Origin of the sequence: Alteromonas sp. W12 (assembly GCF_001924945.1) — a bacterium.
In the GTDB taxonomy this organism is placed as follows: domain Bacteria; phylum Pseudomonadota; class Gammaproteobacteria; order Enterobacterales; family Alteromonadaceae; genus Alteromonas; species Alteromonas macleodii.
The window spans coordinates 1,556,518-1,773,645 of the sequence record NZ_LQXH01000001.1 but is presented as its reverse complement, the minus strand read 5'-3'; the positions used below and the strand labels follow the sequence as shown (position 1 = coordinate 1,773,645).

Annotated in this window: 180 protein-coding genes; 43 read left to right on the top strand and 137 right to left on the bottom strand. The window is 43.3% G+C overall.

Annotated elements, in window-relative coordinates:
* Positions 1–1,213 precede the first annotated feature (1,213 nt).
* Complete coding sequence (locus AWH61_RS07470) at positions 1,214–2,518, bottom strand: DUF2254 domain-containing protein (protein WP_075176622.1); 1,305 nt, start codon at positions 2,516–2,518, stop codon at positions 1,214–1,216.
* Between the two features lie 160 nt (positions 2,519–2,678).
* Here AWH61_RS07470 and AWH61_RS07465 point away from each other — a divergent pair, with 160 nt between their 5' ends.
* Together AWH61_RS07465 and AWH61_RS07460 are read left to right on the top strand one after the other, a co-directional pair.
* Positions 2,679–3,368 (top strand): response regulator transcription factor, encoded by a 690-nt coding sequence (locus AWH61_RS07465; protein WP_075176621.1) that lies wholly within the window; start codon positions 2,679–2,681, stop codon positions 3,366–3,368.
* Entirely contained in the window at positions 3,365–4,738 is a 1,374-nt protein-coding gene (locus AWH61_RS07460; protein ID WP_014976614.1) for a sensor histidine kinase, read from the top strand. The genes AWH61_RS07465 and AWH61_RS07460 overlap by 4 nt, the downstream gene beginning before the upstream one ends.
* Positions 4,739–4,757: 19 nt before the next feature.
* Here AWH61_RS07460 and AWH61_RS07455 read toward each other — a convergent pair whose 3' ends face one another.
* The 12 genes from AWH61_RS07455 to AWH61_RS07395 all read right to left on the bottom strand — a co-directional run bounded on the left by AWH61_RS07455 (position 4,758) and on the right by AWH61_RS07395 (position 19,975).
* The gene (locus tag AWH61_RS07455) at positions 4,758–5,879 is read right to left on the bottom strand and encodes a heparan-alpha-glucosaminide N-acetyltransferase domain-containing protein (protein ID WP_075176620.1); all 1,122 of its coding nucleotides are present in this window, start codon (positions 5,877–5,879) and stop codon (positions 4,758–4,760) included.
* A gap of 44 nt (positions 5,880–5,923) precedes the next feature.
* Positions 5,924–7,465 carry a PepSY-associated TM helix domain-containing protein gene (locus tag AWH61_RS07450; RefSeq protein WP_075176619.1) on the bottom strand — a complete coding sequence of 514 codons (1,542 nt, stop codon included), beginning with the start codon at positions 7,463–7,465 and terminating at the stop codon, positions 5,924–5,926.
* Positions 7,466–7,711: 246 nt separating this feature from the next.
* Complete coding sequence (locus AWH61_RS07440) at positions 7,712–8,047, bottom strand: hypothetical protein (RefSeq protein WP_075176618.1); 336 nt, start codon at positions 8,045–8,047, stop codon at positions 7,712–7,714.
* A gap of 38 nt (positions 8,048–8,085) precedes the next feature.
* Complete coding sequence (locus AWH61_RS07435; RefSeq protein WP_075176617.1) at positions 8,086–8,931, bottom strand: sugar phosphate isomerase/epimerase family protein; 846 nt, start codon at positions 8,929–8,931, stop codon at positions 8,086–8,088.
* Positions 8,928–10,181 (bottom strand): DUF6005 family protein, encoded by a 1,254-nt coding sequence (locus AWH61_RS07430; RefSeq protein WP_249922614.1) that lies wholly within the window; start codon positions 10,179–10,181, stop codon positions 8,928–8,930. Before AWH61_RS07430 ends, AWH61_RS07435 begins: the two co-directional genes overlap by 4 nt.
* A gap of 74 nt (positions 10,182–10,255) precedes the next feature.
* Positions 10,256–11,560 (bottom strand): AMP-binding protein, encoded by a 1,305-nt coding sequence (locus AWH61_RS07425; protein ID WP_075176615.1) that lies wholly within the window; start codon positions 11,558–11,560, stop codon positions 10,256–10,258.
* Positions 11,553–13,367 (bottom strand): IucA/IucC family protein, encoded by a 1,815-nt coding sequence (locus tag AWH61_RS07420; protein ID WP_014949568.1) that lies wholly within the window; start codon positions 13,365–13,367, stop codon positions 11,553–11,555. Before AWH61_RS07420 ends, AWH61_RS07425 begins: the two co-directional genes overlap by 8 nt.
* Positions 13,357–15,249, bottom strand: coding sequence for an IucA/IucC family protein (locus tag AWH61_RS07415; protein WP_075176614.1), 1,893 nt, complete (start codon positions 15,247–15,249; stop codon positions 13,357–13,359). Before AWH61_RS07415 ends, AWH61_RS07420 begins: the two co-directional genes overlap by 11 nt.
* 80 nt (positions 15,250–15,329) lie before the next feature.
* Positions 15,330–16,706, bottom strand: coding sequence for an MATE family efflux transporter (locus tag AWH61_RS07410; protein WP_014949566.1), 1,377 nt, complete (start codon positions 16,704–16,706; stop codon positions 15,330–15,332).
* Between the two features lie 163 nt (positions 16,707–16,869).
* The gene (locus tag AWH61_RS07405; RefSeq protein WP_014949565.1) at positions 16,870–17,022 is read right to left on the bottom strand and encodes a DUF2256 domain-containing protein; all 153 of its coding nucleotides are present in this window, start codon (positions 17,020–17,022) and stop codon (positions 16,870–16,872) included.
* A complete protein-coding gene (locus AWH61_RS07400; RefSeq protein WP_075176613.1) occupies positions 17,009–18,547 on the bottom strand; it encodes a cryptochrome/photolyase family protein in 1,539 nt (512 codons plus the stop codon). Before AWH61_RS07400 ends, AWH61_RS07405 begins: the two co-directional genes overlap by 14 nt.
* A 3-nt stretch (positions 18,548–18,550) precedes the next feature.
* Complete coding sequence (locus AWH61_RS07395) at positions 18,551–19,975, bottom strand: cryptochrome/photolyase family protein (protein ID WP_075176612.1); 1,425 nt, start codon at positions 19,973–19,975, stop codon at positions 18,551–18,553.
* Between the two features lie 111 nt (positions 19,976–20,086).
* On the opposite strand from AWH61_RS07395, the gene AWH61_RS07390 reads away from it, so the two are divergent.
* Both AWH61_RS07390 and AWH61_RS07385 read left to right on the top strand, forming a co-directional pair.
* Complete coding sequence (locus AWH61_RS07390) at positions 20,087–21,394, top strand: DASH family cryptochrome (protein WP_075176611.1); 1,308 nt, start codon at positions 20,087–20,089, stop codon at positions 21,392–21,394.
* A gap of 12 nt (positions 21,395–21,406) precedes the next feature.
* On the top strand, positions 21,407–23,038 hold the full coding sequence (locus AWH61_RS07385) for a cryptochrome/deoxyribodipyrimidine photo-lyase family protein (RefSeq protein WP_075176610.1): 1,632 nt from the start codon (positions 21,407–21,409) through the stop codon (positions 23,036–23,038).
* A 5-nt stretch (positions 23,039–23,043) separates the two neighbouring features.
* Here the strand turns inward: AWH61_RS07385 and AWH61_RS07380 are convergent, their stop codons facing one another.
* On the bottom strand, positions 23,044–23,331 hold the full coding sequence (locus AWH61_RS07380) for a hypothetical protein (RefSeq protein ID WP_014976601.1): 288 nt from the start codon (positions 23,329–23,331) through the stop codon (positions 23,044–23,046).
* 208 nt (positions 23,332–23,539) lie between these two features.
* Between AWH61_RS07380 and fabA the strand changes: the two genes are divergently transcribed.
* Positions 23,540–24,058: a bifunctional 3-hydroxydecanoyl-ACP dehydratase/trans-2-decenoyl-ACP isomerase gene (gene fabA / locus AWH61_RS07375; RefSeq protein ID WP_014949559.1), complete on the top strand. Its 519-nt coding sequence runs from the start codon at positions 23,540–23,542 to the stop codon at positions 24,056–24,058.
* A gap of 101 nt (positions 24,059–24,159) precedes the next feature.
* Here fabA and rmf read toward each other — a convergent pair whose 3' ends face one another.
* The 28 genes from rmf to AWH61_RS07235 form a co-directional block, all read right to left on the bottom strand.
* Entirely contained in the window at positions 24,160–24,336 is a 177-nt protein-coding gene (rmf, locus tag AWH61_RS07370) for a ribosome modulation factor (protein ID WP_014949558.1), read from the bottom strand.
* 302 nt (positions 24,337–24,638) lie between these two features.
* Positions 24,639–26,396 carry a DUF3466 family protein gene (locus AWH61_RS07365; RefSeq protein WP_075176609.1) on the bottom strand — a complete coding sequence of 586 codons (1,758 nt, stop codon included), beginning with the start codon at positions 26,394–26,396 and terminating at the stop codon, positions 24,639–24,641.
* A 12-nt stretch (positions 26,397–26,408) separates the two neighbouring features.
* On the bottom strand, positions 26,409–28,349 hold the full coding sequence (uup, locus tag AWH61_RS07360) for an ATP-binding cassette ATPase Uup (RefSeq protein ID WP_075176608.1): 1,941 nt from the start codon (positions 28,347–28,349) through the stop codon (positions 26,409–26,411).
* Positions 28,346–28,579 (bottom strand): glutaredoxin family protein, encoded by a 234-nt coding sequence (locus tag AWH61_RS07355; RefSeq protein ID WP_014949555.1) that lies wholly within the window; start codon positions 28,577–28,579, stop codon positions 28,346–28,348. The genes uup and AWH61_RS07355 overlap by 4 nt, the downstream gene beginning before the upstream one ends.
* Positions 28,576–30,672: a bifunctional 23S rRNA (guanine(2069)-N(7))-methyltransferase RlmK/23S rRNA (guanine(2445)-N(2))-methyltransferase RlmL gene (gene rlmKL / locus AWH61_RS07350; protein WP_075176607.1), complete on the bottom strand. Its 2,097-nt coding sequence runs from the start codon at positions 30,670–30,672 to the stop codon at positions 28,576–28,578. Before rlmKL ends, AWH61_RS07355 begins: the two co-directional genes overlap by 4 nt.
* A gap of 67 nt (positions 30,673–30,739) precedes the next feature.
* Positions 30,740–31,747, bottom strand: a complete 1,008-nt coding sequence (gene pyrD / locus AWH61_RS07345) for a quinone-dependent dihydroorotate dehydrogenase (RefSeq protein WP_014949553.1) — start codon at positions 31,745–31,747, stop codon at positions 30,740–30,742.
* 166 nt (positions 31,748–31,913) lie between these two features.
* Complete coding sequence (locus tag AWH61_RS07340; RefSeq protein WP_075176606.1) at positions 31,914–36,752, bottom strand: NAD-glutamate dehydrogenase; 4,839 nt, start codon at positions 36,750–36,752, stop codon at positions 31,914–31,916.
* Positions 36,753–36,948: 196 nt separating this feature from the next.
* Entirely contained in the window at positions 36,949–39,267 is a 2,319-nt protein-coding gene (locus AWH61_RS07335; RefSeq protein ID WP_039227704.1) for an efflux RND transporter permease subunit, read from the bottom strand.
* Between the two features lie 15 nt (positions 39,268–39,282).
* Positions 39,283–40,329: a WD40/YVTN/BNR-like repeat-containing protein gene (locus AWH61_RS07330; RefSeq protein WP_061485904.1), complete on the bottom strand. Its 1,047-nt coding sequence runs from the start codon at positions 40,327–40,329 to the stop codon at positions 39,283–39,285.
* Between the two features lie 79 nt (positions 40,330–40,408).
* Positions 40,409–41,776 carry a DUF1329 domain-containing protein gene (locus AWH61_RS07325; protein WP_014949549.1) on the bottom strand — a complete coding sequence of 456 codons (1,368 nt, stop codon included), beginning with the start codon at positions 41,774–41,776 and terminating at the stop codon, positions 40,409–40,411.
* 11 nt (positions 41,777–41,787) lie between these two features.
* Complete coding sequence (locus tag AWH61_RS07320; protein ID WP_014949548.1) at positions 41,788–43,848, bottom strand: DUF1302 domain-containing protein; 2,061 nt, start codon at positions 43,846–43,848, stop codon at positions 41,788–41,790.
* A 333-nt stretch (positions 43,849–44,181) separates the two neighbouring features.
* Positions 44,182–44,424: a DUF2835 family protein gene (locus AWH61_RS20285; RefSeq protein ID WP_039227708.1), complete on the bottom strand. Its 243-nt coding sequence runs from the start codon at positions 44,422–44,424 to the stop codon at positions 44,182–44,184.
* A complete protein-coding gene (pepN, locus tag AWH61_RS07310) occupies positions 44,411–47,020 on the bottom strand; it encodes an aminopeptidase N (protein ID WP_075176605.1) in 2,610 nt (869 codons plus the stop codon). The genes AWH61_RS20285 and pepN overlap by 14 nt, the downstream gene beginning before the upstream one ends.
* A 47-nt stretch (positions 47,021–47,067) precedes the next feature.
* Positions 47,068–48,543 carry a Na+/H+ antiporter NhaC gene (gene nhaC / locus AWH61_RS07305; RefSeq protein ID WP_075176604.1) on the bottom strand — a complete coding sequence of 492 codons (1,476 nt, stop codon included), beginning with the start codon at positions 48,541–48,543 and terminating at the stop codon, positions 47,068–47,070.
* Between the two features lie 72 nt (positions 48,544–48,615).
* Positions 48,616–49,950 (bottom strand): sodium-dependent transporter, encoded by a 1,335-nt coding sequence (locus AWH61_RS07300; protein WP_014949544.1) that lies wholly within the window; start codon positions 49,948–49,950, stop codon positions 48,616–48,618.
* Positions 49,951–50,032: 82 nt separating this feature from the next.
* Positions 50,033–52,075, bottom strand: a complete 2,043-nt coding sequence (gene prc / locus AWH61_RS07295; RefSeq protein ID WP_075176603.1) for a carboxy terminal-processing peptidase — start codon at positions 52,073–52,075, stop codon at positions 50,033–50,035.
* A 3-nt stretch (positions 52,076–52,078) separates the two neighbouring features.
* Positions 52,079–52,747: an RNA chaperone ProQ gene (gene proQ / locus AWH61_RS07290; protein ID WP_075176602.1), complete on the bottom strand. Its 669-nt coding sequence runs from the start codon at positions 52,745–52,747 to the stop codon at positions 52,079–52,081.
* A gap of 16 nt (positions 52,748–52,763) precedes the next feature.
* On the bottom strand, positions 52,764–53,054 hold the full coding sequence (locus AWH61_RS07285; protein WP_014949541.1) for a hypothetical protein: 291 nt from the start codon (positions 53,052–53,054) through the stop codon (positions 52,764–52,766).
* A 2-nt stretch (positions 53,055–53,056) separates the two neighbouring features.
* Positions 53,057–53,512 (bottom strand): free L-methionine (R)-S-oxide reductase MsrC, encoded by a 456-nt coding sequence (gene msrC, locus AWH61_RS07280; protein ID WP_014949540.1) that lies wholly within the window; start codon positions 53,510–53,512, stop codon positions 53,057–53,059.
* A 12-nt stretch (positions 53,513–53,524) separates the two neighbouring features.
* Complete coding sequence (locus tag AWH61_RS07275; protein ID WP_075176601.1) at positions 53,525–54,256, bottom strand: SIMPL domain-containing protein; 732 nt, start codon at positions 54,254–54,256, stop codon at positions 53,525–53,527.
* A gap of 391 nt (positions 54,257–54,647) precedes the next feature.
* Positions 54,648–55,769 (bottom strand): pyridoxal-phosphate-dependent aminotransferase family protein, encoded by a 1,122-nt coding sequence (locus AWH61_RS07270; protein ID WP_249922613.1) that lies wholly within the window; start codon positions 55,767–55,769, stop codon positions 54,648–54,650.
* A 519-nt stretch (positions 55,770–56,288) separates the two neighbouring features.
* Positions 56,289–56,813 carry a gamma carbonic anhydrase family protein gene (locus AWH61_RS07265; protein ID WP_014979334.1) on the bottom strand — a complete coding sequence of 175 codons (525 nt, stop codon included), beginning with the start codon at positions 56,811–56,813 and terminating at the stop codon, positions 56,289–56,291.
* A gap of 10 nt (positions 56,814–56,823) precedes the next feature.
* Positions 56,824–57,684, bottom strand: coding sequence for an acyl-CoA thioesterase II (gene tesB / locus AWH61_RS07260; RefSeq protein WP_014949536.1), 861 nt, complete (start codon positions 57,682–57,684; stop codon positions 56,824–56,826).
* Positions 57,677–59,557: a protein kinase domain-containing protein gene (locus AWH61_RS07255; protein ID WP_039227720.1), complete on the bottom strand. Its 1,881-nt coding sequence runs from the start codon at positions 59,555–59,557 to the stop codon at positions 57,677–57,679. Before AWH61_RS07255 ends, tesB begins: the two co-directional genes overlap by 8 nt.
* 83 nt (positions 59,558–59,640) lie before the next feature.
* Positions 59,641–60,519, bottom strand: a complete 879-nt coding sequence (locus AWH61_RS07250) for a 23S rRNA (adenine(2030)-N(6))-methyltransferase RlmJ (protein WP_075176599.1) — start codon at positions 60,517–60,519, stop codon at positions 59,641–59,643.
* 147 nt (positions 60,520–60,666) lie between these two features.
* Positions 60,667–62,367, bottom strand: coding sequence for a dihydrolipoyllysine-residue acetyltransferase (locus AWH61_RS07245; protein ID WP_075176598.1), 1,701 nt, complete (start codon positions 62,365–62,367; stop codon positions 60,667–60,669).
* A 16-nt stretch (positions 62,368–62,383) separates the two neighbouring features.
* Complete coding sequence (locus AWH61_RS07240; protein WP_061095031.1) at positions 62,384–63,361, bottom strand: alpha-ketoacid dehydrogenase subunit beta; 978 nt, start codon at positions 63,359–63,361, stop codon at positions 62,384–62,386.
* Positions 63,361–64,548 (bottom strand): thiamine pyrophosphate-dependent dehydrogenase E1 component subunit alpha, encoded by a 1,188-nt coding sequence (locus AWH61_RS07235; protein ID WP_075176597.1) that lies wholly within the window; start codon positions 64,546–64,548, stop codon positions 63,361–63,363. Before AWH61_RS07235 ends, AWH61_RS07240 begins: the two co-directional genes overlap by 1 nt.
* A 500-nt stretch (positions 64,549–65,048) precedes the next feature.
* Between AWH61_RS07235 and AWH61_RS07230 the strand changes: the two genes are divergently transcribed.
* Positions 65,049–69,023 carry a S8 family serine peptidase gene (locus tag AWH61_RS07230; RefSeq protein WP_075176673.1) on the top strand — a complete coding sequence of 1,325 codons (3,975 nt, stop codon included), beginning with the start codon at positions 65,049–65,051 and terminating at the stop codon, positions 69,021–69,023.
* Positions 69,024–69,065: 42 nt separating this feature from the next.
* Here the strand turns inward: AWH61_RS07230 and rmuC are convergent, their stop codons facing one another.
* Positions 69,066–70,355: a DNA recombination protein RmuC gene (gene rmuC / locus AWH61_RS07225; protein ID WP_075176596.1), complete on the bottom strand. Its 1,290-nt coding sequence runs from the start codon at positions 70,353–70,355 to the stop codon at positions 69,066–69,068.
* Between the two features lie 233 nt (positions 70,356–70,588).
* Positions 70,589–72,118: a fumarate hydratase gene (locus tag AWH61_RS07220; RefSeq protein ID WP_014949528.1), complete on the bottom strand. Its 1,530-nt coding sequence runs from the start codon at positions 72,116–72,118 to the stop codon at positions 70,589–70,591.
* A gap of 268 nt (positions 72,119–72,386) precedes the next feature.
* On the opposite strand from AWH61_RS07220, the gene pabB reads away from it, so the two are divergent.
* From pabB to AWH61_RS07205, 3 genes are all read left to right on the top strand, one after another.
* Positions 72,387–73,826, top strand: coding sequence for an aminodeoxychorismate synthase component I (gene pabB / locus AWH61_RS07215; RefSeq protein WP_075176595.1), 1,440 nt, complete (start codon positions 72,387–72,389; stop codon positions 73,824–73,826).
* Positions 73,827–73,888: 62 nt separating this feature from the next.
* Complete coding sequence (locus AWH61_RS07210) at positions 73,889–74,461, top strand: CoA pyrophosphatase (protein ID WP_014949526.1); 573 nt, start codon at positions 73,889–73,891, stop codon at positions 74,459–74,461.
* A gap of 153 nt (positions 74,462–74,614) precedes the next feature.
* Positions 74,615–75,988 (top strand): L-serine ammonia-lyase, encoded by a 1,374-nt coding sequence (locus tag AWH61_RS07205; RefSeq protein WP_075176594.1) that lies wholly within the window; start codon positions 74,615–74,617, stop codon positions 75,986–75,988.
* Between the two features lie 87 nt (positions 75,989–76,075).
* Here AWH61_RS07205 and cysB read toward each other — a convergent pair whose 3' ends face one another.
* Positions 76,076–77,050 (bottom strand): HTH-type transcriptional regulator CysB, encoded by a 975-nt coding sequence (gene cysB, locus AWH61_RS07200; protein ID WP_014949524.1) that lies wholly within the window; start codon positions 77,048–77,050, stop codon positions 76,076–76,078.
* A 207-nt stretch (positions 77,051–77,257) separates the two neighbouring features.
* On the opposite strand from cysB, the gene AWH61_RS07195 reads away from it, so the two are divergent.
* Together AWH61_RS07195 and AWH61_RS07190 are read left to right on the top strand one after the other, a co-directional pair.
* Complete coding sequence (locus AWH61_RS07195) at positions 77,258–77,962, top strand: sensor histidine kinase (protein WP_014976578.1); 705 nt, start codon at positions 77,258–77,260, stop codon at positions 77,960–77,962.
* A gap of 95 nt (positions 77,963–78,057) precedes the next feature.
* Positions 78,058–78,816, top strand: a complete 759-nt coding sequence (locus tag AWH61_RS07190; RefSeq protein ID WP_014949522.1) for a hypothetical protein — start codon at positions 78,058–78,060, stop codon at positions 78,814–78,816.
* A gap of 37 nt (positions 78,817–78,853) precedes the next feature.
* On the opposite strand, the gene AWH61_RS07185 is transcribed toward AWH61_RS07190, so the two are convergent.
* Positions 78,854–79,738 (bottom strand): LysR family transcriptional regulator, encoded by an 885-nt coding sequence (locus AWH61_RS07185; protein WP_014949521.1) that lies wholly within the window; start codon positions 79,736–79,738, stop codon positions 78,854–78,856.
* Positions 79,739–79,860: 122 nt separating this feature from the next.
* Between AWH61_RS07185 and AWH61_RS07180 the strand changes: the two genes are divergently transcribed.
* The 7 genes from AWH61_RS07180 to AWH61_RS07150 all read left to right on the top strand — a co-directional run bounded on the left by AWH61_RS07180 (position 79,861) and on the right by AWH61_RS07150 (position 86,566).
* A complete protein-coding gene (locus tag AWH61_RS07180; protein WP_039232997.1) occupies positions 79,861–80,568 on the top strand; it encodes a CoA transferase subunit A in 708 nt (235 codons plus the stop codon).
* Positions 80,568–81,221, top strand: a complete 654-nt coding sequence (locus tag AWH61_RS07175) for a CoA transferase subunit B (RefSeq protein ID WP_014949519.1) — start codon at positions 80,568–80,570, stop codon at positions 81,219–81,221. The genes AWH61_RS07180 and AWH61_RS07175 overlap by 1 nt, the downstream gene beginning before the upstream one ends.
* A gap of 262 nt (positions 81,222–81,483) precedes the next feature.
* Positions 81,484–82,809: a DEAD/DEAH box helicase gene (locus tag AWH61_RS07170; protein WP_014976575.1), complete on the top strand. Its 1,326-nt coding sequence runs from the start codon at positions 81,484–81,486 to the stop codon at positions 82,807–82,809.
* A gap of 243 nt (positions 82,810–83,052) precedes the next feature.
* Positions 83,053–83,586: a hypothetical protein gene (locus AWH61_RS07165; protein ID WP_075176672.1), complete on the top strand. Its 534-nt coding sequence runs from the start codon at positions 83,053–83,055 to the stop codon at positions 83,584–83,586.
* Positions 83,587–83,865: 279 nt separating this feature from the next.
* A complete protein-coding gene (locus AWH61_RS07160) occupies positions 83,866–84,474 on the top strand; it encodes a hypothetical protein (RefSeq protein WP_075176593.1) in 609 nt (202 codons plus the stop codon).
* A gap of 150 nt (positions 84,475–84,624) precedes the next feature.
* Positions 84,625–85,179 carry a hypothetical protein gene (locus tag AWH61_RS07155; protein WP_075176592.1) on the top strand — a complete coding sequence of 185 codons (555 nt, stop codon included), beginning with the start codon at positions 84,625–84,627 and terminating at the stop codon, positions 85,177–85,179.
* A 346-nt stretch (positions 85,180–85,525) separates the two neighbouring features.
* Positions 85,526–86,566, top strand: coding sequence for a hypothetical protein (locus tag AWH61_RS07150; protein WP_075176591.1), 1,041 nt, complete (start codon positions 85,526–85,528; stop codon positions 86,564–86,566).
* A gap of 358 nt (positions 86,567–86,924) precedes the next feature.
* Here the strand turns inward: AWH61_RS07150 and AWH61_RS07145 are convergent, their stop codons facing one another.
* From AWH61_RS07145 to AWH61_RS07135, 3 genes are all read right to left on the bottom strand, one after another.
* Complete coding sequence (locus tag AWH61_RS07145; protein WP_039220280.1) at positions 86,925–87,173, bottom strand: EF-hand domain-containing protein; 249 nt, start codon at positions 87,171–87,173, stop codon at positions 86,925–86,927.
* Positions 87,174–87,225: 52 nt separating this feature from the next.
* Positions 87,226–88,221, bottom strand: coding sequence for an oxygen-dependent tRNA uridine(34) hydroxylase TrhO (gene trhO / locus AWH61_RS07140; RefSeq protein ID WP_014949513.1), 996 nt, complete (start codon positions 88,219–88,221; stop codon positions 87,226–87,228).
* Positions 88,222–88,370: 149 nt separating this feature from the next.
* Positions 88,371–88,925: a VC2046/SO_2500 family protein gene (locus AWH61_RS07135; protein ID WP_014949512.1), complete on the bottom strand. Its 555-nt coding sequence runs from the start codon at positions 88,923–88,925 to the stop codon at positions 88,371–88,373.
* Positions 88,926–89,046: 121 nt separating this feature from the next.
* Here AWH61_RS07135 and AWH61_RS07130 point away from each other — a divergent pair, with 121 nt between their 5' ends.
* The gene (locus tag AWH61_RS07130) at positions 89,047–90,687 is read left to right on the top strand and encodes a response regulator (RefSeq protein ID WP_075176590.1); all 1,641 of its coding nucleotides are present in this window, start codon (positions 89,047–89,049) and stop codon (positions 90,685–90,687) included.
* A gap of 19 nt (positions 90,688–90,706) precedes the next feature.
* Positions 90,707–91,252, top strand: a complete 546-nt coding sequence (locus AWH61_RS07125) for a hypothetical protein (protein ID WP_075176589.1) — start codon at positions 90,707–90,709, stop codon at positions 91,250–91,252.
* Positions 91,253–91,372: 120 nt separating this feature from the next.
* Here the strand turns inward: AWH61_RS07125 and AWH61_RS07120 are convergent, their stop codons facing one another.
* Positions 91,373–92,215 carry a DUF6279 family lipoprotein gene (locus tag AWH61_RS07120; RefSeq protein ID WP_075176588.1) on the bottom strand — a complete coding sequence of 281 codons (843 nt, stop codon included), beginning with the start codon at positions 92,213–92,215 and terminating at the stop codon, positions 91,373–91,375.
* Positions 92,216–92,392: 177 nt separating this feature from the next.
* Between AWH61_RS07120 and AWH61_RS07115 the strand changes: the two genes are divergently transcribed.
* Positions 92,393–93,397 carry an ATP-dependent 6-phosphofructokinase gene (locus AWH61_RS07115; RefSeq protein ID WP_014949508.1) on the top strand — a complete coding sequence of 335 codons (1,005 nt, stop codon included), beginning with the start codon at positions 92,393–92,395 and terminating at the stop codon, positions 93,395–93,397.
* Between the two features lie 111 nt (positions 93,398–93,508).
* Here AWH61_RS07115 and AWH61_RS07110 read toward each other — a convergent pair whose 3' ends face one another.
* The 4 genes from AWH61_RS07110 to AWH61_RS07095 form a co-directional block, all read right to left on the bottom strand.
* The gene (locus tag AWH61_RS07110; protein ID WP_014949507.1) at positions 93,509–94,336 is read right to left on the bottom strand and encodes a LytR/AlgR family response regulator transcription factor; all 828 of its coding nucleotides are present in this window, start codon (positions 94,334–94,336) and stop codon (positions 93,509–93,511) included.
* A gap of 1 nt (position 94,337) precedes the next feature.
* Positions 94,338–95,411 (bottom strand): sensor histidine kinase, encoded by a 1,074-nt coding sequence (locus AWH61_RS07105; RefSeq protein ID WP_014949506.1) that lies wholly within the window; start codon positions 95,409–95,411, stop codon positions 94,338–94,340.
* Between the two features lie 147 nt (positions 95,412–95,558).
* Positions 95,559–96,020: an Mpo1 family 2-hydroxy fatty acid dioxygenase gene (locus tag AWH61_RS07100; RefSeq protein ID WP_039232973.1), complete on the bottom strand. Its 462-nt coding sequence runs from the start codon at positions 96,018–96,020 to the stop codon at positions 95,559–95,561.
* 60 nt (positions 96,021–96,080) lie between these two features.
* Complete coding sequence (locus AWH61_RS07095; protein ID WP_014949504.1) at positions 96,081–96,764, bottom strand: PilZ domain-containing protein; 684 nt, start codon at positions 96,762–96,764, stop codon at positions 96,081–96,083.
* Positions 96,765–96,956: 192 nt separating this feature from the next.
* Here AWH61_RS07095 and AWH61_RS07090 point away from each other — a divergent pair, with 192 nt between their 5' ends.
* On the top strand, positions 96,957–98,783 hold the full coding sequence (locus AWH61_RS07090) for a M61 family metallopeptidase (RefSeq protein ID WP_075176587.1): 1,827 nt from the start codon (positions 96,957–96,959) through the stop codon (positions 98,781–98,783).
* A 96-nt stretch (positions 98,784–98,879) separates the two neighbouring features.
* Here AWH61_RS07090 and AWH61_RS07085 read toward each other — a convergent pair whose 3' ends face one another.
* The 3 genes from AWH61_RS07085 to yejK form a co-directional block, all read right to left on the bottom strand.
* A complete protein-coding gene (locus AWH61_RS07085; protein ID WP_075176586.1) occupies positions 98,880–99,788 on the bottom strand; it encodes a M23 family metallopeptidase in 909 nt (302 codons plus the stop codon).
* 38 nt (positions 99,789–99,826) lie between these two features.
* The gene (locus AWH61_RS07080; protein WP_014949501.1) at positions 99,827–100,702 is read right to left on the bottom strand and encodes a 6-carboxytetrahydropterin synthase; all 876 of its coding nucleotides are present in this window, start codon (positions 100,700–100,702) and stop codon (positions 99,827–99,829) included.
* Between the two features lie 66 nt (positions 100,703–100,768).
* Positions 100,769–101,875 carry a nucleoid-associated protein YejK gene (yejK, locus tag AWH61_RS07075; RefSeq protein WP_014979307.1) on the bottom strand — a complete coding sequence of 369 codons (1,107 nt, stop codon included), beginning with the start codon at positions 101,873–101,875 and terminating at the stop codon, positions 100,769–100,771.
* A gap of 159 nt (positions 101,876–102,034) precedes the next feature.
* On the opposite strand from yejK, the gene AWH61_RS07070 reads away from it, so the two are divergent.
* From AWH61_RS07070 to AWH61_RS07060, 3 genes are all read left to right on the top strand, one after another.
* A complete protein-coding gene (locus AWH61_RS07070; RefSeq protein ID WP_014949499.1) occupies positions 102,035–102,253 on the top strand; it encodes a YejL family protein in 219 nt (72 codons plus the stop codon).
* 8 nt (positions 102,254–102,261) lie between these two features.
* A complete protein-coding gene (locus AWH61_RS07065; protein ID WP_075176585.1) occupies positions 102,262–103,788 on the top strand; it encodes a DUF3413 domain-containing protein in 1,527 nt (508 codons plus the stop codon).
* Positions 103,789–103,917: 129 nt separating this feature from the next.
* Positions 103,918–104,832, top strand: coding sequence for a TlpA family protein disulfide reductase (locus AWH61_RS07060; RefSeq protein ID WP_075176584.1), 915 nt, complete (start codon positions 103,918–103,920; stop codon positions 104,830–104,832).
* A 26-nt stretch (positions 104,833–104,858) separates the two neighbouring features.
* Here AWH61_RS07060 and AWH61_RS07055 read toward each other — a convergent pair whose 3' ends face one another.
* The 3 genes from AWH61_RS07055 to AWH61_RS07045 form a co-directional block, all read right to left on the bottom strand.
* Positions 104,859–105,707 (bottom strand): putative RNA methyltransferase, encoded by an 849-nt coding sequence (locus AWH61_RS07055; RefSeq protein WP_075176583.1) that lies wholly within the window; start codon positions 105,705–105,707, stop codon positions 104,859–104,861.
* Between the two features lie 136 nt (positions 105,708–105,843).
* Positions 105,844–106,974, bottom strand: coding sequence for an enoyl-CoA hydratase/isomerase family protein (locus tag AWH61_RS07050; protein WP_075176582.1), 1,131 nt, complete (start codon positions 106,972–106,974; stop codon positions 105,844–105,846).
* A 59-nt stretch (positions 106,975–107,033) separates the two neighbouring features.
* Complete coding sequence (locus AWH61_RS07045; RefSeq protein ID WP_039227752.1) at positions 107,034–108,188, bottom strand: acyl-CoA dehydrogenase family protein; 1,155 nt, start codon at positions 108,186–108,188, stop codon at positions 107,034–107,036.
* A gap of 258 nt (positions 108,189–108,446) precedes the next feature.
* Here AWH61_RS07045 and AWH61_RS07040 point away from each other — a divergent pair, with 258 nt between their 5' ends.
* Entirely contained in the window at positions 108,447–110,030 is a 1,584-nt protein-coding gene (locus AWH61_RS07040; protein WP_075176671.1) for a response regulator, read from the top strand.
* Between the two features lie 145 nt (positions 110,031–110,175).
* Here AWH61_RS07040 and AWH61_RS07035 read toward each other — a convergent pair whose 3' ends face one another.
* The gene (locus AWH61_RS07035; protein ID WP_075176581.1) at positions 110,176–111,051 is read right to left on the bottom strand and encodes an NAD(P)-dependent oxidoreductase; all 876 of its coding nucleotides are present in this window, start codon (positions 111,049–111,051) and stop codon (positions 110,176–110,178) included.
* An 88-nt stretch (positions 111,052–111,139) separates the two neighbouring features.
* On the opposite strand from AWH61_RS07035, the gene AWH61_RS07030 reads away from it, so the two are divergent.
* Together AWH61_RS07030 and AWH61_RS07025 are read left to right on the top strand one after the other, a co-directional pair.
* The gene (locus AWH61_RS07030; protein ID WP_061094989.1) at positions 111,140–111,625 is read left to right on the top strand and encodes a glutathione peroxidase; all 486 of its coding nucleotides are present in this window, start codon (positions 111,140–111,142) and stop codon (positions 111,623–111,625) included.
* Positions 111,626–111,799: 174 nt separating this feature from the next.
* On the top strand, positions 111,800–112,840 hold the full coding sequence (locus AWH61_RS07025) for a 2-hydroxyacid dehydrogenase (protein WP_075176580.1): 1,041 nt from the start codon (positions 111,800–111,802) through the stop codon (positions 112,838–112,840).
* Positions 112,841–112,934: 94 nt separating this feature from the next.
* Here AWH61_RS07025 and AWH61_RS07020 read toward each other — a convergent pair whose 3' ends face one another.
* A complete protein-coding gene (locus AWH61_RS07020; RefSeq protein ID WP_075176579.1) occupies positions 112,935–113,681 on the bottom strand; it encodes a methyltransferase in 747 nt (248 codons plus the stop codon).
* A 15-nt stretch (positions 113,682–113,696) separates the two neighbouring features.
* Entirely contained in the window at positions 113,697–114,458 is a 762-nt protein-coding gene (locus tag AWH61_RS07015; protein ID WP_075176578.1) for a Nif3-like dinuclear metal center hexameric protein, read from the bottom strand.
* 230 nt (positions 114,459–114,688) lie between these two features.
* Here AWH61_RS07015 and AWH61_RS07010 point away from each other — a divergent pair, with 230 nt between their 5' ends.
* Positions 114,689–115,036 (top strand): hypothetical protein, encoded by a 348-nt coding sequence (locus tag AWH61_RS07010; protein WP_075176577.1) that lies wholly within the window; start codon positions 114,689–114,691, stop codon positions 115,034–115,036.
* A gap of 175 nt (positions 115,037–115,211) precedes the next feature.
* Here the strand turns inward: AWH61_RS07010 and AWH61_RS07005 are convergent, their stop codons facing one another.
* From AWH61_RS07005 to AWH61_RS06990, 4 genes are all read right to left on the bottom strand, one after another.
* A complete protein-coding gene (locus AWH61_RS07005; protein WP_014949468.1) occupies positions 115,212–115,835 on the bottom strand; it encodes a TetR/AcrR family transcriptional regulator in 624 nt (207 codons plus the stop codon).
* Positions 115,836–115,937: 102 nt separating this feature from the next.
* Positions 115,938–116,984 (bottom strand): protease SohB, encoded by a 1,047-nt coding sequence (sohB, locus tag AWH61_RS07000; RefSeq protein ID WP_039227763.1) that lies wholly within the window; start codon positions 116,982–116,984, stop codon positions 115,938–115,940.
* A gap of 119 nt (positions 116,985–117,103) precedes the next feature.
* Positions 117,104–119,626, bottom strand: coding sequence for an acylase (locus tag AWH61_RS06995; protein ID WP_075176576.1), 2,523 nt, complete (start codon positions 119,624–119,626; stop codon positions 117,104–117,106).
* Between the two features lie 240 nt (positions 119,627–119,866).
* Entirely contained in the window at positions 119,867–122,464 is a 2,598-nt protein-coding gene (locus AWH61_RS06990; RefSeq protein WP_014949465.1) for a VolA/Pla-1 family phospholipase, read from the bottom strand.
* A gap of 320 nt (positions 122,465–122,784) precedes the next feature.
* Here AWH61_RS06990 and AWH61_RS06985 point away from each other — a divergent pair, with 320 nt between their 5' ends.
* Entirely contained in the window at positions 122,785–123,528 is a 744-nt protein-coding gene (locus AWH61_RS06985) for a YciK family oxidoreductase (protein ID WP_014949464.1), read from the top strand.
* 95 nt (positions 123,529–123,623) lie between these two features.
* Here AWH61_RS06985 and glnS read toward each other — a convergent pair whose 3' ends face one another.
* Positions 123,624–125,291 carry a glutamine--tRNA ligase gene (gene glnS / locus AWH61_RS06980; RefSeq protein WP_039227768.1) on the bottom strand — a complete coding sequence of 556 codons (1,668 nt, stop codon included), beginning with the start codon at positions 125,289–125,291 and terminating at the stop codon, positions 123,624–123,626.
* A gap of 296 nt (positions 125,292–125,587) precedes the next feature.
* Here glnS and AWH61_RS06975 point away from each other — a divergent pair, with 296 nt between their 5' ends.
* The gene (locus AWH61_RS06975; protein WP_039227862.1) at positions 125,588–126,610 is read left to right on the top strand and encodes a LacI family DNA-binding transcriptional regulator; all 1,023 of its coding nucleotides are present in this window, start codon (positions 125,588–125,590) and stop codon (positions 126,608–126,610) included.
* A gap of 102 nt (positions 126,611–126,712) precedes the next feature.
* Here the strand turns inward: AWH61_RS06975 and AWH61_RS06970 are convergent, their stop codons facing one another.
* The 19 genes from AWH61_RS06970 to sdhC all read right to left on the bottom strand — a co-directional run bounded on the left by AWH61_RS06970 (position 126,713) and on the right by sdhC (position 159,877).
* The gene (locus AWH61_RS06970) at positions 126,713–128,410 is read right to left on the bottom strand and encodes an alpha-amylase family glycosyl hydrolase (protein ID WP_075176575.1); all 1,698 of its coding nucleotides are present in this window, start codon (positions 128,408–128,410) and stop codon (positions 126,713–126,715) included.
* A gap of 1 nt (position 128,411) precedes the next feature.
* The gene (locus AWH61_RS06965) at positions 128,412–129,893 is read right to left on the bottom strand and encodes an MFS transporter (protein ID WP_049588619.1); all 1,482 of its coding nucleotides are present in this window, start codon (positions 129,891–129,893) and stop codon (positions 128,412–128,414) included.
* A 38-nt stretch (positions 129,894–129,931) separates the two neighbouring features.
* On the bottom strand, positions 129,932–131,872 hold the full coding sequence (locus AWH61_RS06960; protein ID WP_075176574.1) for a glycoside hydrolase family 13 protein: 1,941 nt from the start codon (positions 131,870–131,872) through the stop codon (positions 129,932–129,934).
* Between the two features lie 156 nt (positions 131,873–132,028).
* The gene (locus AWH61_RS06955; protein WP_075176573.1) at positions 132,029–133,981 is read right to left on the bottom strand and encodes an alpha-amylase family protein; all 1,953 of its coding nucleotides are present in this window, start codon (positions 133,979–133,981) and stop codon (positions 132,029–132,031) included.
* Positions 133,982–134,103: 122 nt separating this feature from the next.
* The gene (locus AWH61_RS06950) at positions 134,104–135,000 is read right to left on the bottom strand and encodes a PEP-CTERM/exosortase system-associated acyltransferase (protein WP_075176572.1); all 897 of its coding nucleotides are present in this window, start codon (positions 134,998–135,000) and stop codon (positions 134,104–134,106) included.
* A gap of 96 nt (positions 135,001–135,096) precedes the next feature.
* Entirely contained in the window at positions 135,097–135,585 is a 489-nt protein-coding gene (locus AWH61_RS06945; protein ID WP_207198495.1) for an RNA methyltransferase, read from the bottom strand.
* 790 nt (positions 135,586–136,375) lie between these two features.
* Positions 136,376–137,236 carry a patatin-like phospholipase family protein gene (locus tag AWH61_RS06940; protein WP_014949455.1) on the bottom strand — a complete coding sequence of 287 codons (861 nt, stop codon included), beginning with the start codon at positions 137,234–137,236 and terminating at the stop codon, positions 136,376–136,378.
* Positions 137,237–137,402: 166 nt separating this feature from the next.
* A complete protein-coding gene (locus AWH61_RS06935) occupies positions 137,403–141,734 on the bottom strand; it encodes an alpha-1,6-glucosidase domain-containing protein (RefSeq protein WP_075176670.1) in 4,332 nt (1,443 codons plus the stop codon).
* A gap of 83 nt (positions 141,735–141,817) precedes the next feature.
* Positions 141,818–144,868: a TonB-dependent receptor gene (locus tag AWH61_RS06930; RefSeq protein ID WP_039227776.1), complete on the bottom strand. Its 3,051-nt coding sequence runs from the start codon at positions 144,866–144,868 to the stop codon at positions 141,818–141,820.
* Between the two features lie 290 nt (positions 144,869–145,158).
* Positions 145,159–146,679, bottom strand: a complete 1,521-nt coding sequence (locus tag AWH61_RS06925) for a tryptophan halogenase family protein (protein WP_075176571.1) — start codon at positions 146,677–146,679, stop codon at positions 145,159–145,161.
* Between the two features lie 130 nt (positions 146,680–146,809).
* Positions 146,810–149,626, bottom strand: coding sequence for a TonB-dependent receptor (locus AWH61_RS06920; protein ID WP_075176570.1), 2,817 nt, complete (start codon positions 149,624–149,626; stop codon positions 146,810–146,812).
* Between the two features lie 328 nt (positions 149,627–149,954).
* Positions 149,955–150,827, bottom strand: coding sequence for a succinate--CoA ligase subunit alpha (gene sucD / locus AWH61_RS06915; RefSeq protein WP_012518366.1), 873 nt, complete (start codon positions 150,825–150,827; stop codon positions 149,955–149,957).
* Positions 150,827–151,993 carry an ADP-forming succinate--CoA ligase subunit beta gene (sucC, locus tag AWH61_RS06910; protein WP_014949450.1) on the bottom strand — a complete coding sequence of 389 codons (1,167 nt, stop codon included), beginning with the start codon at positions 151,991–151,993 and terminating at the stop codon, positions 150,827–150,829. The genes sucD and sucC overlap by 1 nt, the downstream gene beginning before the upstream one ends.
* A 152-nt stretch (positions 151,994–152,145) precedes the next feature.
* A complete protein-coding gene (odhB, locus tag AWH61_RS06905; protein WP_075176569.1) occupies positions 152,146–153,657 on the bottom strand; it encodes a 2-oxoglutarate dehydrogenase complex dihydrolipoyllysine-residue succinyltransferase in 1,512 nt (503 codons plus the stop codon).
* A gap of 9 nt (positions 153,658–153,666) precedes the next feature.
* Complete coding sequence (gene sucA / locus AWH61_RS06900) at positions 153,667–156,486, bottom strand: 2-oxoglutarate dehydrogenase E1 component (protein WP_075176568.1); 2,820 nt, start codon at positions 156,484–156,486, stop codon at positions 153,667–153,669.
* Between the two features lie 176 nt (positions 156,487–156,662).
* Entirely contained in the window at positions 156,663–157,373 is a 711-nt protein-coding gene (locus AWH61_RS06895) for a succinate dehydrogenase iron-sulfur subunit (RefSeq protein WP_012518362.1), read from the bottom strand.
* 14 nt (positions 157,374–157,387) lie between these two features.
* Positions 157,388–159,160, bottom strand: coding sequence for a succinate dehydrogenase flavoprotein subunit (sdhA, locus tag AWH61_RS06890; RefSeq protein ID WP_014949447.1), 1,773 nt, complete (start codon positions 159,158–159,160; stop codon positions 157,388–157,390).
* Position 159,161: 1 nt separating this feature from the next.
* Positions 159,162–159,509 (bottom strand): succinate dehydrogenase, hydrophobic membrane anchor protein, encoded by a 348-nt coding sequence (gene sdhD / locus AWH61_RS06885; protein ID WP_075176567.1) that lies wholly within the window; start codon positions 159,507–159,509, stop codon positions 159,162–159,164.
* A complete protein-coding gene (gene sdhC / locus AWH61_RS06880; RefSeq protein WP_014949445.1) occupies positions 159,503–159,877 on the bottom strand; it encodes a succinate dehydrogenase, cytochrome b556 subunit in 375 nt (124 codons plus the stop codon). The genes sdhD and sdhC overlap by 7 nt, the downstream gene beginning before the upstream one ends.
* Before the next feature lie 704 nt (positions 159,878–160,581).
* On the opposite strand from sdhC, the gene AWH61_RS06875 reads away from it, so the two are divergent.
* Both AWH61_RS06875 and AWH61_RS06870 read left to right on the top strand, forming a co-directional pair.
* Positions 160,582–161,859: a citrate synthase gene (locus AWH61_RS06875; protein ID WP_014949444.1), complete on the top strand. Its 1,278-nt coding sequence runs from the start codon at positions 160,582–160,584 to the stop codon at positions 161,857–161,859.
* Between the two features lie 99 nt (positions 161,860–161,958).
* The gene (locus AWH61_RS06870; protein WP_014949443.1) at positions 161,959–162,381 is read left to right on the top strand and encodes a DUF3429 domain-containing protein; all 423 of its coding nucleotides are present in this window, start codon (positions 161,959–161,961) and stop codon (positions 162,379–162,381) included.
* Between the two features lie 263 nt (positions 162,382–162,644).
* On the opposite strand, the gene AWH61_RS06860 is transcribed toward AWH61_RS06870, so the two are convergent.
* The 4 genes from AWH61_RS06860 to AWH61_RS06845 form a co-directional block, all read right to left on the bottom strand.
* Positions 162,645–164,105: a phosphohexomutase domain-containing protein gene (locus AWH61_RS06860; RefSeq protein ID WP_075176566.1), complete on the bottom strand. Its 1,461-nt coding sequence runs from the start codon at positions 164,103–164,105 to the stop codon at positions 162,645–162,647.
* A gap of 194 nt (positions 164,106–164,299) precedes the next feature.
* Positions 164,300–164,803: a GNAT family N-acetyltransferase gene (locus tag AWH61_RS06855; RefSeq protein ID WP_075176565.1), complete on the bottom strand. Its 504-nt coding sequence runs from the start codon at positions 164,801–164,803 to the stop codon at positions 164,300–164,302.
* A 115-nt stretch (positions 164,804–164,918) separates the two neighbouring features.
* Positions 164,919–165,782, bottom strand: a complete 864-nt coding sequence (locus AWH61_RS06850) for a pirin family protein (protein WP_075176564.1) — start codon at positions 165,780–165,782, stop codon at positions 164,919–164,921.
* Between the two features lie 84 nt (positions 165,783–165,866).
* Positions 165,867–166,832: a glutathione S-transferase family protein gene (locus AWH61_RS06845; protein WP_014949438.1), complete on the bottom strand. Its 966-nt coding sequence runs from the start codon at positions 166,830–166,832 to the stop codon at positions 165,867–165,869.
* A gap of 220 nt (positions 166,833–167,052) precedes the next feature.
* On the opposite strand from AWH61_RS06845, the gene tcdA reads away from it, so the two are divergent.
* A complete protein-coding gene (gene tcdA, locus AWH61_RS06840; protein ID WP_014949437.1) occupies positions 167,053–167,829 on the top strand; it encodes a tRNA cyclic N6-threonylcarbamoyladenosine(37) synthase TcdA in 777 nt (258 codons plus the stop codon).
* 111 nt (positions 167,830–167,940) lie between these two features.
* On the top strand, positions 167,941–168,354 hold the full coding sequence (locus tag AWH61_RS06835) for a hypothetical protein (protein ID WP_014949436.1): 414 nt from the start codon (positions 167,941–167,943) through the stop codon (positions 168,352–168,354).
* A gap of 90 nt (positions 168,355–168,444) precedes the next feature.
* Here AWH61_RS06835 and AWH61_RS06830 read toward each other — a convergent pair whose 3' ends face one another.
* Positions 168,445–168,915, bottom strand: coding sequence for a DUF2919 family protein (locus AWH61_RS06830; protein ID WP_014976532.1), 471 nt, complete (start codon positions 168,913–168,915; stop codon positions 168,445–168,447).
* A 305-nt stretch (positions 168,916–169,220) separates the two neighbouring features.
* Between AWH61_RS06830 and rimO the strand changes: the two genes are divergently transcribed.
* Together rimO and AWH61_RS06820 are read left to right on the top strand one after the other, a co-directional pair.
* Entirely contained in the window at positions 169,221–170,675 is a 1,455-nt protein-coding gene (gene rimO / locus AWH61_RS06825; RefSeq protein ID WP_014949434.1) for a 30S ribosomal protein S12 methylthiotransferase RimO, read from the top strand.
* A gap of 161 nt (positions 170,676–170,836) precedes the next feature.
* The gene (locus AWH61_RS06820) at positions 170,837–171,649 is read left to right on the top strand and encodes a substrate-binding periplasmic protein (protein ID WP_014949433.1); all 813 of its coding nucleotides are present in this window, start codon (positions 170,837–170,839) and stop codon (positions 171,647–171,649) included.
* A 158-nt stretch (positions 171,650–171,807) separates the two neighbouring features.
* Here AWH61_RS06820 and AWH61_RS06815 read toward each other — a convergent pair whose 3' ends face one another.
* The 6 genes from AWH61_RS06815 to AWH61_RS06790 form a co-directional block, all read right to left on the bottom strand.
* On the bottom strand, positions 171,808–172,467 hold the full coding sequence (locus AWH61_RS06815) for an SDR family oxidoreductase (protein ID WP_014976529.1): 660 nt from the start codon (positions 172,465–172,467) through the stop codon (positions 171,808–171,810).
* A 131-nt stretch (positions 172,468–172,598) separates the two neighbouring features.
* Positions 172,599–173,348 (bottom strand): 3-deoxy-manno-octulosonate cytidylyltransferase, encoded by a 750-nt coding sequence (kdsB, locus tag AWH61_RS06810; protein ID WP_075176563.1) that lies wholly within the window; start codon positions 173,346–173,348, stop codon positions 172,599–172,601.
* A gap of 42 nt (positions 173,349–173,390) precedes the next feature.
* Positions 173,391–173,585 (bottom strand): Trm112 family protein, encoded by a 195-nt coding sequence (locus AWH61_RS06805; protein ID WP_014949430.1) that lies wholly within the window; start codon positions 173,583–173,585, stop codon positions 173,391–173,393.
* A 5-nt stretch (positions 173,586–173,590) separates the two neighbouring features.
* Positions 173,591–174,622, bottom strand: a complete 1,032-nt coding sequence (gene lpxK / locus AWH61_RS06800) for a tetraacyldisaccharide 4'-kinase (RefSeq protein ID WP_075176562.1) — start codon at positions 174,620–174,622, stop codon at positions 173,591–173,593.
* Positions 174,619–176,367 (bottom strand): lipid A export permease/ATP-binding protein MsbA, encoded by a 1,749-nt coding sequence (gene msbA / locus AWH61_RS06795; protein ID WP_075176561.1) that lies wholly within the window; start codon positions 176,365–176,367, stop codon positions 174,619–174,621. Before msbA ends, lpxK begins: the two co-directional genes overlap by 4 nt.
* A 207-nt stretch (positions 176,368–176,574) precedes the next feature.
* The gene (locus AWH61_RS06790) at positions 176,575–179,169 is read right to left on the bottom strand and encodes a DNA internalization-related competence protein ComEC/Rec2 (protein ID WP_075176560.1); all 2,595 of its coding nucleotides are present in this window, start codon (positions 179,167–179,169) and stop codon (positions 176,575–176,577) included.
* A 210-nt stretch (positions 179,170–179,379) separates the two neighbouring features.
* Between AWH61_RS06790 and AWH61_RS06785 the strand changes: the two genes are divergently transcribed.
* Complete coding sequence (locus AWH61_RS06785) at positions 179,380–179,907, top strand: DUF2062 domain-containing protein (protein WP_014949426.1); 528 nt, start codon at positions 179,380–179,382, stop codon at positions 179,905–179,907.
* A gap of 225 nt (positions 179,908–180,132) precedes the next feature.
* Here AWH61_RS06785 and ligA read toward each other — a convergent pair whose 3' ends face one another.
* From ligA to smc, 3 genes are all read right to left on the bottom strand, one after another.
* Positions 180,133–182,169, bottom strand: coding sequence for an NAD-dependent DNA ligase LigA (ligA, locus tag AWH61_RS06780; RefSeq protein ID WP_075176559.1), 2,037 nt, complete (start codon positions 182,167–182,169; stop codon positions 180,133–180,135).
* 291 nt (positions 182,170–182,460) lie between these two features.
* Positions 182,461–184,038 carry a cell division protein ZipA gene (gene zipA, locus AWH61_RS06775; RefSeq protein WP_075176558.1) on the bottom strand — a complete coding sequence of 526 codons (1,578 nt, stop codon included), beginning with the start codon at positions 184,036–184,038 and terminating at the stop codon, positions 182,461–182,463.
* 20 nt (positions 184,039–184,058) lie between these two features.
* Positions 184,059–187,586 (bottom strand): chromosome segregation protein SMC, encoded by a 3,528-nt coding sequence (gene smc / locus AWH61_RS06770; protein WP_075176557.1) that lies wholly within the window; start codon positions 187,584–187,586, stop codon positions 184,059–184,061.
* A gap of 262 nt (positions 187,587–187,848) precedes the next feature.
* On the opposite strand from smc, the gene cysZ reads away from it, so the two are divergent.
* A complete protein-coding gene (gene cysZ, locus AWH61_RS06765; RefSeq protein WP_014979262.1) occupies positions 187,849–188,586 on the top strand; it encodes a sulfate transporter CysZ in 738 nt (245 codons plus the stop codon).
* Between the two features lie 35 nt (positions 188,587–188,621).
* Here the strand turns inward: cysZ and AWH61_RS06760 are convergent, their stop codons facing one another.
* Positions 188,622–190,298, bottom strand: a complete 1,677-nt coding sequence (locus AWH61_RS06760; protein ID WP_075176556.1) for an SEL1-like repeat protein — start codon at positions 190,296–190,298, stop codon at positions 188,622–188,624.
* Positions 190,299–190,310: 12 nt separating this feature from the next.
* Complete coding sequence (nlpI, locus tag AWH61_RS06755) at positions 190,311–191,213, bottom strand: lipoprotein NlpI (RefSeq protein ID WP_014949420.1); 903 nt, start codon at positions 191,211–191,213, stop codon at positions 190,311–190,313.
* A gap of 135 nt (positions 191,214–191,348) precedes the next feature.
* Here nlpI and cdd point away from each other — a divergent pair, with 135 nt between their 5' ends.
* Positions 191,349–191,756: a cytidine deaminase gene (gene cdd, locus AWH61_RS06750; RefSeq protein ID WP_249922612.1), complete on the top strand. Its 408-nt coding sequence runs from the start codon at positions 191,349–191,351 to the stop codon at positions 191,754–191,756.
* Between the two features lie 93 nt (positions 191,757–191,849).
* Here the strand turns inward: cdd and AWH61_RS06745 are convergent, their stop codons facing one another.
* The 30 genes from AWH61_RS06745 to AWH61_RS06610 all read right to left on the bottom strand — a co-directional run bounded on the left by AWH61_RS06745 (position 191,850) and on the right by AWH61_RS06610 (position 211,150).
* Positions 191,850–192,518 carry a hypothetical protein gene (locus AWH61_RS06745; protein WP_075176555.1) on the bottom strand — a complete coding sequence of 223 codons (669 nt, stop codon included), beginning with the start codon at positions 192,516–192,518 and terminating at the stop codon, positions 191,850–191,852.
* A gap of 2 nt (positions 192,519–192,520) precedes the next feature.
* Positions 192,521–193,123, bottom strand: a complete 603-nt coding sequence (locus AWH61_RS06740; RefSeq protein WP_075176554.1) for an RNA polymerase sigma factor — start codon at positions 193,121–193,123, stop codon at positions 192,521–192,523.
* A 9-nt stretch (positions 193,124–193,132) separates the two neighbouring features.
* A complete protein-coding gene (locus AWH61_RS06735) occupies positions 193,133–193,825 on the bottom strand; it encodes an energy transducer TonB (RefSeq protein WP_014949416.1) in 693 nt (230 codons plus the stop codon).
* A 100-nt stretch (positions 193,826–193,925) separates the two neighbouring features.
* Positions 193,926–194,102 (bottom strand): hypothetical protein, encoded by a 177-nt coding sequence (locus AWH61_RS20115; protein WP_170870496.1) that lies wholly within the window; start codon positions 194,100–194,102, stop codon positions 193,926–193,928.
* A gap of 95 nt (positions 194,103–194,197) precedes the next feature.
* Positions 194,198–195,244, bottom strand: coding sequence for a succinylglutamate desuccinylase/aspartoacylase family protein (locus AWH61_RS06730; protein ID WP_249922611.1), 1,047 nt, complete (start codon positions 195,242–195,244; stop codon positions 194,198–194,200).
* Positions 195,245–195,371: 127 nt separating this feature from the next.
* A complete protein-coding gene (locus AWH61_RS06725) occupies positions 195,372–197,087 on the bottom strand; it encodes an OFA family MFS transporter (protein WP_075176552.1) in 1,716 nt (571 codons plus the stop codon).
* Positions 197,088–197,353: 266 nt separating this feature from the next.
* Positions 197,354–197,590, bottom strand: coding sequence for a hypothetical protein (locus AWH61_RS20215; RefSeq protein WP_502686370.1), 237 nt, complete (start codon positions 197,588–197,590; stop codon positions 197,354–197,356).
* Positions 197,591–197,599: 9 nt separating this feature from the next.
* Positions 197,600–197,707: a DUF4328 domain-containing protein gene (locus AWH61_RS20210; RefSeq protein ID WP_249922609.1), complete on the bottom strand. Its 108-nt coding sequence runs from the start codon at positions 197,705–197,707 to the stop codon at positions 197,600–197,602.
* 165 nt (positions 197,708–197,872) lie between these two features.
* The gene (locus AWH61_RS06715) at positions 197,873–198,919 is read right to left on the bottom strand and encodes a DUF2157 domain-containing protein (RefSeq protein ID WP_075176551.1); all 1,047 of its coding nucleotides are present in this window, start codon (positions 198,917–198,919) and stop codon (positions 197,873–197,875) included.
* Positions 198,920–198,997: 78 nt separating this feature from the next.
* The gene (locus AWH61_RS06710; protein WP_249922608.1) at positions 198,998–199,588 is read right to left on the bottom strand and encodes a hypothetical protein; all 591 of its coding nucleotides are present in this window, start codon (positions 199,586–199,588) and stop codon (positions 198,998–199,000) included.
* A gap of 1 nt (position 199,589) precedes the next feature.
* The gene (locus AWH61_RS06705) at positions 199,590–199,847 is read right to left on the bottom strand and encodes a hypothetical protein (RefSeq protein WP_075176550.1); all 258 of its coding nucleotides are present in this window, start codon (positions 199,845–199,847) and stop codon (positions 199,590–199,592) included.
* A gap of 21 nt (positions 199,848–199,868) precedes the next feature.
* Entirely contained in the window at positions 199,869–200,093 is a 225-nt protein-coding gene (locus AWH61_RS06700; RefSeq protein ID WP_075176549.1) for a hypothetical protein, read from the bottom strand.
* A 14-nt stretch (positions 200,094–200,107) separates the two neighbouring features.
* Entirely contained in the window at positions 200,108–200,512 is a 405-nt protein-coding gene (locus AWH61_RS06695) for an MAPEG family protein (protein ID WP_075176548.1), read from the bottom strand.
* Between the two features lie 24 nt (positions 200,513–200,536).
* Positions 200,537–201,478: a hypothetical protein gene (locus AWH61_RS06690; protein ID WP_075176547.1), complete on the bottom strand. Its 942-nt coding sequence runs from the start codon at positions 201,476–201,478 to the stop codon at positions 200,537–200,539.
* Positions 201,479–201,533: 55 nt separating this feature from the next.
* Positions 201,534–201,815 (bottom strand): hypothetical protein, encoded by a 282-nt coding sequence (locus tag AWH61_RS06685; RefSeq protein ID WP_039232803.1) that lies wholly within the window; start codon positions 201,813–201,815, stop codon positions 201,534–201,536.
* Between the two features lie 126 nt (positions 201,816–201,941).
* The gene (locus AWH61_RS20110) at positions 201,942–202,259 is read right to left on the bottom strand and encodes a DUF6419 family natural product biosynthesis protein (RefSeq protein WP_170870495.1); all 318 of its coding nucleotides are present in this window, start codon (positions 202,257–202,259) and stop codon (positions 201,942–201,944) included.
* A gap of 176 nt (positions 202,260–202,435) precedes the next feature.
* A complete protein-coding gene (locus AWH61_RS06675) occupies positions 202,436–203,467 on the bottom strand; it encodes a serine hydrolase domain-containing protein (protein WP_075176546.1) in 1,032 nt (343 codons plus the stop codon).
* A gap of 98 nt (positions 203,468–203,565) precedes the next feature.
* Positions 203,566–204,024, bottom strand: a complete 459-nt coding sequence (locus AWH61_RS06670; RefSeq protein ID WP_075176545.1) for a hypothetical protein — start codon at positions 204,022–204,024, stop codon at positions 203,566–203,568.
* 260 nt (positions 204,025–204,284) lie between these two features.
* Positions 204,285–204,752: a nuclear transport factor 2-like protein gene (locus AWH61_RS06665; RefSeq protein WP_075176544.1), complete on the bottom strand. Its 468-nt coding sequence runs from the start codon at positions 204,750–204,752 to the stop codon at positions 204,285–204,287.
* 42 nt (positions 204,753–204,794) lie between these two features.
* Positions 204,795–205,289, bottom strand: coding sequence for a P-loop NTPase family protein (locus AWH61_RS06660; protein ID WP_075176543.1), 495 nt, complete (start codon positions 205,287–205,289; stop codon positions 204,795–204,797).
* Between the two features lie 33 nt (positions 205,290–205,322).
* Positions 205,323–205,793, bottom strand: a complete 471-nt coding sequence (locus tag AWH61_RS06655) for an SPFH domain-containing protein (RefSeq protein WP_075176542.1) — start codon at positions 205,791–205,793, stop codon at positions 205,323–205,325.
* A 97-nt stretch (positions 205,794–205,890) separates the two neighbouring features.
* Positions 205,891–206,133 (bottom strand): hypothetical protein, encoded by a 243-nt coding sequence (locus AWH61_RS06650; RefSeq protein WP_075176541.1) that lies wholly within the window; start codon positions 206,131–206,133, stop codon positions 205,891–205,893.
* A 400-nt stretch (positions 206,134–206,533) separates the two neighbouring features.
* On the bottom strand, positions 206,534–207,121 hold the full coding sequence (locus AWH61_RS06645) for a hypothetical protein (RefSeq protein ID WP_075176540.1): 588 nt from the start codon (positions 207,119–207,121) through the stop codon (positions 206,534–206,536).
* Positions 207,122–207,197: 76 nt separating this feature from the next.
* Positions 207,198–207,746: a DUF6624 domain-containing protein gene (locus AWH61_RS06640; protein WP_075176539.1), complete on the bottom strand. Its 549-nt coding sequence runs from the start codon at positions 207,744–207,746 to the stop codon at positions 207,198–207,200.
* Positions 207,747–208,339: 593 nt separating this feature from the next.
* Entirely contained in the window at positions 208,340–208,642 is a 303-nt protein-coding gene (locus AWH61_RS06635) for a hypothetical protein (RefSeq protein WP_075176538.1), read from the bottom strand.
* 133 nt (positions 208,643–208,775) lie between these two features.
* A complete protein-coding gene (locus tag AWH61_RS06630) occupies positions 208,776–209,219 on the bottom strand; it encodes a hypothetical protein (RefSeq protein WP_075176537.1) in 444 nt (147 codons plus the stop codon).
* A 128-nt stretch (positions 209,220–209,347) separates the two neighbouring features.
* A complete protein-coding gene (locus tag AWH61_RS06625) occupies positions 209,348–209,578 on the bottom strand; it encodes a hypothetical protein (protein ID WP_075176536.1) in 231 nt (76 codons plus the stop codon).
* Between the two features lie 75 nt (positions 209,579–209,653).
* Positions 209,654–209,959, bottom strand: coding sequence for a hypothetical protein (locus tag AWH61_RS06620; RefSeq protein WP_075176535.1), 306 nt, complete (start codon positions 209,957–209,959; stop codon positions 209,654–209,656).
* Positions 209,960–210,071: 112 nt separating this feature from the next.
* Positions 210,072–210,698, bottom strand: a complete 627-nt coding sequence (locus tag AWH61_RS06615) for a DUF3885 domain-containing protein (protein WP_075176534.1) — start codon at positions 210,696–210,698, stop codon at positions 210,072–210,074.
* 128 nt (positions 210,699–210,826) lie between these two features.
* The gene (locus AWH61_RS06610) at positions 210,827–211,150 is read right to left on the bottom strand and encodes a hypothetical protein (protein WP_075176533.1); all 324 of its coding nucleotides are present in this window, start codon (positions 211,148–211,150) and stop codon (positions 210,827–210,829) included.
* A gap of 707 nt (positions 211,151–211,857) precedes the next feature.
* On the opposite strand from AWH61_RS06610, the gene AWH61_RS06600 reads away from it, so the two are divergent.
* The 3 genes from AWH61_RS06600 to AWH61_RS06590 all read left to right on the top strand — a co-directional run bounded on the left by AWH61_RS06600 (position 211,858) and on the right by AWH61_RS06590 (position 213,311).
* Positions 211,858–212,607, top strand: coding sequence for a transposase (locus tag AWH61_RS06600; RefSeq protein ID WP_075176531.1), 750 nt, complete (start codon positions 211,858–211,860; stop codon positions 212,605–212,607).
* Between the two features lie 141 nt (positions 212,608–212,748).
* Positions 212,749–212,994 carry a type II toxin-antitoxin system CcdA family antitoxin gene (locus tag AWH61_RS06595; protein WP_075176530.1) on the top strand — a complete coding sequence of 82 codons (246 nt, stop codon included), beginning with the start codon at positions 212,749–212,751 and terminating at the stop codon, positions 212,992–212,994.
* Positions 212,994–213,311 carry a CcdB family protein gene (locus AWH61_RS06590; RefSeq protein ID WP_075176529.1) on the top strand — a complete coding sequence of 106 codons (318 nt, stop codon included), beginning with the start codon at positions 212,994–212,996 and terminating at the stop codon, positions 213,309–213,311. The genes AWH61_RS06595 and AWH61_RS06590 overlap by 1 nt, the downstream gene beginning before the upstream one ends.
* A 307-nt stretch (positions 213,312–213,618) precedes the next feature.
* Here the strand turns inward: AWH61_RS06590 and AWH61_RS06585 are convergent, their stop codons facing one another.
* The 4 genes from AWH61_RS06585 to AWH61_RS06570 all read right to left on the bottom strand — a co-directional run bounded on the left by AWH61_RS06585 (position 213,619) and on the right by AWH61_RS06570 (position 216,696).
* Positions 213,619–214,479 carry a M15 family metallopeptidase gene (locus tag AWH61_RS06585; RefSeq protein WP_083605871.1) on the bottom strand — a complete coding sequence of 287 codons (861 nt, stop codon included), beginning with the start codon at positions 214,477–214,479 and terminating at the stop codon, positions 213,619–213,621.
* Between the two features lie 98 nt (positions 214,480–214,577).
* Complete coding sequence (locus AWH61_RS06580) at positions 214,578–215,411, bottom strand: hypothetical protein (protein ID WP_075176528.1); 834 nt, start codon at positions 215,409–215,411, stop codon at positions 214,578–214,580.
* Positions 215,412–215,464: 53 nt separating this feature from the next.
* Positions 215,465–215,827 carry an IS3 family transposase gene (locus tag AWH61_RS06575; RefSeq protein WP_083605868.1) on the bottom strand — a complete coding sequence of 121 codons (363 nt, stop codon included), beginning with the start codon at positions 215,825–215,827 and terminating at the stop codon, positions 215,465–215,467.
* Positions 215,828–216,105: 278 nt separating this feature from the next.
* Positions 216,106–216,696, bottom strand: coding sequence for a hypothetical protein (locus AWH61_RS06570; protein ID WP_075176526.1), 591 nt, complete (start codon positions 216,694–216,696; stop codon positions 216,106–216,108).
* Positions 216,697–217,128: the final 432 nt, after the last annotated feature.

Here is a 217,128-nt window from a genome sequence, read left to right as displayed (position 1 = left end):
CGATAATAAGACGTCGATAATAAGACGTCGATAATAAGACGTCGATAATAAGACGTCGATAATAAGACGTCGATAATAAGACGTCGATAATAAGACGTCGATAATAAGACGTCGATACGGTACGTAGCCGAATAAACGACGTCTACGCAGATATGAATTCAATAAACATCGCGTCGATAATTATTAATTCTACGTGCTATCCACGCCACCCAACTTTAAAACAACGAACGGTTCCCATGCACGATGTTTAATTTAATAAGAAGTATAGATAATTGATGGTATTTAAAATAAAGAGCAATCAATAAATGAGTTTTAAGGGCCGTAATTATTACATGTAACGCTAAATGTTAGAAAAACCTTAACCTTACAGCTAGTCGTCTTATCTTAGAAATAACTAGGATCCTTTATTTAATTCATCAGCGTTAAGCCTTTGGTTATTTGAGCTAGTAATTAATATTACAAGCTGTGCATTCATTATTTGAAGTAAAGAAGACTAAAGCCTGATAAATGTTTTTAGGAACATGATTAAGTCTATTATTTATCTGTGCTAGTTGTCATTAAACCTTACGAAAATACCTAAATATTACGAGAAGGATAGCGTAAAGCACCTTGCAAAGCTCCATCTAACTCACTCACTATCAATTTTGATATTCTATTTAACATAATATACATTATGCGCAAATAAGTATATGGACGATTAGGGCGATGATGTCGCTCTATTCGGATGCTTTGTTGGCTGTGATTACTTACAGACTTTTATGCGCGGCAGCTGTTTTAGTGCTTCGGCCTTACCGCAATTGCTTCACTCGTGTCAGTGGTTTTTATTGAAAGTTGCTATGAACTTTGGATTTAGTCATGGAATTTATTAATCGTGCGCTACGTGAAATCTGTAGCACTACACCTCGCAAAATGTATTTTTATTCACGTAGCGTCACGTTAGTTTTTTGATTAAATATGGGTATAACTAACAAACAGAAAGACGCAGTCTTTATATTTTTATACTAGGCTTTAATTTATTAAACGTGGATTTTTAGCTATTTAGAATGTTGCTGTGTTTATCTGAGTTGTAGTTAATCTGATTAACTACAAAAAGAAACTCGATCGATCATTTACGTAGATTACATGGTTTGTGGTATGCAGAGATTATATAGACTGGCTAGCTGTTTACTTTAAGCATTTTTAGCAGTGATTTTGGCAGTAATAACTTACACGTTTAGTTATCATTATAAACGCGCTCAATTCGCTTAATATCGTCTTCGTAATCCAATGCCAACTTTGCACGTTCGTAACTTTGCTTCGCTAACTTAGACGCCGCCTCAACAAAATCTCTTTCTATGCTTGTACCTCCATCTTTAAAGCACGCTTTAATTGTTTTCAGTGACTTTTGTATTCGGATAGCAACTTCAATATTAGCAGCACCATCACGGGCAATGCTGGTGTAAGCATCGTCAAATAGATCACTCACATTTAACGCAGGCAATGAAATGCGTTCATATTTAAACTCCTCATGCTGAGCGCTATCGTTTTGTGAGTTTTCGGTTTCAGTTTCGGATTTGGGCTTGTGCCACAACAACATAAGGCGTGTAATGCTGCTAATGGTATTTATTGCAGTACCATGGTCATTAACCGATGGCGATAATGCACGAGATGCAATTTCGGCTAGTACGATAAAGCCAAAGCGAGGATCAGCCTCAAAGGACCTGGCTTCACCTATAGTAAATGCGTCAACAATTTCATCTGATACTACCTTTTTATTCGAATATGCTATGGCACGCTCTGGTGAGACAAACTCACCGGGTAACATGGCAACATTGATAAAACCGTCGTTTTTATCAGCCCAGTGTTGCAGTTTGGCAATGTCTATAAGCTGAATATAGCCCACTTGTTTAGTATAAATGGCATGCGTCCCCTGTTCTTTTATTTGCTCTTGCGGTACTGCGCCTAAGCACGGCATATCTATTCTATTTTTAATTGCGCGTGTCGTGGCGTGCTCCACTTTTAATAACGTTGACCCCACGCGCCCTAATCGTGCAACGCTGTCTACCCACCGGATAAAAGTTAAAATAACTATCGAAAAAGCCAGACAGGTTAGACAAAATAAAATGAAAAGCCCGGCTTCATCGAAAAAAGCTTGAGTCATTGCAGTAAGCGCTACAGCACTATAAATAAATGCGCCTATGAAAACTGACAGTGCATTTTGTGATACATCATCGGATATTATAAGGCTTAGAGAACGCGGCGTTGACGACTGACTGGCCGAAGCATAAGCATTAACCATGGTACCTGCAGAAAACGTGGCGATCACCATCATGCTAGATGCCATAATTGAAAGCAGTGTTTCAACTGATTCGGGTTTTATTTCAGGAATATGCTCAGCCAATGAAGTCCCGTCTGCTACTTTAGCGACGAATACAGCAAAGATTGAGAGCAAACAAAAGCCAAGAGGTTTTACCCAAAGCTTTTCTTTTACACTGTATAAAAGGAAACGCAGTCTATCTACGGTAATCGGTGCTTCCACATTCTTCTCTTTTTATTAACTTTATTTCACTTAATACGGCAGTTAGGTGTTTTCTGATTTGTCCCAACTCAATTAGCAGGATCCGCCTTAGCATAAAACCTCATTGATAATGATAATCAATATCATTAAAATTGGTTAAAACAGTTTTAAGGTTATCAATATGGACGCTACAAAAATTCTTATCATTGAAGATGATATTACTCTTAATAAACAAATCGCTGCCTTGCTAAAAGACCGAGGCTTCGACGTACATCAATGCCACGACGGCAATCAAGGTCTGGTGACTGCACTTCGTGAAAGGTTCGACCTTATTCTTTTAGATGTATTGCTTCCTAACCTAAATGGTTTTTCGCTGTTAAGCCAACTTCGCAAACGGAAACAAACTCCTGTCATCATGGTTACTGCATGTGGTGCCGAACAAGAGCGTATAAAAGGCTATAGTAATGGTGCAGATGACTACATGCCAAAGCCGTTTAGTTTTGTGGAAATGATGCTTCGTATTGAAGCATTATTGCGTCGCTCTCTACATGTAAAATCAAATGAAATAACGAGAAACTCGATCGTCGTTGACGAAATAACACTTGACCGAAGAAACCTGAAGGCCAATTTTGCTGGCAAAGCACTAGATTTGACGTCGACTCAGTTTAAGCTTTTGTGGGTTCTGCTTGAAAATCAGAATGAGGTTTTAAGCAAACCATTACTTTATCAAACTGTTCTTGAAAGAAATTTCAGCCGGTACGACCGAAGCTTAGATATGCACATGTCCCGAGTGCGAAAGAAACTTATCGAAGCTGGAATGTCCCCTACTCGTCTAGCAACCCAGCACGGCAAAGGCTACTTATTCTCATGAAAAAAGTGTTATTGAGAAAGCTATTGGTCACTATAGCTTTAGGGACGGTTATTCTTATTTGGGTTATTGATTGGTTGTCAGCACATACAGAAACAACAATGAGTCACCTATCAGTAGAGCATCAGCGTGAACTCGTTGAATATGGCAAAGAGGCTGATTTAATTTACCGAAAAGAAGGTGAATTGGGTTTATCGAACTGGCTTCATGAATTTCAAGATAAAGAAAAAACATGGGCAGCAGTAGTAAAGTCAAACATTCAACCTATTGCGGGAAGCGTCATTCCTCAAAAGTACATTGATGAATTTAGAATAGGCCGCAGCGTGGAATGGAAAATTCACCTCTACTTTGAATATAACCCTATCATGGAGGTTCCTTTCTTAGATGAGAAATCACATCTATTAATCCAATTACCCCAGCGAATGAGACCGGGTGTTTATCTCACCTTTGTGGATATTTTGCTCAAGGTCGCACTGCCTTTTGTCGTTCTATGTGTAGTGAGTTTAGTGCTTTACAGGCACGTAATGGTGCCATTAAGAAAGTTAGAGCATGCCACGAAAGCTTTCAGTCAAGGGCAGTTTGATGTGCGCGTTAGTAAATCATTTAGCAATAGAAGCGATGAGCTCTTCAACTTATCCGTAACATTTGACGGCATGGCCACACGAATTGGAAAATTAATTTACAACCAGAGAGAACTTTTATCCGATCTGTCTCATGAATTAAGAACTCCGCTAACGCGCATGGATATGGCCATCGATACTATTGAAAATGGTATCAATGACAGTGATACGTTAACTCGGCTTCGATATGAATCCAACAATATGCGGGCATTAGTCGAAGACACGTTGACACTTGCTTGGCTTAACAATGAATCTCCTGTACTTAACACTGAGACTTTTGACCTTGCTGAATTGATTCAGGTTATTTGCGACGATGCAGCTTTCGAGTATTCCGAAACAAGACTAAATGTCGAATTACCTAACAACGCGGTAATTGATAAGAGTAGTCAACAAGCCCTCGGCCAAGCGATAGAGAACATTATCCGGAATGCGCTTAAATATACGCCAGAGCATAGCGGTGTTGTTGTAACGCTAAAGCAAAATGCAGATGTCTATATGCTTTCCGTCCTGGACTTTGGAAATGGTGTTCCAGAAAGCATGCTTAGCGATATTTTTAAGCCTTTTTTTAGAGTAGATAAGTCTCATGGCCTTCATGTTGTTGGACAAAAACGCGGCGGGTTTGGTTTAGGACTGGCACTAGCGCAGCGGCAAATAACCGCTGTTGGAGGAAAAATCAAAGCGTTTAACCACTTGATAGCTGACTCAGCAGGCGTTGGAGGTTTACAAATTGATATAACGCTACCGAAAAGGTAGCGTTATACAAACGTTATATTCAAGGCTTCAAAGGAACGGCAGAAACATGGGGCTTTGACGCTTTACTACTCTTAGCCTTATATTCATGCCAAGGTAATACTAGATAGTGACAGGCCAACAAAACAACTATCATGGCTACCAAAGTAAATGTCATTGTAAGCTGTTGCAGCCCAACGAGCATTAGCCCCCATCCAATTAATATCCATTGTAAAACATATAGTGCAGTGACGTTTTTACCCCAGAAAGCGAATAGCGTAACCACATAATTTTGCTTAAAGCGTTCAACGAGTATGTGAGTGGTGTAAATAAAAAGCATCACGATACCTGTCATTAAAAGAACAATACCAGGACCGCTTCTTAGGTTTGTTACAATGTGATATTCAGGGTTAGTGAGCGTGAGCCCTGTACCGAGGATTACACAAACTACGCCTAATTTAAGGCACCAAACAAAGTTTAACGTGCCTTTATTTTGTTGCTTTAAGAAGCGACCAAATGCCATACCAGCAATTGGGTATGCCGCCCAAGGAAAAATAGGAAACATAACTCCCGCTTCTTCGTTTCCTACAAAAAGCTTCAAAAATTCATTGAGTATAGGTAATGACGTGTACTTATCCCAGACGCTGTGTGATAAAAACGCAATGGCAATAGCCGTGCCGATCCAAATAGAGATTTTATTGGTTGCATGTTTCAATCCTGTACAAAGGAGTAGCGCTATACCTGCGAATTGAAAGACATCACCAATTAAAAATTCACTCAGCGGAGTGTGTGGAGCAACATCTTGGTACGTGACGAGCCCAATTTTAATCGAAAGCCACATGGGAATGGTTCCGCGAACAAAATTTAGTGCGTAACCTAATACAAACAGCGATATTGCTCGTTTGATATCCGCTTTCAGTGTCGATGATGGAGATAGGCCAACAAAAATCCCCATGATAAAGACGAACATTGATGCTGCTGGCCAACCCAATGCGAATTTTACCGTGGCTCCAAATGCACTAAACCGCACTTCAGGTAAGCCATAAAAGTCTAATACATGGATCATAACCATGAGTAAAACAGCAACACCTTTTGCTACGTCAAAAGTTTTCTGCCTGTTAATACTTGGCGTGCCAAAGTGACTAGGTACATAAAATAGTTTCATAGTTTTCACTTGTTTTTATTTTGTCTTTTAAATGTTTGATGTTGCTATTCTTTGCTCTTTACATCTTTCTCAGAAAACTTTATACCCAACCAAAATAACAGGCAGGCAAAAGCAAAAGAGACGAAGGAAATTGAAAAAGGCCCGGTGTAGCCATTATTTAGAAATTGGATTATTGCTTGGTTATGGCCAAGTGCCTCAATAAGGGATAAAAGTGCAAGAATGAGACCGCTTGCCAGTGCTGTTCGGCTTATCGCTAAATGTACATGCTTAGTGAAAAACGCACCTATGATCGATATGGCATAGACCGCAAAGAAAGCAGTTTCAACAATAAACGACCTGTTGTTTAAATCTGTACCAAGCACTCTCTCGAGTAAAAACGCAAACGCTGTCGCCGGCACGATGCCAGCACATCCACCTAATGTAAGTGCAAATATGCTGTGTTTAAAGCGACTAGAAATACTGCGATTATTTTGAAACTTAGTAAGCCACAACATATTGCCAACAACAATTAAGCCGCATACACCCAGCCCGAGTATGAAAAAAACAATTCTTATATCGACGCCTGCGAAGTGCCCAAAATGCAGTGCGTACAGAAAACGTGTCCCATCGGCGAAGGCATTTCTTTCAGCGGGATTCAAATCTGCTGAAAATTCATTTTCACGCACACGGTAGGTCATATCTATCCGTTGCGAAAAGTTCGATCTATGTTGCCCAATAATACGAATTAGCGCGTTTTCATCACCATAGTTTGTAAGCCTGAGGGAGGAAGCTTTTGCATTCTCTTTCTCTTCCCACGAAGTTATAAGGGTATTCAGGTCTGGCATTTCTCTTTCAATGCCAGTGTAAGATTCGGTTACTCTTGGAAACCCTGTATCGTTTAGTAGCGCAGTCCTGTCTCCATCGTAGATAAACAAGAGTGTTACAATCTGAGAAATCAAACCTAAATTAAACATTAGACCGGTAAGCGCGTACATGAATGTATAGGGTAAGCTCATGACCCCTACTACGTTATGCATGTCTGTAAGTTGATATCGAAGTGTAGTGTTGCCACCTCGATAGTAGAAAAAGTGCGTGATCAGCTTTTTGAACTGAACGACTAGCCCAGTGAAAATGACAACGGTAAAAAACAGGGTCACAATACCGACAATGTGGTCACCCAGTGGCAAATTCAGGTCAATATGGAGGCCATAGAGAAAATCAGCTAAGTGAAAACTGTCTATAGACGCTACCGTTTCTCCATTAACTGGATCAACATAAATTGAAGTCAGTGCATTTTTAGCCGACGGGGTTTCATTTACTGGAAGATGAAGCTCGTATAGAGGCATTGTTTCAGTTGGAAGGACTACAAACATTCTTTGTTGCGTATTCACATCATATTCTGAAAACACTGTGTCCAATATGTTGTTAAGTGGCAGCTGGTCCGAGACTGAACGATATTCTGTATGAGGTAGAACAGACCATGCTTTGATTTCCGGGTAAAACAAAGTAAGAGAGCCTGCCCAAAAAACGATGAATAGAGGAATGGAAATAAATAGCCCTATCCATCCGTGACCTTCCAAGGCTGAACGAATCACGCTGGCTTTCATGCAACTACTCCTAATTTAATTAGTACATTAAGCACAAGTGAAAAAGTCAAAACGGAAAGGCATTGAAGCGCTGGCTTTTTAGTCTTTTCGAAACAGAAAAAGTAACTCATTAACCCCGCCCAAATCAAAAATCCAAGTATGTAACCCACCAGCAATTTGACATCTACATCGAATGGTAAAAAGTGGTTAAGATTCAAAATGATGCTTGTGCTAAGTAGTAATCCAATTAGAAAGGACAGATAGGTTTTACGCCACATAAACCCCTCCTATGAGCGCTAAAACAACGTTAACGCCTGTTCCATATGCAAGTAGCCTTGAGGGACGATTTTCGTGTGCACCCGTAAACGTCACTAGCGCTAAATTAAAAATAATCATGGTAATCGTGGAAAAGATCATTGCCCAAGCGTTGTATTGCATTCCTAGAAGAAAGGCCGCCAGCACGATAGTGGCAACAAAAAGTGTGCTGCCTAAGCCCTTTGGCATTGATTGAGCGAACGTTCTTTGGTGATCCGACGAAAAATAAAGTGCTGTACATCCCAAGTAAATGGCTTGTAAAGCGAGAACATTTGAAATCGAAAACATATCGACAAGTCCTTTTGTATATATTTCTGCAGTTATACTTAAATGGCTTGAGCGGTAGTCGCGGCCTGGCTCATTTTCTGTAATTTATATCTGTCCTGACTGAGGATATTCTTGCAATTGTTCCCAAACCACTCGAGTGAAGAGTCAATATTTCGCAGAGTCGTTTTCGAGTACAGGTATTCAATAAACCTTCGATAATCTACCGCACCGTCGAAAATGGGAACCATGCCTTCTCGCGAGCCTGCTGCGGCATACACATTGTCTGGAGCAAACACACTTAAGTGTTTACTGCTACTTATGTTTTTAAAGTGAAAGTGATTTATATATGGAGCGAGTCGTTCACAAGAGGAAATAATGTCAGCGCCAGATTCCCATACATGCAACACATCGTAATTTAGTTGCAAATTGTCTTTGTTAACTTTTTCAAACAATTCGATGGTAGAACCCACCGAGTCAGCGTAAGTGTTAGGGTGTGTTTCGATAACTAAGTTAAGCCCATAGTCGCTAAGCCAATCACAAACAAGTTGTAACCGCTCGAAAAGCAAGGTTTTTCGGTCTTCAGGTATGGCTGCGCTGCCTTCGTTGCCAGCAAATGTGCGAATCTTGGTTGCCCCCCAGTGTTTAGCCAAACGACAAAGGCGATGAACCTTAAAATACAAAGCGTCGTTCCCTTCAAAAAGTGGCAAATAATCGCTTAGCATGGATGTTTTCAACGCGTAGCTTGAGAGCCACTCTTTCCCATACTCGGGTTGGTCTTCTAAATTCGTAGCATGTGCACCCCATAATTCGATCCCCTGAAAACCATTTGCCACAGACCATTTTGCAATTTCAGCGATTGAGATAAGTTGGTGCCTAAAAGTGATAGTGCATACTGAAAGATTCATACGGCGGCCTCCAAGTTTTCTACGTCCACGGTATTGTTAGCTTTTTTATCTTGAAGGTTGTGAAAAACTAGCCAGTCTTGGTACACAGTTTGAAGCTTACATTTAATTTTTCTTTCCGTGGTATCTTGCTCATTGAGTAATGTCAAAAGTTCATCAAACAACGGCAATGTGTCTTGATTCTCTTTAGCTAATTCAGAGAGCTTGATCGCTCGGTATTGTATTGCTTTGTATGTAGAAACCAGCTTTTCTATTTCATCACACCAGAGCTCGAATGTTACTTCTGGAAATCCAATATCTCTCCAGAAAAAAGCAAAGCCATGTTCATAGGCGTATTTCCTAATTGCAAGAACGGGGATTTGCTTAAGGGCATTACCCAGCAATGCTCTATCAGCAGGTTTTTTTTGATGAGCTACAATGACTTTCCGGATTGCATCCGTTAACACGTTGTGTTCAGGGAAAAATGTAGCATCGAAATAACTGGAAATAGCTTGCAGAGAAGAATGCGTTATATCATTACTATCAAATACGTAGCCCCCCGCAACATGTGGTGATGAAATAGCGTCGAGAACATCCTTACGTTTAACCTCTCCTTCCCACCTGAAGTCTGGGTCCAACATAAGCCACCGTTCCGTATCTTCCGTCTTCTTTAGCATTACATAGTGAGGGAAAGGATTCTGGTTAAACTTATTTTCTCGCTCAGGTAATAAGTACATATCTAGCATTACCATGATGTTCTGGGAAGGCGTTGCGTCATTGAGCAACCTTTCCAAATTGGCAATGTTCTGAGCTTTCGTCTGTTCATTGTTATACCAAGAGGTAACATCTACGCCATAAATTTCCTTATACCATTGAATAAAAAAGTCGTGGCTAATAGATTCGTCGTGATAGGCAAGCATGTGGTCTTCATTGACGACTACCTCCGCGTCCCACACACCAAAATAAAAAGGACGATGATCGACTTTGGGCGATGCTTTTATACATTCACACAAACAGCTTACAAAACAGTGGACTTTAATGTCTTCGAACGGCACTTCATCTACACTATCACTTACCTCAATGTTGTTGGTTTGCTGATAAGATAAAATGAAGTGAGCAAGGTTCTCTACAGTATTAACATCCTCCTGAGATATTGCACTTTCTGGTATTTCAATATCGTGATTCAACTCTAAATGGATAAGCAACTGCATAAGCAACACTGAATCAATATAGAGATCTTCGTTTAAACGAGCTCGTGGAGAAAATTTTTGCATGTGCTTGCATTCCATGTCATGTGCCAGCACGTGTTCAATTGTGTTTATTAAGGACTCTGAATTCATAACGTACTCTAGGCTGTAGCTGCTGTTGTTTCTGCTTCTAACTGGAAATTCTTTGCAATTTCGTTGCGATTTACTTTCCCATTGGGTAAGCGCTTGATCGCATCAACCTGTATGAAATCGAACGGCACCTGATATGTGGCTAGTTGCTTGTGGCACCAACTTCGCAACGCGGCCTTATCTTCATTCGAATAACGATGTGGCGCGCAAAATTGAAGATAAGCTCGATAGCCTGTACTTCTGTCCTGTACTTTAAATAGAACGGCATCGTCAATGTCAGGGTGACTAAGCACAACGTCTTCCACGTCTTTGGGGTACACATTAAGCCCCGATACAATAATGGTATCGTCTTGGCGCGCAACGAAGCACAGTTGGTGCACACCATCTTTGTCTTCAAAATAACCGAGATCATTGGTATAAATTTCGGCCGATTGTCCATCAAGCGGTTGTTTAATTTTGATAACTATTTCACTGGGAGCACTTTGGCTGCTGCCTGCTTTAACGCTAAGGTGAGGAAGGACTTCGCCTATTACATTTGTGCTTTCAAAGGTTTTACTTATTGCAACGCACCCGGCCTCAGAACATCCATACTGCTGATAAAAATGTTCCACTTTTGATTTGGCTCGCTCAAAGACAGGTCCTGACATGAGTGTGCCAGAGGTCATTACCGCGTAAAGTTTGCTTGTCTTGGGCCATAGCATACATACGGTATCTATCATTAACGGTGACGAATACAGCAATGGTTGCTCAAGTTTGAGCAATGCTTTTAGCAAATGTTTAGGATTTATACTGGTAAAGATTCTGGGATGCTTGCCTCTGGCAAGGCCAACGAATATACCGCATATGAGCCCGTAAGAATGAGTAACAGGGCAAGCAATCACCGGAGTCATTGAATTGGGTGCACTGAAATGTGCAACATAAGCAGACACCTCTTGATCGATACTACGCCAAGACCGTTTTATGCTCTTTGGTGCACCAGTGGTTCCAGAACTCATTTGAATTAATCCTGGAGTATTATCAGGCTTTTCGTTTTTAGGGAATATAATTACATTGTCTAGAGTTTGATAAATAAGGGCATAGCAACCGGCATTTTCCGCGTATTTCTTCGCTAGTTTTTCTGGCGTACTGGCATGAATTGGCATCACGGTAAGGCCCGCTTCCTTCGCGTAAAAACACAGTGAAAGCCAGTCGCTGACGCTTTCTATGCACACAGCCACACTACCCTTTTTTGAGCTCAGATAGGGTGCGTTTGAAAAGATTTTAAATTTCGAGCTGATGTCTTGGGCTGAGAGGACATTATCGTCAATACTAAGCATACGATTCTCCGCAGGTATCTTTGGCAAATTTTGCTAAAGGGTTTGTAATGGTATGGTGGAACTCTTCATGCGCATTGCTTGCGTAGAGTTTTTTCTTCAAAAGCGACTCAGTAATAACCTGTGTTTCAAATATATTGAGACGGTTAATTCGGCTATGTGGCGTCACACCACTATCGTTGTAGGAACGCAAGACACTACATACCTTTGACCAAAAAGTGTTCTCATCACAATAGTTCTGCTCAGAGAAAAGAAACGACAGCTCGGTCAAGTTATAGACGAACACGGTATCGACAAATAGCTCTCGCAAGGCTTCGACGTCTTCCATCCAGTAATAAAGATTGGCAGGTGCGTTAACATACTCTGGATTAATCTTATCGAATTCTGGTACGTTACTTTTGTTCGCAAGAAAGTCAGGCACGAACTCTAAACTTTCGTGAAAGTCCCGCAGAATGACTTTCACAGGTAATCCATCTTTCAGTACAACGGACGTATTCTGAGCATGTGCCTCAATGGCTATACCGTGATGAATCAATAAATGCCAGACGGGAAGAACAACCGTGTTAAAAAGCGCTTCTAGCCATTTTTCTACTCCATGTTTCTCAATCCAGTGCGCCACGAAAGGCTTTCCGTCAACTTCAGTACTTGCAAGTACGGCGAATGGTACAGTTTGATAATTCGGTTCGTTCAGCACACTGGCATCGCGAAAGATAACACTAAGGCTTGGGGATAAATCATCAGCCCAACTGACATTTTCTCCACTATCCGCTGATTGCTTCAGCGAAATGCCCGCGTATTCACTTTGTATAGTTAGCGCATCACGGCTTTGTAACCACTCATCTTCGGCTATTAGGTTAGCCAACCAATTTGAGATATGTGGCGCAGTACAAACTGAATGAGGTTCAATAGTACGCAAAGAGGACGTGTTGACGATATTGAGCGGCAGTTTGACGCTCGCTTTGTTAACGTTACTTGTATTGAGCAAGGTTCTTAATGAAATACTGGCTTGATAATCGTCTCCAGCTAAGCCTAGAGAATAAACGTCACCGTTTGATAACGGTTTTTCAAGAGAAGGCTTTAGCTTGTCATATTGCCACGGATGAACCGGTAAAAAACAGTAACGTAGGTTATCCCCGCCGTGTTTACGTAAGCTGTCAGACAGATTTTTATAGGTAGATTGGCCTAGCTCTCTTTTCCAAAAACTTTGCTCTACTTCACCGTTGAAATTTACGGACAAGTATTCACGCTTTACTGCAAGCCAATGAAGCTTAAACGTATTGCTGGCTTCAGGCCCATATTTTTCGTGGTCTTCAATGCTAAAGCCACTTCTTGATTTAAAGCATGGATGGTACGGGTGGCCCTCAATCAGAGCAGATTCTAAGCGAATATAGCTCAGTGCTCGTCTACTTGAGAGTTGTAGCAGGTTTTGTTGATTCCAGCGGCAAAGTAACAGTGTATGTTTTAACTCTTCGACTAGCTTATTTTGTCTTTCTCTGCTGCAAGGAAGCGTATGGATAACTTTTGCTGCGTCAGATAACGTAAGAGGGTCACCGTTTATCTTAATAGAATTGGCATCTAGACGAACCCGACTGAAAAGCGTTTGTTTGCCATTAGCTGTTACAAAATTGTCGCCCACTTGAAAAGTGAAAAGTCCATCCTCAAAGCAGAAATCAACTAAGCCTTCGAAGATAAGCGCTTCAAATAATTGTCGAACAACGCGTTTCTCGTTTTTACACGATACTTTTCCCCTTGTTCCTGTAAGCACGCTGAGATGCTCTTCGGTAGTGTCTAAAGTGCAACTAGCAAGCATCAGCAATCACCTCTTCTAATTTACTCGCTTGTTTACAAACGAGCGATGGCGTTTCACTTCGAACCGCAACGCTTTTAAACGGGTTGGTTACCCAGACATAAACAGCTAGCTCGTCTTCGGCTTCTAACTCATCCACGTCTTCAACGCGAGTCAGAAGATTGGCCTTGAAAGGCAGTTTTTCTCGCCCCAATACCGATGTGACGAATGCTGTGCCCAACGAACCTAAAGTGGGAAGAATGGAATTTAGCCTGGTGTACACTTTTTGAAGTAGCGTACCTTCTTGAACAAGTTGATCGGCACCTAGGCGATTGATGACAGCGAATAATTGATTAAAGAATAGGTAGTATGTGAAGCGATTAATTATCATTTGTTCACCGTAAAACAGGTCATCGCACTGAGCGAGTCGCGGTTCCATAGTCTCAAGAATTTGCTGTCTTTCTTTTGACAAATAAAACCCTTGGTTATCACGATAATAGTAAGCAGTTGGGTAACCTTCGCTTAAATCCAGAAGCGAATTTTGCTGGTGCGCCTCTAACGCTATACCACACTGGTCAAAAAGTCTGATTGCTGGCTCAATTGCACAGTCTAGGTAATTATCAAACCAAGTTAGCGCGACATCAGCACATTCCTCGCCTTCTTTCTGGGCTAACATATGGATTATTTTGGCAAGTCGCGAGTAAGTTCCTGGTGCAAGTGGCTCTTGGACCAAGGCGGCTATAGATTGCGTTCCGCCAAGCCCTGTGATTTCATTTTTTGAGTTAAATGGATTTTTTCTGAGTATCAACTCAAACCCACTTTCTTTTGAGTCGCCAGCGTTCAATGAAATATAAGCCGGGTCGTCGATGAACTTGAATTTAGGATAAAGCCTTGAAAAGCCGCATCGTTGAAGCAGTCGACAAAGTGTTACTCCGGCCTCTAACTCATGGTGCATGTTCTTTCGCAACGAATTCGTTACTTTTACTGGTATCGATAGCTTAACCATGTAATTAAGCTCGGCGTTATACAACGTTCTGACGGAAGACGTAGGTGTAAATAGAGGCCCTAATTCGCCCAATTGAATCAACTCACCTTTGTTGAGCAGATCTTGAATGTGAGGCTTAGCGCACAACCAATCCGCTTGAAGCGGATGCAGAGCCAGCAGCTTTAAACTGTCTTTTCGAAGTTTTTCGATAAGTGTTTTTGTAGAATCTTTGCCATCGCTTAAAACAATATCTTCTAGTATCTCAAAGGCTGAAATTGACTCAGCACTATTAGAAAGAGTGATATCCTGCTTGGCAGCAAAATAATGCAGTCTAAATTTGCTTTTTAGCTCTGGGGTAAAAAGTTCATGCTGCCATCGGTGCATGCCCTGTCTTGACTTTGGCGTAGGGTGTAACCAATGACCAAAAAGTATAGCTTGTTCAGAATCAATAAACTTATTACTTGCGAGATCGGGATCGCCAGCACGGTTTTCTAAGTAAAGCGCCATAATCTGATGGCTTTCGATTGTTCTGGCGTAAAGCTCTAAACTCTGCTCGTCGACTGCATCATTTAGCTCATCGCTCTCTTTGCTACCACTGTATATTTCGTCAATAAGCAACAAAATAGCGTTCATTAATGATACTTCTTCCCATTGAAAACTATTGGGGAGTTGCTTGAAAACTGCTGTGAATGCATGACGACCTACTGTAGAGCGGTAGGATGCTGATATTGAAAGTCGAGTATTAGTAGAGGTTAAATATAGCTCTACGGCATAGTTGTCGTTTGGTTGTAACTGTATTCCTGTCCGAATTACCCAGTCTTCTTTTGTGTGCCAAACACCGGAATCGATTTCTTTAATATAAGCATTAAAAAACGCTTGAAACGACGCGATATTAGCTTGTTTCTTAGCTACTGAAGTCATGTACAGACCCTTTTAAGATGAGCAAATTACCGGGCCAATCTAGTGAGAATGGTTCTCATTAGCAATAAATTTTACATTTGTTACATGTGGGTATTTTTTAGGAAGTAATGTTTATAAACCAAAACCACTGCGAGTAAAAAGGTCACCCATTCAGCCGCAGGCAGCGCAACAAGGAAGGAAATGTTGATGTCGTTACCTTCATTAGCCAGGGGCGATGGCGTGAAGTGAAATAGCAATACTAGGAAACTAACAGGGAATAAAATACTTCTACCTAACGCTATGACAGCGGAATGTAATGGTTTTTCAATTGCAGTCAAAAATACACTGAGCAGTACGTTACAGCCATTTACAAGAAACAGTGGCCAAACATATAAAATGATAGTGTGCGCGTATTTAGTAGCTTGCTGTTGGGAAGGCTCGATAAAAAGCGCCACAAAAACATGATTAAACCACAGTAAACAAACCGTCAATATTAGCCCTGCTATGAATGCTGTAGTTAGCGCTATAAGCAGGAAAGCATTGACACGTGACGTGTGGCTCGCTCCGCGGTTGTAGCTGACGAGCAGGTGAAGCGCATCTGCTATACCGAAACTAAGCATAATGCTTAAAAAGATAAAGTAGTTAACTACACTGTATGCCGCAACGCCAATGCTGCCAGAATTGATAACGAGCAGAGTGTTAATTACAAGAAAAAGAACACCCACAGAAATTTCATTAGTAAACTCAGATAATCCATTTTTCACGGCTCTGAATACACGACGCCATGGCTTATTAAACGTCGAAAAGGTTATTGCACGATTTTTGTCACCAAAATAAAGAAGTAGTACAGAGAGCTGCACAATTTGAGCAGCAGCCGTTGCGTAAGCTGCGCCTTTAATACCGTATTCCAAGTACGCCACTAATAATGCGTCGAGTAAAATGTTTGTCACTGCACCCAATGCTAATGCAATAGTTGCAAGCTTGGTGTAACCGTCTGCACGGACAAGATAGTAAAACACCATCGTAGAAAATTGAAAAATGAAGACCCATCGGATTACTGACAAATACTCTCTAGTCAACGGTACGACATCGGACGGAATGTGAAGAAGCCAGAATAGAAAAGGCTCTGCAACGAAGCTTACCACTGCCAACATAATATTAAGCGTTACAGCAACAACGATTATTTGTGTAAATAGCGCACTGGCAGATTTTGTGTCGCCCTTCCCCATAAAAGTACCAATCGATACGCTTCCTCCAATGGCTAGCATTAACGAGAGAGCGACCAGAAAGGTGATGTAGGGTAATAGTAATGAAACTGCGGCTAACCCAGATGCACCGACATATTGTCCTATAAAGATGCCATCGACTAGACTTGCAGTCGTTAAAGCAACAAGGCCTATGAGCGATAAGAAAGCTTGCTTAAAAAAAGTGCCGATCAATGGGTTGTGTAAGATTGCATCTTTTGTAGAAAGTGACATTACTACTTCTCTAAATCAATATAATGCAATCCTAAGTTTGTTATGTGGCGCAATCAATTAAGGTTACATTTGTCACACTTGTTAATATATTGTTGCTTTGTCGTCTTGGTAAGGGTTAATATTTTTCACGGTAAGAATTCATTACCTGCCCTTTCGCTTTGTGTCAGCAAGGCTCTTGATGTTTTGACTTTTTTGATGAAGCGCAACGTTTTGAGCAATAACGTACATTTTCCCAGTTCTTTTCCCATTTTTTGCGCCAAGTAAATGGTCTCTGACAAACCGGACAAATTTTGGTGGGTAAATCAGACTTCTTCATTTTTCGTTAGCTTAGTCAGGAATGTTGAGGCATCTTGCTTCATAGTTTCGATATTTTCTTCTTTCATTCGCCCGTAGGTTTTATAGATCATGGCCATGCGGTGATTGTTGCTCAATTTTTCCTTGTGTTTGTCAATAAAGTGCCAGTATAAGTAGTTAAACGGGCACGCTTTTGGTCCGGTCTTTTTAGAAACTTGGTATCCGCAATTTTTGCAGTAATTGCTCATCTTGTTGATGTAGCTTCCGCTTGCGACGTACGGCTTACTTGCTAGGTTACCTCCATCGCTGTACAAAATCATGCCCGCAACATTAGGAAGTTCAACCCATTCATATGCGTCGGCATACACTAACAGATACCATGCCTGCACTTCCTCAGGGCTAAGTTCAGTTAAAAGACTAAAATTACCAATAACCATCAATCTTTGTATGTGGTGGGCATAAGCGTTCTGCTGCGTTTCTTTAATACACTGGCGCATGCAGTTCATATTCGTCTGGGCGTCCCAAAAGAACGAGGGCAATGCGCGGCTGTTATTGAAGTAGTTTTCAGTTTTTAGATTTGGCATAAAGTGCCAATAGAACCCTCTGACATACTCCCGCCAGCCCAGAATCTGGCGAATGAACCCTTCAGCAGAATTCAGTGGAACTTGCCCTGCATGGTAAGCTTGCTCGGCTGCATGAATGGCTTCTTTTGGCGTCAATAAACCGCAGTTCAAATAAAACGCGATATGTGAATGGTAAAGCCAAGGCTTGCCTTCCACCATGGCGTCTTGATACTGACCAAAGTTAGGTAATCTTTCTTCTATAAAAGTATTCAATACGCTGAGTGCGTCTTTTCGAGTTACCGCAAAGTGGAAGTTATTGATATCGCCAAAATGATCGCTAAACTCGCTTTTTACGAGCTCGATAACTTTCGAAGTAATGTCATCAATCTCAAACGTAGAATGCTTCGGTACTCTCTGGGTTTCAGGCATTGCTTCGCGATTCTGGGCATCGTAATTCCACTTACCGCCAATGGGATTTTTTCCTTCCATGAGCACGTTGTGTTTGCGACGCATCTCACGGTAAAAAAACTCCATTCGAAGTTGTTTCTTGCCTTCAGCCCAGTCCGTAAATTCTTGTGGGGACGATAAAAAGCGATTGTCATCACATATACTAACGGGTATGCCAAGCACGTTTTCCCATTGCTCCATGCTTTTGAGTAAGCGGTACTCTCCGGGTATAGTCACCTTTACTTCGTCAAAATCATTTCCGTTAAGTTCATGCTTAACCTGAGCGAGCAAATCGCCCTGATTGTTTTTGTCGCTATAATGAACATAGTTAACGTTAAAATTGTCGTCTCGCAACGCTTTGGCAAAATGACGCATTGCGCTAAACAAAAATGCTATCTTCTTCTTATGGTGCTTAACGTAGGTGGCTTCTTCACGTACTTCCGCCATCAAAATTGTGTCTTTGCTTTTTACTGCGTTAGCAATCGCTGGCAACGTCTCGGTAAGCTGATCGCCTAAAACTAAAATGAGTGCTGCCATACCCTACTCTTTTAATGTTTGGAATGCGTCTAGCGCGCGTTGACGCGATGCTTTTAAATCAACAATAGGTTTTGGATATTCCTTACCAAGTTCTATACCTGCATCTTTCAATATCGCCGAAGGGGCTTCCCATGGCTTATGGATATACTTGTCTGACAGCTTTTTCAACTCAGGGCAATACTTACGCACATAGTTGCCCTTTTTATCAAACTTTTCGCCCTGTAGTATTGGGTTAAATATCCTGAAGTAAGGCGCAGCATCTGCGCCAGAACCCGCAACCCATTGCCAACTGGCGCTGTTACTCGCAAGGTCGGCATCCAACAATGTATCCCAAAACCATCGCTCGCCTTCATGCCAACTTAGTAATAGATTTTTCACTAAAAACGAGCCCACAATCATTCGAACTCGATTGTGCATGTAGCCCGTTTGCCACAGTTCGCGCATGCCAGCGTCTACGATAGGAATGCCTGTATTTCCCTTTTGCCACGCTTTAAGCGCTTTCGCATCTGTGCGCCAAGGAAACTTATCAAACTTTTCGTTGAAGTTCTTATTAGGCAAAGTAGGAAAATGGAACAGCAAATAATAGCTGAACTCGCGCCAACCTAACTCACTCAAGTAGGTTTCAATGCTTTTGTCTTCACTATTTCCAAACTTGTCCTTTATCGCGTACCAAACTTGATTTGGAGACACTTCACCAAAGTGTAAATGCGGCGACAAACGCGATGTCCCATTGGCTGACGGTATGTCTCTGCCGTCTTTGTATTTACGTGCTGAATTTTCAATAAAGTCGGCTAAATTATCAGCAGCGCCGTCTTCGCCTGGTGACCACTCTTTTTCAATGGTTGCATCCCAGTTGATGGAAGGGAGTAAATCTAGCGATGTTAATCCATCGCTGTCGTTGTCGACATCCGCATAAGTAATACGTGCGGGTGGTGCTTTGGGATAACGGGGCTCTTCAACCTGCAGGCAGCCCTTCTTGTAGTAGGGTGTAAATACGCGATACGGAGTACCGTCTTTCTTCAATACTTTCATTGGCTCCCATAGTAAGCTGCCGTTACAGCTATGGGCTTCATAATCATGCTCGATTATGGTTTTCTTGATCGTTTTATCGCGGTTTATTTGCCATGGCTCATAGCACCGATTCCAAAAGATACCTTTAGCGTTAAATGACTTCATTAACTTTGGAATAAGTGTCTGTGGGTCACCCTTGAATATTTGTAAATGTCCGTTCAAGCGTTTATTGAGCGACGAGAGTGAATGATGCAGCCACCATTTACTTGCACCCCCAGGCTCTCTGCCATTAGGTGCAGTGTCATCATATATGTAAATGGGTACTATTTTTCCCATATCACAGGCAGCGTTTAAGGCCGGATTGTCTTTTACACGAAGGTCTTGTCTGAACCACATTATACTAACGGGAACGGTCACTTTTTTTCCTCAGGCATTGCGCCAAATCTTAATATTATTCGTATTGCATGTACTACGATAAAACTCGGATTCAGGATCCGTAGAAATAGTAAAAAAGTACTCAAAATTAGTATGATAAATCACCACCAACAAACAAAACGTACGAACAACAATCAACGAGGTTTATATTGGTTTCGACATGACCTTAGACTTCACGATAATGCTGCTATTTCTGCGCTGTGTGAAGCAGTACAGCAGGTTACTTTTCTTTATATTCTTGATGATAAAGCGTTTACACCTACGACATATGGTTTTGCGCCTTTGGGGAAACATAGGCATACATTCCTGCTTCAAACACTTGTGGATTTAAAACGGCAATTAGCTAAGCTCGGACATGGTTTGCTCATTGTCAAAGGCGACCCTGCTGAGTGTTTAGTTCAATTGATGAAGTCCGGACAATATTCTCACCTTGGGCTAAGCGAGCACTGTGGTTTTGATGAGAGAGCACAATTAAATGCAGTAAGGCGCTTTTTCGATTCGGTAACAGTAATAGAAACTCCGACGTTTGGCTTATTTGATGCACAAACCCTTCCTTTCAACATCGAAGAGATGCCCGACGTTTTTAGTCCGTTTCGCAGAAAAGTGGAAAAGCACTGTAAGCCATTATCTGTTCATCCACCCATGGAAAGCTTACCAAGCCCTTTTACACCGCAATTAGATGAGTCTTTTTTATTCGCCATTGATACTGATTTACCAAGCCCGTCTCAATCATCGTTTGTTGGAGGTGAAACAGCAGCGCTGACGCATTTAAATACTTATCTCTTCGATTGGAAAGCTGCAGCAACTTATAAAGACACAAGGAACGCTTTAGATACTTGGCAAGACAGTACCAAGCTTTCGGCTTGGTTAGCGAACGGGTCGCTGTCTGCACGGGAAGTCATTCGGCAAGTTCAACAGTTTGAAGCAACCGTTGAAAAAAACGATTCCACTTATTGGATATACTTTGAATTACTTTGGCGCGAATTTTTTCATTGGTTACAGTGTAAATACGGGGCCAATTGGTTTCGTTTTAGCGGTATCCAGGGTAAAAAGCCGTCGACACAGCATTGTCCGGAAACCTTTGCGTTATGGTGCGAAGGAAAAACCGGTTATCCGATAGTCGATGCTTGCATGCGACAACTCGCTGAAACTGGCTATATGTCAAACCGAGGCAGGCAACTGGTTGCGAGCTGTTTGGTTCACGAACTAAGGCAGGACTGGCGATACGGTGCAGCGTGGTTTGAGCATCAATTAATCGATTACGATGTGGGGAGTAATTGGGGCAATTGGCTTTACTTAGCTGGTGTTGGAAGCGACCCTCGCGGCCACAGACAGTTCAACCTTCAAAAGCAGACTGAGATTTATGATTCGGACGGCCAATTTCGTAAAAAGTGGTTGTAGTTAGTTCGTCATATGGTTCCAGTACATTCTAAACAATCTGTGACTGTCATATGGTTTAAACGTGACCTTCGTCTTCGAGACCACGAGCCTCTCTACCGTGCAGTTGAAAAAAACGAAAACATTCTACCGCTTTTTTGTTGGGAACCTTCCCTTATGGCCGACCCGCATATGGACATGCGTCATTGGCAATTTATCCAGCAAAGTATCGACGACATTAACGCCCAATTGCCTTCAGTCGCCCGTTTACTGACCTTACACTGTGAAGTTATTGATGCGCTCGAGCTTATTGCCCAGCATTACGCTATTTCAGCGGTTAGGAGTTACCAAGAAACAGGATTGAGTGTTACGCATAACCGTGATATTTCAGTTGGTAACTATTTGAAGAAAAAGAAAATAAACCATATTGAGTCCCAGTATGGCGCAGTGATGCGTGGTTTGCCTCACCGTGAGCAATGGCAGCAAAACTGGGATAGTCACTTTACAACGAAAACCTATGATATTGATATAAACAGCGTTAATTGGGTCGACTGGGCCCAGCACAACAACATCAACACTGCTTGCAAAAATTTAGATGAGCTTGGTCTGTTTGATTGTCATATTACTAGTCAAACCGGCACTCATTGTAGCGAGAAATCGAATTATTATCGGCAGGATGTTTTAGACAAGTTAAAAAAATTAAACAAGATGCAGCCAGGCGGTGAAAGGCGTGCTTGGCAAGTATTAAAAGATTTTTTCGATGCTAGAGGACAATACTACCATCAGCATATTTCTAAGCCGGAATATGCAAGACGGGCATGTTCTCGTTTAAGTCCCTACTTGGCATGGGGCAATCTATCAATTAAGCAAGTTTACCAAAGCGTTCAACATCAAAAGCAGACGAAAAAGTTACTGCCGAATTCTGATAGAAAACAATGGAGCCGCGCCCTAGCCGCTTTAACGTCTCGGTTACATTGGCACTGCCATTTTATTCAAAAATTTGAGAGCGAACACAGTATTGAATGGCGACCAATGAATAGTGGATACGAAAACTTTCCGTTTATAGATGGCCCAGAAGCAGAGCGTCGCTTTTACCTTTGGACACTGGGATTGACCGGCTATCCGTTGGTAGATGCCTGCATGCGAGCACTTAAGTATACCGGGTACTTAAACTTTCGAATGCGTGCCATGGTAACCAGTTTTCTGTGTCATCACCTAAATGTACATTGGCTAAAGGCAGCGCATTATTTGGCAACACAGTTCTTAGATTTTGAGCCAGGTATTCATTACCCCCAAATACAGATGCAGGCTAGCGTAACCGGCATTCACACCGTGCGGTTATACAACCCTGCAACACAATCTTCAAAATTAGATCCTGAAGGTGTATTCATCAAGAAGTGGGTGCCGGAACTTGCTAAATTACCCAGTGAAGCTGTTCACGCCCCTCACCTATTGCCGCCCCTAGAAGCGCAAATGTTAGATTTTGACGTTGAACGCGACTACGTTGAACCGCTCGTTGATATAACAGAGAATAATCGCATCACTGCAAAGCGCTTATGGGACTATCGCGAGCGAGATGATGTGGTTAAAGAGGCGCATCGCATTGTTAAACGCCACACCATGCAAAATAGTCCGAGTCGTGCATGGCTGAAAACAAAAATTAAATAAACCGGCTAACGGTTATTTTTGCGAAGCCATTCGTTCAGTAGTTTAATTTGTCCACATTTGTACGCTGCGTACATAAGCCGCATGGCATTTGACATAGCTTCACTGTCAGTCCAGCCAGTTTTGTCGCGTATTTCATCATAACATGCCTTTGCTTCAGGGCTAACATAGCCTCTTACAAGTTTCTTACCTGCGTCTTTTTGCCTTTCTCTGAACCTTCGTTGTTTATCAGCGTTGGCTTTAGCTCTATCTGCGGCACTCTTTTTAATGCTTTTTTTCGTTGTTTGTTCTGTCATAGTTTTCACACAATGTTACGTTACTGTAGAGCTTGTATTTAGAAGTCGTACAAAAATCACACGTGTAGAACGATGTTTGTACAAGCCAAAGTTGCTAAACCTATATTAGCATGCGTTTTTCTTCAGAAAAATGACTGTTCAGAGTTGTTTGGCGTACAACTGTTCGCTAAATTAGCAGCGTCACTTTAATAACAGCAACGAGTTAGGAATGTCAGAGAAGAAAAATAGTTTTAACAAAGAAGATTTATTGGCGTGTAGCCGTGGTGAAATGTTTGGCCCAGGTAACAGTCAACTTCCCGCACCTAACATGTTAATGATGGACCGCGTAGTTTCAATTACAGAAGATGGCGGTGAGCATGGGAAAGGCGAAATTATCGCTGAATTAGATATTACCCCCGATTTATGGTTTTTTGATTGTCACTTCCCAGGTGATCCGGTAATGCCGGGATGCCTAGGCCTAGACGCGATGTGGCAGTTAGTTGGTTTCTTCTTAGGTTGGAGCGGCGGCCCTGGTAAAGGCCGAGCTTTAGGTGTAGGTGAAGTTAAATTTACCGGTCAAATCCTTCCAACCGCTAAGAAGGTAACGTATAAGATCACGATGAAGCGCGTGATAAAGCGTAAACTCTTCATGGGTATGGCAGATGGTTCAGTAGAAGTTGATGGCCGTGAGATTTACGTAGCGAAAGATTTGAAAGTTGGCTTGTTCCAAGATACCTCAAACTTCTAAACTGCCTTTATAGAGCTATAAGGTCAACTAACGTTGACCAACAAAAAAGCCCCTTTTCGGGGGCTTTCCTTTTTGCATAATCAGTTCATAAAAGAGAAGTGTTATTTAACACTTAAACCTAAGTGTCTGTCTTCTACTGCCTCGCGCCATCCACCTAACCACTGTGAACGTGCATCGTTTTGCTGAAATGGACAATTTTCCTTTGAACGACCGCTAATGCCAGCTTGATAGCCTTTCGAATGGGCGCGTGTCAGTTTATCTCTTTTTTGTCTTTTCATTGATTAGCCTCTTTTGTTTGTTGAAAGTACAACAAATCATTTTCTCGAGCGCTCTACATCATTTCGGTTGATAGTGCCGGAAAAGTGATTGCGTACAATACTGTGATAGTGCAATTCACTAAATGGTTCAAGAAAAATAAAAAATAAAAGGGCTTGACAAAATTTAAATAAATGAAGTTTCTATGAAATTTATGTTACATTTTTTATGCATAAATATGTCTTTTTTTACGTTTTTTAGGCATAAAAAAAGCCACGCATAGGTGGCTCTTTTAATGTTGATTACATATTGTCCAAATGGTCAGCTATTTCTTTAAACGTCTACGCATAAATACTGCAGCAAATAGACCAAACAATGCGAGTATACCTGTTGCAGCTCCTTTTCGCTCGTAAGGTTGTTCGTCTTCAGGGACTTCACATTCCTCGATAGAACCATTTGCTAATGGAGACAGCTTAACAGCAACGACTGTGTCAACTTCTTGTGTTTCACCGTCAGAGTTAATTACATCGACGCCAGTAACGTATTTATTTGTCGCCTTAATTCTCGCGTTCGCAATGATTTCATTGTCATCATTGATATCTACCGCTTCAATTAGCTCGTACGGGTTATCACAAGACACTAAATCATTTAAGTCAGTAAACTCTTCAGTGTCTATATTGTACATAAATGCTGCGCTTTCACGAAGAGTATCGCTTGTTGCATCTACGTCTGCTTTACCCACAACAATATTATTATTGTTGATAGCGTTTGCGGTTACACCGGCACTCACGAAGAAACCATCGGGGTAATGCTGCTCTTGGGTATCAAGGTTATACACAAATAAGCGAGAACGTGCGATATCGCTTTGTGAACGAAGCACTGCGCCCGTCACCCAATTTTCGTCATTAATTGCGATAGCTTGGCTAATGATATTTTCTTCGCGAGGAAGAAGCTCAATGGTTTCACCATCTCTGAACACTGTGGCAACACGTTCACTTTCGGTTCTACCTGAGGAATTTGGGCGTGTAATCGTAATGCGATCGCCCGTTAATCCTTCGCCTACTGCGATACCTTGATTGTTTATGTCATAGGCATAAGTGAAGTAGTGAAGTGCATCATCTTCATCAGGTTCAAACAATAGAGGGTAAGTGTCGGTGCTTATCACATCACCATTAACATCGATTTGCCATATTGTGGCATTCACTTCAGATAGGAGAACGAAACTAGGCAGGTAGGCAGAAGAGGAATTGATAAAATAGCTAGAGATGCGTGGAACAGCAAATTCACCGTTGTATATTGTATATAAACAGCGTCCTTCCGATCTGTCTCCACGGGTTTCATCATCTGCACATGTATCTACTGCATCACTTACATCGTCACGGAAACTAACCGTACTAAAGCCCGCTACTTGTAGATTCGCGTTAACTGCACGAGCTGACGAAAAGCCGCCCGCTGTCGTGTCAACTGCAGGTAGTACTTTAGTTTCGCCCGAAGCTTGGACAAAGGCTTGTTGTGCCGACTCCGGATACGTGTAGTTAATTGTGTCGCCATCTTCGTCTTCATATGGGTCGAGTACCACTAGCGCCGTTGAATCTCCAACGATGAAGTTGCCGTTCAGGCTATCTCGCCCTGTTGATTCAACAGACTGCGTGTAGTCATCGAACTTATCTGTTACCTGATCAAGACCTGGCACCAAAGCGATATCTTGCGTATCGGTGGCATAGGTTCTGTATGACGCCAGTTTCTGACCCGTTGTCGACGTCGAATTCGACAGAAGATAGTTTACGATCGTGGTGTAATCGACATCAGTAAAAACGCCCTGACGCGCATTGTCTTCGTTTTCTAGGCTTTCACCGAATTGATCGAAAAAAGTTGTATCTTCTTCAAGCTGTTCAGCGTCGATAGGTGGGTTGAATTCCAACTGTGCAACAGACAGCATTTTGCCTGAGTTATCGATCGAACGAGCAAAATTGTTTCTAGCGGTATCCTGTAAAGGAAGAGGCGTCACTGAATAGGTCGCGGCGAATGCCGAAACACTTCCTGTTGCCAACAGAACGGCGGCGGCAAGCTGAGTTCGTTTCATTTAAAATCCTATTTACTGCTGATTATCTTCCAGCATACTTTCTAGTTCATCCCAGCGCGCATATTTCTGGGAAAGTAATTCTTCTTTATCTGCCAATTCTGCTAATGCTTTGGCAGTAATGTCACTGTCTTGTTTGAAAAAGTCCGGGTCGTTCACTTTTTCTTGCATAGCCTCAAGTTCTTCCTCAAGATTTTCAAGTTCTTTAGGTAAGGACTCAAGTTCACGCTGGTCTTTGTATGATAGCTTTTTCGTCTTACGGGGAGAAGACTTAGCACTAGGACTGTCTGAAGCTGAATTAGTTTCATTCTTTACCTTGGCTTTTTCTTCCTTTTCGATTTGCTGACGTTTTTCCTGTTGCTCTTTATACCAGTTTTCTACGTCAGTGAAACCCCCAATAAATTCGCGAAGCATTCCATTACCCTCGAATACCACACTGCTGTTTGCTACGTTATCAACAAATTCCCTATCGTGACTAACTAAAAGCACGGTGCCGGTATATTCGTTTAGTAAGGTTTCGAGCATTTCCAAGGTTTCAACATCTAAGTCATTGGTAGGTTCATCCAGCACCAATACGTTGCTCGGTTTAAGCATCAGTTTTGCTAGCATCAAGCGGTTTTTTTCTCCACCTGATAGCGACTTAACTGGGGCATTAACGCGTTCAGGCGTAAATAAGTAATCTTGTAAATAGCTGATCACATGGCGCGGGTGGCCATTTACCATCAGGTCGCGTTTACCGTCGCCTACCGCGTCTATTACAGACTTTTCTAAATCTAGCCCGTGGCGGTGCTGGTCAAAGTAAGCAACTTCAAGGTTAGTGCCTCGTTTGCAGTTGCCGCTATCGGGCTGGAGTTCGCCGAGTAGAAGCTTGATAAGCGTACTTTTACCGCTACCATTTGGACCAATGAGAGCAAGCTTGTCTCCACGCAAAACATTCAGGTTTAACCCTTTAACAATAGGCTTGCCTTCAATGCTATAGCTTAAGTCTTTTACTTCAAACACCATCTTTCCAGAGCGCGCGCCCTGGTGTTGATTGACTACCGCATTGCCCTGAACCGCTCTTCTCGCTTTACGCTCCTCGCGTAGTTTTTTCAGCGCTCTTACTCGGCCTTCGTTGCGGGTACGGCGGGCTTTAATGCCCTGACGAATCCATACCTCTTCTTGCGCTAGTTTTTTATCAAACTCAGCGTTTTGTGAAGCTTCAACCTCTAAATCGTGCTGCTTCTTTTCTAAATAAGTTTCGTAGTTACCCGGATAGCTCGTAACCGAGCCGCGGTCTAGATCAATAATTCGCGTAGCCATGGCACGTATAAATGCACGGTCGTGGCTCACAAACACAATTGCGCCTTGGTAATTACTCAAGCTGGATTCAAGCCAGCGGATCATTTCAATATCAAGGTGGTTAGTTGGTTCGTCTAACAGGAGCAAATCCGGCTGTCGAACAAGCGCACGAGCTAGCGCTGCTTTTCTACGCCATCCCCCAGAAAGAGTAGATAGCGATATCTCAGGGTCTAGCTTTAGCATGGTTAGCGTCTGTTCAATTTGCTGTTCAAACTGCCACGCGTCTCTGGCTTCTAACTGTTCTTGTAGTCGCTGTAATTTATTTAAATTCGATTCGCTTGGATCTTCACCAACGATACGGGTTTGATGAAAGTAGGCTTTCAGTGTTTCACCTACGTCAGATAAGCCTTCGGCAACATAGTCAAAAAGCGTCACATCGGTAGTTTGGGGCGGGTCCTGCTCTAGGCGCGCAATGACCGTATTATTTTCAATTATACGCTGCCCATCGTCGGCAATAATATCGCCAGCGATAACTTTCATTAGCGTTGATTTACCACTACCGTTGCGACCTACTAAGCAGACGCGCTCTTTAGGCTGTACAACCAGTTCGACACCGTCTAACAGCGGCGGATTCCCATAAATAACAGTGATGTTTTTTAACTGCAAAATGCTCACTGAAGAAACTCCTCTAAATCGGCTGTATTAAAAGGCCAGCCGATTTCTTTTTCATTATCTGCCCGTTTCAAAACGGGGATCCTTGCACCGTACAAATGATAAAGCTCAGTGCTAGTGCGAATGTTAACCTTCTCTATATTAAGCGATGAAAACATAGACGTTTGTTGAAGCTCAACATCGGCTAAGTCGCACAGGCTACATTGGGGCCCGGTGTAAAAATAAATTTTCATGAGCCTAGCACCCAGCACTGATGGATGTTGCCTTTACGTGCAAAATCTTCTGGAATAGTGTCTTTGGTAATATTGTCTACTGACAAGCCCAGTTCACTCATGGCTGTCTCATCTAGCTTAAAGCCACGCTTGTTGTTAGAGAAGATGATGATCCCCTGCTCTTTTAAGCACGCTTTAGCATCGGTAAGCATTTTTACGTGGTCGCGCTGCACATCCCACGTATTTTGCATACGCTTTGAATTCGAAAATGACGGTGGGTCGATAAAAATTAAGTCGTATTTGCCTTTATGCGTGCCTAACCAAGTGGTGCAGTCAGCTTGAATAAAAGCATGAGGCGCAGTGAGTTTGTTCAGCGCTACGTTCTTCTTTGCCCACTCTAAATAAGTATTAGACATATCCACTGTCGTTACAGACTTTGCGCCACCTTTAGCGGCGAATACCGACACACTACCCGTATATGAAAACAAGTTAAGAACGTCTTTACCTTGGGACAACGCCTGCACTTTTTGGCGGGTATTACGGTGATCTAAGAAAAGGCCTGTGTCCAAGTAGTCAGTAAGGTTAACCAGGAAACGAGCGCCATTTTCAAACACTTCCATCATGTCGCCAGACTGATTAATTTTCTCGTACTGTTTTGTACCTTTTTGTTGGCTACGCACTTTAAGCGCTATCTGTTTTGGTGAAACACCTGTTACTGCTGGCAAATGAAGCAAGACTTCTTGCAGACGCTTGCGTGCTTTATCTTCAGAAACCGTTTTTGGCGGCGCGTATTCTTGAACGACCAGCCAGTCACCATATCTATCTACGGCAACGTTATAATCTGGCAGGTCAGCATCGTATATGCGGTAACAGTTAGTGTTAGCGTTCTTGATCCAGCCTTTCATGCGCTTGAGGTTTTTCTTCAAACGATTGGCAAACTCGTGGTTGCTAGCGTCCTCGCTAAACTGTACCGTGTTTTCTTCATCCAACACATAATTCGCTAAACGACATTCCAGCTTACCGTTATTCATGGCATAGTCTTTGGTGGCGCGAAGCTTTAAAACCCGAAGCAAATCACGATTGCTGCTAAGAAGCGACACATGCCATCCCTTCCAGGCTTCTTTAAAACGCTTACCCCAATCACTAAATAGCGGTATTAACGATGTTAGCTCGCCCAAACGTTCTCCGTAAGGAGGGTTTGAAACGACGTAGCCTGGTGTGGCAACGGGAGGAGAAGATTTTGTTGCGTCTTGCTGTGAGAACGAAATATCGTTAAATACGCCAGCAAAATCAGCGTTTGCTTTTGCAATTGCTACCATTTTACGGCTGAAATCACCCGCGTAAATACCACTGCAGCTAGGCTTTTGCGCGGAAATAGCATGTTCGACTAGCTCATCCCACACTTTCGCTTCATGGCCAAGCCATTTAGTGAAGCCCCAGTAAACTCGCTTAATACCTGGTGCAATGTTACGGGCAATGTAAGCCGCTTCTATGGCGATAGTGCCTGAACCGCACATAAGATCTACCAATGGCGCATCGGTATTCTCTGTCCATCCACTACGCATTAGCATTGCGCTTGCGATATGCTCTTTAAGCGGCGCGTCACCGGTTTCTTGTCGGTATGCGCGTTGGTGCAGACTTGCCCCCGCTAAATCTATGCCTAAAATTACATTATCGCGATGTAGTCTTGCATACACAGAAATATCAGGGCTCTTTCGTTCTACTGATGGGCGCGGTAAGCCTTGTTCTACAAATGAATCTACTATGGCGTCTTTAACACGAACCGCACCAAATTGAGTGTTTTTTATGGCAAAGTTTGTGCCGATAAACTGTACAGATAAGGTATGACGTGAATCCATCTGCATTTGCCAGTCAATACCCATAGCCGTGTTATACAGTGCATCTGCATCGCCTGCTTTGCCTGATGCCAACACCCAAACTACGCGGTTAGCTAAGCGTGACCATAAGCAAAGTTTATACGCATCCTCTTTTGAGCCTTCAAACTGAATAGTGCCAGGCCCTTGCTTAACTTGCGCATCAGGGCAAAGGCGTAGCACTTCTTGTTTTAATAGTTCGTCAAGACCGCGACTGGTCGTAACCAGAATAGTATTCATTCATGTACCTGTTTTTGATGTACGTGCCTAAGTAAAAGCACGTACACGAGAGATTGGTTTGGGTATATTATAACGCGTTTACGATGCGTTTAACGAGCGATGGGCCTTGATAAATAAAAGCCGAGTAGACCTGCACCAGTGATGCGCCAGCGTCCAAGCGTGCTTGTGCCGCTTCGGGTGAGTCAATACCACCAACGCCAATAATAGGAATAGCGCGGTCAAGTGCTTTGTTTAGCTTGCGTGTTACTTCTAAGCTCATATCTGTCATAACTGAGCCACTTAAACCGCCCATTTCCTCAGCGTGCTGTAATCCGGCAACGGCATCACGTGAAAGTGTCGTATTAGTAGCAATTACACCATCCATTTTGCTATTAATTAGCGAAGCAGCAATACTGTCAATTTCCACATCGCTCAAATCTGGCGCTATTTTAATGAACAGCGGCACATATTTACCGTGGGTTTGCGTTAGCGTTTCCTGTGCTGCTTTTAGGCCAACTAACAGCTTATCGAGCGCTTCACCGTATTGAAGGTTTCTTAGGCCAGGTGTGTTCGGTGACGAAATGTTAATAGTGACGTAGCTTGCGTAAGGATAGACTTTGTTTAAGCAAATCAGGTAATCGTCGAGCGCATTCGCTTCTTCGGTATCTTTATTTTTACCAATATTAATACCAATAGGCCCTTTAAACTGAGCCTTTTTCACTTGTTCGACAAGATGATCAACACCTTTATTATTAAATCCCATGCGATTAATAATGGCGTGCTTTTCCGGAATTCTGAATAAACGAGGTTTTGGGTTTCCTGGCTGCGGACGAGGCGTTACCGTGCCTATCTCAACAAAACCAAATCCCATGCTCGCAAATGCGTCAATACAATCGCCGTTCTTATCAAGCCCGGCGGCAAGTCCTACCGGATTATCGAAAGTCATGCCTGCAACGGTAACGGGCTTTTTTATCGTCGGTGTGCTGTACATCCATTTCAGCGGTGTATGTTGGGTCTTATTTAACCAGTTAATGGTGAAATCGTGACTTTTTTCAGGTTCACACTGAAGCAAGAATTTTTGCACTAGAGATTGCATGGTTATTTTTACCGCTCGCTAATTAAGGGCCTGTTGGTCATCAACGTATATTGCGCTTGTATAAGGTTTGCATTTACAAACGATGCTGCAAAAACGTACAGTAATGTTCAGTTGGCCAATAAAAAGCCCTGATAAACAGGGCTTAAATCATTAAGGTGCGTGTATTCTAATGGTTAGACTTCACGCTTAAAAGCATCAATTCACGTAAAGCGACAGAAAATTTCGCAAATTCGTGCGTTGTACTGGTCTTAAACTCAGACATCATGTGATACCAGCGCTTAAGTAGGACCTGATTGCTTTCAATCCACTCATCAAGAATTTGATCTGCACTACTTACGTCTGCGCGAGAAGCTAAAAGATTTGCTGCAATGGAACGCTGCTGCCAATCTAACTCTTCACGATACGAGGCGCGAGCTAACGCTTGCCAGTGGTTGCTTACCGCTTGGTTGTTTATCTGATCTAAGAACCAGTGAAGCTCTAAACGAGAACCTAGCTGATAGTAAAGCTTAGCGACTACATCGGTATCATGCTTATCTGCTTCAACGATTTGCGCAAGGTCAAAGCTAGAGAACATGTTAGAGAAGCTTGCAACCTGATAAGCGATGTCTTCTGGTACACCCTTATCAATGTATTTCTGCGTAGCGTTTTCAAGCTGAGTAAATTCGCTTTTAACCAAGTAGTTTTGCAGGTTCTTCGATAAAATATCGAAGGTACCACGGTAGCTCGCGATGGCTTCTTCAATGGATTGCGTCTTATTGCCGTGACGAATATACCAGCGCGAAGCGCGACGCATAATTCTACGTGCTTCATCTAACATTTTAAGCTGTAGCTGAGCTGGAATAACGTTATCCAGTTGTTCGATGCGCTCCCACAGCGTCTTCATGTTAAAGATACCGTGAACAATTGCGTATGCGTCAGCAATTTCGCTCACACTTGCGCCAGTTTCTTCCTGCATTCTAAACACGAAGTTAAGGCCCATGTCGTTAACCATGTTGTTGGTTAACTTAGTCGCAATAATTTCGCTTCTAAGCGGATGCTGTTGCATGTGTGTTGCGAATTTTTCGCGGAGCACTTTAGGGAAGGCTTCTACTAACAACTTACCGTGGTAAGGATTGTCAGTAATTTCCGGAATATTAAGCGCATCTTTAAGTACCATTTTGCCGTACGCAATCAATACACTTAACTCTGGGCGAGTTAAACCTTGATCCGTGGCTACGCGATCTGAAATCTCATCGTCACTTGGAATAAATTCCAATTCACGGTTTAGCTGACCTTCACGCTCAAGACCGTGGATAAAGCGAAGCTGTTCTTTAAGTTGCTTAACGCCAGCTAACTCAGTAATAGAGATAGACTGAGTTTGACGGTAGCAGTCTTTCAGTACAATTCGACTTACATCGTCGGTCATATCGTAGAGCAACTTATTACGCTGTTTAAGCGTAAGTTCACCGTCGTTAACTAGGCTGTTAAGCAAGATTTTGATGTTTACTTCGTTATCCGAGCAATCAACCCCACCTACGTTATCGATGAAGTCAGTGTTAACTCGGCCACCGTTAGACGCATACTCAATACGACCTAACTGCGTTAGACCTAAGTTACCGCCCTCGCCCACAATTTTAGCTTGTACGTCACGACCATTGACGCGTAAATCATCATTAGCACGGTCACCTACGTCTGAGTGTGATTCTTTCTTGCTCTTAATATACGTACCGATACCACCGTTCCACAATAGGTCAACTGGCATTTTCAATATATTGTGAATTAGCTCATTAGGCGTCATCGTTAGCTGACGCGTACCTAACCACTTTTTCATTTCAGGTGTAAGCTTGATAGATTTAGACGCGCGGCTAAATACGCCACCGCCTTTTGAAATCAGCTTACTATCATAGTCTTCCCAGCTTAGGCTTGGGTTTTCAAACAGGCGTTGACGCTCTTTATAACTTGCTGCTGCATCTGGGCTTGGATCGAAGAAAATATGTAAATGGTTAAACGCAGCGATTAGTCGCGTATGCTCTGATAGCAACATACCGTTACCGAATACGTCACCCGCCATGTCGCCCACACCAACAGCGGTAAAGTCAGTGGTCTGACAGTCGATACCAATTTCTCTGAAATGACGTTTAACCGACTCCCATCCGCCGCGTGCAGTAATACCCATTTTCTTATGGTCGTATCCAATACTACCGCCAGATGCAAATGCATCGCCCAGCCAAAACCCAAACTCTTCCGCAATACCGTTTGCGATATCAGAGAACGTGGCAGTGCCTTTATCTGCAGCAACAACCAAATAAGGGTCGTCATCATCAAGGCGAACAACATCCTTAGGAGGAACAATTTCACCATTTACAATGTTGTCAGTAATATCTAACAAGCTGGTGATGAAAGTGCGATAGCATGCTTGGCCTTCAGCCTGAATAGCTGCGCGACCTTCGCCTACAGGTAGGTTCTTACAAACGAAACCACCTTTTGCACCAACCGGCACGATCACCGTGTTTTTAACTTGTTGCGCTTTTACTAAGCCGAGTACTTCTGTTCTGAAGTCTTCTTGTCTATCAGACCAACGAAGACCGCCGCGGGCAACCTTGCCGCCACGCAGGTGCACACCTTCAACGCGAGGACTGTAAACAAAAATTTCAAACTTAGGCAGTGGTAATGGCATGTCAGGAATGAGTTCCGGCATCATCTTAAATGATACATATGATTTCTCATTGCCGGCATCGTCTGCCTGATAGAAGTTTGTGCGTAACGTTGCAGACATCATATCCAGATAACGACGAATAATTCGGTCATCATCCAAGTTGCTAACGTTATCTAACTGTTCCTTAATAGTCTCAAGAATACCTTCCTCTTTTTTCTCATTACGCTTTTTCTTAGGATTAAAACGCTGGTCGAAAAAGTCTACGAGTAAACGAGCAATGTCTGGATAGTTAGCTAGTGTGTTTGCGATGTAGTCACGGCTGAAAGAACTGCCGGTCTGGCGCATGTATTTAGCATAAGCACGGAGTACCGTAACTTTACGGCCAGTCATATTCGCGCCAAGGATAAGGCGGTTAAACGCGTCGTCTTCTAGTGTCTTGTACCACACTTTGGCAAAGGCATCTTGAAAGAGAACCTGGGCGTTTTCCATGTCAAAGTGCTGACCACTTTTATGTAACATGGTGAAGTCCATGACCCAGTTACGTTCACCTTCTGAACACGTAACTTTATAAGGGCTTTCATCGATTACGCGTAACCCGAAATTCTCAAGCATCGGTAACACGTCAGACAAATGGATAGGCTCGGCACGGTGGAAAAGCTTAAGCTTAACTACTTGGCTGTCAGCGTCTTCTTCTTGTGGACGATAGAACAACATATCCAGTGTGTGGCTGTCGTCTAACATCTCTAGTTTGCCAATATCTACAAGCGCTGCTGACGGTAGGTTATGCTCCATATAGCTGCGAGAGAAAGCATTGTTGTATTTGCGTTCCAACGCTTTACCCGAAGCCTCACCGTGTGCCGCTGAAATAGCTGACGCGAGTCTGTCATTCCAGGTTTTGGTCAACTCAATAATGTTTTGCTCTATTTCCTTCACATCGAATTCCGCGTTGTTGTCGTTGACTCTAGCAATGTAATGCGTACGGGCATATACAGACTCTGAGAAGAACGTAGTAAATTCCACTTCTTCAGTTGCGCCCAATGACGCTTTAAGTAGCGCTTGGGTTTCTTTGCGTAACTGGGTGTTATAGCGCTCTCTTGGCACAAACACCATGCACGAGAAAAAGCGGCCAAAAATGTCTTTTCGAATGAATAAACGTGAAATTCCACGCTCTTGCATTTGAAAAATACCCATCACAATTTGCGCTAGCTCTTCTGCTGGCGTTTGTAGCAACTCATCTCGTGGGTAGGTTTCTATAATATTTGCAAACGCTTTGTATGCGTGAGTCCCGGGCTCGAAACCAGATAGCTCACAAATACGTTTGATTTTTTCACGTAAAATCGGAAGCTGAGTTACGCTGTTGTTATAGAAAGAGGCAGAATACAAACCTAAAAAGCGGTGCTCACCAACAACTTGACCTTCTTTGTTAAATACCTTCACGCCTACATAGTCCATATATGCAGGACGGTGTACTCGCGCGCGTGAATTTGTTTTGGTCAGAATCAATGGGTTTTTGCTAAGCGCTTCCGCACGGGCCGACGCAGGCAAGCGAGACAACAAACGCTCACGGTCGTTTACTGAGTTTTTAAGCAAACCCAAACTGGTGTCGTTTTGAGGGATCCATCTATGGTCCCCTTCAATGGCTTTAACGTCATAATAACGGTAACCCATCATTGTGAAGTTGTGATCGCCTAACCATTCTAAGTAAGCTTTAGTTTGCTTTTTGGCTTCTGCAGATACAGGCCAGTTAAATTTACCATTGTTTTTAATTACGTCTTGCAAGGTATTTGTCATGCCTTGCCAGTCTTGAACTGCCAGAGAAACTTCATCAACGACAGAGTGCAGTTCTTGTGTTAGAGCATCAATGTCTTTTTTCGATGTTTGTCTATCGATTTCGATAAAGATGACCGTTTCTTTTTTCGCACCTTCAAGCGATTGACCTGGCTCAGCAAACGCTTCAACTTTGTTCGCTTTGTCGCGCTTAATGCCAATTGGGCTGTGAAGGAATAAATGTGCGGTGATGTTCAAACGATTTAGCAACATGCGCACCGAGTCAACCAAGAATGGCATATCCGACACAATAATCTCAACAATTGTGTGGCTAGAGTGCCAGCCGTGTTTGGCAATTTCCGGGTTAAATACGCGTATGTATGGCGACGTATGCTCAAACTTCGCCAAGCCATTCCATAAACTAAGTGTTGCACCATAAAGGTCGCTGTCGTTGCGATTTTCTAGGTCATCGCTTGAAATATTTTTATACAACAGACGTCCGAATTGCTGCACAAGAGACTTCTGCTTGGTATCTACTTTTTTGTCGATAAGTGCAAATACATTGTCTAGCAGTACTGAGTGTCGCTGTGAGGTGACTGTCATTTGTTAACCTTTTTTGAATGTCGTAATACCAATCCAGCTTGGTATAAGTGCCGAGTACCTAACTATTTTCTCTAATAAATGACGCTAATGAAAGCCCATTTTTAACCTTATATTAACAGCATAGATAAGTATGCAGAAAACACCCAAAAAAAAGGGCCTAAAGGCCCTTTTTAATGCTTAGCTATGCAAAAATATTTTATGCATCAGGGTCATTCTTGTTCCACCATAGGAATCTTGCTAGTGCAGGCAGTACAATTATTGCTCCAAGCATGTTCACGACGAACATAAATGTAAGCAAAATGCCCATATCCATTTGGAACTTAAGCGAAGAGAACACCCATGTGCTCACGCCTATTGCCAGCGTAATACCGGTAAATAGCACAGCACTTCCACGTTCTTTTAAGGCAGCGAAATATGCTTCTTGAACGGTAGCGCCTTTCTTCAGCATTAAGCTCTTGGTAGAGAGTATATAAATACCATAGTCCACACCTATACCCACGCCAAGTGCGATAACTGGTAATGTAGAAACGGTGAGGCCAATTTGAAGGTATGTCATTAAGGCTTGCGCCAGTACAGACACCACATACAGCGGAATAACAACAACTAACGTAGCACGCAGCGAGCGGAAGCTAACTAGACACAACGCAATAACGGCGCCAAATACATAAAGCATCATAGGGTCCTGCGCTGCACTAACTGCTTCATTAGTTGCGGCCATCACGCCAACAGGCCCAGAAGCAAGACTGAACTTCATATCATCGGTTTGATATTCATCGCGATACGCTTTTACCGCTTCAACGACACGAGAGATCGTTTCTGCTTTGTGGTCTTCCATAAACAGAATAATTGGCATGACCGAGCAGTCGCCGTTAAGTAAACCAGACGACGTTGGAACGCGAGAAATTGCCTGCACCAATGTTTGCTGGTTACGAGGGAGTACCTGCCACTTAACGTTGCCTTCGTTGTAACCTGCGTTAACAATTTTTGCTACAGATGCCAACGAAACCGCCGATTGAACGCCTTGAACATTTTCCATTTTCCACTGGAAATCGTCCATGGCCTTCATCACGCTGTGTGACGTACAAGCTTCTGGTGTGGTTTCAACTAAAATAGAAATGTAATCTACCGTTACTTCGTACTTATCGGTAATCAGGAAAGTGTCCTGATTGTAGCGTGACGTTTCATGAAGCGCAGGTGCACCCGCATGTAAGTCCCCAATCTTCATATTCTGAGCTTGGAAATGACCAAACACGAATAGGATAGCAGTAACGATAAGAATTATTGCCGCAGGCTTTTTACGTGAACAAGCTGCGATGACTTCCCAGAATTTCGAATTAGCGTTTTCTTTACCCGCGAATTTTTCGACATATTTCTGGTCAAGTTTTAAGAAGCTCATCAGCACAGGCAGCAGCAACAAGTTGGTAAGAATGATTACCGCTACACCCATACTTGCCGTAATCGCCAACTCGCGAATAATGCCGATATCGATTACCAATAACGTCATAAAGCCAACCGTATCAGATAACAATGCAATTCCGCCTGGAACCAGCAAATTTCTGAATGCCGCCATAGATGCCCGTTTAGCACCAATACCGGTTACGGCTTGTTTTTCTACCGCGTTAATCATTTGTACGCCGTGGCTCACACCAATGGCAAATACCAAAAATGGCACCAGTATTGACATAGGGTCCATACCAAAGCCAATTGAAGTAAGCAGTCCTAGCTGCCAGATAACGGCAATGATTGAGCATACTAATGGCAATAACGTAAGCATGATGCTGCGCGAGAAGAAATACACCATTACGGCAGTAATCGCGATAGCAATGGCGAAAAAAATCAACACGTCTTTTGCACCGTCGGCCACATCGCCAATCATTTTCGCAAAGCCAATTATATGAATAGATGTATTTTCGTTTTCATATTGACCGCGAAGCTGATCTTCAAGCTCTGCTGCTAATGCCAACGTATTGAGAGGCTCGCCAGTTTGCGGGTCAATATCGAGCAATTGCGCTGTTACCATTGCGCAGCTGTAATCACTGGATACTTGTCTTCCGACGATGTTTGCCTTTTCTACGTTAGCTGCCACCAACTCTAATGCTTCTGGGCTCGCAGAATTAAAGTCGGCAGGAATGACCGGTCCGCCTGCAAAGCCGCCTTCCACAATTTCAGTAAAGCGGGTTGAAGGAGAGAAAAGCGAAATAACTAACGAACGGTTCACCCCATTAATAAAGAAGAGTTGGTCGTGAACATTCTTTAATGTATCGAAGAAGTTTTGATTGTAGATGTTATCGTTTTTATCACACACAGAAACTAATATATTGTTAGCGCCACCAAAATCTTGGCGGTGCTCAATGTACGTTTTCATGTATTCGTGATTTAGCGGTATGTTCTTTTCAAAACCTGCGTCTAAGCGCATTTGTGAAGCTTGGTAACCAAGGAAAACTGTGGCTATAGCAAACAAGGCTACGACAATTTTACGGTTTCCGAATACTAATTTTTCAAGAAAATGGGTCATTGTTTTTATACTGCCCTATTTTAAATTCAACGTTTTAATGCCATTCGCAGTAACGGCAATATTCTTACCATTAAACTGTGTTGCATTAAGAAGCGCGGCTTTGTCTTTAATTTGTGAAACGACAATGCCTTCATCAGCTTCGCAATCTGAAAGGTTCGCATAGGGGTCTCGCATACTGGTGGGTAAAGGTCGCTGTGCGCTTACCATCATCCCGTTGTTACCCAAAGCATAAACCTTCGATTCAGAACCAATTAGAATTGAATTTAGTGTGCTGGTTGAGCAAGTTTGTACGTATTCCCACTCACCTTCGTTTCTGTTAACAAATATATTTCCGCGAAGGCCAACCGCTAGAACGGTATTTTCATCAAGCGGCTTAATATCGAAAAACGATCCTGTATAGTCGACGTAATACCGTTCCCACGATTCTCCCATATTGGTACTTTTGGCTAGCAGACCGGCTTCGCCTGCTAGGTAAAGCGTATCACCATCAAGGGTAATTCTGTTTAAGTGGGGTAAAATAGATTCAAGTTCTTGCTGATAGAAGTCTTCATCTTCTTTTCGAATATCTTCAAGGTATTCTTGATCCATTGGGTCAAGCAGACTGGCATGACGTTCTGCCGTCCATGTTTTTCCACCGTCTAAGGTTCGATAGAACAAGCCATAGGCACCTGTAGCAATCCCCTGCTTTTCATTGAAGAATAATACGTCTAGAAATGGGCGCTGAAGGTCTGGTTGGAAATTTTGTATCTCCCACGTCTCGCCTTTATCTGAAGAATGAAGAATGACAGCGTCGTGGCCCACTGCCCAAATATTATCACCTACAACAGTTGTCGCTGTAAGCGTTGATTGTGTTGGTACGGCTTTTTGATTAAATGCCTCACCATCCTCTGAAACTAACACGTGACCGCGTTCACCGACAATAACGACAAATGTATCAGCGTCTATGTCCAAAAGAACCGATTGCTCAACCAATGGTGCCATGAATGCTTCTTCGGCGATTGCAGTTGTAGAGTAATTAACTGCGAAAGTGGCGGCAATGCACGCTGCAATGGTTTTTTTCATAATTAACCATTCCCCCTATTTATAATTGTCTGCATACAAAAACGGCTGGCAATTGCCAACCGTTTGTTGTTTAAGGCGATTAGCGCATACCTTCTCGTCGTAACGCCTGAGGTGTGAATTCCACATCTCGTGGGCGTACGGTGAAGTCGTACATCTCTTCTTCGTTATCGAGGCCAATGGCCAGGTAACGACGTGAGTTCAAGTCATGGTACACATCCAGCGTAGACCACTGGGTAGGTACTTCATAATAGTTCACACCATACGCTACACCAACACGATAAAGTTCGCCACGATTATCATACATATCAGCAACTTGAATTTGCCAGCTATCTTCATCAATGAAGAATACACGCTTTTGATAAATATGACGGAAACCGTCTTTTAATGTGGCTTCCACTTCCCAAACGCGGTGTTTTTCCCAACGTGTTAGGTCTGGATTAACGTGATTTGGCTTTAATATGTCATCGTACTTCGCATTATCTGAATGAAGTGCATAGTTGTTGTATGCAACGAACATTTCTTTCTTACCCACTAACTTCCAGTTGTAACGGTTTGGTGAACCGTTAAACATATCAAAGTCATCGGTAGTACGAAGGCCATCAGCTGCGGTTCCAGGTGTATCATAAGCAATGTTTGGGGCTAGACGTACACGGCGCTGACCCGTGTTGTAGGTCCATGCTTTACGCGGCTCTTTTACTTGGTCAACTGTTTCATGTACAAGCAGTGCTGTACCCGCCAAACGAGCAGGCTTTGTTACTTTTTGTTTAAACATGAAAAGGACGTTTTCGTCAGTAAGCTTTTCTGGTGTAGCACCTTCTTCTGCGTACTTAATTAATAACTGCTCATCGAAACCGATTACGTTGTAATCACCGCCAGTTGTTACTGCTGCTTGACCACCATTACGCTGAACCGCTTCACCGCGATAGCGAAGTATATGGTTCCAAATTGCTTCAAGACCATTTTGTGGAATTGGGAACGGAATACCAAGAACAGCCCCTTTAATTCCGTTACCGCCGTCTAATAGCTCCGCGCTAGTTGCATTTACCTTAGTTGCATCGTAGATAGCCTGGGGATTAGACGCAGAACGACGCGTTGGGTAAACCGGCATACGGAAGGTTTCAGGGTAAGCTTCGAAAAGCTTTTTCTGACCTTCAGATAGAAAGTCCGCATATTCTTTGTAGTTTTGTGCCGTGATTTCAAATAGCACTTTATCTTCAGGGTACGGGTCTGGATGGTGATCACCCACTGTGTAGCCCGCTGGTGCTGAAGTAATACCGCCAGTCCACGCTGGGATACTGCCGTCTGCATTACCTGCTTTCATAGCGCCCAGTGGCGTCAATTCGTTACCTAGTTTATTGGCATCTGCGTCAGACACCTTTGCCATCGCGCTTGCACCTGACAGAGCAAGTGACAAAGCCGCAGCGATAATTCCTACTTTTCTAATCATAAATACCACTCTTAGATTGCATATTTGATGTTAAATGAAACGAAGTCTCTGTCTGATAGCGCATTAGTAGTACCAATACCGCCCCAGAAAGCGCTGTACGACGCTGTTGCTGACCACTTGCTTAGGTAGTCGAACGTCAATGAAATTGCAGCAGACTTAACATCTTCTGTGAAAAGGAATAGAGGGTCTGGTGTTGTACCCTCTACATCGTGAGAGAATGTTGCACGAGCACGTAAGTTAATTCCGGCCATGACGTCGTTGTAATCAGCGACAGCAAGTAAGCGGTAACCCCACGCATCGTCAGTAGCAAACGGGTTAGTCTCTGGTCCGTCTGATAGCGCTTGGTGTAAACCTTCACGACTATTGCCGTTGATAGGCTCTAGTGACGGCGTACGTGCTGTACCAGGCGCATTTAAGCGAATTACGTTCGGATCTGGCATATCTACAACGTTCACATAACCTACTTCGCCTAATAGTACGAAGTTGTCAGAGCCAAATTTAGGGCCAAACACGTGTGAGGCAGTAAACTGCATTTGCCATGTATCAGAGAATAGATAACCTTCCGCTGTTTCGCCTGGGCCTACTGCTCTTCCGATATTGTTTAGCTGTGAAATACCTTCTAAATCTGGACGTAGCCCAGCATTCGCTAGCTGCTCTGGCATACCCATGTAAAGCAATTCAACATCATCGATTTGAAGCGGCTCATCTACACGGTAAGCAAATTCACCCGCAAGAGCCGTAGTACCGATGTTAGTGTTAAAGCTCATACCATAAAGTTTGATATCTTCTGGGTAGAAGAACTCTGACTGTGTAAATGCACCCAGTTCAGTGATGTTGTCGCGAGTAACGGTATTAGAAGCTAGGAACGCGAGATCCGCGCCAATTCCTTCAGCAGTAAAATCGGATGTCTTACCTGAAATAAGCGGGCGTTGGCTGTGGTAATTGATGTGATAGAAACTAAACTCTGTTTCATTCAAATTCTCAGCAAACCACGTCAAGCGTAAACCGTATTGACCCTGATCGTCCGCGTCATTGTGCGCTTCGTCAGAAAAACCGCGGATAGCCACTTTGGTTGGATAAGCAAGGTAGGCTTGCGAAATGTCAGCTGGATTAGCGCCAGAGCGAAGTAAATCGCCATATCCGTTTAACGCAGTGAGAAGGTGATCTAAGTCGATGTCTGGGTTACCACTGAAACCAAGCTGGATATTTTGGCGTTGACCGCCCTCACCTGCAAAGTCGTTGCCCGCGAAGTAGCTGCCAGAAACTGGAAGCCAGCTGCGCTGCCATTCGTACTGGTAATAACCAGAAATACTCACTGTGTCAGTCAAACCTAAAGACGCGTACACCATCCCTACTGGAAGGAATACTTCTTTAAGTTCTGCACCTGGAGCACGAGCTCGTGTTACATCAACAGGGTTCGTTGTGTTAATACCGTGCTGGATGAATGTACTTTCACCCCAACTAATCACCTGACGGCCTACACGAAGCGTAAGTGGTTTGTCGCCAATCCACCAGTCGCCATAGAAGAATGCGTCGTAAAGACGTACATCGGTACACAGTAGGTCTTCTGCTTCAGGGTCTTGACACAAGTCGTATTGGTTACCCGTTATTGGGTTAGAGTATGGACGGTCGCCGTCCATTTGCTCAAAGTCGTAGAACCAGAAACCACGGGCGAAGAAACCATAGTCGCCAAAATTGATATCTAATTCATGAGTACCTGAAATTTGCGTTGCAAACGCGTCACCTGGATCGTGTGCAAGGTTACCAAGGTCACCATTGGTGGAATAACCGCCATCTGCTAAACCCCACACGTCGCCACTTGGGTATAAAGGGTTGAAAGCTGCGTGATAACCGCTCCAGTCGAATTGAGGATGGTTACTGTTACCTATAAGGTCGTAATCTCTTGCCTCTGTTCGAATACTTGTAGCTAATGTAAATGTTGAATCTAAAGAAATACTTACATCACCCACTTGCCAATTCGCAGCGTGTGCTGGTACTGCAGCAGCACCTAGCAGTGAGAGAACTCCCGCTGCTACCGGTGATATCTTAAAAGCGCTAGGCCCGTTTTTCATATTTTTATACTCCCAAGTCGATGTGACTTAATACGTGACATCATGACCAACCATAACGATTAACAAAATCATTACATCATTTTGCCATAACCGCAAGAACTAATCCTACCAGTTAACAAAATTTACAACATTAGTCGTATCAAATAGTTATTGCTTTATTGTGAGTATAAAAGGCATTTATAAACTTGCAGGAAAAATGTACAGAAATATTGCGAAACTGTTGCGTTAAGTATTTTGGAACGCTCAATGACAAAAGAAAACGCATAAGTGTTACGTATGGGAGTGGTGAAAACTCGTATACAAGAGAGTAATTCGTCGCGTACAAAAAAGGCTCTATGCGAGCCTTTCAAAGGATTTTATTTTTTTGTTGGCATCAATAATCATCCTAAAACGACCTTTAATACCATCAGACGTAACAAATTGCCTGAGCCGGTTGGTCGGTACTTGGACGCTTAGGCCTGATTCACTGACCATGACCACATCTGGCATAGTTGGAATATAAAGCACCTCACATTGTTTGTAAGGTGCATTTATTGAAAAGTAAAAAACTGAGTCAGTTTGGCTAATGCTTGTCATAAGCAAGGCTTTTACTTACTTTCTCAAACAAATCTTTACTTAAACCTTTGTGATTAAGCAAACGGCCAAGCTGTTGCTTCATATGAACCTGATGCTCGCTTGCAAAGCCCTGCCATTGCGTCAGTGGCGTTACAATACGGGCGGCAACCTGTGGGTTGACCGCATCAAGCTTAAGTAAGTAGTCGGTTACAAATTTATATCCACTGCCATCGAGTGCATGAAACCTTTCGCTGTTATAGAAAGCGAAGCTACCAATAACAGAACGAACACGGTTCGGGTTACTCATTGCGAACTGAGGGTGCTCACATAACATTGTGATAGTCGCAAAGATATCGTCTCGATTTTGTGTAGCGTGGAGTGCGAACCATTTGTCCAAAACAAGCGGGTCATGATTCCACGATTCCTCAAACTGAGCCATCAAACTGTCGAAAGTGGTGGCGCTACAGTGTTGTGCGCTTCTCAACGCTCCTAGCGTATCTGTCATATTATCAGCGGCTTCAAACTGAGAAACCACAATATGCTCGTGTTGGGGTAACCGCGCTAAGTGTGCAAGCACGACATTTTTGCAGCGACGTTGATTCACCGCTTCTTGCGTGTAGCAATACGCGCTTTTCTCGATATTTTCGAAGACTTGTTTTAGCTCTTTTTCGAGTGCGCGAGCAAACTGGTCGCAGAACGCTTTTCTCGCTTTCGAAAGAGCGGAAACGTTTATGTTACTTCGGCTTTGGCACAGTGTCTCAAACGAAGGTATGACTAAACATTCACTCAGCAATTCAAGGTTGTTCTGCTCTTGGGCAATCGCTTGCTTGATACCGTTCCAGATTTCATTACTGATACCAGACCCCGGCGATTCCTCTAATTGCTTCACACAGCGGTCATACAATGTTTGCATTGCATCCCAACGATTAAATGGATCCTTCGCATGCTTAAATATAGTAAGTAAAGACTCTGTCCCCAATGGGTCTTCTACTTTCGCTGGCGCTGAGAAGTTACCCAATACTACAGGTGTTAAATTAGTAGTTTGGGCTTCTACAGTAAAACGCATAGCATCATCTTTTAAAATGACCATGCCGTTTTGAATTAACGACTCGTTGTCTGTATAGCTTTTCCCCTCATCATCAATAATCTCGATATTTACAGGAATATATAGAGGAAGCTTTTCTTTCTGATCGGAGGTTGCAGGTGTGTGCTGTGACAATGTAAAGCTATGCTTAACAATGCCATCATCATCGACCTCAGTGCTGTGTGCGACAGAAATCACTGGCGTACCAGATTGACTATACCAGCGGGTAAACTGGGTTAAATCTAAATCAGTAGCAGACTGCATTGCTGAAATGAAGTCATCACAGGTGACAGCCTGACCGTCGTGTCTTCTAAAGTACTCGTCCATACCACGTCTAAAGCCATCTGGCCCCAATAATGTGTGAAACATGCGAATAACTTCAGCGCCTTTGTCATAAACCGTCACCGTGTAGAAGTTGTTCATTTCAATGACTTCTTCTGGACGAATTGGATGACTCATTGCACTCGCATCTTCTGCAAACTGGTGTTCTCGCATAACACGAACGTGCTTTATACGATTACTTAACGCCGAAGTCATATCAGCGCTGAACTGTTGGTCTCTAAATACAGTAAGCCCCTCTTTCAGGCTAAGCTGGAACCAATCGCGACAAGTAACACGGTTGCCGGTCCAATTGTGGAAGTACTCGTGCGCGATAACCGACTCAACATTGAAAAAGTCATCATCGGTGGCACTTTTTTGATCGGCTAAAACAAACTTACTGTTAAATACATTTAAGCCCTTGTTTTCCATCGCTCCCATATTGAAGAAATCGACGGCAACAATCATGTAGATATCTAAGTCGTACTCTAACCCGAACACATCTTCGTCCCACTTCATCGCCCGTTTGAGAGATTCTAATGCGAAAATGCCTTGAGACTTTTTGCCTTTATCAACATAAAGTTCTAGCGCAACCTCTTTACCGCTAGTGGTGGTGTAGCTATCGGTAAGTAAATCGAAGTCACCGGCAACTAGAGCAAAAAGGTAGCAAGGTTTTGGATGTGGATCGTGCCATTTAACAAAATGCGTATTTTCGTCAACCTCGCCCTTGTCCACTGGGTTGCCATTGGCCAAAAGCATCGGTACTGATTTGTCGGCAACTACCGTCACTGTATAGACCGACAAAACATCCGGGCGGTCCATGAAGTACGTAATGCGACGAAACCCTTCCGCTTCACACTGCGTACAATAGGCGCCACCTGATAAATACAAGCCTTCCAGCGCTTTGTTGTGCTCCGGGGCAATGGTATTGGTAATTTCTAAGACGAACTCATCAAGTTCAGTAACCACGCTTAAAGCGCTATCTGTTACCGTGTATTCATTATCAGATAGGTGCGTACCGTTAATAGAAATAGAATCTAGCGATAAATTATCGCCATCAAGTACTAATGGACTATCGTGCGCGCCATTGCGAGTGACGGACAACGTGCTGATAACTTTGGTTTGCGTTGGGTGTAGCGTTATATGTAGGTCAACTGTCGCTATTGAAAAAGCGGGCGGCTGGTAATCCGCCCGGCGTTTAGCTTGAACTGACATAGATCCTCCTGGAAGAAAGCCTACGTGGGTTTAATTGGAACTCTGTGTTAAACCGTATCTTTGCTGTTTACTTCAACATACGGTGGCGTAATACGTAAAATCTTAATACCTAAATACGCATAAATAACAGCAAGGATCGGGTTGATTACGTTGAAGAATGCATAGAATACGTAATCAAATGGATTGACTAATAAAACACTGTGCATGTAAGCACCACAGGTGTTCCAAGGAATAAGTGGAGACGTAAGTGTGCCGCCGTCTTCAAGGCTGCGAGAAAGATTCAATTGGTCTAAACCACGTTTTTTGAATTCTTCTTTGTACATACGGCCTGGCATCACGATTGAAATATACTGATCTGCAGTAACCAGGTTGGTACCAAAACAAGTAAGAATTGTACGGCTCACCATATCCCCTGCGGATTTTGCACCAATTAATATGGCAGAAACTGCACGCTTTAATAGGCCAACACGCTCTAATACGGCACCAAACGACATTGCACAGATGATCAACCAAATAGTATTTAACATAGAAGACATGCCACCACGAGAAAGCAAGCTGTTTAAGTTCTCGTCAGGTGTTGAGAAGCTTACGCCATCGAATAGCGCAGTCCAAACTACCTTCAACGCACCTACATTCACCGAGTCGTCACCATTTGCCATAGAAGTAACCACATCCCACTGGAATACAACTGCCCAGACTCCACCTAACAAAGCGCCGATAAAAACAGCTGGAAACGCAGGCATCTTTTTAATCGCTAAGGTGAGCAAAACGACAAGGGGAATTAACAAATGCCAACCTAAGTCAAAAGACTCGTTTAACAAAAGTTGCATCTGCTCAATGCGTTCTGCTTTGGCCTCACCCACTTCACTAAAGCCCAGTACCGTAAATAGAATAAGCGCAATAACAAAGCTCGGAATCGTCGTCCAAAGCATGTAACGGATGTGCTCAAATAAATCCGTGCCCGCAACGGCAGGCGCTAAGTTTGTTGTTTCAGATAAGGGCGAAATTTTATCGCCAAAGTACGAACCTGATACTACTGCGCCGGCGGTTATGGCTGCCGACATTTCCATGCCTGCAGAAACGCCCATTAGCGCAACACCCACAGTCGCCGCGGTAGTCCAAGAACTACCTATACTCATTGCAACAACCGCACAAATCAGACAAGCGGCAGCATAGAAAAACGAGGGGTTAAGCAACTCTAAACCGAAATAGATAAGCGTAGGCACGGTTCCGGCTAGCATCCATGTGCCAATAAGAGAACCTACCGCTAACAGAATTAAGCAGGCACCTAAAGACATTGAGATACCGTCTACAATGCCCTTTTCGATAGTTTTCCAGCTGTAGCCATTTTTCATTCCAATGATAGCAGCTAAGCCCATCGCTAGAAGAAGTGCAATTTGGTTTGGACCGTAAGAAGAGTTATCGGCAAACAAATAAACTGCGCTTCCCATCATTATGACTAACGCAAGAATAGGAAGCATTGCATCGAGAAGTGACGGCGTTTTTATTTCTTTATTCGTCATTGTCGTTTTTTAAAACCTTATTATTGTATTTGTAACGCGTTAAGCGTGCTGTCCGCTTTTTACCAGAATGCTTTAGAAGACTGAGCGGTAGAACATAAGCGCAATGATAACGGGACACACAAAGCGTACGTACCAAGGCCAAATCTTCCAGAAAATGCTGTGTTCAGCAAACTGATCACCTTGTTTAAGTTCATCGAGTATTGCATCTCTGCGCCACACCCAACCTGCGAAAATACACAAGGCGAGTCCTAGTAACGGTTGGCTATACTCGGTAGTTAATGCGATAACAAAGCCGAACAAGGTTTCAAAATTTAAGATGATGATGCAGCTTAATACAAAGATGACCGATGCCATTAATAACACGGCCTTTTTACGTTGAAGACCTTTACTTTCTACCATAAACGCAACGGGAACTTCCAACATTGAAATTGAAGACGTGACGGCAGCAATCGCCATTAGCGCGAAAAAGGTAAAAGCAACGAAAAGACCTACGCTACCAATGGTATCAAACAGTGCTGGTAGTACTTTGAAAATCAGCGTATCACCTTGGATTAACGCGCCTTCAGGTGTGAAGATTTCAACGCCGTTGTTTAATGCAACGTACATGGCCGGGATAATAAGCATACCCGCAATAACCGCAACACCGATATCGACAAGCGCTACCGACGCACCAATGCTTGGTAGATTTTCATTTTTACTTAAGTATGAACCATAAACCAGCATGGTACCCACACCTAAAGACATTGAGAAAAAGGCTTGTCCCATGGCGTTAATTAATAAGTCTGGGTCTAGAACGCGAGAGAAGTCAGGTACTAAATATGCTGACCAACCTTCTACGGCACCAGGCTGTAGGCTCACATAAACAATCAGTGCAAGAATGAGAATAACCAATGTAGGCATCAAACGCACCGACCACTTCTCAATGCCTGACTTTACACCACCGACAACGATAAATGCAGTTAAGCCCATGAATAAGAAGCAGAAAATAATGTTACGCGTAACTGATGAAGTGAGTAGCCAGTCGCTAGCACTCGTAAATCCCACCATGCTAACGGCTGCATCGGCGAAATAAACCAGCATCCATCCGCCTACAATAGCGTAGAATGCAAGGATAAGTGACACGGTAACACAGCCCCAAATGCCCGTTAGCCTTCCGACGAAATTGCCTGATATTTTACCTAAAGCGTCAACCATATTCGAACGTGAACTACGACCGATTATAAGTTCTGCCATAAGTACGGGATAAGCGAGTACAAAAGCCAGCAGTAAGTATACGAGAACAAATGCTGCGCCGCCGTTACTTGCTACCTTTGTAGGAAAGCCCCAAATATTACCTAGTCCTACTGCCGAGCCTGCCGCTGCTAGCACGAACCCTATTCGAGAGGAAAATTCGCCTCTGATAGCCATGTTATTTCCCTTTATTATTGTTTTAATAATTTATAGACACAAAAAAAGGGCTGGCCCTAGACCAGCCCTTTTTTCTAATCACTTAATTTCTTGTGATAGCGTAACGGCCTGTTTCGATCATATCGAAAGTAATATTGGCTGCCTCGTCCAAGAATGGATCTAATTCTTCCATATCTTCAGGTAGGTCGTCCAATGTTGTGACAGTTTCCATTCCCAATCGCTGTAAACGTTCGTTAGCACGAGCAAGCGACTTCTCTTCCGCCTCTTTCTTCTCGCCTTCACGTACAGATTTAACTAATGAGATGAAGTTCTTGTCTTTATTTTCCTTATATTCCTTTATGTCGTCTTGGATATAAGAAAACTCAGGGTTTTGTAAAATACGTTTGTTGTGCTTCGCTGTTAAAACATCAAGCGCAGCAGTACCGTCTGCAAACGTCGTATAGTTAGCGCGATTGATACTGTCCCATGGCAACGCATTTTCCGCTTGGCTTTCTCCCCATTCAGCTGGTTCAACTGCCGATGGATAAAGAATATCAGGAATAACGCCTTTATGCTGTGTGCTGCCGCCGTCAATGCGATAGAACTTGGCGATAGTAAACTGAACACTACCTAATGGGTTGTCGTAAAGGTCATAAATTTTACCTAAACCGCGATGCTGCTGCACTGTCCCTTTCCCGAAGGTTTGTTCACCTACGATGAGAGCACGGTTGTAGTCTTGCATCGCTGCCGCAAAAATCTCTGAAGCAGACGCGCTATACCTGTCAACTAATACGGTTAATGGGCCATCATAAGCCACTTCGCCATCTGTATCACGGTTAACGCTAACTTTGCTTTGACCGTATCGAATTTGAACCACCGGGCCTTTTTCGATAAATAGGCCAGTAAGTAACGTTGCTTCGGTTAGAGAACCACCGCCATTACCGCGCAAGTCTACGATAACGCCTTTAACGTTTTGCGCTTTCAAGCTTTCTATTTCTTTAGCAACATCCATACTAAGGTTGTTGTAAAAACTAGGAATGGTGATTACACCTAGAGGTTCACCCGCGTGAGGACCAGTCTCTGGCACATATACTTCCGATTTGGCTGCGCGATCTTCTAACTTAATTTTATCGCGAGTAAGGCTAACTACCGACGTGGTTTTCGCTTCCGTGGCTCCTTTTTCAACCTGTAGACGAACAGTACTTCCTTTCGGGCCTTTAATTAACTCAACCACTTCGTCCAATCGCCAACCAATCACATCAACAAACTCTTCGTCGTCTTGTGCTACGCCAACAATTTTATCTTCTGGTTTTATTGCGCCAGACTCATCTGCAGGTCCGCCAGGTACAACGCTTTTGATTACCGTGTAATCATCTTCGCTTTGTAATACTGCACCAATACCTTCAAACGACAAGTTCATGTCCATTTGAAAACGTTCAGCGTTACGCGGAGATAAGTAACTGGTGTGAGCTTCAATTGTACGTGCGAATGCATTCATTGCAGTTTGAAAAACGTCTTCGCTCTTTGCTTGCTTAGTGCGCTTAATCGCTCGCGTATAGCGTTTGGTAAGAAGTTCTTTCGCCTCTTCCCATGTTTTGTCTGCAAGTATTAGATTTAACGCGTCGTATTTAACGCGTTGACGCCAAATTTCATCCAGCTCAGCTTTATTAGCTGGCCACTCAGCATCTTCTCTGTCGTAAAAGAACTTATCGCCTTCTTTTTCAAAGTCGAACGGGCCTTTCTCTAACAGTGCAAGTGCAAATTCATAACGCTCAATGCGTCGTTTTGCGCTTACGTTATACATATCATAGGCAACAGAGAGGTTGCCTTTACTCAGCGCATCATCAAACAATGTGCGGTATTTCTCAAAACCCACAACATCAGACAGCAATAACACTTGTTTATTGTGATCTAATGAATCGATGAAGCGCTGGTAAACTCTAGCTGAGAGTGCATCATCCAACGAAATTTCCTTGTAGTGCGCCCTGGTAAAGAGTGCGCTTACTCGCTTAGCTGCAACACTGTGTTGAGATTCCTGTTGTAAAATGGGAAGCTCGTCTACCTCTGGTGTTGACGTAACTGCGCCTGCTCCTACCCCAACGGTAAGAAAAGCACTGGCGATGGAAATTCGAAGGATGTCTCTCATATTTTACGACCTCTTGGAGCGTGCCAAACGTAAAGCGTCTGCGTTTACTTTAACTACCATGCCTGAGTCTAATTGAACGTGAATGCCATCTTTAGCTACTTCGGTAATTACTGCAGGCATAGGTGCTTTACCTAATTTAACGGTAACTTGCGTACCTTGCTGTAAATCGCTATCTGTCAATTTCGCAGGTGGTGTATTGTTTGGTCTGTTATTTTTCGGTTTAGTTCCGCGCTTAGTATCAGCATGGTCCGAATTTGCAGATTTTTCACCTTTTGGACGATTAAATTGACGTTTATCTTTTCGCTTAGGCTGCTGAGCTAGCTTAGCTTTGCGCTTTTCAGCTGCTTTTGCTTTGCTTTCTTCTAACTGCTGCTGCGCATGATCAGCGTGTTCTTTTTCAATTGCATCGCCTTCAACGCCGTCTAAATCTACACGGCTTACACCTTCTTTGATGCTATGAAGATAGCGCCAGCTGTTGGTGTAATGTCGTAGTGTAGAACGAAGTAAGGTTTTGCTAACGCGTTCCTCTTCTTCTAAACGTGTGGCAAGATCTTGAAAAATACCGATCTTAAGTGGGCGGGCCTCGCCTTCAATGCTAAAACATTTCGGAAAGGTCTCTGCAAGGAAAGCTATCACTTCCTTACTGTTGGTAAACTTCTCTGGTGATTCCATTAACTTTCTAAATTATTCAGGAGATTTCATCGTTACTTGCATCATCCCAAGTTGCCAGCGTGTGGTCAACCCAATCAAGCAATTCGTCGTCATCTATTTCTAATAAATGCTTATCTTGTTGCCAAGATTCCCATGCGTAGTGCAAAATTTGCTCTAAACGCTGTGTTTCAATATCTTCTTCTGCATTGTCGTACACCGCATGTAAGATGAAATTTAAACGTTCAGATGCCTCATCTGGGTCATCATGAAAGTCTTCCATGTCCTCATACGTGGATAAAACAACGTGAATATCAACACTGGATTTCATAATTATTTCTGCGAATCCATAAGAATTTGAGCAATTTCAACGAGCCCTTTTTCGTCTTCTTCGGTAAAGCGTTCAAAAACAGGGCTGTCGATATCAAGTACGCCAACCAGCACATCGTTTAGCACTAATGGAACAACAATCTCAGAGTTTGACGCAGCATCACAGGCAATGTGTCCTTCGAACTGATGAACGTCTGCTATACGCTGAACAGTTCTGGTACTTGCACTCGTTCCGCAAACGCCTTTTCCAAGTGGAATGCGAATACATGCTGGTTGCCCCTGAAATGGACCGAGTACCAACTGCTCTTCTTTATAAAGGTAAAAACCTGCCCAATTCACCTCTTCGAGGCTATTGAAAAGCAGCGCACTTATATTTGCCATGTTAGCGATAAGATCGTGCTCGCCAGAAACCAAGCTCTTTGCTTGGTTTATTAACTGACCGTACTGTTGTTCTTTCAAACGAATTTCCTGCTATTGAACAATGTTAAAAGACACATTAACACGCGCTTCTATACGCTCTTGGCCAGGTAAAGACATAGACATGTCTTTGGCAAAAGCTTCTGCGCGCATTACTGGAATCGGCATATTGCCACCAGATTCTGAGATTGCAACAACTTCACCTACTTCAATCTCTAATTCTTTTGCTAATAACTGTGCACGTTGCTTTGCGTCTTTTACCGCAGAGATAAGTGCTTTTTGATAGGCATCGCCTTCACCAACTGAAATAAAGTTGAATTGTTGTATGCGATCAACACCTCGTTTAAGCACGCCATCTAAAACTTTGTCATAAGTTTCAAGGTCAGTAGACGTGACGGTGATATCTCGTGACAACGTGAAACCTTCTTGCTGACGGCCTTGAGGCGTATTGATATAGCGAGGTTGTAAGCGTACTTGCATACTCTGAATGTGCTTTTCATCTATACCTTGATTAAGCAAGAACTTAACAATAGAGCGGAGGTCCGAATCAAGCTGAGTGTTCAGTTTACCTACTGTATTACCTTCTTCTTCAACAACGAGTGTGACTGAATAAGCGTTTGGTGTCACTTCTACCGCTCCTACGCCTTGCACATTTATAACCGCTTCTTGTGCGGCCTGTGCAGAAACTATAGGTGCAGATAAGGCAATAAATGATGATGCTAACAATGCTTTTTTAACTACACTTTTAGCTGTCGAATAAGTATTAGTACGCGTGATCATTTTCATAGAGATTCCTTTTTTATGGTGCCTTTTAATTACGTTACCTAAAGGATAAATGTTTAAAACTGAATAGTTTATGAATATACGCAATAAACGAAATCTTAGCACTGAACTGAGACGAGAAGAGATATAACTTCGCCGAGATGTGCTTTTTATGAGGCAAGGCCCAAAAATGGATAAGTAATACCAGTCAACTTGATGTAGTGCCACTATACCTGCGGTAACACTGCGTGATTACGAAGATTTTAAATCTCACTGAGTGGGTAATGATCTATGCGGACTGATATCAAAGCGCAATGTTAAATGGGTTTTATATGCTAAATGGTTAAAAGCCAACCGTTCAGCAAAGCATCTCGCTGAACGTGTTGACCGAAAAGATTAAAAGGCGTTAGGCGTTTTACTTAAGCACAGTGCGCAACGCAGCAAGGCAGTGATCGATATTACGGGGCTTACATGCGTATCCCATAAGACCAATTCGCCATACTTTACCGGCATGATCGCCTAAACCGGCGCCGATTTCTAAATTAAAATCTTCAAGCAATTGCTTGCGAACGGCAGCATCGTCTACGCCGTCTGGAATTTTAACTACATTTAATTGAGGCAAACGATAAGCACTGTCTACCGTTAGTTCTAACCCAAGTTCACTTAGACCCTGCGCAAGTTTTTCATGACCCAATGCATGACGCTGCCACGCATTTTCCAAGCCTTCTTCTTTTAAAATCAGAAGTGCTTCGTACATAGCGTACATACTGTTGACAGGTGCGGTATGGTGGTAGGCACGCTTGGCGCCCTGCCCCCAATAACCAACAATCAAGTTCATGTCTAGAAACCAGCTTTGCACTTTCGTTTTTCGGTTTTGAATAACGTTAACTGCTCTTTCACTAAATGAAACAGGAGAGATACCCGGCACGCAACTCAAACACTTCTGTGAACCTGAATAAATAGCGTCAATCCTCCAACCGTCAACATCTAACTCGATACCTCCAAGAGAGGTAACTGCATCAACAATGCTAAGACAATCATACTTTTTAGCCAGCTCACAAAGCGCTTTGGCTTCATTGCGTACGCCCGTAGATGTTTCTGCGTGAACAAAGGCAAGGATCTTAATATCCGGATTGGCTTTAAGGGTGTCCTCTACCACATTAAGGTCAGTTTGCTCGCCCCATGTATTGTTGACGGTAATAGCCTCACCACCGCAACGCTCTACGTTTTCGACCATTCGATTGCCAAATACGCCGTTAATACACACGAGTACCTTATCGCCTGGTTCTACAAGATTAACAAAACATGCCTCCATTCCTGCTGAGCCCGGAGCAGAAATAGGCATAGTAAGTGCATTCTGAGTTTTAAACGCATACTGTAAAAGCTGCTTGGTTTGGTCCATTAACTCAATGAATAATGGATCGAGATGGCCCAGGGTGGGTCTCGCCATGGCGTTTAAAATTCTGGGGTTAACATCGGATGGTCCTGGACCCATCAAAGTCCGTTCAGGGGGAATAAAAGTAGAAAATGATTGCATAATCCATCCTCGTATTAATGTAAGAGCCTGTTTTTAGAGTCAGTATCACGCATATTTAGCATGAACGTTGACGTCATACTACAAGGATAATGGCATGGTACAACCGTCTGTTTTCAACATAACTTACATGAATGAAAGTATGTCTATATATTTAACAAGGGTATACATTAACAACGATTCATCACGTGGATAAAATGTGTGCAACATGTGGATATAAACTGTACATCTTTCTCTCAAAAAACATCACATCCGACCAGTTTTTAGTCCATTGATTACTAACGTATAAGTTCTACAATTTAATTGACGTTGAGAGTGTAAGATAAAATTCACACAAAAATTGTTTATAATTTAAACAAATGTATTCTATACTCATTGTCCGTTTAAAAGATTTTATTTAAACTCTCCTGTGTAAAAGTTAGCGCACGGCTCAGCAATGAGCCATTCCCCTAGGCCCGGAACGTTTGTTCTGGGCATTTTTTATGGGGATTCAAAATATCGCGAACAGCCTAGTCTTAAATTTCAGCTATCAACTGGCTGTAATGATGACTTATATGTTTTGGCGTTATCTACGTAATGTTCAGCGGACGCTTTTAGTTTGGGTTCGATCTTCTCATCAAATGTTCTAATGACTTTACCAGGCGCTCCAACTACTAAACTGTAATCTGGAATTTCCATGTTTTCCGTTATTAAAGCGTTAGCGCCAATGATGCAGTACTTTCCAATTTTTGCACCGTTTAATACGACGGCGTTAATTCCTATCAAGGAATAGTCACCAATCTCGCAGCCGTGAAGCATGACTTTATGTCCTACTGTTACCCCTTCACCTAGCACTAAAGGAATACCAGCATCGGTGTGTAATACGCTGCCATCTTGGATATTCGTATTTTCACCAACGGTTATCTTGTCCATATCGCCGCGTATAACCGCATTGAACCAAACGCTTGAACCCACTTTGAGTTCAACATTACCAATAACATGTGCGCCTGGCGCTATAAACGTACTTTCATCAACCAGCGGTGATGTAGAACCTAATTTGTAGCGCATTACCCTCTCCCTATTCGTCTACTTTTCTCATTAATCCTTCTTGCATGGTTGACGCAACAAGTTCACCATTTTGGTTAAATATTTGTCCGCGTACCAAACCTCTAGAGCCTCCGCTAAAAGGACTCTCCATTGCGTACAATAACCATTCGTTCATATTGATTGGGCGGTGGAACCACATAGCATGGTCTATTGTTGCGATTCGAAGTGATTTATCGGTTACCGCAACACCGTGTGGTTGAAGCGACGTACTGAGAAAATGATAATCTGATGCGTAAGCAAGCGCAGCTTGATGAACAGTCAGTGATGCATTCATTGTGTCTCTTGCTTTTAACCAGATATAACGCGTCGGTTCGCGTTTCGCTGACTGGTAAGAGTTAGCTGCATCTACCGTGCGGATATCTACAGGTTTATGATAGCTCAACGCTTCTTGCATAGGCCGTGCAATCTTATTGAAGTTAGCTTCATAGAATTCAATGTCAGACTGCACATCTTCCGGCGCAGGCACATCTGGCATTGTTGGGTTTTGATGCTCCATGCCATCTTGAGGAACCTGAAAAGACGCTGTCATGTAGAAGATATTTCTACCATCCTGAATGGCTTTAACCCGTCTAGCAGAGAAACTTCTGCCGTCTCGCACTACTTCAACATCGTAAACTACAGGCTTTTTAGCATCGCCTGGTAATAAAAAATAAGTGTGGAATGAGTGTGCGACTCTACCAGCCTCCACCGTTTCGTATGCAGCTGCTAACGCTTGCCCCAAAACTTGTCCACCAAACAAGGCGCGGAAGCCTAAATCCCAGCTTTGACCTCGATAGATGCCAGCTTCCACTGTTTCGAGTTCAAAAAGTGACGATAGTTTAATCTCAGACATGTTGTACTTTCTCTTCAATTACTGCTTTTGGGTTTCGTGGGTAGTACTTTTCAGGCAATTTTGCTTTATGCTCGAAAAAACGCGTATCTTTATAGGGTAACTTCATAAACCCTGAAATGCCTAGCCCTTTTATTTTGGGAATTTGCTGAACGAGTTGCGCTAATAATGCGTGGAAGCGCTCTTCTTGGCTGTGATCAAGCAACGTGTAATAGTTGTGAATTTTCAAATGCCGAGGTAATGCTTCAAATATAATACAACCAGTGTGATGTATTGTATTAAGTTGAACGATGGTATCGATAATCTCCTGAGGCAGCTTTAATAGTTCGTCCGGATCATCGCCATCTTCGAAATATGAGTGAGTACGGCTTTCATCCTTTTGTGCAGAAACCCGTGATAGTTCGTAGGGAATAAACATACCGCCTGCTGGTTTAAAGTCTTCATCTTCACTTTCGCGTTCAATGTGCAGCGTGTTTTTGGCGTTGAACATACAACATTTGAACACAGCGGGCTTGTGAATAGCCCTTGCTAAATTAATGACATTATTCACTGCTAAATCAAACGCTGCTTTCATTGATTCATCATATAAGTTCAAGCTTGAATCGACATATATACCTTCTGGCTCCCAGCGCACAGCCATACCGCCAACTACAGGGTAACGGCCTAGTCTACTTATTGCAGAAACAAATGCTTTTTCGGTATCTCCCATGCCTTGTAGATAGTTTTTGTAGTAACGGTCAAATTGCGCATCGTCTATATAACGAAGTTCCTCTACGTCTTTTTCATCTAACGAGTCAGACAGTCTTGCCTGTTGGCGTAGGTAAGATTTTCGAGAGCTGTAAACAACGGTTTCAATATCAGCACGGTTCTGAGTGTGGGCCAGCCATGTAGGGATTAACGGTGTATATTGCGTTGGCTTGTCTTGAGTGAAAACCATATTCTTCAAAACGTGGAGATGATTAAACAGGTAATCTCCGCCTTGTCTTCTCTTTGTAGGATCTTCACTGAGCATGTGCTCAAGGATATTAGCAAGCATTTTAGGAAGACCAAGGGATGAAGGTGTAATAACCTTGCTTCCGTAACGACACGATTGCCCTGATGCTAATGCATATAATGTACTGGCCAAGCCTTGTTCATCGAAGCGGGGGCTGGAGAGTGCGCCATTAAGCTGCTCCTCGCCAATAAAATAAACATCGCCAAGTCGAGCATTAGTTTGATGCAGTTCACCCGACATTAAATCCATGACATTGTTACCCACATATTGCCCAGTGATGTCAGTCTGTGCGAACACTGAAGAGCCCCAATCAATCAATCCAACCGATTCATTTTCGGCATCCCAAACCAGATTCGAGGGCTTTATGTCTCCGTGCACTATGGGTTTAATTTCTCCATTTTCACTGTATTGGCGAAAACTGGATAAAAGTTCGCCGACCTGCACTGCAATTTTGACGATAATACGGGGCGAAAGTGGACCTGTTTTCAAGCTGACTTTTTCTAGGTCTTCGCCAGGTGCGCGCCCCATAACTAAGATGGATTGTTTGCGTATTTGTTGATATTCAATGAACCGCGGCACAAACTCATGATTAACGTGAGAAAGCATAAAAGCTTCCTCTTCTAGTCTATCTTGCACATGCTGCGGCAACGTTATTCGCGAAAACTTAAATACCCGTGATTCACCGCTTGGCGCGTTCCCTGCAAACGCAAACCCAAAGGCTCCTTTCCCTAAAAGTTCGATGTCACTGTACCCCAACCCTTCTAACTGCGAGATACAAAGGTTTACCCAGTCTTTTAGCTTTTTAGCATCCGCATGAGATAGCAGATATATCGACTGCTCATCAGGTATATAGAAATGTTTTAGGCCTTTGAGTTGCGACATGTTTTTTACTTCACGCTTTTAGTGACTTTTTGAAACAGATTAATCAGCAGCGATACGCTTACCATTGTTAAACTGCACAGCAATCAATTATCTTCGTTTATCCAGGTAACATGCGCTGTAGCGTGATAACCTGCTTCATTTTCACCTAGCATACCAACAACGCTTTCTAACGCGCTTTTTAAATTAGTATCTAGCTGCCAAGGCGGGTTCAAAACGAATACGCCCGAACCATACATTCCGGCATCAGCGGTATTTTCTTCCACGCATATTTCTGCTTTAAAACAGGGTTTACCTAATGCTGCAAGCTTCTCGCACATAGCTTCACTTGCACCACTTTTGGCGCCAGCCCTCTCTGACAATAGTGGATACCACACTACGATTTGTGCCTGCTGCCAGCGTTTAAATACCTGTTCCACACCCTTAACAAGGTCGCTATATTCATTCACGCGCTCATAAGGGGGGTCGATTAAAACAGCACCGCGATTGGGTTTAGGTGGCGTGAGTGCACGAAGCCCTTCGTACCCGTCACGTTTATGGACGTGGCTATTAAGGGTACGTAAACGGGATACGTTTTTGTCTAGTTTATCGAATTCCGCAGGATGAAGTTCCATTAGGTGTAAATTATCACTATCCCTTTTCGCTTTTGCGCTTATTGCCGGCGAGCCCGGATATTGTTGTTGTGCTAAAAACGGTTCACACAACGATAAATAGTCGGCCAACAAATTTGGCAAGTCCTGAACGCCTTTATCATCTATAAGCAAACGAGATATACCCGTCTCATACTCTTTATTTTTTGATGACATGGCATCGGTTAGATCGTACGCGCCCGCGCCTGCGTGGGTGTCGAAAAGCGTAAAAGGTTTATCTTTTTTCTTTAATGCATTGATAACGCCAATCCAACAAAGATGTTTGATGACATCAGCGTGGTTGCCCGCATGAAAGGCATGTTGATAACTAAGCACAAAACCTCAGTAAAATTTTCGTTTGTTTATAGTGCTCTATAATAACGTTAACGCGCTTTGAGGTATACAAATCAAAAAAGGGCCAATAGTTTTGCTATTGGCCCTTTTAAAATATTGTTACTGCAAATCAAATTGCTTTGAATGATATCACTTAAGGTGCATCAACATTTTTTCTGGCTGAGTTAGGTAACTCATCCATAGATTATTGAATCGCACCATAGTCGCACCATCAATAATACGGTGGTCGCCAGACCAATTAACCGCCATGATATTTTGCGCGCTAACATTCCCTTCATCATCAAAACGCGGAAGTTTCTGCGTTTTACCGAGAGCAACAATAGCAGCTTCTGGCTTATTAATTACTGGCGTTGCGGTAATACCGCCTATTGCACCGATATTAGAGATACTAATCGTACCGCCTTTTAGGTGCTCGCCAGCCACGCGGCCCGCTCTGGCTTGTTCGATAATATCCTGCATTTGAACAGCAATATCCAACAGAGATAGGTCTTGAACACGCTTAATATTGGGTACAAGCAAACCAATTTTAGAGTCTACTGCAAAACCAATATTGTGATCTGCGAAGTAGCTTATCTCAGTGGCGTCTTCGTTAAGCTGACTGTTAATGACAGGGAACTCATTAAGTGCCAACGACATTGCTTTAACGAAAAACGGCATAAAGCTGAGTTTTACGTTCTTCGCTTCAAATTCAGGTTTAAGCAGCTTGCGTAGCGACATCAGGTTGTCCATTACCAACTCATCACTAACTGTGAAGTGCGGGATAGTATAGACCGAAGCCGACATTTGCTTCGCCATAGCTGCCTGAATACCGCGTACTTTTTCTGTTCTAACGCTGCCTTTAAGCACAGTGCTTGTGCTATTCAAATCACCTTTTTCTGCGTTAGATGAGCTTGGCGCAGAAGATGACGTATTTTGAGACGACGTGTCAACATTCGAATGTTGTAGATTCAACACGTCAGACTTAAGGATCCGTCCCTTTTTACCCGAGCCTTCCACAGTAGAAAGGTCGATATTCTTTTCTCTTGCAACACGTCTTACCGCGGGGCTAGCCAACACTTTACCTTCTATAGCGATAGGTGGCTCGTATTCGCCGTCGCTGAATTTTGAAGGAGCAATTTGCGATGATTGCTGACTTGAACCGTTTGTTTGCGTGTTCACTGAACTTTGAGATGCAACGCTTGAAGCGCTGTTGTTTGCTGACGGTGATTCGTCATTAGTACCGCTAGTAGTTGTGACTTCACCGGCAACTTCTAACGCAAACAATGCACTATGCACTTTCGCTATATCGCCTTGCGCGTAATAAAGACGATGCACTGTGCCCGCGTTTTTAGCAGGTATTTCTACCACCGCTTTATCGGTCATCACTTCTACAACGGCTTGATCTTCTTCAATTTCATCGCCTTCAGCCACGTTCCATTTCACAATTTCGCACTCGACAATACCTTCACCAATATCTGGCAAAATAAAGTCTTCGATGTGCTTGCCGTTTGAAGCGCCTGAAGAAGCACTATCATTCGCTGTCGCTGTTTCAGACGCATTGTCTTTTACTTCCGCTTGCGCGTCTTCATGTGTATCTGAGTTAGCGTCGCCATCATCTGGCGTCATAGAGAATAACGGTGCATGCACTTTAGCGATATCGCCTACCGCGTAATGCAGTTTATTAACCACACCCGCATGCATTGCAGGAATTTGCACGGTAGCCTTGTCGGTCATTACTTCCGCGACAGGTTGATCTTCTTCTATATGCTCACCTTCAGAAACTAACCATTCCAGAAGTTCACATTCAACTATACCTTCACCAATGTCCGGTAAGATAAATTCAATTGTCATTTGATCGTCCCCCGGCTTAGTAGTGAAGCGTACGTTTTATGGCTTCGTACGTCTTCGTTTCATCTGGCATATATTCTTTTTCGTGCGCCAAAGGATACGGCGTGTCTAAACCACACACTCTCGCAATAGGCGCTTCAAGATATAAGAAACAACGTTCCTGAATGCTCGCTGCGATTTCACTCGCAAAGCCACCTGTTAGCGGTGCTTCGTGGTTTATCAATAAACGACCTGTTTTCATTACAGATTGCATAACCGTTTCAACGTCCCACGGTAATATACTGCGCAAATCAATGATTTCACATGACACACCATCTTCAAGAGCCATTTCTGCGGCTTTTTGCAGAATTTCTATTTGCGCGCCCCACCCTAATAAGGTGATATCGCTACCTTCTTGAACAATATCTGCCTTACCTAATGGCAGTTCGTAATCTTCTTCAGGCACTTCCGATACAGAAGCACGGTAAAGACGTTTAGGCTCCATAAACAATACGGGGTTTTTATCGCGAATTGACGCAAGCAACAAACCTTTCGCCTGATATGGGTCACGAGGGATAACAATCTTTAACCCTGGGCAGTGAGCGAAGAATGCCTCTGGTGATTGACTGTGGTAGTGGCCGCCAGCGATACCGCCACCATAAGGTGTACGAATTGTTAGCGTACCAACATCGAACTGACCGCCTGAACGGTAGCGCCATTTAGCCGTCTCGTTCACAATTTGATCGAACGCAGGGAAAATGTAATCACCAAATTGAATTTCAGCAACAGGTACAGAGCCTTGTGAGGCCAAGCCGTTCGCGAAGCCTATAATGCCTTGTTCAGTAAGCGGCGTGTTAAAGCAACGCGCCTTACCAAATTTTTCTTGAAGGTGACTGGTTGCACGGAACACGCCACCAAAATGGCCCACGTCTTCACCAAAGACCATTACTTTTTCATCTTCGGTCATGGCTGTGATGAGTGCATTATTAATTGCTTGAAGTAGATTCATCTTAGCCATTATTTTACTCTCCCTGCTGTTTTAGGGTACATCTTCGGGTACTTCTTAATATGCGCTTTCAATTCACTGAGTTGTTCTTTTAAGTGCCAAGGTGCTGTGTCGTATACATCTTCGACAATGTCTTCAATGGCACATACGTCAGTCTTTTCACAACTCTTCATTGCTGCTAAAACGTCTTGTCTTGCTTTATCGACGCGTTTTTGGTTCTCAGCCTCGTCAAACCAGCCTTTGCTTTCTAGCCATTTCGCCATTCGAGCGATAGGGTCTTTTGCACGCCACTTATCTTCTTCTTCACGAGAGCGATAGCCTGTTGGGTCGTCTGACGTGGAGTGCGCCGCTAAGCGATAAGTCATGGCTTCAATAAGTACAGGACACTTTTCTTCAATGGCAATACGACGGGCTTCTTTAGTAGCTGCATAAATGGCTAACACATCGTTACCATCAACACGGATAGTTTTAATACCGTAACCTAATCCACGAGAAGCAATGCCGTCACCCGCGAATTGCTCTTCTGCTGGTGTTGAAATGGCGTAGCCATTGTTACGGCAAAAGAAGATAACTGGGCAGTTTAAAACAGCGGCCATATTTAACCCTGCGTGGAAGTCTCCTTCAGACGCTGCACCTTCACCGAAGTAACAGATAGTAACCACATCTTTACCCGACATTTTCTGGCCATAGGCGTAACCAGATGCTTGAGGGATCTGTGTGCCTAGTGGTGAAGATATAGTCATGAAGTTAAGTGGCTTGTCACCATAATGGATAGGCATTTGACGTCCTTTGTTAGGATCGTCTTTATTGCTAAACATTTGGTTCATGAATTGTTCTGTAGTGTACCCGCGATATGCTAAAGCGCCTTGCTCACGGTACTGAGACATGATCATGTCGTCGTCTGAGAGTGCTGCTGCACTTGCTACTGACGCCGCTTCTTCACCTGTGCTTGCCAAGTAAAAGCTAATACGACCTTGGCGCTGTGCACCCACCATACGTTCATCCAATACTCGAATGTAATGCATGGTATTAAATATTTTTAATGCTTCTTCTTTGCTGAGGTCAGGTTCAACTGCTTTTTCAATGAGTTCACCTTCGGAAGAAAGGATTTGCAGCATTGGGATATCAACAACCCCTTTAGTAATAATTTCGACCTTATTTGTTGTTTTTACTTCGGCCAAATGATTTCTGTCTTTCACGTTTGTTCCCCTTAAATATGAGGGTTAATAGCGACTTATAGTGATACCAATATGCTAGTTGAGAAAATGCAGGAGCGTCCTACTTATTCATTGGCATTTTTTCAAATGGGTGAAATAGACATACTCAATTAGTCTAAATGAAAAGGATATTCGTCCTAAAAACGTAAACCTTATGTAAAAAATATGAAAATCACGTAGGACAGATGTTTCTTATTCGCCTAAGTGGACAAAGTATTTAGATTTTTACAACTTAGGATGCCAAACCACGTCGGTGTATAACTTCAAGTAAAAAAGGGAGTTATCTATGCAACGTCTATTCACCGTTAAATGTAACAAAATGTGTAAGTTGTGTATTGCAGAAACACACGTTACAAAAAGAAAAAAAGTGTGCTAGTAATAGATAGTCACAACGATAAGTTGCGTTTTAAACGAGGCGAATGACCTTTGAAGCAAACAAGAAAATCGTTGGGCTCCAGGGAACTATTCACACGAGAATAATTATGAAAAAAACAATCCTAAGTACAGTTGTTGCTACCGCATTAGCGGGCTCAGCTTTTGGTGCTTTAGCTATATCAAATCAACTATCTGGTTACGGCGTAGAGCAACAAAATGCCATTGAGGCGTCGTTCGATAAGAAGAATATTCTTGCAAATGCCATTCAAGCAAATAGCAATAGTGTACGTGTTATCGTCCAGCTAACTGATGTACCGATGGCGCAATTCAGCGCTGTAAACCCAAGTGTAAGCAGTATGGCTGCGCACAAAGGTAAAAAGGTTAACTTTGAATCAAGCGCAGCAAAGGAATATAAATCATTCCTTGAATCGCAACAGCAATCCGTTATTCAATCTATCAAGTCTTTCGACAAGTCATTTAAAGCTGATATGTCATATACGGCTGCGTTCAATGGCTTTGCGGGTATCGTTTCAAAAAGTGCTCTTGATCAGCTTTCAAGCCTGTCAACGGTGAAAGCAGTATATCCTGACGTCATTCATCACGCACAAATGGACGCAAGTTTGGACCTCATTGGTGCCGTAGAAACTTGGGAACAGCTTGGTGGTAAAGAAAATGCAGGCGCAGGTGTAAAAGTTGCGATTATTGATAGCGGTATTCGCCCAGAAAACCCGCTATTCAGTGGTGAAAACTTCACAGCTCCAGATGCTGAAACGCTTCCTACTGATGACTACTGCTCAGAAGTTCCTGATTTCTGTAACAACAAACTTATCGTAGCTCGCGCAGCCGATATCGTAGAAGGCTTCTCAGTTGTTGAAGAAGAATATGAAAGCCCACTCGGTTTTAACGGTCACGGTACTCACGTTGCCGGTACTGCTGTTGGTAACTACGGTGTAATGGCTGAGCGCGATGGTGCAGAAGCTGAAATCTCAGGTGTTGCTCCAGCCGCTTACCTAATGGTTTATAAAGGCCTTTATGCCACACCTGCTAACCCAGCGTCTTCTAGCGGCGCCTCTTCAATGCTCTTATCAATGCTTGAAGCCGCGCTTACTGACGGCGCCGACATTGTAAATAACTCGTGGGGCGGCGGCGCTGGCGGCAACCCGAACGGCTCTATTTATGAAGATGTACTTGAAGCAATGCACGATGCTGGCGTGGTTACCGTCTTCGCAGCGGGTAATGACGGTCCAAATGAAGGTACGATTGGCTGCCCTGGCTGCTCAGAAGATGTAATCACCGTTGCAAACACAACAACGGGTCGTCTATTTGCAAATGAAGTGACAATTGAAGGTGACACCACTATCGGTTCAATTCCAGCACTTTATTCTGTAGGCAATCCAGCCATTGTATTTGATAGCCCAATTACCGCACCGGTTGTTTATGCAGGTGAAGTAGATGCGGCAAACGTTGAAGGTTGTGATGCATTTGCTGCAGGCGCGTTTGACGGTGCAATTGCGCTTATCAGCCGTGGTACATGTGGCTTTGTAACAAAAATCGAGAACGCAGAGGCTGCTGGTGCAACTGCTGTTCTTGTTCACAATGTCGATGGACGCGGCGAAGCGCCAATATTAATGGGCGGCCTGAGTGAAGCACAAACCATTCCTTCACTTATGCTTCCTGCGACATCAGGGCAAGAACTTGCGTCTTTAGCGGTAGCAACAGACGAAGCACTAAACGTAACCATTGGAAGTGACATTGTTCGCGTTGTTTCAGACAGCCTTGCTGACATCATGAATGAAAGCAGCTCTCGTGGACCGAATGGCGATCCTTCATTCCTTAAGCCCAACATTGCCGCTCCTGGTACGCGTATTTTCTCTGGTGAATCTCCAGATGCACCAGGACACGAAGACCAGAACTTCTCGTTCAAAAACGGTACATCGATGGCATCGCCTCACGTTGCTGGAGCAGCTGCACTTCTTAAACAAATGCATCCTGATTGGACTGCACAACAAATTAAGAGCGCGCTAGTAACCTCTTCAATTCGTGACGTATTAAAAGAAGATGCGACTACACAAGCAGACAACTTCGACATGGGTGCTGGCCGTTTAGACTTACCTCGCGCAACGACAGTTGAGCTAACTTATAGCGACCTAAGCCTTGTAGATGGTAATTGCTACTTGAACTGTGAAATGTCTATCACGGTAACTAACACCAGCGATGAAGACATAACTGTTGATGCAACAGCTATGTTCAATGATCCAGCAATTTCGGCAACAGTGACGCCGCAAATGGCAACGCTACCTGCAGGTGCATCTGCTGAAATCATGGTTGCAGTAGACGTTACAACGGCTTCAACTGGGTCATGGTCTTTCGGGGGCATTAACTGGGCAGACACAGACGATACAACAACGGATTACTTTATTCCCGTTGCAGTTTATCCAATCAGCACAGATAGACCTGAATTATTTAGCAGTGACGTTAGCACGCAAGTGGCTGAAGAAGGTCAACTGGTTAGAGTTTCTGCATCAGCGACAAACCAAAATGTTACTGGCATGATTGGTGTTACAGGAACAGTAGACCACAAGTTCCAGATTGATCCATCTACTATTGCTGCGGTTAAGAACGGAAACCAAGAGCCTGTATCCTACGATGCTGACAAAGGTCAAATCTACTGGGAAGGTGCGTTGAACACCTCGTCTTACTCATTAGACGCAGATACTACTATCGCTGCACTAACGGGTGGTTACCTTCCAATGGCCGCGCTGGGAGTACAACCTCTAACCTGTTCAGGTTCGTGTGATGATACCTCAATCACTATCTCAGACCTTCCTGAGATGACGTATCTAGGTAAGGCATACACCTCAATGCAGATTTCTTCAAACGGTTATATATCTTTGGGGACATCTTCAGGAAACGTAACAACGCCTACGCCTGCTGTTATGCCAAACAGTAATGAACCTAACAATGTACTAGCACCTTTCTGGACAGACCTTGATTTATTAGGTACTGACGCAGGAGATGAAGGTACAGGTAACTTATATGCTGCTAGCTTGAATGGTCCTAATGGCTCATTGCTAGTAATTGAATGGGAAAATGCACAGCTGTGGGGCATTCCTGATACAAGCTTTAACTTCCAAATTTGGTATGACTTTGCTTTTGATACCATCCACTTCGTATACGGAAATATGGATAGCCCTCAATACGCTACTGTTGCTGGGTTCGAGAATCCAACGGGTACAGCTGGCTTTACTCTTGGTGCGTTAACATCTGCGGGGGCACAAGGAACGTTACCTGTTTCAGGTGATGAATTCATTTTAGCATCATCTCCTGGTGATGAAATTGAGTTCAGCTATAACGGTACCGTTGTTCCTTCAAGCGAATACATGGATGACATGCTTTCAGTTAACGAAGATGCGTCGGTAACGGCTAACATCCTTGCTAATGAAATGGACAGCACAATCATCAACACATTTACCATGGAATCGCTTTCAGGTGACTTCCGTACGTTTACGCCAATCACTATTGATAAAGCGCCACTTGATCCATCGACTGTTGAAGTAACTACTGAGCCTGCAAACGGTACAGTTACAGTAAATGAAGATGGTACGGTGACCTACGCTCCAAATACTAACTTCTTCGGTGAAGATTCATTCACGTATACCGTGCGTGTTGAAGGTACCATTGATGAAAATGAAGAGCCGGTAGAAGGTGATATTGTTGGTGAAGGCACAGTAACTGTAGCGGTTGCGGGTGTGCAAGATGCTCCAGTTATTTCGATATCTGCTCCAACTAGCGTTGATGAAGGTGAGTCATACACCGTGACGGCTTCTGCAACTGACCCGGACGGTGACGACGTAACTATTACCGTAAATGGTATGGCTACATCATCAATCACTGACACCGCGCCAAGTCATGAACAGGCTCGTCAAGTAACGGTTGAAGTAACTGCAACTGACGGCATCGATACTACGACAGAAACCGTAACAATTCGTGTAAACGATACATCGGGTGGTGGTTCAATGGGCTGGATTGCATTGCTTCTTGCTCCAGCAGTTTACCTACGTAGACGCATGAAACGTTCATAACGTTTTTTGATAAGAGAAAAAAGGCCGCAATTGCGGCCTTTTTTAATCGTCTTGAGAAAGTTGCTGTAAGTGCTGAGACATTCGCTTACTGGGTTGTACGCCAAGTTCTCTAAACTTTTCTATTTGCCTTACCAAGTTCCCTCTTCCACTGGTTAACTTATTCATTGCTTGTTCGTAGTTTGCGTGAGCGGTATCCATCGACTTACCTACTTTTTCCATATCCGTCACAAACCCAACGAACTTGTCATAAAGCTTTGCTGCTTGTTCCGCAATAAGCTGTGCGTTTTGATTTTGGTACTCATACTGCCAAATGTTATTAATAGTACGCAGTGCAACCAGTAAATTAGTTGGGCTAACCAACATGATATTGTGATTAAGTGCCATTGTGACTAAATCTGGTTCTTCTTCGACAGCAATCAGAAATGCAGGCTCAATGGGAATGAAAAGTAACACATAATCCAGTGTCTTTATGCCTTTCAGCGTTTGGTAGTCCTTCGAGCCTAAGCCTTTGATGTGCCCTTTTATAGAAGCCACATGTTGACTTAAAAATTGCGCTTTCTCAGCTTCATCATCACAGTTGTAATACCTTTCATAGGCCGCCAAACTTACTTTTGAATCTATGATCACATCTTTATCATTTGGCAAATGCACCACGACATCTGGTTGAAATCGCTTGCCGTGCTCTGATGTTGCTGACATTTGTGTTTCAAATTCATGACCCTCGCGTAAACCAGATTCTTTGAGTATCCGCTCAAGCACTACTTCGCCCCAGTTTCCTTGCTTTTTATTGTCACCTTTTAGTGCATTGGTCAGCGCTGCAGCTTCTTCCGTAATTTTCTGGTTGAGAGCCTTTAAACTTAGAATCTCTGTTTTAAGTGAGGCTCGCTCCTGCCCCTCACGTATGTGTTGTTCTGAGATTTGACGTTTAAAACCATCTAACTCGTTTTTGAATGGCGCCAAAACAGCTTCTATATTGTGTTTTGTTTGTTGCGTGTAACGCTGTTGCTTTTCTTCAAATATCCGATTTGCTAGATTTTCGAATTGCGTATGCAGACGTTGTTCAGATGCATTCATAGACGCAAGCTTATCTTCATGCGCAGCATGAAGCGCCTGAATTCTTGCTTGGTGCGCTTCGTTTTGTGCTTGAAGCTTGGCAATAGCAATACGCTCGCTATTCAAATCATTTTGTAGCTGCTCATTGATTTGCGAAAGCTGCGCTATCTTGGCGGCATTCGCCTGGCCTCGAATAAATGAATAAAGTGAAAAAGCACACACACTTACGAAGGCTATAAGAAAGGAAATGGGCTCGCTAGAAATAAGGTTAATTAACATAGTGCACGTTCATACTGTTATTTTGTACAGCACTATAAACAAAATCAGATAAATATACCAACTGGTATAAATTTAAAATGAAATTGGGGCAAAACGTCTAGCACGTAAACCCTTGAAAAAATGAAACTACACAAATGAAAACAGGTGCTATTGCACCCGTTTTTTATATTGTGATGAAAAACCTAATTAGCTTTCTTAAGCAGAACGGCTCATCTTAAGTTTTGTCTTCCTCTCTATTTAGATAGCGAGGCATCAAGCTCTTCAATTTTTGCTTTCCAAATGGCCGGACCATTTTTGTGAGCATTGGCACCCGTGCTGTCTACTGCAACGGTTACTGGCATGTCTTCTACGTCGAACTCGTAAATTGCTTCCATACCTAAGTCCTCGAATGCTACGACACGAGATTTCTTAATGGCTTTAGATACAAGGTACGCTGCACCTCCAACTGCCATTAGATAAACCGCTTTGTGTTTAGCAATTGAATCAACGGTTGCTGGACCACGCTCTGCTTTTCCAATCATGCCAATAAGGCCTGTTTTCTCTAGCATCATGTCTGTGAACTTATCCATACGGGTAGCCGTTGTCGGGCCAGCCGGACCAACCACTTCGTCACCTACAGCGTCAACAGGACCAACGTAATAGATGAACCGGTTAGTTAGGTCAACGCCCTCCGGTAAACCTTCACCATTTTCCATCATGGTTTGAATGCGCTTGTGAGCAGCATCACGACCGGTAAGCATCTTACCCGACAGCAGTACCGTTTCGCCTACTTTCCACTCTTGGATATCTTCTTTTGTTACTTCATCAAGGTTAACGCGGCGAGTGTTTTCGCTCACTTCCCAAGTTACTTCTGGCCAATCTTCTAATTTAGGTGGCGTAAGCTCCGCTGGACCCGAACCATCTAGATAAAAATGTGCGTGACGAGTCGCCGCACAGTTAGGGATCATTGCTACAGGTTTTGACGCAGCGTGAGTAGGTAGCGACTTAATCTTAACGTCAACAACGGTCGTTAAACCACCTAGGCCTTGTGCACCGATACCCAGCTTATTTACGCGGTCAAAAATTTCTAAGCGAAGTTTTTCATCGGTAGTTTGCGGGCCGCGCTCTATAAGCTCTTGAATGTCTACTGGGTCCATAAGGCTTTCTTTTGCAAGTACCGCTGCTTTTTCAGCCGTACCGCCAATACCTATTCCCAGCATTCCTGGAGGGCACCAGCCAGCCCCCATCGTCGGCAAAGTTTTTACTACCCAGTCAGCAATATCATCGCTTGGGTTAAGCATTACCATTTTAGACTTGTTTTCAGAACCGCCGCCTTTAGCCGCGATCATCACTTCGATCTTTTCACCCGCTACCATGTCGATATGCACAACAGATGGCGTATTGTCTTTGGTGTTTTTGCGCGCACCGGCAGGGTCAGCAACGATAGAGGCGCGAAGTGGATTGTCTGGATTAAGGTATGCACGACGTGTACCTTCATCAACCATTTCTTGAACGGTCATGTCAGTTTTATCCCATGTCACACCCATACCAACTTTAACAAAACAGGTTACGATCCCCGTGTCTTGACACAAAGGGCGTTTACCCTCTGCAGACATGCGTGAGTTGATAAGAATTTGCGCCATCGCGTCTTTCGCGGCTTGGCTCTTTTCCTTTTTATAGGCTTCTTCTACGGCTTTAACGTAATCGAGCGGGTGATAATAAGAAATAAATTGCAGGGCATCTTCAATGCTGTCAATGAAGTCTTGTTGACGGATAACGGTCATGACATCCTCTTTTTATTTGGCTTTCGTGGTCTTAGCTAGCTAAAAAAGCGTATACTAGCGCATCTAAAGACAACGCACCATGTAAAACCATGTGCTTGTGGCTAATTCCAGTCATTTTTAAAAACTATGCTGAAGGGATATCTGAAAAAGCAGCCTAATGTGATCGGTTATTAGCCCTTATTTGTTAACGCCAGTTAAAAATAGAAGGAAGTTTGTGCTTAATTCAAGCACCAAACGCCCACGATAAAAAGAAGTACAGAAAACACCTATGTCACACGCAGATACTATTCACGTTCATGTTTCCCGTTTCACTGCAGAGGAATTAGCCGATAAATTAGCGCTAAATTGTGACGAGAACACAGCCGTTTTCAATGAACTTTTTAAGCGAGTCTCTACACGCCCATATTCTCTTTTACTCGATACTTCTGGTTCGTCGAAAAGTGAAGGACGCTTCAATATTATGGCATTTTCACCTTCCGCAGTTATCGAAGCAAAAGGTGATAATGTTCAACTCATCGAACTAAACACTTCAAAGCGTCAGCAATTGACATTAGCTCCCTTTGAAGCGGTGCAAGCACACTTACATGCGCGCGTTTCAAATGTGAACATACATGCCAGTGTAAATACAGCGCACCTCCCTTTTATTATCGGTGTGGCTGGTATGGCAGGCTATGACACTGGGCGCTTTTACGAAACGATGCCAAGCATCGCCAAAGATGACTACGAAACCCCTGATTTCGCGGTTGGCCTTTATCTTCGTTCACTTATTGAAGATACAAAAACAGGTTACATCTATTATTGCTCCGTTGACAGTCAACCACTGACTCAGGTTTTTTCTTCGTTCAACGACGAAACACCTGAGCCAAATTTCAAGTTAACGTCGCGGTTCGAATCAAATTTGTCTAAAACGGAATATGAAGCTTGTTTGGATAAAATACACGCCTATTTGCGTGCCGGTGATTGCTACCAAGTAAATATGGCGCAACGTTTTAGCGCAGCGTTTGAAGGGAATATGTGGCAAGCATATTGTGAGCTACGCAATCAAAATCAAGCGCCATTTTCAGCTTTCTATAACCTGCCCCAAGGCTGTATTGCTTCCATTTCACCAGAGCGCTTTCTACGCGTTAAAGATGGGGTTGTAGAAACAAAACCGATAAAGGGTACACGCCCGCGATTTGAAGACAAAGAAGAAGATGCCGCCAGTGCTCAGAGCTTGCTCTCAGCAGAAAAAGACCGTGCAGAAAATCTTATGATTGTAGATCTGCTGCGCAACGATATTTCAAAGCACTGCAAACCTCACACGGTGAACGTACCCGCACTCTTTGCTCTTGAAAGTTATCAGGCTGTGCACCATTTAGTAAGTACGGTAACTGGTGAATTGAATGAGTCTTCTTCGCCTTTATCACTTCTGGCATCAGCATTTCCTGGGGGGTCAATAACTGGAGCACCGAAAATCCGCGCGATGGAAGTTATCGATGAGCTAGAGCCTCACCGCCGGAATATCTACTGTGGCAGCGTGTTCTATATGGGTTTTCGTGAAGACATGGATTCAAGTATTTGTATTAGAACCGTATTGGCAGAGAACCGTCGATTACATTGCTGGGCCGGTGGTGGTATTGTGCTAGATTCTGTTTCTAACGAAGAATATCAAGAAACCCTAGATAAAGTGTCTAGAATACTGCCAGTACTTGAATCAATTAACCAATAGCACAGTATTTGTATGTAATGTGCTAGCACAAAGGTAAGCATATAGGTTGTAAGCAAATATCTATGACAAAGAACGAATTTCTATCACAGTTTCACCACTTAAGGCAGCCTCACACCGAGCCTGATTTTCCGTTGCGAAAAACAGGACGCCCTGCGGCTGTACTTATCCCCCTGATAGATTATGGGAATTCGCTTCAATTACTGCTTACCGAACGAGCGCACCACCTCAAGCATCACCCAGGTCAAATCAGCTTTCCAGGCGGAGCGGTCGACGAAGCTGACAATTCTTTTTTTGACGCGGCACTTAGAGAAGCTGAAGAAGAAGTTGGTTTACCCGCTACTCACGTAGACGTAGTAGGAATGTTGCCTAGATACCGAACAATCAGCGGATATGAAATTGCGCCAGTTGTTGGCTTTGTAAATCCTGACTTTACACCGATTATTGACAAAAATGAGGTAGAAAGCGCTTTTGAAGTACCGCTCGCACATGTTTTAGACAGAAGAAATCATTTAGTTCACACGACGCATCGCGATAAAAAGGCATTTCCAATTTACTTTATCCCATGGAAAAACCGCATGATATGGGGCGCAACGGCGGCAATGTTACGCAATCTATCTCATCATATTCATCCTTAGCCTTTGTATTTGCTTATCCGCTCTTGTGTGTACTATAAATTAAACTTTACAGCGTATTAGCAAAACTAATCCCTTTATTAGCTTTTCTGTATTGTGGTTTTTCCGTGGTGGATGCATGATCTTACTATTACTTTGTTTTAATTTTGAAAGTTTATGATCAGTGTATTTGATATGTTCAGCGTGGGCATTGGCCCATCGAGTTCGCACACCGTAGGACCAATGAAAGCAGGCGCCGAGTTTGTCACCGAACTCGCTCAGGAAGCTGCGCTTTTTGATTCAGTGGATAGCGTGAAAGTTGAACTGTTTGGGTCATTAGGCCAAACCGGTATCGGCCACGGAACAGGAAAAGCTGTTATCCTCGGTTTACTAGGAGAACTTCCAGACGTTGTCGATGTGGACAGCATCGAGGCTAAACTTGAAGAAATACGCAACACGGAAAAGCTTTGCCTTAATGGCCAGAAATTAGTGCGCTTTCCTAACAAAAACGCCATTGTTTTTCACCGCCGTAAAACGCTCCCCAAACACGCTAATGCCTTAACGTTTTATGCGTACGCGAAAGATGAGCTTGTAAAACAGCAAACTTATTACAGTATTGGCGGTGGCTTCATCATAAAAGACGAAGACTTCGATGCGACCAAAGCGCATGCAGCCAGTCTGCAAGCATCAGTACCCTTCCCTTTTAAAACGGCCGGTGACCTTCTTGCTCTGTGTAAAACTAACGGCTTAAGCATTAGTTCACTGATGCTACGTAACGAATCAACTTTCAGGCCCAAGCACGAAGTGAAGCAACAGCTACACAACATTTGGTTAGTGATGAAAGCCTGTATTCAGCGAGGTATCGAAAGCGAGGGTATTTTACCTGGCGGGCTAAAGGTAGTTCGCCGTGCGCCTGGACTATACCGTCGACTTCAAACTGAACACACAAACGACCCTATGCAGACTATGGATTGGGTTAACTTGTTTGCTTTAGCTGTAAACGAAGAAAATGCAGCTGGCGGCCGTGTTGTAACTGCACCTACAAATGGAGCAGCGGGCATCATTCCGGCGGTTCTACAGTACGTAGATAAATTTATCCGACCTGTTGATGAAGAAGTAGCAAGCCGTTTCCTGCTTACCGCAGGCGCTATTGGTATTCTCTATAAAGAAAATGCGTCAATCTCAGGTGCTGAAGTAGGTTGCCAAGGAGAAGTAGGCGTCGCTTGTTCAATGGCTGCAGGCGCGTTAGCTGAAATTATGGGGGGCACAGCTGCCTCGGTAGAGAACGCGGCGGAAATCGGTATGGAGCACAACCTCGGCCTTACTTGTGATCCTGTTGGTGGTCTGGTTCAGGTTCCGTGCATTGAGCGAAATGCCATGGGTGCAATCAAAGCCATTAATGCTTCTCGTCTTGCACTGCGCGGAACGGGTGAGCAAAAAGTATCGCTAGATAAGGTTATTAAAACCATGCGCGATACCGGTAATGATATGAAGACTAAATATAAAGAAACGGCGAGAGGTGGACTCGCGGTAAATATTATCGAATGTTAGCGCCTCGCTTTAACTAGACAATATGTGAAACGCAAAAAAGGGGCAATTAGCCCCTTTTTTAATGAACGTTTTCAACAAGCGCTGCGTTTACTTTACTGGAAGCGTCACGCCTTTAAACATTTTTTCCACTTCTTCGTTATTTTTCAGCATCATAGCTTTCTCAACCTTGTCCTTGGTCAGGTGAGGCGCAAAACGCTCAATGAAATCGTACATATAACTTCTTAAGAACGACCCTTTTCTGAAACCAATTTTCGTCGTGCTGTAATCGAACAAGTGACTTGCATCTATCTTCACAAGATCATCATCTAACTCTTCGCTTACCGCCATCGACGCAATAACACCAATACCGACACCTAAGCGGACATAGGTTTTAATAACGTCGGCATCTGTTGCGGTAAAGACTATTTTAGGTGTTAGCCCTGCTCTTTCAAACGCTTGGTCTAATTCAGAGCGCCCGGTGAAACCGAAAACATAAGTAACCAACGGATATTTGGCAATGTCTGAAATATCGATAGTGCCCTTTTTCGACAACGGATGGTCTTTGTTTACTATTACACTGCGATTCCAGTGATAACAAGGAAGCATGACTAAATCGTTGTACAAGTGGAGAGCCTCGGTAGCGATAGCAAAATCGGCTTCGCCTTTGGCAGCCAGGTCGCTAATTTGAGACGGCGTGCCCTGATGCATGTGTAATGACACTTTTGGATACTTGCTCATGAACCCCTGAATAACGTCAGGTAATGCATAACGGGCTTGCGTATGCGTGGTCGCAATATTAAGTTTACCTTGATCTGGAAGCGTGTGCTCCCTTGCTACCGCTTTAATACTCTCTACTTTGGCTAGTATTTCACGAGCTATATTGATTACATCGTTACCAGCGTCTGTTACGTGTGTTAAATGCTTACCGCTACGGCCAAAAATCTGAACACCTAGTTCATCTTCCAACATGCGAACTTGTTTGCTGATACCCGGCTGTGAGGTATATAAACTTTCTGCTGTTGCTGACACGTTCAAATTGTTATTGAGGACTTCTACGATATACCGTAGTTGCTGTAGCTTCATATTTTACACCGTTTAATGCGATAGACTGACACTGTACTCCCTCCGTTATAACCAAAACCACCTTTTTTTACTAGTTGCTATTACGAAATTGGCATTATAAAGTTGAAAATAATTGAATTTTTACATTTTCGAGTGGATTTATTCGCCTTTGTCCGATTTCTTCTACATTATGGGTAGGTGATTAAAAAGCACGGTGTTAGATAGATAATGAGTAGCAGTAAACAAGTTACATCCACAATTGATTTTTCATCGGTGTTGGCAGCTGCTGTGCACGATATGAAAAATTCACTTTTTCTCCTTATTCAATCTATTGAAACACTCAGCGACGCCCTTTCTCCTCACGACGAGAAAGCTAGAGAGCAGGTTGCGAGTGTTCATTATGAAGCATCTAGGCTCAACACCAATCTTGTTCAAGTACTCTCTTTGTACAGGGCTGAATTAGAAAGTTTACCCATTACCGTTGACGAAAGTTTCATCAAAGATTTGGTTGAAGATGTTGTTGGCTCTAATGCGTTATATGTATCTCAGAAAAATATTGATATAAGCATCGCTATCGAAGATGACCTTAGCTGGTACTTAGACAGTGAGTTAATTTATTTGTTATTAAACGATGTAATCATTAACGCAATGCGCTATGGAACATCCAAAATAATAGTAAGTGCCAAGGCAGACGAGAACGACTTCATGACCATTAAAATAGAGGATGATGGTCGTGGCTATCCCGAAGCGATGTTAACCAAAAGCCACGAAGAGCTCTGTGACTTTGAGTTAAGCCAAGGAAGAACGGGATTGGGGTTATTTTTTGCGAAGTTAATTGCAAACGCACATTCTCAAGGAGATAAAGTGGGCTCAATCGCCCTTTCCAACGGCGGGAGTCTCGGTGGAAGTGTATTTGAAGTAAAAATACCGTAAGATTGACCGATAACATTAAGTAATACAAAAAGTAACGCTCGTACGTAGTAATACGTTAACGTTATAAAAAATAAAAAACAGACGGAAACACACGCATGTACGTGATTATTATTATATTAATTGTTGTTTTGCTAATCGCAGCTATCTTTATCAATGCAATGCAACAACATCGTCAAAAGCAAGAGGCTGAGCGCAGAACTGAACTTGCCAAACAGCGTACTATTGTCGACGAAACTGAGAACGTTATTGCCGCCTGTGTAAACATGCCTGTTTCTTCGCGCATTATGGGCATACTTCACAATCGTATTCTAAATGCCTTGAAAGCAATGAACGATTTATCGAGTACATCTGAACTAAAACAGCGTATCTCAAGCAGTGAGCAAGCAACCGCCGCGGCTCTTTCGGACAATAGCGGTATCACTAACGATTTCGCGTTACCCGACAACGACAAAATGATCATTCAATACATTCAGGCCGTTAAGAAACTGCGCATTATTCTTCGTTCAGAACATAGTAAAGGGCAAATTGATTCTAAAGTATTCATGGATGAAGATAAGCAGCTTGAACGCTTGCAGGTAAAAGTAAATGTAGAAACATTGATTAAGCGCGGCCGCGCTGCACTTCAAACCAATATGCTTGGGTCAGCCAGACAGTATTTTGAAAAGGCGAAAAACGCACTAGAAAATCAAAATCCCCAAGACGAATACTCAATGTCTAAACTTGCTACACTTAACGAGTGGTTACACGAAATCCAAAGCAACCTTAAGAGCGTGAACGAAAAAGATCGCGCCAAGAAGCAAGAAGAAGAAAGAGACGAATTAGACGAGTTGTTCGCACCTAAGAAAAAGTGGTAGGTCGAACCTTTTCTTAGAAACTATAAAGCGCATTATTTCACTCATAATGCGCTACGGCCATGTCCCACATAGATTGAGCCGGCAGCGATAACCCTTTTCGCGCATTTCGAATTATTCCAATATTTTTCACCAGAGGCATGTCACTAATTTCTTTTGTTACTAGCCCCAATCCCTCCATTTGCGCTTTACAAATCGCCGGCATAATAGATATACCTAAACCATTTAGAATGAGCTTTCCTAGTGTAGATAGCTGCCCCGTTTCCGCGATTATATTTAGCTCACCATATTGTGCTAGCTTAGATTGAGTCCAATGACGTACCGCAGATCCCCTATTCATCATTACCAATGGAAGTTTTAGACAGTCCTGCCAATGCAACTTGTCCCCTAAATGGGCTGATTGTGCTTTGTTGGTCACAACAACAAACTCATCAGCAAAAAGGCTTTTAAACACTAAACCATCTTTGCGCTCTGGCTCAAACGAGAACCCAATCTCGCTGCGGCCTGTAGTAACTTCATGAATTACCTGTTCCATTACTACATCGACAATTCGTAAGTTTACGTTTGGAATTCGTTGATGAAATACTGACAAGATATTCGGTAAATGAGACTCGGCAAATGACGGCATAGCGCAAATGGTAAGCTGCCCTTTCGCCATAGCAAACAAATTTTGAATATCAGAAAAAGTATTGTCCCAGTCGTGCAGTAGCCTCAAAGCATTTGGAAACAACACCTCTCCTTCTGGTGTTAGGCTTACATTGCGTGTGTTGCGTTGGAATAGCTTACCGCCTAACTGCTCTTCCATTTTTTTAATTGCCGATGACAAAGCTGGCTGTGTTAAATGTAGATTTACCGCGGCTTCAGCAAAGGTTGATGACTTGGCCACTTCTACAAACGCTTTTATTTGACGGTATGAAACATCCATAAACTTTTCAACTGCTCTCAGCGATTAATAAATAGTTTTTATTAATCGCAAGATTAATTCGATTTTACAAATGAAGCAACAATGTCGATACTTATTTTTAACAAATGCATTGGAGATAGAGAATGGCGGGATTTAACAAAGTTGTATCCTCATACGAAGAAGCAATGGCTGGCCTTGAAAATGGTATGACAGTTATTGCGGGCGGTTTCGGGTTGTGCGGTATACCCGAAGGACTGATAGGCCAAATTAAGAAAATGGGCGTATCTGGACTTACTGTAGTTTCTAATAACTGCGGTGTAGATGGATTTGGCTTGGGTCTTTTACTAGAAGACAAACAAATAGCAAAAATGGTGTCTTCTTATGTAGGTGAAAATGCCCTGTTTGAAAAACAACTGCTCAACGGTGAGCTGGAAGTTGAGCTTACACCTCAAGGAACGCTGGCGGAAAAAATGCGCGCTGGTGGTGCTGGCATTCCTGCCTTCTACACTGCCACAGGTTATGGTACGCCTGTTGGTGAAGGAAAAGAAGTCAAAGAATTCAACGGTCGCCCTTATATTCTTGAACATGCTATTACTGGCGACTTTGCCATTGTAAAAGCATGGAAAGCAGATACTTACGGAAACTGTATTTATCGCCATACAGCACAAAACTTTAATCCTATGGCCGCTACTGCAGGTAAAGTCACTGTGGTAGAAGCAGAGGAAATTGTAGAGCCTGGTGAATTGAACCCCAGCGAGATCCACACTCCCGGGATTTATGTAAACCGTGTCATTCAAGGTTCATTTGAAAAACGTATTGAACGCCGTGTAGTTAGCAAGGAGTCAGTGTAATGCTTAGTAGAGAACAAATCGCAATGCGCGTCGCTCAAGAGTTTAAAGATGGCGATTACGTCAATTTAGGCATAGGTATCCCTACCCTTGCAGCTAACTATGTGCCAGATGACATCAGCGTGATGCTACAGTCAGAAAACGGCCTTTTGGGTATGGGACGTTACCCGACTGAAAGTGAAATTGACGCTGATATGATAAACGCTGGTAAAGAAACGGTAACGGCTATCACAGGCGCATCTATTTTTAGTAGCGCCGAGAGCTTTGCCATGATCCGCGGTGGTCACGTTGACTTTACTGTACTTGGCGCATTTGAGGTTGATGTATCGGGTAATATTGCCTCTTGGATGATACCGGGCAAACTCGTTAAAGGCATGGGCGGCGCTATGGACTTAGTTGCTGGCGCGAAGAACATAATTGTTACTATGACCCATACCGACAAACACGGTAACCCAAAACTACTTGGCGAATGCACTTTACCGTTAACCGGTGTTAACTGTATTACGCGCATTATTACCGACTTAGCAGTGCTGAGTGTTGAAGACGGCGCATTTGTGCTTCAAGAACGTGCACCGGGCGTCAGCGTTGACGAAATTAAAGAGAAAACGGGCGGAAAGCTTGTTGTTCCTGAAAATGTACCTGAAATGCAGTTTTAAACTCTGCGTTTGATTGTGCTTTTCATTTAATCGTTCTTCGCAATGTCGCGCTTATCATTCAGCATTTATGCTCTTGTGGTAAGCGCGCACCATTGAGTTAACTCACATTTTTGCTTTAACTTTATATTCTTCGTTGAGTAACGATTGTTACAAGTACCTGGCTTCAGTGTGCAAACTTATAAGCCTTTCCAATAAACCTTTAAATGCACCGTGCATTAAGGGATAATGCGCCCGAATGTCATTTTAAAAAGGCTATACCTTCTTGCTAGTTACTGATTTACCTGTTCACCACAAAATTATTTCAAAGCTCGAAACGAAAAACATTTCGACGCTAACCGAAATTCAAGAACGCACAATGCTGCCAGCTATTCAGGGCAAAGATATTATTGCGTCATCAAAAACGGGTTCAGGTAAAACCTTCGCCTTTTTAGTGCCAGCTATAAACAGGCTAATGTCGCAAAAAGCCCTTAGTCGTCAAGACCCACGCGCACTTATTCTTGCGCCAACTCGTGAGCTAGCCAAACAAGTTTTCATTGAAGCTAAATCAATGTGTACCGGGCTAAATCTTACTTGTTCACTTATTGTGGGTGGTGAAAATTATAACGACCAAGTTAAAGCGCTTCGCCGTAACCCTCACATTATCGTTGGTACCGCTGGTCGTGTAGCCGACCATCTATTAGATAAAAGTGTGTATTTAAACGGTTTAGAGTTGCTTATCTTTGATGAAGCCGACCGAATGTTAGACTTAGGCTTCTCTGCTCAGCTTAAAATGATTAACGACTATGCTGATCACAGAAAGCGTCAAACTATGTTGTTTTCTGCCACGCTCGATAATATTGAGCTAAAGCATATGACAACGCAGTTAACCAAAGGCGCTGTTCGTGTAGCTGTAGGAGACTCAACCGCAGAGCATGGCGATATCGAACAGAAGTGCTTCTTTGCAGACAATGTTGATAACAAAGATCAAATTTTACAGTTTGAGCTAGCCAATCGTACCTACAACCAAGCTATCGTATTTACCGCTACCCGTGAAGATACCGATAGAATTGCAGCACTGCTTAACGAACAAAACTTAGAAGCTATTGCGCTTCGTGGTGATATGCTACAAAGCCAACGCGCAGCAGTAATGAGTGCGTTTGCTCGTGGACAGCACAGTATTCTGGTCACTACCGACCTCGCCTCTCGTGGACTAGATCTATCAAAAGTTGGATTGGTGGTTAACTTTGACCTTCCTAAGAACGCGGATGAATACATTCACCGTATCGGCCGTACAGGCCGTGCTGGGCAAAAAGGCGAAGCATTCTCGCTAATTGGCCCTCGTGATTGGAACAGTTTCGAGGGGCTTAAGAATCACCTTCAATATGCGTTAGAGTGTTCACCGCATGACGAATTCTCGGCGTCTTTCAAAGGTTTTACGCCGAAGAAAAAAGTATCGAAACAATCAAATGCGAAAAGTGGTAAAAAGCGCGTAGCGAAACCAGCAAAACCTGGCACTAAAAAACGTGTCGATACCATGTCTGGAGAAGATATTGGTATGGTTCCTGTGAAACGAAAGCCAAGAAACACTCTGTCTGACGACGATGAATAAAACTCTATATCGTAGTTTGAACCATCACCGCCGCTAGTCACAATTCACTGTTGAATAGCGGTGTGTAACCTTTCACTTTGTTTTTAATCACATTTTCTTACAGCCCTTTGATGGAACACTTCGCCATCATATGCTCTACTACGCATATAGCAACAAGTCGATCGAGCTGACTACACGCTTCAACTGTTTGTAACAAAGCGTGTAAGCGGCACACACTCCCCCTTTAAAATGGATTTTAACCACATGAAATTTATAAAGTTCGTATCGTTAGCCTTGTTTATAGTAATAGTCGTTGTGGCACTCTCCTATGAAAAAATAATAGCACGCGTATTGTTGCCGCAGTACATAGAGTGGGCACATCAAACAGATATGAAAGGCTTAAAAATAGGTCAACCGTTGAACGAACAAGAATTGGCGCTAGCAGCGGAGATAGGCATAAAACAGCCTAAGAAAGTAAGAATTGTTTATGTAGATGAAGTGCCATATCCCTACGAAAACTTCGCGCTTAAAGTGTTTGGCGAAGCCGTTGGACTTGTTGGAGAAGGAATAATAAATAACGCACAAGTTTTCGGCTATTCGATTTATGCTCGTAAAGATTTCGAGCTTAATAGACCCAAGTTAGCCCACGAATTAGTGCATGTGTTACAGATTGAACGAGCAAGTTTAGATGAAGTTGTCACCCAACACTTTTTCGACATGGCTGAATACGGTTACGATAAAGCCCCACTAGAAGTAGAGGCGTCCGCAGCCAATATAGTATACAGCGCTGATTGGTAGTCTTTACTACATAGCATACTTTTTTAGCTTCGCCCAACGTGTAGGTTCATCTGTCGAGGCTTTGAGTTCTGCTATAGACAAGTTGTGGACGAATAGATTATTGACTAGCTACTTCTGCTTTGTGCCAGAAGCTGCCGTTCACGAGCAGGTATCACAATGGCACGTTTGTACGTGAAACAGACAATTTTCCTTTCCCATGGAAACGCAGAATATGGTTTTTTCATGGGAAATGGGTGTTACTATGAAGTCTCAGTAATAAGCTGTTAGGCATCTTTTAAAGTGAGCACATTTATTAAGGTATCAATTAAACCCAACGCTCTTCACCAAGTAAAAACAGAGCTTGGGCTTTATATAGTAAGAGCTAAAGAATTAATTGATAACTTCGAAGATATTCAAAATGACGGATTTAGCTTCCATGGTGGTCATAATTTTTATAGAAATGAAGGAGGCTTTGTTACGGGTGGCAACCTCAATATAAACCGTCATAGACTAAAAGGTCTATTTCTTGATTTTAGATTTTTTATAGCAAATGATGAGCCTACTAGTTTCCTTAAGTTTACTGGCATACTGGGAAAGTTATCAGAAGAACCATTGTTCAGACAATGCTTAAAATCTGAAAAGAAGATATGGAAAGATGAAGGAATTCTGAAGGGGTGGGTTAATGTGAATGCTTGTGACCTCATAGTTACATATTTTAATTCTAAAGCTTTTCATGGCCTGCTAGAAGGTGAAGAAAAATATAAAACACTTATAGAGCGGATGGATAGCGAAACCTTAAACTGGCTGCTCTGCTATTATATTGATGACAGAGTTAGGTGTGTTAGCCGCATATCTAGAATGATAGAAAGTTATGAACAAGGTTATTTTGAAGTGCCAGAAAATGCCTAACAAAACGCTGTTGACACTCCCTCCGGTCGCTGGGAGGCTAACACGTGGGCTAACTCACTTCGTTCGGATTTTAGACCACGTGCTAGCGCCCCCAAAGCTTAGCGTTATGTTTGGTCTAGCAACACTGCAACCAAGGAAGAAGAGGTCAAGTTGTCAAAGCAAAGTAAAGTAAAACACACGCAGGATGAATTTCTTCTTAACCAGTTTAACGAAATGTCAGAGAATCCCGAATACTGGCATAACAAAGCTGCGGAACTATTTACATCTGCCGGAGTAATTTGGAAGGCCATGAACAGTGGAAAGGACTTTTATGCAAAGTGCGATGCAACATACAAAATGTTAATGGGGATGTCTTTTGAAGCTTTATTAAAGGGTCTTTGCATTGAAAGTAGAAAAGTTACTACAGCTGATTTAATAAGTCATGACCTTGTAAAGATTTCAAAAATTATCGAATTACCTTTAGATAAAGCAGAAAATAAATTATTGATGTTGTTGTCTGATTACATCAAATGGGCTGGAAAGTATCCAATTCCGAAAAATTCGGGACAATTACAACAATACAGATCTATGGTCGATTCAACCGAATTTGATAAAGTTAATATCGGCGGCTTTAACGCAAGCATTTCAAATAATGCTTTAGATTATGAAGAATTGACTCCTATGTGGCGCAGGCTTTCAGATAAATTGCTAAAAACTCCTACTTAAACATAAGAAGTCAATTAAATGCGGGACTGCTAAAGCAGGGATCAGTTCCACCTCGCTACACCGTTTAGTTAAGCATTATGAGCCCCTTACTAAGGTGTCAAAGGTCCGCCCCTTGTCTTTTTGAAGCCCGCCAGTGCTTGCTGTAGGGCAGCTCTGTGCCAGAAGCAGCCGTTCGAATATTAGTAATTAAACGGCAGAAGAGTACGTGAAGCAGACAGTCGGAAATGCTTTCCTATGAAAATACAGATTATAGTTTTTCAGGGGAAACGCGGTTACTATGAAGGCTCAGTAATAAGCTGTTAGTTTAATCTGTAGTCTAGTTATGCATTCTTAAGGGATTTATTTCATGCAAGTCTCAAGCTACGCGATCGAAAAAATGGGATTCTCTAAATATCCTGATGACAACGAATTGCCAGTCAAGTTTGCCGTTCAGAGGGTTTATTCTTTGCAAGGCATCAACTTTGAAAAAGAAAGCGAACTATTAAAATCTGCCGTCTTTCAATTTGGAAAACAATGCAAAGTTGTCATTGCCGATTCAGTAAATAAAGCTGCAAATGAAATTTGTGGAGAAGACTATGCTGAAAATGAAGAAGAATGGGTGAAAGAAAAAAAGGGTCGCCCACCTTATTTATTAGTATGTTTCGAAGAGAATGAAGAACATATACTTAAAGGTGGTTATCGACAGGAGAAAGAAGATCACATTTTAACTTACGATGGGTTTAAAGACGGTAAAAAAGAAATAAAAAAATGGGAGTTGGAGGAGTTACCAAGCATAATAACATCGCTTACCGTGCATTTTTCAGAACCAGATTTACACATTAAATTAGTATCTTTAGACCGAAGTGTTTATGGAAAAACCAAAGATGATAAAACACTTTTCGATTTAAAAATGACTGGGAGTATGAGTGCGTTTGTATCTCGACCTAAGTCTACAGAGGAAATAAATTCATCCTTAAGAAAATCTACAAACTTGTATTCTTCATTAGACCAAAAAACAAGTCGCCATATATTTATGGCTCTAGAAGAACCAGATCGCTTAAAGCAGTTCCTATACTATTTCTTGTTCATCGAGCGATTTACACATAGCCAATTCAAAAAAATTGACTATGATAACTATGCTAAAAATATGTTTAATATTCCGGCAAGAATAAAAAATGTAGGTATGGAGTTCTTCAAAGAACGTCAACTAGACGCAAAGAATTTATCTCAGCGGTTTCAATGGTGCTCTCTACTTCTTTGGAATGAGATAGATGATAGTGATGTGACTTCATTTAAGGAACTAAAGAAAACTAGAGATTTGATTTCTCATGGTGAAAACGTTATTGAATCCACATTACCAGTAGAAGAAATAAGAAGACTTGCTCTGAAGTTGCTTGGTAGCATTTAAACCTAACAAGAAATTAAATAAGGACAAAAAACAGTTGGCTTGTGCTCATTCGTAGCGATTTTAGCAAACAATTTTTTGCCTGTTAATTAGGTGTTGAACGTCTGCAAATTGTCTGAAGCGGTCTCGCGAGTTAGAAATATCCAATGTCCGCTTTACGCTCGAAGCCGACAGTGAAGGCTATTCAAAGGAAGCTATATCTCACTCCCAACACGAAACGCCAAACTCAACACACAAAAAAACGAGTGCTTAAAAGCACTCGTTTTCAATTGGCTCTTTTACGTGGCCTAGCCCTCGTTTTCACGCTTGGCCTAGCGTGTCGAAAAGCCTCAGTCGACGATAAGTGTAACTAAGTTTAAACTTAGTATTCCCACCATCCTTCTTGCCACCACTCCAAAAACTCTTCAAAGTCGATGTAACCGTCGTCGTTACTATCGATAAGCTTAAAGCCTTCTTGTACGTGGCTAGCTTTCGTTTTTGGTGAAATAACGGTTAGAAGCTCGATGAACTCCGGCAAATCGATTTGGCCGTTGCCATCACGATCGAAAAAGCTGAAGTCCTTTCTAATTTCTTCAATTTTAGATTCTGAAAGTTGAGTGCTCACTCGCATTCCTTATTTCAACTGCAATAAGCACGAGTGTAACGCCCTTCTTTCTAGCTGTCTACGCCTGATTTTCTTTTGCTTTAAGTGCGCGTAAACGTTGAGCTTCTGCTTTTTCCTGACGCTTTTGTTCCATGGTCAAACGCGCTTCCGTTCCTACGTGTTCTTGTTGACGCTCTTTTGCCAGCTGAACCTGTTTTTCACGTTCTCTAAAGCGAGCAATTTGATCGTCGGTATGGGTACCAAAGCAGTGTGGGCAGCTTACACCCGGCTCATACTTATCACTCTGCTTGTCTTCTTCAGTAATTGGAAGTCTGCACGCGTAGCACTGCTCATAATGGCTTTTCTCTAAGTCATGGTTAACTGCAACGCGATTATCAAATACAAAGCAATCGCCTTCCCACAACGACTCTTCTTTCGGTACATCTTCAAGGTACTGTAGAATACCGCCTTCTAAGTGATAAACCTCGTCAAACCCCTGCTCTTTCAAGTAAGCCGTCGATTTTTCACAGCGAATACCACCGGTGCAGAACATAGCCACTTTTTTGTTTTTTGACGGGTCGAGCTCCTTCGCTACGTATTCAGGAAACTCACGAAACGTTTCGGTTTTTGGGTCGATAGCGTGTTTGAACGTACCAATTTCAATTTCATAACCGTTTCGCGTGTCAATAACCGTAACATCTGGGTCGCTAATAAGTGCGTTCCAGTCTTTAGGTTTTACGTAAGTACCAACGGTTTTGCGAGGGTCAATACCCTCAACGCCCATGGTCACAATTTCTTTTTTCAGTTTTACCTTGGTGCGATAGAACGGCTGTTCATCGTGAAGAGATTCTTTGCAAGAAATAGGATTAATACGCTCGTCGCTGTTTAAATAAGCAAGTAATGCGTCGATACCTTCGCGGGTACCAGAAACCGTACCGTTTATCCCTTCGTGGGCAAGAAGAAGTGTACCTTTAATGCCATTAGCTTCCATTGTTTCGAGAAGCGGTTGGCGGATTTCTTTGAAGTTTTCAAGCGCAACAAATTTATACATTGCGCATACAATATATTTAGACATATTTTAACCTTTGCTGATTGGAGCGTAAGACCAGTGCAAAAATGCGGCGCGCAATATAACAAAAAGGAATGATAAAAACTAGGGCGGATACGAATTAGCGCTCCTACGTCAACCCAAACTTAGCACGCAACAACGAATTGAAATGACTGCTATGCAATATTCTCAAAAGATGTGAAGTGTGACGAATTTTCTTGTTGTGAATGGTATTCTTTATCTTGTGATGAAAGGATATCGTATAGCAGCGTATTATCTTCCTTCACGGTGTTAGCGTATTCCTTTTTCAACCGCTTTTGTGTTGCCAAACTACAATTATCTACTACATCGTCGGGTAGACGTTTAGCATCATCAGTTTGTGAAAGTGGAGAGGGATTCATACTTAAATATAACCTTGCTGCCGCATAGTCTTGAGATACTAACTCAGACAAAACGCGCATTCTGCCCCATTCGCTTTCATTAGCAGCTAGCGATGGCCTTCTATAATAATTTAACGATGCAAGCTTGGATTCGATGCTGCTTTTATCATCAGATTCTGACGCAACCGCTTCAATTTCAAATGGCTCGGCAACACTATGTTGCTGCATAGCAAGATATAAAGAGAACAACGCTCCCTGCGCAGATGCTTTAGCAAGCACACCACTGCGCTCCCAGTATATACTGGGGTCAATAGGTATTTGCTCACGAGCTTCGACAGTTTCTTGCGACATTCTTATTTACAACTTCATATGTATACTTATGTTTTCGGCAAGATAATGTTTTTCTTAAGCTTATTATCTAAAATTAGATATACTCCTATAAAGTAATCGCGTGCTCATTCATGGATTTGAAATGCAATTTAGCAACAAACAAGTACTGATTGTTGAAGACCAACGCCCTTTCCTTCTTTTATTAAAGGGGCTGATGCATTCGATGGGCGCATCTGATGTAGTTACAAAGTCATCTGCTGAACAAGCGGTATCACTATGTAAAAAGCATAAGTTTGATATTGTAATTTGTGATCTACACTTGGGAGCTGACAACAAAAATGGCTATGAGCTCATTGAAGAGTTGCGTACTCGAAGGCTTATCAGTCCCACATCGGTGTTCATTCTGATAAGCGCAGATAGCGCTCGACCGGTAGTGTTGGGCAGTATTGAACGTAGACCCGATGATTTTTTAATTAAGCCCTTTTCTCAAGTTCAGCTGAAGTCTCGTATTGTTCGTGCGTGGCAAAAAAGACAGTTTCTCCAGCAAGCGTTTAGTCTCGTTGAACAGGGTGAAATAAACAGTGCGATCGACCATATCGAAGCGTTACTTGACGCCCCTTCCCACTATAAAGGTCACTGTGAACAGCTATTAGTCGAGCTATATTGGCGTATAAAGCAACCCGATAAAGCGCTAGATGTATTACGTGACTACATTGACGGAAAACCCGTGCTGTGGGCACAAATAGCTATTGGAAAAACTTACTTGCTTTTAAAGGAATATGAGAAAGCGATTTTAATTGCCAAGAGAACGCTAAAGCGAAACCGGTTCAATGCAGACGCTCACGATATTCTTGCGCAAGCACACCAAGCCACGACATCTGGCGACAAAGCACTAGATGCAATAAAAGAAGCAATAAAACTGTCGCCCTACTCCCTACCCAGGCATTTCAAAGCCTGTGAAATAGGTCGGCAAAATGACGATTTAGTGCTGGCAGCGAGTTCAAGCCAAGCGATCTGGGATTTATCGAAACGAACCGTTCACAAAACAAGTTTGCACTGGTGCGGTATTATCCGAAGCCTTTTAGATGTCGCAGAGTTTGCAGACGACAAGCGCCAGCGCAATAAGTATCAGCAAGAAGCATTACTAACTCTGCAAAGAGGAAAGTTTGATGAACATCTTCAAAAAATGGACAGAGATTTTGACGTAGATATATTTGGTACAATCGTCAACGCTAGAATTAGCGCAATAGACGGCAAACTGATTGATGCCAAACGCCACTTAACAACGTCACAAACACTTCTTGACGATAAGTACACGGATGTTCCTACCGCGTTTATTCCTGACAGTATTAACGTTATGTATAAACTGGGTGAGTTTGATGATGCGCTACAGTTGAATGCACTTTTAACTTCAAGACAGGATGAGCTCGACCAAAACAGTTTAAACATGCTTGATGCGCAAGCCCTCAATGCTCAGAAAAACTTAGCCAGTTATCAACAGTTCAACCGCGAAGGCATTCAACACTATCAGCAGCAAGATTACGAACGTGCTAAAGCTTCGTTTGCCCTTGCTCAAGGCTTTGCTCCTGTAAATACAGGGGTTGCGCTTAATCTATTGCAATGTCTTCTACAAATTGCAATCAAAGAAGATAAAGCCGAAATGAAACTCATTAATGAGTGTAAGCGGCTGTTTAAATTGATTGACGATATGTCACTTAAGGCGCCTTACAAAGAAAAATACACCAACCTTAGAGATGAACTCTCTAAATATATTGGCTTTTGAATTAGAAAACTGGTGAGCTATGAGATTGTTAGTTTTTTTACTGGTGGCAATTTTAATCGACGAGGTTAGCGCCAATGAACAGGCGCTAAGTCAGAACGAGTCTTTTGTACTAGCCGATGCTGGTATTCACAGAATGACATTTGAAGAGCTAAACAGTGGTGAAATATTTGTTATTCGCGGATTAAAAGTACCTAGCACACAGCAATTCGAGGGTAGTCAAGCTAACGAGAAACACCTCCCAAAACTCGTCAAAGTTAAAACTGGCAAATACTATCTAAAATCGATAACTCCAGCTTTTTCGAACATTGGGGTAAGACGTTTTAAAAAACCCGAATGCGATGGCTGCTTTTTCTCGCTTCAACCAAGCGCGGTTTCTTATCTGGGTAGGTGGAATATTGATTTAGAATACAAATCAAGGAATAAGGTAGAGTGGCATATACAGAGGCAGTATTCCTACGAGAACCTTAAAACATTAAAACAAAAAAACACTAAATTGACCGAACTTCCCCTTTTCGTTGTTAACGAAGAAGGTAAAGTTCTTAAAATCGACTGGAAAGAATTATAACTTAATACCTTATTTAGTACTGAGTTCTACCACCATAAGTCGGAGCTTTCTTCTTGTATTACGAGAAGACCAGTACTGTATCGACCGAGCTGAATGTGTACTGAGCCAGAGTATTACTAATTAATCCATAAAATTATCAACCGTTTCGATTAGCTCATCCACGTTTTCAATCAGTGTTTGACGCTGTTTCTCTGAAAGAGTTGAAAATATCTCGGCCAGTAGCGTTGCCGTCACAGTCATATTATGAGCACTACCTTGCTTGTACACATCGCTTTTATAATTATCCGGATTTTGCATGAGAGCCACCAATTCTTGCTCAAACCTTTCGTTTTGCTTGCGCGAAACGAATAACTTTCTTGCCGCATTTTGAATGTTTCTGCGATACGTTATCCAAGCGTCACCTGTAGAAATAAACTGTTGCGCGTAGGTGCTAACAATTTGTTTTTGCTCTTTACTTAGATCTCCAATACGCTCACTTATTGTTTCTTGTATTTTCTCAATTCTATCTTTAAGTCTCTCTGCTTCAGACTTTTCCAGCGCCTCTTGTCGCTCTTCCTCTTCTTCTTTATTGTCTTTTTCTAATGCCGCAAATAGGGTGACAACTTGTTCATCATCGAGTGTTTTAGCTATAGCCGCTAGTTCAGGACTGACCTCGTCTCGTACGCGCTCCCAATGCGATCTAGCTAGCTCAAGGTTGTTATAAACAATACTCGAATTAAGGGTGTCATTCTGAATCTGCTTTTTTATATCCTCTAATTGCGCTTTATAACGAGTAAGTTCAATCTTCTTGTGCCAGCTCAACCAATTTTGTAAATGCGCATCAAACTTCTCCTCTTGCTCATCTTTAAGCTCGATGTAATCGTCCATGTACCAATACACCCACCAATCCAGGTTGTTATAAGCCAGCTTAGAACTGCATGAAGTAAGAAAAATAATAAAGACAACAACCAACAATGAACGCATAGTATTTCCTTTTTTTACGTTAGTTACGTCGTGACAAGCAAAAACGCTTATTGCTGTGTACTGAAAAATTGAATTTTACTTTGATATTACGCAATAAATATCCGCAATAGAGAACTTTACGTTGCACAGCCTTTACTCTACTTTAATGGCATTGCCTGTAAAAAGAAGGACTTTAATGTGTCAAAACGTGTCGCAATTTTAACCTCTGGTGGCGACGCCCCAGGTATGAATGCATGTATACGTGCCGCAATTATTGCGTGTCAGAAAGCTAATTTTACCTTACTTGGCTACAAGCACGGCTACAACGGATTACTACAGCAAGAGTTTATTCCTCTATCTCTTGATTCAACGCACAATCTTATCCAGCAAGGCGGCACCATACTACACAGCGCAAGGTGTAAAGAATTTAAAAATCGTGAAGGGCTTATCAAAGCGGCTGATAACTTGAGACAGGCCGAGATCGACACACTTATTGTAATCGGTGGTGACGGATCTTTTCGCGGCGCAGCAAAGTTGAGCGAACTATGGGATGGCCAGATTCTTGGTATTCCTGGAACAATTGATAACGATATAGCGGGCACTGATGCCACTATAGGCTACTTTACCGCAATAGATACCGCCATGAGTTCTATCGATAAAGTTCGTGATACAGCTGATGCGTTCGAACGTATTTTCCTTGTAGAAGTAATGGGTCGCAATGCTGGCTTTTTAGCATTAAATGGTGCTCTTTCCGCGGCTGCTGACTATGTGGTTGTTCCTGAGTTTTTTGAATCCGCTGAGACTGAAATCAAAAAGATCGTAAACCAGATAAAAGCGCAGCGTGCTTTGAAAGGGCCCGTCAGTTTTATTGTTGTAGTAGCTGAAAACGTTTGGCCTAATGGCTTAACAGGATTAACCGAAGCTTTGCAGTATCACAATATCAACGACGTTAGGCCAGTAACCTTGGGACATGTCCAACGTGGCGGCTCGCCGGTAGCACAGGACCGACTGCTCGCCACTACTCTTGGCGAATTCGCCATAAGCTTAGTAGGAAGCGACGTCACCAACATAATGGTTGGTGAAGTTAATCAGCGCCCTATTACCGTACCTCTACCCAAAACTTGGGAAGAAACAAAACCCCTCAATCAAGCCCGGGTTGACGCTATGCGTACCCTAATGAACGAAAGATACAGCTGCGACTAAGTAAGATGGTTCAGACGCTGTTTAACTTGAAACTTTTATAGATTGTAAAAACAAAAAAGGCGGTGCTTTATAATAAAACACCGCCTTTTAGTACTTAATGCTCAAGCTTCTTTACATCTTCATTGCCGCTTTCACTTTATCACGATGACTGCGACTCACTTTAAGTTCTGTATCATTTTGAAGTATTAAATGATATTCGCCACTAATATGGCTCACTAACTTTTTAACAAAACGGATATTAGCAATAGCTGAACGGTGCACTCGAACAAAGAACTGTGGGTTGAGTTCCTGCTCAAGTTCTTTCATGGTTTTGCGCATTATATGCATGCCATCCAGTGCGTGAACGCACATATAATCACCTGCAGCATCAATCCATTGAATGTCTTGAACGTTTACGCGCGTTACTTCTGAGCCATCTTTAATAGCCAATACATCTGGGTATGGATTGGTTTCAACCGGCTCACCATTAGCTAACTTGCGTAAAATCTCTTCGCAATCATCGCCAGTAAGTTCAGCAACAAGGCTTACCAATTTTTGTGACTGCTCATCTTGATGCTGAGTTGAGTAATATTCACGTACTTTGTTTAACGCCGCACCTAAGCGCTCGTCGTCTGCTGGTTTTAACAGATAATCTAAAGCATGCACGTCAAACGCTTTTATTGCGTAGCTGTCATAAGCAGTTACGAAAACGATCATGGGAATGGGCTGTTTCAGTTCGCGCAACTTGTGAATAACCTGGAAGCCGTTTAAACCGGGCATTTGAATATCTAAAAACACCAAATCTGGACGATGTTGAGAAATGCTACTTACAGCCTCTAGGCCGTTCTGACACTCTGCAAGCACCTGCACATCATCATGACGCTCTAACCTGGCACGAAGGCCCTTGCGTGCTAAAGGTTCGTCGTCCACTACAATGGTTTTAATCACTTGCTTTGTCATGTTATACGTCCTTAACTTCATAGGGAATGCGTATTCTAACTCGCACGCCTGAAGGCTGATTGTGTTCTATAGAGAATGCAAAATTACGATGATAGAGGGATTGCAAACGCTCTTTTATATTGGCTAGGCCTACGCCGTTTTCTCGACTAAGTGTTCCGTCTTTGATATCTGCACCAGGGCCGTTATCGGCAACATCCATTAACAAATCATTGCCAAATGTACGTGCCGTAATCGCTATACGACCACCATTTTCCATCTTAGATATGGCGTGCTTTATTGAGTTTTCAATAATGGGCTGCAAGATCATGCTCGGCACAAGTGCACTTTCACACCCTTCATCGATGTCCCATAGTACTTCTAGACGATCGTCAAAACGTACCTTCTCTATCTCTAGATAGAGTCGTAATGCCTTTATTTCCTGACCTAGCGGTACTCGCTTTATCGGGTCGTTGTCTAATGAATAACGTAGAAAGTCACTCAAACGCGACACCATCGCTTCTGCTGTGTCGTTCTCTTTTAAAAGAATAAGGGTTGAGATAGCGTTAAGCGTATTGAAGAGAAAATGCGGGTTGAGTTGATAGCGCAACATCTTTATGTGAGCTTGGTGCGCCATGGTACTCGCCTTTAGCGCGTTCTGCTTCTCTTTTTGAAGCATTTGGAAGTTCTTGATGCCAAAGTACACACCACTCCAACACCCCACCATTATTAGCGAGTTAATAGTGTTGGTAAAATACATATACCATTCGTCTGGGCGATATCCGTGCTTGTAGATTTCCCAGTAGTTAATGTTTTTTACCACGGCCCATAGCAAAGCAATTAAGTAGCACGACACAATCACTATGATGATCATGTTGAGCGGAGATTGCTTTCTTGCCCATCGATAGATGTAGCGAAGCGGAATGGTTAGCAACCATCCTGCATAGGCATTAAGCATGATGATGAAAACCCAAATGGGTCGAACATCATGGAGAAAAGATCCGATGTAATAAATTATTGCGAACCCTGCCCAGCCTGCACTGTGCAATGTCCAAAATAAACGTTCATTACTTTCTATTACACGCTGAAAGCGACTCACAATATTACCAATTTAAAAACTTATAAGAAGATTATACGCAAGCCTTGCCACGACCCAAGCGCCTTGGTCGTGCCCCTTATGCTTCTTGTCGCAGGGCAAAATCTTGAAATTAGACATGTTTTGGCTATATCAATTCGCTGATTAAGCTCAGTAACTGATATTCATTCTTTTCAGCCAGTGCACCCACCACCAGGCTGGGCCAACCAGCAAGAAGCGCAAATCGTCAAAAAACGAAGGCTTTTTGCCCTCGATATGATGGCCAATAAACTGCAAAATCCACATAACGACAAACAGTACAAGAGAAAATAACCATACTGAGATACTGAAGTGGTCTAGGGTATTAACTGCACCGAAACACAGTATAGTTAAGAGGGTCATTGCAGCCCCAATCGGACCAGACAACATAAAATAATAATACAATACGGGAACCGCTATGATATGCGCCCACGTTATATCGAATTGCGCTATGATTTCAGGTACCGGCAAACTCCAAAGCAAACCTATCGTTACGAAATAGATGCTGGGTACGGCAATAGCATGGATGATAACGTTGGTCTTGTTTTGGTGGCTTTCACCGTACTGCATTAAAAGTCGCTCAATACTTCTCATGTAGATCCCCTTAGCCTGTTATTTTGATTATTATCTAAAGAGCACCCAACTATTGTTTTCCTATGTTAACAATGTGTGTCGGGACAACAGCGTTTTTATCAATTTTTCTTCACAGGTAAAGGCGAGCCCATAATAAACCACATCACTATCAAGCTTATGATTTTTAACTTTTGCAGTAAGCGCTACTTCTTTACCGTCCAACGAATAGTTTAGCTTAACCTCAGCTTCATCGAGCATTACCGGCCAATTTGGCTTGACCTGTAACGCTACTTTGCACCCTTTTTCACTTAAATCTATGATGATCCCCGTTACGTTTTCGTCACTGGGATAAACGTCAGCTTCTAACGTTACTGAAACGCCAAGTTGAGCACGCTTTACAGCGCGAAGCCCTATACTTTCAATACGTTTTGGAAAGGTTGTAATAAGTAAGCCTGATGGCTTTGAAAGCAATTTGAGTACTTTCACTTTAAACGCAATAACCTGGCCAGTATCGCCCTCAAGCACAGAACGCACCACGATATCGTTGCCAACAGTCAGAGCATCCCTAACGGTAATCCACTTCGCCGATGTTGGAATATGAAAAAGCAAACATTCATCAATAAGCATGCCTATGTAGTCAGTCTTCACACGCTTTGGCGCTGCAGGCATAGCAATTTGTAAATCTACTGTATCGCCGGGTACCAGCGTACGCAACGATTCCAAATTATCTTCGCTTAGTAAATTGCTTTGTATTTTTTCAGCCATTTGTATTTGTTATTGCTGGATTTAATGTCATTTAACTCAATGTACGCATCAAACAAAAACTTATCAATACTACGATTGAAAACCATGTCCAATAAACGTAAAAATTGCCCCTTAGTAGCAGGCAATCTATTGGGATTAACTCAATAGGTTGATATAGTTGACGGATAGTTTTGCTTATCTTTTCGGACGTTTATGACCTCTGCTCTTCGCTATACGTTAACTATTTCCAATTGGCGTGCCCATCAATTTACTGTCGCGCTGCAAATACCTGAGCATTCTGGCTCATCAATTGAGCTTAGCCTTCCAAGCTGGATCCCGGGAAGCTACATGGTGCGCGATTTTGCAAAAAGCATTATCGAGCTAACTGTAAACACTTCTGAAGGTCATAGTACTGAAAATGTTGGCGATAGAAGCGTTTATAGCCTTTCGGTAACTAAGCTCGATAAACAAACTTGGCGTGTAGACACAGATGGAAAACCATGTACGGTCGTTTACTCGGTTTATGCCAACGACTTATCTATTCGCTCTGCTTTTATGAACGACCAATATGCGTTTATAAATGGAACCAGTGCGTTTCTAAACGTTTCCGGCTTCGAGAATGTGCCGTGTGAGGTGGACATTGAGCTGAACGACAGCGATTCTGCAACCTCGAATTGGAAGGCTTATACGTCAATGCCTTCTCGTTGTGAAAGTACAAGCCCGTCTCGGTGGCACTTCGTTGAAAAAAATTACGATGAGCTCATTGATCATCCCATTTATGTGGGCATTGCAGACACTCACAGCTTTGAGGTTGACGGCATTACGTTTACGTTACTTTTCTCAGGTAACAACAATATTGATTATGAGCGCATAGCAAATGACTTAACGCCAATTTGCAAGCACCACCTAGATTTGTTTGGTGCTCCACAACCTATTAATAACTACCTGTTTATGACGCTACTTGCCGACAATGGGTTTGGCGGTTTAGAGCATAAGTATTCTACTGCCCTTCTTTACCCTCGCTTCGACCTTCCTCAAGTTGGTGAAAGTGAGAAAAAAACCGACAGCTACATCACATTCTTAAGTCTGTGCAGCCATGAGTTTTTCCACACATGGCATGTTAAGCGCATTAAACCTAGCGTAATGGTGAAACCAGACTTATCTCAAGAAACATACACGAATCAGCTGTGGATTTATGAAGGCTTTACCAGTTTCTATGATGACGTAACCCTTGCTAGAGCCGGCGTTATTGAACCACAGAAATACCTTGATATTGTTGCACAAAATATCAGTCGACTTTTACAAAACGCTGGGCGCTTTAAACAAAGTGCAGCTGAAAGTAGTTTCGACGCATGGACAAAGTTCTATAAGCAAGATGCGAGCGCTACTAACAATATCGTTAGTTACTACACCAAGGGAGGCATTATCGCCCTTGGGTTAGATTTACTCCTTCGTAAGCAGTCAAACGAACAAGCGAATTTAGATACCTTGATGCAGTTATTGTGGAAACACTATGGCGTGGATGAAAAAGGTACGCCTGATGACGTGATCCAAAATCTATGTACAACGCATTTTGGCATTGATGTTTCAGAATACTTAAATCGCGTGGTGTATGGCACAGACGATGTAGAATTGGCTTCGTTAATTTCTGAAATGGGCGTTAACTATGCGGTTCGTGCTCGCGTGTCAGGTGAAGATAAAGGCGGTGCCTCCTCGCTGCCTGCGATTAAAAATCAGCTTGGCGCCACGTTAAAGCCAGCTACCTTCGGACTTACGGTAATGCAGGTATTTGAGGGTCTTGCCGCAATGAAGGCAGGTGTTCTTTTAAACGATGTCATCATTGCGTTAAACGGCCACATTGTTAATGCCCAGAAGCTTCAGCGCCTATTAGATAATGCCCAAACGTTACAGGTAGAGTTAACGCTTATTCGAGACGGGCGGCTTCTAACCCTGCCTCTTGAGGTAACTGAGGCAAGAAAAGAAATGGCTTATTTTGAAATCACTGATGAAGAAAAGCTCAATCAGTGGCTGGGGAAATAACACCGCCCTGTAGCGTAAAAACTAAAAAGGCGCTTTGAGAGTTTACCTGAAAGCGCCTTTTTCTTTATGACTGTTAAAACTAAATCAAATTAATGGTTACTCTTCGGGAGCCCCCGAAATGATAGTCTGTGGGTCTAAACGAGTGTTGCCCAAATTAATACGCCAATCCAGATGCGGGCCTGTAGAGCGCCCTGTTGAACCTATCGTTCCAATCTGCTCGCCTTGCTTAACGGTTTCACCCACTTCTACCGTTATAGTGTCCATATGAAGAAACGTTGAAAACACGCGCATGCCGTGGTCGAGAATCAAGGTGTTACCCGAATAATAGAGATCATCAGCCATTGTTACCACACCATCAACAGGTGCATACACAGGCGTGCCCGTTTCATTGGCGATGTCCAAACCATAATGCGGCCATTTCGGCACGCCATTTAGAATGCGCTGACTACCGTAAACACCGGAAATAACGCCTTTCGCAGGCCACTCAAACCGGGTGAATAATGCATCTAAATCAGTATTACCGCTTCGCGCGTTAGCTACGTTGATATTGTCTTGCTTAATACGCGCCGTCACTTCTGCTGGCGGAGAAACCATTTTTTGCTCTAGCCCGTCAATTCGCTGAATGTTGTATTCGCGTTTTTCAAGGGTAATGTCTCGCTGCCACTTTTGGCCGTTGTCTAATTTTACAGCCAACGTTTGCTGCAGTGGCGCTTCCCGTTCAAAGCCAACAACAAATTTTCCGTCTTTGTTGGTTTGAACAGTTTCGCCATTAAGCGTTACTTTGGCCCCAGCGGGAGCTTGCCCGCGCAGTAAGGCACCTTGCGTAAACTTACCGTTCAACACTACGTTTACTTGCTCTTGACTAGATAACGCTTCTTTTTGGCCGTTTAACTCTACATCTGCATAAGCAAATGGCATAGAGGCAACTGTGCTAATTGCCACTACACAACTCATTACACGAGATAGTGCGCTATGCAATGCGTTTTTTGAAAGCGTGAATGCCATAGTTGTTTCCTTTCCCTATAACGAGCTGTGGTCAAATGTTAACCCTTTACTGTGGCGCCTTTACCTACGCCCTCATAAGCAATAACTTGGCAAACGCCATCAGGCGTGCGTTTCTTCTGCTCTTCAAGCAGATACTGCGCCAAACACTCGACTGTTGAGTCGGTTTCGATGACTTCACAATCTGACTTAGGAATTAATAGTTCAAAATAGCCTTGTGACGACTCGTAAGCAAAACAGTAGTAATCCGCTTCATTTGAAACTTGACCTTTAAGCTTTCTGTCGCTGTACGCTATTTCGTCTTCACGGGTGGCTATATAGATGTCGGCCCAACGGTCAGCCCAATACTGCTGACTTTCAACACACACTTTGCCGTCAAGTATAATATCGATTCGCGAACGGTGACCGTGCGCTATGCGCTGACAATTACCATCGTGCTTTTTAAGCCCGTGGGTATAGTGATAATACGGAGAATTAATGACTTCCTCACGTAAATGCAGCGTAATGTTTTCAACGTTTTCTGGAAGATGAGTCGCCAATACTTCTTTTAAGTAAACGCCAACAGATTCCATGTTTATCTCATCAGAATAAACAAATGCATAAGCTTCAGCGGGGCAATGTAGCATGATGCTACGCCCATCAATGCAGGTAAAGCGCGCTTCTACCTGTTCAGAATCGTCGTCGTGAATAACCTCTGAACCGCTGTATTCAGCAGGTACAAGCAACTTGTGATCAACATATTCGTCGATTAGTCGCTTTAAGTTCTTTTTCACGTGACCAAAGTCTTGAACCATGCTCTCTTCGTTGAGCTCACCGTCCAAAATCACATCGACAATCCAGCTTTCCCCTACCATACCGCGCTTTGGGCAAAGGTAAGAGAAGTCCATCACTGTCAAATCATTTACAAATAATTGCATAACACCCTTGAATCGAGTTTATATTCTACTAACTAGTATACGTTTTTTATCTTTGCTTCGCAGCGACTAGTCCATTGAAGATTGGCGATTAAGCTGATCTTTTAAATTAGGTGGAATTCCACGGATTGTTAGCGTATCCGTAGCTGGGTCGTAAAATACTCGATCGCCCATTAGTTTGCGTTCGAAGCTAAGCGATATACCACCACCCTGACCGGTAAATTTAGCAAGTTGTTTCAGCGCTGCTGGGTCTGGCTGAATTTCTTTTTCAAGCGGTACTTCCATAGACTGTGTAAACGCAGAAAAGTTACTGCTAGTTTCTTCATTTTGTGGAAGTCGGTTAGCCAGTTCATCTACCGATAAACTCTCGCCCGCATCAATCTTTTCTTTAAAGTATGATTTAACTTCTTCTCTATGCTGGTGCTGCTCTTGCGGGTCTAGTGACTCACTGGCTAGGTAGGCATCGACCGTAGAAATCAGTTGTTTATTTTGCTGTTTAACATCAACCAGCTCTTCGCAGCCTACAAACTGCATAAAGAAGTCTGATACCTTACGTCCCATTCTACCTTTAATAAAACTAACGTAACGCTGCTGCTCTGGCTGAATATCCCACTGAGTTAAATCGAACCGCACAGCGAGCTGCATTTTTGCTAAATCTAAGTGTTCACGCGCAGAAAGATCCAAAGAGTTTGTCACTTCAACGTGCGAGCGGGTATTTAACAATGCAATCATCAAATACTGTGTGGCTAAATACTCATACTGGCAGAAAATAAGAAAACCGGTCTCAACCGTACCCGTTTCTGCCAAAGTGCGAACTAAGCGATTGGTCGCTGATACCGAAAACGCATGGAATGCATCTTCAACGTTATCACCCGCCGCTTTTTGAATATCCATGTATTGCTTAAGGCCTTCCGCGAACTCTGCTACGTTCTCGGTGCTCTTTTGCGTAGTCGCTTCGCCTTCTTCGTTTTCCACTTTTGCTTCACGGGTAACTTCCGTCACGAAGTGGCCAACCCCTTTTCCAGGTTTAGCATTGAAACTGTGGTTTATTTGATGGGCAAGAAGCTCGATTTCCGGAGTAACAGCTAAGCAGTTGTCACGTGGAATTGCTTCAATTTTCTCTTCTTTGTTTACAATCAAACGATGTACAACAAAGTGATGAATCAGTGCACTCATAGAGTATCGGGTGTCCTGTTGCTTAAAAAGTGTCAGAAATATCCAAAGAATTGCGGGATTTTAGAATGAATGATTGTACTCACTCAAACAACGATTATAATCATTTTACGTGTAAAACCATTCTTTTTATCAAAGAAATCATAAAAAAGAGGCGTAGCAATGCCCCAACAGAGCCGCTATAGCAACGACGAATTCGAAACGCTAATGAATAACGTTATTCTAACCCTTGAAGAAGGCGGTGCAAACCGCGATCTTTCACTTATGGTGTTAGGAAATGTCATTACGCACATTTTAAATACTCAGGTAGCCCCTGAAAATCGCGAAGCCATGGCAACGCAGTTTGCCGACGTACTCAAGAAAAGCGTTAAAAATAGCTAAGGGATTGCATGATACTTGCCGAATCACCTCGTCGCCAGCGTGTTACTAAACTGGTAAATTGGGGGCATTGGTTTGCCTTGGCGAACATTATCATCGCCATAGTTATTGCCTCGATTTTTGTTTTCTCATCACCTATGCCTGGCACAGGTGTCGGCACCTTGTATCTTCTAGCCAACTGGTTCGGTCATATTGGTTTTATGACCTTTTTTGGCTTTGTTATTTTTATCCTCCCTCTTTGCTATTTGGTTAACAACCCCAGAGTCATAAAGGTCAGCGCGTCTATTATTGCAGCTGTGGGGCTAGCGCTCTTGGCTTTCGATGCGTTGCTATTTAATCGCACAGGCTTCCATATTAGCTTTCACGCCGCGGATTTACTGCGCAGTGAAGCTCAGTCAACAATGGCGATAGAAAGCTGGCAACAGTGGGCATTTTTATTTCTTCTGTTTATCGTTTGGCTTGGCTTCCAGCTGGTCTTAGCCAATGCAATCTGGAAACGTGTTGAACGCTTCACTCGCCATAAAGTGGGCATCCCTGTTACTACATTTTTTGTCAGCTGTTTTGTTACCAGTCACGCTATACACGTGTGGGCTGATGCCAAGTTGTATCAACCTATCATCAAGCAGGACAACATGTTTCCGCTTTCTTATCCTGCGACTGCTAAAACGACGATGTCGCGTTATGGCTTGCTTGACTTAGCGGCTTATGAAGAAAGAAAACAACTTCAGTTCAACCCTGATATTCACAATATTACTTACCCAGCCGAGCCGGTTTATTGTTCTATTGAAACAAGTAGAAACTTAACCGTGGTTGTCCAGACTGATAACGAACAGGCGGTGGACTTAAGTAACATTAAGCGCAGCACCTTAAACAAAGTAGCCAATTACTATTCGACCGCCAGCAGCATAGAAGGCTTAATGACTACTACGCTATTTGGTGTTCCCGAAATATACCAAGACGCTTTATCTCAAAAGCGTCCGGTGTTATTAGCACTTCCATTGGGGTCTGGCATGCCGGTCTCTATTCACAGCGATGAAGCGTTGCCGTTGCCTCAATTAGCGGGATATTTGCAACCGCTGAGCAACAACCATGATGGTTTGCATATTGCGTTTATGAAGAGTGCTGATATCGAAAGCTATGTAAAAAACACGTTAGCGCGCAAACACGATGTGATTGTTGCAACTGGCTTTGGTAGCGAAAGTGGCAAAGGCACGCTGTACAGTACCCTTAAACTGAATGCTAGCATAGCCAGCACGGAAGATTTAGCGCCTACCATTTTAGGTGCATTGGGATGTAACGCCCCTGCTACGTTTTATTCTACTGGCCAAAGCTTACTTTCTCCTTCAAGACCATGGCTAGTTAGCACCTCTGGTGAACGCATTGTTGTGTTCCATGACAATAAGCGTACTGACGTACTTAGTAATGGCAGCTATGAAATAAGCGACATGGCGACCGGCAAACGCAGCAAAGAAGCGCTAAATGTCGATTTATTAAGTCAGGCTATTAAACACCTATCACGATTCTCAACACAGAATTAAAAAAACAGCGGCAAACGATTAAACGTTTGCCGCGCTTTGCTTAGGTGTTGTATATAAACGGATTTATCTGGTTACGCGTAACACATAAAAGATCGTAACTCTCTAAATATTAATATGAAAAGGATTTTCATGAATAAACTGAACCACATAAAATTGCAGTTATTTTTTAGCTTATTTTGCCTACCATGCTTTGAAGCTTCTGCTGACATCGACCCAAATAACTGGATTGAGTGGTACAAAGTTAAAGCGCAACTACCTTACTCTTCATCACTTACACTCTATCCTCCTGTGCACCTGTACGTTGATGGCGATACGGTGAAAGGAACACTGGCATCTCCCTATTCTTTTGATAGCGCAGATAACAACCCAGCAAATAAGTTTTTAGTGGCGGTTACCGACGCCAAGGGAGCAACGCATTTTCTAATCCCCGAGATGACATCGGTAGGTTTTGAAAACGAGACGGGGATTAGTATTGCTAATCTGTATTCTGAGAATTTTGAAAACGGCCAGGTCATCGTTCAGTTGTATAGAGTTAACTCAATTGAGAATCGTACAAATCTTCTACAGTTACATAACAATAATGAAGAGCGAAACAAAGGTATCACTACCGCTTTGGCAAAGATGCATTTGGACGCTCCAATAATTGGAGAGATTTGGAGCTTCTCCGCTACCACATCTAACGACAAAACACTCAACGATGTCATTGAGACTTCGACTACGACTATCGTCCAACTATATAGCCCTTTCTGTGGCTTCTGTAAGCAGTCCATTCCGCTAGTCAATCGTTTAAACAATGATAAGGGTATAAAAGTAGTTGGATTATCAGGCACGGACAATATAGCCGAATTTAAGCAGCATTTGATTACTCATGAGGTTGAATACCCCTTTATTATCTTCGAAGGAGAATACAGTGAATCTGCACTATTGCAAGCTACCGGTCAGAACGGGTTCCCTACCTACATTGTGTTAAACGGCAAAAAACAAGTACAGACTATACTTGTAGGAAGTCCCGCTTTAAAGGAGTGGTTGTCTACCCATCGGTAGAATCGATGGGTAATCCATTATAGATATTACTGTGGTGTTTTTTGCCATAGCTGAATATGGAAGTCTGCGGTTACGCTTTTCAACGTTTCAACAATCTCATCGATTTTGCCGTTTGGCAGTTTCCAGTAAAACGGCGTCATTTTGATAAGTGCCAGCGCATGTTCTTCGCTTTCGAAATGGATAGGAAAGGAAAAGCATTCATTGTAAACCCGTGTAAGCCCATCTCGTTCTTGGTTGTCGATTTCATGCTGTCTTGGATTGTCGTACACCTGCTGTTTAAGCTCAAACAGGTGCTCAGGCGCTGGATCGACCGTCACTAAAAGGCCATTGTTTTTAAGAGCCCTCACATATTCTTCATTACTCCCAGGTGCGAAAACCTGAATCATCACATCTTGCGAGTTACCGCTTAGGGGTAAATCGAAACTGCTAGCAACAACGAACTGTGCTTGTTTGTACGCTTTAGCTGCCAGCTCTACTGCGATTTTGGCGATATCGCTACCTGCTCCTTCAACCTTTAAACCACTCGCTGAAAGTCCTTGTACCATCGCATCCAAGTAACTCCCCTCACCACAACCCGCGTCATAAACCTTTATGGCATTCTTTGATGCTTCTGCATTGGTTGCCGTTTCATTTAGTACCTTTTCCACCAGCGTCACTAATTTATCTTTCAACGGCTTATAGGCATTTAATTGATGGAATTCCCTTCTGGCTCTCACCATTGCTTTGTCGTCACCCGGAAGTTTCGATTTTTTAAATTGAACGGGCAAAAGGTTAACGTAACCAGATTTCGCTTTATCGAAGGTATGGTTATTTTCGCAGCGAATAGGCGTTGTATGTAATGAGATAGGGAGTTTACAAAGTGGGCAGTGCCACATGACAGGTTCTTTTTACTGAGAATTTGCCGTAAAGGATATCAAACCCGACACCTTTACGGCAATAAGTGTAACAACATCACACGCCGAGTTAACACTAACACTGGGCGCTTTCGTGCTTATTTGGAGAACTTTTACACTACAACTTTGCCAATGGATGTTGCTCTTCAGCCCATGGAGAAGTGAAGAAATGTGCTATTGCGCTTTGCGGCACTTCATCTACTGTTTTGTATTTCCACTGTGGTGACATGTCTTTATCAATCAAAAGCGCTCTTACCCCCTCTTGGAACTCACCACTTTCTCCACATCGACAGGACATATCAGCTTCCATTCTAAAACAGTCAGCCAACGTCATATTCGCACCTTTCTTACATTGCTCGAACACCAAATGCATAGTGATAGGAGAACCTTTGGCTAAAGTGCTTTGCGCTCTCTGTAACCACTTATTCTCACTCATGTCTGCGTTAAGAATGGCATGAACTACGTCGGTAACATTGTCAGCCGAACACAAGTCATTAATAAGTGCCATATTCGGCTCAACGTTGCCATTGGGAAGTTCTTCAGGCGTTTTCATTGTGTTGATAATGTGCGAAACACTAGAAGCCAAACTTTCGCTGTCGGTCTTTTCCCACGTGTATTCTACAAGGGTATCAAGCAAAGTGTCTTTTTCGGTACTCGCCAGCAAACTGTCTGCAAGCCCTACAAAGCAAGCATCGGAACCATTCATTTGGCCGCCTGTTAAACCTAGGAAGAGACCTGCTTTACCTGGTAAGCGAGGTAGAAAATAGCTTCCGCCTACGTCCGGGTACAAACCTATCGTAATTTCCGGCATAGCAAGGCGAGAGGTTTCGGTTACTATTCGATGGCTTGCACCGCATAGAAGCCCCATGCCACCGCCCATAACAATTCCACTGCCCCATACAACAATGGGCTTACTGTAATTGTGGATAGTATAATCTAGCGTGTATTCAGTTTCGAAAAATGTTTCTAAGAAAGCTGGAATTTGCCCATTAGCTTCCACCATCGATTTGTACATAGACACTATGTCACCACCGGCGCAAAATGCCTTCTCGCCAGCAGCATCGATCACAACAGCTACGATATCGTTGCGAGACTGCCATCGCTGAAGCGCGTCAAGCATGATGCCAGCCATTTCCAAATCCAATGCATTTAATGCCTTTGGCTTGTTAAGCGTTAAACGGCCTATTGTGTAGTCGTTGCTAGACGTCTTGATTTCATCAACAATGACTACCGATTCCACATCTGTCATTTTCACTCCTTCCCATAGTCCATTAAATCGTGCCCGAATTAGTTCGATAGCGAAGTGTACTACAGTACACTTCTCTCATCTGACAGCAAACGTCTACCAATGATAACGCGCATAATTTCATTGGTGCCTTCCAATATTTGATGTACGCGAACATCTCTGAAGTGACGCTCCAACGGATATTCTTTGATATAACCGTACCCGCCGTGTAGCTGGAGGGCATCGTTACATACATTGAAGCCAACATCTGTCGCGAACCTTTTCGCCATAGCGCAATAGGTGGTTTTGTCTGGGTCGTTATTATCCAGCTTACAAGCCGCCATACGTACCATTTGTCTCGCTGCAACAAGTTCAGTAGCCATATCAGCTAATTTAAACTGTAATGCCTGGAAACCTGCAATAGGTTTACCAAACTGCTCACGTTCATTCATGTAGTCACGCGCAACGTTTAGCGCCTGCTGTGCCGTTCCTACCGAGCAAGTTGCAATATTAATTCGGCCGCCATCAAGCCCTTGCATGGCCATTTTAAAGCCTTGTCCTTCCTCGCCAAGTAACCAACTAGCATCTAATTTCACGTTATCGAACGTGATCATACGAGTGGGCTGTGCATTCCACCCCATTTTTTCTTCGGCTTTACCGTACTCAATCCCGTCGGCATTAGCCGGAACCGCAAATGCAGATACGCCCTTAGGACCATCTTCCCCTGTACGCGCCATTACAACAAGAACATCCGTACTGCCAGCACCAGAGATAAACACCTTAGACCCGTTAAGGACATACCCACCGTCAGCTTTCGTCGCCTTTGTTTTAAGCGACGCTGCATCAGAACCAGCGCCAGGCTCGGTTAGGCAATATGATGCCAGCTTGTCACCGGTTACCAGTTGGTCACACCACATATCTTTAACTTCACTGGTGCCCCAAGTGGCAATCATCCACGTTGCCATGTTATGTATGGTTAACATAGCTGTAGTCGTGGTACATCCCATTGAAAGCTGCTCGAAGATTATGGAGGAATCGAGCCTAGATAAACCCAACCCACCTGCACTCTCAGGCGCATACAATCCACAGAAGCCTAATTCACCCGCTTTCTTTATTGCTTCTACTGGGAAGTGATGTTCTCTATCCCACATAGCGGCGTTAGGTGCTAGCTCTTGCTGAGCGAATTGACGGGCGGTGTCTTCAAAGGCTAACTGGTCATCGGTTAATTCAAAATTCATAAGGCATACCCTCAATTGATTTGCTTTTGGACTACAATAACCAATACTTACCCCTTACGTAAACGTAAAGGTAAATTATTATTTAAAAACATTGGGGGTTAACGTAAATATTTTGTGACGAGAAATGCTATTTCTCTATAGATTCCAGTACGAAGCAAAAAAAGTTATCCTTTTTAATAATGCACTTTTATCTCGCCGCTGATAAGCTAGGTTGATGTAAGTAAACCTTGTTTGGTCGCCGTGGAATTCAGAATAGCTATAGTAGAAGACAATGCTACTGCTCGGACTGCGCTTCGAGGACATTTGATGTCAATTGCTAACTTATCGGTAAGCAGCTTTGCATCTGGTGTAGAACTGAAAGCGGCACTTAAAAAGCAAAATTTTGAACTCCTGTTAATGGACTATCACCTAGGTCAAGGCAAAACAGGCGTGGAATGGATCCAGAGTTTAAGAGAGGCAGGCTTTATAAGACCTAGCACAGGCATTATTTTCTTAACGTCTGATCGCTCACCGCAAATTATTGGCCGTATAATGGATTTACAGCCTGACGTTTTGCTTATTAAGCCATACACCATTGCTTCACTAACCCGCCAAATTAATCATTACTTAAGTTATCGAGACTTTGTTAAAAACGTATTGCACGCGCTGGATAACAAACAACTTGACCGAGCAATTAGTGTCGTTAGAGCTAAGATCACCGAAGGCATTCCTCCTCGGCTTGTTGCTGAAATTAGAAAGCTTTATGCGCGTCTTCTTTTCGAGAATGGTGATTTGCAACGAGCGTTGAGTATTTATGACGACGTGTTAACCCGCTCTGACAAAGTTCTTTGGGCACAATGGGGAAAAGTAAAGTGCCAGTACGCTTCGGGTCAATGGCCACATTGTAAAAGCCATTTGAGCCAAATGGTTAACTCTAGCTTGGCTCGCGACAAGGCATTTGAATGGCTTGCATCCATATCATTTGAACAAGACTCCTACGATCAAGTAGAAAAATACTTAAATGAAATTAAGTTTAGTGAATTAAGCCTACCAGCTGCAAAGTTAAAAACCATTGCCTATCAAAAGCAGGACAAGGTTGTAGAAGCCATCGATCTCTTACAGAAGAAACGGGCTATGCATCGCAGTGCAAAAGACAGGTTCAATGACTTTACGTTTGAGCTCGCTGAGTTCTATTTGTTTCTTGCAGAAGAGTCGCCTGAAACCAATAGAAAAGAAAGCTTGTCTCAGGCTAGAAAATTAGTAGGCATTGCCGGAAGAAGTCAGGGCGACCCGCAGACTTTACAAAAAAGAGACTACCTTTTGGCTTTCTCGGCTGTGCTGGACGGCGACTTAGAAAAAGCAGCACATTTGCTTGAAAGCGACTACGTCGACAATTACCTTCGTACTGAGCCGTCTATCCTCGTTATTGCCGCAAAAGTACATCACGGTCTTGGAGACGAACGTAAAGCTGGTGAGTTACTCTTGATGGCTAAGCGCAAAAACGCGGAGTTACAAGCTATTTCAGAACAGGTTATGAATGACGAGCTGATTTTTTCGGGTGGAGAAAGGTTAGGTTTAAATCACGAACAGGCCATTTCTATAAACGAGGCCGGCACACAACTCTTTATCGAAGGCTTATTCAACAAGGCAATGAGGCATTTTTATGATGCTTTCCAACTCTCACCTGATACCGCAGCATTTGGCTTAAACCTTCTTCAGTGCATGATTGAGTCAGACACAGGTGTTTACCGAAAATTTAACGTCAGACAGCTACTCGACAAGATAATGTCACTCCCCTTGAATGACGTTAATAAGGCCCGTTTGGAACAGCTTACTCTATCTGCTCAAGAACAAGCGCTGTAATGTTTAATTAGCAAATTACTAAAGCAACATCCATAACCTGCGTTATGGATAACAACGCACCGCTTCCAGAACGCCACTGTATTTCGCTGTTTATTACATCTTATTGTAAACCAGCGGGCCTTTTATTCTTGTTAGTCTGTTAGCGTTATTTTAGTCGGGTAAGTAAACTCGATGTATCCCAACGGCCGCCACCAAGCTTTTGAACATCTGCATAATATTGATCAACAAGTGCCGTAAGCGCCAAAGTCGAACCGTTCTTACGCGCTTCATCCAATGCAATGCTTAAGTCTTTACGCATCCAATCAACAGCAAAACCAAAATCAAAGCTGTTATTTAGCATAGTGCTGGCTCTGTTTTCCATCTGCCACGACTGAGCTGCGCCTTTGCTAATAACATCGACAACCGCATTACAATCAAGCCCAGCACGCTGGCCAAAATGCAATGCTTCGGCCAAGCCTTGTACGATGCCGGCAATACAAATCTGATTCATCATTTTTGCTAGTTGACCGCTACCACTCTTACCAAGTAACTGACTGTGTCGTGCATAATGTGCCATTACCGGCTCAACGTTGCTGTATACGTCTTCATCGCCGCCCACCATAATGGTCAGCTGCCCATTCTCAGCCCCAGCCTGGCCACCAGAAACTGGTGCATCCAAGAAGCCAACTTGCTTATCTTGGCAGCTTTTATATAGTTCTCTGGCAATATCTGCTGATGCAGTCGTATGATCGACCAGCACACTGCCCGTCTTCATCACTGCTAACGCCTGTGTGCCCACATCTCTTACATCATTGTCGTTACCCACACACATAAATACGATGTCAGCGCCTTCACACGCCTGCGCAACGGTATTGCTAGCACTGACTTTAGCGTCGCCAGTGTTATAGGTTGAAAGCCAATCCTGCGCCTTTTGAGAGGTACGATTATAAACAGTGACCGAATAGCCAGCTTTGCTCAAGTGCCCTGCCATAGGATAGCCCATTACACCCAAGCCCAAAAAACTCACTTTCAAATTACTCATACAAAATATACTCTAGATACTTAACAAAGATGGTTGGATTACCTAAGAGTAACAGACTTAACAACAACAAAAATATAGGAAAATAATTTTGGCGCTCTATGAACACGCTATTACGTTGAACAACGGTGAACAAACTACCCTTGAACAATACAAGGGTAAGGTATTACTTATTGTTAATACGGCAAGCAAATGTGGCTTTACTCCTCAATATGAAGGACTAGAGTCGCTCTATAAAAAATACAACGATAAGGGCTTTGAAATTTTAGGATTTCCCTGTGATCAGTTCGGACATCAAGAGCCAGGTAGCGACGAAGATATTGCGCAATTTTGTAGCCTTAATTTTGGCGTTTCATTCCCATTATTTAAGAAAACAAATGTAAATGGTCCAGATGCCAATCCGCTCTTTGAGGAATTGAAAAACGAAGCCCCCGGTCTTCTTGGCACAAAACGTATAAAATGGAACTTCACTAAGTTCTTAGTTAATGCTCAAGGCAAGGTGCTAAAACGTTATGCACCTACTGTAAAACCAGAAGCCATTGAGAAAGACATCGCTAAGCTTTTATCAGCGAATTAGTACGCTTTGCAGTTTAGATAGCCGCCGGCATGGCGGCAGTGAACGAGCGTTTTGAAATATACCTAATGCGTAAGTGCTCAATACATCCCACTAGATTTATTGATCTACATCTATGTAGTTTGAATGTGAATGTGGTAATTTTTTGCCGTCTAAGTGACTTAACTGGGTACTAAAATGAATACCTCTGCACGTAAAAAAGCGCACGATAACCTCAGCGACCAACAACACAAAAACATCGCTTTTTTTAGTACTCGCTCTTATGAACACGCTCTGTTTTCTGAATTGCTGGAACCATTAAACGGTGCTAGTGACAAAACCATCAATGCCACATTTTTTGAACACCCACTGAACGCTTCAACCGCAGCGAGTTGCAGTGGATTCAGCGATGTTGTTGTGTTTGTAAATGACGACATTAATAGGAAAACCATTGAAGTTCTAAAACACTGTGGGGTTAAACATATTGCGCTTCGCTGCGCTGGCTTCAACAATGTCGATGTGGATGCAGCAGCAAAGGCAGGTATCACTGTAAGCCGCGTACCCGCTTATAGCCCTGAAACCGTAGCTGAACATACAATTGCGCTAATCCTTACGTTGAATCGAAAAACACATAAAGCATACAACCGAGTACGCGAAGGCAACTTCAATCTTGGAGGATTGATGGGCTTTACGCTTCACGGTAAAACCGTAGGGGTAATTGGCACAGGAAAGATTGGACAAGCGGTTATTCGCATACTATTGGGGTTTGGATGTCATGTGCTTTGCTTCGATCCGCATCCAAATAGTGATGTAACCGCAATGGGAGCCCATTATGTAACGCTAAATGAACTACTTGAAAAAAGCGTTATAGTTACCCTGCACTGCCCGCTCAACGAACAGAGTCATCATATAATCAATGCTAAGCGTATTGATAAAATGCTTCAAGGCGTCATGCTAATTAATACGTCAAGAGGCGGGCTCGTCGATGACAATGCCATCATTAAAGGGCTTAAGTCGAAAAAAATTGGATATTTAGGGCTAGATGTCTACGAAAGAGAATCCGAACTGTTTTTTAACGATCATTCACAAGACATAATTCAGGATGATATTTTTCAGCGCTTAACTACGTTTCCGAACGTTTTAATAACGGGCCACCAAGGGTTCTTCACGCTCGAAGCCTTAGAGGAAATCGCAAAAATCACGGTCAATAATATTATGACGGGTGAGAACGCGCTCTAAGGTGTCACTACAACTATCTACGTATTAGCGCGCTCTTAACCCTATGTAGTCCGCCACGTAAATATCCCAACAAACTCTTTTTTACTGGCTTTTTCTATTTCTCTTTTTCTAGAATCAGCTGAAAATATTTTCCTAACCAAAGGTAAGGCGCTTGCCTATGATACTGCCGCTCTAGCGCAAGTAAGTCATCAAATTTGCTGCTTTGATGGGTTATATCTCGCATGTAATCATGGAAACAACGAATGCCTGCTTTTTCGATAATTTTGAAACCCAATGATTCACAATGTTCAACCACGCGGGTTGCACTTAACGGCTGTTTTGGATTCAGTCTAACTTGCTTTTTAACTTTCATCCCTTTCGCGATGTAATCAAAGTTTCCGTAGATAGCATTGGCAAACAAATTCGCATCTTGGTTGAAAAAGCTTAGGCTTAAACGGGACCCTGGCTTCATGTTCTTATACATAAGATCGATAGCATCAAAGGGCGCATCCAGCCACTCTAAAACCGCATGGCAAATCACTAAATCAAAACTGTCTAAATCCTCAATCTGCTGCAAATATTGATGCCTAATTGTAATATTTGGTGCATCTGCAAGCAGTGTCTCAGCTTGTTGAAGTACATCCTTCGACGCGTCAGTTAACACAACAGAATGCCCTTTAGAAGCAATATGCGCTGTCATTACACCTGTCCCCCCGCCTATTTCAATAGCGCGAACAGGCGTGGTTAAATAAGGCTCGAGGACATCACATAATAAGGTGTGCCTGAGCTTTCCCTTAGTAGTGCCATATATATTGCTTGAGAATTTTTCTGCAATACCATCGAAGATACGATCGTTATTCATATACTACAGTCATCGCTAAGCAGGATTGTCAATATCAATAAACTCGACAGGCACGTCGAATTGCTGCCCAATGTGCTCTCCTAAGGATTTCACACCGTAGCGTTCAGTAGCATGATGACCAGCAGCAAAAAAAGTTATCCCCATTTCCCTTGCCGTGTGTACAGTTTGTTCAGACACTTCTCCGGTAATAAATGCATCGACGCCCAGTTCAACCGCTTGTTCGATGAACCCTTGTCCACCTCCCGTGCACCAAGCAAGCTTCGATATAGGTTTTGATACAGGCCCCTCAATCAGCACGTCTCTCCCTAGCAACTTCTGTAATTTAACCTGTAACGCTGACCCTTCAATTTCTTCTTCAAAATTTCCGTGCATAACAACGCCAACAGGCTTCACACCGCTCACTGCACTTATATTTTGAATGCCTAATAGCGATGCAAGTTGTCGGTTGTTGCCAAATTCAGGGTGTACATCCAGTGGAAGGTGATAAGCAAACAAATTGATATCATTTAACAGTAGCGCTTGAAGGCGGCGCTTTTTCATGCCCGCAATCACTTGTGACTCACCTTTCCAAAAATAACCATGGTGAACAATTAGCGCATCTGCCTTAGCTTCTATGGCGGCATCAACGAGTGCTTGTGACGCAGTTACACCGGTAACTATCTTCTCAATTTTACTTGCGCCCTCTACCTGTAATCCATTGGGGCAATAATCACTGATCTCGCTAACCCTTAACATTCCATCAAGATAATTTTGTAGTTCTAGGCGGGTAATAGACACAAGTCCTCCGGTTGAAAGTTAGACAAATTGTTCAAAAAACGTTATAAAAAGACGCGAACGTTTAGCATTATACCTGTAATTAGACAATTATGAGTGGTGAGTAGATCCAATTTTAGTTTTGCGACACTTGCTGGCTTGGTCGTTACGCTGGGCGAGTTTTTCTTAGCGTTATAGCAATTACATACGTCGCATAGCGTTCGTCATCTTAACAAAATAAAGAGCAAAAAAGCATGGCAAACTTAGACAAAGACGAAGTGATAGCAGCATTTACCGAAGCTTATAAAAAGGCGAACGGCAAAGCACCGTCTATTGAGAGCAAAAGTGGTTGGTACAGTGTAGATGGCGGTAAGAACGTCCGTTTAGCACAGCTTCAAGAAATGACAGCGTCGTTAGCTTCTGGCTCTTCTGACGCCACGAGTGAAAGCGAAGAGAAAAAAGCGCCAAAGAAAGAGGCAAAAGCCGCAGCGAAACCAGCGAAGAAAAAGGCACCTTCATCCAAAAAGTCAGGATTTTCGGTAAAGGATTTCTGGGCAGAAAAGCTCAATGCAGAGGCGCCTGGCGCAACCCTTCCTCGATAATTTTGCATAACCTGATTTAATATCTAGTTTAGCTACTGGTGTAAAAACGCAATAAATGTCGCATACCGTAAGTGTCGTTGAGGCACTTATGTTATGTGACCCCTTCACTATTTATTATGAAATAATAATAGCTTACCACTCTTTCTCAACTGAGTATTTAACGAGCGCGCTTGAATTATTTGCCTGCTAGCCCTTGGGCTACGAATGGAACTAGGTGCTGGATAACTTCTTTTATATCCACATGCTTGTGAAAGTCAGACTCAGCTATTTCTGTTAGCGCTTGGCTCGACGCCATTGAAAATACAAAACTTCCCATCGCAAAATGCAAACGCCAGAATAGTTCTTCCTCAGGTAGATCAGGAAGACAACGCCTTATAGCGTCGACAAGTGCACGGATACAATCACCGTAATCATTCATTAAGAACTTACGCAAATGCCCCTGAGTTTCGTTGTAGCCTCGTCCTAGCAACTTAACAAACGTAGAAGTACCTTGCTCTGAAATGGTGTTGAGGTTAAGCATAGGAGGGATCAACGAATACAAGAGTTGCTCAACGCCCTTCGCACCTTCCATAGGTGTCAAAGACGCCAAGCAAGACTCTACCTGCGGCATTAGGTGATCAAAGTATCTTTTAAACACGGCTTGAATTAAATTCTTCTTACTACCGAAGTGATAGTTCACCGACGCCAAATTCACTTCTGCTCTGGCAGTAATCTCGCGCATGGATGTTTGAGTAAACCCGCTTTGAGAAAATAAGTATTCTGCCGCATCTAATATATCGGTTTTAGTATGCCGTGCCATATTCTTTTTATTATCTTTTTATAGGTTATAAAATTTAACGTATGTCTGTGTTAACAATCGTTTTATCGGTCCTGAATTATCAACACAGACAAATTGTCGCTATTAAAACCAGTGACGCGCTTTGCTCATTGATTTCATAAACACGCGCTCAACAACATTTGCTGCAGACATCCCCAGTTTCTCTGCTACATTTTTCTTCACAGCATACTTAACACTAAATATTTCGCGTGCGGGATAATGAGAAAGAATATAGTCATCTGAGGTTGTGATGTCGTCAATTAAGCCAAGCGACTTAGCTTTAATACCTGGCCAATACTCGCCTGTGGCGACTTTATCAATGTCCATATCTGGACGCTGGCTTTGAACGAAGTCTTTGAACAATACATGAATCTCTTCAATTTCTTCTTTAAATTTCGCGCGGCCTTCATCGTTGTTCTCACCAAATACGGTTAGAGTACGCTTGAATTCACCAGCGGTGTGTTGTTCAAACTCAATATCATTTTTCTTCAATAGTTTATTGAAATTAGGCAACTGAGCTAAAACGCCTATGCTGCCAATGTAAGCAAATTGTGACGCCAGTAATTTGTCTGCAACACAAGCCATCATGTAACCACCGCTTGCCGCCACTTTATCTACCGCAATCGTTAGTTTAAGACCCTTTTCCTTGATACGCTGAAGTTGAGACGCTGCAAGTCCATAGCCGTGTACAACCCCCCCACCACTTTCAAGTCGAACCAAGACTTCGTCTTCTTTATTCGCTACACATAAGATAGCGGTAATTTCTTCTCGTAAGTGTTCCACTTCATTGGCGTCCATCGAACCTTTAAAGTCGATGACATAAAGACGGGACTTCTCAGACTCTTCGCCCTGTTCTGTGATTTTGGCTTTGTTTTTTGCTTTATTTTTAGCTTTCGCTTCTTTTTTCTGTTCCTTGGCTAATTTCTTTAACGCATTTTTATCTAACAGAACCTGTTTCGCGTAATTTGTAATGTCTTTCAACTGCTCAGAAATAGACACGATTTCAAGTTGCCCTTTCCCATGCTTTTGCTTACTCGCTAAGCCAACAATGGTAGATACAACCACAATAAAAGCGATAACTAGCGTTACTGCCTTGGCAACAAACAAACCGTACTCGTACAAAAACTCCAAACTTTACTCCTAGTAAAATAAACGGGTAAGCGTCGTTGTTTACCCACAACGTAAATAGCGGCCTTGCTTTGTGAAAAGCAACGCCGCTTTGCTAATTACGTTATAATACCAGTCTCATCTTATTCTGACGATAGGGTAACTTGCTCTATCTTGTTAGCCTCTATCTCCTCGTCAGTAAAGAAGATATCTCTTAGCGTAGGCTGCGTAGAATAAAGCTGAGTTTGGTCTAAGAAATGTTCACTGCCATACTTGCGAGATTGTGAGTAGGTCAGAATACCCCGTCCCTCTGGGCCTTCATCAGTGAAGTTAATAACCATAGCCCAACTGGTGCCATAGTTAATATGGTAGCCCTCAGCTTCTGCACTCATTATGGTGTTACTATTCACAGGCTCGTAGTTATGACGTGGAAGCAACGTACCGTTCCTGTTGCTTATAACGTCAAACACGTTAAAGCCACCTTCAATATTGTGTGCACCAGCCCATGGTAGTTTGATACCAGACGCCGTGCCATCTGGCAGGCTTCGCTCAACAAACTGAACGTCCCCTAGCGGCGCGTCAAATGGGACACCAGCTTGCTCAATCACTTGAGTTGCTCTTGCCAATTGTTCAAGAGTAACGTCATTTTGCATCAAGCCAGAAGGCGTAGTGACTGGTGATTCTAGTGAAAACGGCGTCTCCCACTGTGGCGCTTGGTTAAACTGGAATGCAAACTCTCTAAACACGTGTGCACCAGTACTTGTAAGGTTCATGGTGCCATCCCAATCCTCCAACGCAGCACAGGCTTGTGAAACATCAACGCTAATTCCGTCTACATCTACAGGTGTTGAACCTTGCGCGGCGCATAGCGAAAGCAATGAAGGCAAAATATTCTCTGCTAAATAACTTCTGTTATTAAACAGTAAGCCTTCCACTTCGTCTGGCGTAAAGGTTCCGTCACTTCCCGCTTCGTTTTCAATAAACTGTTGACCCATTCTTGAGCGTAGTGTTTGTTGATATTCCACGCTACCAAATAGCGGATTGCTTACAACAATTGGTGAGTTTAAATTCGTTAACCAATAGCTGTCGTTCGAGTTTTGAACTGAATCCGTGCCCTCGTACTTAGGTGCTTCTTCGTATGGAACGGGTCCTTCGAAATCAAACTGCGAAATGTTACCCGGTAATACGGTAAAGCCAGCAGCTGCTTTAGTTTGAATAAGTAACGGGTTTGTAGTTAGTTGCTCAATTGCGGTTTCGGTTAGATTCGGCACGGTTGAATCATCAATGTAGAAGACTTGACCATCATCAGAGGCAGCCATTGTATTATTGAAAATAACACCGTCGTAATCTTTAAACGCCTGCTTAAACTCGTCCATGGATGTCGCCATATTCATGGCAAGCCAATGGTCTACAATATCGAAGTTAGGCAGGTTTGCGTCTTTGATGGCAAAGGCATTACTACCATTCCAATCAAAGTTACCAGGCACTTCAATCATTGGACCGTAGTTGGTGTAATACGCGGTCTTATTAAGCTTAATGGTTTGCCCTCCACCCACTGCGACATCAATTTGAAGTGGCTTTTCATAGATGGTGCGTCTGTTGCCATCAACCATATGGGTAAGGCCAGATTCATCATTTTCGTCGAGGGTCAGCTGATACACAACAAAATGTTCAGCCGTCGAGAAGGTGTGTGTCCATGCAACGTTTTCGTTAAATCCAATATTTACCGCACCAGGCAATCCCATCAACGAGCCACCTGTTACATTCAAGTGTCCGGGTACTTGAGCATGGAAATTCCAAAAGCGTAGGTTTCCTGTGTGAGGAAAATGCGGATTGCCTAAAACCATACCTTTGCCATTGGTCGTTTTATCGCTGCCTAACCCCCAACCATTAGAGCCCATTTCTTGAGGATTTTTTTCAGGCAGACCTACCGTTGGTGAAATCTTAAAGGTAGAAGCAACGTCACTTGAGGACGCAGCTGGAGTAGGTAGATAACTCTCACCTTCAGGCGCTGCAATAAACATAGGTCCTAAGAAATTAGCGGCCCCAGGTAATAGCGCCACGCCTAATGAGTACGTTAATAGATCCACACTATCAATTTCAGTGACCCATGGTTGGCCAGCACAGCTTTGATCTTGTTCTTCTACAGGAGTTTCAGCTAAGTACCGGTTGTATCCAGCAGTGTAGCCTTGAAACATTGCACGTGAATTAGCAGACAACCGAGGTAAGTTCTCTTCTGCTAACTCTCTAATACCTAGAGTAAGAAAACCGAAATCGTTAATAAGGTGCTCTGAATCACCGCTACCAGGTACAGTATCTGGACCAAAATACTTAGCTCTCTCAGAGTTATACTTAACAATCTGGTCGGCCAGTACGCAAAGGTTATCGCGTGCAAACGCATAACCCACACCGTAAGCCATACTTTCTAGGTTATCGGCTTTCACATGCGGAACGCCATAGGTGGTCCAGGTAACATCCGCGGACAGTGTACCGTCAGGAGAAAATGCTGGAATTGGTGCTGGTGTTGGTTCGGGTGTCGTAGGCGTTGTGGGCGCTGGTTGTTCTACATTAGAAAAGTCGTTATCGTTATCGCCGCACGCACCGAGAAGTGCAGTGAGTGATAACGCAATAAGCGTCCGTTTAGCGTTAAAGGTGTTGTCAATCATCTCAAATGTTCCCTAATGATAAATGAAAAAGGTCAACCACTCTTACCGCACGCGTCTTCAAAGCGGTGTTAATTACAGCATAAGTAAAACTGATCCGACCTGAATTCACACTACATTAACAAATGAAAACATTCAAACAACATTATAATTTTTCTACAAAAAAGCCGGCAATAACGCCGGCTTTCTTTCTATAAAATGTAAGCAGTTGTAACGCTGCCCATTGGAGCAAACTACCCTTGGTTAGTTCGCTACAACACTTTCATCAGAAATTGGCAGTACAAGTGCGTCAGACGCAATATAACCCGCCACTTCTTTTTGCATTTCCGTTGTTACCGCTGCGCTCGCCGCAGGGCTTAAGCTAGAAGCATGAGCACCACTATTGAACTGTACAATTCCGCTAATTGGATCTGTACCAGGACCTTGCGTGGTTGTCACTTGCTCTAAGCCAATGGTCGCTGCCAGAGGAAGCTGACCTGACAATGGTAACGCTGTTGAAATTGGAATAACTTGATCCGGAAGGTTCGCGTCGCTGCCATCACCCACTACGGTCATCATATGAACTGGCGTATTGCTACCCAGTGTCTGAGCGTAGTTAGTAGGGTCACCAGCATCCATTACCGTTTGCGCAGCAAAAGCAAACTCTGCAAATACTGCATTTACTTGGGCAGCCTGCTCAGCAGTAAGATTTTCTTCGAAAATCGCTACCGCTGCGCGAAGTTGTTCTTCGCTCACATCAGTGGTTTCATACAGTTGATTTAGCAAGGCAACAAACTCTTCAGAAGCCTGAGACAGTAACAGACCTTTGATAAGAGGACCAAACGCGGCTGACTCAATTAGGAACTGAGCAACACCGCCCCCTGGAGACTCAAGAGAAGCTTGCTTGACAGCAAACATGCCATCAAGTGCTGCTAAATCTCCGCCCATCGACGTGTTTGCCACTGAAGCAAAATTACCACCAGTGATAGCGCCTAGAGACACACCCATAATCGATACACGTGACATATCAAACTTAACATTTTGCGCTGCTGTGGTATCGACAACTGCGTTTAGTCCTAAACGTAGACCAAGTAAATCTGACACGCTTTGGCGTAGATTGTCCCGAGCCGTAGGCAAGCTGGCAAGGTTCATATAGTGAGTTGCGCTTACCGTAGTCGCGTTCAGTTCATCTGTACCGTCGCCATTAAGGTCAAAACCGCGGCTACCGTGTAATGGTTGGTCGATTGCTACTGAAGCAATACCTGCTAGAGACAGAGTACCTGTGATGGCAAGCATATCTTCTTTTTGGCTGGTAATGCCGTGCGCTAGAATAACCACTGGCCAACCGGCTTCAGGCATGCTGATAGGAAAACCTAAAGCACCTGCAATTGCTGGGTCAGGAATAGTAACCTGAACGTCTAACGTTTCTGTACCCATGTTTCCGCCAGTAGGCTGTGGATATGGGTTGAATTTAGTAATGTTTCTTGCGCTATCTAACATTTCGCCGTTAATACGAACGTCAGCAAGGCCTAGTGAAGAACACATTGCTGCATTAGGACCTGGCTCTGCGTCTGCAAGTAATTCTTGAGGAGCACCAGCTAAAACAATTCCGCTGTCACAAGCTGCCTTCCAGAAATCATTTACTGGAGCAAGTGGGTTCTCTGCACTTGGAACACCCAAGAAATAAGGCAACGCAATATTACCTTCATAACGTTGAGCTGCACAGAAAGGACCGGCTTGCGCTAAAATGCCCGTAGAAACACCAACAGCAAATTCGTTCAGCGCACCCCATTGAGCAGAAAGTTGACCAGACGCCGTACCCGCAAGTCCTGCACAAGTTTCTAACAAGCTGAAATCAGTAGCGTCAATCGCTGCTTGAATGTTATCTGGTAGACCTTGTTTACCCTGCTCTACTGCGCCAGCTACAACAGTAGCGTTTACAAGACCAAGTGCTTCCATGGCATTAGGCGCTGCAGATACATCGCTTACCGTGATTGCAGGTAGTGCAGTTGGAGCGGACGGGTCACCGCCAGCAGCCAGTTGTGCAAAACGGCTAATCATGACCTTCTTGATGGTATCAAGCGAGTTGGCAATAGACTGTGTGGTGAAAGCTGACACGTAAGTAATGTCTTCACGATCGAAACCCGCACCAAGCACTGGATTAACTAACGAATTAACTAAGCCTTGTAATTGAAGCTGTGCTGCACTTGATAGAGGATTAGTGTCGATGTCTTGTCTTACTGAGTCCCACGTAGTTGAACCCTGAACCGATTTGCCAGAAGAGTCTTTCAAATCAGTGGTCATTACTAACATGTAGCCCTGAGCTGCTTTTAGCGGCTTAAGAGGGACAAAAGTGATTGTGTTGCTATCAGCAAGGCTGAGTACGTAATCAACACCAAAGGTAAGTTGATCGCCAAGCTTACAACCCGCAGAAGGTGTTGTAACCTGCGCACAGTCAGGATCACTTTGATCAAGACCTAACGTTGCTTCAAAAAGCAATACGCCAGAAGATAATGTACTTGCATCAAGCGATGCGCCAGCAGGTGTTTCTACATTAATTACAAACGGGTGTTGAGTTGACCAACCGTCTAACACGTTGAGTGCATTTTGCGGGTCAGCAAAGTCTGTAGGGTCATCGACCGGAATATTCAGTGTGTAATCAAAGAAACCATCATCGCCTGGAAGCATCAGAAGGTCGTTTGGAATGTTCAAGTTCCCATTAGCTGGGTCAAAAACGATTCGTGAAAATGGTGTTTGGACTTCTGTTTCGGCCTGAATGTCGGAAAGGGTTTCATCGGAGCCACCACAGCCTGCTAGACCCAGCGCAAGGGCCACACTGGAACTTAATACGAGTTTTCTCATCTCTACTCCCTACAAGCATTGTTGTTATTCTGTGTCTAAAACTTAACTCTATTAAAAGTAGCTTGGTCTACCCTGTCTTTACAGGCGTAGATGATAGTTTTAAACATGTTAGACCAGTTGTATCTTCCTCAATCTTATTGACTTTGTTGCAACTTTGCAAAGTTTTGTTAACTACTTTTGTTAACTTTTTTTACGTTTGAAGAAATTTTCATTCATTGTTTTACTTGTGAGTCAGGCTGAGTATGATCTGGGGTTTGATTCTTAATTGGGTCTACAGGCCCCAATCATTGCGATATAAATGAACCTTTTGAAGGAAAATGATGAACGATTACAACGCACCAGCGGATTTATTGCGCGATAAAGTTATTCTTATCACCGGGGCTGGCGATGGAATTGGTGCACAAGCCGCAAAAACGTATGCTGCACATGGCGCTATTTGTATTTTATTAGGCCGCACTGTGTCTAAACTTGAAGCTGTGTACGACGACATTGTCGCAGCAGGTGGTCAAGAACCCGCCATTGTTCCTTTAGATATCAAAGGCGCAACGCCCTCTCATTATCAGCAAATGACGCAAACCATTATTGACCAGTTTGGCCGATTAGATGGTGTTCTTCACAATGCGAGTATTTTAGGCCACCTAAGTGCATTTAAAGATATTGATGCGCAAGAATGGCAAGACGTGATGCAAATTAACCTAAATGGCATGGTCTTCATGACACAAGCGCTTATTCCCGCTTTAGAGAAGGCAGAAAGTGCATCGGTAATTTTCACCACCTCTAGCGTAGGCAGAAAAGGTCGCGCATTTTGGGGAACGTACGCCGTATCAAAATTCGCAACAGAAGGCGTTATGCAAACCCTTGCTGATGAATATCGAAATAAGTCACTGCGCTTTAACTGTATTAATCCAGGTGGTACCCGCACACAAATGCGCGCTCAAGCGTTTCCAGCAGAAAACCCTGATACACTAAAAACACCTGAAGATATTATGCCTACGTATCTTTATCTTATGGGCGAAGACAGTAAGGAAACAACCGGACAGTCACTTGATTGCCAACCAAAGTAATTAACGAAAGCAATGTTCCATTAAACAAAAAAACCGCTTAAGCAGCACTTAAGCGGTTTTTTATTTACAGCGCATAAATGGCTAAAGGCCAGTGCCTACTCGCCCATTTTGGCCCATGTATCTCTTAGACCTACAGTGCGGTTAAAGACCGGCTTGTCGTCTGTGCTGTCTTTATCTACACAGAAGTAGCCAGTGCGTTCAAACTGCCATGCTCCTACTTCAGGAACATTGTCTGCCAATCCGGCTTCTACCCAACCGTGTTTTACTTCCAACGAGTCAGGGTTAATCGCATCGGTAAAGTTCTCTTCCGCAGCTGGGTTAGGCACGTTAAACAAGCGGTCGTAAAGCCTAAACTCCGCTGCCTGTGCCGTAGCTGCGTCCACCCAATGAATAACACCTTTAACTTTGCGGCCATCAGCCGGATCTTTACCAAGCGTATCAGGGTCATACGTGCAGTAAACGGTAGTGACATTACCATTTTCATCTTTTTCCACGCGATTAGCTTTAACCACGTAGGCGTTGCGAAGACGAACTTCTTTATCAAGCACTAAGCGCTTAAACTTCTTGTTCGCCGACTCTCGGAAGTCTTCTGCTTCTATATACACTTCGCGACTGAAGCCGATGTTACGCGTACCCATACTTTCATCGTTAGGATGATTGGGCGCAACAAGCGTTTCTGTCTGGCCTTCCTCATAATTTTCGATAACGAGCTTTATTGGATCTAATACGGCCATTGCGCGAGGAGCATTTGCATTTAGGTCGTCGCGTATGCACGCTTCTAGCATGGACATTTCAACCATGTTGTCCATCTTAGTCACACCAATGCGTTTACAAAACTCAACGATTGAACCCGGTGTGTAGCCGCGACGGCGTAAACCTGCAATGGTAGGCATGCGTGGGTCGTCCCAGCCATGTACATGGTTTTCGTCGACTAACTGAATAAGACGACGCTTGCTTAATACCGTATATTCTAGATTAAGACGTGAGAACTCATACTGTCTTGGCGTGCAGTCGATAGAAATGTTTTCGATAACCCAATCATAAAGACGACGGTTATCCTGGAACTCTAGCGTACACAGGGAGTGCGTTATTCCCTCAATGGCGTCTGAGATACAATGTGTAAAATCGTACATTGGATACACGCACCACTTATCACCAGTTTGATGATGGTGAGCATGCTTAACGCGATAAATTACCGGGTCACGCATGCACATAAATGGCGATGCCATATCAATTTTCGCACGCAGACTACACTCACCTTCTTTATATTCGCCTGCCGTCATTTTGGCAAACTCACTGAGGTTAGTTTCAACGTCTGTATCGCGATAAGGGCTATTTTGACCAGGCTCTTTAAGGGTGCCACGCATTTCGCGCATAACGTCTTGCGCTGAAAAATCTACATAGGCTAAGCCTTTTTCAATAAGTTCAACGGCGTATGCGTGTAGTTGGTCAAAGTAATTCGATGAATAGCGCGCTTCTCCGTCCCACGTAAATCCAAGCCATTGCACATCTTCCTTAATTGAATTAACGAAGGTAATGTCTTCTTTTGCAGGGTTGGTATCGTCAAAGCGTAAATTGCACGTACCTGTGTAGTCTTGAGCAATACCAAAATTCAAGCAGATAGACTTGGCGTGGCCAATGTGTAAGAAGCCATTCGGCTCTGGTGGAAACCGTGTTTTAATTGCGTCATGTAGACCACTAGACAGGTCTTTATCAATAATCTGACGGATAAAATTGGTCGGACGGTGTTCAGTCTCGGCCATTCGCTTGTTCCCCTTATGCACGTAATATTTCAAAATCTCGCTGAGTATAACACTCTCGCAATTACTTCAACCATGTTTTATTCAAAGAAGCCTGACAAGTGATTGAATTAAGAGCGATCTGCAAATACCTTCTAAAACTAAATGCCGTTATGACTTCCAAAATATAAATAAGCACTGACGAAATCGTAACTTTGCGTGGCATTTGAGCGACTGCGTCTCAAAATGCGCGCGTCATTATAAAAATATGGTAATCTAAATTCGCGACAACAAGGTCGTAGCAGCAAATCATGGTGTTTATGAAAGAAAAAGCAACCTCTTTTGACATTGCCCACTTGGCAGGTGTTTCGCAGTCGACGGTTTCGCGAGCGTTAAATAATAGCCCGCTAGTTAATCAAGAAACTAGAGATCGCGTTCAGCGTATTGCCCGGGAACTCAATTACAAAGTGGATAAAAACGCAAGTAACTTGAGAAAGCAAAAGAGCAGCACAATTGCCCTACTCTTGTTTGAAGATCCTACGTCCGATGATTCGATGATTAATCCGTTCTTCCTAGCGATGCTCGGCAGTATTACTCGCGCGTGTGCGCAAGCAAACTATGATCTGCTTGTGTCCTTCCAAAATTTAGATGATGACTGGCACGCAGAATATGAAGACTCAAATAAGGCTGACGGCATTATTCTATTAGGATATGGCGACTATACTGATTACCAAAACAAAGTCGCGCAACTTGAATCGCAGGGCACCCACTTTGTTCGTTGGGGTGCGCCAGATGAAGCACACCCAGGGGTTAGTATCGGTTGTGATAACTATCAAGGTGGCCAAAGCATAACGTCACATTTAATTGGCTTGGGTAAAACTTCCTTTGCGTTTATTGGCGACAACGGCGATCACGCCCCTGAATTCAAAGCGCGTTTTAACGGTTATTTTGAAACACTTCATTCTCATGGGCTCGATCAGTCAAGTGTTCAACGCAATGCTATTTCGACTGAGGACGCGGGGTCAGAAGCGGTGAAATCATTGCTGCAAAGTGGCGAACTTCCCCAAGCAATTGTCTGCGCATCAGACCTTATTGCAATGGGCGTGCTTAGAGCGCTGCGCCAGGCAAAAGTGAATGTGCCTGATGATGTAGCCGTGGTTGGCTATGACAATATTGCGGTTTCAGCCTACACCACGCCTTCGCTCACCACTGTTCAGCAAAATACCAAACTGGCGGGAGAGTTATTGGTAAACACCTTATTAAAAGCCATTAACAACGAAGACGTTCAGGATTATTTAATGCCTGCGGATATTATTATTAGGCAGTCATGTGGCAGTGAGTAAGCGTGTGCAAATTACACGCTAGAAATTAAGCAATCACTGATTAACAAAAAGCCCCGGGCGTTAAACAACCACGGGGCTTTTTTATTGTGCGCTAAACACGTTTTATTGGCGGGCCAACTGATGCTTAATTTGAGCAAGTAATGCGCTGTTACTTACTTGACCTTCGCGCACCCATACCTGAACGCCATTGGGCTTAACCGTTGCGGTTAACGCATCACCGAGTTCTACCGTTTGCGTTTCTCCAGATAATTGTTCCGTCCAGTCGCCCGATTGCATAAAGTCACTAACCTCAAAAGATTGTGCGGCATTACCCTTATTAAGCAATACAAGTGCAGTCTGCTGTGTTTCTGCAGTATCAACAACGCGATAAAACGCCGCTTGATGACCGTCAAGTTCAACGTTGACTTGAACACCGCGCTGCAGTGCTACCGTGTTTTTACGCACATTGGCAATCTTTGTAAGCGCCTGTTGAATAGGATGTGTCTTGGCTTGGTCTAGGCGCTCTTGACCAACATAGTTACGATTGCCAGCATGTTCCGCCGTACCGCGCATGAAGCCAATTTCAGATCCCATGTATACAACCGGAATGCCTCTTACTGTAAACAACCAGTTATGCGCATTAATAAAGCCTTCATCAGTGGCATTAATGCGCGCCATATCGTGGTTATCGTAGAACGTAGTTAATTCATATGGATTGTTATATGGCCCGTGCGTAAGATGAAGCACCGTTTCTAAGTCAGCAAAATCACTCTCTAACGGCTTTTCAAATACACTCACCATGGCCTTTTGCATAGGAAAGTCTAATACACTGACGCCCCCATTTTTCGGTAACGTATGTTGGGCAATGTTGTTCGCCTCATAGTCAAATGCTTCGCCAAACATAAAAAAGTCAGGGTTTTGCTCGCGTATACGATCTGACGCTTCACGCCAAAACGCATGAGGCACATGCCTGATTGTATCTATTCTAAATGCATCAGCACCTTGAGAAATCCAATACAAATAGCTGTTGATGAGATAATCGCGTACGGCGGGGTTTTCGTCATCTAGATTAGAAAGCTTTACTAAATCTGGATAGTTGTGAAAAAAGCTATGAAGCGGGTTGTTTTCAGGGTCAAGCTCTTCAGGCGCCAAGTTTTGATGATCAGCAACCAGATTTCCATCGCTGTCATATATTTCCCCGTAGCCGGGTAAGTCCTTTTCCATGGTGAAGCTTGGTGTGCCATGATTTGCCACAATATCAAACACGGACTTAAGGCCATGCTGTCGCATTTTCGCCGTATAGTCACTAACGCTTAAATTGGCGCTAACCAGATGCTCGTCAGCTTTATAGAAATTAGTTGCCCAATAGCCGTGATAACCCGTTTTACCACCGTCTTTAAAGGCACCGCCATAAGTAATGGGTTCATCGCCATTAAACGCATAGTCCGGGTTATCGTGGACAGGCGTCATCCATACTGCTGTAAACCCCATTTCTTTAATATAATCGGCGTTGTTTAAGATACCCTGTAAATCACCGCCCATGTAACCCACATAGGCTTTCTTACCTTCAGGACCTTCTAAGGGCAGTTGCCACGTAGGGTGATCTCCTCCCTGCTCTTCATGATTGTTCGAAGGGTCGCCGTCTACAAAACGATCTGTTACAACAAAGTACACCGCTTCGCTAGCAAATGGCGTAGTGGTACCCACGATAGCGTGGCTGTTTTCTTGTATATCGTTAGATGAAGGAACAGATGTACTCGAGCAGGCTGAGCAAAATAAACCAGCTAACGTTAATGCGATTGTTGTACGATTAAATGACATATTAAGCTCCCTGCGCTTCTTCAATTTCTTGCTTATCGGCCTCGTTCACGAAGAAAACTGAAACCGCACCAATTAACATAGAAACTCCGGCAACAACGATAATGTACTTTGCGTCGTTGTCGAAAACAGAACTTAGAATCCAGCCAGCAGTTAAGCCCGATACAATTTGAGGGGCGGCTACGGTAAAGTTAAAGATACCCATATAAACACCCGTTTTATTTGCAGGTAACGCACCAGCTAACATAGCGTAAGGCATAGCAAGAATAGCAGCCCACGCAATACCTACGCCTACCATAGGGATTAACAGCTTCACTGCGCCCAAAGGTACTGTTACTTCAGTAATCAGTAAGTTTACGTTGATCATCGTCAGGTCTTGGAATAACAAGAAGCTTACGTAGCTCAGGCCACCTAGCGCTAAAGACGAAGCGTAAACCGTTTTGCGACCAAACTTGTCAGCAAGTTTTGCCAAGAAAATAGAAAAAATAGCAGCAAATACCGAATACGCAGCAAATAGAATCCCTACCCAATCACCAGCAGCTCCCTTGGCCATGATGATGGTTTCAGGCACCATCGGGGCTGCAGCAATATAAGCTGGGTCAAACCACTGCTTATCTACATTCCATATATGTTGCGTAATAGCAGGTGTGGTATATACCCACATAATGAAGAGCGCAAACCACGAGAAAAACTGCACGACAGCAAGTTGTTTCATTGTCTTTGGCATATCTTTTACTAACGTGAAAAACTCACTTAAGCGTTGTCCTAGCGGTGCTTTAGGCGCTTTTTCAGTTGCAGGCTGCTCTTCGGTAAGCCCTTTATAGCGGTTGTATTCATCTGGTGCGTATTCTTTGGTACGAACTACCGTCCAAATGACCGTACCAAGCAGTACTGTAGCGCCAATGTAGAAAGCCCAAACAACAGAAGGTGCAACCTCACCCATTTGTGCCGTATTTTCAAGGCCAATAACATTGGTAAGTACAAATGGCAGTATTGAGCCGATAACTGCGCCTATATTAATCAGTAACGACTGAATCGAATAGCCAACATTGCGTTGTGACGGCGGTACCATGTCTGACACCAATGAGCGAAACGGCTGAAAACATACGTTAAACGACGCGTCCATAAGTGCAACCATTAACGCGCCCATTACCATAGGTGCCAAGAAGGCAACAAATATCGGCGCATTCGGCAGTAAAATCATACCCAATACTGCGGCGATTGCACCAGCAAGAATGAACGGGCGGCGTCGACCTAATCGATTCCACGTTCTATCAGATGCTGAGCCAACAATTGGTTGAACGATTAACCCCATGATTGGCGCGACGAGCCAAAATAGTGATAGCGAGTGAAGGTCTGCCCCTAAGTCTGAAAGGATCCGACTTACGTTTGCGTTTTGCAGTGCAAAACCGAATTGAACACCTAGAAAGCCAAAGCTGACGTTCCATATTTGCCAGAAAGAAAGGCGTGGTTGAGTTGCTTGCATACTTTGCTCTATTTATTGTTTTACTATAGTTAATACGATTACTGCACAATGAAAACACTAGCAGACATTGCTGGTAAGCTTAAGGTATCCGTCGTCTTAAAAGATATCCCATCGCTAACTCGTGTTAACGTCTGGTGTGTGCTTAGCACCTCTGCATACTTATTTAGAGGCAGGTCCACTGGCTTTTTATTTAAGATGACCAATATTTTATCAGACTGATTAGTATTTGATTTATCTGCACCACTGGCTGAATCGACATTTGCCTCTCGAATATAGGTATAAACCCCATTCTCCGGTGCAAAATGCTTCAACAGGCCTTTAAACTGCAAAGGGTGTGATTTACGCAGTTGAAGTAAGCCCTTCACACGCTGCTGTGCCCAACGCTCATCATCCGTTAAACCGTGCCCGGTAAAAGCGTTTTTGTCATTGTCCGAAGGCCACCCGCCAGGAAAGTCAGAACGAATAATACCGTGGTCTTCACTGCCTTCGTTACCCATTAAAATTTCTGTACCGTAAAAAACTTGTGGAATACCGCGCGTAGTGAGCAATAGCGTCATCGCCATATTCCATTTGTCTTTATCATGACCGAGCTGAGTAAAAATGCGGCTCATATCGTGGTTATCAGGAAAGATGACCAAATTATTCGGGTCGCCATACAAAAAGTCAGTAGCTAAGGTTTCGTATACAGAGATGAAGCCAGAATTCCAGCTTTCGTCATTGCTCAACGCTTCAACGACTGCGGCTTGAAGCGGGAAATCCATAACCGATGGTAGAGCGCTATCGTAATCATCGTGGCGGTGGCTACCCGCCTGCCAATATGCCGTGATTGCGGGGTTAACTGACCACTCTTCCCCTACTATATTGAAATTCGGGTACTCGTCCATTATGCGGTTTGTCCATTGGCTCAAAAACGCCTTATCAGGATAGGAGTACGTATCCACTCGTATTCCACTTAGCCCAGCGCTTTCAACCCACCAAATCGCGTTTTGAATAAGGTAGTTCGCTAAATGCGGATTGCGCTGATTTAAGTCCGGCATGGTTGGAACAAACCAACCATCGCTAAACCCTTTTATATCGCTTGCTATGGCGTGAGGATCGTGAAGAGCTTCACGCTTGTGGGTTGTCCCTACAAATTTACCGTTGTTATTGATCCAGTCGTGTGACGGCGTATCTTTCATCCATAAATGATTACTGCCTATATGGTTAAGTACCATATCCATTATAATGCCAAGACCCTTTGATTTAGCTTCAGTACTTAACGCAATAAAATCGTCATTGGAACCAAATCTAGGGTCTATTTTGTAGTAATCCGTGGTGGAATAGCCATGATAACTGTATTTATCCATGGCATTTTCGAGCATGGGCATTGTCCATATTTGAGTAAAGCCCATATCCTGAATGTAGTTGAGGTTATCAACAATACCTTGAATGTCACCACCGTGGCGACCACCTTTGAATGAACGGTCTGCGGGATCGCCATAACCCTTAACATTATCATTTTCCACATTACCATTGGCATATCTGTCGGGGGCAATAAGATAAATAGCATCTTGAGGCCCAAAGCCTTCGCGCGACGCTGAGCCTTGTGCTCTTTTTTCTAACGTGTAAGTTAAATCACGGGTCGTACCATCGCTGTCAGTAAGCCTGATAACGAGTTCCTGGGCACTAACATTCGACGTGTCTAGCGTTACGAATAGATAGTTTTCACTATCAAGGGCTTGGCTATGCTTAACGCTTACATCGCCTTTCGCTATTGAAACAGTGTCATCGGCAACATCATCACCATAAAGCATCAGTTCTACATTACTGTTTTGCATACCAACCCACCAATTCGGCGGGTAAACATCAATGCCACTGTTTGCAGATGATTGAACTGAGAACAAAGGAAATGTAGTGATACAGCTGAGGAGAAGCGGAATTGCGCGCTTTTGGATTTTTTTATGACCACTGTCATTAGTTACACGATTACGTTTTGGCACATCAACCCCATGTTAAAAATACGTTAAGTACAAGATGGTGATGAGATACTACCTTGCCCGTCCGATCTGACCAATGCTCTGCATACGTATTCACGAAACACCATGTAAAAAAACATGGTGTTTCGCGTTAACGCAGCAGCATGTGATAAAACCTAATTAGAAGGCGAATACTTTAGTCTCAAGCCCTTCCAATGAGAACGAAGCGTTGTAGTTAATGCCCGCTTTTTCTAGTGTTATGCCTTCATGAGAAAGCATAGGCGCTAGCGTGATCCGATCGCTATCTTTACCTAAAACATTTGAAGGAACAACAAGCTTCATTGCACCTGTAGGCTTATCGTTAAAATTAGCCACAACCACAAATCCGTGCTCACCTTGCGCGCGCACAAAAGCAAATTGCTGCTCAGTATAGGCTGAATCTTTCACATCAAGATTGAGCGCGTGCAGGCTTTGATATTCACCTGTAACTGCAGGGTTTGTGGCAGCAATAGCCATCACGTCTTGGTAAAATTGGTGAAGTGCTTTTTCATCTTCGGTAGATTTCCCTGCATCAAACTTACCGTCGTTCATAAAACGCTGATGGGCAGGAACACCTACATAATCGAAAATTGACGTACGTGTTGGATCTCCAAAACCTGTCTCTTCGCTACCGTCTTCACCCACATCTTGACCAAAGTACAACAGCATAGGCGAACTGCTAATAAGCGCACTCACTGCGAGCGCGGGTTTACCTTTCTCGGCACTACCGGCAAAGTCGGGGCTGGCTATACGTTGTTCGTCGTGATTTTCTAAAAAATGAAGCATATGCGGGGCGATATCATTGATTTCATCATGAATAGTAACCAGTTTGCTTACTTCTCCACTCCCCTGCATAATCGTTTTTAATGTGTCGTAGAAACCCACCTTGTCGTAAAGGTAGTCCATTTTGCCTTGATGGATATACTCGCGATACTTATCTGGTTGATAAACTTCCGCTAGCAAGAACGCATTAGGTGCCTTTTGTTTAATACTGCTATTTAGAAACGACCAAAACTCAACAGGCACCATTTCGGCCATATCGTAGCGGAAACCGTCGACACCTTTATCTATCCAATAATGTGCAATATCTCTGAATTTATACCACGAATCTGGTACGTCTTTTCCTTGCCAAAATGCGGCATGTTCTTCAAAAGACTTATCACTGTACTCTTCAGGTAGAACTGGAAAGTCGTAAGTGCCGTCAGGCTTCACGCCATAGTTCACTTTTACGGTCTCATACCAGTCGTTTATATCCGGTTTCGAAGCTCTAGCACCGTTGCCTGTCCATTTTGCAGGAAACTCTTCGAACTTACCGTCAGATAGTGGATGCTTTTCACCACCTAGAGGTTGATAGTTATCAGCTGTGGGCACTTGAAACGCTTCACCTACTACATAGTAAAAGTTGTTATCACGGGCGTATTCAACAGACGTGTCGTCGTGCGCGCCGAAATCACTTACACCTTCAGGTGCAGAAAGTGAATGGTAATCACGGGCGACATGATTAGGCACGATATCGATAATAACCTTCATTCCCGCTGCGTGAGTCCTGGCAATTAGCGCTTCAAATTCTTCTAAACGCTTGGCTGGATCATCGGCTAGGTCTGGATTAACGTTGTAGTAATCTTTAACCGCGTAGGGAGAGCCCGCTCTGCCTTTCACTACATCTGGGTCGTCGTTTGAAATACCAAAATCAGTGTAGTCATTAATCACCGCATGGTGCGGCACACCGGTATACCAGATATGACTGGTTCCCAAAGATTTTATGGCCTTTAGCGCTTCGGGAGTAAAATCACTAAACTTACCTACCCCATTGTGCTCAATTGTGCCCCATGGCTGGTTATTTGTATTCGTGTTTCCAAACAAGCGAGTAAAAACTTGATAAACAACAGGTTTACCTTGCCTTTCAGCCGAATCGTTTAGCGTCGAACTTTCGCCGCTTTGACCAGATGGTTTCAGGCTAGCGTCTTTGATCACCGGTTTTTGATTATTCACTGGAGAGGTCGGCCCTGTACACGCTGTTAATCCAATTGACAGCATAGCAATTGACAAGGGTTTAAGACAAAAACGAAATTGGAAATTTGGCATGGTAATCATTGTGATAAACGTAAATTATGCCAACAGGATACGCGTTAACTGGATGTTAAAAAACATGCATACGTATTCAAACATAAAAAAACCGCCTGACGAGGCGGCTTAGTATTCCAGATAGCATGGTGTCATGCTGCATGAGCTATGCGAAGAGGCTTTCGAGTATGCTCAATGGTGGTAACGGCCACATCGCCAATAGCTTGTAACGCGCTATTTAGTTCTGAGTGAATCTTTCTGTGAAAACCTTTTAATGGTTTTGCTAATTCTGTTGCCAAAACAGTCGGTGAGACTCTATAGGGTACACGCTTACCATTGAACTCTATTGCTTCGCCAACTGAATTAAAATGAATACCAAAAGCCTTCATTCTTCTCGCTAACTTAGGTTCCATTAAAACGTAGGCATGTTTTACATTTAAATGCTGGCAGATACTCGTTGCCATTAAATAAAGCGCAATTGAAAGGTATGGAAAGTGCTCAACATTGAACGTTAGATTCTTTTTTTGCTTTACCTTTTCAAGCTTTTCAGCGGGAAGAATTTTTGAGCGCATTTGACGAACCCTGAATTCCCTTGGTATTGCTAATCGTGAGATTTCACAAACGCTAGCAGGGTCACAACTGGAAGGAAGTAGTTCATTTTTCTCAAAGGCTTCAGCAAATTTTTCTTCCAATGGAAGTGCCAAGCCATCTTCCGTCGGCAAGACCAACCTTATCGTGCCTGCACACTCTCCTGTTGGCAAATGCTTGATGTAGCAATTGATCGCGCGGTCATCAAACTTATCTTTTTCTAATGCAGTGGCATTTTTCTGCTCGAAGTTCATTTCTTCACAATACACTTTGTGTCGCGTTTTATAACTCACCTGCTTTTCACTTTCTTCGTTAGCAATCACAAGTTCGTAACGACTAAAGAAGAAATTAGAAATACTCTCTTCGAGTGAGAAACGACTAGGGAGTACCCTAGAAAATGTTTGTGGTAGTCGACTCAGTTTGTTAGACACGGCGCCATTAAACGCTCGAACTGCGCTCATTGTTCTCATCTTCAACGCAAAGCTCCCCTGATTTAATTTATTATTAGGCTTGTGGGTAACTTCCTGTTCGCAACGACAGCCTTAGTTATTTAATTACTATTTAATCTTAGATTTGTTATTCGTATCTCTACTTTGTCTGATAAGTGCATCCCCACTTACATAATCAGACTTTGACAGACGGTCATACAGCAACACATTTGCTGTGGCCGCTAAATTCATGCATGAAAAAGTAGGAACGTAGACAACATGATCGCACCAAGACAAAACGTCTTCGCCGATACTGCCATCTTCAGGACCTAGCAAGTAAAACGCATTGCTCGGGTGCTCAAACAAAGGTAGTGGTGTAGCACCCTCTACCAGTTCAACCGCTACGACTGACGCACCTTCAGGCACTACTTCTTTTAAGTCGTCGACCCCAATGGTCGGAATGACTTTATGAAACGCTTTCGTATCCGCATTAAAATCTTTAGCAAATCGATAGCGCTGACCAGTATAAAAAACGCTGGCCACACCATAACAACCTGCAGCTCGCAGTATAGAAGCAACATTTACGGGATTTTTCGGGTTTATTAACCCAATTGACATTTTCTGATTCGCAATTTGCACGTTTGTATTTATTTTATTTTTTATTCAGCATTTGATATTGCCACGTTCTTTCTCACGCATCTAGACAGGTTAGCGTAAACTAACCTTAAGTATGATTAAATTTATCTAAATAGCGGTAGACACAAAACTCGCGATTCAACTATGCCAATGAGCATTTCTGCCAATGAGCATTGGTCTCCTCTTGTTATCGAGAAGCACGTGATATTGCAAAGCGTGGTCGATTATAATTTCTATATTTTAATAACGTGTGACAGTTTGGTCTATTTACTCAATCCCTTTTTTAAGAAGGATTTAATGTTGAGATAAATGAACCATCTAAAATCTTCGCATCGTTTAAAAAAACAGCGTTTATTGCCACCTGTTCAGCAAGATGCAGACCAGTTTGATGAAAATATTGCACATTACCTGCAAAGTTTACATAAGAATGATTCATAAACTCGATAAAATTCACTTTTTTCAAAATGTTACTAAAATAGGAAAAATGGAAACTTATGTTCAAACGGGAAGACAACAGCGCTAGTTATAAGCGATGTAAGGGAAATAGCGTTGCTAAATTCAACAATTCACGATGTGTAAGACTGGTACTAGAAGTAAGAATTAGTAACTTAAGTTTAAACTGTTGCCAAATTGAAACAGGCTAAAATACTGAAAATTAGAGTTTTATTGGAGATAAAAAAAAGCTTGGAAAAAAAACCAAGCTCTATAAGCCTTTTGTTGCGATTTGCATACAGGCTTTGTACAGAAAGAAGAAATCAGTCTGGTAGGGTTGCTATGCGCTTTTGCGCTGTCTTTCCACTGAATTCTCATAGCAATGTTTAAGGTAGCGTCTTGCCATGCGCCGCCCTTGACCGTAGCCTCGCAATAACTTCTTCTTATCCATAGTTAAACGCTTAACGCAAAAAGCTTCATCAGGCGCTATCACACGGATTGTGCAGTCGTCGGGTGGATTATTGAGAAAAGCTAACGTTTCGTTATAAATGGCTGCACGCTGCAACATCTTATCGAGTAGCGCAGGCTGGTTGCCATACATCTTTTGCATTAGCCAAACAGACTTTACTTCTGGTTTTGTAAAACCTAACGGTTGAGAAAGAATAACCGTGATATCCTTCGCACCCATTTTGTATGCTTGGATAGCAGGTATTGCATCTGCCACTCCCCCGTCCAAGTATCGCGTACCATTTATTGAAATTTCGTCTCGGTATGCAGTTGGCAACGCACAGGAAGCTACCATTAAATCATCAACATTATCTTTGGTGGCTTGTATATATTCACATTCACCTGACTCTGCATTAGTAATCCCAACATACAGTGGCATGCTGCTTTTTTCACCTGGTGCAGGAATATTCATGGACTGTTTAGAGTGATGCCATAGCCAATGAACATCTGTCATGTGCCCACCTTTTATGAAACGAAGCGGGCTAAAAAACTCCCTCTTTGTGGCGTATTGCGTGATGATGGTTTTACTAAGCCCATGCATTTTCGATACGTAGGTTGAAAGATTAGTTGCGCCAGCTGAAACACCAATCGCGAAGTCGAACGAATGGTAGTCATGCTCCATGAATTTGTCTAACACGCCTGCTGCAAAAACTCCGCGCATAGCGCCACCTTCAACAACAAGTGCACGTTTCATTTTCATCTCCTTCTGAATAAATTCAACCACTCTGGTACGACCACTATTTTCTTGGTGATACTACTAGAGAATCAAGAGATATGCCAAAAACAAAAAACCGCGAACTACGTCGCGGTTTTTAAATCTTGGTTAATTAGAAATTTACCAAATTAGCGTTTATTCGGTCTTACTTTTTCGTAACCGTTAACGTAGGTGCATTTCCATCAGGGCCATATACCTTAAACTCGTATAGACCAGACTCAGCAACTTCAATCATTAGATTATTGTTACTTGCGCCAAGTGTTTTCGGCTCGCTAGGCGTTACTACGTTGCTTGCTGCATCGTTCGGGTTGCCAAGGTTTACTGTCGACCAGTCTTCAGAAGCGACTTTGAATTCAATACTACCTGCGCTCAATTCAATGTCTGCGGTATAAACACCTTCTCCTTGATATTCAAACATATCGACAGCTCCCCAGCCATTCATACCACCACGGATATAAACTTGAGTGTCGCCCCAAAACGCTTCTTTAAATACACCAATGGTTGGCGCATTTAAATCAGTGACGTTGAATACGAACACATAGCGGTCGGCGGTTTCAATGTTCAAAATAAGATTGTCGTTGGTAGCGGCGAGCCCCAAAGTCTGGCCAGGCGCAAGGTTGCGATCTGAATCATCGGCTGATATCGCACCGAAGTTCACGGTACTCCAATCTTCTGAAGCAACCTTAAACTCGTAAGTTCCTGGTTCAACATCACGAGAGAAAGTGTAAATACGTCCGCCTTGGTACGCAAACTCCTCAGCCGTACCCCAATCGTTCATTGCACCACGAAGATACACTGGTGTGCCAACATAGGGCTCTTCGTTTTCAACCATAAGGATTGGTGCTTCGCTATCAGTCGCATCAATAGTAAACAGGTAGGTCGCGCTCGTCGCTGGTGTAAATGAAAGGTTGGTATTAGTACGTGCAAGAACCTTTTCTTCGCCCGCTATTACTGTACCTTCTTCACCATCCGCTGCACCAAAGTTCACTGTACTCCAATCTTCAGATGCGAATTTGAATCCATATGTAACGCCACCTTCAAGTGTAGCTGTTACGGTGTACTTACCGTCACCCTGATAGGTAAATGCATCATCCGTTGACCAACCATTCATATCTCCACGCAGGTAAGCGATGGTGTCGCCGTAAGGAACAACATCAGGCGCACCAGACGTGGCATACGCTGATAGACCATAACCTTGAGCTCCAGACTGTGGTTTTACGAACACAGCAATAGTTAATGCAGGAACGGTAAAGGTTCCATTACCATCTTCACCTTCTACAAATGTGGCGCCGCGTACCACAGCATCGACAGAATTCATTTGTGTGGCGTGAAGCGAAAAACCTGTTGCTGTGTTTACCGTGATAGACTTCTCTTCATACCCTGTATTCACTAGCACCATAACCGCATCATTCATCATGTCTAAATCTTGACGAGGTACTTCGCTGTTTTCAGATATGCCGTCATCAATACTCATCGCTATAAGACCACGCTGCTGGCGTTCGCCAATATTATGGAAACCTATACGGTCGATGATGTCTTCAGCGGTGGTTAATCTAAACAGCGGACTTGTCATTCGAATATTAAGCAATTCTGCAAACACATCAGAGGCAAACATTATATCTGCCATTGAGGCCGCGCGATTTGGATTGTAAATGAATTCACCCATTTCTTCCCAACGGGCTTCATTGTCTTGTGCTAATGGTAAACCTACGTTCCAGTTGTTAGTTTCGTAGGTGAAATCGACATAGTTAAACCAGTCGCCCGCATCATAGGTGTTTCTATCCATTGATTTTGAGCGAAGCATGTCGCCGCCCATTTGTAAAAATGGAATACCTTGAGACACAAGATTAATACCCATTGCTACATTTTGGGCACGAACCCGCTGTTCTAGAGTAATATCTTGTGGAAGCGTGTAGTTTAACTGATCCCACAGTGTTTCATTATCGTGCTTCGACACGTAGTTAATGATATCCGCAGGATCTTCTGCATAGCCGCCTAAGTTACTGGTAGCGCCTGCACTTCCTGAAGACGTCTCCAAAACATAGTCTTTTAACGTTCCGATCATGCCCATTTTTACGCGGTCTTGCGCGCTTAATAGCCCTTCATCTTCCGGCCTAAAGATAGCGCCTTGACGAATAGCTTCGCGAATACGGTCGTTATAGGTACCAATCTCGGTACCAGCCATATTGAGCTGGCTCGCTTGCTCGTAACCGCGGTCTATTTTAGTCCAGCCTTCACCGTAGAAATAGTTGTCAGCATCGATAGCTTGGACTGCATCACGCAAGCGTACCATAGTGTCTTTTGTAGCTTGGCTCATGATGTCGAAACGGAATGAATCATACTTATAATGCTCAGTCCACATTAGCAGCGAGTCTTCCATGAACTTTTCCATCATGACATTGCGAGGCTCTGTGTCATCACAGCACGTTTCACGAACAATCGCACCAGTATCCACTTCATAACGGTGATAGTAACCCGGTACCGCTTTGTCTAATACTGACTTACTGAAAACACCAGACGCATTGGTATGGTTATAGACTACATCAAGTGCAACACGTAGCCCCATCTCGTGAAGTGCTTGGATCATGGCTCGCATTTCTACAATGCGTTCTACACCCTCTGCACTCGACGCATAGCTGCCTTCCGGCGCGTTAAAGTGATGAGGATCATAACCCCAGTTAAATGTATCTAGATTGCGTAAATCATTAGTAAGCTGCTGAGCTTTACCCGCTTGAGATAAAGGATCGTAACCGTTGTAAACGTCAATTAGCAATGCATCAGCGCTTTCTTCTTCACATACCGCAGCACTGCTATTTAAGCGACACAGTTTGCCTACCGTATCGTATAAATCTACCGTTTTTGTTGGATCCTCATCGATGGTTGCAATGTCATTTGCTGGAAGTATATGGAAGTAAGTAAGCCCTGCTTCAACAAGCTTTTTAAGGTGCTCAACCGGTGCTGTGCCCTCTTCAGTAAAGGCAAGGTATTTACCTCTATTTTCCTCAGACGTAGACATATCACGTACGCTAAAGTCACGAACGTGTCCTTCGTAAATGACTGCATCTTCATAATTTTCAACCGTCGGAATAGTATGAGTATCCCAGCCTTGTGGTTTTAAATCATCATCAGCTAGATTTACGAAGCGAGAGAAACGGCCGTTTGTACTTAGTGACACAGAATATGGGTCTGTAACAAGCAGCGTTTCTACACTCCCCGTAATAGGGTGATAGACGGTAACTTCATAACGGTAAAGCTGACGGTCAAGGGACATATCGCCTTCATGACGCCAGACACCAGACGTATCATCACGAACCATATCAATACGCTGGCTTAATGTCTTGTTGTCGTTATAAATCAGAAGATCAACATTTGAAGCAGTAGGCGCCCACAATGCGGCAGTAATACCTGTATCAGAGTAGATACCACCAAGTTGAGCTTCGTCGGCATCGTCTTCACCGAGCGTATATAGTGCGTCTATTCCGTTAGCCAGTTGGATCCCGGTCGCAACAACAAGCGCACCGTCAGCATCGTAACCCCCTACTACGGCTTGTGTCGTCAACACGGTTTTAGCATCTTCGACCGACCAGTCGCCTTCCCAAGCCTGCATAGCAGATAAGTGCGGCGCACGGGCAGATTGCTCTTCGGTAAGTGTTGTACTCATTAACGTTACTTGCGTACCGTTAATACCCTCTTCCAGCGTGCTCTCTAAGTCAGCCTGTGCTGAATAGTGAAGTTTCACCTCTGAAACGGTTTCAGGTACGTCCCATAAAATAGTGTTGGCATCTAACCAATGCGCGCCAAAACCCTCGATATCAACAGGCTGTGGACCAAGAGACATGATAGGGAACTCAAATATGGTTGCCTCGCCAGAAAGGGTAAAATTCATGCGTACAAATGTTTCATCATCTTGTACTAAAGAACCCTGGAAGTCTCCGCCCCCCATTTCTTTTCCGGCATCGTCAGTGCCTTTGTGGATGATGAAATTGTGGCAGCTTCCATACCCGTCTTTAAGGTCTAGAATCCAATACGCACCATAGTTTGGATCGATACCGCTATGAATGCGACCGTTGGCCCAATCCGTGTCCGCGTCAGCATAAGCATCACACTCGTCATTGTTCCAAGTATGTAGTCTCCAGCCTTCATAAGCTGCATCGTTACTTGAGTTATCAGCGTCAACAGCAGCCCGATTATAATAAAGTACAGCTTGATTAGATGAAGGGGTAAATACAGGTGCAGGTAAACTTGGATCAGCACCGGCTTCACATGCATCGTTCGCTTCATTAGGTACGAGTGGTGCATCGCATTGAATAGGTGGTGGCGGTTCACAAGCCGTACCTGATGAATTAGGTACATTTGGCACCTCACAGGTAAGCAGATCGTTGGTGCCCGACTCTACGCCCGAGCCACCGCAACCTGCAAGTGTATATGCGCCTACTACGAGTAACGCAGCGCGCACTACTCTTTTTTTAGTAAACATAGAATTCTCCTGAATATTTTCGCTACTTTTGGCAACCGAATATTCCGTCGTGTTGCTAAATAAATTACCTAAGATGCTGTTTTTCATAGTTGATATGTCATCCCTAGGTAATATTGCGTACCAAAGTATTGGATAGTGCCGGTTTGCTCTTCTGATGAGAAATAGCTCTTCGTTGGCTCGTCTGTTAGGTTATTAACTTGAAATAGTACGCTCCAATTGTCGTTAATCTCGTACGACGCTTGGTAATCAATAACCAATTCTTCATCAAAGTTAACCACCTGGTCGTTTACCGCTACTTGCTGCGAAACAAATGCGTCGCGATATCGGCTGGACAAGCGAGTTTCAAAACCTTCGTATTCCCAAAACACGGTTAGCGTAGCAACGTTTTCAGAAAGACCTGGTAAGTTAGCTGCATACACGTCATCACCTAGCGTGCGTTGAATTTCACTTTCGGTGTAAGAGTAACTTGCGCTAACGCCTAAGCCTGACCACATGCCAGGCAGCATGCTATAAATTTGCGTATAGGCGATTTCTAAACCGCGAATATAGCCACCTTCTGCATTATTTACGGCTGTGCTGTAGCTTCCATTTTCAGTAGGGACGGTAATAAAGATAGGGTCGCCATTTTCATCAAGCGCTAGTTCGGCTTCCTGTCCTGCAAACTCTGGCGTCAAGTAAACCGGCACACTTACGTTATCAGGAATTACAATGCCGTTTGCTTCAAAATCATAAGGCTCTATTTCAATGTCTTCTACGAACGATTCAATGTCTTTATAAAAGCCAGCGACAACTAATGCCCCTTCCGTATCTGAGAAATAATACTCCCACGAAACGTCGTATTGAGTTGCATAGAATGGCTCTAAATAAGGGCTGTTACGGGCGCTACCACTAACCCTTGCCGTAGGGTTGGAAAGCGTAATTTCACCCGAGTCTCTGTCTTGGAAAGCGGTAACCGTTTCAATAGTGGTTGACGCATTTGCGGCAAAACGGTTTATTGGCGCTCTGCCCATCACTTTTGCAGCAGCTACACGAAGTTGCGTGTCATCTGTAAGTTTAAAGTTCAGGTTAATTGAAGGCAAAACGTCAGAATATTCGTGACTTATCAACGCTGGGCGATAAAAGTTATTAATTAACCCTACGTCGTCGGTAATGTTTTGTGCACCAGCCGTAGGGTCACTAACTTCAACCGATGTTCCGGTCTCTAGGTCTTCAATTAACTGAGTAGCACGCTGTAGCGTCGTTGAACTTTGTTTACTTTTAACGTAACGAACACCAACATTACCTGTAACAGGGATACTGCCAATTTCTGTATTAATGTTTGCCATCAAGTAGGCAGAATTCACAGTTTCAAATACATCGCCACTTTCTTGTAGCGTCCACGCAGTAGCAGGCCCGGTACCTGGACCATTGATAACGCCGGCAGCGCCTGGTCCCCATGTTTGAACAGGCTGTGGCCTACCGCTTGGAAACCAAGCATTGAGTGCACTGTCTAGATCAACGGAAAGATAACTTGGAAAATAACCAAAATCACCGCTCCAATTAACCTCTTCGACCATATCAGAAGTTAACTGAAGTGGCGGTTCGCTTACAGAGAATGCACTATCGTTGCCGTATTCAAACACAGAGCGGTCATTGTTATATTCCCGGTCTGAGTAACGATAGCCAAATTCAAAGCCAGAAATGATTGGCACATCGACATAATATTGGAAGTCTACGCGATAGGCGTCTAACTCATCTTTGTTTTCATACGGATAAATACCGTATTTACTTACCATTACACGGTCTAGGTCTGTAAAAGCATCACTTTGATTAAAACCGATATCAGGTAAGTTTAAACCGTTGAGTAAATAAGAAATTTGGACGTTTTCGTCGAACACGGGGTTTGCCGCTGTCGCATCTTCGCCAACGAGCGACCAAAGTAAACCGTTTCTGAAGTCGCTTTCAGCACTTGAACGGGAGACGTCAAACTGAACCGCTAAATCTGGCGATATCTCCCAGCTAGCATTCACGCCTAAGTTGGTAACACTGTCGAAATCTTGGTTGTCGTCGTTTACCAACTCAACACGGGTAAAGCTGTTGTCTGTACGAGAAAATGTGCCGCCAATTACGCTATTATTTACTACTACAGGATTAGTTATACCAGCGTTTATTCCACCTAGCTTAACGCGAAATCCACGTGCAAAGGCTTCGGAGTCAAATTTCGAGATAAAAGCATCAGCTTTAAGTGTAAAGGTATCGATAGGTGCCCATTCAAACGCGGCAACGTAACCATCGCGAGTCTCTTCCCCGCCCTTGTGCTGCATTTCAAAGCCTTCTGAAATGAGTTCACAATTGGGGCAATCTGCTGGCCCGTCTATATCACCTTCAAGTCCGTCTACATCAACTTGACCGTTATAAGCTAAACCAATGAATTGCGTAGAAACGCTCGGTTGGAATAAACGAGCATAACCTAGTGATACACCTAGCGTATCGTCAAGGAATTTACCTTGATATGAAAAACTCAGTCTATGTCCATACTCTGTAGCATCACTCACCTCTGACGCTCTATCGTTGTACATGCCACGCATGTTGGCGCTGAATTTATGCTGCTCTTCAATGGCAAGTGGAGATGCAGTTTTAAGTTCTACCGTACCCGCTATACCCCCCTCAATAAGCGATGCCTTGGGTGATTTATAAACCGCTGCCTCACTAATAAGCTCTGAAGGATACTGATCAAACTCAATTGCCCGACTTCCGCTGGTCGATACCTGCTCTCTACCGTTTAATGTAGAAAACACAAAGTCACCGGATAGACCACGAATATTTATTTGCGCGGCTTGCCCCCCGGTTCTTACTGCAGAGATACCTGGCAAGCGGGTCAATGCATCCGCCATCGACACATCGGGAAGTCCGCCCAAATCGTCTGCAGATATTTGTTCAGAAACCGTATCAGAGAAGCGTTTCTGGTTTAGTGATTGGATCAAGCTGGTACTAAAACCACGTACTTCAATACGCTCTAAGGTATCTTCTTGTGGTCGTTCAACTTCGTCTATTGAGGTGTCTGGAGACTCTTGGGCATAAAGAGGAGCTGCGCTAAACGCGACCCCACTACTTATCAAGGCCGCCATGATAGTGCTGGGTTTGAATGTTTTCATTGGTGTCCCATTCCTTGTTTATTATCGACACTTTTAGGACTACCACACCCAAAAATGCCTCTTATGGTTCAACACCAAATACTACTGTTTTGTATAAAAAGGGAGCAATGCTATGCATACGTATTCATTTACATCGGCGCAACATATTTTTAATTCTCCAATAAAAAAACAGCAAAATTGTAACATTTCATCCTTAAAAACGAATAAAGCAGCCATGTGGCTGCTTTATCCTTTACCAGTTTAGTTAGCTAATGCGTTCGTTCGCAGCACTTCTAACCATATGAAATTATTCAACTCATTGCGCGTTTATACTTTGCAACCATCCCATTTATATACTCGTCATGTGTCGGCAACTTAGCAATGGGCTCTTTTTTGATTTCCAACAGTCTTGTTAACATTTGATTTAACTGAACTTCAGGCACACTGTTTACCAAACCGTGATAATCCTTAGGAGTAATCCCCTGACCGTACAAGACCTGTAGCCATGAGCTTTCAAGGAATAGGTCATTTTGTTCTCGTAGCAGATTTCCGCTTTCTTTAAACAACGCAATTTTATGTGCTAAGGAATCGGGCAAAGTAATATTTCGCATATCATTGAAAAAGGCGCTATCGGTTCGCCCATTTACGGTGTAATGCAAAACAAGAAAATCTCTGATTTGTTCAAACTCTAATTCAGACTGCTTGTTATATTCCTTTTCCAAGCTCGGTGCAAAGCCGTTGTGGGGAAACAACTGAATTAAGCGAACAATTGCAGATTGTATGAGGTGAATACTGGTAGATTCAAGTGGCTCTAAGAATCCACTTGATAGACCTACTGCTACTACGTTTTTGTACCACTGCTTACGTCGTCTGCCCGTCGTAAACTTTATCAGTTTAGGGTCGCCTAATGGTTTGGTATCTAAGTTTGACAACAAGGTGTCACAGGCCTGATCATCACTGATATAGCGTGAACTATATACGTGGCCATTACCATTTCTGTGTTGCAGTGGGATCCTCCATTGCCAACCCGCATCGTGGGCAATAGAGCGCGTGTAAGGCGCGGTTTTTTCATGTCGCTCAGACGGTACTGCAATGGCACTATCACAAGGAAGTAAGTGAGACCAATCGTCGTAACCAGCGCCCAGCGCTTCCTCTATCAATAGCCCCTTAAAGCCCGTGCAATCAACAAATAAGTCCCCTTCAACCACGTCCCCACTTTCTAAGTGAAGTGCTTGAATAAAACCGCTGTCGGTAAAACGTTGAACACGTGAAATTTTACCTTCTTTGCGTACAACCCCCATATTTTCACTCAGCTTTCGTAAATACTGAGCGTATAAACTGGCGTCAAAATGATAGGCGAAAGGTAGCTCAACGACTGGGTCTTTGGCATTTATCTGCGCAAATCGTCCCGCTTCAGCGGCATGGTAATTTAGGTCAAAATCCCACAGGTCGTCTTTTAGGCCTTGCTGGCGCGCCTTTACCCAATAGTGATGAAAATGACAAAACGCCATGCTTTTGCCCGGCGCACCAAAGGTGTGATAGTAGCTTTCACCCTTCGTTTTCCAATTTTCGAACCGTATAGCAAGTTTTATCGTTGCTTTAGTATCATGAAGAAACTGTGCTTCGTCGATACCTAACACTTGGTTTACTAGGCGTATTGGGGGGATGGTAGCTTCACCAACACCGACCGTACCAATCGCTTCAGATTCAACCAGAGTAATATCAACTGCTTTACCCAACACCTTTTTCATTAATGATGCAGCTAACCAACCTGCCGTTCCACCGCCGGCAATCACTACATGCTTTATCGGTTTATTATGAGGATCTTGCATAAACTTCTCGCAATTCGTACCAAAAATTTTGAAGGGTTCCTTTCATACAAAAAGAAAAGCCACCATTTGCTCTCTCTTTTAGCACAAGCTAAAACAAAAAGCAGCAGGTGGCTTTACACACACGAAGAAATTAGAACTTGTAGTTAAATCCTAGCAAGTAGTTCGTTCCATAAGTTTGGAACTGCGTGATTTGACGGCCGTCAGCCGCTGACGCTTGAATATCATCTTCATCGGTCAGGTTCTGTGCTTGTAAAGTAACACGTAGGCCTTCTAGATATTCGATACCAGACTCGCTAAAGTCATAGCCAATTTGCGCATCAACGAGCGTACCGCCTTGCTTCGTTGCATCAACTAACGCCAAACTAACACCACGTTCTTCAGTTAGGTACTGATCGCGTTTTGTTGCCGCAAGACGGAATTCGAAACCAGCATTCTCATAGAAGAAAGTCATACTGTAAGACTCTTCAGATAGTCCAGGAATACGTGTTTCTGTTTGACCCGGAGCCGCGTCAACTTCACCATCCATAAAGGTTGCACTTGCGAACAAACCGAAGCCTTCAAGTGACTCATGGATCATGTCAAATGGAAGTGAACCTTGTAATTCGTAACCGCGAACAAAGCCTTCGAACCCATCTAATACACTGCTTACTTGACCTGTGAACAATACAGGAGTTTGACCTTCAGAGCCCTGATGTAGCTCAGGAATATAAAACTCTGTGAAATCAGCCACAATAGACGTGCTGCGGTGCCAGTTTTTAATGTCTTTATAGAAGAACGACACAGCTACATAACCTGTATCTGCAAAGTAGTTCTCATAAGCTAGGTCAAACTGGTTTGCTTCAAGCGGACGCAATTCAGGGTTACCAGCACTACCACCCCATGGACCATTTTCAATGTCAGGGCTAGTGATTTGGTTATCGTTGAACGAGAACGTAACCTGAGTATTTGGACGCATGTCATCCATACGCGGACGAGAAATAACTTTGCTCAAGCCCAAGCGCACAAACTGACCCTCAGCTACTTCTGCTGAAAGGTTAAGTGTTGGAAGAACATCTGTGTAGTCTGCGCCACCGGTTACAGGGCTAGCAATGGTGTAACCTTCCCGGTCAGACGTTGCAGAGAAACCTGTTGATTCTTGATCTGCACTTACTACTTGAAGGCCAACGTTACCGCGCACCCAAATATCGCCAACTTCCATTTCCAAATCTAGTTTGGTGTAAAGGGTAAGTAGCTCTTCATCAACGGTGTAAGTATCACCTAAGCGATCGTTTTGAACGCGGCTTGCATCGCTTTCAATGTAATAACCACTTTCGAAAAGACCTAGCGAGTCGTACGCTAACACGCCGTCAATTCCAATAAAGTTAAGGTTCGTTACGCCTAGCACTTCAGGAATAGGAGCATTTCCAGGATATGAAGGCGCTGTTAGGTAAGCACCGTTATTGTCTTTAGATTTAGAGCGGTCAGAATATACAACACCAGCAGATAGGCCAGTTACCACACCCCAATCTACATAGCCTTTAACGTCGAAACGAAGGGTATCAAGCTCTTCTTCGAAAAGCGGCTGGTTTACGAAACCATCCTGTGCATCAGACTCAAGTAACGGACGTGCGCCCCATGCCTGCGGACCTGCAAGACTAATAAGTGTTGGGTCGGTTAAGTCAACCGGTGCAATAGTTGGGTGGTCAGAGAACATTACACCAGAAGATGTCATTTCCCAGCTACGTGCAGTAATTGGACGGCCTTCAGTACCAGCGCGACCTACACCTGAGTAGCTTTCTACATCGATAATTTCTTTTTCAACTTTACCGGTGGAGTAATCTAGTTCTAGTGTCCAAGAGTCGTTGATTTGGTATTCAGCATTAATGCCTACTGTGGTTAGGTCTGCTTCTTGACGACGCGCATCGTTACGAACAACGCTATAGAAACCATCAGAGTAACCGCTGGTTACCAGTCCGTTTTCAACACCAGTGATAGTGTAAGCGCTTGTACCCCACTCTGCACCGCCTTCTTCAAGACCACGACGTACGTCGTCTTCAACGAAATCGATATAAAGTGCATCAAGTTGGATATTGAGCTTGTCGGTAGGCGCCCATTCAACAACAGCGGCAATTGAGTCTCGTTCTAGCATTGCTGAACGCTGGAATGAATCGTGACCACCAAGAACTACTGTACCTTCAGGAACTTCTACAGGGTCTAGGTCACGGCGCTCATTATCAAAGTTCACACCCGCATAACCCCAACCGCGGAAGTGTTGCTCCTGGCGCGGAGACTCCATGCTCGCAACAGTTAACGCTAAACCAATCGTATCGTCGGCAAATTGATCGACAAAGTTTACAGAAATGCGGTGACCGTCGTTGTCAAAATCTGGGTTTGGAGAGTCTTCAGCATTCTTTTCGAACGTGCCGTTTACGGTAAACGTGCTTTCTGCCGTCAGAGGCTTAACCGTTTGAAGGTCAATTGAACCACCGATATTTTGGGTAGTCATGCCCGCTTCTGGTGTTTTGTATACCAGAATGTTTGAAATGATTTCCGTTGGATAAAGGTCAAACTCAACCCCACGGTTATCACCCATACCTAGAAGTTCACGACCGTTCAGTGACGTACCAACGTAGTTCTCGTTAAAACCACGAACAGAGATACCACTTGTACGACCGTTACGACGTTCACCAGTTACACCAGGAAGACGTGCGATTGATTCTGCAATACTGGTATCTGGTAGCTTACCAATATCTTCTGCTGATAACGCTTCAACAATTGAAGTGTTATCCATTTTGATTGCTTGAGCACGCTGTAAGCTGCCGCGAATACCGCTAACTTGAATTACTTCAAGATTTGCTTCATCAACAGCATCAGTGTTTGCATCTTGTGCAAATGCTGGTGCACTACCAAACGCCATACCGCCTGAAATAAGCGCAGCTTTAATTAGGTTGGGTTTAAATTGTTTCATAAAACGGGTGTCCCATACGGTTATAGTTGTTGTCTTTTTGTTGTTCTTATGACAATTAAATGACAATACATCTCGTCGGCATAATGCTATAGAGGACCTAGGGTTTGCACAATTGCCTGCATACGTATTCAATAAAATTTGTGCAACACGCCGTTAACAAAGGATATGCAGGCCTTTATGTAATTTAACAACACAATATGGATTATACGGGGCTTTTACGGCAGATAGTTGTAACTTTGTTACATGCATTTCTGCAGAGTTGTTAATAAGCGCGCACAAAAAAGCCCGCTTAAAGCGGGCTTTTATCACAAAATTGTTAAGCGTTAGCTTACCAACCTGTAGTCTCGCGAAGCGCCTTGCCGATTTCAGCAAGTGAACGTACAGTTTTAACGCCAGCGTCTTCTAGTGCTTTGAATTTCTCATCAGCAGTACCTTTACCGCCTGCGATGATTGCACCAGCGTGACCCATACGCTTACCTGGAGGAGCAGTAACACCAGCAATGTAAGAAACAACAGGCTTGGTTACATTAGCTTTAATGAACGCTGCTGCTTCTTCTTCAGCTGTACCACCGATCTCACCGATCATTACGATAGCTTCAGTTTGTGGATCGTCTTGGAACATCTGAAGGATGTCGATGAAGTTTGAACCAGGAATTGGGTCGCCACCGATACCAACACAAGTAGACTGGCCAAAACCTTCGTCAGTGGTTTGCTTAACCGCTTCGTACGTAAGTGTACCAGAGCGAGAAACAATACCTACTTTACCAGGCTTGTGGATGTGACCAGGCATGATACCAATTTTACACTCTCCAGGAGTGATTACACCTGGGCAGTTTGGACCGATCATGCGAACGCCTTTCGCTTCTACGTATTCTTTAACGTAAAGCATATCTAGCGTTGGGATACCTTCAGTGATACATACGATTAGCTCGATACCCGCATCTGCAGCTTCAACAATTGAATCTTTACAGAAAGGTGCTGGTACATAGATAACTGTTGCAGTTGCGCCAGTTGCTTCTACCGCTTCACGTACAGTATTGAATACTGGAAGACCTAGGTGCTCAGTACCGCCTTTACCTGGTGTTACACCACCAACCATTTGCGTACCGTAAGCAATTGCTTGCTCAGAGTGGAAAGTACCCTGACCGCCAGTGAAACCCTGACAAATTACTTTAGTATCTTTATTAATTAATACAGACATTATTTGCCCTCCGCTGCAGCAACAACTTTCTGCGCTGCATCAGTTAGCGATTCAGCAGCAATGATATCTAGACCAGAGTTCGCTAGAACTTCACGGCCAAGCTCTGCATTGGTACCTTCAAGACGTACAACTACAGGTACTTCTACGCCAACTTCTTTAACCGCACCAATGATACCTTCTGCAATCATGTCACAGCGAACGATACCACCGAAGATGTTAACCAATACCGCTTTAACATTGTCATCAGAAAGGATGATTTTGAATGCTTCAGCTACACGCTCTTTAGTTGCGCCGCCACCAACGTCTAGGAAGTTAGCTGGCTTGCCACCGTGTAGGTTTACGATGTCCATAGTACCCATTGCTAGGCCTGCACCGTTAACCATACAACCTACATTACCGTCTAGCGCAACGTAGTTTAGTTCCCACTGAGCAGCATGAGCTTCACGCGCATCTTCTTGTGAAGGATCTTGCATATCTTTCAGCTTAGGCTGACGATATAGCGCGTTACCATCGATACCTACTTTCGCGTCTAGGCAGTGTAGGTTACCGTCAGTTTTGATAACTAGCGGGTTGATTTCGATAAGCGCAACGTCAAGCTCTTCAAACATCTTAGCTAGGCCAAGGAAGATTTGAGTGAATTGCTTGATTTGTACGCCAGAAAGACCTAGAGCAAACGCCATTTCGCGCGCTTGATAAGGCTGAGGACCTACAATTGGGTCGATTTCAGCTTTAAGGATTTTCTCTGGAGTTTCTTCTGCAACAGTTTCAATCTCAACGCCACCTTCAGTAGATGCCATGAATACAACGCGACGGGTTGTACGGTCAACTACTGCACCAAGGTAAAGCTCGTTAGCGATATCTGTGCAAGATTCAACTAGGATTTTGCTCACAGGCTGACCGTTTTCGTCAGTCTGGAAAGTCACCAAATTTTTGCCAAGCCAGTTTTCAGCGAAAGCGCGAATGTCGTCTTTGTTTTTAACTAGCTTTACACCGCCAGCTTTACCGCGACCGCCCGCGTGTACCTGACACTTTACTACCCACTCGTTTCCGCCAATTCGGTCAGCGGCTTCTACAGCACCTTGAGCAGTGTCTGCTGCGTATCCTTCAGAAACAGGCAAACCGTATTCTTTGAATAGCTGCTTACCTTGGTATTCATGCAAATTCATGGTGTTTCTATCCGATTTTTAGTAAGACAAAAGCCGCAAATGCGACTTGATTAGTTTGACTGATATTATAGGGCAAATATCAGCGTTGCGTTAGGCGCAAAGCAAGCATACACAAGCTAAACGCCTAACCACAATTCCGTGAGACGAAAGTCTTATACGTCTAGAAGTAGACGTGTTGGATCTTCTAGCATCTCTTTAACGGTTACCAAGAAACCTACTGATTCTTTACCATCGATAATACGGTGGTCATAAGAAAGCGCTAGGTACATCATTGGTAGAATTTCTACTTTGCCATTAACAGCCATTGGACGATCTTGGATTTTATGCATACCCAAAATAGCGCTCTGTGGCGGGTTAATGATTGGTGTAGACATTAGTGAACCAAACACACCACCGTTGGTGATTGTGAAATTACCACCTTGTAGTTCAGCCAATGACAGCTTACCGTCACGGCCTTTAAGTGCTAGTTCCTTAATTCCTTTTTCAACACCTGCCATGCCTAGTGTGTCAGTATCTTTAAGTACTGGTGTTACAAGGCCACGTGGTGTAGAAACAGCAATCGATACATCGAAGTAGTTGTGATAAACAATGTCATCACCGTCGATAGACGCGTTAACTTCAGGGAAACGCTTAAGGGCTTCGGTTACCGCTTTCACGTAGAAAGACATGAAACCAAGGCGAATACCGTGACGCTTCTCAAAGCTGTCTTGGTACTGCTTACGAAGATCCATGATTGGCTTCATGTTTACTTCGTTAAACGTTGTTAGCATTGCTGTAGAGTTCTTCGCTTCAAGAAGACGGTTAGCAATTGTCTTGCGAAGACGCGTCATAGGAACACGCTTCTCGGTACGATTACCCGTTGGTAAGTCAGCTGAAACAGATTCAGACGCAGCAGGCGCTGCCTTCGCTGAGCTGTCGCCGCCTTTAAGGTATTTCTCTACGTCTTCTTTAGTGATACGGCCATTTTTGCCAGTGCCTTTCACTTTAGCTGCGTCAACACCTTTTTCTGCAAGTAAGCGACGAACAGAAGGACTAAGCGCATCGCTGCTCTCGTCACTGTCATCGCTTTCGCTTGACGCTACTGGAGCAGAAGCGCCGCTTGCTGCACCTTCTACAAATTTAGCAATCACTTCTTCAGCTGTTACGGTGGCGCCCTCTTCTGCGATAATTTCAGCAAGAGAACCGTCTGCAGGAGCAACAACTTCTAGTACGACTTTATCAGTTTCGATATCAACCAAATTTTGGTCGCGAGAAACTGCTTCACCTACAGCTACGTGCCACGTTGCGATTGTCGCGTCAGCTACAGATTCAGGAAGTACTGGTACTTTAACATCAGATGTTTTTCCAGAAGCCGCAGGAGCCGCATCTGATTTAGAATCGTCTTTCGATTTGCTTTCTGTTTTAGCTTCTGCTGGTGCAGCAGCACCACCCTTTTCTAATTTAGCAATAACTTGCTCGCCTAAAACAGTTGCACCCTCTTCGTTTAGGATCTCACCAATTGTACCGTCCGCTGGCGCCACAACTTCTAAAACCACTTTATCAGTTTCAATATCAACCAGGTTCTGGTCTCGTTTAACTGCGTCACCGGCCTTTACGTGCCAGGTTGCAATGGTGGCATCGGCAACTGACTCAGGTAGAACCGGAACTTTTATCTCAATTGTCATTACTGTTCCTTATTTAATTGTGAGTGCGTTTTCAACCAGGGCTTTCTGTTGCTGGTTGTGAACGGATACATAACCTACTGCAGGTGACGAGGATGCATCACGGCCTGCATATGTTAATTTTGCACCATCTGGAATTGCTTGCCAGAAATGGTGTTGGCTACAGTACCAAGCGCCTTGGTTTTGAGGCTCTTCTTGACACCAAACCCAATCTTTTACGTGGCTGTATTGTGCCACAACTTTAGCGCATTCTTCTTGTGGGAATGGATAAAGTTGCTCTAAACGGATGATTGCGACGTCTGTTTGCTCGTTTTTACGGCGCTGGTCTAACAAATCGTAGTAAACCTTGCCTGAACACATAACAACACGCTTCACATTCTTCGGATCGATATCATCAATTTCGCCGATTACGTTATGGAATTTACCCTCTGCCAGTTCTTCAAGTGAAGATACCGCAAGAGGATGACGTAATAATGACTTAGGCGACATTACGATAAGTGGCTTACGCATTGGACGAACCACTTGGCGTCTAAGCATGTTGTAAACCTGAGCAGGTGTTGAAGGTACACACACTTGCCAGTTGTGGTCAGCACACATTTGCAAGAATCGCTCAAGACGCGCAGAACTATGTTCTGGGCCTTGGCCTTCATAACCATGTGGAAGTAAAACGGTTAGACCACACAAACGGCCCCACTTCGCTTCACCCGAGCTCAAGAACTGATCAAATACAACCTGAGCGCCGTTAGCGAAGTCACCAAACTGGGCTTCCCAAATAGTCAGACACGTAGGCTCCGCTGTCGCATAACCATACTCAAATGCCATAACCGCTTCTTCTGAAAGCACAGAGTCGTAAATTTCGATCTCGCCCTGTCCTTCACGAATATGTTGTAGGGGCATATAAGTCGATGCGTCTTTTTGATTGTGCAATACCGCGTGACGGTGGAAGAAAGTACCACGGCCTGAATCCTGACCGGTAATACGAATATCTTCACCAGCATCTACGATAGTGGCATAGGCCAAGTTTTCAGCCATACCCCAATCAAGTAACTTTTCACCTGCGACCATTGCTTTACGGTCTTGGTAAAGCTTGTTTACGCGAGACTGAAGCTTGTGCTCTTCAGGAATAGTAGTGATTGACTCACCTAGCTCTTTGAGCTTCTCAACTGAAAGCGAACCATCGTAAGGCGTATCCCAGTCGTGACCAAGATATGGAGACCAGTCAACGCTGTGCTCTGTCATTGGACGCCACTCTTCAACAACGCACGCGCCGTGGTCGAGTGCTTCGCGGTATTCTTCAAGATAGCGGTCTGCGTCACGTTGTTCAATCACACCTTCAGCTATTAACTGGTCAGCATAAAGAACACGTGGAACCGGGTGCTTCTTAATTTTTTGGTACATCAACGGCTGCGTAGCATTTGGCTCATCCGCTTCGTTGTGACCGTGGCGACGGTAACAAACTAAATCAATTACAACGTCTTTCTTAAACTTATTACGGTATTCAAGCGCAAGCTGCGTAACAAAGGCAACCGCTTCTGGATCGTCTGAGTTCACATGGAAAATCGGTGCCTGTACCATCTTCGCGATGTCAGTACAATATTGCGTTGAACGGGTATCTTCAGTCTTCGATGTGGTGAAACCAACTTGGTTATTTACCACAATACGAACCGTACCGCCTACCGCAAAGCCGCGAGTTTGCGACATGTTGAACGTTTCTTGTACTACACCCTGACCAGCAATTGCCGAGTCACCGTGAATAGTGATAGGCAGTACTGTATTCGTGTCATCATTGCGACGCGCAAGACGTGCACGTACAGACCCCATAACTACAGGGTTTACAATCTCAAGGTGAGACGGGTTAAACGCTAGTGCTAAGTGAACATTGCCGCCTGGAGTCGCGAAGTCAGACGAGAAACCTGCGTGGTATTTCACGTCACCCGCGCCTAGTGAGTCGTCGTGCTTACCTGAAAATTCATCAAACAGCACCGATGGGTTTTTACCCAATACGTTAACTAGCACGTTCAAACGACCACGGTGAGCCATGCCGATAACCACTTCTTTGGTACCTGCAGTGCCAGCCTTGGTGATTAAACCTTTCAGCATAGGAATAAGTGCATCGCCGCCTTCTAGAGAGAAGCGCTTTGCCCCTGGGAATTTAGACCCCAAGTACTTTTCCATTCCGTCAGCCGCAGTAAGACCTTTAAGAATTCCTAACTTTTCGTCGCGAGAAATCTCAGGCTTTGCTTGAACAGATTCAATTTTTTGTTGCAACCAGCGTTTCTGTTCAGTATCGGTAATATGCATGTACTCTGCACCGATAGAGCCACAGTATGTGCGGTTTAACGATTTAAACAGTTCACCCAATGGCATTGAATCTTTGCCAATAGCATACGAACCTACATTGAATACTGAATCGAAATCTTGCTCAGAAAGGCTGTGGTGTGAAAGTTCTAAATCGCGTACACGCTCTTGTTTCCATAGACCTAGCGGGTCAAGGTTTGCGTGCTGATGACCGCGGAAGCGGAACGCATTGATTAACTGAAGAACTTTAACTTGCCTGTCGTCTGAAACATTTGCAGAAGGCACAGACGGACTAGACATGCGGGCGGTTGGCCCTAACGCAGCAAGTTGCCTAAATTGATTTTTAATTGTTGTATGATTGGTTTCTAACTCTACGCCATCGACTTTGGGGAGGTTATCGAAGATTTGTCGCCAATTTTCAGAGACACTTTGCGGGTCTTCTAAATAAGTTTCATACAACTCTTCAACATAGGCAGCGTTGGCACCTGCCATGTGCGAGGAATCCCACCACGCTTTCATCACGCTTTCTTGCATTTAATTTGCCTTGCTACGTTTTATAAAATCTAGTTAACAATCAAGATGTATTATAAGGTTATTCTCAGCATAACCAAGTGTTATAACAGCGAATATATAAAAAAATAGCCATCCTTTTGGGATGGCTATTTAGAGCATCACTATCTGTAACTTTAGGAAGTTATCAGAATATAGTACTAAACAGCCCGTTGTAAAAGCATAGACTTAATTTGGCCTATCGCTTTTGTAGGGTTTAAGCCCTTAGGACATACACTTACACAGTTCATGATACCGTGACAGCGGAATACGCTGAACGCATCATCAAGGTCGTTAAGACGCTCTTCAGTTGCCGTATCACGGCTATCGATAAGGAAACGATACGCGTGAAGTAGACCAGCAGGACCGATGAACTTATCAGGGTTCCACCAGAAAGATGGGCATGACGTTGAACAACATGCACATAGAATACACTCGTAAAGACCGTCAAGTTTCGCACGCTCTTCAGGTGACTGTAAGTGTTCGCGCGCTGGCGGCTGCTTACTGTCGTTGATTAAGAACGGCTTAATCTTTTCGTACTGTGTGTAGAACTGCGTCATATCAACAACAAGGTCACGTACAACAGGTAGACCTGGAAGTGGACGAACTACTATTTTACCTTTGCCCAGTGCAGATAAAGGAGTGATACACGCAAGGCCATTTTTGCCGTTCATGTTCACACCGTCTGAACCACACACACCTTCGCGGCAAGAGCGACGGAAAGAAAGCGTCGGATCCTGCTCTTTAAGTGCAAGTAGCGCGTCTAGCACCATCATGTCCTGACCTTCCTCTACTTCTAGAGTGTAGTCTTGCATGCGAGGCTTCGCATCTACTTCTGGGTTGTAACGATAAATCGAAAAAGTTAATTGCATGATCGTTGCCTCTCTTAATATGAACGCACTTTAGGCGGGAATGCTTCCCTAAGCTTAGGCGCCATATTCACTTCACGTTTAAGCATTTTATCAGTGTTCGGATCGTAGATGCTGTGGCATAACCAATTATCGTCATCACGGTCCGGGAAGTCGAAGCGGCTGTGAGCACCACGGCTTTCCGTTCTGAAGTTCGCTGCTACTGCTGTGCTGTACGCGGTTTCCATTAGGTTATCAAGCTCTAAACATTCAATACGCTGGGTATTGAAGTCTGCGCTCTTGTCGTCAAGGCGTGCATGCTTAAGACGCTCGCGAATTTCGCTAAGCTCTTTAAGACCTTCCGCCATTGCTTCACCTTCACGGAATACTGAGAAGTTAAGCTGCATGCATTTCTGCAAGTCTTTCTTAATTTGTACTGGGTCTTCGCCCTTACCTTTCTCTGAATTTTCCCAACGGTTGAAACGCGTCATAGAGGCTTCAAGATCAGACTCTGATGCGTCGCGTGTTGGTGCCATTTCAGACAATGTCTTACCAAGGTGTAAACCGGTCGCGCGACCAAATACAACAAGGTCAAGAAGTGAGTTACCGCCAAGACGGTTCGCACCGTGTACAGATACACAGGCTATCTCACCACAAGCAAATAGACCGTTAACAACCTTGTCGTTACCGTTTTCATCAACCGTTAGACATTGGCCATCAACATTTGTAGGAATACCACCCATCATATAGTGACAAGTAGGAATTACTGGAATTGGCTCTTTCACTGGGTCAACGTGTGCAAACGTACGTGAAAGTTCAAGGATACCAGGTAGACGAGACTCAAGAACGTCTTTACCAAGGTGGTCAAGCTTAAGCTTAATGTGAGTCCCCCATGGGCCTTCACAACCACGACCTTCACGAATTTCAGTCATCATTGAACGCGCAACAACGTCACGACCAGCAAGGTCTTTCGCGTTAGGCGCATAACGTTCCATGAAACGTTCGCCGTCTTTGTTTAGAAGGTAACCACCTTCACCACGACAACCTTCTGTTACCAATGTTCCTGCGCCAGCGATACCCGTTGGGTGGAACTGCCACATTTCCATATCTTGAACTGCAACGCCTGCACGAAGTGCCATACCAACACCGTCACCGGTATTGATGTGTGCATTTGTAGTAGATGCGTAGATACGACCCGCACCACCTGTTGCAAGTACAACTGCGCGAGACTTGAAGTAAACTACTTCACCAGATTCGATATCAATCGCGGTACAACCAACAACGTCTCCGTCTTGGTTCTTAACTAGGTCAAGTGCATACCACTCAGAGAAAACTTTTGTTTTGTTCTTTACGTTTTGCTGGTAAAGAAGGTGTAGAAGCGCGTGACCAGTACGGTCAGCTGCAGCTGCTGTACGAGCGCCCTGCTCGCCACCAAAGTTCTTAGACTGACCGCCAAAAGGACGCTGGTAGATTTTACCGTTTTCGAAACGAGAAAATGGTAGACCCATATTTTCCATTTCGATAATTGCTTCCGGACCAGTTTTACACATGTATTCGATAGCGTCTTGGTCACCGATATAATCAGAACCCTTAACGGTGTCATACATGTGCCATTCCCAATTGTCTTCGTGTGAATTACCAAGTGCTACAGTAATACCACCTTGAGCAGACACAGTATGAGAACGGGTTGGAAATACTTTTGATAACAGTGCACATGATTTACCAGACTGCGAAATCTGTAGTGCTGCGCGCATACCTGCACCGCCAGCACCAATTACTACTGCATCAAACTCGTGAACGGGTAAACTCATTTTACACTCCCCACAATACGAATAGGCCAACAGCTACATAGCCGAATGCGATAATATTTAAGATATATTGTAGTCCTGCGCGCAGACCTGCTGATTTAACATAGTCTGTAAGCACCTGCCAAAGGCCGATGCGCACGTGGATCATCACTGCTACTAGTGTTGCCAATGTGAAAACTTTCATAGCCAGGCCAGAGAACAACCCTCGCCATTCGATAAACGTTAGGTTATCGGTGGTAATAAAGAACCACGCCATGAAAACCGAGTACGCGAAAATAATTGCTGCTGTAGCGCGAAGTGAAACGTAGTCTTGTACGCCGTCACGCTTAATGCTTGCTTGGTTGGTTACCATAATGCAACTCCCAATACTACGGTCAGTACAACCCAAAGTGCGATTACTGCTTTTGCACTTGTGTTACCCGACTCTAATTCTTCCCAGTGACCTAAATCCATAACAACGTGTCTTAGGCCGCCTAGAATGTGATATGTCAGCGCTGAAGCTGTGCCAATTGCGACAAATTTTCCAAAGAAACCGTCCATGATTGCTTGTACGTCCGCGAAACCTTCAGGCGAATGAACAGAAACTGCCCATGCCCAGATAACAAAAAGTAGCGCGAAGAACATTGCAACACCGGTTACACGGTGGAGAATTGACGAAATAGCAGAGGGCGGAAATTTAATAGTATTGAGTTCTAAATTTACTGGTCTTTGCTTTTTCACAATGTATGCCTGTTTAATCCGTAGGGGATAATGAATTTCTTACCTTTATTATGTCCTGAGTAAGTGAATTCGATTTTTAACCTGTTAATTGCCTCATCCACTGAGTTGTTAACAATTTGTGAATTATTCTTTAATGCCTGTAACAGAATAATTATTCCATTTCCAAAGCACCGCTGAGTATATCCAGCGTAGTATATAATTACAATTTTTTGTGCCGTAGTAAGACTTTAGTCGCTATATACACTTCTATGATAATTATTTTGAATAAAAAGAGATCAAAATTGAGCGCAACACGTTTAAACGAGCGCAATTACAGTGTTAAGAAGTTTACCAGCAGCTAAATGGAATAACTATGCATAACAACGAGAAATTAAGCACTTTTAATCTGTATGCGTATTTATTCCTCATCAAAAGGTTACTTTTTAAACTAACCTGTTAATATATTTATCGTTCGGTGGTTTACCTTTATCGAAAAGCCATTGATAATTGCACCGTATCGGGCAAAGTGAAATCCCAACGAGTTAATTAATCGTTATCTGATTGCTAGTATTTTTTTAAGCAATTCGGAATATTTATTGTGCAAATATGCAATTAAATTGACTTGTTGGTGCATAATAAAGTACAAATACGCCCACTTTTCCCAACGAAGCGGATATTTTCGTCCGTTTTCGCTGCAAACAGAACCATTCTGAGGAGAGCATTTTATGGCAGATCAGAAAGCCATTCTTAAAGCCGGCGGTAAGGAAATCGAGCTTCCTATCTTGTCTGGCACCGAAGGACAAGATGTAATCGATGTCCGTACGTTAGGCCAGCACGGTTATTTCACGTACGACCCAGGTTTTATGGCGACAGGATCTTGCGAGTCTTCAATTACCTACATTGATGGCGCTCAAGGTGTATTATTACACCGCGGTTTCCCTATCGAAGAACTAGCGCGTGATGCAGACTACTTAGAAGTTTGTCACATGCTTCTTCACGGTGATGCACCAACAAAAGAACAGTACGAAGAATTTAAAGAGACAATTACTCGTCACACCATGGTACATGAACAAATTAACATGTTCTTCCACGGTTTCCGCAACGACGCCCACCCTATGGCAATGCTATGTGGTACCGTTGGCGCGATGTCTTCGTTCTACCACAGCGATTTAGACGTTTCTAATGAAGAACAGCGCATTCGCAGCGCGCACCGTCTAATTGCTAAAATGCCTACTCTTGTTGCTATGTGCTACAAGTATAATGTAGGTCAGCCGTTTGTTTATCCACGAAACGACTTAAGCTATGCAGCTAACTTCCTGAACATGATGTTCTCTGTACCAGCAGAAGAATATCAAATCAGCCCAGCTGTTGAGCGCGCGATGGACCGTATCTTTACGCTTCACGCAGACCACGAACAGAATGCTTCAACGTCTACCGTTCGTCTTGCCGGTTCTTCTGGTGCGAACCCATATGCATGTATTTCTGCTGGTGTTGCTTCACTTTGGGGTCCTGCTCATGGTGGTGCAAACGAAGCATGTCTGAACATGCTAGAAGAAATTGGCACAGTTGATCGTATTCCTGAGTTTATTGCACGCGCTAAAGACAAGAATGACCCATTCCGTCTTATGGGCTTCGGTCACCGTGTTTATAAGAACCACGATCCACGTGCAACGGTAATGCGTGAAAGTTGTCACGAAGTACTAAGCGAACTTAATGTTAAAGATCCACTACTAGAAGTAGCAATGGAGCTTGAAAAGATTGCATTGAGTGACCCGTACTTTGCAGAGAAGAAACTGTTCCCGAACGTAGACTTCTATTCTGGTATCGTACTTAAAGCGATTGGTATTCCAACTAACATGTTTACGTGTATTTTTGCACTGTCTCGTACAGTAGGTTGGATTTCACACTGGCATGAAATGATGAGCGACCCTAAACAAAAAATTGGTCGTCCTCGTCAGCTTTACACTGGTCATAACCAGCGTAAGTACACGCCAATTAAGTAGTAAATTAGTAAATACTGAACTAAGTATTACGCTTAATAGTAAAAATAGCGCCTTTAAGGCGCTATTTTTGTTTATACAAGATTACTTCAAGGAACAACAATGCCCTATTCAGCGGTTTTTCTAGGTATTGCCGGTCTCATTCCTTTTGTGGCTATGCCACTGGCTTATCAGCTTAACCTGTTATCGCTTACACAAAGCGCCGTTTACTTTGTCCAATACTCAGCCGTGCTATTGTCTTTCTTTGGTGGTATCCATTGGTGGGACGCAATAAGTAATCAACGTTACGACAAGCAAATGTTAGTCGCTATGTTGCCGACCATAATTGGGTGGTTGTGTTTAGTGTTCTCTCACGACGTGAAGGTGTTTGGCGTTTTATCGCTAAGCTACGTCGCCGTACTTATTTACGACAAGTTTATCCTTAGTCTTCCTAAAGAGCAGATTGTAAGTTACATAAGCTTGCGGATGGGATTAACAAGTGTCGTTGTTATCTGTCACGCCTGGATGATTTACTTGCTCGTATAACGTTACTACTAACAGCTTAGCGTTAAAGGCATGACATTAGTTAATTGCAAAAAAGTAATAGAGGCAAAAGCCTGCGGTGATTAAGCGAGTGTCTAACTCAAACCGCAAAGTTACGCATAACCAGCTTAAGCGATTGATAAATAGAGCTTTAACAAGTTCAAATCTCGAAAACAAAAAAGGCGATAATATCACTATATTATCGCCTTCGTTTTTTACTTATCTAGGGCCTGTTGACCTAGCGTTATTAACGAAAAGTACCGTGGTTATTCAGCGCGAATGAGCGAAAGTAGCTCTTCGGTTTTTTGTTCCATCAACGCTATGTCGCCTTTACTTTCAACGTTTAAACGAATAACTGGCTCAGTATTCGATTTACGTAAATTAAAGCGCCATGTGCCAAACTCCAGACCCAAACCATCAGTAGTATCGATTACGCTGGCTAGTGGCTGATATTTACTTGTAACGCGTTCCAGCGCTGCGTCAGCATCTTTTAGTTTACTGTTAATTTCACCAGAAGATGGAAACGCTTCAATTCGCGCTTTTACCATACTCGCTAGTGTTTGCTTTTTCACACACACCAATTCGGCAATTAACAACCAAGGGATCATGCCCGAATCACAGTAGGCAAAATCTCTAAAGTAATGGTGCGCACTCATTTCACCGCCATAGACCGCATCTTCTTTGCGCATACGCTCCTTAATGAACGCATGGCCGGTTTTCGACTTAATGGGTGTACCACCTGCATTCGCTACGATATCTTCTGTATTCCAGTATACGCGAGGGTCATAAATGATTTTACTGTCGGTGTTTTTCTCGATAAAGGCTTCAGCAAGCAAGCCAACGATATAATATCCTTCAATAAATTCACCATCAGCGTCAAACAAGAAGCAACGGTCGAAATCACCATCCCATGCAATGCCAAAATCAGCTCCCGACGCTTTAACAGCGTCAGCCGTATCAGCACGGTTTTCAGGTAACAATGGATTGGGGATGCCGTTTGGAAATGTACCATCAGCATTGTGATGTACTTTAACAAACTCTATCGGAACACCCTGCACTTTCATTTCTTTTTCAATAGCGTCTAGCGCGGGGCCTGCGGCACCATTACCTGCATTAACCACCACTTTTAACGGCGTAAAATTGCTCAAATTAACGTAAGAAAGCATGTGAGAAACATAGTCAGACATACACGATTTAACCGCATATTTATCGGTCTCAGAAAGCTTGTCTTCTTTTACATGGGCCGTACCGTTAAAAAACGCATCAGCACCAATCAACGCACCCTCAGTGTAGTGTGCTAATCGCTCTGACACGAAGCTATCTTCTAGTGCTTCCGCTTTCTCTTTTATCGCGTTTAGGCCTGTGTCGCCACTAATTGGAACAGAGCCTGACTTCACTAGTTTCATACCGTTGTAATTAATGGGGTTATGACTTGCCGTTACTTCAATACCACCATCAACGCCAAGGTGTTTGGTAGCGAAGTAAATTTCTTCTGTTCCTGCCATGCCAATATCTGTCACTGTTGCACCAGCATCGATTAGACCCGCGCTTAACGCTAATTTTAATGGTGTTGACGTAAGACGCACATCACTACCAACAACAACAGTTTTCGCATTTAATTCTTGCGCAAAAGCATAGCCAATTCGATACGCTACATCTTCAGTCAGTTGTGAGTTCAATTCGCCACGAATATCGTACGCTTTAAAGCAGGTAATTGGGGTTGCCATTTGGATCGAAATTCCCTGTGTTTTAACTATTTATGATTACATTATCGCTTTTTACAACAAAAAAGCGCATACGCCCCTTTGTTATCGTCGTAAAAGAGATTAGACATACTGATATTAAATCACTAGAGGGAGTGAATTACTAATTCAATTTGAACAGCACAACGTTTTGCTAACGCTGTTTTCAACTGATGAGTTTAAAGCGCGAGTTCGAAGTAGATACTGTTATGGAAAGCGCCTTGATGACGATACTTTCGGCGAAAGCACAGCTTTGGACTAAAACCATTCTTGATAAGAACTTTTTCAGAAGCGGCGTTATTATCCATGACTTCAGCAGTGAGCAATTTTATGCCCATGCTTTTGGCCTCCTCAATTAAAAATGAGACGCAGCGAGAAGCAATGCCTTTTCCACAATCCTTCTCTGCAACTCGATAGCCGATTTCCGCCTTGTCGCCTGCTCTATTTTTGATGTTAGCACGCGCTACAATCTGGTTATTTCGTTGCTCATCAACAAGCAAATAACCCCAAGCTCTTTCCTGCTGTTGTAAGTAAAGCAATTCGCTAATGTGGTAGCCAACGCCATCCAATGAATAGAACGCTGCCTCTCTTGGTGCGATAGACGATTCAAAATAGGCTTTGTTACTACGCTCAAATTCTAAAAGTGATAGCACGTGTTTTTCGGCGACGCTTTCAAAATGCATTGGCAGTGCTACTCCTTGCTGAACCTAATGAAGAGGTATTGATTAAAAGCCCAGTCTAATACCAGTCCGCATAGATAATTACCCATAGTCGAATCAAAACAGGCAAACCTTGTATCTACTTTGCTAATGAACCGCTTTGGTAATCGTTAAATGCCTGAACAATTTCCTGCTGAGTGTTCATTACAAAAGGCCCATATTGGACCACAGGCTCTTCAATAGGTTTACCTGAGACCACTATAAACTTACAACCCGTATCAGCGGATACAGATAGCTGCTTGCCACTTTGTGACAAAACACCCAGCTCTCCCTGCGACACAATTGTTTCTATGCTAAGTTCGCCGCTATTAATGACCACGCTTCCCTCGTACACATAAATAAAGGCAGCTTCATCCGAACCCAGTGTAATTTCCGAACTCCCGCTTCGTAGTGCAACGTCTAAAAAAGTAGGAGCAACCGCCGTTGTCTTCACAGGCCCTTTCACACCGTCAATTTCACCTGCTAACACTTTGATTACTGCATCTTGAATGTGTACTGTAGGCACACTATCTGGCTGTATGTCTTGATAGTTCGGCGCTGACATTTTCTCTGCGGCCGGAAGATTCACCCACAGCTGAAAGCCTTGTAACAAGCCCTCCTCCTGCTCTGGCATTTCTTCATGTATTATGCCTCGACCCGCGTTCATCCATTGAATGCCACCAGCATCAATAACCCCCTCATTGCCTACAGAGTCTTTATGGCGCATTTTTCCTGCAAGCATATAAGTAACTGTCTGAAAACCACGGTGAGGATGTGGTGGAAAACCAGCAATGTATTCACCTGGATTATCTGAACCAAAAAAATCCAACATTAAAAAGGGATCGAGGCGAGGTAGATCAGGTTGTCCGATAATACGAGTAAGCGACACCCCCGCGCCATCACTTGTTGGCATACCTGTAACCACTTTCTCTATCGATTTTTGTTCACTCACTTCCACTGACATAATGTGTATCTACCTTAAATCTTAACCTTCACTATCTTTTACGAGCTTCACGTTTAGCTTTTTGTATTACCGACCTTGGGTGCTTCAACGTCCCATTTTATCGCGACCGTGAGGCGACATAAGATCTTGCTCTGGCCCAACGGGGATTACCTGGGTTGGATTTATCATAGTATGGCTGTAGTAATAGTGCCTTTTGATATGGTCGAAGTTTACCGTTTCAGCAACACCCGGAACTTGATAAAGTTCTTTCATATAGCCGTAAATATTTGGATAGTCTGCAATTTGTTTTTTATTGCATTTAAAGTGCCCGTGATACACAGCGTCGAAGCGTATCAGCGTGGTAAATAAGCGCCAGTCAGCTTCTGTTATTTTGCTGCCAACCAAATAACGTTGTTTACTCAACCTTTCTTCAACCCTATCTAGCGCGCAGAACAATGCAGTTACTGCCTCTTCATAGGCCTCTTGCGTTGTAGCAAATCCAGCTTTATACACGCCATTATTTATGTCGTGATACACCATATTGTTGATGGCATCAATTTCTTCACGTTGGGCGTTAGGATAATAATCGTCTTCATTATTAGTCAGTGAATTAAACCCACTGTTAAAAATACGAATAATTTCAGCTGATTCATTATTAACGATAGTTTCTGTTCGTTTATCCCAAAGGATTGGAACAGTGACACGGGTGGTTATCTCAGGTTTTGCCTTAGTATAAATTTGATGCGCATAATCAAAGTTATAAAGCTTATCCCCCGTTGATCCTGGGTAACCTTTAAACTCCCAGCCTTGATCAAGCATCTCAGGGTGTACCACCGAAACATCAATATGCGCTTCCAATCCCTTTAACTTTCTAAATATGAGCGCTCTGTGGGCCCAAGGACAAGCTAACGAGACATAAAGATGATAGCGACCAGATTCAGCGGGAAACGTGGAACCATCTTCGTTACTGACTTTGTCACGAAATTTAGATGCTTGGCGCTCAAATTTCCCACCATTTTTGCTGGTGTCGTACCACTTGTCTTGCCATTTTCCATCAACGAGTAAGCCCATATGCCTGCCCCTTTTTATTACTTCATTAAACAATGAATTCATTTAAACATGTATTGGGTAGAACGTATGTCGCTTAAAATCGGATTTATTATTCGAAAAAACTGGAGTGTATTGATCTTTAGTGTCCACTTTTGAGATGATGCGCGCCCTGCTAGCGTACTTGCACGTTTTTGTGTGAACACACGCCTTTGAGTTAGTTTATTTTTAAGTGAAGTGAAACATGTCTGATGATCCACGTTTAGGCGGTATTGTGCGTTTATATGGCGCACAGCAAACTAATAATTTAGCCAACAGTCATGTGGCTGTAGTCGGCATTGGCGGTGTGGGAAGTTGGACTGCAGAAGCACTAGCTCGTTCGGGCATAGGTACTATAACCCTTATTGATTTAGACGATGTTTGCGTAACTAATACAAATCGCCAAATTCACGCGCTTTCCAATACCATAGGAGAAGCAAAGGTCGACGCCATTGCATCGAGAATTCACTTGATAAATCCTGCTTGCAAAGTGAATTGTATTGAGGATTTTGTCACTCCAGAAAATACGGCTACGCTTTTAACCAAAGAAATGCACGCTGTAGTCGATGCCACTGACAGTATTCGCGCTAAAGCGGCGATGATAGCTCACTGTAAACGCAACAAAATTCCTATTGTTACGGTTGGCGGTGCGGGCGGTCAAATAGACCCAACTCAAGTCACTAAAGGCGATTTAGCTAAAACAACACAAGACCCCCTAGCAGCTAAGCTACGCAGTGAGCTTAGACGTAACTATAATTTTAGTAAAAACCCAAAACGCCGCTTTGGCGTTGAGTGTATCTATTCAACAGAGCAATTGCGCTACCCACAACCTGACGGCTCGGTTTGTTACAACAAATCTGCAATGGAAGGTGGTACTCGACTAGACTGTGCAGGCGGCTTTGGTGCTGTGGTCACGGTAACCGCCACCTTTGGTATGTTTGCCGCTGCAAGTGTAATAAATAGATTAACTGGACAAAAATAGACTTTGGCCGATAACTTGCGCACAATAGCCAAAAACTTATAACACCTTGTCTTAACGACTTTTTAAGCGTTAGCGTGTTATAACAAAAGTATCGGTGAGAAGGAGAACAACATGTCACCTGATGAACTCAATAAATTAATGGCAGATTGCGCGAAGGACGCTGTGGTAACAGCAGCTGATGAGTTCGATATTGTACTCGACCACTCACCCGCTAGCGTAGCACTGGTGGACGACATTTTACTTAGTTTCGTAGATAAATATCACGACTTAGCGTTAGAAGATGAAGCAGTGTTCACCATCTGTAATATCTTTGGCGCTTACGTTGGAGAAATTTTAAAAGCGCAGCTAGATGGTGAATGGATTTACGATCAGTCAAATCCTAAAGCACCTGCCGTTTTTCTTCAGGTTGGTGAAAATACCTATGCCTTAGCGGGTATTTGCTATGAACGTCTGGTTAACGACAGTCAAATCAGCGTATTTGCCTACTATGAACAGGCGTTGGGGAACCACTTACGCAGCCACTAACGTTCTCACAGATTTTGCACTCAGTTTAACGTCTGTTCAATTGAGTGCATTAACTATATTTCCAATAAAGATGTTTTTGGAGAATGAGGTTCAAGGGTTAGGTGTTTCCCAATCCTCTACCATCCACTTTAAATGACGACTTTTTGAAATTGCGTACAAGGCTATACTGTAAAAAACGATTTTTACACCCGTAATAGTTTCAAACCCCCAGTGATGATGCATAGCGTAGTAAAGCTGCACACTCAACAATGCCAACACTCCCAATTGAGCCAGCGGAATAACCCATCGGCGCCATGCTAAAAAGCCTTTTTTCCATAAGCGATCTCGTTGGCTAACCAAAGATAACGCAATTAACACAGGTAAACTTGCCGCTAACCCCAACCCTAACGTTTCTTTTTGTGGGTAAAAGAACGTGAGTAGCTCACTAGTTTGAGTGCGGGAAGCCAGAGAAAAGACGAACGCTAGCCAGTCAATGCATAGAAGTATAAACACGCTGTAAAGCCAACGGGGAGGTAAAATTCGCCCTGACTCATCATAAAAAGTTAGCGGTAATTTAAGCATGCATTCACTTCTATTTTATTAATTTGAACCCTAAAGCGCATTCAACTCTGATGATGTTTACTTTCAAGAAGTAATAAATGTGGGGGTGAGTAAGGTATTTTTAAACCTCGTTCGTGCCGCTTTTACAATGAAACCCGTGGCCGTTTAAACTTGTTTTCACATTTAGTGCCTAAATTACTCTGTACTGTGAGAATGCGTCAATAATTTATATCTTGGTCGCTAATTATATATACTGCGTACAAGCGTGTTTTCCTGTATAATCCGCGGCCATTTTAAGCTCAGTCATTTTCCAGGTGATATTTTAGATGACAGTAGAAACGTTTAATCCAAACAAAGTAGTAAATAAAACCACCACGCTAGAAACGCCAGTGAAGGTATTAAGTGACAACAAACCTTCGCAACAAAGCAATGGCAGCAGAATTGGTTTTGTTAGCTTAGGTTGCCCTAAGAACTTAGTTGATTCAGAGCGTATTCTTACTCAACTTCGCACCGAAGGTTATGACGTAGTCCCTACCTACAACGATGCCGACTTGGTTATCGTTAACACCTGTGGATTCATTGACGCGGCGGTAGAAGAGTCATTAGACACCATAGGCGAAGCACTTAAAGAAAACGGCAAAGTTATCGTTACCGGGTGTTTAGGTGTTAAAGAAGACGAAATTAGAGAGCTTCATCCAAATGTACTGGCTATCACGGGGCCTCATGCCTACGAAACGGTAGTTGAGCAAGTACACGATCATCTTCCAAAACCCCAGCACAATCCGTTTGAAGATCTGATCCCTGACCATGGTGTAAAATTAACGCCTCGTCATTATGCTTATTTAAAGATTTCAGAAGGCTGTAACCACCGTTGCACGTTCTGTATCATTCCTTCTATGCGTGGCGACCTTGTCAGCCGCCCAGTGGGTAACGTACTCGATGAAGCTAAGCGTTTGAAAGACGCTGGTGTTAAAGAGCTATTGGTTATTTCACAAGACACTAGCGCCTATGGTGTTGATGTTAAGCACAGAACGGGCTTTTGGAACGGCATGCCGGTTAAAGCACACATGCAACAGTTGTGTGAAAAGCTGGGCGAAATGGGCATTTGGGTCCGTTTACATTACGTGTACCCTTACCCGCATGTGGATGACCTAATTCCACTAATGAACGAAGGTAAAATCCTTCCTTACTTGGATATTCCGTTTCAACACGCCAACAAACGTATTCTTAAGTTAATGAAACGCCCTGGTAGCGCTGAACGTGTTCTTGAGCGCGTTAAAAAGTGGCGTGAACAGTGCCCATCATTAGTCATTCGTTCGACATTCATCGTCGGCTTTCCGGGCGAAACGGAAGAAGAGTTTGAAGAGTTATTGGACTTCCTTCGCGAAGCGCAGCTTGATCGTGTTGGTGCATTCGCCTATTCCCCTGTTGAAGGTGCAAGAGCAAATGACCTCCCTGACCCAGTACCGGAAGAAGTAAAACAAGCTCGCCTTGCACGCTTCATGGAAGTACAAGGTGAAATCAGTGCCGCACGATTACAAGCGCGGATCGGAAACGAATATCAAGTTGTCATCGACAGTGTTGATGCCGAAGGTGCCGTAGGACGTACCTATGCAGACGCACCAGAAGTAGATGGTCTGGTTCATTTAAATGGTGTTTATGACGTAAAACCTGGCGATCGTGTATGGGCTGAAGTTATTCACGCTAACGAACACGACGTCTGGGCAGTATTGTCTGAAGACCAAGACGAAGAAGACGAAGGCGCTGATCCCGCGCTGTAACTTTCGATTAACTGCAGTCTAAACTCGAAAGTCATCTATTCGTTATTTTTGTAACCCTATCGGCTAATTGCCAGTCGATAGGGTTTTATGTATAACAGACCCTATACATAATTAAACAAGTAAAACTATCAATGCCATCTTCTGTGGTACGTGAATAAAATATGGCAATGTTACCCTACTCCAAACTGAAACACTCTTCCCGCCACATCTTGTCATTTGGCATAGTGCTCATTTTGACTTTCGTATTCAACCCTCGTGCACTTGCCAGTACAGAGTGCAAGACTTTACACACCGCGGGAGCACAACAGTGGTTTCCCTACGCATTTAACGAGTTTGAAGGAAGGTTGAAAGCTACGGGGATAGCATTTGACGTTTTAACCCTGCTAGCACGGGATTTAGGTGTCACACTAAAGATAGAAACCGGGCTCCCCTGGAAACGAATAGAATCCAAACTCGACGCGGGCGAGCTTGATATTTTGGCGGGAAACTATTGGAACGAAGCGCGTAGTCGAAAATGGCTTATCACCGCACCGTTTGCAGCAGAAGAGGTTTACGTTGTGCTCTCTCCTTCACTTTCTCAAACGCGAGGTACCGATCTTTCGCTTAACGCACTCGCGCAATATATTGGTGTGATGCCTCGAGGAATAAGCTTAGGTGAAAAATTCGATAGCATTAAATCAAACTTGAATATTATCGAAGTTAAAGACCACGACAAAATGTATGAAATGATGCGTCGACATCGTGCTGATTACGCAGTTTCACCACAAAGCGCAGCACTAAGCCACTTGAACGACCCAGAAAATGACGGCATGCGAATAAGCCAGTCACCGATATCTTCAAACAATGTACATTTTGCTATCTCCGCCAAATCTAAGTGCGCATCACTATTTCCAGAGTTTAACCAAGCCCTTAGCGCTCGTTTAAAAGACGGGTCTATTAAGCAAATCATTGATACGTATGATTTAACGCGCTAAAGCTATGGCGCATTGGAATCATGTAGTTAAGAACACGTGTAGTTAAGGACACGTACAGTTAAAGACAGGTGTAGTTTAAAAGTAAAAGAGCGCTTTTCGTAAGCGCTCTCTTGGTGTGATGCATTATTGATTGAGTTTGTGGCAAGCCAACATTAAACCTACCAAGGCAACTCGTCACCATTTGAATGGATGAAGCGACCTGCGTTAGATACATTTAGCTCATCTATGCGTTGTGACAAACGCTCAGCACAGGTATCAGCATCAATATCTCCCGCTCCATTCACCATTTCTGTTTGAACGAATCCAGGATGGAAAATACCTACTGCAATTCCCTTGGGTTTCAGATCATTCGCCATGGACACTCCCGCCGCGTTTAGTGCGGCTTTGGACATTCGGTAGCCATAGTAGCCGCCTGACCCATTGTCTGCCATTGAACCCATGCGACTGGTAATCATGGCAATTTTACCGTCATTTGCCATTGCCGGTAATAGTGTTTGAGTAACTAACAATGGACCTAATGCATTAACCCTAAATTGATAATCGATGGTATTTGGATCCCAATCGTCAATACTCTCGCGTCCGAGCACTCCGGCATTATTAATGAGCAAATCGATGTTAACGTCCATTAAAGGTGCAAGCTTTTCAGCCAACATTTCTGGTTGGGATACGTCCACACCTTTGATGATTGTCACACCTGCACTGTTTAGCTCGTCGCAACTGTTTCGACAGGTAGCATAAACTTTCGCACCACGTGCTTTATATTGCTTGGTAAGCGCAAGGCCTATGCCTCTGTTGCCACCGGTAATAACTACGTTCATAACGGTTCCCTTGTTACTATGTGTATGCGTTTAAAAGGTTTCACTCACCTTTTATAAGAACTGGCTGTTTAGATAAGGCTTGTTGCTAATTTACTACAAGGCGTCAGCCCTATTTCAGCACTCATTTCTTATTAACTTATAGTCTTTAAAAGACGTTCTAGATCTTCCGGGGTATCAATTCCAACTGGCGGTGGCGCTATCGCCACCTCACAGTGAATCTTATCGCCATACCATATGGCTCGAAGCTGTTCTAAGGATTCAATTTGCTCCAGAGAGCTAGGCGCATAAGCAACATATTGCTTAACGTATTCAGCACGATAGGCATAAATACCTATATGGCGTTTGTACAGCGACGTATTTGCAGATTGCGGCTTTGCCATCATGTGATCGCGTTCAAAAGGAATAGGAGAACGTGAAAAATAGATAGACTCACCCTTTTCGTTTACCAACACCTTAACGATATTGGGGTTAAACACATCCTCAACACGTTCAATAGGCGTAGATAACGTAGCCATCTGACACTGAGGCGCATTGGCAAGATTATCAGCAACCTGCCTGATGTTTTCGGCGGGAATAAATGGCTCATCCCCCTGTACGTTAACCACAATAGTAGAACTCGCCATGCCTTCTTTTTCGATAACCTCGGCAATGCGCTCTGTTCCAGATTGGTGGTTGACAGACGTCATGCATACTTGAGCAAAACCTAGCACGACGTTTTGAATACGTTCATCGTCCGTGGCAACAATGACGTTATCCGCTCCAGCTTCTTTAGCACGTTCAACCACATGTTGAATCATCGGCTTTCCATCAATAAGCGCTAAGGGTTTGCCAGGAAACCGACTTGAGCCGTATCGAGCAGGGATCACAACTGTAAATGACATAACTTTATTTCGCCCTTATTTACCACTTAGTTTAACGTTTTATTACCGTGTCGCGTCAACATCGTCTAACGACAATGCTGTTGCTTTACTTTCGATAAGTACAGGGATGCCATCTTTAATATCGAAAGCCAATCTATCAAATCGACACACTAACTGGGTGCTATCATCACTCAGAACTAATTTTCCCTTACACACTGGGCAAGCCAAAACTTCTAAAAGCTTTTTATCAAAGGCCATTGTTATTATTCCTGTCCGTCTTGGTTGATCTTCAAACCTGCCTTGGCAAGTTTCACATTTACTAAATTAAAAAAGTCTGGCGCTAAATGCGCGGTAACAGGTAAAAACCAGCAGTCGTTATGAGCAAAAGGTGCAGCTTTAACGGCGTCTTTTTCTGTCATTAATACTCTGCCATTCGGTATGTCTGACCGTGTGATCGCATGGTGATCCGCCAGCGGTGTAGCTGAAGAAAGCTGGATACCCATTTCTTTAAGCTGAGAGAAAAAACGCTGAGGTGAACCTATTCCAGCAATTGCGTTGCACGGCACTTTTTGTATCTCTTCAAGGGGACTAGTTCTTACTCTGTTTGAAACAGAGGTGAAGTCCCCAGCTACTAAGGTCATTAGATATTGAGGCGCTACAGCATGGCTAAATGTCGGCATTGAACGGCTATTATGTACTAGCGCATCAACAGTACCAAGGCGCCATTGTCCTTCGCGAAGGGGCCCCATTGGCAGCAAATAACCACTGCCTACTTTTCTATCGTCCATCACCACAATTTCAACGTCGCGATGAAGTGCGTAATGTTGAAGGCCGTCATCACAAATAATTAAATCGCAGTGTAATTCGTCACTTAAGTACGCGGCTCCACGTGCGCGGACTGGATCGATAACAACGTCGCACTGGCTTCTAATGGTCAGTAAACGAGGTTCGTCTCCCACCTCAGACGCATCATCTTCGCCTTTCACTAATCGCGGGTATTCTGGTGATTTAGCGCCATAGCCCCGACTTAAAATGCCGACCTTAATGCCCTGCTTCTGGTAATAATCGGCTAAAGCTAATACGACTGGCGTTTTGCCGTTGCCGCCCACTGATATGTTGCCAACGACAATCACGGGAGCGTTAGCCTTAAAGGCCTTTTTGAATCCAATTTTAAAAAGTAACCGGCGAATTGCCGAAATAAAGTAGAACAGCAGCGCAAATGGTGAGAGCAGCCACACTAAAGGATGGCCGAAATACCATTTATCGTGCTTGGTTTTACTTTGTGATTGACTCACTTAGTCTCACCAAATTGTAACGCGTGCAGTTGCGCGTAGTGACCACCTTTTTCAAGCAATTCGTTGTGTTTACCTTTTTCAATAATGCGCCCCTGCTCCACTACCATAATGCAATCTGCGTTTTCGATGGTAGACAAGCGGTGCGCCACAACAATGCTGGTGCATCGTTTTTGCAGCGTTTCTAATGCGTCTTGGATCAAACGCTCAGACTCTGTATCAAGGGCAGATGTCGCTTCATCCAGAATAAGTATGGGCGCTTCGGCAAGTATTGCCCTTGCAATGGCAATACGCTGACGCTGGCCGCCCGAAAGCATCAAGCCGTTTTCACCAATTACCGTATCTAGTCCTTCAGGTAAGTTCGATAAGAACTCTTCAACATGCGCCATTTTTGCCGCATTCTCGATGTCTTTGCGAGATACATTTTGGCGCGCACCATAAGCAATATTGTTAGCTATGGTATCGTTAAATAGCGTAACGTTTTGCGATACCACGGCGAACTGCGCCCGCAGATCTTTAAGATCAATATCGTTGAGCGCCGTGTCATCCAAGCGAATTTCACCTTCTTGCGGTACATAAAAGCGTGTAAGCAGCGACGAGATGGTCGATTTACCACTTCCCGAGCGCCCTACCAAAGCAATCGACTGCCCAGGGTTTGCGATAAAGCTCACATTAGATAACGCGGGCGTCTGTTTTCCTGGATAAGAAAATGTAACGTCGTCAAATTCAATTTTTCCTGTTGCGCGCTCTACTTTGGTTTTCCCTTTATCTTCTTCGTCTGCTTCATCAAGAATTTCAAAAATACTGGCGCAGGCTGCCATACCTTTTTGAAATTGGTTATTAATGGTAGTGAGCTGTTTAAGAGGTTTAAGCAGCATCACCATACAAAAGACCACATTAATAAATACGCCTGCAGTAAGCTTTTCAAGCATACCAGGCGTGCTGGCAATAAACAGAACGACTGCAAGGGCAATTGACGCTATTACCTGTATTGAAGACACACTCAAAATAGAAGTGACATTCAATTTCATTGACTGTTGACGGTTGTGATTGTTTTTCTGCTCGAAACGCTTTTGCTCTATTTCTTGACCGCCAAACATGATCACAACTTTGTGACCTTTCACCGCTTGCTCTACCGACGATGTTAGGTTGCCCATTGATTGTTGAATGTTTTTACTTACAACGCGAAAACGCTTACTAACGATAGAAACAATCACTGCCACAATCGGGCCAATTAAAAGAAATATGAGAGAAAGCTGCCATGAGTAATAGAACATGACACACAGCAAACCGATGACCAGTGCGCCTTCCCTCACCAATGTTAGCAGCGCCTTACCAGATGCATTAGCCACTTGCTCTGTATCGTAGGTGACTTTACTGATAAGCCCGCCAACCGCATGATTATCGTGAAATGCCACTGGAAGATGAATGTATTTTTCAAACAACTGCTGGCGCATGCGCATTACCACCTGAGCACCAATCCAGCTTAGCGTGTAACTACCTAAAAAGTTGAAAACACCCCGTAACAAAAAGAGCGGCACAATCGCATATGCGGCTAGACGTAGATAGTCATGGTCGTTTTTCCCCAGTGATTCGTCAATCATTGGCTGAAGCTGGGAAAATACGAAGGTATCTACCGCGGAATAACCAATCATACCGATGATGGCAAAAACGAAAGGCATTTTATACGCTTTAAGATACTGTAAAAAGCGCTTAATTTGATAATCCGAGTTGTCGGCTTGTTGCATGTAGTTTTTTTAACCTGTTTGAAACGTTAACAAAAACGCGTTGGAAGTATTGTACTCGTTCTCGCTCTAATTCACTAATATAGCGGCAAAATTGGTTAGTCTGCCAACTAAGTGAATAATGTGTGGCCACTTCATACCTATTTAAAGGTATTCGTGTACATCTTCGTTTCGTTACAAGCTAATATTTCTGTCATTTGGCGATATTACTTAGTCTTTGAGGTGTCGCGGTGTAATGCCTGGTAAATACCAGCGTTTTTTCAACGTTCCACGTTGGGAATCTATATGGAAAGAATTCTTATCGAAGGTTGCGCTTATATATCCGTGATAGCTTGTTAAATATTGCGTTACGCCCAAACGCTCGTAACGTTTAGCCACAACATACGCAGGAAACTGCCATCGATTCTCATAACCTTGCGTAAAGATCACAGCTTTTGGTGCAACGTGTTCTATAAAAACATTAGTAGAAGATGTTTTGCTTCCGTGATGCGGCGCAATAAGAATGTCGGCACTTAGATTTGTAGAACTCGCTAAAGTATCCATTGAAGCCCCCTCTGAAAAACCACCCATGATTTCACGGGTTATCAACGCGTACTCACTTGTTTTCTCAATGTCACCAGGAATTAACACGCTACCAGCGTCGCTTGTTATTTTAACCACACACGACATGGCATTGTTGTCTTCTTTGTTGCCATTTGGCGGCCATAGAAAATTGATTGTTAAGTTCTGCCAGCGTATACGCTTTCCTCGCTCACAACCTAATGTTGGTGTGTAGAAAGTGGCTTTTTTAGCTAAGGCGTGTTGTCCAATGGCTAATGCCCCACCTGCATGATCGTTGTCACTATGCGTATGAACTACAACATCTATATTCGAAATATGCTTACTTTCTAAAAAAGGTAACAGGTGTTTCGTTGCAGTATGAGCATTGCCATTAAACTGAGCGCCAGAATCAATAATCATAGCCCGACCTCCCGCAGTCACTGCAATAGCACTGGCCTGGCCCGCATCAAATACATGCAGCGCCCATGCCGATTCATTGGTAGGTAACCACTTTTGAAAAATGCTTAGCGATGGGAGCAAGAGAAGCGCTACGCAGATAGCTTTGTACCGCCATGTTGGCAAAAGAAAAATAAACAAAGCGACAATTAGACAAAGTGCCGCACCACTACTTACGTAAAAATTGATAGCGCTCCCAGAAAACTGACTAAGAACGTTCAAAAGCGATAACAAATACCCTAAACACACATCACTGTAATGCATAAGCATGCCCGTAACTTGTTGTGCGAAAGGCAACTCAGCAAAATGAAGGACTAACAACGAAATTAAACAAATAGGTAAAAGTAACGATATGACGGGCAAGGCGATTAAGTTGGTAACAACTGCAACAAAACTGGCGCTACCAAACCATATTAGGGTTAGGGGCATCATTATTACGGTAAGTGCTACTTGTAGTTTAAACAAAGACACATACCATGGTGCTCGCTGTAGCCCCCAAACAACAACTAAAAACCAAATGCACAGTACAGCCCCTATGCTCAAGTAAAAGCTAGCGCTTAATATAGAGAGAGGAAACAGCAACAAGCTCAAAGTAAGCATTGCGAGCGCAACATTTACTGGCCGCCATGCATGTCGAGAAAGAGACAGCACACACCCCATAGTTACCAGTATCAGCGCACGCACAACCGGCAATGCGCTTCCACTAAGCAACGCGTAACAAAAACAAGCAGCGACAAGCACACAAAGCACAGAGGCTCTAATTGGCGCGCTGGTTTCAAACATCTTACTTATTTGCTGCTCTCTGTTCTTTCGTGCTGTTGCCGGATAGTTGATGGAGGCTGAACGTACTAACCAATATTTCGCTCTGCCTAATAAGCCTGTAACATGCGTGAGTAAAAATATAACGGGGTTAAAAAACAATAAGCAGACCCCAGCGATAAGTGATAGATGCATGCCTGATATACTAAACATGTGCCCAGTGCCGGTGCGTTGTAACAGCGTCCAATCACCCAACGTAAAGCCCGTTTTATCCCCTAGCAGCAATGCGCGCCACCATCTTTCATGAATAAGATCTAGCTTCTGCAATGTTGTAGCAAGTTCATGACGCACTGAGTGATTATGCTTTGTTTTAACGTGCTCTATCGACTTAATATAGCCAGTTGCATGAATAAATTGGCTAACCAACTGCTGTTGTCGTCTAGCTCCAACAGGATTAGCCGTACCGTATGCAGGTTTAAGTTTTACAATTGCGGTGAAGGTATCGCCGTTGTGCAAACAATTTAATTTCACCTGAGACGGAGAAACTGATTGAGGCCGCACGCCTTTAGTTGCCTGTTGAGCATATGCGATTTTCTTATTGGCTAAGCTTTCGCTTTTTCGATCATTTGGGAATTCATAACGTTGGTGAGTAAGACGAGCTTTGAAATTAAACGTGCTAGTTAAAACACGCTTAGGCAAGGGGGAAAGTATACCCTTGTCTACAAATGTCGCTGTGCTTTCACGGTTGACCGACTCAATAGCGACAACATATTGATAAGTCGCATCCGGCGCACTAGCAGTGCCGAAGACACATCCCCCCGACACAACTCGACCTGAAATTGTGACATCTTGTTGAATTTTCCCTTGGGGCAGTTGCCAAGCGTAGTAAAAATGCCCTACACTCGCCACCCAAAGTAGTCCAGACAGCAGCCCGCTCACTGCCCAACATAGCAGCACCTCTGGAAATGCATGATGTTCAGCGGGTTTTGTCGTCGAAATGAATATAATGATAGTCACAGATATTATTAAAATGGCAATCTTCAATGCCATGCTGTGAGTACTTGGAAGTTTTTGCCAGAAAACTGCACTTATTGCGCTAGCGCAAAAACAGCTTAAGCAAATTGTGATACGATTGACCATGTTTTCACGTAGCAATTGACAGTGAGTAAATGTGGGTGGTGCAAATTCATGTTGCGCAATTCCGTTTACTGTTATTTTATCTGTCTTTTTTGATTTTATTTTCGAGATGCATTGATATTTATGCCTAAGAAATTTATCCGACGTTTTTTGCCAGATCACCAAAGCATTAAGCAAAACAAAGCTTTAAAAATTTTTGGTAGCGTATTGCACGAGCCTAATCTTTGGCACTTAAACCGTCGTTCTGCATCTGGTGCATTTGGCATAGGTTTATTTTTCGCGTTTTGGCCGGTACCGTTTCAAATGTGGCTTTCTGCCGGTTTAGCTATTCCATTTCGAGCAAACCTGCCCTTATCTGTTGCAACTGTTTGGGTGACTAACCCATTTACTATTCCGCCTATATTCTATGGGGCTTACAAGGTTGGTACTACTGTACTTGGGACCAAGCCTGAGCATTTTGAATTTCAGTTTAGTTGGCAGTGGGTTGTAGAAAGTATTAATACTATCGGCCCTGCATTTTTAGTCGGGTGTGGAATTTGCTCGGTTGTGTTTGGTCTAGCGGGTTATTTCTCTTTAAACTGGGTTTGGCGCTTTCAAGTGAAAAAAGCCTGGGAAAGACGCAGACAAATGCGGAATCAAGAAGCCCACTAGCGTGAGAGCCCTACACTTGAGGGTTGTAGAAATATTTAGCTTTGTTCAAGCCCCTTACAACGTTCAGTACAAAGTACGCCGTAAAAGACAGAGCAAGAATTATAAAAAAACGCCACTTCATAGAAGTGGCGTTTTTTTATTGGTAACTATCAATATGAGTTCGGCGTCAATCTATTCAGGAAAACCATTACGCCGAGCGCTCTTATTGAATTTAAGCCAGACAGGCTACTTTTCATGCTCTGATAAAAAAGCGATAAGCGCAGCTTCGTCCCATACCTCCACATCTAGCTCTTGTGCTTTGGTTAATTTGGAACCCGCTTTTTCTCCTGCAACTAGGAAGTCGGTATTCTTACTTACCGAGCCTGCCACTTTTGCACCAAGTAACTGCAAACGTGCTTTCGCGTCAGAACGCCCCATTTCGCTAAGCGTACCGGTAATAACGCATGTTTTGCCTTCAAGAGGCAAATTATCCGAATCTGGCTTTTCAATAGCTGGCCAATTAATTCCTTCTTTTAATAGCGCATCAATAACATCGGTATTGTGTGACTCGTTAAAGAAATTGAAAATGTGGGTAGCCACCACTTCACCAACGTCTTGGACTTCAACCAGTGCTTCAAGCGACGCCTCGCGAATAGCCTCCAAGGTTTCGAAGTGCGCAGCCAAGTTTGCCGCAGTAGCTTCGCCAACCTCACGGATCCCCAATGCGTATAGGAACTTGGCAAGCGTGGTTTGCTTTGAAGCTTCAAGCGATGCCAGTAGCTTACTGGCAGACTTTTCAGCCATGCGTTCCAGCCCAACAACATCGCCTAACGAAAGCGTGAAAAAGTCGGCGGGACTATGCACAAGATCAGCGTCAACTAACTGATCGACTAACTTGTCGCCCAGACCATCAATATCGAATGCTTTACGCGAAGCAAAATGCTTAAGCGCCTGTTTGCGTTGTGCGGCACAAATTAACCCACCGGTGCAACGGGCAACCGCTTCATCTTCTAGTTTCTCAACCTGCGAATCACACACTGGGCATTGGCTTGGGAAGGTAATGTCAGTTTCGCTACCTGTGCGATTAGCTTCTACCACAGATACCACTTGAGGAATTACGTCACCCGCACGGCGGATCACCACGGTGTCGCCAACTTTAACGCCTAATCTGGAAATTTCGTCCTGATTGTGAAGTGTAGCATTCGACACAGTTACTCCACCTACAAACACGGGCTCTAAGCGGGCAACCGGCGTGATCGCACCAGTCCTTCCTACTTGAAACTCAACGTCCAGTAACTTAGTCACTTCTTCTTGTGCAGGAAACTTCTGCGCAATCGCCCAACGAGGCGCTCGAGCAACAAATCCAAGGGCATTTTGCAGGTCAATACGGTTAACCTTAAACACAACGCCGTCAATGTCATACGGCAAACTGTCGCGCTTTTCCAGAATGTGGTTGTAGTATGCCAAGCAGCCCTTACCGCCCTCAGCAGTATCGATATCAGGGCACAATGGCAGTCCCCAATTACCCAATTGTTTTAGGCGCTCGCTGTGTGTTGTGGGTAATTCAAAACTTTCAGGTTGCACTACGCCTAGCGAATAAGCATAAAACATCAGCGGGCGCTTGGCCGTAATTTTAGAGTCTAACTGTCGTAAGCTGCCGGCCGCAGCATTACGAGGGTTGGCAAAAACCTTACCCCCCGTTTCTTTTTGGTGTTCGTTGAGTTTTGCAAAGCCATCACGGGGCATAAACACTTCACCGCGCACTTCTACGCGCTCAGGATAATGATCACCACGAAGCGTTAACGGCACATTAGAGATGGTACGAACGTTCGCCGTGATATTCTCTCCTACCTGACCGTCACCACGGGTTGCAGCACGCACTAATTCGCCATTTTCGTACAGAATACTTACCGCTAAACCATCTAGCTTGGGTTCGCAGCTAAAATCTAACGTTGCCGAATCTTTTAGTCTGTCTTTTAAACGTTTTTCGAAGGCAAGCAGTGATTCTTCATCAAAGGCGTTATCCAGCGACAGCATAGGAACATCATGGGTAACTTGTTCAAAGGCCGATAATGCTGCGCCCCCTACTTTTTGACTGGGAGAATTCGGGCTTTGAAGCGTAGGATATTGTTTTTCTAGCGCAATAAGCGCCTGCATATCTCTATCATATACTGCATCAGGAACCGAAGGGTCATCCATCACATAGTACTGATAGTTGTATTCATTAAGTGTGTTGCGAAGTGTTGCTATTTGTTGCTTTGCTTGTTCTAAAGAATCTGACATGGAGTTGTTGTCACGCCGTTTAAATAGTTAAAAGTATTACAATTCGTTGCCAAGGCCTATTCGCCCAAGCCGCTGTATGTTTCAAATGGGCTGCAAAAATCTGATCTATTTCAGTCAGGTTGTGAAACGAACAGCCACGCTACAATGCTATGGCTTGCTAGCCCTTGTTATACATCAAAGATCAATAGACCCTAATCAACAGAAAAGGACCTGGGTATGAGCCAAGTCCTTTTTTGTTGTTGCACCTGCATGAATAATCCACAAGATTGAGGCGCAAGTGATAAATTAACGCTAGCTGCGCGCAATCATACGCTTGCGCTCGAACTCACGAATTTTCTCGACGTATTGCTGTAAGCCCTGCTTCGTTAATACGCTTCGGCGCCCATCAAGTACTTGTGCGCCGAACTCATCTGCCAATTTGCGGGCGGCATTGTGCATCATGTTAAACACTTGATGAGGGTCACCCTCAATAGGCAATATCATAAACAGTGAAATACCTTGGGTTTCAAAGTTCTCTAGGTTATCAATATCGAAAACCCCAGGCTTAAACATGTTAGCAAGGCTAAACAATACTGGCCCTTTGCCATTTGAGTTTACGTGGCGGTGGAAGATGTCTTGATCGCCAAATTTAAACCCTAATGTTAATAGCATAGGTAATAGTGCAGCACCTGAAATGGGCTCGCCTTCTGGCGTTCTTACATTTAATACTAAAACCTCGGGTTCAATCGACGACTTAGTGGTCTTTGATGTAGTTCCGGCACCATCATTGCCTGACTCATTAGCACTAAAGCTTTCATCGCCAAAATCAGCGCTAGCTGCTTCACTGGTGTCAAAATCAATACGCATTTGATCGTCACCAAAATTCGGCTCTTCACGTCTTCTCACTGGCGTTTTGCTTCGTTTATTACGTGCAAAACGTCGAGGCTGTTCATTTTCTTCATGAACATCGCTGGATGAAACAGACTCTTCGGGTGCATCTAAACTAAAATCAGCAACTTCTCTTTCGTTTTTAGCCGGCGGCTGCACTGTTTCAGGCTCTTCCTCCAGCGTTGGGTCGATATAAAACTTCTGTGCAGGACGAACTGGCTCTGCACGCCCTCTTTCTTGATGACCGCCCGCCTGACTCTGAATTGGGTCATGCGATTGCGCGTTATCCGCTATCTCTTGATTACTTGGAGTATTTGGCTGTTCGCTTTCTTCACGCTGAGAATGCGACGCTAAAGACACTTCCTCTTGCTCTTCGCCTTCACGAAGTAAGAAGCCAGGAGGTTCAGGGAACGCGGCAAGGTTTTCGTCGCCTCTGTTAGCACCTTTTGTTGATGGGCCATCGGGACGAGTTTGCCCTTTCATGTGTGGCTTCGGATTCGTAACCACAGAGCCATAGAGCTTTGGTGCTTTCTCAGCTTCTTCTTTCCCGTCAGACGGCATAGCTGAATTACCAACGCTGCTTGAGCGTTTACCCGCATGCTCACCGTGTGCGCCCTCTTTTCCATCACCGTGCTCTTTTGACGTGGCATGTTGAGACAAGCTATCGTCGTCATCAAGTTCTTCGCTGCTGTAAGCATGTTTTTCATTGATATCGTGATGTGCAGGGCCATTTGCCGTATTCGTCGATACGTCGCTTGCAGCCTCATGCTCTTGGTTTTGTGATTTGCTAACCACGCGCACCGCGCCAATGCCAAGCTCGTCAAAGCCTTCTTGCTCGTCGGACTCGAAATCGTTGTCATCATCTTGCCACTGACGGGGCTCTAAGCGCTCTTTTTCCGAAGGCTTACTGTTTTTACGAATTTTCCAAATACCATGGGCAAGCACTGCGATGATAAAAACCGTGCCTCCAAGGAGTAAAAATAGACGTAATTGATCTTCCATTTAATTTCTTTCGCCCTTTGTTATGCTTCTGCGAAGGCTACAGCCTCGTCCACATCTACCGCCACCATGCGCGAAACTCCCGGTTCCGCCATGGTAACACCGGTGAGGTGACTGGCCATTTCCATCGCTATTTTATTGTGGGTGATATAAATAAACTGCACTGTTTGTGACATTTCTGACACTAAGTTACAAAAGCGCCCTACATTTGCATCATCCAATGGTGCATCTACTTCATCCAGCAAACAAAATGGAGCCGGATTTAATCTGAAAATAGCAAACACCAATGATAAAGCGGTTAGTGCTTTTTCTCCACCGCTTAAGAGGTGAATCGTACTATTTTTCTTACCAGGGGGGCGAGCCATTATCGTCACCCCAGTTTCTAACAAATCGTCATCGGTAAGCGCAAGATACGCCGAACCGCCCCCAAACACTTTGGGAAATAACGTTTTAAGGTCTTCGTTAACCTGTTCAAAGGTAGTAGAAAAGCGCGTGCGGGTTTCTTTATCAATTTTCCGAATGGCCGACTGTAGCGTTTCCAAGGCTTCAGTAAGGTCGTTGTGCTGTGTATCTAAATGTGACTTTCTTTCCGACTGGGTTTCATATTCTTCAACCGCGGCTAAGTTCACTGCACCTAAGCGCTGCAAATTAGCCTGCGTTTTTTCAAGGTCTTCTTGCCAGCGCTTCTCTTCGGCATCTTCAGGTAAGGTTTCTAGAATGCTCTTCAGCGACTGCTGCGTTTCATCAAGCTGTTCTAAAATCGTATTCGCACGTACACGGTAGCCTTCAATATCAATGTTGAGTTTATCGATATTGGTTTGTCGCGTTTGAATGTCTTTACCCAGAGCTTGATGCCCTTTTTCGGCTTCTCGCAACCACTGCTCTATATCTTCAAGACTACTTTGCTTAGCACTTTTCAGTTGTTCTAATTCCGCTTTATTCTCTAACAACGACTGTAGCTCTGCTTCTTGAATTTCTTCAGGAGACGTCAGCTGTGTAAGTTCTTTTTGTAATCTTTCTTTGTTTTTTATGTACTCTTCACGCTGCTGAAGGTTACGTGTAACCTGTTGACTATATAAATTCTGGTGGTTCTCTAGTTGCTGCTTCTTAAGTGCAAGCTCATGATTTTGCGATGTTAATGTATCAACTAACGCGCGTAGCTCTGATGTAGTTCGCTCATTTGCATCACGCTTAGCGTTCACATCGTCAATGTGTACTTCGTGTTCAAGAATTTGTGCCTCTTGAAGCTCTAATTTTTCCGAAAGCTGAGCTAACTGCTCTTCTTCTTTCGCTAACATTAACTCTTGCTTTGCTAATTCGTCATTAAGTTTGGCAGTGCGTGTAGACTGTTGCTCTTGCTGCATTTCAAGCAAAGAAAGTTTATTTTTAATCTGTGCGCGCTGGTTTTCTTTTTCACCCAAGGCGCTCTGAATAGCCTGCTTTTGCGCTTCGCTCTGTTCAAGTGCCTGTTTGGCGCGCTCTAGTGAATGCTCAATCTCATCTATAAGGCTTTCAGTTTCTTCAATGCTGTCTACCAGCCCCTTAATTTTGTTCGCCCGCTGCAAAGCACCGTCGCTTGCATCGCCAGGTTTCACTACCCACTGCGAGCTTGCCCACAACCCTGAAGGTGAGATTGCGCTAGTAAACCCCTTGGCTATACCTTCAGGTTCATCTTCATTGTTAAAAGCACTTTCAATTGTTGTCGCAAGTTCGTCATCGTTGCGACAAAGGTAAATGTCATTAAAAAATGCGGGAACACGCTGTGTTGACGATTCATTAGTGCTATATTCAGTTAATAGAGCGTGTGCTAATGAACCCGATCTGGCAGTGCTTACAAACGCCTTATCGGTAAACACTTTAATGCCGCTTGGCAAATAAGCGCGATTTTGAAGCAATGCCTGTATGTCATGGCTTTTGGCAACAACGGGGTCTTTTGCGTGTTGTAAAATCGATTCTACGCAAGGTGCAAGGGTTTGGTTAGAGCTAAATTGTTGCCACAGCTTTTCTAACCCGTCTAATAGTACGTCTTCATTATTTGAGGCATCTTGCTGAAGCGCTTCTAGCGCAGCTTTTGTGGACAGTGCAGTTTGCAACTGGCCCTGTGCATCAAGGCGCTTCGCTTCTATTGCGTTGACTTCGTCTTGTTGCTGCGACACCTTTTGATTAGACTCTTGAAGTAATTGCTTAGCTTCATCAAGGTCAAAATCGAGTTCGCTACATTGCTCCTCTAAAAGCGTTATCTGACTGGCAAAATCTTCTTCATCTAGCTGTTTTAGCTCGTCTTGTAGTTCGCTTATACGCTGAGAAGTGCGTAACTGCATGCTCATCGTTGACTGAATTTGGCTATGGCATTGCTGAACATTCTGACGAAGTTGATTGTAGGTTTGTTCTTGCGCTCGCGCTTGTGCGTTGAATTCTCTTAGCGCTTGTTCAGCGTCTTCAAAACGCTCTTTGGCATGCTCTAACTCTGCTTCCTTAAGGGCAAATTCAGGCTCAATATTTTCAAGCGCCTCATTTGATACTGCAAGCGCTTCCTGTGCCTCGTCAATAGAGTGGTTAAGCAATTCGTGTTGCTCGCTAATTCGTGCTAACTCTTGCTCTACCTGACCTTTGCGTTGTTTTGCGTGCAGCGCATTTTGCTCTAGTCGCGTTATTGCGTTACTGGTAGTAAAAAGCTGCTGCTGAAGATCATCTATCGTTTGTTTTGTTTCCAGCTGCTTGGTTTTGTACGACTCAAGCCCAGCTTCATCGCCCTGTAGTCGAGCCACTAAGTCGTCAACTTCTAACTGCAGTGCTTGCTGCTGCTTTTGTAGCGCTTCTATATGTTCACTATTTTTTAGAAAACGAAGGGCTGCTAACTGGCCTTTTAGCTCTCTGGCTTGTGCACGTAGCGTTTTGTATCGAGTAGCCGCAGCAGCCTGACGCTGTAATTTTTCGAGCTGCTTGCCCAATTCATCGCGCACATCATTCAAGCGTTCAAGGTTATCTTGCGTGTGCCTTATACGGTTTTCTGTCTCTCTGCGGCGCTCTTTGTACTTTGAGATACCCGCGGCTTCTTCTATGAATACACGCAAATCCTGTGGCTTAGATTCAATAAGCCGCGAGATCATACCTTGCTCAATGATGGCGTAAGACCGGGGGCCTAGCCCTGTTCCTAAAAACAGATCGGTGACATCACGCCGGCGACATTTAGTGCCGTTTAGAAAATAGGTAGAGGTGGCGTCCCGTGTAACTAAGCGTTTAACAGATAGCTCATTGTAGTTGGCAAATTCACCTGCTATCCGCCCTGCACTGTTGTCGAAAACAAGTTCAACGCTACATTGCCCCACTGGCTTACGAGACGAAGAGCCATTAAAAATCACGTCGGTCATTGCATCGCCGCGTAAGTTTTTGGCAGAACTTTCACCTAAAACCCAACGTACAGCATCAATGACATTCGACTTGCCGCAGCCGTTAGGGCCTACGATGGCGGTCATTTCGCCGGGGAATGGAATGGTAGTTGGCTCAACAAAGGACTTGAAACCCGCGAGCTTAATCTTTTTAAGCCTCACACATCATCCCTCTTAAACACAAAGCTGCACGCGGTATCGCCTTGATATTAGCCAGAAACCAGCTAACCATCGGCTGAAATAGCAGTTGATGTAGAAATGATGCAATCACACGGAAGATTCTTTTGTTATTATGCTCCGACTCTACCAAATCTAACAGCTTGTAACAATTACCATTTCACTGAGTTAGGCAGAGAATACGCCAAGCGCGTATGATAGAGCAGATAGTTAACAAACACAGCGTTTCAAACGCGAAGGAGTACGAATGAGTTCAGGCGGTGTACATTATTTCTTTGAAGGCTTTTCGCTCATAAAAACCAAAGGATTAAAGCGTTTTGTTTTTGTACCCCTAACAATAAACTTAGTGCTTTTTTCTGTGGCTTTTTACTTCTTATTTGGCCAAATAGAAATGGGTATCGCTTATGTGATTGATCTTGTACCTGAATGGTTAGGCTGGATAAAAACAGCGATCAGCTTTTTCTTGTGGCCCCTAGCAGTCATCAGCGTATTGCTCATTTTCGCACTGATCTTTGGCACACTGGCAAACTGGATTGCAGCGCCGTTTAATGGCGTTCTATCAGAAAAGGTTGAGCGTCATTTAACGGGTCAAGATTTAGGTGACGAGGGCGTGATGTCTTTAGTTAAAGACATTCCTCGAACAGTGGGCCGCGAACTCACCAAGCTGGTTTGGTATTTACCTCGCGCTATTGGTTTTTTGTTATTGTTCTTTTTTCTGCCCATTATTGGGCAAGTCTTGTGGTTCTTATTTAACGCCTGGATGATGGCAATTCAGTACTGCGATTACCCATACGACAACCACAAAATAGATTTTACGCGCATGCGCCTGCACCTTGGCGAACACAAAGGGAAAGCGATGACGTTCGGAATGATGGTGAATATATTCTCACTTATTCCCGTGGTTAACTTTATCGTTATGCCCGTAGCAATTTGTGGTGCAACGTCTATGTGGGTAAGAGAGCTTAAAGATACACTCGCCAAATAGTGGCGAGTGCATTGTTTTAGTAATGACAACTGCGGTTATTTGCCACCAGTAAACGCTTCGTATTCAGCTAACCAGTGTGCGGCTTCTTTTTGGTTGCCGCTATTGTGGAATGCCTGGAAGAAATTCATTGAAATAGGTCGCTGGGCATTTTGTTTTTCCAGCTGCTGCTGCCACAGTACCAAATATAAAGGCGGGATCACGCCGCTATCGTGATGTTCCATAAAGGTAATTCTGCGGCTGGGCTTATAGCTGTTTTCCCCCAATACGGTGCACGTTTTGGCGCGTGCAATAATGGTTGCAGGATCTATCTCTAGCCAATTTTCGACCGTTTTGTGAGGTGCATACCAGTACTCAGAATCTACGATTAGGTTTGGTGGTGCAAAATCGCTTATTCCATCTTCATCGCACAGCCTATTCGCCATGCCCTTGCCAATAGGATATTCGTCAGCGAAGCCTGCGAAGTGCGCTAGCTCATGAACAAACACTGAATAAGCGTCACTGATGTCTAAGTACATTACGCCGTTTTGAACATTTGCCTTACCCTGCTCTGCCACTACTACTGCATGACTAAATTTCTGCTTTTTCGCAATGCTTGCCAAAGGAGTAATACTACAGCCTAAGATCCCAGCGTTCTTATAATCCGGATCGCAGCTTAGTACATCGGGTTTAAGCCAAATAGGCGGGGCCAGGCAAATAGAAAGGTTCTGCAGACGCTTGTCGTTATTGAATGAGTTGTAAAGACTGTGCGCACGCATGATAGTAGCCAAACTGGTAGCAAAAGGCTGTATACGCTGAAGACACTTCCCTTCACTCTCCCAGTTAAATGAAGGAGACTGCTTTAGTGCTTGCTCTATAGAATACGGCGTGTAGAGATTGATGGCCTCTAAGGCTTTTTCCGCTTGAAGATGCCCTTTCTTCGCAGCAAAGCTAAAATGCTCCTTAGCCTCAGAAAATTCCCCTTCGTCCCACAGAAGGCGAGCATACTTAAATGCACTTTGCATGTCTAAGGTTGCTGTTGCTGCGAGCAGTGGTTTCGCTAGTTGTTGTTGCCCGTGTAGAAGATACCAATCGGCCAATGCGGCCTGTGCGGGTACGTAGTTTTGTGAAGCCGCGCGTACCAGCCACTTCTCACGTTTTTCTGGCGAATCGGTAGACATTGCAAACGCAAGCTGTGCTTCTGCGACCTCGCCGAGCGCCGCTAAGCGCATAAAGCGCTGTGACGCACCTTCTTCACCTAATATTTGGTACAGCAGCCATGCAGCGTCTGCGTTTTCAAGATTAACTAGCTTCTCTAGAAAATAGATTGCAGTGGTTTCATCAATATAGTCAGTAGCAATAAAGCCTGCGTTATACGCACGCTCAAATTCACCGAGCAAGCGTGCCTGTGCATTTTCACTGCCCTGCTTTGCAGCTAACCAAAGTAGCGCTAGTGCATCATGCTTAAGGTGATAGTTAGAATAATTGAAACGTTCGGTATTAGCCGAAGTTTGAGCGTCTGGAGAAGATTCTGCGAAGTCCTGTCCGCTAACCTGTGCCGTGCCGTCAGCAGTATCTTCTGAAGCAGAACTCGCCTTTTCAGTTGGGTCGCTATCTGACACTAGGCTTGCCGGCGTAAGCACCTTGCTTGCATTAGCAATTAGCTGCGGGACATAGCGTCCGCTATCGCCCGCAACTATGAGCAGTGCGAACACTGCTAAAAATAAGCCTCGCATAACGCTTGCTGCTTACTCTTCGCTAACCAGATCGCTGCTAGCTAGTTCACGCAAACGGTTAAGTTCCATTCGTGCGTAGCGGTGTTCAACGTAATCAAATACATTGGTGCTTAATGCAAGCTTGAAGTAATTTGATGCAATACCGCTGTTGCCGCGCTGAGTATGAAACTTACCTAAGTAAAAATACGCTTCACACAACCTGTCTGTTAACGCTTTTTGGCTTTTCACACCGTCTAACAATGAGTTAAGTACATCGTTCTCATCAACAGTACCTAAAAACAAATCCACCAGCGTAGTAGCCCAGTGCTGGTTGTCCAGCGTTGGTCGAATAGAAGCTAAGTATTTTTGTCCTTCAAGCTCTGACACGTCGTGATGCGCAAAGTACGCCCACAGAGCGCGAAATGGATCGCTGTCATCTTTTTCAAAAAAGCGGTTAAGATCGTTGGTCGCGAGTTCGGCGCGGCCACCGTAATAAAGCGCAATACCGCGATTTAGGAACGCGAAATCATACTCTGGGTTGATTTCCAGCGTAGAGTCGAATGCGTCGTAAGCCTGAATAAAGTCGTTCTGCTGAATATAGTGAATACCCATAGAATTATAGGCTTCAGCCAAATCTGGCTTTAAATTAATGGCTTGGGTGTAATCAAACTGCGCTAAGCCCGATAGGCCCACGCTGTCGTACAACATGCCTCGCTGAAAGTGCAGTTCAGCTTTGTCTTCATCTGATAACGCAGGGCTGGTAAGCACCTGATTGTAACGAGCAATAGCCATTTCGGAACGAGGATTAATGGGCGCAGGTTCGGCTAAAAGCAGGTTTCCCATTTGTGGTCTTTCTGAAACAGGTGGTGTTTGCGCACAACCGGTTAAAATAGCAGCGAATAGAGAAAAAAAGATGAGACTAACGTTTCTGCACATGGTAAAAAAGCATTCTATAAAAAAAGAAAAAACCGCCTGAGTATTAAGTATACGCTTGTTGCGGCGCTAATGCCGCCAACCTTCTCGCATTTGATGATAAAAGTAAAGCGTATTGGGTGGTTAACACAGGTAGCTATGAAGAAAAATAATTTAGAACAACTATCACAACTTGCTTTTGACGCACAGAAAAACTCACACTCACCTTATTCCGACTTTAAAGTTGGTGCTGCGGTGCTTACTCCAAGTGGCGAAACCTTCTCTGGTTGTAATGTAGAAAGTGCTGCTTTTCCATTAGGACAATGCGCTGAAGCCACAGCTATTGGCAATATGGTCACACAGGGACAAAAACGTATTTCGCATATCGTTATTGCGAGCCCGAACGACGAGTTTTGCTTTCCGTGCGGTGGATGCAGACAGAAAATTGCTGAATTTGCCCCAGATGAAACTCCCGTTACCATGGTAAGTCAAAACGGCGAGACATTCGAAACCACCATTGGTGAGTTACTTCCAAATGCCTTTAGAGCACACGATTTAGACAAATAAGTCATTCCTAAAATACTGTTCGTAATCGAGGCTCGAGCGAGTTTCACCGCCCTTACCTCGTTTACGAACGCATCCAGCTAAACACCCTATAAATCAGCACATCAACGGCTTACTCGACTGTTTAATTGAAAGTATTCTTCCTTGCGCATCAAAGGCGAGCGCTACATGCGTGCCAATATTGATATCCCCTTCTATGCGACCGTTAATATTTAATGATGCAATAAGGTTTTCAGAAACCACAACTTGCTGATTTTTGCAGCTCACCAAGAGCCAATACCCATTTTGCGCCGTAAGCGTGGCTGGCTCTAACGTAACCGCTCTAGCGACTAAATTGCTTTCAATATATTGTTGAGTATAGGCATTAAATCGCGCTTTATAATCAGTTCCGGCTTTACCAGCTAGCAGCTTATCTTCCCCTTCGAATCCGTGATATTGAACAATGTCTACACGGTGTGCTGCCGTTTGAAAAGGCGACGAACTATTACGTTGGAATGTACCGATATTGTATACGCCCAACATGGCAACGATTGCGAATGCCACAGCCGTAAAACGTAAGGTTGAAGAAGCGAAGTACGCTCGAATATTAGCAGCCGTAACGGCAAATACGCGTTTTATTCCACTATCACTTTCTATTGCCTTGTTGTACGCGAGAACCCTTTCACGAATTCGAGCATTAGCCTTTTCACTCATTCCATCATTTTGCTTTTGTACCTGCTGGCTGCGTTTAAACGCATCTTGTAGCTCTTTATCTGATGTAGACATGATTACAGTTTCTCCAGCATGGTTTTAAGGCTGTCTTTGGCATAACGTATCCGGGTTTTAATCGTTTCTTTTTCAGCGCCGCAAATAGTGGCGATTTCCGCTAACGAAAAACCTTCAAACTGTAGCGAAAGCGCCTCTTTCTGCTTGTAGGGTAACTGCTGAATACATGCCTTAAACACGTCTTTTTCTATCCCTTTTGCTACATCGTCCTCTACCGAAGACTGTGCATTTTTAAGTAACTCGCTTAACGAAAACGACTCAACTGCCTCGTTGTTAAATTCAAGCTTGGCGTTTTTTCTGAATTCATCAATAAGCGTTCGCCTACCAATAGTGAAAAGCCAGGCCTGAAAATTATCCCCGCTTTTAAATAAGTGACGATTTTCGATAACCTTAATCCAAGTGCGCTGACACATATCTTCTGCAACAGTGCTATCACTTAACACCTTCAAAAAATAAAATAGCTTATGGCTGTGTAAGTCAAACAGCGCGGCTAACGATGCTTCATCACCTTTTGCGCTGTACCGCAGCATCAGCCTTTCGCTGACTCCCAGCACTTTTTCGCGCTTGCCTTGAAACAGGCTTTGCAAGCTTGCGCCTATACTCATAGGCAGTCCTTATTGTTCTAATTTGAAATCTAATACTACAACCATACCTGATTGACTAACAGGTTTACCGCCATTCAGCTTGGGTTTGTACTTCCATTTTTTAAGCGCTCTGCGCGCAGCTCTATCGAACACGCGCTTGGGCTCTGAATCTAGTACTGTAATATCAGACACTGAGCCACTAGCACTTATCGTAAACCCTAGCTTTACCCAGCCTTCAATACCGTCGCGACTGGCCTCAGGTGGATAAGTGGGGTCTACCCTAAATTGGGGTGTGGCTTGCATATCACCTTGCGCACTGTTCAAGTTAATCGACAAATCTAACGCAGTATTAGGTATGTGCGTTTTTATCTCAAAGCCGCCTGGGCCTTCATTGGGCTCAGGGTCAATCTCAATAACTTTTTGAGGTGGCGTTTTAATTACCTGCTCAATTGGCACCATTGGTTTTTTAGTGATGGTCCGTTCGTCTTCAGGTTGGTAAATGATCGGCTCAAAGAACACCGGTGGGGCTTCGCTTATGTTTACTTTGTCTTGCTTAATGAGCTCTGCCATTAATACGAAAAGCCCTGCCGTAACGGTACATCCAGCAATAGCAATTGTGGCCGCGTTTAAAGCACGTTTAGCGAAAGGCGCTTTTTCAAACGGTAGTACACTTTGGTGTGTTAAGTGCTTTGGGTTGGCGTTTGGTAAAATTGTTGTTTGCATAATGTTCCCCCTTTTTTCACTAAACGGGGGAACTGATATAAAGGGGTGAATAAATGTGAACGTTTTTATTTAACGTTGACGTTTTACAATGAACGAAAGGTTAACTTTTATTTTGGTTACTCGGCTTTTCGCCTTCACGAGTAGGCTCTGCAGACGTCTGATTGGCGCGGTCTTCTTCTTGGCGTTTATTCAGCTTAGCAGCGGCCATAAATCCAATAAAAAATATGGCAAAAATAACAACGCCTACCCAAATCAAAACATTAAAAAGAAAGTCCATATCATTCCCTAATCACAATTTCGTGAAATAACTTTAACATTTATTTGTTTGGGTAGGTTAATTAGATCACCACTGTAACTACACCACCATCTTAGTTATTCAGAAACTTCAACACCAATAGCCATAACAGACTGTCCGTCTTTGATGGCTGGCATTTGATTAACCATCATAACCGTGCCATCAACGGGCGATTTAATGGTTTCAACGAGATTTCCAAAATAGTCCGTGACCGCACCTACATCCTGCCCTGTCTTTACTTTATCGCCTATCACCACAGAAGCTTTGAAGAACCCGTTTTTTGAGCTCTTAGGATATTTGATTGTTCCATAGATAACTGGCTCGGGGTGCTGCTTTGGCGTCTCTGGCAGCATTTTCAAAAAATACATGGCGTTTTTAGCCACATCTAGCGCTTCTGCTACCGATTCTTCATCTGTCTGTGCCAAATGCCCAATTTCAGTCGTCAGTCCCGGCTTTCCTCTCGTCATCGCTGTGTTAGGGTATGAAATTGAATTGTTGGGATCTCTTGGGCGGTCGCCATACATAACGATATGCTGCATGCCCGTGGCTTTGGCAAATTCAAATGTTAACGCATCAAGTTCTTCGTCGCCCACAAAAGGAGAATACACATGATTCAGCAACGTTTGGTTTGCGCTACCAGAATGCATGTCGATCAAAAAATCTGTTTTGCCGATAAACTCTCTGGTTAGCAACTCCGCAATCTGTTCTGTCGGTGTGCCATCAACGCTCCCTGGGAATTCCCGATTTAGGTTTTTCTCATCTTTAGGGTTCAACGCGATTCTATTTGCGTGAAACCCATCTAAGTTTGCCAAGTGCAACACAACCAACACACCGCTCATCTCTTTAGGATCTATGCTTTGCTGTAGTTGCTGCAACGCATACATAGATGGAAACTCATCGCCATGAATACCAGCGGTAAGCAACAATACAGGACCGTCACTTTTTCCGTTAATAACCGTCACTGGCAAGGTTATGTTGCTTTCTTTAGCAAGATATGACGTTTTCTGCCCCGTTTTTGTTGTCACCCCCATTAATTCATAGGGCGCATTTGCACTAACATTGAGGCTAAACGCACAGCATAGGAAAACAACAATGGAGGCAAGAGGATTCTTCTTAAATAACATAGCTGACAACTCATGAGAAAATAGCGCACTAGTAAGCCAGAACGTTTCAACTTAATCAATAAAGAGTATTTTAAAACACCTTTGCAAAAAAATACCCGCTATAAAGCGGGTATTCTCGATTGGTAAATTAGCTTGCTCGCGCGGGCTCCAGTTCGGGGTGCGTGTTCTCTACGTGATGCTTCTCTCGCACAGGTTTTACAAGTAAGTTAGCAATAAATGCCAATACCAATAACCCAGCCATTGCATACATAGTGGTATTGTAGAGCGTAGAGGTTGGGTCTACCGTTCCGGCTGGCGCAATTTCCAGCAAACGTGCAACCGTTACCGTTTTAGCTTCTACCAATTTTTGCAAGTCAGCCATTGGCGCACCAAACTTACTTGCAAACGCGGCAGGGTCGACTTTTTCCGCTAAATCGGCAATTGCATTTTCTACTGACATATTGCGCAAATAAGTAATAGCGAATGGCCCTAATACGCCGGCAGTAGACCATGCTGTTAGCAATCGGCCGTGAATGCCGCCTACATGTAAGGTACCAAACAAATCTGCCAAGTATGCAGGAATGGTTGCAAAGCCACCGCCATACATTGTGAAAATTATCATTGTTGCAATGTAGAACCCAATTAACGCCGTGGTGTTCCCCAATCCAGCCCAAAATGGAATAGACAAGTAAAGCAGCGTACCTATTACGAAAAAGCAGTGGTAGGTATTCTTTCTGCCAATGTAGTCAGACGTAGACGCCCAGAAGAAACGCCCTACCATGTTAAACACCGAGATCATCAATACATAGGTACCCGCAAAACCTGCGGTAACAATAGCTAAGTTTCCAAAGATCTCATTGATCATGGTCTTGGCTACGCCAATAACGCCAATACCCGCGGTGACATTGAAACATAATACTATCCAAAGCAACCAAAATTGAGGTGTTTTAAGGGCTTGATCAATATGGACGTGATTTTTCGATACCATTCCTTTCGATGATGCTTCAGGTTTAGGCTGCCAACCTTCTGGTTTCCACCCCTCTTTCGGTACGCGATACTGGAAAGACGCAAACATCATTACAATAAAATAAGCGATACCAAGGGTAAGGAAAGTCGATGCCGCACCAGTTTCGCCCGTACCAACGACATAAACACCGGCTTCGCCACCGAACGAGGCCGCTTGATTTGCAGAGGCAATAACCACTTCTACTTTTCCTGCTGCCGTCTCTGCAAAACGACGCCCTTCTTCGGTAACCAGCGCAACCATGTTTTCTGCACCTAAGTATTCTGGCGCTCTTTGAAAGGTTTCAAGCAGTGCACTAATAAGCGGAGCGCCTATCATTGCACCTCCACCAAAACCCATGATTGCGAGACCTGTTGCCATACCTCGTCGATCGGGAAACCACCGTATAAGTGTTGAGACTGGTGATACGTAACCGAGCCCAAGCCCGAAGCCGCCGAGTACGCCGTAGCCCAAGTACAGCAGCCAAAGTTGATGGGTAGAGATACCTATCGAACCAACAATAAAACCACCGCCCCACAAGAAAGCCGCAACCACGCCTACAAAACGAGGCCCTACTTTCTCTAGCCATTTACCCGCAAATGCGGCAGCTAAACCAAGGCAAACAATAGCCACTGAGAAGATCCAAACAACCGAAGATAAACTCCAATCGTTAGCAGAAGACGCAACAACGCCTAAGTCTCGAGTTAGCGGAGTGTTGAAAACTGACCACGCATAAACAGACCCGATACAAAGGTGGATTGCGATAGATGCAGGCGGAACCCGCCAGCGGTTATAACCATCTGGTGCGACAATGTTTTCTTTGCGTAAGAAAGCAAGCGCCCCCGTTCCTGAAGTTGACATACATTTTTCCCCTATATGTATTGTGCGCGTTTCTATGCCGCTTTATTACTGGGGGGTATGGCTCCCATTATTGTATTAAATCAAAGGTATAGAAACGAAGATGTGTACGTGAGCCAGCGTCATCCTGACCTTTTGTTATACTTAAGTATAACGATACTGTCGCGCAACTTAATTTTTACTTAATGTTTACATATAGAGTAAGACTTTAGTCTTATTAAGACAGTTGCTCTACCTTTGTGGCAGAGCAACAAGCGAAATGGATACTACTATTTTGCGGGTTGTAAATCTGAATCTTCTGCAGTTTCTGCTTTTTCCACGTCACCTTCAAGCTGTGCTTTTTGCATGTTAGAGATGTTGTTAATCAATAACCAAGTAACTATGGCTACTGGAATGGACAGGACCTCAGAAACCTGCAAAACCAGATTAACATTCATTATTTCGGAGATTTCTTGTGCCCTTCTGGACATACGAAAAACGACCTGTCCAACCACACTGTTGGCGATCCAGAAAAATCACCATATGCCTAAAATAGGGCCTGCTTTTTCTAACTGCCAATTGTTAGGGTTTTGGCTGGCTTGCCAAATCTCTTTCATCGCTTGATAAGGTTTCCATAACGACACAATAAATACTTTATCCACGTAGTGAGGCGATCAGGCTCCTTAAATTCTACGTTATTTTCCGACATCTCCATTTACCTCTTTCCCCTTACTACTGCGTAAGCGTTATCTTTTGTTAATTGTTATCTCTATTGAGTTAGTTACTGGTTTATTTACTGCCTAGGTGAACTAAGCTTTATTAGCTAATAGTTCCTGTAGCGCTTTCGGCAGTATCGCTTGCGCACTCTTTGTTATGCGCGCCTCATTCTTTTGCCACCAAATTCCCGAATATACGACGCCTAAACCGATCGCTGATAGCGCTACAGGGAAAAGCCAACTATCTTCAAAAACGGTAGAAGCAAGATGACCTAAATATAAACAGCATCCCAAAGCACCAAATATGACAAATACACGTCGAACCAACAGAGCACCAGCGCCAATCATGGCAAGGTTTATACAGAAATAGATAAACTTAGACAGTTCGCTGTCTGAATCTTGGCTGGTAAGGCCGCCCCAAAACGCTAAAACGCCGAAAAGATAAAGCCAAAACGCGTAATCTGCTGTGTTTCGCGCTCTTATGTCCACCCAGAACGCCAATAGCGTCATCAACGCGCCAAAGTACATCGACACAAGTGCTCGGAATTGCCACGTGTAGCTGTTCCATAAGTCCTCATGGTCAATAACGAGCATCACAGCATCCATACTGATATACCAGAGCGTTACTGCAATCGGCATTATTAGGAACGGGTATTTATATCGCCATGCTACGACAAGTCCAGTTACTAGCGTTCCAAGTTCCATATATAACCATAGCCATTTAATGCGGTGGTGAAACTGGCGATAAACCGTATTGTCGTCGGGCCATAGCCCTAGCCATTGCTGCGCACCGTAGATAGCAATTGGCGTTAAACAAACTACGAACGTGGCACAGATCCCTGCTGGTATTATTAAATGCTTACGCGCAAAGGAATTGGCAAGCTTTAAGCCCACGCCAGCATAAAGCATAGAGATAAATACGATGCCGGCACCACCAAATTGCTCCCAGCCTAAATTCATAAATAGAGTCATGGCGCCAATTGCAATAAGGCCACCTAAGTAGTACAGAATATGCGTGAAGGTAAAAGAGGGAGTATGCTGATTTTCTTCTTGGAAGAAATTGTACAGAGCAATGCCCTGTTGCTCGGAGATGATATTGTTAGCTACTGCTTTTTGAATACTGGCTTTAGATACTTCCATGTACTTCTCTAAATAAGCTTGAAGAGCTGAAGATTATTACTTTACTTTGTTATGGGTAAAAAGCCAGCCTAATAGAAGTTACTCGCTTCCTTTCTCGATATCTAATTCCGCTCTATCGATTAGCGTAAAATAGTCTTCATCAGCGTAAAGCTTTAAAAAGATAGACATAGTGATGCTTGTCATTTCATTTGCCGCCTCTTTGAACCCAGTATTAACGTGAAGATCAAAGCCCGTTGGCGATGCAGAACCCATGAACTCTTGAAGTTCAGTGAATTCTTTTATTGCTTCGGTACTTAACCCTAAAATGTACTCAGTTCGCGCTGGCGTTTTACTCAGCCATCCTGACTCAGCTGGCAGTGTATTTTCTGAAATGACCTCAAGATTATACTTAAAACTTCTTTCTTGCTCTGAGGAGCTAACACCCAAGGTAAGCCAGGTGCTTTCTGGTTTTATTTCGGCAGGCTTGTCTAAGTGAATCTTCGTAAGTAAATGATTGGGGTCGAGTTCAACAAATTTATCCTCATCAAATGAGCGAAACTCAAGCATTGTTGCAATAGGTATATTGGCGCAACTAACTACAAGCAAAGTTAATGAAACAACAAATAATTTTTTGATACTTAACAACAGCGGCTTCCCTTCATTGGCTATTACAAGACGTGTTCTAGCCATTCTATACAGCTTTCGTCGTTTCTTTTGCAAAAGCTTTTTCAGATTTATTCCACGTTATGTGACCAAAAGCGAGCCCCGCAATGGGAAAGATGATCATCGCAATGGCGAGTCGCCCCCAGATATTTTCGGAAGGCTCAATAAACGCCATAAGTAATGACCATAATAAACCGGTCGAGACTCCCCAGCCTAAAACGCCGTAAACTAGTACGAAGCGCTGTTTTCCTTTTTCTCTTATGCTCGCCCACTTTTCTAATTTCATCGCAGGTATCCTTTTTCAAAACTAAGCAATCATTGCAAGACAGACAAAAACCACCACAAAGCTAATAAAACCAACAGCAACAGTCCTTCCCTCATCACGACCTGCTCTTGGATACTTGCCGAAGGTTAGCAATTTAAGCACCACATGGCCCGTGCCCTTCAAAACGAATTCTATAATTGCGTCTATGATAATCCACTTTATTACTCGAAGCATAAAGCGGCCCAGCGGTTCAAAAACTTCTTCCATAACCCTTACGCTCTTTAACCTAAAACCTGTTCTATAAAAAGCAACAACCACATTGCAAGAACGGCAACGAAGTTGATAGTAAACACCAAACCACGCAATCTAATATTGTCTGTAAATATTTGTACAAGACTATGCAGCACCCTGCCAATAACAAATACCCACGCAAGGGAGACTTGTGAATTGCTAATTGGCTCACCTAAGGCAATTAGCAAGGCGCAAACAGCGTGAAAAAATAACGGCCACTCAAATTGATTGCTCAGATTCGCACTTACTTTAGGCTGTATATCAGCAAACGGGTTTGAACCATCTTTGTTTTTCCCTACTCCCCATACCGAAGGCGCGCGAGCTAGCGTGAGGAATACGTAGAGCAATGCACAAAGAAAAATGTGCATAAACATAGGGGTTATTAAATTAGACATTCTAAATGTGTTATCTCGTTAATATTAAATTTCGTCAGCAATTAACGCTTGCTCGTTGGGGTAATCAACAATGAGTCTTAGGTACTGAAGCGCTGAACCTCCTAACGCGCCATCAATGCGCCTATCCATCATCGAAGACATAAATTGGTGGAAACTATTGTCTGCTCTTCTTGTGAACCAAACTGGCCCAACGGTTTTATTTCCAATTCTTACATAAGGAACACGAATCATGGGTTGATGAGAAAAATTACATGCATCCTCAATCACTAACCATTGCGGGTTAGACTTCACCCATTCATCGAATATTGAAGCGACAATGAAAGAAGTCGCAACTTGACCACCTTCTAGCCCTCCTTTTTCCATCGCCTCTGTCGATGGCCATGCCGAAGCACCTGAATCTAATAACATTGGAATCTGTCTGTCATTAACTGAAATATCGATACTTGGAAAAGCCATTGTATAACCACCATCCAGGCCCTTTTGAAATCCCAAAGGAACCGTCGAAAACTCAGTTGATGTAGGAGTTTCATCTAGCACTTCTACTTTTTTCTCAGGGTAATTAAAATCAATTACTTTTTCAGCATGCCAACGTCCGCCTAGCGTTCCGTCGCTTTTCGTAGTCGAACTAAATTCTACGGATGGTACTACTTGTAATTTTCCAGCCCACCAATTATTCAATCCCGCCATGGGGATTGACGCTTCTGGATCAAACTGAGGCATATCAGTAACATCGATAACCCCATTTTCAGATTCTTTTTGACTTATCTCCCAACCATATTTTTCGCTGAGCTCTCGTGAGATCGCATTCCAACCACCACCAGTATCAGTAAAAAATGTCAGGGTAGTTCCGTCCGCGAGCTTTGGTTTTAGGTAAATTAAGTTATTCTTAAATTCACTGGGTAACTCTTCAGAAAGACAGATAAAAGGGATTGAAAAGATTAAAAGCGATACTAAATGCTTCTTCATTGGCCTTCCTTTGGCGTTGTTTTTTTATTTTTCCTGGGCAAAAAAGTAAATTCTTCTAGAACAACATTATGTCTTTGAACGCAATATTTAACATCAATAAAACAACCGAAGCGGTTCCTAAGGCCTTTTGCATATTAAGTAATTTGGCATTGGGTTGGCGTTTAGGCATTAAAAACTGTTTTATGTTTAGTTGCGTTACCAAAAACAGTACCGATGCAAGAAGCATTGAAATGAATAGCAATGGCTGACTGCTTTGAAGCGTGGAATAAGCGAAAAAAAGAGGAATGACAGTAAATAGCGATAATACAATTCTGGCGGGAAGTTCATACTTGACCATAAATAACATCCTTGCTTTTGTAGGCGGCGAGTTTTTAAACTCTAGCGGTTGAAACAAAATGGGGCAACGTTTTTTTAATCCCTTTAATTATCCACTCTAACATCTGAATATTTGAATACTCAAACGTCAATCAACGCAACTATCATATCTTGGAACACCTTTCGGCAGACCAAGTGCTACACCGGTGAAAGAGAAAATAAAGATAATCGATATTACAGTTAATCCGGCAAAACTAGACTCGTTTATATTTGGGCTGACAACTATCGAAAAGGTATTGATACAAAGCAAAAGCAAGCTTATTTTTGAATACCCTTTATAGCCTAAAACTCCAGCTAACATAAGCATTAAAAACGAGCCAGCAACTGCCGGAGTAAATGGCGCAGCGGCCAGTAGCAAACACAAAACCGATATAAGCACAGATAACATTAAGAAGAGTTTTTTCACGTTTTGTCCCTTTTTTCCCGAGCAGCTGAAGATATAAAATAACCACTAAAAGCATAGAGTAAAAACGGCGAATTAATAAACTAAGCACATAATAAAAACCGCTCTGTTGCCACCCATTATTTTCTAACTTGTAATGATTGGCCTACACTGAAAAAGCGTTGAACCAAGTCTACCACCTACTCGTTTTCTGCTTTTCTTAGTATTTTAAAAATTCGGCTAATTGTGATTTCAGACAAGTTCCATTCGTAACCGTCAAAGTCAGTGGTATTGATAAATTGAACAACCACGGTATCGAGGTCTTTGTCATATTCTGCAAGGCTCTGGTAACCGATAACCAAGCCTCCATGCTCGAACTCATAAGGGTAAAGTTCCGCTTCGCCTTCATTGAAAATAGCGCCGTTGTTTAGCGCTCGTAAGAACTTACCCACGTCTTCTGCTGTAGCTAGCATACCGTAGTCACGCGCCTTAACATCTTCCTTGTAACCAACGTAATAGCCGCTCATTACGTCGTCCAGATTGACTTCGCTCAATGAAAAATAGGTGCTGTTCAATTCAAGCGGAAGTAAAATGTTTTGCTTAATGTACTCGTGGTGACTGTACCCCAAAACCTTATCCATAATATTGCGAAGCAACAGATAGTTCGTGTTGGAATACTCATATCCATCACCGGGCTCAAAACTCGCCGGAAGATCTAGCGCAAAGTCGAGCGCTCGCTTACTGTTTTCCGGTTCGTTATCCCAGTAGGCAGCATTATCAGTAAAGTTAGGGATTCCTGACTTATGCTGCACCATCATTTTAAGCGTTATTTTTTCTGAATGCTCAATTCTGTCTTTGAGTTCGGGTAAATGATCAATAAGTAAATCGTGTAGGGATAGTCGCTGTTCTCGCGCCATTTTGGTGATAGCCACAGCGGTGTACAGCTTACTGATACTGGCAATTTTAAACAAAGAGTCGGGGGCAGCGGGTATTTTGTTATCTCTATCTTTCCAGCCTGCTGTGAAGAAAGCTGGAGGTTTTCCCGCCTGATCCACGTAAACAATTATGCCGTCAAAGCCGTGGCTAACAGCCTCATCAACTTGTTCTTGCACTGTGTGTGGCAAAGGTAGGATCCAGGCTTTAACTAATATCCACGGAACGAAAAACAAGGAAACAATAGTACTGACTAGCAGAAGAAACCTGATGATGTTTTTTCTTCGGTTCTTCGTCATTTTACCCCGTCCTTAACGCTCGGCATAATATTGTATAAAAATGTGCTTGTCGGTGTCTTCATTTTGGCGTCGACGCACGATTAGCTTTAACATCTTCGCTAGTCAAACAGCGCGAGGGAGTCTAGTTTAAAATGATAAACTGAAAAGGAATCACCTTCTTCTTTTAGAGTGATGGTTAGTACTGCATCGCCATTCTCATATACGGCTGGAACAGTATAGGTAACAAACGTTCCTGAACCACCAGATGTTAGTGCTCTGGACGTAACTGTATTGAATTGATATTCGCCAATTTCAACTAACGCCCCCATCTTTGATAGCGCCTTTATAAGCCTTTTAAGATCATCTTCATTGATATTTTCTATTTCAGACGGAGTGAGGTAATTCTTAAAGGTATCTAGCTCCCAAGAGGAAATGTCAGCAATTGCAGTATTCATGTAAGGGATTGCCGTTTTCTCGTATTCAGAAGATTTATAGCCCGACCAAACAGCAATAAGTACAAATAGACAGATAAGGATTAGAAGCGCAATTCCAAATCCTTTTAAAAGCTTCTTAAACATACTGTTCCTTTAAAATGTAATAACTTACTTTCTTGCTAGAAAGCTTCCTATTCTATCGCTGAGCTCTCAGGTAATCGTTTCGAGAGGCAATGGGAATGTTAGTTATAGGTATTAGACACCACAAACCATACTAGCAGCACTTGAATAAGAATTATACAAGTTAAATCAAACCGATAAGAAGCGTCAATACCTGGCGCATTACCGCGAAACTAAGCAACGACCGACGTCTCATCCCAACGCAACTTATCAGAATGTGAAATTTACTCATGGTACTTTCGAATTACAGCAATCTTACCGTTCTCTATTTCTAGTACTTCCATCATTACTTGACTGTATTCAATAGGCTGATTGTTTTGCGGATGCAGGCCCTTGGCATAATTCTTATACCTGATAGCAATAGCAGAATGATTAAATGTAAAAACATCTAACAGCTCAGCACTATATTCTGTGTGTGCGCCTAAATAGAACGTCATGCCCTCTCTCATTTGCTCCTTACCGTCAGGTAATCGCGTATCGTCTATCACCCATGGCAAATGTGAATGACCAACATCATCCGCGAGCAAATTTAAGTGATTTTCAAGCTCAACTTGAGTAGCGCCAGGTGCCTGAGTAGCAACCATTGTGTCGAAGTACTGTTGGGCAAGCTGCTTAAGATCTAATTTAATATCTTCAGCCGATACCGTAGCTGACACTAGTAGTGATAATGCAAGAAGTAGATTTTTTTTCACTAGAAACTCCGTTTCGCTTAATTCATATATTAACGAATTTGCCTAACTTGTCTCAGTTGGGACATTTTGCGTAATCATCTTTTTATGACCGTGATAGCCATCATAAAACTGCTTATGTGCCGCATAAGAAAATGTATCGTTTCTTTCTGTATATTGCCCAATCCAATCAATAAGCATTGCTAAGTTGTCATCTTGGGCTTGCTTTGTTTTGTATTTATTGGGCTCCCAAGGTCTCGCCTTTGCGTTTGAAATACAGGATTCAATGGGTAAGTTCATAAATATAATTTCAGTAGACTGCTGTTCTACAATTTTTAGTAAGTCTGTATAACAGCCCTCAATTACCCATTTGTCGTTGGAAGAAATAAAAGTCTTTATCTCTTCTTCAGAGTCATCAATAGGCTTTCTCTCAGGAGGGCTAGTAGGTTTCCACGCTAATGTATCTAGATCTAAATGAGCCAAACCTTGTGTTTTGCATAAATGCTGTGCCAGCGTAGATTTTCCAGAACCAGAGTTACCAAATATTAGAATTTTTGCCATAGCTCTTTACCCTTGTAACCCAGTAGAGGAGCATTAACTCCCTGCCTTACCCGCTTCGAGTATTGGAAGGCCAGCTTCAGTAGGAATATAAATGCGTTCACCATTTCCATCTTGAAGGCCTTTAATCCAGACGTAGCGAAGGTACTCTTCATTCCCCTTAAGCGATTCGCCAATGATCCTATTAGCTTCAGCAGCGGCTTTTGCGCGCTCAATATCAGCTAGCCCTTCGGCTTTAGCTTGCACAATTTTAGCTTCGCCTTCTGCTTGCGCTAGTGTGACTCTGGCTTTGGCCTGCATTAACGCTGCTTGCTCTCTAGCCTTGGCTTCTTCAATAAGTATTTGCTTGCTCCACTCTGCTTCTTTCAGTGCAGCAATACCATCCATTTCTTTCTTATAGACTTTATATTTTGGCCAACCCCAAAATAATGCCGCAATAATTAATACAATCGATACCACCAAAAACACTAGACTTCCAAAAGCTATAGCATGTCTATTTGGGTGCATTTTCTCTCCTAATTTTTATTGATATTTATTTTTCTAATTTGAAGCACTTGAAAGTGAGCTTATAATTTCGAGACTATAACTCTAGGTCTTTAAGCCATCATTGCTTGGCAAACCTTAGCTTTACTGTTTTGTATATGCCTTGTGTCATATCCCATGTTCCTATAAGAGCCAAAAATATGCCGACAAAGAAAGACAAGCCATCTGAGCGCCTGCCTTCAAACCACTGCTCCACACTTTGAAAATTAGAAAGCATCCAATAAGAAAACATAACCCCTCCCCCAATACAAAGAAGGTCTAAAGAAAATCTTCCAAGTGAGTAAGGCTTTTCATTAACTTCCACTGTTATCTCCATTTACTGCGATACATAACTTTTAAACAAGGTTCGAAACAAGTGGAACAAAATCTGAGAGAAGTGACAGAATCCAGGTGTTACCTGCACCAGAGCTCATGCAAACAACTTATGTGACTGTAATATGCCAAGTTTCTCTTTCGCCATTTCTCGAAAATAATTGTAACCCCTACCATACACCCATATTGATACTAGATGCTGCCCGGATTCCTTTTTCAAACAGAAAATTTGGCAGTCTAAATATTCTTTTGAGTGCTTCAAGGATTCCCATTTGTAAGAAAAGCTATCAGCGTTTCTGATCAATGTAATACCAGTTTCATCAAAGTGAAACTTATGATTAATTCTGCTGATAAAGCGAGCCAAAAAGTAAATGTTTCGCTCACTAAGTTTTTTATAGTTCCCGCTGCGTATACACCCACCCATCAGGGAGTTGGTGATGGGGTGCGGTTGAATATTTGTTGGCAAGGTATTCTTTTAATTTACGTTGCCTCCAAACTGTACCCCCTGACTCAAATTCTTCTGAATCTTCTGTATAGTCAACAAGTAGTCGTTCAGGGACATGAAATATCGCATCGTATGCCTTAACCATTTCAAAGGACTGGATCTCTGGATCAAAAGCAGAAGTTTCCTTAACTATTTTACCATCTAGCCAGACAGAAACTTTTAGTTCTCCAACAGGCCACTGAACGGTTGGAGCAGGTTCGCTTAGCTCTTGCTTTAAATTACCTTTTCCAAGTTTTATCCAATAACCATCTCTGAGAGCGCGTCCTAGAGAGGGGCGGCTAATTCCGAATCTCGACATAATTGGATAGCGAAGAATTTCCTTAATTTCAAGAATATTGTAAGAGCGAACTCTGAAGAAGCCTAAGGACTGGTTTACAGCAACTTGACAATAAAAGATGAAATCATCAACTGCTACAGCATATAGAGTACCTGGCTCAAAGCTGGCCTTCGCTTTCTGGTCTTTAGGGAATTTCAAACCACTCTCCGAAGTAAAATGAATAAGCCGCAAGGCGCGCTAGTATTCAAGCGTTCTGAAAGAGCACTAACACTCATCAGTGTTTACTTGCGCCACACATTCTTTCTGAGGCCATATCCCAATATTCTTGTGCCGTTGACATGCCCATTTCGTCCCTTCGCGTATTTATTTTCTCAATGTCTTTAATTGGAAAAGGTTTAAAAGTGCTTCCCTCACATTTGCCTTGTGTTCCATAGAGTTGAGGCGTGTGGATTCTGTCATATAAGTATACGTAATTACCTGGGTCAATCTCTTTGCTTAGGGCCAAAGGACGCATCATCGACAGCATATTTTTTTGAAACTGAATGTCGTGGTCTGCGTGTTGCACAATAATCCACGCCGCTTGAGAAGCATCTTTACCTACCATTTCTATAGTTGGCCAGCCAAATTTCTCAACTATCTCTTGTACTCTTTGAGATTGCTTTGCGTTAAGTTCTTCAAAGCTTAACTGAGTTTTACCATGCAATGTGTCTTGATCGAGCTTCATCATTTCAAGTAACTCAGCGCGCAATTCGGAGAGCTCTTCGTTGGCGTATGAGGGATTACTAAAGATTGTTATACAAGCTATAAAATATAAATACTTCATTTGTCTCTTCCGTGAGGTTTAAACACCCTTCAAGGGTAAATAGTGCGTTTAGTAGAATTAGTTGCAAAATGACGCAGTTATTTGTCTTGCTGATTTGGCTTGTTATATCTCAATCGGTAAAAATGTAAAAGCAAATAAAGACCCATTGCTATCTGTATACCAACTGAAAATTAAACCATCCGGGATCATCTTCCAAAGTATGGTGGACATTCTTAAGCCCGTTATATTCACCTGTATAAATTGAATAACAGCCATGTTAGAAGAAATAGAGTCCAAAAATAAGACATGCCAAACAGCTACCTTTTAGTTTTTTGGGTTGGTCAATAATCTCTTCTTTTTCTCAACGGGCTTCTCAAGTTCAATGTAACTACATAACGCTTTAAATCTTTCGGGGTACATTTTACCGTCGATGTTTTCATAAACATCCAATAATTCTTCTTGAGTGTACTTTGAATAATCTGGCTTCATGCTAAAAGATATTCTCCTTTGAGATATAACTTTTCAATAACGGGAGCATTTACGCGGGCTATAATGGAGAAGCCGCCCAGCGTGTATACGTCTCAGCGAACGCTGTAAGCAATTTAATTGAGTTGTTATAAGCCAATTGTGTCAAAGCCAAAAGTTTCTGCCTTAAGCTGCAATATGTCACCACTTTGTAATTCAATTTGAAAAATGTTCTTTTGAACCCTTGCAGTATTAATAGAGTTAGATTCGCCCCATGGTGCAGTCATTGGTACGTTAACTGAGGAAATACCTGAAAATGTTAATATACATGGCTGAGCATTTTGGTTTGGCTTTAAGAAACAATCTAAAAAAATCTCAACTGACTTACCAGACCAATTTATTGAAATTGTTTTTACTAATCCATCGTGTAGTGGTAGGTCACTAAAGTCCATTAAAACCTCCTGGCTTATAACACTACGCTAAGGGGCACAAATGCTTGGGCAAAATAACGAAGCGCCCCACGTGTTTGCGTTCCAGCCGAACGTCCCAGCGGACTGCAACTTAAGCGCCTTGCTAGGGGGAGATTCATGCCTTTGGACAACAGTCGATATGAACATCTTGTTTTCCTGTCCATGAATAAATTTTTATTGTGTCTGCGTAAGGATACTCTGAGTTGTCCTTCGGTATATCAACAACTTTGACAAGGTTTGAACCACACCACGAGTCCTTGTGCCAGTAACTTACGATAACACTCTGCTCCGAAACGATCTGCTTTACAAAAAGTAAGGCATCATCGTATGCATCATTATCACCAAAGTCTTCACAGTGAATATGATATGGACCAAAAAAGGCGGTCACTTCATCATTGCAGGTTTCTAATTCCAGATCTGGCTTTCCAATATCATTGGGCCTTGGAATTTTGATTACCAAAAAAGGTTCTCCGTTGGGAGAGACAGTTGAGCAATATTTAGCCCACTCTGGAAACTCTTCCTTAAAGCGGCTTTCTATCTTTTTCGAAAAGTCATCCATGATTTATCAAGCCTCTAACTTTTTTGAATAAGAGTCACAGACATGTGGGCGATAGTCGCGAAACGCCCAAACGTTCGTGTTCCTGCCCGCCTGCGGGCGACATAATTTATTGTTGTGTGTAAGTTTTACTACGAACTTAAACCGTTAATGATTTGGTCTAGTTTTTTGGCGCTTACGCTATCGTTGAAATATAATCTATACAGCCCGCCAGTATTGTCAGAGCCGCCAATAATACCTTTAGGGATGAGAGAAAACCGCTCAATAAGTAGATCTTCCAGTTCATCTAAATCATTGTAATTTTCTGTCTCAACAAAAGTGCCGAAAGTGTCCCTGCCTATCTCAACCTTAAAATCGATCATATGAAACTCAATTCATACTTCTGTACACAACATCTCTCTATAGGGCTGCTCTTAAAGCGGTTTGTTATGTTTTGCTTAGGTTGCATAAAGTAACGCTACCCCGTTGTGCGCTGAAGCTGTAAAAAGGACAAGATACGCTAAAACACTTACTAATCCCAAGACAGATTGACGCCACCGTTTTTTAAATGCCATTAACAGGCTCAATACTAATACTATGATTGTAAAAATAAGCCCGAAGACAAATACTAAAAGTTCGTTAGTTAGCATTTGCTGAGGAGTGATTCTCTGGCGATCAAATAACCAAACATCCAAAACAGATATCGCCAGTAAAAGAACCCCGAACACTAAAGGAGACCATACTATTTTATTGAATATAGCCAAAATGCCTCCTTACACACAGATTTTAAGTAAGTGGCGTAAAATGCTTGGCTAAAATTAGCGACAAAGGAGAGCAATCCAAGCGTTTTAGGTCCTTTTAAGTAACTTGTTATATTCACGAAAACACCTTATCAATGGATTCTCGGTCATAATCAAGTATTAAATGATTGTGGCTCTTGTACAGAGCCGCGAGTGGCTCTTTGCTAGTAGAAACTACATCCATGCCGCGATCATCATAAAGATTCAATACAAGTTGTTTTGTTCTGTTTATGAGGTAACACTCCCCATTAAGCTGAGGCTGTAAGCTTGAAAAGTCAGTATTAATTGCAGCTTTAAACAGTTGCCTTACGTTTATTTCAGCGGTTTTGATACCCGAGATGGTTACTCTTTTCCAGCATTCACTTTTGTAGTCTAAGCCATTTGAATAGATATCCCGATGATCAGAAAGACTAATATTGGCATTTTCAAGTGAGTGAAACTGTTTAAAAATAAAGCTGCGTTTCTTTATTTTTCTTCGTCCATCCGAAAAGATTTGATATGCAATGGCAATATCATCATTTGGCTGAAATGCAGCTTGGAAGATACTCATGGCTCTTTCTAATGCTACGTTAAAATACTTAATATTTAAGGATTTACTTTCATCACTCCAAATTTCTTGATCGGATGGGCCTATTTCAAATCTCAATCCAAAAGGAGATTTATAAAACAACGGGCGTTCTAATTTGATGTCAGGTCCATCCATTTACTCGATACTTCCTAAGTGAATATAACTCCTAAATAAGGGGCGCAGACATGTGGGCTACAATCCGAACGAGGTGAGCAGCCCACATGTTTTTGTCTCAACTCGCGCAGAGGGCGAACTTAATTTTTTTATGCGGCAACGAAAGTAAGCCCAACTTGAGCGCCGATAAGCGTCACAAAGTATATAGCAGACAAAGCGGCTGACTTTTTATTGCCCCACTCGAATATATTATTGGACATGAAAAATACAACTGCAACGGAGACAACCATAGGGATAAAACTAAACAAGGGATTTAAACCCATGATGCCGATTGTGACGTTACTAATAAATAGAATTAGAGCAGGTACAAATACAATTATAAAAACAGTACCAAAATCAGTAGCGTCACGGTCTTTTTGCAATAGTTGAATAGAGAAATAGAGAACAACAGCAGTGAGTAGAGCAACTAGCATTATTATTTCTTCCTTGTATAAATGAACTCAATAAGCGTTACATTCCCAGGGGCCTTGCCACCGACTTAATGTGATTGTTATATCGCGAGTTTTCCCGCGGCCTTAGAACTTATAGACTGGTTTATTTTATGTTGAAAGTAAATGACATGAAAGAAGCTACTAAGGAAAGGGCCTAGCCACAGCGCATCGCCTTTTGAAACGTTATTTATTCTGTTTAACCTATTTCTTACTTTGATAATCCACACAATATGAAAAATTGTCGACAGTAGATGAAGAAGTTTAGCTGTCATCAGTAATGCTGCTGGTGCGGGTAACAGAAAGTAGTAGATGAGACCAAACAGAGAGACTAGGTGAATAGAAATAGCCGTTGTTGTAAAAGCCTTTGAGATATGATGTTCCGTTCTCAAATTCAGTATGTTAGTCAATTGCCACAGACGAAATATAACGTACAGTCCAAAAGAAAAAACACATAAGGCTAGAACTGCGACTACAGATTTTTCTTTAAACACACAATTTGACTGAGACATTTCTTCTTCCTTGAAATAAACATTGAGACATTAATGCGGTCTATTGATTAATTTTCAAGCGTGAAAAACTTAACAAGACAGGCATAACTAGAAAAATCCAAACTAGCCCCTCGTACACTTTCTTTGATCTAAATACCTATTCAAACTGCTAATCGAGTTAATCAAAGTAAGACAGTCGCAGTGCCTAAAGCCCGAAAGTCTCAAATTAGTTTATCGGATACGCCCTATTACCATTGTGTTTCCCGCTGTGTTCGTCGTGCTTTCTTATGTGGCGAGGAAAACAGTAGAAGCTTTGAGCATCGTCGCCAATGGGTAGAAGACCGTATCCATATTTTAAGTGAGGTTTTTGCCATTGATGTATGTGCTTATGCGGTAATGAGTAATCATACGCACCTAGTATTACACGTAAATAAAGAGGATGACTGTACTGGTCATTTTTGGGAAGGACGGTTTAAGTCACAAGCGCTATTAGATGAGTCAGCCCTTGCCGCCTGTATGGCTTATGTTGATTTAAACCCAGTACGAGCAAAGATGGTCAAAACTCCTGAGGCATCGGATCATACCAGTATTAAATACCGTATTAACGCAGCCAGGCTAGGCAAAACACCTAAAAGACTTATGCCTTTTACAGGCAATCCAAGACAAGAGATGCCACACGGTTTACCTTTTACTCTTCCAGACTACTTACAGCTTGTAGATGTAACCAGCCGACATCTTCATCCTAACAAGCACGGCAAGGTTGAGCATGACCTCCCCTCTATTTTAGAGCGTCTCAATATTGGACAAGAACATTGGCTAACTTTAACCACACAGTTTGAAACCTGCTTTAAGCACGCCGCTGGCAAGGTGACTCATTTAGAGCAATACGCGCACAACCAACATCAGCAACGGGTTCAAGGCCGACAAAGTGCAATGCGATTACTCGGTTAATTTTGCAGTTTAATAGATAGTAAGACAGGCACTATATGTATACATCACTACATAACAATTCTGGGCTTGTTAAGAACCTATTTTTTGCAATGCGCATCCCTATGCGTATACTTAATATGTAGAACAATTTGGAGTGTTAGCATGCAAGATTTATATGACATTCATGCCCCAAAAAAAGCGACTAATCTAAGCTTAAACAGTGATTTATTACAAAAAGCTAGAGACTTAAAAATTAATCTGTCTGCAACCTTGGAACAGGCACTTAAAGACAAGTTGAAAAGTGTTGAAGAAGAAAGGTGGAAAAAAGAAAACAAAGCTGCCATAGCTGCGTACAACGAGTTTGTTGCTGAGAACGGCTGTATAGGTGATGAGTACAGGAACTTCTAATGGCACAGTTTGATGTTTACAGAAACCCAAGCTCAAAAACAAATAAAGCTTACCCTTTTCTTGTAGATGTTCAGAACTCTATAATTGACCAGTTAGCAACAAGGCTAGTTGTACCGCTGACGAAGAATAAGACTAGAAATAGTCTTTATATGAAAAACCTAACGCCGGGGATAGAATTTGAAGGCGAGACGTACCTATTCCTGGCTCAACAACTGAGTTCCATACCCGAAGATGTGCTCAAGGACTGCATCGGTTCTTTAGAACAATCCCGGGAGTTGCTAATAGGTGCAATAGACTTTGCTATTACTGGAATATAGCCTTCGATTTCAGACTCCGCTATGTGGACATGACGGCGTAATGTGGCCGAAAACGTGCACAAAAGAGCTTGCCTTATTTAGTCTTCTCCATCCGAGAAACAAGTATGCCTGTCTTGTTTAGTCTCTAGTACCGTATTCTCACTAAGCGCTTAAGACAGGTACGAAATGCACACCTTTGTAAGAATGACTGTCTTGTTTTGCCATGCCTGTGTTATTATGTATTCATGATACTTGCCTGTAAACCTAACCCCAAGCTATGCGGCGGGCGATAGAGCGTCCTTGTTTGAGCTTATTGTTATGCGAATGTCTAAGGCATTTGAGATACAACGTAATCAACACAATGCGCTCGCAGTTTTTCTACATTATCTTCAGATTCCCGATTTTTTCGGCAATTTAAATACATAGAGATGTATTTGTTCAAAAGTTCTTCACCTTCTTCAGGAGGGGTTCTTACTAAAGCTTCAATAAATGAACGGGGGCCGACTTGGAAATGTTGGTAATCAACAGGGTAGTTCCAATATCCTCCCCAGGTAAAAAAACCATGCTCAGCAAATATATCAACAACTTCCTCAGCCATACCGACACGTGAAGCTTTTCCCGGACGTTGATTTAAGCGATTTACAGCATAGCGCGCACTCTTCTCAGGACTAATTCTCGCTGTTCCGTCCTCATCAATGTCAATAAAAGGATTTTGAACCGGATTAATATCTATTGCGGCACCATATGCATGAAGCGACCAACGTGAACCACCAGTAATGGCTCTGCCGTTAAAAGCTGATGTATTATTGTCAGCCATGGACGCCATGTCATCACCATTGTATTCTTCGATAGGACGTGCTTTAAAAATTGTAAACTTTTGTTCTAATAATTTTTTCATAACCTCTTCGACTTTAGGAGCCAGAATGTCCAAAACGATCAATACACCATCATTTGCAATATCACCTCTTTCATTAAGGTGGCTAAAGGTAATTTTGCTAAGCCGACTACATGGTACAGGATTGGATTCGGTAATTACTTTTTTTGAAATCAAATAATCACAATCGGATCTGCTTAAATAAGTTGAATTAGATTTTGGTTGATCCTCACCTTGAGAAGAGTTGACAATAAAAGTCAAAATGAAAATCATCATAAAAACCTTTGTTATTGTAACACTACCATGTCGAGTCATGATTTTTCTCCACTTGTATGAATTTCGTTTTCGTATAACGCCGCGCTCTGCGGCAATTCTGGAGCGCAGCGGAAAAATTGTCCGACAGCAGCGCCTTGTTAGCTTTTGTTCTCGTTGCCATTAGTTGCATTTTCGACCCTAGATGCGAGGTCATCGACAAGAGAAGTAAGCACTTTGTATGCTTTATCACTGAACAAACCAGCCAACAAACCAAGAAATGCACTGCTATAAGGGTTTGAAGGAATACGAACACCTGGGGTTGTCAGAAGGAATAAATGCTGTCCGCCTTTCAGTGCTAGATATACAATGAAACCGGTAGCCAGACCAGACGTCAAAGTACGCACATTCATTCGAGCTCCCGACCTTAAACCAAAAATCATGGCTCCGAGAGCACTACATGAAATAATGGACGATGCCAAAAGATGGTCTGATCTCATTTCATAGATAAAGCCGATGTAATTAGAGCTGCTCAGGTTTTCTAACATATTCGAAGCTGACTCTGAGTCCGATGCGGCTTCATCGAATCTCGCAGTAACTACCTGATAGCTTTTAATAAGCTCTTTTAACATTCCGGATTGGTCATCAACACCCACGGTAATCAAAGTGGTTACTTTATCGTTGAGCTCTTCGAACCGTTCAATGTTGATAATCGCATCTTTCCGCTCACCGTAAACATCTTCATTTATTTTGGCATCTAGATTAGAAGTTAGATTTACTGCTATGTTTGCCAAATCACCATTTAGCGAAGAAATTTTATTAGACACATTGTTGCTAAATGCCTCTCTAGATGCCATTTCAGAAACGGTAATAACAGATAAAATGGCAAGCACTATCACTACTATAAGCTCAAAAAGCTCGTAATACATATCAGATAGGCGAGTTATTAGTAATGGGTTGATACCTTTCTTCTGGGATTCATTTTCTTTACTCATAACTCTAAACTCTTTTTTTAAGTGGTCTTATCCACTCAAAATGGACATCCATGTTAAGCGTATGTCGATTCATATTCATACGGGCTGATATAGCCCAATGTTGAATGCTGACGCACGCGATGATAAAAAATTTCTATGTAATCGAAGATACAAGATTTGAATTCTTGAAGCGAGTTGAATTTTTCTCCATATATAAGTTCGACTTTGATACGACTGAAGAATGATTCCATCACGGCCTTGTCCCAACAGTTGCTTCTTCGGCACATGCTGGATATGCCTCCAATACTGGCTATCAGGTCTTGATAGCGCACGGAACGATACTGTACGCCTCGGTCGGAGTGAATAATTAACCCAGGCTCAATATTTCTTCGACCAATAGCCATCTTGAGCGCTCGTAGAATAAGCTCTTCGGTCATATGCCCACCAAACAATGGCTCTTGAGTACAAGTCCATCACAATAGCCAATTAATGCTACTGGCCCTCAAAGCGAGAGTGCAAAAAATGACTGTCCTGTTTAATGTTTAGCCATCGTTAGAAGTATTAAAGCCCAAATAAGGGGCGCAAACATGGCGGTTATTATCGAAACGAAGTGACACAGCAGCCATGTTTATGGCCGAGCGAGCTTGCGAACGACTTAATTTGATTGTTATACGCGCCTAAGACTTCCAGTGTTTTTACTATTGCTTTTCTCGGATTACTCCTGGTTTGCGCTGGCTCCAACAAGAGATGAAGCCTTAATTAACTCTTTAGCAATATCTGTTAATTCAGAATTACTTAAGTCCCCGTTAGCCTGCAGCAGACAAAGCCCAAACATACCAGCTGACAGATACGTGCTCTGCTTGGTGGGTGAAGATAAAGATGTGAGTGTTTCCGTTATATTGAGAGCTATCGCTTTATCATTCTCGTTGGAACCTGAAAGCTCTAGTTTAGTCAATGTAGAAATAAGTCCAGTATAGACATCTGTCGTTATATCAGTACTACGCGCGAAGTTTGCGGCTTGAAGACACGACTTACCCTTATCGTTAGTCATCGCGCCATTGTATTCTGCACTCCATATAAATAAGGTTGTCCTACCATTTTCTTTAGATAAATAGTTTTCAAATTCTTCGATACCTTGTTCTTCTAAGATTTCTTTGAAAAGTACAGCGCCTTTATTATTGCTAACAACATTCCCTTGTCCATCAATTGATACATATGCTAGGCCAGGTTTTTTATCGCCGTTCCAAGCCTGATGTACACTACATCCTGACAGTAAAGCACATATAAAAAAGGCATAATATTTCATAACTAGATTTCCCTATCCAAATTAAAATTAGACTATATACGCAAGATGGTTAAAAAACAACCAGATAGAGACAGTATGAATATTAACGCGTAAAACTTTTCAATAACGGGGCAAACACTTGGGACATAATGGCGAAGCCGCCCGCGTGTATGCTCTCCAACAAACGGAGTGAGTGAGCTTATTGAGTTGTTATGTGACGTCCTAATTAAGAAGGTCACAAACATGCCTGTCCTGTCTAGTAGTATTCCCTCGTAAAGTGCAAAAGTGACTGTCTTGTTTAGAGTTAAATGTACAACCTGTTATTTTTCAGAATTTCTCGTATTTGTGCTTGGTCTTGGAGTACCGTTTTATATATCCATTTGTAGAAATATTTTCCATTGGTTGCAATGACTTCTTCTGCTTTTTCTTTACCCAAGACGTGCGTTAAAGCAT

Bases quoted from the DNA above. Each gene is read 5' to 3' on its own strand.
- AWH61_RS07465 (WP_075176621.1), top strand. From the start codon at position 2,679: ATGGACGCTACAAAAATTCTTATCATTGAAGATGATATTACTCTTAAT.
- AWH61_RS07460 (WP_014976614.1), top strand. From the start codon at position 3,365: ATGAAAAAAGTGTTATTGAGAAAGCTATTGGTCACTATAGCTTTAGGG.
- AWH61_RS07455 (WP_075176620.1), bottom strand. From the start codon at position 5,879: ATGAAACTATTTTATGTACCTAGTCACTTTGGCACGCCAAGTATTAAC.
- AWH61_RS07450 (WP_075176619.1), bottom strand. From the start codon at position 7,465: ATGAAAGCCAGCGTGATTCGTTCAGCCTTGGAAGGTCACGGATGGATA.
- AWH61_RS07440 (WP_075176618.1), bottom strand. From the start codon at position 8,047: ATGTTTTCGATTTCAAATGTTCTCGCTTTACAAGCCATTTACTTGGGA.
- AWH61_RS07435 (WP_075176617.1), bottom strand. From the start codon at position 8,931: ATGAATCTTTCAGTATGCACTATCACTTTTAGGCACCAACTTATCTCA.
- AWH61_RS07430 (WP_249922614.1), bottom strand. From the start codon at position 10,181: ATGCAAAAATTTTCTCCACGAGCTCGTTTAAACGAAGATCTCTATATT.
- AWH61_RS07425 (WP_075176615.1), bottom strand. From the start codon at position 11,560: ATGCTTAGTATTGACGATAATGTCCTCTCAGCCCAAGACATCAGCTCG.
- AWH61_RS07420 (WP_014949568.1), bottom strand. From the start codon at position 13,367: ATGCTTGCTAGTTGCACTTTAGACACTACCGAAGAGCATCTCAGCGTG.
- AWH61_RS07415 (WP_075176614.1), bottom strand. From the start codon at position 15,249: ATGACTTCAGTAGCTAAGAAACAAGCTAATATCGCGTCGTTTCAAGCG.
- AWH61_RS07410 (WP_014949566.1), bottom strand. From the start codon at position 16,706: ATGTCACTTTCTACAAAAGATGCAATCTTACACAACCCATTGATCGGC.
- AWH61_RS07405 (WP_014949565.1), bottom strand. From the start codon at position 17,022: ATGAAGAAGTCTGATTTACCCACCAAAATTTGTCCGGTTTGTCAGAGA.
- AWH61_RS07400 (WP_075176613.1), bottom strand. From the start codon at position 18,547: ATGGCAGCACTCATTTTAGTTTTAGGCGATCAGCTTACCGAGACGTTG.
- AWH61_RS07390 (WP_075176611.1), top strand. From the start codon at position 20,087: ATGATAAATCACCACCAACAAACAAAACGTACGAACAACAATCAACGA.
- AWH61_RS07385 (WP_075176610.1), top strand. From the start codon at position 21,407: ATGGTTCCAGTACATTCTAAACAATCTGTGACTGTCATATGGTTTAAA.
- AWH61_RS07380 (WP_014976601.1), bottom strand. From the start codon at position 23,331: ATGACAGAACAAACAACGAAAAAAAGCATTAAAAAGAGTGCCGCAGAT.
- fabA (WP_014949559.1), top strand. From the start codon at position 23,540: ATGTCAGAGAAGAAAAATAGTTTTAACAAAGAAGATTTATTGGCGTGT.
- rmf (WP_014949558.1), bottom strand. From the start codon at position 24,336: ATGAAAAGACAAAAAAGAGATAAACTGACACGCGCCCATTCGAAAGGC.
- AWH61_RS07365 (WP_075176609.1), bottom strand. From the start codon at position 26,396: ATGAAACGAACTCAGCTTGCCGCCGCCGTTCTGTTGGCAACAGGAAGT.
- AWH61_RS07355 (WP_014949555.1), bottom strand. From the start codon at position 28,579: ATGAAAATTTATTTTTACACCGGGCCCCAATGTAGCCTGTGCGACTTA.
- rlmKL (WP_075176607.1), bottom strand. From the start codon at position 30,672: ATGAATACTATTCTGGTTACGACCAGTCGCGGTCTTGACGAACTATTA.
- pyrD (WP_014949553.1), bottom strand. From the start codon at position 31,747: ATGCAATCTCTAGTGCAAAAATTCTTGCTTCAGTGTGAACCTGAAAAA.
- AWH61_RS07340 (WP_075176606.1), bottom strand. From the start codon at position 36,752: ATGACAGTCACCTCACAGCGACACTCAGTACTGCTAGACAATGTATTT.
- AWH61_RS07335 (WP_039227704.1), bottom strand. From the start codon at position 39,267: ATGACCCATTTTCTTGAAAAATTAGTATTCGGAAACCGTAAAATTGTC.
- AWH61_RS07330 (WP_061485904.1), bottom strand. From the start codon at position 40,329: ATGAAAAAAACCATTGCAGCGTGCATTGCCGCCACTTTCGCAGTTAAT.
- AWH61_RS07325 (WP_014949549.1), bottom strand. From the start codon at position 41,776: ATGATTAGAAAAGTAGGAATTATCGCTGCGGCTTTGTCACTTGCTCTG.
- AWH61_RS07320 (WP_014949548.1), bottom strand. From the start codon at position 43,848: ATGAAAAACGGGCCTAGCGCTTTTAAGATATCACCGGTAGCAGCGGGA.
- AWH61_RS20285 (WP_039227708.1), bottom strand. From the start codon at position 44,424: ATGACAAGCATTAGCCAAACTGACTCAGTTTTTTACTTTTCAATAAAT.
- pepN (WP_075176605.1), bottom strand. From the start codon at position 47,020: ATGTCAGTTCAAGCTAAACGCCGGGCGGATTACCAGCCGCCCGCTTTT.
- nhaC (WP_075176604.1), bottom strand. From the start codon at position 48,543: ATGACGAATAAAGAAATAAAAACGCCGTCACTTCTCGATGCAATGCTT.
- AWH61_RS07300 (WP_014949544.1), bottom strand. From the start codon at position 49,950: ATGGCTATCAGAGGCGAATTTTCCTCTCGAATAGGGTTCGTGCTAGCA.
- prc (WP_075176603.1), bottom strand. From the start codon at position 52,075: ATGAGAGACATCCTTCGAATTTCCATCGCCAGTGCTTTTCTTACCGTT.
- proQ (WP_075176602.1), bottom strand. From the start codon at position 52,747: ATGGAATCACCAGAGAAGTTTACCAACAGTAAGGAAGTGATAGCTTTC.
- AWH61_RS07285 (WP_014949541.1), bottom strand. From the start codon at position 53,054: ATGAAATCCAGTGTTGATATTCACGTTGTTTTATCCACGTATGAGGAC.
- AWH61_RS07275 (WP_075176601.1), bottom strand. From the start codon at position 54,256: ATGAAAATGATCACGCGTACTAATACTTATTCGACAGCTAAAAGTGTA.
- AWH61_RS07270 (WP_249922613.1), bottom strand. From the start codon at position 55,769: ATGCAATCATTTTCTACTTTTATTCCCCCTGAACGGACTTTGATGGGT.
- AWH61_RS07265 (WP_014979334.1), bottom strand. From the start codon at position 56,813: ATGCGCTACAAATTAGGTTCTACATCACCGCTGGTTGATGAAAGTACG.
- tesB (WP_014949536.1), bottom strand. From the start codon at position 57,684: ATGTCTGAGATTAAACTATCGTCACTTTTTGAACTCGAAACAGTGGAA.
- AWH61_RS07255 (WP_039227720.1), bottom strand. From the start codon at position 59,557: ATGTCGCAACTCAAAGGCCTAAAACATTTCTATATACCTGATGAGCAG.
- AWH61_RS07245 (WP_075176598.1), bottom strand. From the start codon at position 62,367: ATGACAATTGAATTTATCTTACCGGACATTGGTGAAGGTATAGTTGAA.
- AWH61_RS07240 (WP_061095031.1), bottom strand. From the start codon at position 63,361: ATGGCTAAGATGAATCTACTTCAAGCAATTAATAATGCACTCATCACA.
- AWH61_RS07230 (WP_075176673.1), top strand. From the start codon at position 65,049: ATGAAAAAAACAATCCTAAGTACAGTTGTTGCTACCGCATTAGCGGGC.
- rmuC (WP_075176596.1), bottom strand. From the start codon at position 70,355: ATGTTAATTAACCTTATTTCTAGCGAGCCCATTTCCTTTCTTATAGCC.
- AWH61_RS07220 (WP_014949528.1), bottom strand. From the start codon at position 72,118: ATGACCGTTATCCGTCAACAAGACTTCATTGACAGCATTGAAGATGCC.
- pabB (WP_075176595.1), top strand. From the start codon at position 72,387: ATGTCACACGCAGATACTATTCACGTTCATGTTTCCCGTTTCACTGCA.
- AWH61_RS07210 (WP_014949526.1), top strand. From the start codon at position 73,889: ATGACAAAGAACGAATTTCTATCACAGTTTCACCACTTAAGGCAGCCT.
- AWH61_RS07205 (WP_075176594.1), top strand. From the start codon at position 74,615: ATGATCAGTGTATTTGATATGTTCAGCGTGGGCATTGGCCCATCGAGT.
- cysB (WP_014949524.1), bottom strand. From the start codon at position 77,050: ATGAAGCTACAGCAACTACGGTATATCGTAGAAGTCCTCAATAACAAT.
- AWH61_RS07195 (WP_014976578.1), top strand. From the start codon at position 77,258: ATGAGTAGCAGTAAACAAGTTACATCCACAATTGATTTTTCATCGGTG.
- AWH61_RS07190 (WP_014949522.1), top strand. From the start codon at position 78,058: ATGTACGTGATTATTATTATATTAATTGTTGTTTTGCTAATCGCAGCT.
- AWH61_RS07185 (WP_014949521.1), bottom strand. From the start codon at position 79,738: ATGGATGTTTCATACCGTCAAATAAAAGCGTTTGTAGAAGTGGCCAAG.
- AWH61_RS07180 (WP_039232997.1), top strand. From the start codon at position 79,861: ATGGCGGGATTTAACAAAGTTGTATCCTCATACGAAGAAGCAATGGCT.
- AWH61_RS07175 (WP_014949519.1), top strand. From the start codon at position 80,568: ATGCTTAGTAGAGAACAAATCGCAATGCGCGTCGCTCAAGAGTTTAAA.
- AWH61_RS07165 (WP_075176672.1), top strand. From the start codon at position 83,053: ATGAAATTTATAAAGTTCGTATCGTTAGCCTTGTTTATAGTAATAGTC.
- AWH61_RS07150 (WP_075176591.1), top strand. From the start codon at position 85,526: ATGCAAGTCTCAAGCTACGCGATCGAAAAAATGGGATTCTCTAAATAT.
- AWH61_RS07145 (WP_039220280.1), bottom strand. From the start codon at position 87,173: ATGCGAGTGAGCACTCAACTTTCAGAATCTAAAATTGAAGAAATTAGA.
- trhO (WP_014949513.1), bottom strand. From the start codon at position 88,221: ATGTCTAAATATATTGTATGCGCAATGTATAAATTTGTTGCGCTTGAA.
- AWH61_RS07135 (WP_014949512.1), bottom strand. From the start codon at position 88,925: ATGTCGCAAGAAACTGTCGAAGCTCGTGAGCAAATACCTATTGACCCC.
- AWH61_RS07130 (WP_075176590.1), top strand. From the start codon at position 89,047: ATGCAATTTAGCAACAAACAAGTACTGATTGTTGAAGACCAACGCCCT.
- AWH61_RS07125 (WP_075176589.1), top strand. From the start codon at position 90,707: ATGAGATTGTTAGTTTTTTTACTGGTGGCAATTTTAATCGACGAGGTT.
- AWH61_RS07120 (WP_075176588.1), bottom strand. From the start codon at position 92,215: ATGCGTTCATTGTTGGTTGTTGTCTTTATTATTTTTCTTACTTCATGC.
- AWH61_RS07110 (WP_014949507.1), bottom strand. From the start codon at position 94,336: ATGACAAAGCAAGTGATTAAAACCATTGTAGTGGACGACGAACCTTTA.
- AWH61_RS07100 (WP_039232973.1), bottom strand. From the start codon at position 96,020: ATGAGAAGTATTGAGCGACTTTTAATGCAGTACGGTGAAAGCCACCAA.
- AWH61_RS07095 (WP_014949504.1), bottom strand. From the start codon at position 96,764: ATGGCTGAAAAAATACAAAGCAATTTACTAAGCGAAGATAATTTGGAA.
- AWH61_RS07090 (WP_075176587.1), top strand. From the start codon at position 96,957: ATGACCTCTGCTCTTCGCTATACGTTAACTATTTCCAATTGGCGTGCC.
- AWH61_RS07085 (WP_075176586.1), bottom strand. From the start codon at position 99,788: ATGGCATTCACGCTTTCAAAAAACGCATTGCATAGCGCACTATCTCGT.
- AWH61_RS07080 (WP_014949501.1), bottom strand. From the start codon at position 100,702: ATGCAATTATTTGTAAATGATTTGACAGTGATGGACTTCTCTTACCTT.
- yejK (WP_014979307.1), bottom strand. From the start codon at position 101,875: ATGAGTGCACTGATTCATCACTTTGTTGTACATCGTTTGATTGTAAAC.
- AWH61_RS07070 (WP_014949499.1), top strand. From the start codon at position 102,035: ATGCCCCAACAGAGCCGCTATAGCAACGACGAATTCGAAACGCTAATG.
- AWH61_RS07065 (WP_075176585.1), top strand. From the start codon at position 102,262: ATGATACTTGCCGAATCACCTCGTCGCCAGCGTGTTACTAAACTGGTA.
- AWH61_RS07060 (WP_075176584.1), top strand. From the start codon at position 103,918: ATGAATAAACTGAACCACATAAAATTGCAGTTATTTTTTAGCTTATTT.
- AWH61_RS07055 (WP_075176583.1), bottom strand. From the start codon at position 105,707: ATGTGGCACTGCCCACTTTGTAAACTCCCTATCTCATTACATACAACG.
- AWH61_RS07050 (WP_075176582.1), bottom strand. From the start codon at position 106,974: ATGACAGATGTGGAATCGGTAGTCATTGTTGATGAAATCAAGACGTCT.
- AWH61_RS07045 (WP_039227752.1), bottom strand. From the start codon at position 108,188: ATGAATTTTGAATTAACCGATGACCAGTTAGCCTTTGAAGACACCGCC.
- AWH61_RS07035 (WP_075176581.1), bottom strand. From the start codon at position 111,051: ATGAGTAATTTGAAAGTGAGTTTTTTGGGCTTGGGTGTAATGGGCTAT.
- AWH61_RS07025 (WP_075176580.1), top strand. From the start codon at position 111,800: ATGAATACCTCTGCACGTAAAAAAGCGCACGATAACCTCAGCGACCAA.
- AWH61_RS07020 (WP_075176579.1), bottom strand. From the start codon at position 113,681: ATGAATAACGATCGTATCTTCGATGGTATTGCAGAAAAATTCTCAAGC.
- AWH61_RS07010 (WP_075176577.1), top strand. From the start codon at position 114,689: ATGGCAAACTTAGACAAAGACGAAGTGATAGCAGCATTTACCGAAGCT.
- AWH61_RS07005 (WP_014949468.1), bottom strand. From the start codon at position 115,835: ATGGCACGGCATACTAAAACCGATATATTAGATGCGGCAGAATACTTA.
- AWH61_RS06995 (WP_075176576.1), bottom strand. From the start codon at position 119,626: ATGATTGACAACACCTTTAACGCTAAACGGACGCTTATTGCGTTATCA.
- AWH61_RS06990 (WP_014949465.1), bottom strand. From the start codon at position 122,464: ATGAGAAAACTCGTATTAAGTTCCAGTGTGGCCCTTGCGCTGGGTCTA.
- AWH61_RS06985 (WP_014949464.1), top strand. From the start codon at position 122,785: ATGAACGATTACAACGCACCAGCGGATTTATTGCGCGATAAAGTTATT.
- glnS (WP_039227768.1), bottom strand. From the start codon at position 125,291: ATGGCCGAGACTGAACACCGTCCGACCAATTTTATCCGTCAGATTATT.
- AWH61_RS06975 (WP_039227862.1), top strand. From the start codon at position 125,588: ATGAAAGAAAAAGCAACCTCTTTTGACATTGCCCACTTGGCAGGTGTT.
- AWH61_RS06970 (WP_075176575.1), bottom strand. From the start codon at position 128,410: ATGTCATTTAATCGTACAACAATCGCATTAACGTTAGCTGGTTTATTT.
- AWH61_RS06965 (WP_049588619.1), bottom strand. From the start codon at position 129,893: ATGCAAGCAACTCAACCACGCCTTTCTTTCTGGCAAATATGGAACGTC.
- AWH61_RS06955 (WP_075176573.1), bottom strand. From the start codon at position 133,981: ATGATTACCATGCCAAATTTCCAATTTCGTTTTTGTCTTAAACCCTTG.
- AWH61_RS06950 (WP_075176572.1), bottom strand. From the start codon at position 135,000: ATGAGCGCAGTTCGAGCGTTTAATGGCGCCGTGTCTAACAAACTGAGT.
- AWH61_RS06945 (WP_207198495.1), bottom strand. From the start codon at position 135,585: ATGTCAATTGGGTTAATAAACCCGAAAAATCCCGTAAATGTTGCTTCT.
- AWH61_RS06940 (WP_014949455.1), bottom strand. From the start codon at position 137,236: ATGAAACGTGCACTTGTTGTTGAAGGTGGCGCTATGCGCGGAGTTTTT.
- AWH61_RS06935 (WP_075176670.1), bottom strand. From the start codon at position 141,734: ATGTTTACTAAAAAAAGAGTAGTGCGCGCTGCGTTACTCGTAGTAGGC.
- AWH61_RS06930 (WP_039227776.1), bottom strand. From the start codon at position 144,868: ATGAAAACATTCAAACCCAGCACTATCATGGCGGCCTTGATAAGTAGT.
- AWH61_RS06925 (WP_075176571.1), bottom strand. From the start codon at position 146,679: ATGCAAGATCCTCATAATAAACCGATAAAGCATGTAGTGATTGCCGGC.
- AWH61_RS06920 (WP_075176570.1), bottom strand. From the start codon at position 149,626: ATGAAACAATTTAAACCCAACCTAATTAAAGCTGCGCTTATTTCAGGC.
- sucD (WP_012518366.1), bottom strand. From the start codon at position 150,827: ATGTCTGTATTAATTAATAAAGATACTAAAGTAATTTGTCAGGGTTTC.
- sucC (WP_014949450.1), bottom strand. From the start codon at position 151,993: ATGAATTTGCATGAATACCAAGGTAAGCAGCTATTCAAAGAATACGGT.
- odhB (WP_075176569.1), bottom strand. From the start codon at position 153,657: ATGACAATTGAGATAAAAGTTCCGGTTCTACCTGAGTCAGTTGCCGAT.
- sucA (WP_075176568.1), bottom strand. From the start codon at position 156,486: ATGCAAGAAAGCGTGATGAAAGCGTGGTGGGATTCCTCGCACATGGCA.
- AWH61_RS06895 (WP_012518362.1), bottom strand. From the start codon at position 157,373: ATGCAATTAACTTTTTCGATTTATCGTTACAACCCAGAAGTAGATGCG.
- sdhA (WP_014949447.1), bottom strand. From the start codon at position 159,160: ATGAGTTTACCCGTTCACGAGTTTGATGCAGTAGTAATTGGTGCTGGC.
- sdhD (WP_075176567.1), bottom strand. From the start codon at position 159,509: ATGGTAACCAACCAAGCAAGCATTAAGCGTGACGGCGTACAAGACTAC.
- AWH61_RS06875 (WP_014949444.1), top strand. From the start codon at position 160,582: ATGGCAGATCAGAAAGCCATTCTTAAAGCCGGCGGTAAGGAAATCGAG.
- AWH61_RS06870 (WP_014949443.1), top strand. From the start codon at position 161,959: ATGCCCTATTCAGCGGTTTTTCTAGGTATTGCCGGTCTCATTCCTTTT.
- AWH61_RS06860 (WP_075176566.1), bottom strand. From the start codon at position 164,105: ATGGCAACCCCAATTACCTGCTTTAAAGCGTACGATATTCGTGGCGAA.
- AWH61_RS06855 (WP_075176565.1), bottom strand. From the start codon at position 164,803: ATGCATTTTGAAAGCGTCGCCGAAAAACACGTGCTATCACTTTTAGAA.
- AWH61_RS06850 (WP_075176564.1), bottom strand. From the start codon at position 165,782: ATGTCAGTGGAAGTGAGTGAACAAAAATCGATAGAGAAAGTGGTTACA.
- AWH61_RS06845 (WP_014949438.1), bottom strand. From the start codon at position 166,832: ATGGGCTTACTCGTTGATGGAAAATGGCAAGACAAGTGGTACGACACC.
- tcdA (WP_014949437.1), top strand. From the start codon at position 167,053: ATGTCTGATGATCCACGTTTAGGCGGTATTGTGCGTTTATATGGCGCA.
- AWH61_RS06835 (WP_014949436.1), top strand. From the start codon at position 167,941: ATGTCACCTGATGAACTCAATAAATTAATGGCAGATTGCGCGAAGGAC.
- AWH61_RS06830 (WP_014976532.1), bottom strand. From the start codon at position 168,915: ATGCTTAAATTACCGCTAACTTTTTATGATGAGTCAGGGCGAATTTTA.
- rimO (WP_014949434.1), top strand. From the start codon at position 169,221: ATGACAGTAGAAACGTTTAATCCAAACAAAGTAGTAAATAAAACCACC.
- AWH61_RS06820 (WP_014949433.1), top strand. From the start codon at position 170,837: ATGGCAATGTTACCCTACTCCAAACTGAAACACTCTTCCCGCCACATC.
- AWH61_RS06815 (WP_014976529.1), bottom strand. From the start codon at position 172,467: ATGAACGTAGTTATTACCGGTGGCAACAGAGGCATAGGCCTTGCGCTT.
- kdsB (WP_075176563.1), bottom strand. From the start codon at position 173,348: ATGTCATTTACAGTTGTGATCCCTGCTCGATACGGCTCAAGTCGGTTT.
- AWH61_RS06805 (WP_014949430.1), bottom strand. From the start codon at position 173,585: ATGGCCTTTGATAAAAAGCTTTTAGAAGTTTTGGCTTGCCCAGTGTGT.
- msbA (WP_075176561.1), bottom strand. From the start codon at position 176,367: ATGCAACAAGCCGACAACTCGGATTATCAAATTAAGCGCTTTTTACAG.
- AWH61_RS06790 (WP_075176560.1), bottom strand. From the start codon at position 179,169: ATGGCATTGAAGATTGCCATTTTAATAATATCTGTGACTATCATTATA.
- AWH61_RS06785 (WP_014949426.1), top strand. From the start codon at position 179,380: ATGCCTAAGAAATTTATCCGACGTTTTTTGCCAGATCACCAAAGCATT.
- ligA (WP_075176559.1), bottom strand. From the start codon at position 182,169: ATGTCAGATTCTTTAGAACAAGCAAAGCAACAAATAGCAACACTTCGC.
- zipA (WP_075176558.1), bottom strand. From the start codon at position 184,038: ATGGAAGATCAATTACGTCTATTTTTACTCCTTGGAGGCACGGTTTTT.
- cysZ (WP_014979262.1), top strand. From the start codon at position 187,849: ATGAGTTCAGGCGGTGTACATTATTTCTTTGAAGGCTTTTCGCTCATA.
- AWH61_RS06760 (WP_075176556.1), bottom strand. From the start codon at position 190,298: ATGCGAGGCTTATTTTTAGCAGTGTTCGCACTGCTCATAGTTGCGGGC.
- nlpI (WP_014949420.1), bottom strand. From the start codon at position 191,213: ATGTGCAGAAACGTTAGTCTCATCTTTTTTTCTCTATTCGCTGCTATT.
- cdd (WP_249922612.1), top strand. From the start codon at position 191,349: ATGAAGAAAAATAATTTAGAACAACTATCACAACTTGCTTTTGACGCA.
- AWH61_RS06745 (WP_075176555.1), bottom strand. From the start codon at position 192,518: ATGTCTACATCAGATAAAGAGCTACAAGATGCGTTTAAACGCAGCCAG.
- AWH61_RS06740 (WP_075176554.1), bottom strand. From the start codon at position 193,123: ATGAGTATAGGCGCAAGCTTGCAAAGCCTGTTTCAAGGCAAGCGCGAA.
- AWH61_RS06735 (WP_014949416.1), bottom strand. From the start codon at position 193,825: ATGCAAACAACAATTTTACCAAACGCCAACCCAAAGCACTTAACACAC.
- AWH61_RS20115 (WP_170870496.1), bottom strand. From the start codon at position 194,102: ATGGACTTTCTTTTTAATGTTTTGATTTGGGTAGGCGTTGTTATTTTT.
- AWH61_RS06730 (WP_249922611.1), bottom strand. From the start codon at position 195,244: ATGTTATTTAAGAAGAATCCTCTTGCCTCCATTGTTGTTTTCCTATGC.
- AWH61_RS06725 (WP_075176552.1), bottom strand. From the start codon at position 197,087: ATGTCAACTTCAGGAACGGGGGCGCTTGCTTTCTTACGCAAAGAAAAC.
- AWH61_RS06715 (WP_075176551.1), bottom strand. From the start codon at position 198,919: ATGGAAGTATCTAAAGCCAGTATTCAAAAAGCAGTAGCTAACAATATC.
- AWH61_RS06710 (WP_249922608.1), bottom strand. From the start codon at position 199,588: ATGGCTAGAACACGTCTTGTAATAGCCAATGAAGGGAAGCCGCTGTTG.
- AWH61_RS06705 (WP_075176550.1), bottom strand. From the start codon at position 199,847: ATGAAATTAGAAAAGTGGGCGAGCATAAGAGAAAAAGGAAAACAGCGC.
- AWH61_RS06700 (WP_075176549.1), bottom strand. From the start codon at position 200,093: ATGGAAGAAGTTTTTGAACCGCTGGGCCGCTTTATGCTTCGAGTAATA.
- AWH61_RS06695 (WP_075176548.1), bottom strand. From the start codon at position 200,512: ATGTCTAATTTAATAACCCCTATGTTTATGCACATTTTTCTTTGTGCA.
- AWH61_RS06690 (WP_075176547.1), bottom strand. From the start codon at position 201,478: ATGAAGAAGCATTTAGTATCGCTTTTAATCTTTTCAATCCCTTTTATC.
- AWH61_RS06685 (WP_039232803.1), bottom strand. From the start codon at position 201,815: ATGGTCAAGTATGAACTTCCCGCCAGAATTGTATTATCGCTATTTACT.
- AWH61_RS06675 (WP_075176546.1), bottom strand. From the start codon at position 203,467: ATGACGAAGAACCGAAGAAAAAACATCATCAGGTTTCTTCTGCTAGTC.
- AWH61_RS06670 (WP_075176545.1), bottom strand. From the start codon at position 204,024: ATGTTTAAGAAGCTTTTAAAAGGATTTGGAATTGCGCTTCTAATCCTT.
- AWH61_RS06660 (WP_075176543.1), bottom strand. From the start codon at position 205,289: ATGGCAAAAATTCTAATATTTGGTAACTCTGGTTCTGGAAAATCTACG.
- AWH61_RS06655 (WP_075176542.1), bottom strand. From the start codon at position 205,793: ATGCACCCAAATAGACATGCTATAGCTTTTGGAAGTCTAGTGTTTTTG.
- AWH61_RS06640 (WP_075176539.1), bottom strand. From the start codon at position 207,746: ATGAAGTATTTATATTTTATAGCTTGTATAACAATCTTTAGTAATCCC.
- AWH61_RS06635 (WP_075176538.1), bottom strand. From the start codon at position 208,642: ATGGACTTTAGTGACCTACCACTACACGATGGATTAGTAAAAACAATT.
- AWH61_RS06630 (WP_075176537.1), bottom strand. From the start codon at position 209,219: ATGGATGACTTTTCGAAAAAGATAGAAAGCCGCTTTAAGGAAGAGTTT.
- AWH61_RS06625 (WP_075176536.1), bottom strand. From the start codon at position 209,578: ATGATCGATTTTAAGGTTGAGATAGGCAGGGACACTTTCGGCACTTTT.
- AWH61_RS06615 (WP_075176534.1), bottom strand. From the start codon at position 210,698: ATGGATGGACCTGACATCAAATTAGAACGCCCGTTGTTTTATAAATCT.
- AWH61_RS06610 (WP_075176533.1), bottom strand. From the start codon at position 211,150: ATGCTAGTTGCTCTACTCACTGCTGTTGTTCTCTATTTCTCTATTCAA.
- AWH61_RS06595 (WP_075176530.1), top strand. From the start codon at position 212,749: ATGCAAGATTTATATGACATTCATGCCCCAAAAAAAGCGACTAATCTA.
- AWH61_RS06590 (WP_075176529.1), top strand. From the start codon at position 212,994: ATGGCACAGTTTGATGTTTACAGAAACCCAAGCTCAAAAACAAATAAA.
- AWH61_RS06585 (WP_083605871.1), bottom strand. From the start codon at position 214,479: ATGACTCGACATGGTAGTGTTACAATAACAAAGGTTTTTATGATGATT.
- AWH61_RS06580 (WP_075176528.1), bottom strand. From the start codon at position 215,411: ATGAGTAAAGAAAATGAATCCCAGAAGAAAGGTATCAACCCATTACTA.
- AWH61_RS06575 (WP_083605868.1), bottom strand. From the start codon at position 215,827: ATGACCGAAGAGCTTATTCTACGAGCGCTCAAGATGGCTATTGGTCGA.
- AWH61_RS06570 (WP_075176526.1), bottom strand. From the start codon at position 216,696: ATGAAATATTATGCCTTTTTTATATGTGCTTTACTGTCAGGATGTAGT.